The organism is Streptomyces sp. NPDC012835, from assembly GCF_042900885.1.
Lineage (GTDB): Bacteria > Actinomycetota > Actinomycetes > Streptomycetales > Streptomycetaceae > Streptomyces.
This window is the reverse complement of the sequence record NZ_JBIBBW010000004.1, coordinates 1-229,478: the sequence shown is the minus strand read 5'-3', so window position 1 is coordinate 229,478 and position 229,478 is coordinate 1. Positions and strand designations below refer to the sequence as shown.

186 protein-coding genes, 7 pseudogenes and 2 riboswitches (1 of these 195 running past the window's edge) are annotated in these 229,478 nt (G+C 72.4%); of the genes and pseudogenes, 102 read left to right on the top strand and 91 right to left on the bottom strand.

The annotated features are described in order from the left end of the window. Window positions 1–6: the 3' portion of a cation:proton antiporter gene (locus ACFY6S_RS19180; RefSeq protein WP_388818933.1), read on the top strand. It extends 1,278 nt beyond the left edge of the window; 6 of the gene's 1,284 nt are visible here — the last part of the coding sequence; its start codon lies off the left edge, out of view; it ends in the stop codon at window positions 4–6. Between the two features lie 148 nt (window positions 7–154). Here ACFY6S_RS19180 and ACFY6S_RS19175 read toward each other — a convergent pair whose 3' ends face one another. From ACFY6S_RS19175 to dhaK, 4 genes are all read right to left on the bottom strand, one after another. After that, the gene (locus ACFY6S_RS19175; protein WP_388818930.1) at window positions 155–1,738 is read right to left on the bottom strand and encodes an SDR family oxidoreductase; all 1,584 of its coding nucleotides are present in this window, start codon (window positions 1,736–1,738) and stop codon (window positions 155–157) included. 188 nt (window positions 1,739–1,926) lie between these two features. Continuing rightward, entirely contained in the window at window positions 1,927–2,337 is a 411-nt protein-coding gene (locus ACFY6S_RS19170; RefSeq protein ID WP_388818928.1) for a PTS-dependent dihydroxyacetone kinase phosphotransferase subunit DhaM, read from the bottom strand. Then, entirely contained in the window at window positions 2,334–3,005 is a 672-nt protein-coding gene (dhaL, locus tag ACFY6S_RS19165; RefSeq protein ID WP_388818924.1) for a dihydroxyacetone kinase subunit DhaL, read from the bottom strand. Before dhaL ends, ACFY6S_RS19170 begins: the two co-directional genes overlap by 4 nt. 62 nt (window positions 3,006–3,067) lie before the next feature. Next, window positions 3,068–4,060, bottom strand: a complete 993-nt coding sequence (gene dhaK, locus ACFY6S_RS19160) for a dihydroxyacetone kinase subunit DhaK (protein ID WP_388818921.1) — start codon at window positions 4,058–4,060, stop codon at window positions 3,068–3,070. 591 nt (window positions 4,061–4,651) lie between these two features. Between dhaK and ACFY6S_RS19155 the strand changes: the two genes are divergently transcribed. From ACFY6S_RS19155 to ACFY6S_RS19110, 10 genes are all read left to right on the top strand, one after another. After that, a complete protein-coding gene (locus ACFY6S_RS19155) occupies window positions 4,652–4,816 on the top strand; it encodes a hypothetical protein (protein ID WP_388818918.1) in 165 nt (54 codons plus the stop codon). Window positions 4,817–4,864: 48 nt separating this feature from the next. Continuing rightward, entirely contained in the window at window positions 4,865–5,218 is a 354-nt protein-coding gene (locus ACFY6S_RS19150; protein WP_388818915.1) for a hypothetical protein, read from the top strand. A 53-nt stretch (window positions 5,219–5,271) separates the two neighbouring features. Beyond that, complete coding sequence (locus tag ACFY6S_RS19145) at window positions 5,272–6,291, top strand: winged helix-turn-helix transcriptional regulator (protein WP_388818912.1); 1,020 nt, start codon at window positions 5,272–5,274, stop codon at window positions 6,289–6,291. Window positions 6,292–6,392: 101 nt separating this feature from the next. Next, window positions 6,393–7,496 (top strand): DUF6421 family protein, encoded by a 1,104-nt coding sequence (locus tag ACFY6S_RS19140; protein WP_388818909.1) that lies wholly within the window; start codon window positions 6,393–6,395, stop codon window positions 7,494–7,496. Window positions 7,497–7,615: 119 nt separating this feature from the next. Then, window positions 7,616–9,772, top strand: coding sequence for a SidA/IucD/PvdA family monooxygenase (locus tag ACFY6S_RS19135; RefSeq protein WP_388818906.1), 2,157 nt, complete (start codon window positions 7,616–7,618; stop codon window positions 9,770–9,772). Continuing rightward, entirely contained in the window at window positions 9,765–9,983 is a 219-nt protein-coding gene (locus tag ACFY6S_RS19130; RefSeq protein WP_388818904.1) for an MbtH family protein, read from the top strand. Before ACFY6S_RS19135 ends, ACFY6S_RS19130 begins: the two co-directional genes overlap by 8 nt. Next, window positions 9,976–10,824, top strand: coding sequence for a putative 2OG-Fe(II) oxygenase (locus ACFY6S_RS19125; RefSeq protein WP_388818901.1), 849 nt, complete (start codon window positions 9,976–9,978; stop codon window positions 10,822–10,824). The genes ACFY6S_RS19130 and ACFY6S_RS19125 overlap by 8 nt, the downstream gene beginning before the upstream one ends. 29 nt (window positions 10,825–10,853) lie before the next feature. Continuing rightward, the gene (locus tag ACFY6S_RS19120) at window positions 10,854–11,666 is read left to right on the top strand and encodes a phytanoyl-CoA dioxygenase family protein (protein ID WP_388818898.1); all 813 of its coding nucleotides are present in this window, start codon (window positions 10,854–10,856) and stop codon (window positions 11,664–11,666) included. Continuing rightward, a complete protein-coding gene (locus ACFY6S_RS19115; protein ID WP_388818895.1) occupies window positions 11,663–12,763 on the top strand; it encodes a zinc-binding dehydrogenase in 1,101 nt (366 codons plus the stop codon). The genes ACFY6S_RS19120 and ACFY6S_RS19115 overlap by 4 nt, the downstream gene beginning before the upstream one ends. 90 nt (window positions 12,764–12,853) lie before the next feature. Then, complete coding sequence (locus ACFY6S_RS19110) at window positions 12,854–16,822, top strand: amino acid adenylation domain-containing protein (RefSeq protein WP_388818892.1); 3,969 nt, start codon at window positions 12,854–12,856, stop codon at window positions 16,820–16,822. A 55-nt stretch (window positions 16,823–16,877) separates the two neighbouring features. Here ACFY6S_RS19110 and ACFY6S_RS19105 read toward each other — a convergent pair whose 3' ends face one another. After that, window positions 16,878–17,795, bottom strand: coding sequence for a thioesterase II family protein (locus tag ACFY6S_RS19105; RefSeq protein ID WP_388818889.1), 918 nt, complete (start codon window positions 17,793–17,795; stop codon window positions 16,878–16,880). A gap of 52 nt (window positions 17,796–17,847) precedes the next feature. Further along, a complete protein-coding gene (locus ACFY6S_RS19100) occupies window positions 17,848–19,164 on the bottom strand; it encodes an MFS transporter (RefSeq protein WP_388818886.1) in 1,317 nt (438 codons plus the stop codon). A 193-nt stretch (window positions 19,165–19,357) separates the two neighbouring features. Here ACFY6S_RS19100 and ACFY6S_RS19095 point away from each other — a divergent pair, with 193 nt between their 5' ends. The 16 genes from ACFY6S_RS19095 (at window position 19,358) to ACFY6S_RS19020 (ending at window position 48,521) form a co-directional block, all read left to right on the top strand. Beyond that, the gene (locus tag ACFY6S_RS19095) at window positions 19,358–20,551 is read left to right on the top strand and encodes a cytochrome P450 (RefSeq protein ID WP_388818883.1); all 1,194 of its coding nucleotides are present in this window, start codon (window positions 19,358–19,360) and stop codon (window positions 20,549–20,551) included. A 34-nt stretch (window positions 20,552–20,585) separates the two neighbouring features. Continuing rightward, window positions 20,586–27,149: an amino acid adenylation domain-containing protein gene (locus ACFY6S_RS19090; RefSeq protein WP_388818880.1), complete on the top strand. Its 6,564-nt coding sequence runs from the start codon at window positions 20,586–20,588 to the stop codon at window positions 27,147–27,149. A 26-nt stretch (window positions 27,150–27,175) separates the two neighbouring features. Then, on the top strand, window positions 27,176–29,593 hold the full coding sequence (locus tag ACFY6S_RS19085) for an amino acid adenylation domain-containing protein (protein WP_388818878.1): 2,418 nt from the start codon (window positions 27,176–27,178) through the stop codon (window positions 29,591–29,593). A 53-nt stretch (window positions 29,594–29,646) separates the two neighbouring features. Continuing rightward, a complete protein-coding gene (locus tag ACFY6S_RS19080) occupies window positions 29,647–34,458 on the top strand; it encodes a hypothetical protein (RefSeq protein WP_388818875.1) in 4,812 nt (1,603 codons plus the stop codon). Continuing rightward, the gene (locus ACFY6S_RS19075) at window positions 34,455–35,429 is read left to right on the top strand and encodes a hypothetical protein (protein WP_388818873.1); all 975 of its coding nucleotides are present in this window, start codon (window positions 34,455–34,457) and stop codon (window positions 35,427–35,429) included. The genes ACFY6S_RS19080 and ACFY6S_RS19075 overlap by 4 nt, the downstream gene beginning before the upstream one ends. A 196-nt stretch (window positions 35,430–35,625) precedes the next feature. Continuing rightward, on the top strand, window positions 35,626–39,549 hold the full coding sequence (locus ACFY6S_RS19070; protein WP_388818870.1) for an amino acid adenylation domain-containing protein: 3,924 nt from the start codon (window positions 35,626–35,628) through the stop codon (window positions 39,547–39,549). A gap of 15 nt (window positions 39,550–39,564) precedes the next feature. After that, the gene (locus ACFY6S_RS19065) at window positions 39,565–40,407 is read left to right on the top strand and encodes a DUF6202 family protein (RefSeq protein WP_388818867.1); all 843 of its coding nucleotides are present in this window, start codon (window positions 39,565–39,567) and stop codon (window positions 40,405–40,407) included. A gap of 2 nt (window positions 40,408–40,409) precedes the next feature. Further along, window positions 40,410–41,234 carry an aspartyl/asparaginyl beta-hydroxylase domain-containing protein gene (locus tag ACFY6S_RS19060; RefSeq protein WP_388818864.1) on the top strand — a complete coding sequence of 275 codons (825 nt, stop codon included), beginning with the start codon at window positions 40,410–40,412 and terminating at the stop codon, window positions 41,232–41,234. A 56-nt stretch (window positions 41,235–41,290) separates the two neighbouring features. Next, window positions 41,291–42,337 (top strand): ketoacyl-ACP synthase III family protein, encoded by a 1,047-nt coding sequence (locus ACFY6S_RS19055; RefSeq protein ID WP_388818862.1) that lies wholly within the window; start codon window positions 41,291–41,293, stop codon window positions 42,335–42,337. After that, on the top strand, window positions 42,334–44,313 hold the full coding sequence (locus ACFY6S_RS19050) for an HAD-IIIC family phosphatase (RefSeq protein ID WP_388818859.1): 1,980 nt from the start codon (window positions 42,334–42,336) through the stop codon (window positions 44,311–44,313). Before ACFY6S_RS19055 ends, ACFY6S_RS19050 begins: the two co-directional genes overlap by 4 nt. Continuing rightward, entirely contained in the window at window positions 44,301–44,558 is a 258-nt protein-coding gene (locus ACFY6S_RS19045; protein WP_388818856.1) for an acyl carrier protein, read from the top strand. Before ACFY6S_RS19050 ends, ACFY6S_RS19045 begins: the two co-directional genes overlap by 13 nt. Window positions 44,559–44,609: 51 nt before the next feature. After that, a complete protein-coding gene (locus ACFY6S_RS19040) occupies window positions 44,610–45,038 on the top strand; it encodes a VOC family protein (protein WP_388818853.1) in 429 nt (142 codons plus the stop codon). Between the two features lie 58 nt (window positions 45,039–45,096). Further along, window positions 45,097–45,951 carry a dimethylargininase gene (gene ddaH, locus ACFY6S_RS19035; protein WP_388818850.1) on the top strand — a complete coding sequence of 285 codons (855 nt, stop codon included), beginning with the start codon at window positions 45,097–45,099 and terminating at the stop codon, window positions 45,949–45,951. 85 nt (window positions 45,952–46,036) lie between these two features. Further along, window positions 46,037–46,633 carry a nitroreductase gene (locus tag ACFY6S_RS19030; RefSeq protein WP_388818847.1) on the top strand — a complete coding sequence of 199 codons (597 nt, stop codon included), beginning with the start codon at window positions 46,037–46,039 and terminating at the stop codon, window positions 46,631–46,633. 11 nt (window positions 46,634–46,644) lie between these two features. Next, window positions 46,645–47,361, top strand: coding sequence for a 4'-phosphopantetheinyl transferase family protein (locus ACFY6S_RS19025; protein ID WP_388818844.1), 717 nt, complete (start codon window positions 46,645–46,647; stop codon window positions 47,359–47,361). A 182-nt stretch (window positions 47,362–47,543) separates the two neighbouring features. Beyond that, a complete protein-coding gene (locus tag ACFY6S_RS19020; protein ID WP_388818842.1) occupies window positions 47,544–48,521 on the top strand; it encodes a LuxR C-terminal-related transcriptional regulator in 978 nt (325 codons plus the stop codon). Between the two features lie 292 nt (window positions 48,522–48,813). Here ACFY6S_RS19020 and ACFY6S_RS19015 read toward each other — a convergent pair whose 3' ends face one another. After that, window positions 48,814–50,280, bottom strand: coding sequence for a non-reducing end alpha-L-arabinofuranosidase family hydrolase (locus ACFY6S_RS19015; RefSeq protein ID WP_388818839.1), 1,467 nt, complete (start codon window positions 50,278–50,280; stop codon window positions 48,814–48,816). Window positions 50,281–51,002: 722 nt separating this feature from the next. Between ACFY6S_RS19015 and ACFY6S_RS19010 the strand changes: the two genes are divergently transcribed. Together ACFY6S_RS19010 and ACFY6S_RS19005 are read left to right on the top strand one after the other, a co-directional pair. After that, entirely contained in the window at window positions 51,003–52,433 is a 1,431-nt protein-coding gene (locus ACFY6S_RS19010) for an endo-1,4-beta-xylanase (RefSeq protein ID WP_388818836.1), read from the top strand. Between the two features lie 157 nt (window positions 52,434–52,590). After that, window positions 52,591–52,725: pseudogene (locus tag ACFY6S_RS19005) on the top strand (vacuolar transporter); the annotation flags it as partial. A 265-nt stretch (window positions 52,726–52,990) separates the two neighbouring features. Here ACFY6S_RS19005 and ACFY6S_RS19000 read toward each other — a convergent pair. Then, on the bottom strand, window positions 52,991–54,136 hold the full coding sequence (locus ACFY6S_RS19000; protein WP_388818833.1) for an FAD-dependent oxidoreductase: 1,146 nt from the start codon (window positions 54,134–54,136) through the stop codon (window positions 52,991–52,993). An 82-nt stretch (window positions 54,137–54,218) separates the two neighbouring features. On the opposite strand from ACFY6S_RS19000, the gene ACFY6S_RS18995 reads away from it, so the two are divergent. Then, entirely contained in the window at window positions 54,219–54,914 is a 696-nt protein-coding gene (locus ACFY6S_RS18995; RefSeq protein WP_388818830.1) for a TetR/AcrR family transcriptional regulator, read from the top strand. Window positions 54,915–55,031: 117 nt separating this feature from the next. Then, window positions 55,032–55,160 carry an LPFR motif small protein gene (locus tag ACFY6S_RS18990; protein WP_388818827.1) on the top strand — a complete coding sequence of 43 codons (129 nt, stop codon included), beginning with the start codon at window positions 55,032–55,034 and terminating at the stop codon, window positions 55,158–55,160. 272 nt (window positions 55,161–55,432) lie between these two features. Here ACFY6S_RS18990 and ACFY6S_RS18985 read toward each other — a convergent pair whose 3' ends face one another. From ACFY6S_RS18985 to ACFY6S_RS18975, 3 genes are all read right to left on the bottom strand, one after another. Continuing rightward, entirely contained in the window at window positions 55,433–56,683 is a 1,251-nt protein-coding gene (locus ACFY6S_RS18985; RefSeq protein ID WP_388818824.1) for an aromatic acid exporter family protein, read from the bottom strand. A 447-nt stretch (window positions 56,684–57,130) separates the two neighbouring features. Further along, a complete protein-coding gene (locus ACFY6S_RS18980) occupies window positions 57,131–57,475 on the bottom strand; it encodes a hypothetical protein (RefSeq protein ID WP_388818821.1) in 345 nt (114 codons plus the stop codon). A 279-nt stretch (window positions 57,476–57,754) separates the two neighbouring features. Next, window positions 57,755–58,747: an alpha/beta fold hydrolase gene (locus tag ACFY6S_RS18975; RefSeq protein WP_388818818.1), complete on the bottom strand. Its 993-nt coding sequence runs from the start codon at window positions 58,745–58,747 to the stop codon at window positions 57,755–57,757. Between the two features lie 211 nt (window positions 58,748–58,958). Between ACFY6S_RS18975 and ACFY6S_RS18970 the strand changes: the two genes are divergently transcribed. Continuing rightward, on the top strand, window positions 58,959–59,540 hold the full coding sequence (locus ACFY6S_RS18970) for a helix-turn-helix domain-containing protein (RefSeq protein WP_388819801.1): 582 nt from the start codon (window positions 58,959–58,961) through the stop codon (window positions 59,538–59,540). Between the two features lie 119 nt (window positions 59,541–59,659). On the opposite strand, the gene ACFY6S_RS18965 is transcribed toward ACFY6S_RS18970, so the two are convergent. Continuing rightward, window positions 59,660–60,289, bottom strand: a complete 630-nt coding sequence (locus ACFY6S_RS18965; RefSeq protein ID WP_388818815.1) for a TetR/AcrR family transcriptional regulator — start codon at window positions 60,287–60,289, stop codon at window positions 59,660–59,662. 507 nt (window positions 60,290–60,796) lie between these two features. Here ACFY6S_RS18965 and car point away from each other — a divergent pair. Continuing rightward, complete coding sequence (gene car / locus ACFY6S_RS18960; RefSeq protein ID WP_388818812.1) at window positions 60,797–64,348, top strand: carboxylic acid reductase; 3,552 nt, start codon at window positions 60,797–60,799, stop codon at window positions 64,346–64,348. A gap of 20 nt (window positions 64,349–64,368) precedes the next feature. Here car and ACFY6S_RS18955 read toward each other — a convergent pair whose 3' ends face one another. After that, the gene (locus ACFY6S_RS18955; RefSeq protein WP_388818810.1) at window positions 64,369–65,844 is read right to left on the bottom strand and encodes a glycoside hydrolase family 76 protein; all 1,476 of its coding nucleotides are present in this window, start codon (window positions 65,842–65,844) and stop codon (window positions 64,369–64,371) included. A 321-nt stretch (window positions 65,845–66,165) separates the two neighbouring features. Continuing rightward, window positions 66,166–66,291: riboswitch (cobalamin riboswitch) on the top strand. A 63-nt stretch (window positions 66,292–66,354) separates the two neighbouring features. On the opposite strand from ACFY6S_RS18955, the gene ACFY6S_RS18950 reads away from it, so the two are divergent. From ACFY6S_RS18950 to ACFY6S_RS18940, 3 genes are all read left to right on the top strand, one after another. Next, on the top strand, window positions 66,355–66,732 hold the full coding sequence (locus ACFY6S_RS18950) for a (2Fe-2S) ferredoxin domain-containing protein (protein WP_388818808.1): 378 nt from the start codon (window positions 66,355–66,357) through the stop codon (window positions 66,730–66,732). A gap of 38 nt (window positions 66,733–66,770) precedes the next feature. After that, window positions 66,771–67,481, top strand: coding sequence for a (2Fe-2S)-binding protein (locus tag ACFY6S_RS18945; protein WP_388818804.1), 711 nt, complete (start codon window positions 66,771–66,773; stop codon window positions 67,479–67,481). 261 nt (window positions 67,482–67,742) lie between these two features. After that, window positions 67,743–68,261 carry a DUF4430 domain-containing protein gene (locus ACFY6S_RS18940; protein ID WP_388818802.1) on the top strand — a complete coding sequence of 173 codons (519 nt, stop codon included), beginning with the start codon at window positions 67,743–67,745 and terminating at the stop codon, window positions 68,259–68,261. A 229-nt stretch (window positions 68,262–68,490) separates the two neighbouring features. Here the strand turns inward: ACFY6S_RS18940 and ACFY6S_RS18935 are convergent, their stop codons facing one another. Further along, a complete protein-coding gene (locus ACFY6S_RS18935; protein ID WP_388818799.1) occupies window positions 68,491–69,477 on the bottom strand; it encodes an NAD(P)-dependent alcohol dehydrogenase in 987 nt (328 codons plus the stop codon). Between the two features lie 111 nt (window positions 69,478–69,588). Between ACFY6S_RS18935 and ACFY6S_RS18930 the strand changes: the two genes are divergently transcribed. From ACFY6S_RS18930 to mmsB, 5 genes are all read left to right on the top strand, one after another. Next, window positions 69,589–70,584 (top strand): AraC family transcriptional regulator, encoded by a 996-nt coding sequence (locus tag ACFY6S_RS18930; RefSeq protein WP_388818796.1) that lies wholly within the window; start codon window positions 69,589–69,591, stop codon window positions 70,582–70,584. A gap of 151 nt (window positions 70,585–70,735) precedes the next feature. Further along, window positions 70,736–70,914: riboswitch (cobalamin riboswitch) on the top strand. A 246-nt stretch (window positions 70,915–71,160) separates the two neighbouring features. Next, complete coding sequence (locus ACFY6S_RS18925; RefSeq protein WP_388818795.1) at window positions 71,161–72,660, top strand: CoA-acylating methylmalonate-semialdehyde dehydrogenase; 1,500 nt, start codon at window positions 71,161–71,163, stop codon at window positions 72,658–72,660. After that, window positions 72,657–73,811 carry an acyl-CoA dehydrogenase family protein gene (locus ACFY6S_RS18920; RefSeq protein ID WP_388818791.1) on the top strand — a complete coding sequence of 385 codons (1,155 nt, stop codon included), beginning with the start codon at window positions 72,657–72,659 and terminating at the stop codon, window positions 73,809–73,811. Before ACFY6S_RS18925 ends, ACFY6S_RS18920 begins: the two co-directional genes overlap by 4 nt. Continuing rightward, complete coding sequence (locus ACFY6S_RS18915; RefSeq protein WP_388818788.1) at window positions 73,808–74,875, top strand: enoyl-CoA hydratase/isomerase family protein; 1,068 nt, start codon at window positions 73,808–73,810, stop codon at window positions 74,873–74,875. The genes ACFY6S_RS18920 and ACFY6S_RS18915 overlap by 4 nt, the downstream gene beginning before the upstream one ends. Continuing rightward, window positions 74,872–75,783 carry a 3-hydroxyisobutyrate dehydrogenase gene (mmsB, locus tag ACFY6S_RS18910; protein ID WP_388819798.1) on the top strand — a complete coding sequence of 304 codons (912 nt, stop codon included), beginning with the start codon at window positions 74,872–74,874 and terminating at the stop codon, window positions 75,781–75,783. Before ACFY6S_RS18915 ends, mmsB begins: the two co-directional genes overlap by 4 nt. Window positions 75,784–75,852: 69 nt before the next feature. On the opposite strand, the gene ACFY6S_RS18905 is transcribed toward mmsB, so the two are convergent. From ACFY6S_RS18905 to ACFY6S_RS18890, 4 genes are all read right to left on the bottom strand, one after another. Then, on the bottom strand, window positions 75,853–76,833 hold the full coding sequence (locus tag ACFY6S_RS18905) for an aliphatic sulfonate ABC transporter substrate-binding protein (RefSeq protein WP_388818785.1): 981 nt from the start codon (window positions 76,831–76,833) through the stop codon (window positions 75,853–75,855). 109 nt (window positions 76,834–76,942) lie between these two features. Further along, on the bottom strand, window positions 76,943–77,722 hold the full coding sequence (locus tag ACFY6S_RS18900) for an ABC transporter ATP-binding protein (protein ID WP_388818783.1): 780 nt from the start codon (window positions 77,720–77,722) through the stop codon (window positions 76,943–76,945). After that, window positions 77,719–78,531: an ABC transporter permease gene (locus tag ACFY6S_RS18895; protein ID WP_388818781.1), complete on the bottom strand. Its 813-nt coding sequence runs from the start codon at window positions 78,529–78,531 to the stop codon at window positions 77,719–77,721. Before ACFY6S_RS18895 ends, ACFY6S_RS18900 begins: the two co-directional genes overlap by 4 nt. 16 nt (window positions 78,532–78,547) lie before the next feature. After that, complete coding sequence (locus tag ACFY6S_RS18890) at window positions 78,548–79,789, bottom strand: ROK family protein (RefSeq protein ID WP_388818778.1); 1,242 nt, start codon at window positions 79,787–79,789, stop codon at window positions 78,548–78,550. A 421-nt stretch (window positions 79,790–80,210) separates the two neighbouring features. On the opposite strand from ACFY6S_RS18890, the gene ACFY6S_RS18885 reads away from it, so the two are divergent. Together ACFY6S_RS18885 and ACFY6S_RS18880 are read left to right on the top strand one after the other, a co-directional pair. Then, complete coding sequence (locus tag ACFY6S_RS18885) at window positions 80,211–81,758, top strand: sulfatase-like hydrolase/transferase (protein ID WP_388819795.1); 1,548 nt, start codon at window positions 80,211–80,213, stop codon at window positions 81,756–81,758. 116 nt (window positions 81,759–81,874) lie between these two features. Next, the gene (locus ACFY6S_RS18880) at window positions 81,875–82,738 is read left to right on the top strand and encodes a formylglycine-generating enzyme family protein (protein WP_388818775.1); all 864 of its coding nucleotides are present in this window, start codon (window positions 81,875–81,877) and stop codon (window positions 82,736–82,738) included. Here the strand turns inward: ACFY6S_RS18880 and ACFY6S_RS18875 are convergent. Continuing rightward, the gene (locus ACFY6S_RS18875; protein ID WP_388818772.1) at window positions 82,728–84,116 is read right to left on the bottom strand and encodes a family 43 glycosylhydrolase; all 1,389 of its coding nucleotides are present in this window, start codon (window positions 84,114–84,116) and stop codon (window positions 82,728–82,730) included. The genes ACFY6S_RS18880 and ACFY6S_RS18875 overlap by 11 nt on opposite strands. Window positions 84,117–84,294: 178 nt before the next feature. Next, window positions 84,295–85,566, bottom strand: coding sequence for an aminotransferase class I/II-fold pyridoxal phosphate-dependent enzyme (locus ACFY6S_RS18870; RefSeq protein ID WP_388818769.1), 1,272 nt, complete (start codon window positions 85,564–85,566; stop codon window positions 84,295–84,297). Window positions 85,567–85,822: 256 nt separating this feature from the next. Here ACFY6S_RS18870 and ACFY6S_RS18865 point away from each other — a divergent pair, with 256 nt between their 5' ends. The 3 genes and pseudogenes from ACFY6S_RS18865 to ACFY6S_RS18855 all read left to right on the top strand — a co-directional run. Next, entirely contained in the window at window positions 85,823–86,686 is an 864-nt protein-coding gene (locus tag ACFY6S_RS18865; protein WP_388818766.1) for an SDR family NAD(P)-dependent oxidoreductase, read from the top strand. A 29-nt stretch (window positions 86,687–86,715) separates the two neighbouring features. Next, a complete protein-coding gene (locus tag ACFY6S_RS18860; RefSeq protein ID WP_388818763.1) occupies window positions 86,716–87,315 on the top strand; it encodes a 2'-5' RNA ligase family protein in 600 nt (199 codons plus the stop codon). 360 nt (window positions 87,316–87,675) lie between these two features. Continuing rightward, a pseudogene (locus tag ACFY6S_RS18855) lies at window positions 87,676–87,874 on the top strand (short-chain dehydrogenase/reductase SDR); the annotation flags it as partial. Window positions 87,875–87,941: 67 nt separating this feature from the next. Here ACFY6S_RS18855 and ACFY6S_RS18850 read toward each other — a convergent pair. The 20 genes and pseudogenes from ACFY6S_RS18850 to ACFY6S_RS18755 all read right to left on the bottom strand — a co-directional run bounded on the left by ACFY6S_RS18850 (window position 87,942) and on the right by ACFY6S_RS18755 (window position 108,544). Beyond that, window positions 87,942–88,553, bottom strand: a complete 612-nt coding sequence (locus ACFY6S_RS18850) for a TetR/AcrR family transcriptional regulator (protein ID WP_388819792.1) — start codon at window positions 88,551–88,553, stop codon at window positions 87,942–87,944. A gap of 178 nt (window positions 88,554–88,731) precedes the next feature. Continuing rightward, on the bottom strand, window positions 88,732–89,898 hold the full coding sequence (locus ACFY6S_RS18845) for a nucleobase:cation symporter-2 family protein (RefSeq protein ID WP_388818760.1): 1,167 nt from the start codon (window positions 89,896–89,898) through the stop codon (window positions 88,732–88,734). 100 nt (window positions 89,899–89,998) lie between these two features. Further along, window positions 89,999–90,079 (bottom strand): annotated as a pseudogene (locus ACFY6S_RS18840) (hypothetical protein); the annotation flags it as partial. A gap of 434 nt (window positions 90,080–90,513) precedes the next feature. Next, a complete protein-coding gene (locus ACFY6S_RS18835; protein WP_388818757.1) occupies window positions 90,514–90,918 on the bottom strand; it encodes a MazG nucleotide pyrophosphohydrolase domain-containing protein in 405 nt (134 codons plus the stop codon). A 142-nt stretch (window positions 90,919–91,060) separates the two neighbouring features. Next, window positions 91,061–91,360: a ferredoxin gene (locus tag ACFY6S_RS18830; protein ID WP_388818754.1), complete on the bottom strand. Its 300-nt coding sequence runs from the start codon at window positions 91,358–91,360 to the stop codon at window positions 91,061–91,063. A gap of 6 nt (window positions 91,361–91,366) precedes the next feature. Then, window positions 91,367–92,569 (bottom strand): cytochrome P450, encoded by a 1,203-nt coding sequence (locus tag ACFY6S_RS18825; RefSeq protein ID WP_388818752.1) that lies wholly within the window; start codon window positions 92,567–92,569, stop codon window positions 91,367–91,369. A gap of 18 nt (window positions 92,570–92,587) precedes the next feature. Beyond that, the gene (locus ACFY6S_RS18820; protein ID WP_388818749.1) at window positions 92,588–93,334 is read right to left on the bottom strand and encodes a class I SAM-dependent DNA methyltransferase; all 747 of its coding nucleotides are present in this window, start codon (window positions 93,332–93,334) and stop codon (window positions 92,588–92,590) included. A gap of 23 nt (window positions 93,335–93,357) precedes the next feature. Next, the gene (locus tag ACFY6S_RS18815; protein WP_388818746.1) at window positions 93,358–94,497 is read right to left on the bottom strand and encodes a YcaO-like family protein; all 1,140 of its coding nucleotides are present in this window, start codon (window positions 94,495–94,497) and stop codon (window positions 93,358–93,360) included. Then, complete coding sequence (locus ACFY6S_RS18810; RefSeq protein ID WP_388818743.1) at window positions 94,494–95,582, bottom strand: aKG-HExxH-type peptide beta-hydroxylase; 1,089 nt, start codon at window positions 95,580–95,582, stop codon at window positions 94,494–94,496. Before ACFY6S_RS18810 ends, ACFY6S_RS18815 begins: the two co-directional genes overlap by 4 nt. A 660-nt stretch (window positions 95,583–96,242) precedes the next feature. Next, a complete protein-coding gene (locus tag ACFY6S_RS18805) occupies window positions 96,243–97,571 on the bottom strand; it encodes a polysaccharide lyase family 1 protein (protein WP_388818740.1) in 1,329 nt (442 codons plus the stop codon). A gap of 12 nt (window positions 97,572–97,583) precedes the next feature. Then, window positions 97,584–98,420, bottom strand: a complete 837-nt coding sequence (locus ACFY6S_RS18800; RefSeq protein ID WP_388818737.1) for a rhamnogalacturonan acetylesterase — start codon at window positions 98,418–98,420, stop codon at window positions 97,584–97,586. 181 nt (window positions 98,421–98,601) lie between these two features. Then, on the bottom strand, window positions 98,602–99,957 hold the full coding sequence (locus tag ACFY6S_RS18795) for an ABC transporter substrate-binding protein (RefSeq protein ID WP_388818735.1): 1,356 nt from the start codon (window positions 99,955–99,957) through the stop codon (window positions 98,602–98,604). A gap of 97 nt (window positions 99,958–100,054) precedes the next feature. Next, a pseudogene (locus ACFY6S_RS18790) lies at window positions 100,055–100,996 on the bottom strand (pectinesterase family protein); the annotation flags it as partial. 259 nt (window positions 100,997–101,255) lie between these two features. After that, window positions 101,256–102,155 (bottom strand): PmoA family protein, encoded by a 900-nt coding sequence (locus tag ACFY6S_RS18785; protein ID WP_388818732.1) that lies wholly within the window; start codon window positions 102,153–102,155, stop codon window positions 101,256–101,258. Then, entirely contained in the window at window positions 102,152–103,300 is a 1,149-nt protein-coding gene (locus ACFY6S_RS18780; RefSeq protein ID WP_388818729.1) for a Gfo/Idh/MocA family protein, read from the bottom strand. The genes ACFY6S_RS18785 and ACFY6S_RS18780 overlap by 4 nt, the downstream gene beginning before the upstream one ends. Continuing rightward, window positions 103,297–104,202, bottom strand: a complete 906-nt coding sequence (locus tag ACFY6S_RS18775; RefSeq protein ID WP_388818726.1) for a carbohydrate ABC transporter permease — start codon at window positions 104,200–104,202, stop codon at window positions 103,297–103,299. The genes ACFY6S_RS18780 and ACFY6S_RS18775 overlap by 4 nt, the downstream gene beginning before the upstream one ends. Further along, window positions 104,199–105,161 (bottom strand): carbohydrate ABC transporter permease, encoded by a 963-nt coding sequence (locus ACFY6S_RS18770; RefSeq protein WP_388818723.1) that lies wholly within the window; start codon window positions 105,159–105,161, stop codon window positions 104,199–104,201. Before ACFY6S_RS18770 ends, ACFY6S_RS18775 begins: the two co-directional genes overlap by 4 nt. Before the next feature lie 104 nt (window positions 105,162–105,265). After that, entirely contained in the window at window positions 105,266–106,996 is a 1,731-nt protein-coding gene (gene araD / locus ACFY6S_RS18765; protein ID WP_388818720.1) for an L-arabinonate dehydratase, read from the bottom strand. Continuing rightward, window positions 106,993–107,904: a dihydrodipicolinate synthase family protein gene (locus tag ACFY6S_RS18760; RefSeq protein WP_388818717.1), complete on the bottom strand. Its 912-nt coding sequence runs from the start codon at window positions 107,902–107,904 to the stop codon at window positions 106,993–106,995. Before ACFY6S_RS18760 ends, araD begins: the two co-directional genes overlap by 4 nt. Next, window positions 107,891–108,544, bottom strand: coding sequence for a GntR family transcriptional regulator (locus ACFY6S_RS18755; RefSeq protein WP_388818713.1), 654 nt, complete (start codon window positions 108,542–108,544; stop codon window positions 107,891–107,893). The genes ACFY6S_RS18760 and ACFY6S_RS18755 overlap by 14 nt, the downstream gene beginning before the upstream one ends. 275 nt (window positions 108,545–108,819) lie before the next feature. Here ACFY6S_RS18755 and ACFY6S_RS18750 point away from each other — a divergent pair, with 275 nt between their 5' ends. The 3 genes from ACFY6S_RS18750 (at window position 108,820) to ACFY6S_RS18740 (ending at window position 110,060) form a co-directional block, all read left to right on the top strand. Next, window positions 108,820–109,428 carry a hypothetical protein gene (locus ACFY6S_RS18750; RefSeq protein ID WP_388818710.1) on the top strand — a complete coding sequence of 203 codons (609 nt, stop codon included), beginning with the start codon at window positions 108,820–108,822 and terminating at the stop codon, window positions 109,426–109,428. A gap of 63 nt (window positions 109,429–109,491) precedes the next feature. Then, window positions 109,492–109,917: a hypothetical protein gene (locus ACFY6S_RS18745; protein WP_388818708.1), complete on the top strand. Its 426-nt coding sequence runs from the start codon at window positions 109,492–109,494 to the stop codon at window positions 109,915–109,917. Further along, the gene (locus ACFY6S_RS18740; RefSeq protein WP_388818705.1) at window positions 109,881–110,060 is read left to right on the top strand and encodes a hypothetical protein; all 180 of its coding nucleotides are present in this window, start codon (window positions 109,881–109,883) and stop codon (window positions 110,058–110,060) included. The genes ACFY6S_RS18745 and ACFY6S_RS18740 overlap by 37 nt, the downstream gene beginning before the upstream one ends. 82 nt (window positions 110,061–110,142) lie before the next feature. On the opposite strand, the gene ACFY6S_RS18735 is transcribed toward ACFY6S_RS18740, so the two are convergent. The 5 genes and pseudogenes from ACFY6S_RS18735 to ACFY6S_RS18715 form a co-directional block, all read right to left on the bottom strand. After that, on the bottom strand, window positions 110,143–110,946 hold the full coding sequence (locus tag ACFY6S_RS18735; RefSeq protein ID WP_388818702.1) for a pectate lyase: 804 nt from the start codon (window positions 110,944–110,946) through the stop codon (window positions 110,143–110,145). Window positions 110,947–110,978: 32 nt separating this feature from the next. After that, window positions 110,979–112,763 carry a rhamnogalacturonan lyase gene (locus tag ACFY6S_RS18730; RefSeq protein WP_388819789.1) on the bottom strand — a complete coding sequence of 595 codons (1,785 nt, stop codon included), beginning with the start codon at window positions 112,761–112,763 and terminating at the stop codon, window positions 110,979–110,981. 237 nt (window positions 112,764–113,000) lie between these two features. Next, window positions 113,001–114,413, bottom strand: coding sequence for an RICIN domain-containing protein (locus ACFY6S_RS18725; protein WP_388818699.1), 1,413 nt, complete (start codon window positions 114,411–114,413; stop codon window positions 113,001–113,003). A 1-nt stretch (window position 114,414) separates the two neighbouring features. Beyond that, a complete protein-coding gene (locus ACFY6S_RS18720) occupies window positions 114,415–115,158 on the bottom strand; it encodes a glycoside hydrolase family 43 protein (RefSeq protein ID WP_388819787.1) in 744 nt (247 codons plus the stop codon). Window positions 115,159–115,215: 57 nt separating this feature from the next. Beyond that, a pseudogene (locus ACFY6S_RS18715) lies at window positions 115,216–116,304 on the bottom strand (family 43 glycosylhydrolase); the annotation flags it as partial. A 259-nt stretch (window positions 116,305–116,563) separates the two neighbouring features. On the opposite strand from ACFY6S_RS18715, the gene ACFY6S_RS18710 reads away from it, so the two are divergent. The 6 genes from ACFY6S_RS18710 to ACFY6S_RS18685 all read left to right on the top strand — a co-directional run bounded on the left by ACFY6S_RS18710 (window position 116,564) and on the right by ACFY6S_RS18685 (window position 124,203). Continuing rightward, a complete protein-coding gene (locus tag ACFY6S_RS18710) occupies window positions 116,564–117,733 on the top strand; it encodes a substrate-binding domain-containing protein (protein ID WP_388818696.1) in 1,170 nt (389 codons plus the stop codon). Between the two features lie 101 nt (window positions 117,734–117,834). Further along, window positions 117,835–119,190 (top strand): ABC transporter substrate-binding protein, encoded by a 1,356-nt coding sequence (locus tag ACFY6S_RS18705; protein ID WP_388818693.1) that lies wholly within the window; start codon window positions 117,835–117,837, stop codon window positions 119,188–119,190. 65 nt (window positions 119,191–119,255) lie between these two features. Next, window positions 119,256–120,293, top strand: a complete 1,038-nt coding sequence (locus ACFY6S_RS18700; RefSeq protein ID WP_388818689.1) for a carbohydrate ABC transporter permease — start codon at window positions 119,256–119,258, stop codon at window positions 120,291–120,293. Further along, the gene (locus ACFY6S_RS18695; RefSeq protein WP_388818686.1) at window positions 120,290–121,210 is read left to right on the top strand and encodes a carbohydrate ABC transporter permease; all 921 of its coding nucleotides are present in this window, start codon (window positions 120,290–120,292) and stop codon (window positions 121,208–121,210) included. The genes ACFY6S_RS18700 and ACFY6S_RS18695 overlap by 4 nt, the downstream gene beginning before the upstream one ends. A gap of 45 nt (window positions 121,211–121,255) precedes the next feature. Next, window positions 121,256–122,296 carry a hydroxyacid dehydrogenase gene (locus tag ACFY6S_RS18690; RefSeq protein ID WP_388818683.1) on the top strand — a complete coding sequence of 347 codons (1,041 nt, stop codon included), beginning with the start codon at window positions 121,256–121,258 and terminating at the stop codon, window positions 122,294–122,296. Continuing rightward, window positions 122,293–124,203, top strand: coding sequence for a DUF2264 domain-containing protein (locus tag ACFY6S_RS18685; RefSeq protein WP_388818681.1), 1,911 nt, complete (start codon window positions 122,293–122,295; stop codon window positions 124,201–124,203). The genes ACFY6S_RS18690 and ACFY6S_RS18685 overlap by 4 nt, the downstream gene beginning before the upstream one ends. Here ACFY6S_RS18685 and ACFY6S_RS18680 read toward each other — a convergent pair. Beyond that, window positions 124,182–124,820 (bottom strand): N-acetylmuramoyl-L-alanine amidase, encoded by a 639-nt coding sequence (locus ACFY6S_RS18680; protein ID WP_388818678.1) that lies wholly within the window; start codon window positions 124,818–124,820, stop codon window positions 124,182–124,184. The two genes, ACFY6S_RS18685 and ACFY6S_RS18680, sit on opposite strands and share 22 nt — an antisense overlap. Window positions 124,821–125,027: 207 nt before the next feature. On the opposite strand from ACFY6S_RS18680, the gene ACFY6S_RS18675 reads away from it, so the two are divergent. The 3 genes from ACFY6S_RS18675 to ACFY6S_RS18665 are packed head-to-tail and all read left to right on the top strand — an operon-like array spanning window position 125,028 to window position 127,469. Then, window positions 125,028–125,645 (top strand): ArsR/SmtB family transcription factor, encoded by a 618-nt coding sequence (locus tag ACFY6S_RS18675; protein ID WP_388818675.1) that lies wholly within the window; start codon window positions 125,028–125,030, stop codon window positions 125,643–125,645. Next, window positions 125,642–126,967, top strand: coding sequence for an MFS transporter (locus tag ACFY6S_RS18670; protein ID WP_388818672.1), 1,326 nt, complete (start codon window positions 125,642–125,644; stop codon window positions 126,965–126,967). The genes ACFY6S_RS18675 and ACFY6S_RS18670 overlap by 4 nt, the downstream gene beginning before the upstream one ends. A 10-nt stretch (window positions 126,968–126,977) precedes the next feature. After that, a complete protein-coding gene (locus tag ACFY6S_RS18665; protein WP_388818669.1) occupies window positions 126,978–127,469 on the top strand; it encodes a GNAT family N-acetyltransferase in 492 nt (163 codons plus the stop codon). Window positions 127,470–127,526: 57 nt separating this feature from the next. Here the strand turns inward: ACFY6S_RS18665 and ACFY6S_RS18660 are convergent, their stop codons facing one another. Continuing rightward, window positions 127,527–128,468, bottom strand: a complete 942-nt coding sequence (locus tag ACFY6S_RS18660) for a DUF3152 domain-containing protein (RefSeq protein ID WP_388818666.1) — start codon at window positions 128,466–128,468, stop codon at window positions 127,527–127,529. A 172-nt stretch (window positions 128,469–128,640) separates the two neighbouring features. On the opposite strand from ACFY6S_RS18660, the gene ACFY6S_RS18655 reads away from it, so the two are divergent. Genes ACFY6S_RS18655 through ACFY6S_RS18645 form a run of 3 tightly spaced genes read left to right on the top strand, consistent with a single transcriptional unit; the run spans window position 128,641 to window position 131,554 of the window. Then, complete coding sequence (locus tag ACFY6S_RS18655) at window positions 128,641–129,324, top strand: response regulator (protein WP_388818663.1); 684 nt, start codon at window positions 128,641–128,643, stop codon at window positions 129,322–129,324. After that, window positions 129,321–130,931, top strand: a complete 1,611-nt coding sequence (locus ACFY6S_RS18650) for a sensor histidine kinase (RefSeq protein ID WP_388818660.1) — start codon at window positions 129,321–129,323, stop codon at window positions 130,929–130,931. The genes ACFY6S_RS18655 and ACFY6S_RS18650 overlap by 4 nt, the downstream gene beginning before the upstream one ends. Beyond that, the gene (locus ACFY6S_RS18645; protein ID WP_388818658.1) at window positions 130,928–131,554 is read left to right on the top strand and encodes a hypothetical protein; all 627 of its coding nucleotides are present in this window, start codon (window positions 130,928–130,930) and stop codon (window positions 131,552–131,554) included. The genes ACFY6S_RS18650 and ACFY6S_RS18645 overlap by 4 nt, the downstream gene beginning before the upstream one ends. A gap of 36 nt (window positions 131,555–131,590) precedes the next feature. Here the strand turns inward: ACFY6S_RS18645 and ACFY6S_RS18640 are convergent, their stop codons facing one another. The 4 genes from ACFY6S_RS18640 to ACFY6S_RS18625 form a co-directional block, all read right to left on the bottom strand. Continuing rightward, entirely contained in the window at window positions 131,591–132,022 is a 432-nt protein-coding gene (locus tag ACFY6S_RS18640) for a response regulator (protein WP_388818655.1), read from the bottom strand. A 168-nt stretch (window positions 132,023–132,190) separates the two neighbouring features. Continuing rightward, window positions 132,191–132,505 (bottom strand): hypothetical protein, encoded by a 315-nt coding sequence (locus ACFY6S_RS18635; protein WP_388818652.1) that lies wholly within the window; start codon window positions 132,503–132,505, stop codon window positions 132,191–132,193. A gap of 166 nt (window positions 132,506–132,671) precedes the next feature. Beyond that, window positions 132,672–133,703, bottom strand: a complete 1,032-nt coding sequence (locus ACFY6S_RS18630) for a FecCD family ABC transporter permease (RefSeq protein ID WP_388818650.1) — start codon at window positions 133,701–133,703, stop codon at window positions 132,672–132,674. Window positions 133,704–133,939: 236 nt separating this feature from the next. Then, window positions 133,940–135,004 (bottom strand): FecCD family ABC transporter permease, encoded by a 1,065-nt coding sequence (locus ACFY6S_RS18625; protein ID WP_388818647.1) that lies wholly within the window; start codon window positions 135,002–135,004, stop codon window positions 133,940–133,942. A gap of 55 nt (window positions 135,005–135,059) precedes the next feature. Between ACFY6S_RS18625 and ACFY6S_RS18620 the strand changes: the two genes are divergently transcribed. Then, entirely contained in the window at window positions 135,060–136,130 is a 1,071-nt protein-coding gene (locus ACFY6S_RS18620; RefSeq protein ID WP_388818644.1) for an ABC transporter substrate-binding protein, read from the top strand. A 108-nt stretch (window positions 136,131–136,238) separates the two neighbouring features. Here ACFY6S_RS18620 and ACFY6S_RS18615 read toward each other — a convergent pair whose 3' ends face one another. Beyond that, a complete protein-coding gene (locus tag ACFY6S_RS18615; protein WP_388818642.1) occupies window positions 136,239–136,823 on the bottom strand; it encodes a TMEM165/GDT1 family protein in 585 nt (194 codons plus the stop codon). A gap of 390 nt (window positions 136,824–137,213) precedes the next feature. On the opposite strand from ACFY6S_RS18615, the gene ACFY6S_RS18610 reads away from it, so the two are divergent. Beyond that, window positions 137,214–137,855 (top strand): hypothetical protein, encoded by a 642-nt coding sequence (locus ACFY6S_RS18610; RefSeq protein WP_388818639.1) that lies wholly within the window; start codon window positions 137,214–137,216, stop codon window positions 137,853–137,855. A gap of 191 nt (window positions 137,856–138,046) precedes the next feature. Here ACFY6S_RS18610 and ACFY6S_RS18605 read toward each other — a convergent pair whose 3' ends face one another. Next, window positions 138,047–138,982 carry a DUF2382 domain-containing protein gene (locus ACFY6S_RS18605; RefSeq protein WP_388818636.1) on the bottom strand — a complete coding sequence of 312 codons (936 nt, stop codon included), beginning with the start codon at window positions 138,980–138,982 and terminating at the stop codon, window positions 138,047–138,049. Between the two features lie 267 nt (window positions 138,983–139,249). Here ACFY6S_RS18605 and ACFY6S_RS18600 point away from each other — a divergent pair, with 267 nt between their 5' ends. After that, window positions 139,250–140,326, top strand: coding sequence for an NAD(+)/NADH kinase (locus ACFY6S_RS18600; RefSeq protein ID WP_388818633.1), 1,077 nt, complete (start codon window positions 139,250–139,252; stop codon window positions 140,324–140,326). A gap of 32 nt (window positions 140,327–140,358) precedes the next feature. On the opposite strand, the gene ACFY6S_RS18595 is transcribed toward ACFY6S_RS18600, so the two are convergent. Continuing rightward, a complete protein-coding gene (locus tag ACFY6S_RS18595) occupies window positions 140,359–140,985 on the bottom strand; it encodes a TetR family transcriptional regulator (protein ID WP_388818629.1) in 627 nt (208 codons plus the stop codon). A gap of 121 nt (window positions 140,986–141,106) precedes the next feature. Here ACFY6S_RS18595 and ACFY6S_RS18590 point away from each other — a divergent pair, with 121 nt between their 5' ends. Continuing rightward, window positions 141,107–141,265, top strand: coding sequence for a hypothetical protein (locus tag ACFY6S_RS18590; protein ID WP_388818627.1), 159 nt, complete (start codon window positions 141,107–141,109; stop codon window positions 141,263–141,265). 14 nt (window positions 141,266–141,279) lie between these two features. Further along, entirely contained in the window at window positions 141,280–141,585 is a 306-nt protein-coding gene (locus tag ACFY6S_RS18585; protein WP_388818624.1) for a DUF4190 domain-containing protein, read from the top strand. Between the two features lie 66 nt (window positions 141,586–141,651). Here the strand turns inward: ACFY6S_RS18585 and ACFY6S_RS18580 are convergent, their stop codons facing one another. From ACFY6S_RS18580 to ACFY6S_RS18570, 3 genes are all read right to left on the bottom strand, one after another. Beyond that, entirely contained in the window at window positions 141,652–142,734 is a 1,083-nt protein-coding gene (locus ACFY6S_RS18580) for a PHP domain-containing protein (protein WP_388818621.1), read from the bottom strand. A gap of 302 nt (window positions 142,735–143,036) precedes the next feature. Beyond that, window positions 143,037–143,711 carry an LAETG motif-containing sortase-dependent surface protein gene (locus tag ACFY6S_RS18575; RefSeq protein WP_388818618.1) on the bottom strand — a complete coding sequence of 225 codons (675 nt, stop codon included), beginning with the start codon at window positions 143,709–143,711 and terminating at the stop codon, window positions 143,037–143,039. A 377-nt stretch (window positions 143,712–144,088) separates the two neighbouring features. Further along, a complete protein-coding gene (locus ACFY6S_RS18570) occupies window positions 144,089–145,315 on the bottom strand; it encodes an aromatic acid exporter family protein (protein WP_388818615.1) in 1,227 nt (408 codons plus the stop codon). A gap of 211 nt (window positions 145,316–145,526) precedes the next feature. On the opposite strand from ACFY6S_RS18570, the gene ACFY6S_RS18565 reads away from it, so the two are divergent. Beyond that, complete coding sequence (locus tag ACFY6S_RS18565) at window positions 145,527–145,745, top strand: hypothetical protein (protein WP_388818612.1); 219 nt, start codon at window positions 145,527–145,529, stop codon at window positions 145,743–145,745. Here ACFY6S_RS18565 and ACFY6S_RS18560 read toward each other — a convergent pair. Beyond that, window positions 145,726–146,274, bottom strand: coding sequence for a GNAT family N-acetyltransferase (locus tag ACFY6S_RS18560; RefSeq protein ID WP_388818609.1), 549 nt, complete (start codon window positions 146,272–146,274; stop codon window positions 145,726–145,728). The two genes, ACFY6S_RS18565 and ACFY6S_RS18560, sit on opposite strands and share 20 nt — an antisense overlap. A 398-nt stretch (window positions 146,275–146,672) precedes the next feature. Here ACFY6S_RS18560 and ACFY6S_RS18555 point away from each other — a divergent pair, with 398 nt between their 5' ends. The 8 genes from ACFY6S_RS18555 (at window position 146,673) to ACFY6S_RS18520 (ending at window position 155,444) form a co-directional block, all read left to right on the top strand. Continuing rightward, window positions 146,673–146,930, top strand: a complete 258-nt coding sequence (locus ACFY6S_RS18555) for a hypothetical protein (protein WP_388818606.1) — start codon at window positions 146,673–146,675, stop codon at window positions 146,928–146,930. Window positions 146,931–146,999: 69 nt separating this feature from the next. Then, the gene (locus tag ACFY6S_RS18550) at window positions 147,000–148,178 is read left to right on the top strand and encodes a methyltransferase (RefSeq protein WP_388818603.1); all 1,179 of its coding nucleotides are present in this window, start codon (window positions 147,000–147,002) and stop codon (window positions 148,176–148,178) included. A gap of 156 nt (window positions 148,179–148,334) precedes the next feature. Beyond that, window positions 148,335–148,733, top strand: coding sequence for a molybdopterin-binding protein (locus ACFY6S_RS18545; RefSeq protein ID WP_388818600.1), 399 nt, complete (start codon window positions 148,335–148,337; stop codon window positions 148,731–148,733). A 95-nt stretch (window positions 148,734–148,828) separates the two neighbouring features. Beyond that, window positions 148,829–149,653, top strand: a complete 825-nt coding sequence (gene modA / locus ACFY6S_RS18540; RefSeq protein WP_388818597.1) for a molybdate ABC transporter substrate-binding protein — start codon at window positions 148,829–148,831, stop codon at window positions 149,651–149,653. Between the two features lie 92 nt (window positions 149,654–149,745). After that, complete coding sequence (locus tag ACFY6S_RS18535) at window positions 149,746–151,773, top strand: ABC transporter permease (RefSeq protein ID WP_388818594.1); 2,028 nt, start codon at window positions 149,746–149,748, stop codon at window positions 151,771–151,773. A gap of 140 nt (window positions 151,774–151,913) precedes the next feature. Then, entirely contained in the window at window positions 151,914–153,860 is a 1,947-nt protein-coding gene (locus ACFY6S_RS18530; protein ID WP_388819784.1) for a potassium channel family protein, read from the top strand. A gap of 72 nt (window positions 153,861–153,932) precedes the next feature. Continuing rightward, a complete protein-coding gene (locus ACFY6S_RS18525; protein WP_388818591.1) occupies window positions 153,933–154,133 on the top strand; it encodes a hypothetical protein in 201 nt (66 codons plus the stop codon). A gap of 267 nt (window positions 154,134–154,400) precedes the next feature. Further along, entirely contained in the window at window positions 154,401–155,444 is a 1,044-nt protein-coding gene (locus tag ACFY6S_RS18520) for a phosphatidylinositol-specific phospholipase C domain-containing protein (protein ID WP_388818588.1), read from the top strand. Window positions 155,445–155,538: 94 nt separating this feature from the next. Here the strand turns inward: ACFY6S_RS18520 and ACFY6S_RS18515 are convergent, their stop codons facing one another. The 3 genes and pseudogenes from ACFY6S_RS18515 to ACFY6S_RS18505 all read right to left on the bottom strand — a co-directional run. Further along, window positions 155,539–157,098 (bottom strand): ATP-dependent DNA ligase, encoded by a 1,560-nt coding sequence (locus tag ACFY6S_RS18515; protein ID WP_388818585.1) that lies wholly within the window; start codon window positions 157,096–157,098, stop codon window positions 155,539–155,541. A gap of 135 nt (window positions 157,099–157,233) precedes the next feature. Continuing rightward, window positions 157,234–158,163, bottom strand: a pseudogene (locus ACFY6S_RS18510) (pectinesterase family protein); the annotation flags it as partial. 90 nt (window positions 158,164–158,253) lie between these two features. After that, window positions 158,254–159,645 (bottom strand): annotated as a pseudogene (locus ACFY6S_RS18505) (polysaccharide lyase family 1 protein); the annotation flags it as partial. A 265-nt stretch (window positions 159,646–159,910) separates the two neighbouring features. On the opposite strand from ACFY6S_RS18505, the gene ACFY6S_RS18500 reads away from it, so the two are divergent. After that, window positions 159,911–162,268 (top strand): tetratricopeptide repeat protein, encoded by a 2,358-nt coding sequence (locus ACFY6S_RS18500; protein WP_388818582.1) that lies wholly within the window; start codon window positions 159,911–159,913, stop codon window positions 162,266–162,268. Window positions 162,269–162,358: 90 nt separating this feature from the next. Further along, window positions 162,359–163,924, top strand: coding sequence for a phytoene desaturase family protein (locus ACFY6S_RS18495; RefSeq protein WP_388818579.1), 1,566 nt, complete (start codon window positions 162,359–162,361; stop codon window positions 163,922–163,924). A gap of 36 nt (window positions 163,925–163,960) precedes the next feature. Here the strand turns inward: ACFY6S_RS18495 and ACFY6S_RS18490 are convergent, their stop codons facing one another. Beyond that, entirely contained in the window at window positions 163,961–165,646 is a 1,686-nt protein-coding gene (locus ACFY6S_RS18490) for a serine hydrolase domain-containing protein (protein ID WP_388818576.1), read from the bottom strand. A 181-nt stretch (window positions 165,647–165,827) separates the two neighbouring features. Between ACFY6S_RS18490 and ACFY6S_RS18485 the strand changes: the two genes are divergently transcribed. Together ACFY6S_RS18485 and ACFY6S_RS18480 are read left to right on the top strand one after the other, a co-directional pair. Continuing rightward, window positions 165,828–166,934, top strand: a complete 1,107-nt coding sequence (locus ACFY6S_RS18485; protein WP_388818573.1) for a calcium:proton antiporter — start codon at window positions 165,828–165,830, stop codon at window positions 166,932–166,934. A gap of 43 nt (window positions 166,935–166,977) precedes the next feature. Next, window positions 166,978–168,495, top strand: coding sequence for a fatty acyl-CoA synthetase (locus ACFY6S_RS18480; protein WP_388818570.1), 1,518 nt, complete (start codon window positions 166,978–166,980; stop codon window positions 168,493–168,495). A 50-nt stretch (window positions 168,496–168,545) separates the two neighbouring features. On the opposite strand, the gene paaK is transcribed toward ACFY6S_RS18480, so the two are convergent. Continuing rightward, a complete protein-coding gene (paaK, locus tag ACFY6S_RS18475; RefSeq protein ID WP_388818567.1) occupies window positions 168,546–169,853 on the bottom strand; it encodes a phenylacetate--CoA ligase PaaK in 1,308 nt (435 codons plus the stop codon). 245 nt (window positions 169,854–170,098) lie between these two features. On the opposite strand from paaK, the gene ACFY6S_RS18470 reads away from it, so the two are divergent. The 4 genes from ACFY6S_RS18470 to ACFY6S_RS18455 all read left to right on the top strand — a co-directional run bounded on the left by ACFY6S_RS18470 (window position 170,099) and on the right by ACFY6S_RS18455 (window position 174,874). After that, window positions 170,099–170,341 carry a DUF397 domain-containing protein gene (locus tag ACFY6S_RS18470; RefSeq protein WP_388818564.1) on the top strand — a complete coding sequence of 81 codons (243 nt, stop codon included), beginning with the start codon at window positions 170,099–170,101 and terminating at the stop codon, window positions 170,339–170,341. Between the two features lie 294 nt (window positions 170,342–170,635). Continuing rightward, entirely contained in the window at window positions 170,636–171,136 is a 501-nt protein-coding gene (locus ACFY6S_RS18465) for a hypothetical protein (RefSeq protein WP_388818562.1), read from the top strand. Between the two features lie 106 nt (window positions 171,137–171,242). Beyond that, window positions 171,243–173,609 carry a glycoside hydrolase N-terminal domain-containing protein gene (locus ACFY6S_RS18460; RefSeq protein WP_388818559.1) on the top strand — a complete coding sequence of 789 codons (2,367 nt, stop codon included), beginning with the start codon at window positions 171,243–171,245 and terminating at the stop codon, window positions 173,607–173,609. 155 nt (window positions 173,610–173,764) lie between these two features. Next, window positions 173,765–174,874 carry a chemotaxis protein gene (locus ACFY6S_RS18455; protein ID WP_388818556.1) on the top strand — a complete coding sequence of 370 codons (1,110 nt, stop codon included), beginning with the start codon at window positions 173,765–173,767 and terminating at the stop codon, window positions 174,872–174,874. Window positions 174,875–174,967: 93 nt separating this feature from the next. Here the strand turns inward: ACFY6S_RS18455 and ACFY6S_RS18450 are convergent, their stop codons facing one another. Beyond that, window positions 174,968–176,929, bottom strand: coding sequence for an N-acetylmuramoyl-L-alanine amidase (locus ACFY6S_RS18450; RefSeq protein WP_388818553.1), 1,962 nt, complete (start codon window positions 176,927–176,929; stop codon window positions 174,968–174,970). 341 nt (window positions 176,930–177,270) lie between these two features. Then, window positions 177,271–178,398, bottom strand: coding sequence for an aminoglycoside phosphotransferase family protein (locus tag ACFY6S_RS18445; RefSeq protein WP_388818551.1), 1,128 nt, complete (start codon window positions 178,396–178,398; stop codon window positions 177,271–177,273). 243 nt (window positions 178,399–178,641) lie between these two features. Between ACFY6S_RS18445 and ACFY6S_RS18440 the strand changes: the two genes are divergently transcribed. Then, entirely contained in the window at window positions 178,642–180,135 is a 1,494-nt protein-coding gene (locus tag ACFY6S_RS18440) for a hypothetical protein (RefSeq protein WP_388818548.1), read from the top strand. Between the two features lie 175 nt (window positions 180,136–180,310). Here ACFY6S_RS18440 and ACFY6S_RS18435 read toward each other — a convergent pair whose 3' ends face one another. The 4 genes from ACFY6S_RS18435 to ACFY6S_RS18420 all read right to left on the bottom strand — a co-directional run bounded on the left by ACFY6S_RS18435 (window position 180,311) and on the right by ACFY6S_RS18420 (window position 183,868). Further along, window positions 180,311–181,756: a PP2C family protein-serine/threonine phosphatase gene (locus ACFY6S_RS18435; RefSeq protein WP_388818545.1), complete on the bottom strand. Its 1,446-nt coding sequence runs from the start codon at window positions 181,754–181,756 to the stop codon at window positions 180,311–180,313. 235 nt (window positions 181,757–181,991) lie between these two features. Next, window positions 181,992–182,582 (bottom strand): TetR/AcrR family transcriptional regulator, encoded by a 591-nt coding sequence (locus tag ACFY6S_RS18430; RefSeq protein WP_388818542.1) that lies wholly within the window; start codon window positions 182,580–182,582, stop codon window positions 181,992–181,994. After that, complete coding sequence (locus ACFY6S_RS18425) at window positions 182,579–182,941, bottom strand: DUF1304 domain-containing protein (protein ID WP_388818539.1); 363 nt, start codon at window positions 182,939–182,941, stop codon at window positions 182,579–182,581. Before ACFY6S_RS18425 ends, ACFY6S_RS18430 begins: the two co-directional genes overlap by 4 nt. 84 nt (window positions 182,942–183,025) lie before the next feature. Then, window positions 183,026–183,868: an endonuclease I family protein gene (locus ACFY6S_RS18420; protein ID WP_388818536.1), complete on the bottom strand. Its 843-nt coding sequence runs from the start codon at window positions 183,866–183,868 to the stop codon at window positions 183,026–183,028. Window positions 183,869–184,319: 451 nt separating this feature from the next. On the opposite strand from ACFY6S_RS18420, the gene ACFY6S_RS18415 reads away from it, so the two are divergent. Next, window positions 184,320–185,519 (top strand): family 16 glycosylhydrolase, encoded by a 1,200-nt coding sequence (locus tag ACFY6S_RS18415; RefSeq protein WP_388819782.1) that lies wholly within the window; start codon window positions 184,320–184,322, stop codon window positions 185,517–185,519. A gap of 140 nt (window positions 185,520–185,659) precedes the next feature. Here the strand turns inward: ACFY6S_RS18415 and ACFY6S_RS18410 are convergent, their stop codons facing one another. Further along, the gene (locus tag ACFY6S_RS18410; RefSeq protein WP_388818534.1) at window positions 185,660–186,715 is read right to left on the bottom strand and encodes a tartrate dehydrogenase; all 1,056 of its coding nucleotides are present in this window, start codon (window positions 186,713–186,715) and stop codon (window positions 185,660–185,662) included. A gap of 56 nt (window positions 186,716–186,771) precedes the next feature. Next, a complete protein-coding gene (locus ACFY6S_RS18405) occupies window positions 186,772–187,716 on the bottom strand; it encodes a LysR family transcriptional regulator (protein ID WP_388818532.1) in 945 nt (314 codons plus the stop codon). Window positions 187,717–187,920: 204 nt separating this feature from the next. On the opposite strand from ACFY6S_RS18405, the gene ACFY6S_RS18400 reads away from it, so the two are divergent. After that, window positions 187,921–188,823, top strand: a complete 903-nt coding sequence (locus ACFY6S_RS18400) for an alpha/beta fold hydrolase (RefSeq protein WP_388818529.1) — start codon at window positions 187,921–187,923, stop codon at window positions 188,821–188,823. A gap of 50 nt (window positions 188,824–188,873) precedes the next feature. Here the strand turns inward: ACFY6S_RS18400 and ACFY6S_RS18395 are convergent, their stop codons facing one another. After that, window positions 188,874–189,344, bottom strand: a complete 471-nt coding sequence (locus ACFY6S_RS18395; protein WP_388818526.1) for a hypothetical protein — start codon at window positions 189,342–189,344, stop codon at window positions 188,874–188,876. A 369-nt stretch (window positions 189,345–189,713) separates the two neighbouring features. On the opposite strand from ACFY6S_RS18395, the gene ACFY6S_RS18390 reads away from it, so the two are divergent. Beyond that, window positions 189,714–190,493, top strand: coding sequence for a polysaccharide deacetylase family protein (locus ACFY6S_RS18390; RefSeq protein ID WP_388818523.1), 780 nt, complete (start codon window positions 189,714–189,716; stop codon window positions 190,491–190,493). 10 nt (window positions 190,494–190,503) lie between these two features. Here the strand turns inward: ACFY6S_RS18390 and ACFY6S_RS18385 are convergent, their stop codons facing one another. Continuing rightward, a complete protein-coding gene (locus ACFY6S_RS18385) occupies window positions 190,504–191,457 on the bottom strand; it encodes a hypothetical protein (protein WP_388818520.1) in 954 nt (317 codons plus the stop codon). Window positions 191,458–191,671: 214 nt separating this feature from the next. On the opposite strand from ACFY6S_RS18385, the gene ACFY6S_RS18380 reads away from it, so the two are divergent. Together ACFY6S_RS18380 and ACFY6S_RS18375 are read left to right on the top strand one after the other, a co-directional pair. Then, entirely contained in the window at window positions 191,672–191,989 is a 318-nt protein-coding gene (locus tag ACFY6S_RS18380) for a UBP-type zinc finger domain-containing protein (RefSeq protein WP_388818517.1), read from the top strand. A 92-nt stretch (window positions 191,990–192,081) separates the two neighbouring features. Continuing rightward, window positions 192,082–192,492 carry a hypothetical protein gene (locus ACFY6S_RS18375; protein WP_388818514.1) on the top strand — a complete coding sequence of 137 codons (411 nt, stop codon included), beginning with the start codon at window positions 192,082–192,084 and terminating at the stop codon, window positions 192,490–192,492. Between the two features lie 105 nt (window positions 192,493–192,597). Here the strand turns inward: ACFY6S_RS18375 and ACFY6S_RS18370 are convergent, their stop codons facing one another. The 4 genes from ACFY6S_RS18370 to ACFY6S_RS18355 all read right to left on the bottom strand — a co-directional run bounded on the left by ACFY6S_RS18370 (window position 192,598) and on the right by ACFY6S_RS18355 (window position 196,495). Continuing rightward, window positions 192,598–193,365 carry a VOC family protein gene (locus ACFY6S_RS18370; protein ID WP_388818511.1) on the bottom strand — a complete coding sequence of 256 codons (768 nt, stop codon included), beginning with the start codon at window positions 193,363–193,365 and terminating at the stop codon, window positions 192,598–192,600. A 216-nt stretch (window positions 193,366–193,581) separates the two neighbouring features. Beyond that, window positions 193,582–194,748, bottom strand: coding sequence for an ABC transporter permease (locus ACFY6S_RS18365; protein ID WP_388818508.1), 1,167 nt, complete (start codon window positions 194,746–194,748; stop codon window positions 193,582–193,584). Between the two features lie 92 nt (window positions 194,749–194,840). After that, a complete protein-coding gene (locus ACFY6S_RS18360) occupies window positions 194,841–195,665 on the bottom strand; it encodes a sulfite exporter TauE/SafE family protein (protein WP_388818505.1) in 825 nt (274 codons plus the stop codon). Between the two features lie 122 nt (window positions 195,666–195,787). Next, a complete protein-coding gene (locus tag ACFY6S_RS18355; RefSeq protein ID WP_388818502.1) occupies window positions 195,788–196,495 on the bottom strand; it encodes a YoaK family protein in 708 nt (235 codons plus the stop codon). Window positions 196,496–196,735: 240 nt separating this feature from the next. On the opposite strand from ACFY6S_RS18355, the gene ACFY6S_RS18350 reads away from it, so the two are divergent. Next, complete coding sequence (locus tag ACFY6S_RS18350; RefSeq protein WP_388819779.1) at window positions 196,736–198,001, top strand: D-arabinono-1,4-lactone oxidase; 1,266 nt, start codon at window positions 196,736–196,738, stop codon at window positions 197,999–198,001. A 74-nt stretch (window positions 198,002–198,075) separates the two neighbouring features. Beyond that, window positions 198,076–198,570 (top strand): DUF5954 family protein, encoded by a 495-nt coding sequence (locus ACFY6S_RS18345; RefSeq protein ID WP_388818499.1) that lies wholly within the window; start codon window positions 198,076–198,078, stop codon window positions 198,568–198,570. Window positions 198,571–198,615: 45 nt separating this feature from the next. On the opposite strand, the gene ACFY6S_RS18340 is transcribed toward ACFY6S_RS18345, so the two are convergent. After that, complete coding sequence (locus ACFY6S_RS18340) at window positions 198,616–199,353, bottom strand: class I SAM-dependent methyltransferase (RefSeq protein WP_388818496.1); 738 nt, start codon at window positions 199,351–199,353, stop codon at window positions 198,616–198,618. 425 nt (window positions 199,354–199,778) lie between these two features. Here ACFY6S_RS18340 and ACFY6S_RS18335 point away from each other — a divergent pair, with 425 nt between their 5' ends. Genes ACFY6S_RS18335 through ACFY6S_RS18325 form a run of 3 tightly spaced genes read left to right on the top strand, consistent with a single transcriptional unit; the run spans window position 199,779 to window position 202,287 of the window. After that, on the top strand, window positions 199,779–200,648 hold the full coding sequence (locus ACFY6S_RS18335) for an ABC transporter substrate-binding protein (RefSeq protein WP_388818493.1): 870 nt from the start codon (window positions 199,779–199,781) through the stop codon (window positions 200,646–200,648). Beyond that, window positions 200,645–201,529 carry an amino acid ABC transporter permease gene (locus ACFY6S_RS18330; RefSeq protein WP_388818490.1) on the top strand — a complete coding sequence of 295 codons (885 nt, stop codon included), beginning with the start codon at window positions 200,645–200,647 and terminating at the stop codon, window positions 201,527–201,529. Before ACFY6S_RS18335 ends, ACFY6S_RS18330 begins: the two co-directional genes overlap by 4 nt. Then, a complete protein-coding gene (locus tag ACFY6S_RS18325) occupies window positions 201,526–202,287 on the top strand; it encodes an amino acid ABC transporter ATP-binding protein (RefSeq protein WP_388818487.1) in 762 nt (253 codons plus the stop codon). Before ACFY6S_RS18330 ends, ACFY6S_RS18325 begins: the two co-directional genes overlap by 4 nt. A gap of 277 nt (window positions 202,288–202,564) precedes the next feature. On the opposite strand, the gene ACFY6S_RS18320 is transcribed toward ACFY6S_RS18325, so the two are convergent. After that, window positions 202,565–203,443: a TauD/TfdA family dioxygenase gene (locus tag ACFY6S_RS18320; RefSeq protein ID WP_388818484.1), complete on the bottom strand. Its 879-nt coding sequence runs from the start codon at window positions 203,441–203,443 to the stop codon at window positions 202,565–202,567. Window positions 203,444–203,694: 251 nt separating this feature from the next. On the opposite strand from ACFY6S_RS18320, the gene ACFY6S_RS18315 reads away from it, so the two are divergent. The 3 genes from ACFY6S_RS18315 (at window position 203,695) to ACFY6S_RS18305 (ending at window position 210,106) form a co-directional block, all read left to right on the top strand. Next, the gene (locus tag ACFY6S_RS18315) at window positions 203,695–207,687 is read left to right on the top strand and encodes an XRE family transcriptional regulator (protein ID WP_388818481.1); all 3,993 of its coding nucleotides are present in this window, start codon (window positions 203,695–203,697) and stop codon (window positions 207,685–207,687) included. Window positions 207,688–207,842: 155 nt separating this feature from the next. Beyond that, window positions 207,843–208,133, top strand: coding sequence for a hypothetical protein (locus tag ACFY6S_RS18310; RefSeq protein ID WP_388818478.1), 291 nt, complete (start codon window positions 207,843–207,845; stop codon window positions 208,131–208,133). Between the two features lie 212 nt (window positions 208,134–208,345). Next, window positions 208,346–210,106, top strand: a complete 1,761-nt coding sequence (locus ACFY6S_RS18305; protein WP_388818475.1) for an FAD-binding protein — start codon at window positions 208,346–208,348, stop codon at window positions 210,104–210,106. Between the two features lie 98 nt (window positions 210,107–210,204). On the opposite strand, the gene ACFY6S_RS18300 is transcribed toward ACFY6S_RS18305, so the two are convergent. The 4 genes from ACFY6S_RS18300 to ACFY6S_RS18285 all read right to left on the bottom strand — a co-directional run bounded on the left by ACFY6S_RS18300 (window position 210,205) and on the right by ACFY6S_RS18285 (window position 214,229). Next, complete coding sequence (locus ACFY6S_RS18300; RefSeq protein ID WP_388818472.1) at window positions 210,205–210,927, bottom strand: VOC family protein; 723 nt, start codon at window positions 210,925–210,927, stop codon at window positions 210,205–210,207. 171 nt (window positions 210,928–211,098) lie between these two features. After that, window positions 211,099–213,033 (bottom strand): glycoside hydrolase family 15 protein, encoded by a 1,935-nt coding sequence (locus tag ACFY6S_RS18295; protein WP_388819776.1) that lies wholly within the window; start codon window positions 213,031–213,033, stop codon window positions 211,099–211,101. Between the two features lie 69 nt (window positions 213,034–213,102). Next, window positions 213,103–213,486, bottom strand: a complete 384-nt coding sequence (locus ACFY6S_RS18290) for a hypothetical protein (protein WP_388818469.1) — start codon at window positions 213,484–213,486, stop codon at window positions 213,103–213,105. A gap of 98 nt (window positions 213,487–213,584) precedes the next feature. Then, a complete protein-coding gene (locus ACFY6S_RS18285; RefSeq protein ID WP_388818466.1) occupies window positions 213,585–214,229 on the bottom strand; it encodes a DUF6629 family protein in 645 nt (214 codons plus the stop codon). Window positions 214,230–214,592: 363 nt separating this feature from the next. On the opposite strand from ACFY6S_RS18285, the gene ACFY6S_RS18280 reads away from it, so the two are divergent. Both ACFY6S_RS18280 and ACFY6S_RS18275 read left to right on the top strand, forming a co-directional pair. Continuing rightward, on the top strand, window positions 214,593–214,796 hold the full coding sequence (locus ACFY6S_RS18280) for a cold-shock protein (RefSeq protein ID WP_388818463.1): 204 nt from the start codon (window positions 214,593–214,595) through the stop codon (window positions 214,794–214,796). Window positions 214,797–214,988: 192 nt separating this feature from the next. Next, window positions 214,989–216,536, top strand: a complete 1,548-nt coding sequence (locus ACFY6S_RS18275) for a DEAD/DEAH box helicase (RefSeq protein WP_388818460.1) — start codon at window positions 214,989–214,991, stop codon at window positions 216,534–216,536. Window positions 216,537–216,665: 129 nt separating this feature from the next. Here the strand turns inward: ACFY6S_RS18275 and ACFY6S_RS18270 are convergent, their stop codons facing one another. The 6 genes from ACFY6S_RS18270 to ACFY6S_RS18245 form a co-directional block, all read right to left on the bottom strand. After that, on the bottom strand, window positions 216,666–217,031 hold the full coding sequence (locus ACFY6S_RS18270; protein ID WP_388818457.1) for a hypothetical protein: 366 nt from the start codon (window positions 217,029–217,031) through the stop codon (window positions 216,666–216,668). 52 nt (window positions 217,032–217,083) lie between these two features. Further along, window positions 217,084–217,392: an SCO5918 family protein gene (locus tag ACFY6S_RS18265; protein WP_388818454.1), complete on the bottom strand. Its 309-nt coding sequence runs from the start codon at window positions 217,390–217,392 to the stop codon at window positions 217,084–217,086. A gap of 161 nt (window positions 217,393–217,553) precedes the next feature. After that, window positions 217,554–219,062, bottom strand: coding sequence for a DUF6056 family protein (locus ACFY6S_RS18260; protein ID WP_388819773.1), 1,509 nt, complete (start codon window positions 219,060–219,062; stop codon window positions 217,554–217,556). Then, complete coding sequence (locus tag ACFY6S_RS18255; protein ID WP_388819770.1) at window positions 219,016–220,023, bottom strand: glycosyltransferase family 2 protein; 1,008 nt, start codon at window positions 220,021–220,023, stop codon at window positions 219,016–219,018. The genes ACFY6S_RS18260 and ACFY6S_RS18255 overlap by 47 nt, the downstream gene beginning before the upstream one ends. A 176-nt stretch (window positions 220,024–220,199) precedes the next feature. Continuing rightward, entirely contained in the window at window positions 220,200–220,865 is a 666-nt protein-coding gene (locus tag ACFY6S_RS18250) for a 4'-phosphopantetheinyl transferase (RefSeq protein WP_388818451.1), read from the bottom strand. Beyond that, a complete protein-coding gene (locus ACFY6S_RS18245) occupies window positions 220,862–221,710 on the bottom strand; it encodes a metallophosphoesterase family protein (RefSeq protein ID WP_388818448.1) in 849 nt (282 codons plus the stop codon). Before ACFY6S_RS18245 ends, ACFY6S_RS18250 begins: the two co-directional genes overlap by 4 nt. A 326-nt stretch (window positions 221,711–222,036) precedes the next feature. Here ACFY6S_RS18245 and ACFY6S_RS18240 point away from each other — a divergent pair, with 326 nt between their 5' ends. Then, window positions 222,037–222,795 carry a thioesterase II family protein gene (locus tag ACFY6S_RS18240; protein WP_388818445.1) on the top strand — a complete coding sequence of 253 codons (759 nt, stop codon included), beginning with the start codon at window positions 222,037–222,039 and terminating at the stop codon, window positions 222,793–222,795. A gap of 276 nt (window positions 222,796–223,071) precedes the next feature. Here the strand turns inward: ACFY6S_RS18240 and ACFY6S_RS18235 are convergent, their stop codons facing one another. Continuing rightward, window positions 223,072–223,776 (bottom strand): hypothetical protein, encoded by a 705-nt coding sequence (locus ACFY6S_RS18235; protein ID WP_388818442.1) that lies wholly within the window; start codon window positions 223,774–223,776, stop codon window positions 223,072–223,074. Between the two features lie 334 nt (window positions 223,777–224,110). Between ACFY6S_RS18235 and ACFY6S_RS18230 the strand changes: the two genes are divergently transcribed. Then, window positions 224,111–226,279 (top strand): FUSC family protein, encoded by a 2,169-nt coding sequence (locus ACFY6S_RS18230; protein ID WP_388818439.1) that lies wholly within the window; start codon window positions 224,111–224,113, stop codon window positions 226,277–226,279. 19 nt (window positions 226,280–226,298) lie between these two features. Here the strand turns inward: ACFY6S_RS18230 and ACFY6S_RS18225 are convergent, their stop codons facing one another. Then, window positions 226,299–227,582 carry an acyltransferase family protein gene (locus ACFY6S_RS18225; RefSeq protein ID WP_388818436.1) on the bottom strand — a complete coding sequence of 428 codons (1,284 nt, stop codon included), beginning with the start codon at window positions 227,580–227,582 and terminating at the stop codon, window positions 226,299–226,301. 300 nt (window positions 227,583–227,882) lie between these two features. Here ACFY6S_RS18225 and ACFY6S_RS18220 point away from each other — a divergent pair, with 300 nt between their 5' ends. Beyond that, complete coding sequence (locus tag ACFY6S_RS18220) at window positions 227,883–229,319, top strand: polysaccharide pyruvyl transferase family protein (RefSeq protein WP_388818433.1); 1,437 nt, start codon at window positions 227,883–227,885, stop codon at window positions 229,317–229,319. Window positions 229,320–229,478: the final 159 nt, after the last annotated feature.

Genomic DNA, 229,478 nt, shown 5'->3' with positions numbered 1-229,478 from the left:
GGCTGACTCCCACGGGCAGAACCGCCGAGCCGTGCGCGGACACCGACCTGAGCACGTCCGTCGATGTCCGCGCACGGCTCGGCGGCTTCACGGGCCACACGGAGGTGGACGACGGTACGGCCGCGTCCGGCGGGCTTCCGCGCGCGCCGACGTGTCAGAACGAACGTCCCCGCAGACCGGTGCCGCCCCCACCGCGAGCCGCGGCGGCGCCGGCGCCGGGGGCGGCGCCGTTCTCCAGCGCGACGGCCGCCCGCGAGATATTGCGGGCCATCCCGCCGAACACCACCGAGTGGAAGGGCGACACGCTCCACCAGTAGGCGTGCCCCAGCAGCCCTCGCGGATGGAACAGCGCCCGCTGCCGGAACACCGTACGGCCGTCGTCGTCCCGGTCCGCCCGCAACTCCAGCCACGCGAGCCCCGGCAGCCGCATCTCCGCGCGCAGCCGCAGCAGCCGGCCCGGCTCGATCTCCTCCACCCGCCAGAAGTCCAGCGAGTCCCCGACCCGCAGCCGCTGGGCGTCCCGCCGGCCCCGGCGCAGCCCCACCCCGCCCGCGAACCGGTCGAGCCATCCCCGTACCGACCAGGCCAGCGGGAAGGAATACCAGCCGTTCTCACCGCCGATGCCCTCGATCACCCGCCACAGCGCCGCCCGCGAGGCGTCCACCGTCATCTGCCGGCGGTCGCTGTACAGGCTGCCGCCCGCCCAGTCCGGATCGGTCGGCAGCGGGTCGCTCGGCGCGCCCGGCAGCGCGGCGGAGGACCAGCGGGTCGCCACCTGTGCGTCCTGGATGCGCCGCAGCGCCAGCTCGACCGAGCGGTCGAAGGTGATCAGACCGCCCGGCGGATCGGCCACGTAGCGCGCGATGTCCTTCTCGTGGCAGATGACCTCGTGGCGCAGGGACTCGGTCAGCGGCCGGGCGATCGAGCGGGGGACCGGGGTCACCAGACCGACCCAGTGGCTGGAGAGGGTCGGTGTCAGCACGGGTACGGGAACGATGAGCCGCCTGGGCAGCCCAGCGACCGCCGCGTACCGCTCCATCATGTCCCGGTACGTCAGCACCTCCGGCCCGCCGATGTCGAAGGCCCGGTGGACCGTTCCGGGCAGGGCGGCGCACCCCACGAGATAGCGCAGCACATCCCGGACGGCGATCGGCTGAATGGACGTGTGCACCCAGCTGGGCGTCACCATCACCGGCAGCCGTTCGGTCAGATAGCGCAGCATCTCGAAGGACGCGGAACCGGAGCCGATGATGACCGCCGCCCGCAGCACCACGGTCGGCGGGCCGGAGCCGAGCAGGAGGTGGCCGACCTCCGCGCGCGAACGCAAGTGCGGGGAGAGGTCGCGCTCCGGGACCCCGGCCGGGGTGAGCCCGCCCAGGTAGACGACGCGCCCGACCCCGGCGGCCTTGGCCTGTTCGGCGAAGGTCCGGGCCGCCCGGCGGTCCGTGGCCGCGAAGTCCGCACCGGTGCCCAGGGCGTGCACCAGGTAGTACGCGACGTCGACCCCCGCCATGGCCGAGGTGAGCGACGCGGCGTCGGTGACATCGCCCCGCACCACCTCGGTACGGTCCACCCAGGGGTAGTCGCGCAGCTTCCGCGGGGTGCGGGCCAGACAGCGCACCGCGTGGCCCGCGTCCAGCAGCTCGGGCACGAGCCTGCCCCCGATGTAGCCCGTGGCTCCGGTGACCAGGCAGCGCAGCCCGCCCGGTGATCCGTCCGATGTTCCGGCCGACATCATGCGTCTCTCCCGTCTCGGGGCCCCAGATCGAGCCTGAGCCCGGAACGGACGATCAGCAAGGCGGGGCGGTGGCCCGGACCCGCGCGGTGGCCCGGGCGTGTGCGACGGCCCGGACCCGCGCGGTGACCCGGACGTCGCGGGACGGGCCACGACGGCCGGGCGCCGGCTCGGGGGGTCGGGCCGGCCGGTCATTCCTTGCGGTACCGGTACGCCTCCGACGCGGCGGCCGTCACCGCGTCCAGATCGCCGCCCGCCGAGGCGGTGACCGTCGCGGCCACCGCGCCCTCCAGGAAGGGCGCGTCGACGAGGCGTGCGCCCTCCGGCAGCTCGTCCCCCTCGGCGAGCATCGCCTTCACGGTCAGTACGGCGCTGCCGAGGTCGACCAGGATCGCCACGCCCGCGCCGCGGTCCACCCGCGCCGCCGCCGCCGAGATCAGGCCGGAGCTGGTGCCGAGCCCGCCGTCCGGCGTGCCGCCCGCGGCGGCCACCGGCGCGGTGTCCCCGCCGCCGGTCAGCCCGCGCGCCAGCTCGGCGACGGCCGAGGCGACCGCACCGCTGTGGGAGACGAGCACGATCCCGACCGGAGTCCCGGCGCTCACCGGCCCTCCTCCTCACCTGTCAGCGCCGCCCCCGCCGTGTCCGCGAGCGCGGTCATCAACAGGGCGGACGAGGTCGCTCCCGGGTCCTGGTGGCCGATGCTCCGCTCGCCGAGGTAGCTCGCCCTGCCCTTGCGCGCCTGGAGGGGTACGGTGGCGAGGGCGCCGTCCCGCGCCGCCCGCGCCGCCTCGGCGAACGTCGCGTACGACGGACCGAGCGCCCCGGCCGCGGGTTCCAGCGCGTCCAGCATCGTCTTGTCCCCGGCCCTCGCCCCGCCCAGCTGGGCCACGGCCGCCACGCCCACCCGCAGCGCCTCGCCCAGCTGCGCGGGCGTCACCTCGGCCGCGTCGCCGAGGGCCTTGCCCGTACGCCGCAGGAGCGTTCCGTACAGCGGTCCCGACGCGCCGCCCACGGTGGAGATCAGCTGTCGGCCCGCCAGCGCCAGCACGGCGCCGGGGGAGGCCGGCGGTTCCTCTTCGAGCGCCGCCGTGACGGCACGGAAGCCGCGCCGCATATTGCTGCCGTGGTCGGCGTCGCCGATGGCGGAGTCCAGTTCGGTCAGCCGGTCCGCCTCGCGCTCCACGGCCGTCGCCGCGGTGCTGAGCCAGCGGACGAAGAAGGCGGCGTCGAGCGGTTCTTCCCTTGCCTGGTCGGCTGTCTGTCCGGTCACGTGATCTCCTCGCCCCGTACGGTCGGCCCTTCCCGTTGTCGCGGCTCCGCTCCAGCTCCGTTCTACCGGCCCCAGCGGAGCGCGGGGGTCTCCACCGGCGCGTCCCACAGGCGCAGCAGTTCCTCGTCGACCTCGCAGAGGGTCACCGAGCAGCCCGCCATGTCGAGCGAGGTCACATAGTTGCCGACGAGCGTACGGGCCACCGCCACGCCCCGCTCGCCCAGCACCCGGTGCACCTCGGCCGTGAACCCGTACAGCTCCAGCAGCGGCGTGCCGCCCATGCCGTTGACCAGCGCGATCACCGGTCCGGAGGGGCGCAGGTCCTCCAGTACGGCGTCCACGGAGAAGTCCGCGATCTCGCGGGAGGTCATCATCGCGCGCCGTTCGCGCCCCGGCTCGCCGTGGATTCCGATGCCCAGCTCCAGCTCGCCCGGGGGCAGGTCGAAGGTGGGGCTGCCCTTGGCGGGCGTGGCGACCGCGCTGAGGGCGACCCCGAAACTCCGCGCGCTGCCGTTCACGCGCCGGCCGATCGACTCGACGCGCTCCAGCGGCGCCCCCGCCTCGGCCGCCGCGCCCGCGATCTTCTCCACGAACAGGGTCGCGCCCGTCCCGCGCCGCCCGGCGGTGAACGAGCTGTCGGTCACCGCCACATCGTCGTCGACCAGCACTTTCCCGATCCGGACGCCTTCGTCCTCGGCCAGCTCGGCGGCCATGTCGAAGTTGAGCACGTCGCCCGTGTAGTTCTTGACGACGAACAGCACCCCGGCCCCGCTGTCGACCGCCGCGGCGGCGCGCACCATCTGATCGGGTACGGGCGAGGTGAAGACCTCTCCGGGACACGCGGCCGACAGCATCCCCGGCCCCACGAACCCCCCGTGCAACGGCTCATGCCCCGACCCGCCCCCGGACACGAGCCCCACCTTCCCGGCCACGGGCGCGTCCCGCCGCACGACCACCCGGTTGTCCACGTCGACGGTGAGCCCCGGATACGCGGCGGCCATTCCGCGCAGGGCATCCGCGACGACGGTCTCCGGCACATTGATGAGCATCTTCAACGGTATCTCCCAGGTAGGCTAGTAGATGTGCCTCTGGACAGCTTTCGCAGGTCAGGACGCATGTGAGCGCGTGATGACACTGGCGGTGTCCGGCGCTGCGAAGCGCGGTCCGCCGGTACTGACGCCGACCTCATGCCGACTCTTCCGATACATCGTCAGCTCACTGGTGGGATCTCCGGCGCGGCGGGATGCCGCCCGCTTCCAGTATCGGTCGGACCCGGCCAAGTGGCACGGCGTACGACATGAGTCCCACACCTCGGGGAGAGGGCCGGAACCGCCGGCCGAGGGGCCGGGCCGGCGCGGGCGGCCCGGCCCCTCGCCTACGACGTCGGCCGGAGCCGTTCCGGGGCCCGGAGGGCGTGGCATCAACGTGCATGGCCGGGTATGGCCAAGTGCGTGATGTGCGAGGTCGGCCGCCTGACCCGGACCCGTGGATGCGTCCCGAACCAGCCTGGCCGGTTGGTGCAATCCGGAAGGTGCTGACACCCCCCTGGGCGCGGACCAGTATCTCTCCTGAAGCCACCGCGAGCCGGAACAGCCCGGCAGGCCGGCCTCCTCTCGATCTCCCCTGTGTTCCACGGAAGGAAAACCATGCAGAACTCCGCTGCTCTCCTCGGCAGAGCGCTCCTCGCCGTGACCGCCGTCGCCGCCTTCGCCGCCGTCAGCGACGCCGCTGTCGCGGCCCCCGCGACGGTCACCCCCGCCACCGAGCGCCTCATCGAGACCACTCCGGAGCCCGGCTTCGGCTGGGGCTGACCGGCCCCTCGCCACCGAGCGAAGCGGAACTCCGTGTACGCCGTCGTCGTGGACGTCAGAACGGACGCCGACCAGGCTGAAGCCCGGCTCGACAGCGCCTTCCTGACGGACGCTTTCTGGTCGCACGCACACAGGGACGACGGGCTCGAACACGTACGGATCGCCGCCTCTCCGCACGGATTCCTGGCGGCTGTCTTCATCGCCGCGGCGGATGCGCACGAGGGCGCCGAGGCCGCGCTCGCCCTGGGCCGGAGGCTCGTGGCGGCCGTGCCGGCACTGGCGGGCTGGTACGTCGAATCCTGTGCCGTGCTCTCGAACTCCGCAGTCAACGGTGCCCCCGGAAAACCTCACAGCCCAGGCGGAAGCGGCGCCAGTACCGACACCGGTACCGGCGCCGGATGACGCCCCCTCTCCTTTCCGGCCCCGCACCGCAGTGGAATCGCCTGGAGGAAGAAGTGAGCATCACCCTGAATCTGCCAGAATCCGTGTCCGTCGACGTCCTCGACCCGGATGCGGACGTCGAGACGGTCTCCCTCCCGGTCCACGCGCTGCGTCTCGGGGACTCCCCGCGCCGCGGCGGGCTGAACGAGGTGCACTGCCGCATGCTGGCGGCCGCCGGGGACAGTCTGCCGCCAATCGTCGTGGACACCCGCACGATGCAGGTGGTCGACGGCAACCACCGGGTGCGGGCCGCGGTACTGCTCGGCCACCAGGAGATCACCGCCCGGATGTTCGACGGCACGGCCGACGACGCCTTCGTCCTCGCCGTCCGCCTCAACACCGTCCAGGGCCGGGGGCTGCTCCTCTCGCACGGCGACCGCGCCGCGGCCGCCGCGCGTCTGATCGGTTCCCACGCCCACTGGTCGAACCGGGTGATCGCCTCCGTGACCGGCCTGTCGGCCGGCACGATCGGGCGCATCAGGGGACAGCTCACGGCGGACTCCGGCAGCGCCGGGGTGCGGGTCGGCAAGGACGGCAGGGCGCGGCCCGTCGACGGTTCCAGCGGCCGGATGAAGGCGTACGAGCTGCTGATGAGCGACCCGACCGCCTCCATCCGCGAGATCGCCCAGCGCGTCGGAATGTCCCCGTCGACAGTGCACGACGTGCGTAAACGCGTCCTCGCCGGGGAGGACCCGGTGTCCCGGCGCCGCCTGGCACAGCCGGAGGGCGAGGCCGAGCCCGAGAGACCGGTGCCGCCGAGGCCGCTGCCCGAGTCGGAGCGCGAGGCGCCCGCGAACCCCGCCGCGATCATCGCCTCGCTGACCAAGGACCCGTCGCTCCGCTACAACAACATCGGCCGGCGGCTGATCCGCTGGCTCGACGACTGCCGCCGCGCGGTGGCCGCCTGCCCCGAGGTCGCCGAGCGGATCCCGGCGCACAACATCGACCCGGTGGCGGCCCTCGCCCGCGAGTACGCCTACGCCTGGCTCGACTTCGCCACCGCGCTGGAAGAGCGCAGCCGCGACGCCTGCTGACCCCTGCCCCGTCCGCAACAGAACTGCGGAATTCCACCACCATCCCGGGGTCGCTTCGGGACCCCCGGGGTGCCGTCCGGAAAGGTATTTCCATGGGTGACATGACCGAGGTATTCGCCGAAATAGAAGTCATACGGGCGACCCTCCCCGAGCGTCAGTTCCTGAGAGGTGAGAGAGAACTCAAGGAACTGTCGCGGAAACTCGGCTCCAGTCGCGTCCTGCGCAGTCAGCCGGCCGTCCAGGCATTTCTTGAGGACCTCGACGTCTTCGTCCCGGGAAAGCGTCTCGAAGCGACCAAGGCGCACATCAACAACCAGCGCGACCGCGTCCTCTTCTCGCTCTTCGACGCCTCGTACTTCCCCCGCCTGAACCTGGACGCGCTCTCCTACGACACGCTGCCGACCGACCCGTACCTGGCCGAGCGCTACGCCAGCAACACCATGCCCGTGAACATCACGGGCAAGACCACCGGATTCGGCTCCCGGGTCGTCGTGGCGCTCTTCCCGGAGAACCACATCGACGGCATCCAGGAGCCGGACGACCTCATCTTCTACTTCATCGACAAATTCGTCGAACGGCACAACCGGATCACCCGGCTGCTCATCGAGGAGGTGATGGAACCGGGCAGCCTCCCGATGATCCAGGGCGCCTCCGACCGAAAGGTCGAGCAGGCTTCGTCCTGGTGGGTACGGCTGCACGAGTACCACCACCGCCAGGGCGACATGCCCATCCCGGAGTACCTCTCGGCGAAGAAGCTGAAGCCGCTGGCCGGCCTCGAGGAGCTGCGCGTCGACGTCTCCGGCATGCTCGTGTGCCTGCACGACACCAAGCTGCCCCGCGCCGAGGCGAAGGCCGCGTACGAGTTCATCCTCGCCGAGCGCCTCCTCCGCTACGCCGTCGAGGGCATCCCGCGCCCCAACTACGACGCGGTCGCCTCGCAGCTGCTCTTCAACTACCTGGAGGGCAACGGCGGCATCGGTCTCGTCGACGGCCGGATCCGCCTGGAGGAGCGGCTCCCCGACGTGCTCCGCGACTTCCTGTCGGAGATCGAGCGCATCGAATCCGGAATTCACCGGGACCCGGTCGAGACGGTGAAGCAGCGCCTGCTCGACTTCACCAACCAGTACACCGACTACGACGCCGAGTCCCGCGATTACCGGCACATTCCCTATTTCGCCGAGGTCAAGACCCGTTTGAGCGTCTGAGAGCGACACCCGGCCGGGGTGTTCGACCGTGCAGCGCAGTCGATCACGCCGGCCGGCAGGTGCGGGCATCATCGGAAATCGCTCCCCGCGTAAGAACGGACCTTTTCAGAGGAGTAGTTGTGAGAAACGAAGGCACAGCCCCTGAGAGCGAGGCCCTGGCGGGCACCGAGGAAGCTCCCTACGATCTTCTTGGCATCGGCTTCGGCCCCTCCAACCTGGCCCTCGCCGTCTGCGCCCGGGAGCAGAACCCGGCTCTCTCGTGCCTGTTCCTCGAGCGCAACGAGGGCGTCGCCTGGCACCTGGGCATGCTCATCGACGGCGCCCGCATGCAGATCTCCTTCCTCAAGGACCTGGTGTCGCTGCGGAATCCGGCGAGCCCCTACTCGTTCCTCCAGTACACGAAGGCCAAGGGGCGCCTGGAGCGCTTCGTCAACCTCAACGAGTTCCGGCCCACGCGGATCGAGTACGACGACTACCTGAAGTGGGTCGCCGGGCACTTCACCGACCAGGTCCGCTACGGCACCCGGGTCAAGCGGGTCACGCCGGTGACGGGCGACGGCAGCGCGCTCTCGCTCTTCCGCGTCGAGACGGAGGAGGTGGCCACCGGCCGGACCGTCACCTCCTACGCGCGGAACGTCGTGCACGCGGGGGGCGGCCGCCCCGCCCGCCCCGCCGATGTCGTGGACAGCCCGTCGGTCATCCACTCCAGCGAGTTCCTGTTCCGCTTCCCCGAGCGGTTCAAGGACCCCGACGAGCCGTACCGCTTCGTGGTCGTCGGAGGCGGGCAGAGCGCGGGCGAGATCGCGGAGTACATCCTCGGCCACCACGACCGCGCCGAGGTGCACCTGGTCGTCTCCGGCTATACGCTCCAGCCCACCGACAACAGCCCTTTCGTGAACGAGCAGTTCTACGCGGACGGCGTCGACTCCCTCTACGGCATGACGCCCGAGCACCGCGCGGTGGTCCAGGCCCAGCTGCGGGACGCCAACTACGGCGTGGTCCGTGAGGACCTCCTCGACCGGCTCTTCCACACCGCCTACCTGGACGAGGTCAAGGGCCGCCGCCGGCTGCACATCCACTCCTTCTCCCGGCTCGGCGCGGTCCGCGACGACGGCGACGGGCTGGTCGCCACCCTCAGGACCCAGCTCCAGGAGCGGCCGGACGAGGAGCTGCGCTGTGACGGCGTGGTGCTCGCGACCGGGTACGACCGCGTGCTCGACCCGGAGATCTTCACGGACGTCCTGCCGCACCTGGTGGAGCGCGAGGACGACGGTGGGGTCTCGCTGACCCGCAGCTACCGGGCCCGTACCTCCCCCGACCTGCGGGCCGGGCTGTACCTCCAGGGCTTCGGCGAGGCGCAGTTCGGCCTCGGCGACACCCTGCTGTCGCTGCTGCCCTTCCGCTCCCAGGAGATCGTCGAGGACATCGCCGACCGGGTGCCGACGGCCCTCATCGGCGGCTGCCCGGTGATGTCCCCGCTCGTCGCGAACGGGACCACCGTCGGTGCCGCCGACGCCGCGCACGCCGCGCACGGCGTCGTGACCGCCAGGACCACCGGGACCGGCACGGCCGCCGCACCCGTGGCCCCCCGTACGGCGGTGTACCCGCCGCCCGCGTACGTGGAGCACGATCAGGAGAAGCTGTACGCGCTCATGGAGCGTTTCCGCTTCGCCACCCTGATCTCCGCGCGCTCCGGCGACGAGCCCTTCGCCACCCACCTCCCGCTCATACTCGATCGCTCACGCGGCGCCAAGGGCGTCCTCTTCGGACACCTGGACCGGGCGAACGAGCACGCCGGGCTCATCGACGGGCGTCCGATGCTCGCGGTCTTCCACGGCCCCAACGCCTACATGCCGCCCGCCCTCTTCGAGAGCGACCCGCTGCCGACCTGGAACTCCATGTCCGTGCACGTCCGCGGCCGGGTACGGGTGATGGAGGACGTGGACACCCTGGTCCACGGCCTCATCGGCATCGCGGAGCACTCCGAGCCCGACAACCGGCTGCGCCCGGAGGACCCGCGCATCGGCCGCATCATCGGCGGCATCGTCGGCTTCGAGCTGGAGATCGACGAGCTCGTCGGCCGTTTCAAGCTCTCGCAGGACCGTGACGAGACCGACCGCCGGCACGCCGCCGTGGCGCTGGCCCGGGCGACGGAACACGGAGAGCGGGACTTCATCGAATACGCGGTCGGGCTCAGCCTGATCACCGAGGACGAACCCCGGGGGCTCACCGACCGCCCCCTCTTCCCCCTCACCATTGGAGGCATACATGAGTGACACGCAGCTGACGCTGGAGCGGTACCTCGTCGTCCGTAACCACGAGGAGCAGTACTCGGTCTGGCGCGCCGACCGTGAACTCCCGCAGGGCTGGGAGTCCGTGGGCGAGCCCGCGCCCAAGGAGGAGTGCCTGAGCCGGATCGAGGAGCTGTGGACGGACATGCGTCCGCTCAGCCTCCGGGTCTTCATGGAGCAGGTGCGGGATGCCTGACCTCGACCCCGCCCCCGCCCTCGACCCCGCCCCCGGGGACGTCAGCACCAACGCGTCCCCGATCTTCACGCTCTTCGACTCCGAGACGGTCGACGAGCTCACCCGTGACCACATCCTGCGCCTGGTCGTCGGCGTGCTCGGCGCGGTCCGCATCCGCGGTTTCTCCTCCACCCAGGAGTGCGCCGACATCATGGAGGGCCTGGACCACCGCGAGTTCGGCGCCTACGACGAGAACCTGATCTTCCCGCCGATCGCCAAGATCGGCCCGGCCGCGTACGACTTCTACGGAGCCCACACGCTGACCGAGGAGTACTGGGAGAACGCCGAGAACGCGCGCCGGCTGCGCGGGAAGCTCCACCACGGCTCGGACCCGATGGACCTGGCCGTGGAGCGGGTCTCCCGGGCCTGGGGCGACGAGGTCGTGCCCGCCCGGTCGAGGGGGCGCGAACTGTTCGCGGGCATGATCCGCGAGATATCGAGCGGCGCCAAGCTCCACTTCGACGAGATCGTCCGGGAGTTCCCCGGCATCCTCGACGAGACGCCGGCCGGCTTCCTCACGCTGAACTGGTACCTCTCGATGCCCGAGGAGGGCGGCGAGACCCGCGTCTACCGGCACCGCTGGCGCCCGGCGGACGAGATGTTCCGTGACGGATACGGCTACGACGAGAAGGTCGTCGAGGAGGAGCCGGTCGCCGTGGCCCGGCCGCAGACCGGCGACGCGGTCATCTTCGACTCGCGCAACTTCCACGCGGTCAACGAGATCGGCGGCGACGGCCGCCGCGTCAGTCTCTCGTTCTTCCTGGGCGTGACCGGGCGCGGCCCGCTCCAGGTCTGGTCCTGATCCCCCCTACCCGTGAGCAGAGTGATCACATGCGACTCACCCAAGACCAGGTGCGGCAATTCCGGACTCAGGGCTACCTGATCCTCGACCAGTTGTTCAGCCCCGACGAGGCCCGGGCCCTCCAGGACGCCTTCGAGCAGGACGCCCGCGTGCCCGGCGACCACCGGGTGATCGAGGAGGAGAGCGGCGAGGTCAGAGCCGTCTACGCCTCCCACGTCCGCCGGCCCGAGTTCGCCGCGCTCATCCGCTCCCCGAGGGTCCTCGGGCCCGTGCGGCAGCTGCTCGACAGCGAGGCTTACATCTATCAGTTCAAGACCAACGCCAAGGCGGCCTTCTCCGGGGCCGGCTGGTCCTGGCACCAGGACTTCACCGCCTGGCAGATGGCGGACAACCTGGCGGAGCCCTGGCTCGTCAACGTCGGAGTCTTCCTCGACGAGGTCAACGAGTTCAACGGACCCGTGGTCTTCTGCCCGGGCTCGCACGTCGACGGCCTGGTGAAGAAGGGCCGGACCGGCGGCGCGGCCGTCTCCGAGCAGCATGTCGACCCGGAGGACATCGCACTCACCCAGGACGACATGCGGGGCCTCGTCGCGCGGCACGGCCTGACCAGCGCCAAGGGCGGGGCGGGCACGGTCGTCCTGTTCGACCCCGAGATCGTGCACGGCTCCGCCCCGAACATGGCCCCCTTCCCGCGGCGGCTGCTGATCGTGACGTACAACGACGTCGACAACGTGCCGCACCCGGTGGGCGAGCCGCGCCCCGAGTACGTCGTGGGGCGCGACACCGCGCCGCTGGAGATGACGACCGAGGAGATCGTGCCCGCGCTGGAGGTGGTCGCATGAGCACCGGACGCGCCGTCGTCCTCGTCGAGTTCGGCCGGCCGCTGGAGCTCCAGGAGTTCCCGGTTCCGCCGGCACCGGACGGCGGAATGATCGTCGCCAGCCGGTACGGCGGCGTGTGCGGCACCGATCTGCACCTTCAGCAGGGTCACCTGGAGGTGCCCACACCGCTGGTCCTCGGCCACGAGGGCCTCGGCACCGTGCACGAGCTGGGCGCACGGGCCGGCTTCGACGTCCACGGCACGCCGCTGCGCGTCGGCGACACGGTGATGTGGGCCTCCTCGATCGCCTGCGGTCAGTGCGTGCCCTGCCGGATCCACCGCGAGCCCACGCTGTGCGAGCGCCGCCGGACCTACGGGGTGAACCGGCCCACCGACCAGGAACCCGGCCTCTCCGGCTCCTGGGCCGAGTACATCTGCCTGCGGCCCGGCACCACCGTGGTGAAGGTCCCCGACGGCGTCGACCCGCTCGCCGCCATGTCGCTGGCGTGCGCGGGACCGACCATGGTCCACGCCCTGTACGAGCGGCGCCCGGTCCGGGTCGGCGAGACGGTCGTCGTCCAGGGCAGCGGCCCCGTCGGCCTCGCCGCCGCGGCCCTCGCCCAGCTCTCCGGCGCGGCGCAGGTCATCCTCGTCGGCGGCCCCGGAGAGCGGCTCAAGACGGCGGCCGAGGCCGGGATCGGCGACCACCACGTGGACATCGTGTCGGCGGCCGACCAGGCCGCGGTCCTCGCCGAGGTGACCGAACTCACCGGCGGCCGCGGCGCCGACCTGGTCATCGAGGCCACCGGGGTGCCGGCGGCGATCGACCAGGGCCTGCGACTGGCCCGCCGGGGCGGCTCGTACCTGGTGGTCGGCCAGTACACCGACAGCGGCAACACCCTGGTCAACCCGCACCAGATCGTCCACCGGCAGTTGGACGTGGTCGGCTCCTGGGCGTTCACCGGGGCCCACCTGGTGCAGTACGTGGCGCTGCTGCCCGCGCTCGGCCGCCGCTTCGACCTGGCCCGGCTCGTGACCGGCTACCCCCTGGAGGAGCACGGCCGGGCGCTCGCGGATGTCGCCGCCGGGTCCGTCATGAAGGCGGTCCTCGTCAGCTGAGCCGGCCCCCGAGCCGGACCGCACCCACCCCAGCGCAGCCCAACCACGGCCGCGGCGCGGTGCCGCGGCCCGGACCGAGGGAAGATCCGCATGGCGACGCCGCCGACCATCCGTACGACCTGGCAGCAGGCCCTGGCCGACCTGCCGGAGAAGATCGACCTGCCCGGCGTGCGCCGGTCCGACGAGACCGGCCCGCCGAGCGCCCCCACCACGGCCCCCACGGCCGGGGCTTCGGCCGTCACGGCCGTCGCCGAGTGCCGCATCGATCCCCGCCTCCGCGAGGCCATGACCGTCCTCGCGGGGGGCGGGGACGCCGACCCCTCCGGGGCCGCCGGGGCCGGGACCGTGTTCACGGCCGGTGTGGCCGCGCTGCTCACCCTGCTGCGAGCCGGTACCGACCTGCCGCTGGGCACCACCGCGCCGGGCACGGCCGCCGGCGTCCGGGTGCTCCGGGTCACCACCTCGCCCGAGCGGGACTTCCACGCGCTGGTGGCCGCCGTCCGCTCCGCCGAGCGGACCGCCGCCGACCAGGACGGCGTCCCGTACGCGGAGCTCGCCGCCTCCGTCAACACCGCCCGCGCCACCCCCGGCCTGCCGCTCTTCCAGGTCGGCGCCGCCGTCGACACCGCCCCGCCGCCGCCGGAGCCCGGGCGCGCCGACGCACTCTGGTTCACCCTGCACACGGAGACCGCCGCCGGCCCCGGCGCCGTTCGCTCCCACGTACGCCTCACCTTCCCCCTCGCCGTCCTCGACCGCGACGACGCCCAGGACCTGTGCGATCGGCTCGTCCGGGTGCTCACCCGGGCCGTACGCGCGCCCGATGCGCGGCTCGGCACCATCCCCTGCCTGCTGCCCGGGGAGGCCGTCGGCCTCATCGGCGAGGGACACGCGGGCGAGGTGCCCGAAGGAACCCTCGCCGGGTGGTTCGAGCGGCGGGCCACGCTGTCCGGGGAGGCCGTCGCCGTCGTTGACGGCTCGCTGCGGCGCTCGTACGCGCAGCTCAACGCCCGCGCCAACCGGCTGGCCCGTACCCTGGTGGCGGCCGGCGCCGGACCCGAGCGGGTCGTCGCGATCGTGCTGCCCCGCTCCGAGCTGTCGGTGACCGCCTTCCTCGCGGTGCTGAAGGCCGGCGCCACCTACCTGCCGATCGACCCCGAACTCCCGCCCGAGCGCGTGGCCCTGATGCTGGCGGACGCCGCACCGGTGGTGACGGTGACGGAGCAGCGGTGCGGTGAACTCGTCCCCGCCGGGCCCGCCCCCGTCCTGGTGCTCGATCCGGAGCTGTCCGCCTGCGCCGGGCAGCGCTCGGACGACCTGACCTCCGAGGAGCTGATCTCCCCGGTGGCCGGGGCGACCCCGGCGTACCTGCTGTACACCTCCGGCTCCACCGGCCGTCCCAAGGGCGTCCTCATGACCCAGGAGGCCGTCCGCAACCTGATGGCCTGGCACCTCGACGAGCTGCCGGGCGCACCCGGCCGGGTCACCGTCCAGTTCACCTCGGTCAGCTTCGACATCTCGGTCCAGGAGGTGCTCTCCACGCTGTTCTCGGGCGCGACCCTGGCCATCGTCCCCGAGGACGTGCGCAGCAGTCCCCGGGACTTCGCGCCCTGGCTGGAGGAGCACGGTGTCACCGACCTCTTCGCGCCCAACGTGGTCATCGAGCTGATCTGCCAGGCCGCCCTGGAGCAGGGCCGGACCCTGCCCGCGCTGACCCGCGTCGCGCAGGCGGGCGAGGCGCTGGTGCTGAGCGAGACGCTCCGGGAGTTCTTCCGGCTGCGGCCCGACCGGCGCCTGTACAACCACTACGGGCCCACCGAGACGCACGCCGTCACCTCGTACGCGCTCCCCGCCGACGTGGCCGCGTGGCCGGCGACCGCGCCCGTCGGGCACGCGGTGTGGAACGCCTCCGTATACGTGCTCGACGACGAACTCCGGCTGGTCCCGCCTGGTGTGGCCGGTGAGTTGTACGCCTCCGGGCTCTGCCTGGCGCGCGGCTACTCCGACCGCCCCGGGCTCACCGCCGAGCGCTTCCTGCCCGACCCGTACGGCCCGCCCGGCGCACGCATGTACCACACCGGCGACCTGGTCCGCCGGCTGCGCGACGGCTCGTTCGAGTACCTCGGCCGCACCGACCACCAGATCAAGATCCGCGGCATCCGCATCGAACTCGGCGAGATCGAGGCGGCCCTGCGCGCCGCGCCCGGGGTGCGGGACGTCGCCCTGGTCACCGCCGGGGCGGGCGGGGAGCGGCGGATCGACGCCTATCTCGTGCCCGCCCCCGGTACGGACCCGGCGGCCCTCGGCCCGACCACGCGCGCCGAGCTGCGGCGGACGCTGCCGCCGGTGATGGTCCCGGCCACCTTCACCGTCCTGGCCGCCTTCCCGCTCAACTCCAACGGCAAGGTGGACCGCAAGGCCCTGCCCGAGCCGGTGTTCACCGGCCCCGACGTCTCCGAGCGGCCCGGCACCGACGACGAGGAACGGCTCGCGAAGATCTTCGCCGAGGTGCTCAAGGTCCCCGCCGTCGGCGTCCGCGAGAGCTTCTACGACATCGGCGGCCACTCGCTGCTCGCCGCCGAACTCACCGCCCGGATCCGTAAGGAGTTCCAGGCCGAACTGACCTTCGGCGACGTCCTCGCCAGCCCCTCGGTGGCCGAACTGGCCGTGCTGCTCGGCCGGGTCGATCCGGCCCGCCCCCCGGTCGCCCCGCGCGGCGGCTACGGGCCCGCACCCGCCTCGTTCGCCCAGCAGAGCCTGTGGGTCCTCGACCAACTGGAAGGCCCCAGCCCCCGCTACAACGAGCCGTTCGCCCTGCGTCTCACCGGCCGGGTCGACGTGCCGGCGCTGCGCCGCGCCCTCGCCGACGTCGTCCACCGCCACGAGGTGCTGCGCACGGTCCTGGTCATGGAGGAGGGGCAGATCACCCAGCGGGTCCGGGACGGGGCGGCCGCCGTGCCGGTCCTCGACGAGACCGACGTGGCGCCCGAGGCACTGGCCACCGAGCTGCGCGCGGCCGCCCGGGCCCCCTTCGACCTGGCCGCCGATCCACCGGTGCGGGGCCTGCTGTGCCACCTCGGCGAGGACACCCAGGTACTGCTGCTCGTGCTGCACCACGTGGCCTGCGACGGGGTCTCGCTGGAGCCCCTGCTGCGCGACCTGGCCGCCGCGTACGACGCGCGGACGGCCGGGCACGCCCCCGCCTGGGCGCCGCTGCCCGTGCAGTACGCCGACTACGCCGTCTGGCAGCGCGACCTCTTCGCCTCGGCCGAGACCGGCCGCGCGGGCCTCCTGGGGCGTCAGTACCGCTACTGGGAGGCCAAGTTGGCCGGACTGCCGACCGCGATCCCGCTGCCGCTGGACCGGCCGCGGCCCGCGGTCCGCTCGGGGGCCGGGGGGTCCGTGCCGTTCTCCCTCGCGGCCGGACCGCACCGGGCGCTGCGCGCGCTCGCGAACGCCCGGCGCACCTCGACCTTCACGGTGGTGCACGCGGCGCTGGCCGCGCTGCTGCGGGAGCGGGGCGCGGGCGACGACATCGTGGTGGCGACCGTGGTGTCCGACCGGGGCGACGCGGTCCTGGAGGACCTGGTGGGCTTCTTCGTACGCACCCTGGTGCTGCGCGTGGACGCCTCGGGCGATCCGGACTTCCCGGCGCTGCTCGACAGGGTCAGGGAGGCGGACCTGGCCGCCTTCGCCCACCAGGACCTGCCGTTCGAGCATCTCGTCGAACTGGTCAATCCGGCCCGTTCGCTGGAGGTGCACCCGCTGGCGCAGGTGATGCTGGCCTTCCAGGTGGAGGAGGCCGCGCCGCCCCGGCTGGCCGGTCTGACGGCCCGCCACGAGCCGGTGGACCTGGGCGTGGCCAAGTTCGACCTGTGCTTCAAGGTGGTGGAGCGCTACGGCCCCGAGGGCGATCCGGCCGGAGTGGCGGGCGTCCTGGAGTACGCGACGGATGTCTTCGACCCGGCCACGGCGACCGCGCTGGCCGAGGGCATGACCAGGATCCTGGAGCGGGGCGCGGCGGGCGGCGCCCCGCGCACGGCGCCCGCCGCCCGGGCGTGACGGAGGGCCACGGCCGGCGGCCGTGGCCCTCTTTCGTACGGTCGTGGACTGCCGGTCAGCGGGCCGGTACGTCCAGGACCCGGGCGACCTCGGCCAGGACCTCGGCCGCGGCGGTGACCGGGAAGAAGTGGCCGCCTTCGACCATGCGGACGGTGAACGGGCCCGCCGCCCACGGCCGCCACGCCTCACACACGCCCGCGGGGGCCGTCTCGTCCTGGAGACCGCCGAAGACGGTCATCGGCACGCCGACGCGGTCCGCCGGGTCGAGCGCGCGGCGGCACGAGTCGAAAAGCCGCAGGTCGGCGCTGAGCGTCGGCAGAAAGGTCCGGAGGAATCCCGGGTCGTCGAGGAGCGCGGCAGGCGTGCCCTGCCAGGCGTTCAGGTAGGAGAGGAGTTCCTCGTCGCTGGGGTCGGGGCCGGGCTCGCCCACCAGGTGCGGTGGCATCGCCCCGGCGACGAACAACGCCCGCTGTTCGCCGGTGGAGCCCGCCAGGCGCCGGGTGACCTCGCGAGCGACCAGACCGCCTGTACTGTGCCCGAGAACAGCGAAGGGCCGGTCCGCGTGCCCGAGGATCCGCTCGGCGATCCGGTCGGCCAGCGCGCCGACTTCGGTGAACGGGGCCTCGCCGAAGCGGTCCTCCCGGCCGGGCGTGAGCACCGCCTCGATACACAGCCCGGCCGGGGCCGCAGCGGCCAGGGGCCGGTAGGTGTTCGGCCCGGCGCCCGCCGCGGGGATCAGATACAGCAGGGCGTCGCCGCCCTCGGCCTCGGTGAGCCGGCGGAGCCAGCGGTCCCGGGACTCCCCGCCGATCTTCGCGGCGATGGGCTGTTCCTGGGTGCGCAGCAGCATGACGAAGCGGTCGTCCAGGGCCGGGGCGTCGCCGGCGAACTGGAGCCTGCCCGTCGAGTCCACCCAGAGCCGCACCTGGCGGCGCCGGGCTTCGCCGATCAGCTGGTCGGCGAGGAAAGACATGGGAATCCCTCTTCTCGTGGGGTCGGTGGGAAGTGCCGGGGCCGCCGACGGTTCATTCGGCCCGCTTGGCCTGCTCGGGCACCTCGGCCCGCTCGGGTTCCTCGGCCGGCTCGGTCGGCTCGGCCTGTTCGGGCAGCTCACGCATGCGGAGCACCGGGGCGAGGAGCAGCGGCAGGCAGCTCAGTACGCCGCCGATGACGGCGAACCACAGCGCGGGCCGCAGGCCGATCAGCGTGCCGAGGCCGCCGGCGACGAGCGCCCCGACCGTCCGTACGCCGTTGATGAGCCCCAGGTACGCGCCCTGCACCCGGGAGCGGAACCGGTCCGGGGTAAGCGCCTGCTGGATCGAGGAGCCGGCGATGTCACAGAGCATCAGGCCCATGCCGGACACCAGCTCGGCCGCGACGACCAGCCCGAAGGCCACCCACTTGTTGTCGTTGGCGAAGGGAACGAGGGCGAGCGCGCCGGGGAAGAGCAGGGAGCCGAGCAGGAAGGTAGGACCGATGCCGATGCGGCGGGTGACCCGGCCGGTGACGAACGAGCCGAGCAGCGCGCCGACGGCGCCGAGCCCGAGCGCGGCGCCGATCATGCCGGGCGTGAGCTTCAACTCCCGCGCTATGAAGAGCAGGAAGAGCGTGAAGTACATGGTGTAGAAGAGATTGAGCAGCCCGCCGCCGATGAACTTGGCCCGCAGCACCGGGGTCCGGTTGACGAAGCGCAGCCCGTCCCTGATCCCGGAGCCCGACCGCTCTTTCTGCGGCTTGGGTTCCGCCACGTCCACGGTCTTGAGGAGGAAGGCCGAGCCGAGGAAGGACAGCGTGTCGGCGACGAGGGCCACCGGCGCCGACAGGGCCTGCACCAGCATGCCGCCGAGACCGGGACCCGCGACCCAGGAGAAGGAGAAGCTGCCGCGGGTGAGTGACAGGCCCTGTACGTAGTCCTCACGCTTCACGACGGCGGCGAACATGCTGTTGCTGGAGACGTTGAAGAACATCGCCAGGGTGCCGGTGGCGAAGGCCACGACCAACAGGTGGGACAGGGTCAGGGCGTCCAGGGCGTAGGCGATCGGGACGGTGATGAGCACGGCTGCCCGGCCGAGGTCGCACCACACCATCGTGCGGCGCAGATGTCCGTACCGGTCGACGAACCCGCCGATGTGCAGCGCGAACAGCAGGTTGGGCAGCGAGGCCAGGGCGCCGAGGAACCCCATCTCAGCGGCCGAGGCGTTCAGGGCGAGCACGGCGGTCAGCGGGAGCGCGATGGTCGAGACCTGGTCCCCGAGATAGGAGATGGTCTGCGCCGTCCAGAACCGGCGGAACGCGACCTGCTGCAGCAGTCGAGGTATACGGTCCATCAGTCGAGTGGCCATCTGCAACCTTTTCGGTCGAACGGGGCGGCCGCCGACGTGATCGGCCCGGCCGCGGCAGGTGTTCCGCGCAATCTACCGGGCGGGGATCTCTTCGGGTGTCCGGGCGTTCGACTGCACCGATCGCTCCATCGAACGCCGGATATCGTCGTCATGGAGGCAGATGGAACACCCGACCATGAATTCGAGGATCCCCGTGCTGCAGAATATGCCCGCTCTTACCGATCCCCTTCTCTATTCCGAGGGCGACCCGTTCGAAGTCTGGCGCACCCTGCGGCGCGAGAGCCCGGTCTCGTGGCACGAGTACGGCGAGCACGGCGGGTACTGGGCGGTCACCACACACGCCGGCGGGCTCGAAGTGCTCACGGAATGGGAGCGGTTCACCTCGACCAAGGGCATCTTCCTGCGCTCCAACTTCAAGGACCCCTACCCCGGCGCGGGCACGATGATGGCGCTGAGCGACCCGCCGCGCCACGACCTGTTGCGCAAGGCGATCATGGGGCTTTTCACCGTCCGGTCCATCAAGAAAATGGAGGAACGGACCCGCGACGTTGTGCGGACCGCGCTGCACGGGGTGGTCGAGGCCGGCCACTGCGACTTCGTCAAGGACATCGCCGCGCGAATCCCGCTCGCCGTCTCCGCGGAACTTCTCAGCATTTCGATGGACGATGTAGAAATGCTGGCGAAAGTCACCACGGAAGCCGCCGAGAATTCCGCCGACATCAATGGGATCGAAGCGCAGCTGGCACATTTCGAGATTCTCCGTCACTACTCCGAGATCATCGAGGAGAAGCGCCGGAACCCCGGCCGCGACCTGGTGTCGGCGCTGACCGCCGCCCAGGCCGAGGGGCTGGACATCACCGACGACGAGGTCATCCTCACCTGTGACAACGTCATCGTGGCCGCCAACGAGACCACCCGGCAGGCGGTCGGCGCCGGCATGTACGCACTGCTCCAGAGCCCGGAGCAGTGGCGGGCCCTGCGCGCCGGCGACCTCAAACTGAAGACGGCCGCCGAGGAGTTCCTGCGCTGGACCGCGCCCGTGACCCACATCCTGCGCACGGCCCAGCACGACACCGTCCTCGAAGGGGTGGAGATCCGCGCGGGCGACGCCGTCACCGTCTGGCTGCCCTCGCTCAACCGGGACGAGAAGGTCTTCGACCAGCCGGACCGCTTCCTCCTCGACCGCACCTCCAACCACCACGTCTCCTTCGGTGGCGGCGGCCACTTCTGCATCGGCGCCAACCTCGCCCGTCTCACCATCCGCGTGATGCTCGAAGAACTGGCCCAACTGCCCGCGGAGATCGAGGTGAGCGGTGAGCCGAAGCGGATCGCCTCCTACATCCTCGGCGGCCTCACCTCGCTGCCGCTCACGTTCCGTCCGCACTGACCACCACCGACCCCCGGGGAGAATGGGCCGACACATGACCGCAGCGCGAGAACTCCTAGACCGGCTGACCGCGGACGGCATACAACTCTGGGTCCAGGACGGACGCCTGCGCTTCCGCCCGTCGAGCGCGCCGACGCCCGAACAGGTCGCCGAGCTGCGCGCCCACAAGGCCGAGGTCGTCCGCCTGCTGTCGGAGCCGGCGCCCGAGCGCCCGGCCGCCCTCTTCGAAGGCGCCCGGCCGGCCACCCTGCCGCTCACCCACGGGCAGGAGAGCCTCTGGTTCCTCGACCGGCTCGGCCTTCAGGCCGGCTACAACGTCGGCACCACCCTGCGCATCGAGGGCGCGCTCCACGAGCCCGCCCTGCGCCGCGCCCTCGACGAGCTCGTCCGCCGCCACGAGGTGCTGCGCACCCGCTTCCGCGAGACCGACGGGGTCGTCAGCCAGGTCGTGATCCCCGGCGAGCGGCCGGCCCCCGAGCAGGTCGACCTCACCGGCGTACCGGAGGAGGAGCGGGAGGCACGGGCCGAGGAGCACCTGTCCCGCCACTTCGGCCGCCCCTTCGACCTGTCCCGGGACCACCTGTTCACCACGCAGCTGCTGAGGCTGTCCGACACCTCGCACATCCTCGCCGTCAACGCCCAGCACATCATCGTCGACGGCCCCTCCATCGGCCGTCTCCTCGACGAACTGGCCGTTCTGTACGGCGCCTTCCTGGACGACGAACCCTCCCCCCTGCCGGAGCCCGCCGCCCACTTCGCCGACTACGCGGTGTGGCAGCGCGGCCCCGAGGCCGCCGAGGAGCACGCCCGACAGCTGGCGTACTGGCGCGAGCGCCTCGCGGGGGCGACCGAGGGCCTCGACATGCCGTTTGACCGCCCCCGCGACGAGGCCACCGGCTTCGCCGGCGCGAATGTGGGCTTCGCCCTGCCGCCGGGCCTCTTCGAGGAACTGCGGGAGGTCGCCGCCCGCTCCTCGGCGACCCCGTTCATGGTCGTCCTCGCCGCCTTCCACGTCCTCATGGGCCGCTGGTGCCGCCAGGACGACGTATCCGTGGGCACCCCGGTGGACTGCCGGGCGCACGAGGAGACGGCCGAGATGATCGGCTACTTCGCCAACACGGTGGTGGTACGCAGCGACCTGGCCGGCAACCCGCCCTTCACCCGGCTGCTCGACCAGCTGCGCGAGACGGTGATCAGCGCCTACGACCACCGCCAGCTGCCCTTCGACCGGCTGGTGGCCGCGCTGGGGCCGGGCCGCGGCAAGGCCCGGCAGCCGCTGTTCGACGTCATGTTCTCGTACCTGGGACAGCAGGACCTCGCCATGGAGGGCCTCGACGTCTCCTTCGTCGACCAGCCCAGCACCACCGCCAAGTTCGACCTGTCGCTCTTCGTCTCCGAGAGGGACGACGGCCTTTACGGCAGCTTCGAGTACGCCACCGCGCTGTTCGACGCCGAGACGGTCGAGGAGCTGTCCCGGCACTTCGTCCGCCTCCTGGAGGGCATCGCCGCCGCCCCGCGGGCCCGGATCCAGGACCTGCCGCTGCTCGCCCCGGCCGACCACCCCGAACTGGTCACCGGCGGAGTGACCGGCGTGCTGCGCGGCGGGTCGCTCGCCGACTGGTTCGAGGAGCGGGCCGCCGTCGCCCACTCGGCCCCCGCCGTGCTCGACGGGACGCTGACCCGGACATACGGGCAGCTCAACGAGCGCGCCAACCGGGTCGCCAGGGCCCTGCTCGAACGGGGCCTTGGCCCCGAAGCGATCGGTGCGGTCATGCTGCCCCGATCGGACGCGGCCGTCACCGCCTTCCTCGCCGTGCTCAAGACCGGCGGTGTCTACCTGCCGGTGGACCCGGCCCTCCCGGCCGAGCGCATATCCCTGCTGCTCGCCGACGCCGCTCCGAGGGTCGTCGTCACCGACGCGGCGGGCGCCGCCCTGCTCGCCGGGACGGAGCCGGACCCGATCTCCGGCACGGCCGTCCTCGTCCTCGACGAGGAGCTGACGGTCTGCGCCGCATACAGCACCGCCGACCCGTCCGCCGCCGAACTCACCGGACCGGTCACCGACGCCACCCCCGCCTACCTGCTCTACACCTCGGGCTCCACCGGACGCCCCGAGGGCGTCGTCATGACCACCGGCGCCCTGCTCAACATGATGGAGTGGCACTTCACCGCCCTCCCCAGCGGCCCCGGCCGGGTCACCGCCCAGTTCACCGACCTCGGCTTCGGCACCTCCATCCAGGAGATGCTGTTCACCCTGCTGTCCGGCGCCGCCCTGGCGATCGTCCCCGAGGAGACGCGGCTCAGCCCCGAACACTTCGTGACCTGGCTCGACGAGCGGCGGGTCTCCCACCTGTTCGCGCCCAACGTCGTCATCGAACTGACCGCCCGCACCTCCCTCGCGGCCGGCCGGCCGCTCCCCGCCCTCACCCATCTCGTGCAGGTCGGCGAGGCCCTCACGCTCAGCGACAGCCTGCGCCGCTTCACCGCGGCCACCCCGGGCCGCCGCCTCTCCCACCACTACGGCTCCACCGAGGTCCAGGTCGTGACCTGGCACGACATGGCCCCCGGCATCGACAGCTGGCCCCGGATCGCCCCGCTCGGCCAGTCCGTACGCAACACCGTGGCGTACGTGCTCGACGAGAGCCTGGGCCTCGTGCCCCACGGCGTCCCCGGCGAGCTGTACGTCGCCGGCGCCTGCCTCGCCCGCGGCTGCTTCCGCCGCCCCGGCCTCACCGCCGACCGCTTCCTGCCCGACCCGTACGGCCCGCCCGGAACCCGCATGCACCGCACCGGCGATCTGGTCCGCCGGCTGCGCGACGGCTCGATCGAGTACCTCGGCCGCACCGACCACCGGGTCGAGGTACGCGGCATGCGGGTCGAGCCCGGCGAGACCGAGTCGGCGCTGCGCGCCCACGAGGCGATCGGCGAGGCCGCGGTCCTCGCCCACCCCGACATCCTCGGCTCCCCACAGCTCACGGCCTATGTCGTCGCCGTCGGACCCGACCCCGTGCCGGTGGCGGCGGAGCTGCGCCACTGGCTCCTGAAGCGGCTGCCGGCGCAGGCCGTGCCCTCCCGCTACATCGTGCTCGACGCGCTGCCCGTGAAGCGGCACGGCGGGACCGACCGAAACGCGCTGCCCGCCCCCGACACGGACGAGGTCGGCTCGGGCGCCGCGTACGTGGCCCCGCGCACCGGCGGCGAACAGCTCGTCGCCGCGATCTGGCGGGAGGTCCTGCGCACCGAACGGGTCGGCGCGCTCGACGACTTCTTCGCCTTCGGCGGCCATTCGCTGCTCGTCGCCCAGGTGCTGTCCCGGATCCGGCACAGGACCGGAGCCGAGGTGAGCGTCCGCGAGTTCTACCGGCGGCCCACCGTCGAGGGCCTCGCCGAGCTGGTCGCCGCCTCGGACGCCGTCCCCGACACCGTGCCGCCCCAGCCGGCCGGGGCGACCGCCGAGTCCTCGTACGCGCAGCAGCGCATGGTCTTCCTCCACCTGCTCCAGCCGGAGGGCGGCCTCTACAACGTGCAGACCCCGCTGGCGCTGCGCGGCCCGCTCGACCGGGAGACCCTCCGCGCCGCGCTCGACGAACTCGTCCGGCGCCACCACGTGTTGCGCACCACGTTCGACCTGGCCGGCGAGAACATCGTGCCGGTCGTCTCCGACGAGGCCGTCCTCCCGCTGGAGTTCCGGGACGTGAGCGGCGCCGCCGACCCCGAGGCCGAGGTGCGGGCGCTGCTCCTGGCGGACGGCAAGGCCGGCTTCGACATCCAGAGCGGCCCGGTCGTCCGCGCCACCGCCCTCCGCACGGCCCCTGAGGAACACGTCCTCGTCATCACCGCCCACCACATCGTGATCGACGGCTACTCGGTCTCCGTCCTCATCGAGGAACTCGGCGCCCTGTACGGGGCGTTCCTGCGCGGCGAGCCGTCCCCGCTGCCCGAGCCGGAGCTCCAGTACGCCGACTACGCGGCCTGGCAGCGCCGCCGTCTCCAGGGCTCCGCGCTGCGCGACCACCTCTTCTACTGGAAGGAGTATCTGGCGGGCACCCCGCACAGCATCGAGCTGCCGACCGACCGGCCGCGCCCGCCCGTGCCCGGCTTCGCGGGTGGAGCCGTCGAGTTCACCGTGGGGCAAGAGCTCACCGCACGGCTGCGGGCCCTCGCGGGCCGGAGCGGCGCCACGCTGTTCATGACCACGATGGCCGCGTTCAGCGCCCTGCTGCACCGACTGAGCGGCCAGGACGACGTGTGTCTGGGCTACTTCTCCGGCAGCCGGCCCACCGTGGAGACGGAGCGGCTGATCGGGTGCTTCGTGAATACGATCCCGGTCCGCTCCCGGGTGGCCACCGGCCAGACCTTCGACGCCCATCTCAAGGAGGTCCGCGCTTCGGTGCTGCGCGGAGAGGCCCACCGGGAGCTGCCCTTCGAGCTCCTCGTGGACGAGGTGCAGCCCGAGCGTGACGTCACCCGTCACCCCGTCTTCCAGGTGGCCTTCAGCTACTACGCGGCCGCGCCCCAGGAGAGCGTCCAGGCCGGGGCGGGCCTCGGCATCGCCCCGTCCACCGTCTCGACCGACACCTGGACCGCCAAATTCGACCTCACCCTGTATCTGCGGGAGTCCGAGGACGGCTGCCTCGTCGGCGACCTGGAGTTCTCCAGCGCACTCTTCGACCGGGGCACCGTCGAGCGCTTCGCCGCCTACTACCTCCGGCTCCTCGAGCGGATCGCCGAGGCGCCGGACACCGCCCTCGAAACCCTGCCCATGCTCGGCGAGGAGGAGCGCCATCGGCTCCTCGACGGCTGGAACGACACCGCCGCCGAGGTCGGCCCCGACACCCTGCCCGTGCTGTTCCAGCGGCAGGCGGAGCTGCACCCCGCCGCCCCCGCCGTCCACTTCGAGTCCACCACGGTCTCCTACGGCCAACTGAACGCGGCCGCCAACCGGCTCGCCCGCCACCTGGCCGGACTCGGCATCGGCCCCGGCGACTTCGCCGCCATCGCGCTGCCCCGCACCGAGCTGATCATGGTCACGGTGCTGGCCGTCCTGAAGACGGGCGCCGCGTACGTGCCGGTCGACCCCGGCTACCCGGCCGACCGGATCGCCCTCATGCTGGAGGACGCGTGCCCTGCCTTCGTCCTCACCGTCGAGCGGGTCAGGGACCGCATCCCCGAGGGCGCGCACGCGACGCTGGTCCTGGACGCGCCCGACACGCTCGCCGCCGTCGCCGCCCGGCCGGACCACGACCTCGACGACACCGACCGCACAGCCCCGCTGGACCAGCGACACCCGGCGTACACCATCTACACCTCGGGCTCCACGGGCCGCCCCAAGGGCGTCCTCGTCCCGCACCGCGCGGTCGCGAACCTCGCGGCCTGGGCCGGCGAGACCTTCACGCCCGATCAGCTGTCCCGGCTGCTCGCCGCGACCTCGCTCAATTTCGACGTGTCCGTCTTCGAGATGTTCGGCCCGCTGCTCAACGGTGGAGCGGTCGAGATCGTGCCCTCGCTGCTCTCCCTCGCCGACCCACCGGGCGGCCGCCCGTACAGCGGCTCCCTGCTCAGCGGCGTGCCCTCCGCGCTGGCCCAGATCCACGCCACCGGTGGCCTGCACGCCGCGGCCGGAACCGTCGTCATGGCCGGTGAACCGCTCTCCGCCAAGGCCGCCGACGACATCGCGGGCGCCGTCGGCGCCGGACTCGTCGGCAACCTGTACGGCCCCACCGAGTCCACCGTGTACGCCACCGCCTGGTTCACCGGGGACGGCGTCGACGGCCTCCCGCCGATCGGCCGGCCGCTGCGCAACACCCGTGCCTATGTCCTCGACCCGGCGGGGCAGCCGGTGCCGGTGGGCGTCGTGGGCGAGCTGTACCTGGCGGGCGCGGGGCTGGCCCACGGTTATCTGCACCGCCCCGGCCTCACCGCCGACCGCTTCCTGCCCGACCCGTACGGCCCGCCCGGAACCCGCATGTACCGCACCGGGGATCTGGTCCGCTGGACCTCCGGCGGTGAGCTGCTCTGCCTCGGCCGCGCCGACGACCAGGTCAAGGTACGCGGCCACCGCATCGAACTCGGCGAGATCGAGGCCCACCTGGCCGACCACCCCGACGTGGGACAGGCCGTCGTGAGCGTCCGGAGCCCCGCCTCCGGCGACAAGCGGCTCGTCGCCCACATCGTGTCCGGCCGCGCCGTCCCCGCCGAGGAGCTGCGCGAACACCTGGAGCGGAGTCTGCCCGGCTACATGGTCCCGGCCGCCTTCGTCCGCGTCGACGCCCTCCCGCTGAACGTCAACGGCAAGGTGGACCGCTCCGCCCTGCCGGAGCCCGAGGACGACGGCCGCCCGGACGGCGACCACGTGTCCCCGGCCACCCCGCTGCAGAAGGAACTCGCGGAGATCTGGTGCGACGTGCTCGCCCGCGACCGGGTCGGACTCACCGACAACTTCTTCGCCCTCGGCGGCCATTCCCTCCTCGTCACCCAGATGAGCGTCCGCATCCGGCAGCGCCTGGGTGTGGAGGTCGGCCTCCTCGACGTCTACACCACCGAGAACCTCGGCAAACTCGCCCAGACCATCGCCCACATGAAGGGCGCGACGGGGTGACCCACCCGTCACGAAAGGGGAACACAGTGTCCAACGAAGCGACTCCGGCCGTGACGCCCGGCACCGAGCCGGCCGCGGTGCCCTTCCGGCTCGGCCCCGAGCTCCGTGAGCGGGCCGCCGAGACGGCCCGCCGGTACGGCGTGGGGGAGCGGGCGGTCCTGCTCGCGGCCCTCGTCGCCACCCGCTACCGGCACGCCCGCCGGGAGAACGCGGAGGTTTCGCTCGCGCCCGGCGCCGAGCGGATCGTTCCGCTGACCGTCACCGGCGATGCGACCTTCGCCGAGTTGGCCGCCGCCGCCGAGAAGGGCCTCACCGGGGGCCCGGTCGCCGAGCCCGCCGACGCGGCGGCGGACGGCGGGACCGTCGAGCGTTTCGTCCTCCAGTACGGGGACGGTGCTCCGGCCGCCGCGGACGATCACGTCCACTGCGTCGTCGCGACCGTCGAACCGGACGTCACCGGTGCCCTGGCCTGCGGACGGCTGCCGTCCGGCTGCACCGCCGAGGAGTGGACCGCCCGCTTCCTGACCCTGCTCGACGACTCCGTCCGGCACCCGGAGGCCCGGGTCGACGAACTCGCTCTGCTGCCCGAGGACCGACGGACGGAGCTGGCCGCCGCCGCGAACAACGGCTTCGAGGTCTACCCCGAACTGCGCACGCTCCACGGGGCCTTCGAGGACACGGTCCACCGCCACCCCGAGGCCGTCGCCGTGGAGGCCGGCGGCGTCGCCACCACCTACGCAGAGCTGGACGGCCGGGCCAACCTGCTCGCCCGTACGCTCGCGCGGGCCGGAGTCGGCGCCGGGAGCCTGGTCGCCGTGTGCGTCGAGCGCTCCGCGGACCTCGTGGTGGCGCTGCTCGCGGTGCTCAAGCGCGGCGCCGCGTTCGTGCCGCTGGAGCCCTCGCTGCCCGCCGAACGGGTGGCCGTCATCACCGGTGACGCCCGGGTGGCCGCCGTGGTCGTCCAGGAGGGCCGCACCGAGCGCCTCGAAGGACTCGGCGTCCCGCTCGTCCCGGTCCCGGCCGAGGGCGCCGCGGCGGCCGCGCCCGGTGCGGAGGTCACGCTCGACCACGCCGCGTACGTCTACTACACCTCGGGCTCCACCGGCACACCCAAGGGCGCCGTCATCGACCACCGCTGCGCGGCCGGCCGTCTGGAGTGGCTGGGACGCCGCTACGGCCTGCGGCCCGGCGACCGCGTCATCCACAAGACGCCGCTCATCTTCGACGTGGCGATATGGGAGATCTTCGGCCCGCTGAGCGCCGGGGCCACCGTCCTCATGGCCGACCCGGGCGCCGAGTCCGACGTGGTGCACCTGAGCCGGCTGCTCTCCACCGAGCGCGTGGTCTTCGCGCACTTCGTGCCCTCGATGCTCAACGCCTACCTCAACCTCGCCCCCGAGGTGGAGTGCCCGGACCTGCGCTGGGTGCAGTTGTCCGGCGAGGCGGCCGGGACCCGGCTCCTCGACCGGTTCGCCGAGCGCTTCCCGGCCGAGCTGCACCACCTGTACGGGCAGACGGAGACCTCGGAGGTCGCGGGCTGGGAGGGCCGCGCCTACGACGGCGGGACCGGGCTCCCCATCGGCCGTCGGCTCGGCATCTACCGGCTTTTCGTGCTCGACGAGGCGCTGCGGCCGGTACCGCCCGGCGTCCCCGGCGAGCTGTGCGTCGCCGGTGTCGGCGGCCTGTCCAACGGCTACCTCGGCCGGCCGGGGCTGACCGCCGAGCGCTTTGTCCCGCACCCGTACCCGGTGCGGCCCGGCGAGCGCCTCTACCGGACCGGCGACCTCGTCACCGTCGACGGCGAGGGTGAGATCCAGTACCTCGGCCGGGTCGACAACCAGGTCAAGATCCGCGGCTGCCGCGTCGAGACCGGCGAGGTCGAGGCGGTCCTCACCGGCCACCCGGCCGTCCGCGAGTGCGCCGTCACCGTGTTCAAGGATGCGGACGGCGACAACCAGCTCGCCGCCCATGTCGCCGGCGAGGGGTGGGAGGCCGACGACGTCGCGGCCTTCGCCGAGGAGCGGCTGCCCGGCTTCATGCTCCCCGCCGTCTACGTCCGGCTCGACGCGCTGCCGTACACCCCCTCCGGCAAGCTCGACCGACTGCGGCTGCCCGCGCCCACCCAGGAGGACCTCCGGGCCAGGGCGGGCGGAGAGGCGCCGCTGACGCCGCTGGAGGAGCGGGTCGCCGAGCTGTGGCGGGAGGTGCTGGGCATCGAAGGGATCGGCCGTACCGACGTCTTCTTCGCCGTCGGCGGGAACTCGCTGAAGTCGCTCCAGCTCCTGAACCGGGTCAACGCCGCCTTCGGCGTGCAGGTCGCGGTCCGCGACTTCTTCGCCGAGCCGACCGTCGCGGGCGTGGCCGAGTCCGTCGAGAGAGCCCTGACCGCACTCGTCGCCGGGCTGTCCGACGAAGAGGCGGCTACGCTGCTCGCCAGACTCTGAGCCCGGTGGCGGGCGGCGGCACGACGGACCGGCACGGCCGGATGGGAGTGGTCTTGACCTCACAGGAAACCCGACAGGCGGCTGGTCCTGAGATCGGACACGACAACGGACCGGAGACGGGGATCCGGATCGAGGGCGCCGCGGAGAACAATCTCCGCGACGTGGACGTGACCCTCTGCGCCGGCATCACCGCCGTCGTGGGGGCGTCCGGGTCCGGCAAGTCCTCGCTCGTCTTCGACACCCTGCACCGGGAGGCCAGGCACCGCTTCCTGGCCACCCTCGCGGGCGCGCCGGCCACCGCCAGGGCGGCCCGCGTGCGGGCGGTCCACGGGCTGCGGCCCGCCGTCGCCGTCGGCCAGAACGTGCTCAACCGCAACCCCCGCTCCACGGTCGCCACCGCCGCCGGGGCCCACCCCTTCCTGCGGGTGCTCTACGCCCGCTTCGCCGTACTGCGCTGCCCGCGCTGCGCGGAGGTCACGGAGACGGTGCCGGCCGAGGAACAGCTGTCCCTGTTACGGACCGCCGCCTCGGCCGGGCCCGTCGAGGTGCTGGCCCCGCTCGTGCGGGGCGCCCTCGGGGGCCACACCCGGCTGCTCGCCGCGCTGCGCGAGCGTTTCGGGACCGAGGCGGTGGCCGTGGACGGCCGCCCCTGGAGCGGTCGCGCGCCGACGCCCGACGTGGCGCACACGATCACCGTCCGGGTCGGCGCGCTCGGCCCGGACGACGACGTACGGGCCGCCCGGCGGCTGCTCGACCGGGTCGCGGCGCTCGGCTCCGCCCAGGTCGAGCTCCGTACCGCGGCGGGCTCCCGGGTGCTGTCCCGGGCCCGGCTCTGCACCTCCTGCGGAGCGCCGCTGCCCCGGGTCCGACCGCAGGACTTCCGCGCCGAGGCCCCCGGCACCGAGGCGTACGAACTGGCCGGGCTGACCCTGTCCGGTCTGCTCGCGCTCGACGTGAGCCGGGCCCGGGAGGTGCTCGCCGGGGCCGTCCTGCCCCCGCACGCGGCCACCTCGCTGCGGCAGGTCCTGCGCCGCCTGGAGGCCCTCGAATCCCTGGGCCTCGGCTACCTCGCGCTCGACCGCTCCTCACCGACCCTGTCCCGGGGCGAGGCACAGCGACTGCGGATCGCCGTCCTCCTCGCCAACGACGTGGAGGACCTGCTCCACATCCTCGACGAGCCCACCATCGGCCTCGGCGCCGCCCAGGTCGCCCGGCTGATGACCGAGCTGGGCAGACTGGCGGGACCCGTCGTCCTGGTCGAGCACGACCGCACCGCTGTGGCGGCCGCCGACCGGGTCGTCGAGATCGGCCCGGCGGCCGGCTCCGGCGGCGGCCGGGTCGTCTTCGAGGGCACCCCCGCCGAGCTGTGGGCGGCGGACACCGTCTCCGGCCGCTGGTTCTCCGGCCGCGAACGCCTCACGCCGTCGAAGGCCGCGCCCGGCGCCGTACCCGCGCCCGGCGCCCCATGGCTCACCGTCAGGAACGCGCGCCACCACAACCTCACCGGTTTCGACTGCGCCGTCCCCACCGGCGCCCTCACCGTCGTGACCGGTCCCTCCGGAGCCGGCAAGAGCACCCTCGTCCGGGACGTCCTCGTCGCCTCCCTCGTCGCCGGGGAGGCTCGCGGCTGTGACGCCCTGGCGGGCGAGCCGCTCGTCCCGCTCACCGTCGACCAGTCACCCATCGGCGTCAACCCGCGCTCCAACCCCGCCACGTACACCGGACTCGCCGACCGGATCCGGGCGGTGCTCGCCGAGGCGACCGGACTGCCCGCGGGGACCTTCTCCTTCAACCGCTCCGAGGGCGCGTGCCCGGCCTGCGCCGGCATGGGCTCCGTCGAGGTGAAACTGCGCTTCCTGCCCTCCGAGTGGGTGCGCTGCGAGGCGTGCGGCGGCCGACGGTTCGGCGCCGAGGCCCTCGCCGTCCGAGCCCGGTTCCCGGACGGCAACACCTACTCCGTCGACGAGATCCACGACCTGAGCGTCCACGAGGCGCTGCCGCTCGTCGCCCACGACGCCCGCGCCCGCCGGATCATCCAGGCCCTCCTCGACGTCGGCCTCGGCTACCTGCGCCTCGGACAGCCCTCCCCGACCCTCTCCGGCGGCGAGGCCCAGCGCGTCAAACTCGCCAAACAGATCGCCGCCACCAAACCCGCCCAGCTCGTCTACCTCGACGAACCCAGCACCGGACTGCACCCGGCCGACGTGCCCAGGCTCGCCGCACTGCTGCGCCGCCTCACCGAGCGCGGCTGCACGGTCGTGGTGGTCGAGCACAACCAGGACATCGCCGCCATGGCCGACTGGACGCTCCGGCTCGGCCCGGGCAGCGGCCCCGACGGCGGACGGCTGCTGTACGCGGGACCGCCCGGGCAGCGCGAGCCCGACCCGGTGCGGCCCTCCGGCGCGGCCCGCCGCCCGCGCCGGACGCACACCGCCGTGGAGATCCGCGGAGCCCGCGCCAACAACCTCCGGGATGTCTCGGTCGACATCCCCAAGGGCGTGATGACCGCCGTCACCGGAGTCTCCGGCTCCGGCAAGTCCTCCCTCGTCCGGGACGTCCTGGAGGCGGAGGCCACCCGCCGCCTGCTGGAATCGCTCTCCCTGTACGAGCGCCAGTCGGTCCGGGAGGGACCCGAGTCCGGGGCCGCCTCGCTCACCGGGCTCGGCCCCACCCTCGTCGTCGGCGCCGACGGGCGGGCCCCCGGCCCGCGCAGCACCGTCGGCTCCACCACGGACCTCAGCCCGCACCTCGGCGTCCTCCTCGCCTACGCCGGGGCCCGCGTCTGCCCCGACTGCCGTGCGGAGCAGCGCCGTTCGGGCCACCGGCCGGGCAGCGCGTGGACCTGTGCGGGCTGCGGCCGTCCGGGCACGCCCGCCGAACCGGCCGACTTCTCGCCGCTGCGGTACGAGGCGGCCTGTCTGCGCTGCCACGGCATGGGCAGCGTCGCCGTCCCGCTCGTGGACCGGCTGGTCCACCGACCGGACCGGCCGCTCATGGACGGGGCCCTGTATTCGCCGGGCTTCTATCCGCGCTCGTACCTCTCCAAGCCCGCCAACGGCGGCTACTGGCAGCTGCTCGCGCTCGGCGAGCGGTACGGCTTCGACCCCGAGCGCACCCCCTGGCGGGACATGGGCGAGCGGGCTCGGGAGGCGTTCCTCTTCGGCGAGGAGGAGGTCACCCTCTCCCCGGAGGCCCGGGTCACCCCTTCGGCGACGGTCCTGTGGCGCGGGGTCTTCCGCATCATGGACGGCTGGGACGTGGGCGGCCTCTACACCGAGCGCGTGCCGTGCCCCGGGTGCGGCGGCGGACGGCTGCGGCCGGAGTTCCTGGACCAGCGGATCGCCGGGCTCAACCGGCACGATCTGCACCGTGAACCCGTCGCCGGGGTGCGGGAGGCGCTCGCCGGCCTCCGGCTCCCCGACGAGGCCCCCGGCTGGGCCGTCCGCTCACACTCGGTCGCCCTACGTCGGCTCGCCTTCCTCGGCCGGGTCGGTCTCGGGCACCTCCACCTCGACCGGATGGCCAACACCCTCTCGGCCGGGGAGCTCCAGCGGGTGCGGCTCACCGCCCTCCTCGGCGCCGAACTCACCGGTATGACCGTGCTCCTGGACGAGCCCTCCCGGGGACTGCACCCGCGAGAGGTGGACGTGCTGGCCACGGTCCTTGAGGAGCTCCGCGACCGGGGCAACACGGTGATCCTCGTCGACCACGACAGGCGGGTCGTCGAACGGGCCGACCACCGGATCGTGATGGGCCCCGGCGCCGGCCGGCGTGGCGGCACCGTCGTCGCCGCCGGCACGGCCGCCCGGATCCGGGAGAACCCCGAGGCCCGGGCGCTGCTCGACCACCCGCTGCCCGCCCGCGCCACCGGGCCGCGTGCCGAGCCCACCGGCTGGCTGACCGTCCGCAAGCCCACCGAGAACAACCTCGACGGCGAGGACGTCCGTATCCCGCTCGGAGTGCTCACCGGCCTCTGCGGGGTCTCGGGCTCCGGCAAGTCCACCCTGGCCATCGGGATCCTGGCGCGCGCCCTCGCCCCGAGGAAACTCACCACATCGGCCGCCGCCACCCCCGTGGCCCCCGGCGCGCACGAGGGCATCGACGGCGCCCCCAAGCAGGTCAGGCACACCGACCAGAGCGGCACCGGCATCACCTCGCCCGGTGCCTTCCTGAAGGTGCTCGGCCCCCTGCGGGAGCGGTACGCGGCCTCCGCCGAGGGCCGGGAGCGGGGGATCGGCGCGGCCGATCTCCAACCCCGGTGCGACGGCTGCAAGGGCAAGGGCAAGGTCGCCGAGGACATGGGCTTCATGCCGACCGTGCACCGGCCCTGCGACGCCTGCGGCGCCACCGGTCACCGGGCCGAGGTCCGCGAACTGGTGGTCCGTGGCCACAGCCTGCCCGCGCTCGAACGCCTCGGCCTCGAAGAGGTCCTCGACCTGTGGCAGGACGCGGAGGAGATCGCGGGACCGCTCCGCGGAGCGGTCGAACTCGGCCTCGGCTACCTGACGTTGGGTCAGGCACCCGGCGCGCTCTCCGGCGGCGAGCGGCAGCGGCTCAAGCTGGTCCGCGACATCACGGGGCCGGGCGGACGCCCGGCACTGTACATCCTCGACGAGCCGACCACCGGGCTGCACGACGCGGACGTCGAGCGGTTGGTGGGCGTGCTGGACGCGCTGGTGGCCCGGGGCCACGGCGTCCTCGTGGTCGATCACGACCCCCGGCTGCTGGCCTGCTGCGACTGGCTCGTCGAGTTCGGCCCCGGCGGCGGGCCCGGGGGCGGCCGGACCGTCGCCCAGGGCACCCCCGAGCAGCTCGCCGCGGGGGACACCCCGACGGCCCCCTATCTGCGTGAGGTGCTGTCATGACAACGGATTCCGCCTGGCTTCTGCTGTGCGACAGCTCCCCGGCACTGCGCTGCCGGGTGCTGTCCGAGCTGCTCGGCGTACCGGACGACGACCCCGAGCTCGCGGATCTGCTGCCGCGCAGGGCCGAGGACCCGGAGGTGCTCGCGCTCCTCGCGGCCGAGCCCGAGGGGCTCCAGGAGCTGAGCCTGCTGCTGTGCCGCCTCGGCGGGCTCGGCCTCGACCGCGCGCATCCGCGGGTGGAGGAGCTGGTCGAGCGGGTCTTCGCCCGCCAACAGGACGACGGCTCCTTCCCGTTGACGGAGTTCCGCACCGACGAGCGGTACGCGATGATCCCGCTCCAGGTCTCGGTCCCGCTGCGGGGTCTGGGCGCCGTCGGCGCTGCGACCGACCCGCGGGCGGAGCGGGCGTACGACTGGCTGCTCGCCCGGCGCACCCAGGACGGCTCCTGGCCGACCGGTCTGGTCGCCGGGCAGCCCGGCAGCGTCCCCGGCTACCGCAAGCTGCCGGGCTCGCCCGGGTGCCGGGCCAACACGGAGGCCGCGCTCGCCGCTCTCGTCCTCCACCCCGGCCGGGCCCGCTCCGAACCGGCCCGCCGCGCCGCCGACCTGCTGCTGCGGCGGGAGACCCGGGACGAGTGGGCGCTGGGTACCGAGATCGCCCGGCTGCGCGGCCGGGAGCGGGCCGCGGGCTTCATCTCCCTGCACTCCCGCTTCGACCTGGCCTTCGTCCTGGATCTGGTGTCCCGGACGGGGATCTCGGCCGCCGACGCCCGGGTGGCCGGCCTGGTGGGCTTCCTGGAGGGGCTGCGCGGTCCCGCCGGACTGTGGGAGCACCCCGCCCACCCGGAGCTGAGCCGCTGGCTCACCCTCGACCTGCTGACGAGCCTGGGCCGGCTCGACGGCGGGGACTGGGCGGGCGAGGGGCCCCGGCTGCGTTTCCGGCCGGACGACGTGCCCATGAAGCACCACTGACCCACGGCGTTCGACTGGAAATCTTGGCCAGTCGAATTGCCTCCGGGATCGGATAACTTCTTTCTTGTCCTCCAGAAAGTCTTCCGTTCCTGCTGTGGGGTGTGGACAGGTGGGTCAGCTCAGTGCCGGAAAAGCTCAACTTCTCGAAATGCTGCGCAGTCGAAAAACGGAAAGGGCTGCCGTCGAGATTCCGAAGGTGCAGTCGGGTGCCCGAGTTCCGCTCCTTCCCGCGCAGGCTCGTATCTGGTATTTCACCCGGCGATTTCCGGAGAGCGCGGAGTACAACCTCTTCGACGCCGTCACCCTCTCCGAGGCACCCGATCGGGATCTGCTGATCTCTGCCGTCCGCACGCTGACGGAGCGCCACGATGCGCTGCGGCTGCGGATCGTCGAGGTCGACGGCGAGCCGCTCCAGGAGGACTGCGGCCCGGTGGAGCCGCCGGTCGCCTGGTACGACCTGAGCGATCTCGACCAGGAGACCGCCGAGGCCCGGGCCGCGACCATCGTCAGCGAGGCGGCGGCGCGCCCGCTGCCCACCGACGAGGCGCCGCTCTTCCGGGTGCTGGCGCTGCTCCTGCCCGACCGGCGGGCCGTGCTCGCCCTGGGCTTCCACCACGTGATCATCGACCACTGGTCGGTCGGCCAGGTCATGGACGAGCTGCACCGACTGCTGTCGGGCGCCGAGCTGACGCCGGTCCAGGCGGTCGGCTACCTGGACTACGCGGCGGCCCGGGCCCGGAATCCGGACGAGGCCCACACGCAGCGGGAGCTGACGTACTGGAAGGGCCGGCTCGGCGGTGAACTGCCGGTGCTCGACGTGCCCAAGGACCGGCCCCGCCCCGCTCACGAGACCCGCAGCGGCGAGCTGGTCCGCTTCCAGGTCGAGGCCGGACCGGCCGAGCGGGTGCGCGGCTTCGCCGCCGCGGAGAACGTCTCGGTCTTCGTCGTCCTGCTCGCCGTCTACCAGACCCTGCTGTTCCGGCTCTCCGGCCAGAACGACATCGTCATCGGCTCGCCGCTCGCCGGCCGGGACGACGAGACCGCCGAGCGGATCGTCGGCTGCTTCGTGAAGCCGGTCGCGCTGCGCGGGGACCTGTCCGCCGCGCCGGACTTCCGCACCCTGGTGCAGCAGACCCAGCGGACCGTGCACGAGGCGCAGGACCACCAGACGGTGCCCTTCGAGCGGATCGTCGCCGAACTCGGCGTGGCCCGCACCCCGGGCGTCAACCCCGTCTTCCAGACCATCTTCGGCTTCGTGTCCGGCCTCGGCGTCGACAGCGTCTCCGACGACGGCTCGCCGGTCCAGTTCGACACCAAGTCCGCCCGCACCGACCTGACGGTCTCCCTCTCCGACGAGGGCGCGTCGCTGCGCGGGGTCATGGAGTACTCCTCCGATCTCTTCCACCGCTCGACGATCGAACGTTTCTCCCGGCTCTACCTGCACCTCCTCGACACCCTCATCGCCTCCCCAGGGACTTCCCCCGCCGAGGTCGAGCTGCTCTCCGAGGCCACCCGCACGCACGTCCTGCACAGCCTCAACACCTACGCGAAGCCGGACATCCCGTACCGGACGCTCGCCGAGCCCTTCGAGGAGCAGGCGCGGCGCACCCCCGACGCCCCCGCTCTCGTCGGCGACGAGGGCGAACTCAGCTACGCCGAGCTCAACGCGCGTGCCAACCGGCTCGCCCACCACCTGCGCGACCGGGGCGTGCGCCCCGGCGGCAAGGTCGCGGTCTGCATGGACCGGAGCTTCACCATGGTGATCGCGCTGTACGCGGTCGCCAAGGCCGGCGCCGCCTACGTGCCGATGGACCCCGATCTCCCCGACGGCCGCATGGACTTCATGCTCGCCGACACCGAACCCCAACTGGTCCTCGCCGACGAGCGGGGCGCGGCCCGGCTCCCCGAGGGCCCCTGGCCGGTACTCCGGCTCACCGGCGCCGAGCGGCCCTGGGAGGAGTGCCCGGACGGCGACCTCCCGATCGTCACCCCGCCGAACGCCCTCGCCTTCCTGCTGTACACCTCCGGCTCGACCGGCCGCCCCAAGGCCGTCGCCTACCCGGTGGACGGCGCCCTGGCCAACATCCTCTGGCTCCAGCGGGAATACCCCTTCGGCCCCGGCGACGCCAACATCCTCAAGACCTCGTACGGCTTCGACGTCTCCACCTGGGAGCTGTACTGGCCGCTCTACTACGGCGCCCGGCTCGTCGTCGCCCGCCCGGGCGGCCACCGCGACCCCGCCCACCTGGTCGAACTGACCGAGAAACACCAGGTCACCACCTTGTTCTTCGTCCCGACGATGATGGAGGTGTTCCTGGCGGAGGTGCCGCCCGGCGGCTGCCGATCGCTGCGCCGGGTCATCATCGGCGGCGAAGAGGTCAAGCCCCGACTGCGGGACGCCTTCCACTCCCGCTTCGACGCCGACTTCGTCAACTGCTGCGGCCCCACCGAGGCCGGCACCGTCGTCGAGGGCGTCATCCCCCGCGAGCCGGGCGTCCCCGTGCTGCCGCTCGGCCGGCCCTGCTCCAACTTCCGGGTCTACATCCTCGGCCCCGACCTCGAAGTCCTCCCGGTCGGCGTCCCCGGCGAGATGTACATCGGCGGCGAGACCGGCCTCGCCCACGGCTACCACAACCGGCCCGCCATGACGGCCGAGCGATTCCTTCCGGACCCCTTCGGCCCCGTCGGCGGGCGCATGTACCGCAGCGGCGACCTGTGCCGCTACCGCGAGGACGGCGTCATCGAGCACCTCGGCCGTATCGATCGCCAGGTCAAGGTCCGCGGTCTGCGCATCGAGCTCTCCGAGATCGAGGCGGTTCTCCGCGACCACCCCGACGTACGGGCCTGCGCGGCGCTCGCCCCGAGCGGCTTCGACGGGCGCATCGCGGCCTTCGTGGTCGCCGAGCCGGGCCATGAGCCCGTCCCGCGGGAGCTGGAGCGGCACGCCCGCCACCAGTTGCCCACCCATATGGTCCCGGCGGCGATCGTGCCCGTCGACCACATCCCGTACAACATCAACGGCAAGATCGACGACAAGGCGCTCGTCGCCCTCCTGGGCAGCGCGGCCGCGGGCGGCTCGACGGAGATCGTCGAACCCGAGGGCGAGAGGGAGACCCGGCTCGCCGCGGTCTTCCGCGAGGTCCTCGGCCTCGACCGGCTCAGCGTCACCGACAGCTTCTTCACGCTCGGCGGGCACTCACTGCTGGTCTTCAAGCTCACCGCGGCCTGCGCCCGCGAGCTGGGCGTCCGGCCCACCGTGGGCGACGTGTTCGCCGCGCCCTCGGTCCGCGAACTGGCCACCCGCCTCGAATCGGCCGCCGACGGCGAAGGCGCGGACGACGTCCTCGTCCCGCTCGTCACCCCCCGGGGCAGGCCGCTCGTACTCCTCGTACACGGCGCCGGCGGCTCGGTCCTGCCCTTCCACGCGGTCGCCCGGGAGCTCGACGCCGTGTACGACGTGTACGGCCTCCAGTCCGCGGGCGCCGACGGAACCACCGGAGCCGGCGCGGGCGCCGAGCCCGCCGAGTCCATCGAGGCCATGGCCGCCCGCTACGTCGAGGCCGTCGACGCCGTCCGCGGCACCCGCCCCGTCTACCTGGCCGGCTGGTCCGTCGGCGGCTGCGTCGCCCTGGAGATGGCACGGCTGTGGCAGAGCCGCGAGGTCGAACTCGTCGGCGTCGCCCTGCTCGACAGCTGGCTGCCGCCCGCCGCCGTGCCCGACCCGACCGACGCCGCCGAGGCCCGCGCCGCGTTCGCGGCCATGGACCTCGTGGACGGCGAGGGCGACCTCACCGCCCGCCTGGCCGGCCTCACCGAGGTCGCCGCGCACATCCCCGCCCTGATGGAACGGCACCGCACGGCCTTCCTCCGCTACGCCCCCGAGCCCTACCGGGGCGAGGTCCGGCTGCTGCGGGCCGCCGAACCCTACCCCGACCCCCGAGTCGAATTCCCCGGGATTCTGCGCGGGGAGGACCACGGATGGCGGGAGAAGATCTCCGGGATATCCACCCGCGAGATCCCCGGAAACCATTTCAGCCTCATCTCCGAGGAGAATTCGGCACATCTCGCCGGAGCCCTCCACGAAATCATCGACGAGCTGCTCTCGTTCGGTGAAATCTAGGAATCTGGAGTACTCGTGACTGATATCGCAATCACCGCAGACGCACGCAGCGCCCTCGATGAACTGGTTGACCGGGAGATCGCCGGGGCCGGACTCGACCGCGCCGACAACCGCTTCTTCAGCTTCGCCCGCGGGCACGAGACGGAGGACTTCGTCGGTGCGCTCGCCGTCGCTCACCAGTGGCGTGCCATGACCAAGGCGTTCATGTTCACCACCCTGTCCGGCCTGGGCGCGGCCGCCCGCACCCTGCACGCGCAGCACTCCCCGTCCCGCTACGCCCTGGCGGCCTTCCAGACCATCTTCCGCGTCATCGGTGACGACCTGGACAACCTCGCCCCGGTCTTCAGCGCCGTCTCCCCGAAGGGCGCGGACGGAGCGCACTACGTGTGGTGGGAGGACGCCATCATCACACCGCTCGCCGAGCGCGTCGACGCCGAGGACCGCGCCGCCGCCGAGCGGCTGCCCGAGGGTGTGGTCCGCCTCATCGAGAACATGGAGCGCTTCGCCGACAACCCGCTCGGCGGCGCCGTGCAGCTGCGCGTCGTCGAGACCATCGCCCTCGACATCGCCGTCAGCTTCCGCCGCGTCTACGGCAAGCTGGAGGCGGACGGCGAACGCCTCTTCCCGGGCACCGAGGACCTCGCCTGGATCGACTCGCACATCAAGGCCGAGACCCAGCACGCCGCCCAGGTCAGCGACGACGAGACCGGGATGACCTTCCTCGTCACCACCGAGGACGAGGCCCGCGCCTTCGCCGAGATGACCCGCGAGTACTCCGCGAGCTGGGCCGGCGCCCTCACCGCCTTCGCCGATTCCCTCGGCCTCCCCGAGACCGTCCCCGCGGCGACGGCGGCCTGACCATGCGCTCTCACCGCATCGCCACGCTCCGGCTCGACGAGGAGCGTCTCGCCGTCGACCTGGCCGCCTCCGGGGACTTCACGTACAACGACTCGTACGCCGACTTCATCAGCACCGGCCTGCTCCGCAGCACCATGCTGTGGAACCAGTCCGGCAGCCTCGCCGAGTCCTCCCTCGGCGACTACGAGGGATCGGCCCGCCCCACTCCGCACGGCGAGGCGCTGCCGTACGTGAGCGAACTCATCGGCCGGCTCTTCCACACCCGGTACCTCAAATACGCCCGCTTCATGCGGCTCGCACCCGCCAGTGTCTACGTGCCGCACCGCGACTTCCTGGAACTCAAGGGCAACATGGTGCGGATCCACATCCCGCTCCAGACCGACGACAGTGTCTTCGCCTCCGAGGAGAACGCCGTCTTCAGGATGCGCCTCGGCGAACTGTGGTACCTCGACGCCACCCGGACCCACTCGGTGGGCTCCTTCTCGGCCCGCGACCGCATCCACGTCGTCTGTGACTTCACCGCCGAGAGCCTCCAGCAGGTCCTCGTCGGTGAACTGCCCGCCGACCCCGACGTCCCGCCCGGCAACATCGTGGAGCGGCCGCCGCTCGACGAGCCGCGCCGCTCGGCCCTGCTCGGCCTGGCGGCGACCCTCGACGAGCACACCTACCAGGAGGTCCAGACCCTCCTGATCAAGCAGCACTTCCTCACGGAGATATCCGGCGACGATGTCTTCGTGCTGATGAAGGAGATCGCCGGCCGCAGCGGCCGCGCCGACCTCCTGGACCGCGCCACCGAGCACGAGGAGTACTGCATGGTCCGCAGGTGACGCGTGCGACACCCGCCCCGAGAGCCTGAAACCACAACGGAAGGAGACCGCACGCGATGCGGTGGAACGGAATCTATGTGAACGCCTGCGGAGCCGTCCTGGGCCGCCGCGAGGACACGGCGGTCGCGGTCGCCGAAGGCCGCTACGACCGGGCCGAGGGCGACACGGACGGCTATCTCTCCATCTCCGTGGTCGACGACGGCCCCGCCGTCGAACTCGCGGTGAAGGCCGCCGACCTGACCATGGGGCGCAGCACCGTGGCCCCGGACGACATCGACCTCGTCGTCCACTCCAGCTGCAGCCACCAGGGCCTCGACCACTTCGCCCCGGCCTCCTACGTCCAGGGCCGCACCATCGGCGGCCGGGCCGCCGCCGTGGAGGTCAAGCAGTACTCCAACGGCGGCCTGGCAGCCCTGGAGATCGCGGCGGCCTACCTGGCCGCCCGCTCCGAGCGCTCCGCCGCCCTGCTCACCACCAGCGACGTCTTCGCCCTCCCCGCCTTCGACCGCTACCGCTCCGACAAGGGCGTGGTCTTCGGTGACGGCGGCACCGGAGCCGTCCTGTCCCGGCAGGGCGGCGTGGCCCGGCTGCTCTCCACCGCCGTCATCAGCGACGGCACGTACGGGGCGGTCTACCTCGGCAACAACCCCTTCGAGGCAGCCGGGAAGGAGGACGAAGGACCGGTGGACCTGCGCGCCCGCCGCGACGACTACCTCCTGGAGAACGGCGAACTCCTCCTGAAGATCGTCCAGTCGCTCACCGAACGCCAGAAGGAGAGCGTCTCCGTCGCCCTCGCCGACGCCGGCCTCACCGCCGGGGAGATCGACCGCTGGGTCCTCACGAACGTCGGCCGGACCCTCGACGACATCGACTTCCGCGCCACCTTCGGCATCGAGGACGCCAACACCACCTGGGAATGGGGCCGCAGGGTCGGCCACATCGGCGCCGCCGACCAGATCGCCGGCCTCAGCCACCTCCTGGAGACCGGCCAGGTCGGCCCGGGCGACCGGGTGGCGCTGTGCGGTATCGGCATGGGATTCACCTACGCCTGCGCGATCGTCGAGATCCTCGACCGGCCGCGGTGGACGGCGGACACCCCATGACAACCGCCTCGCGCCGCGTGGCCCTCTCCGGGGAGCCCCCGCCCGGTACGGTCCTGCCGGGGGAGGCGGTCCTGGACCGCGTCCGCGCCCTGCGCGAGACGCCCGACGCCACCGATCCGGGCCTCGCGGCCGAACTCGCCGCCCTCGACGACGCCCTGCTCGTCCACGAGGCAGGACTGCTCCTCGACGGGATCGCCGCGGCCCGGGTCGCCGTGACCCCGCCCGCCCGCCCCGTCACCCTCAAGGTCGCCGTCGCCGCCACCTTCACCGCCGACGGCCTCCTCCCGCTCCTGCGGGCCACCCTCCTCGTCGGCGGCATCGACGCCGAGCTGCACCTCTGCCCCTACGACCAGCTGGACCTCCAGCTCACCGCCCCGGACTCCGAACTCGCGGCGTTCACACCGGATGTGACGCTGTGTCTGCTCGCTGCCGAAGCGTTGCTCCCCCGCGACTGGGACCCCTCCGACCTCGCCGCCGTCGGCACGGCCGTACGGGACCGGGCCGATGCCTGCGCCGCCGCGGCGGCCGGCTTCGCCACCCGAACCGGCTCGGCCGTCCTCCTCCACACCGTGCCGCTCCCTCACACCGACCGCAGGAGCGTGATCAGCTTCCGCGGCGGCGCGGCCCTCGGCCGCGTCTGGCGCGAGGCCAACATCGCCCTCCTCACGGCGGGGGAGACCCACGACGGTGTCCACACCCTCGACCTGGAGGCGTTGCTCGCCGACGTCCCCGGACCGGTGCGCGACGAACGCCGCTACCGCTTCGGCCGGATGGCCTGGACACCGACCGTGGAACTGGCCTACGCCCGCGAGGCCGGCGCCTTCTGCCGGGCCGTGGCCGGCCTCGGCCGCAAGGTCCTCGTGCTCGACCTCGACAACACCCTGTGGGGCGGGGTCCTGGGCGACGACGGGCCGGCCGGTATCGAGCTCGGCACCCTCTACCCCGGCGACTGCTACACCGACCTCCAGCGCCGGGCCCTGGCCCTGCGCCGCCAGGGCGTGCTCCTCGCCGTGTGCAGCAAGAACGAGCGGGCGCCGGTCGACGAGGTCCTCGCCGGACACCCCGACATGGTGCTCCGGCCGGACGACTTCGTCGCGGTGATGGCCGACTGGCAGCGCAAGGACCTGCACCTCGCCGCCCTCGCCCGGGAGCTGAACCTCGGCCTCGACGCCTTCGTCTTCGCCGACGACAGCCCCTTCGAGTGCGGCATGGTCACGGACTCGCTGCCGCCGGTCGACGTCGTACGGCTGGACGGCGACCCCGCCCACCACGCTGAACGCGTCCTCGACGCCGCCCGGTTCGTCCAGCTCGGTACCACCGCCACCGATGCCGAACGCACCGCCCTCTACCGGGGCCGGCGCGAACGCCACCAGCTCAGCACCGTCCACGCCACCGCGGAGAACTATCTGCGGGCCCTGGAGATCCGGGTGACGGTCGGTCCCACCGACGCGTTCACCCTTCCCCGGCTCGTCCAACTCGAGCAGCGCACCAACCAGTTCAACATGACGGGCCGGGCGCACGGGGAGGCACTCACCGCGCGGCTCGCCCGGTCGCCCGACCACCTGGTGCTCGCCGTCGAGGTCACCGACCGCTTCGGCTCCGAGGGCGTCGTCGGCGGCGTCTGGCTCGACCGGGAACCGGACACCTGGACCGTACGGAACCTGGTGCTCAGCTGCCGGGTGCTCTCCCGAGGCGTCGAGCGGGCCATCCTCCAGTACGTCGCCGAGGCCGCCCGCGGCGCCGGGGCCGGGCAGCTGGCGGCCCGCTTCCGGCCCACCGCCCGCAACGCCCCCGCGGCCTCGCTCTACCCGTCCGCGGGCTTCACCGAGGTGGCCGAGCGGGACGAGCACGCCGGCCGCGACGAGGCCCACGAGCCCGGCACCGTGCACCATCTGGCCCGGCTCGACGGCCTCCCCGCCCTGACCCCTGACTGGATCACCCTGGTCGCCAAGGAGGCACCTGAATGTCTGACGTGATGAGCACCCTGCAGTCCCTCGTCGCCCGCGTGGCCCAGCTCCCCGCGGACGCCGTCGACGCCGACTCGCGGTTCGACGGCCTCGGCAGCTGGGGCAGCCTGGCCGCCATGCGGCTTCTCGCCGTCGTCGAACAGACCTACGCCGTGCAGCTCGACCTCCGCTCGTACATGCGCCTGGAAACCGTCGGCGAACTCGCCGCGGAGATCGCGGGCCGGCTCGGCGCGACCGGCGCGCATGCGAGCTGACCCCCCGGCCCGGCCGCCTGCCGCCCCGGACCGTACGCAAGGAGCCCGCCCGTGATTCTGGGTCTCGATCACATCGGGCTCGCGACGGCCGACCCGGCCCGGGCCGGCGCCCAGCTCGCCGACCTCGGCCTGGCTCGTACGGATCAGGGCGAGGCCCCCGCCTACGGGGTCGCCTGCGAGTTCTGGAGCCTCCCCGGCGACCCGGTGGGCGCCACCGTCGAACTCGTCTCTCCCACCCGGAGCGGCTCGGCGGTCGACGGCCGGCTGGCCGGCGCGGGCCCCGGCCTCTACCACCTCGCCTTCGCCGTGGACGACCTCGCCGGGGAGACGGCCCGGTTGCGGGCCCTCGGCTACCTGCTCCTCGACGCCGAGCCCTGCCGGGGCGCCCGGCCGGGCATGAGGGTCACCTTTCTCTACCAGCCGGAGCCCGCGGACCTCCTGGTGGAGCTGGTCCACTACGGACCCGATCCGGGTCCCTGAACCCGCTCGCACCTCAACCACGCCACCACCCACCGGCTCTCACTCCCTGGGGACACCCATGACCCTCGACCCGACCCGGACGACGACCGCCGACGCCACCGTGAAGACCCGTGTGCAGCGCCGCCGCCACTACCTGATGTGCCGCCCGGCCCACTTCGAGGTCGTCTACGCCATCAACCCCTGGATGGACCCCGCCAAGCCGGTCGACACCGCCCTCGCCGTCCTCCAGTGGGAGCGGCTGCGTGAGCTGTACCTGGAGCTGGGCCACACCGTCGACCTGATCGACCCGGTGCCCGGCCTGCCCGACATGGTCTACGCCGCCAACGGCGCCACCGTCGTCGACGGCAAGGTGCTCGGCGCGAGTTTCCGCGACGCCGAGCGCCGCGCCGAGGGCCCCGCCTACCTCGACTGGTTCCGGGCCAACGGCTACACCGAGTCCCACGACCCGCGGTACGTCAACGAGGGCGAGGGCGACTTCCTCGTCACCGACCGGTTCGTGCTCGCCGGGTACGGCTTCCGCAGCGACGAGCGCAGCCACCGGGAGGCGCAGTCGTTCTTCGGCCGCCCCGTCGTCAGCCTGGAACTCGTCGACCCGCGTTACTACCACCTCGACACCGCCCTCGCGGTCCTCGACGGTGACGAGATCATGTACCACCCGGAGGCGTTCTCCGCGAGCAGCCGCGCCGTCCTGCGCTCGCTCTTCCCGGACGCCGTCGAGGCCACGGCCGCCGCCGCGGCGGTCTTCGGCCTCAACGCGGTCTCCGACGGCCTCCATGTGGTCCTCCCGGAGGCGGCGGGGACGCTCGCCGAGCAGCTGCGGGCCCGCGGCTTCCGCCCGATCGGCATGGACCTCTCCGAACTCCTCAAAGGGGGCGGCAGCGTGAAGTGCTGCACCCTCGAGATCCGTATCTGACCCCCGCCCCTGACCCCCGCCCCCCGATTTTCGCCCCAGACCCTGCGCGACGAACACCTGCGCGACGACCCAGGAAGGATCCCCCATGGACGTGATGACGGCGGTGACCACCCGGCGCAGCGAGCACACGCTGCAAGACCCGGCGCCCGGCGACGAGGAGTTCTCCTATCTGCTGCGCGGCGCGAGCGCCGCCCCCGACCACGGGCGCCTGCGCCCTTGGCGCTGGGTGCTGTTGCGGGACGAGGACCGTGACGTTCTGGGGGGCTGCCTGGCCGAGGAGGCCGGCACCGTGGGGGAACAGGCGGAGCGGATACGGGCCAAGGTTCGCCGGGCGCCGCTCGTCGCCGCGCTCGTCTTCGCCCCGCGCGAGGGGAAGATCCCGGAGTGGGAGCAGTTGGCGGCGGCGACCTGTATGAACTACTCGCTGATGCTGCTTCTGCACGCGCGCGGATACGGGAGCATCTGGCGGACCGGCGCGCTCACACGTAGTACGGCCATCGGTGGGCTGCTCCGACTGACGCCGGGAGAAAGGCTGTTGGGCACCCTCGACATAGGTACGGCGGACGCGCACACGGTCCGCAACCGACGGCCGCTGGAGGACGTGTCTGGCTTGATCACGTCCTTCGGCGAGCTCCGCGGGCGCGGCGCGGACAAGGTCCCGGCCGCCGCCGGGGCGGTCTGACGCGCGGGGACGTGAGCGTGACGTATCCCGCGCGGGCGCTCCTGACCCCGCGTCCGGTGGAAGAGGGGCTCCCGCCTGGGGTGCTCGATCTGCCGGAGGAGGGCGGGCCGCCGCAGCTGTGGCTGGCCCGCGCCGACTCCTGCCGGGTGGACGCCGCCGCCGAGAGGCTGTTGGCACCGGACGAGGCGCTGCGGCGTTCACGGTTCGTGCATGAGTCCGACCGGCACCGGTACACCGTGGCCCATGTGGTGTTGTGCCGGCTTGTCGGCGCCTACCTGCGGCAGGATCCCGCCCGGGTGACACTCACCCGGTTGCCCTGCGCGCGGTGCGGGCGGCCCGGCGGCCGGCCGTCGCTGCACCGCCCGGACCTGCACTTCTCCCTCTCGCACAGCGACGATCTGGTGCTGTACGCCTTCGCCCGCACCCCGGTCGGGGTCGACGTCGAGGCCAGACCGCCCGAGGGCACGGCCGACGGTCTGATGGGCACGCTCCACCCCCGGGAGCGGACCGGACTCGCCGCGCTGCCACCGGCTGAGCGCACCGACGCGTTCCTGCGCTGCTGGACCCGGAAGGAGGCGTGCCTCAAGGGTGAGGGGGCGGGCTTGACGCACGGCACCGACTTCCCCTTCGTGGGCACGGCGGAGACGCCGGAGCCGGTGTCGGGGTGGCGGGTCACCGACGTGCAGGTCGCCGCCGGATACCGAGCGGCCGTCGCTGTGGCGGCGTAGCGCACCATCCGGCCGATCATTTTGAGACATAAATACTTATGCGCAGGCGTGATTGATTTTACGCCTATAGCATACCCGTTCAGTTATGGCCGTCCATCCGATTGATTTGGGCGGCCAAATCCGGATATTCACATGAGTCATTGGGGCATGCGGGGGCATGCCCGAGGGGGGGAGGAGGATTCATGCTGGAAGTACTCGGTCTGGAACCGGACGTGGAGGCGGTCTACAGATTGCTCCTCGAACGGCCTGAAATGGGAGTGCAGCAGATCGCCAAACACCTGGGCCTCGCGGAACGGAGCATCCGCGAGGCCCTCGACGGCCTGTCCGACCTGTGCCTTCTCCGTCAGGGGACCGACGAGACGGAGTTCCGCACGGTCAGCCCCGAAGTCGGGCTCGGAGTGCTTCTCAACCGCATCGAAGTGGATCTCGGTTCCAGGCAACGGCAGCTGGAGGCGGCCCGTACCTCCGTGGTGTCACTCATCACCCGATATGGACGCCAAGCCCATGCGCCCGAGGTCGTCGAGCAGCACTTCGGCCTCGTCGCGGTAAGGCTCCGACTGGAACAGCTCGCCGCGACCGCGCGCACGGAATGTCTTTCCTTCCTCCCCGGCGGTGCCCAGCGCTCCGATGCGCTGGAATCGAGTAAGCCGCTCGATCAAATGGCACTGGAACGCGGCGTTTCGCTGCGCACGGTGTATCAGGACAGCTTTCGTAATGACGCGAGCACGCGGGATTACGTCAGCTGGCTCTCCACTCTCGGCGGCGAGACCCGGACCGTGCCGTGCCTCCCCATGCTGATGGTGATCGTCGACCAGGAGGTGGCCCTCGTGCCGCTCGATCCGGATGACGGCCGGCGCGGCGCCCTGGAGATCCGCAGCCGCGGGGCCGTGCAGGCGCTCCATGTGCTCTTCACCCGGTTCTGGGACGGTGGCAACCCCTGGTACGAGCAGGACGGGCCGGACTCCAACGGGCTCTCCCGCCGGGAGCGGGAGCTGATGTACCTGCTGGCGAGCGGCCACACGGACGAGGCGATCGGCAAGAAGCTCGGGTTCTCGCTGCGTACGGTACGGCGCACGGTGTCCGGGCTGATGGTGCGCCTGGAGGCACGCAGCCGTTTCGAGGCGGGCGTTCTGGCCGCGCGGGCCGGCTGGCTCTCGTAACGTCCCGCGAGCCGGCGCGACCGGATCGTCGTCGGCGGAACGTCAGGCGCATCCGGCCCGCCGGGGCCGGGGGCGGTAGGCGGCGGGGTGGACCTGGAGCGGCCCGGTTTCGTGGAGCGAGCCCGCCGGCCGGCCCCGCGCGGGCGGGGCGAGCAGCCGGCCGGGTTCATCACCTCGGGTGCCAAGGGCGGCCCGGCCAGGAACCTGGACAGCTACCCGCTGTTCTCCACCGCCCGGTCCGGCTCCCTGCCGGAGCCGGACCGGGCGGTGGAGCCGGATCCGTGTCACGTCGTCAGTGTTGCAGTGTCAGGAGACCCGGACGGTAGGGCAGGAGGCCGTAGTCGCCGCCGGAGTTGGGGCTGCGCCCCTGGTAGAGCAGTTGGAGATTGCAGGGGTCGACGGTCATGGTCTGGTCGGCGCTGGTGCGGATCAGTTCGCCGTGGCTGATGTCGTTGGTCCAGTCGGCGCCGCTGTTGGCCTTGCCGGCGAAGGGATTGCTCTCGGTCGCGGCCTGGGGTGTCCATGAGCCGTTGAGGCTGGTGGCCGTGAACGAGCGGAAGTAGCGGCCCTGCGCGCCGATCGCCTCGACGATCATGAGGTAGCGGTTCTGGCCCTGCAGCTTGTAGACCTGCGGGGCTTCGAACAGGTTGTTCGTCGTATCGCTCATGACCACTGTCGAGGTCGTGCCGAAACTGCCCGGGAAGTTCCCGATCGGCATACTGGCCCGGTAGATCTTGCCGTTGTCACCGGCGAAGAACAGATACATGTTCGTCCCGTCACCGATGAGCGTCTGGTCGATGGGTCCTGTTCCGGAGCCGGCGATGCTTCCGGAGAAGAGCACCTGCTGGGACGACCAGCCGTTCGGGTTGGTGGGGTCGCTCGACGTCCGGTAGGAGAAGGCGGTCCCGCCCCACTGGTAGGCGAGCACCCAGATGTTCTTCGGCGCGAAGTAGAAGAGCGTGGGCGCGACGGCGGGAGCCGACATCGCGTTCTGGCCGGCCGAGGCCATCCCCGACCAGTTGGTGAACAGGCCGAAGTTCATCGAACCCCAACTCGTCCCGGTGTCGTGTGTGGTCGCGTAGACGAGTTGCCTGCCGTCGTAGGGGACGACGGTGAAGTCCTTGAGCGAGACCCATCCCTGCTTGGGCTGCGCCAGCGCGCCCGTTGATGTCCAGCGGTATGCCGACGGAAGATCGCAGGGGCCGGAGTTGTCGCCGCCGGCCTTGACGAGCTGCCACTGCTGGTTGGTGCCGCCCCAGTCGTCGTACTGGACGATGTTCGCGTTGTCGGTGGTGGAGGCGCCTTGTACTTCGAGGGCCTTGTTGCTGTGGCGCGAGATGAACCTCACGTAGCCGTCCGAGCTGTCGGCCAGCCGCCACTGCTGGTTGGTGGCGTTCAGGTCGGCCCACTGGACGATGGAGTCGCTGTTCGCGGTGGACCAGTTGTAGACGTCCAGTACCTTGCCCGAGTGGCGGGACTTGATGCGGTAGTAGCCGCCCCCGGAATCGACGAACTGCCACTGCTGCTGGTTCTGATCGTTCCTGGTCCACTGGGTGATGCGGGCGCCGTCGCCGGTCGCCATGTTGTGGACATCCAGGGCCTTGCCGCTGTTGCGGTTGACCAGCACATACGAGGCGTTGGGGTCCACGGTCGCCGCGCCGGCGGGCTGGGCACCGAGGAAGGTGGCCACAAGGAGCAGGGGCGCGAGGACGGCGAACAAGCGTTTGGGGCGGACCGGGGACGGATGGCGAAACCACATCGGAGGGGCTCCTTCGGAGGCGGAGGTGAGACAGCCGATGAGCTGCGGAGCGATCGTGCGGGGCGCAGAGGTCTGTTTCGCGAAAGTTTCGAAGACTCTCTGGATTCTTTGACGCCACAAGCTAGGAATGCGGGGACCTTCGGTCAAGGGCTGCCGCCGATCTGTCCACAAACAGTGCCTCGCCCTCGGCCCCGACGCGCTCCCCGCCGACCGGACACGCCCCGCGCTCACGCCTCAGTCGCGGCCCGGCGGTCTCCGTCGAAGACGGCACCGGGATCACCGTCCGGCTGACCGGGGATTCAGAAATTTTCGGGCTTGGAACCGAAACTTCTTCTGCGGGGTGTATTGACGATCCCTCATCACCACCTCAATCATCTCTGTCTGAGACACCGGCCACAGTTCGAGATGTCGGACGAGGTCGGTCCGGGCGACCTGTGCCGCACGGCAGATCCGCCCACAGCCGCACAACAGATCCGCGTACCAGAGCACCCGCGCCACCCTGTTCGTTCCGGTGGGGACCGCACCGGGGCGTCCCGGCTCTTCGCGCAGTGGGAGAGACGCGCGACGCCGCGTGGCGGTCCCCCGGCTGAGCCGCGATGGAGGACCGGTGAATTCCTATTTGTTCGGGTTCCGGCCCGCTCCGTCCGTCTGCCGCGCCGGAGCGGACCACGCATTCCCCCGCGCTCGATCCCGTTCGAGATTCCTATCCTGGAGGCACCGTCATGGGCTTGTCCGCCCTTCCCGGAACCGTTGTCCGCCGGAAGATCCGAGGTCCGCTGGTGGCGCTGGTCGTCGGCGTCCTCGGTACGGTCGCCGCACTGGGCGCGCCACCGACCGCGCAGGCCGCCGAGAGCACGCTCGGGGCCGCGGCGGCGCAGAGCGGCCGTTACTTCGGCACCGCGATCGCCTCGGGCAAGCTGGGTGACTCGGCCTACACGACGATCGCGGGCCGTGAGTTCAACTCGGTGACGGCCGAGAACGAGATGAAGATCGACGCCACCGAACCGCAGCGGGGCCAGTTCAACTTCACCGCCGGCGACCGCGTTTACAACTGGGCGGTGCAGAACGGCAAGCAGGTGCGCGGTCACACGCTGGCCTGGCACTCCCAGCAGCCCGGCTGGATGCAGAGCCTCAGCGGCGCCACGCTGCGCCAGGCGATGACCGACCACATCAACGGCGTGATGGGCCACTACAAGGGCAAGATCGCCCAGTGGGACGTCGTGAACGAGGCATTCGCCGACGGCAGCACGGGAGCCCGGCGCGACTCCAACCTGCAGCGCACCGGCAACGACTGGATCGAGGTCGCCTTCCGCGCCGCGCGCGCCGCCGACCCGGCCGCCAAGCTCTGCTACAACGACTACAACGTCGAGGACTGGACCTGGGCCAAGACCCAGGCCATGTACTCCATGGTCCGGGACTTCAAGCAGCGCGGCGTGCCGATCGACTGCGTCGGCTTCCAGTCGCACTTCAACAGCGGCAGCCCCTACAACAGCAACTTCCGCACCACCCTGCAGAGCTTCGCCGCCCTCGGGGTCGACGTGGCCATCACCGAACTCGACATCCAGGGCGCCTCGGCCGCGACCTACACCAGCGTGACCAACGACTGCCTGGCCGTCCCGCGCTGTCTCGGCATCACCGTCTGGGGTGTGCGCGACAGCGACTCCTGGCGAGCGGAGCAGACGCCGCTGCTGTTCAACAATGACGGCAGCAAGAAGGCCGCCTACACCGCCGTCCTCAACGCGCTCAACGGCGGCACCACCACGCCCCCTTCGGATGCCGGAGCGATCAAGGGCGTCGGTTCGGGCCGCTGCCTCGAAGTGCCCGGCGCCAGCACCACCGACGGCACCCAGCTCCACCTGTGGGACTGCCAGAACGGAACACCCCAGCAGTGGACCTATACCGCCGCCGGCGAGTTCAGGGTCTACGGCAACAAGTGCCTGGACGCCGCCGGCACCGGCAACGGCACCAAGGTCCAGATCTACAGCTGCTGGGGCGCCGACAACCAGAAATGGCGCCTCAACTCCGACGGATCCATCGTCGGCGTCCAGTCCGGCCTGTGCCTCGACGCCGTGGGGGCAGGCACCGCCAACGGCACCCTGATCCAGCTTTACACCTGCTCGAACGGCAGCAACCAGCGCTGGACCCGCACCTGACGGGCCCTGCCGCACACGCAAGGGTGCGGCGAGGAGGACCCGCGTCGCGGCTCTCCCCGCTCCCGCGCGAAGACATCCCCGATGGTCTCGGGCCACCGCCACCACCTGGTACGTGCCACATGTGGCCGGCAGGCCGCACACGTAGCTCGTCCCGGCCGTGCAGGCCGCCGACATCAGGGTGGAGTTCGCCCAGCGGATGAACCGGGACCACAACAGCCCCGTGGGCGGCTGCGGAGTGTGGAGCCTCTGCTACGACACTCCGCAGCCGTGTTTCTACCGGGAGAAGACCGAGGACCCGACTCGGCACAGCCCCCAGGGCGTGTTGCGATCGCACGCACCGGACGCCGTGGGCCCCGCCCTCCGTGCGGACGGCGCCGCTTTCGCACCACGCCCCTAAGGGCTGTCCCGTCCTGCCCGGCGGGCGCGCGACAACAGCTACGGCACCTCGCCGCGTTGTCGGAACATCCGCGTACATCCAGTATGCGGACGCTCCTCCGCCGTGCGACGCACCGCATCTGACGCCGCGCGCTGATCCACCAGGCAGGACGGGACAGCCCTTAGCCGAAGAAGGCCGCCATCCGCTCGGCCGCGTCGGGTGCGAGACCCATGCTCTCCAGCTGCGCCGAATCCGCTCCGATCGATTCCGCGCGGTCGAACATCTCGGTCTCGTAGGCCATGACCGCGGCGACAGGGTCATCGCCGTTGTCGGCGATCGCGCGGGCCAGCAGGACGCCGTCCAGCATCGCCTGGTTGGCCCCCTCGCCCACCGGCGGCATCAGATGGGCCGCGTCCCCCAGCAGGGTGACAGCAGGGCGTGAGGGCCAACGGGTGCCGACCGGCAGCGCCTCGATGTTCCGTCCGACGAGCGATCCGGCGTCGCAGGCATCGATCAACTCGGTCAACCTCGGGTCCCAGCCCGCGAAGAGACCGTGGAGGCGTGCCACCGTCTGTGCCCAGTCCGTGTCACCGAACCGCTGCCGGCCGATCCACCCGTCGTCGGTGCGCACCGTTATCGAGACGCGGATCGTGCCGTCGCCGGACCGCTGCGCTCCCAGGTTGAGGTTGTCGCCGAGGGCCATGAGGCTGCCCGGCCCGACGAAGTCGGCTGTCCGGGGCCGGCGCCGGTCGGCGTCGGTGATCGTGAGTTGCAGGTACGCGGACAGGTGGGTCGGCCGGGCGTCCGTGAGCAGGGGGCGGATACGGGAGCGTCCGCCGTCCGCGCCGATCAGGACGTCGCAGTCCACCCGGCCGCCGTCGGCGAAGGCCAGCCGGTAACCGCCGGCGGGCAGTTCCTCGACGCCGGTCAGGTGGCGCCCCCAGTTCACAGCGGTGTCCGGCACCCTCGTCATCAGCAGATTCCGGAGAGCCCCGCGGTCGATCTCCGGTCGGGTGCCGCTGCCCGGCTCGGGAGCGCGGCGGCCCAGCGTTCTGCCTGCCGGGTCGAGGATCCGCAGATCCTCGCCCTCGGGCCGGGCCGCGGCGTGGAACGCCTCGGTCAGTCCCAGTTCCTCCAGGGCGCGCTGTCCCGAATCGGGGTGCAGGTCGAGGGTGCCTCCCTGCCGGCGGGCGTCGAGGCCGGTGTCCCGTTCGTACACCGTGGCCGCGATCCCGTACCGGTGCAGCATCCCCACCAGTACCAGTCCGCCGATTCCGCCGCCGACGATGGCGATCCGCGGCTCCTCGTTCCTGTCGATCGTGTTCATCCCAGCTCTCCAGCCGTAGGTTCCGTACGGTGTACGGAAGTTACCGTACACCGTACGGAAATGGACGGCGTACGGTAATGCCGTGAATCTGATCTGGGAGCGCCCCGAACCGCGCGGCCGGACGATCGCGCCCACGGACCGGGGCCGGATCGTGGCGGCCGCGGTCGCACTGGCAGACGACGAAGGACTGTCCGGGCTGTCGATGCGCAAGGTCGCCGCCGAGCTGCGCGTCAGCCCGATGCGGCTGTACGGCTATGTCGCCACCAAGGACGAACTGCTCGACCTGATGGCCGAGTTCGTCTACGGCGAGATCGCGGCTGCCCTCGCTGATCAAGCTGAGTGGGAGGAGGCGCTCCGCGTGATCGCCGTCGCCACCCGGGATCGGGCCCTGCGCCACGAATGGTTCGTCGAGCTGATCGGCGGCCGCCCGCACCTGGGCCCGAACGCTCTCACGGTGATGGAGGCCACTGCCGCCGCCCTCGCCCGCGCCCTGGGCCCCAACCGCGGCGACCGTCTCATGGCGGCCCTCGGGGTCTTCAACGCCTACCTGATCGGCACCGTCCGCAATGAGGTCACCGAGCTGCGCCTCGGCCGGGAGACCGGCGCCGACGAGACACAGTGGCAGGCGGCGGTCGGCGCCTACATCGGCCGGCAGCTCGCCACCGGGCGCTACCCGACGATGGCACGCATCCTCGCCGGAGAACCCGAGGGCGACCCCGCCGAGACATTCGCCTCGGAACTCGCGATCATCATCCGCGGTGTGACCCGCACCGAGTGACGTACGGCCCATCCTCCGGTGTTTCCTCCCCGGAGTGGGGGGAAGGGGCCAGGTAGACGGCCGCTGCGAGCGGCACACCCTATCGGGCGTCATCGGGATGTCGGGACGGAGTCGAGCATGCTGAGTGCCATCGCGGATGTCTTCCGGGCCGTCGGCGGGGCGATCGCCACGGTCGTGACCCTGCCTTTCAAGGCGGTGGCGCGGCTGTTCGGCGGCGCTGCCGACACTGCCCGCGGACACCACTGACGGGTGCCGTCGACAACGCACACTACGGTGGCGCGTCGGCGCGTCTGTCGGATACGCGAGAGGGGCGGACCCGTGACGTCACGGGTCCGCCCCTTACGCATATCCGGGGATCATCCGGTGGCGAGCGGGGATGCGCTCTCGTCGCTGGTCAGGGTGGTGTCCAGGGAGGCGGAGGTGTGACCGTCGGCCGCGACCTGTCCTTCGTGCCCGCCCCCAGGTGCCCCGGGGGCCCCGGCGGGCGGAGGAGCCGGAGGGTAGGCAGCGGGGCCTGTTCAGGCCCTCTCGTCTTCTCCCGCGCAGCCCGTGGCGTCTTTGCCCTCGGTCTGGTGGACGTAGCTCTGCAGAACGTCGCAGGTGTGCTGGAACTCCTGCATGAGGCGGGTCGCCTCCACGACCAGAACTCCGTAGGGGAGTGTGGGGTCGGCGAGCGGGAGGTTCTCGTCGGTGGCGTGTTCGGCGAGGGAGTGGCGGCACTTCTGGGCGTTCTTCGCCAGTGCGCACAGATGTTTGGCCTGGTCCGTGAGCGTGTCCTCGTCGAGGGCGGCGAGCACCCGGGAGATCTCGTTGATGGAGGCGAGGAAGTCACCGTAGCGGCGGAGGAAGTCCGGGTGGAGTCCCCGGTCCTCCTCGTCGCTGTGCTGCCACTGGTCGAGACTGCGGGTCAGCGACGAGATCTGGTACAGCGTGCGTTCCAGGGCGGCCAGAACGCGTTGGTAACCGTCCAGGGTCACCGAGCGCCACTGCCGGCGCACCAGGCGGCGCGGGTTGAGGTAGAGACTCTCCTGCGCGGTGCGCAGCCCGGATCGGGCCTGGGGGATGAGGCTTTCGGTGGCCTGGGCGCGCGAGCGCCAGTGTCCGGTCCGCTCCGGGCCCAGCTCGCCGGCGGTGAGGGCGGGCTGCATGTCGTCGACGAGTTCGTGCAGGGCATGGGCGAGGCTGCGGATGCCGTACTCGGCGCTGCGGTAGCGCATGGGCGGGAAGACCACGATGTTGACGGCAATGCCGACGCCGCAGCCGATGAGCACCAGCAGCACGATCTGGCCGAGCTGGGCGATCCGCTGCCCGCCGCTGGAACCGACATACGTGGAGTACGCGAAGAACGCGGCGGTGACGACCTGGGAGCCCTGCGCCCCGAGTGCGGGCCGGCGCGAGATGGCCAGGGCGATCAGCGTCACCAGGACGAAGGTCACCACGTGGGGCCCGATGAGGACGCCGAGGGCGGCCTGGACCGCGACACCGGCAGTGACCGCCCCGACGTAGCGCAGCGACTGGACGACGGACTGGTACAGGGTGACCTGCATGATCAGGACGGCCGAGAAGGGGGCGAACGCCGGTGACTGGGCCTGGAGCACATCGTGCGCGATCAGCCAGCCCACGGTGGCCGCCAGCGCGCACTTGCCGGTGATCAGGACGGTCTGCCGCTCCTGCCCGTCGGAGACGAGAGCCCGCCGCCACCACTGGACCACCCGCGACCAAAGCCCCCGGTCCGCGGGCGGTCCCTGAACCCGTACAACCCCGGCCACGCAGTCCGCTCCCTGAATCGTTCCTCGCCACACCACCGCGGCCTCCCGCCGTGCTCCTGCTACCCACCTCACGCCCGGACACCCGTGGACGGTCCCTGCCCGAGGGGTTCCTGCCGCACGTCAGGGTGGCACGCGCGCGAGCGGCACACCGTGCTCGACGTGCGCCTCCGGGCGCGCCGATGTTCGCGGCACAGAGGCGGCCCGTGCCCGTGCCCCGCTGCGGTTGACGGGGCGGCCCTCGGCGTGGAGGTACGGATGCTGTCCCTGGCCGGAGGGGCCGGGCCGGGTGAGTCGGCCGACGTTTGGCGTCGTCGTAGGAGATCGGGGTGCGGAGCTGCCCGCCCGATGCCTCTCGCCGGGGCGGCCGAGGGCCTGTGTCCGCAGGCCGCGTGAGCACGTGAGCAGCGCGATGATCTCAGCTCGACAGCAGCGGCGTGATCGCGCTCGTCACCAGATCAGGATGGCGACCAGGGTATGCACGGCGGCCGCGACGGTGCCGCCGACGACCTGGCGAGGGTCGCTTCGCCCGAGCCCGATTGCCGCGTCCAACGCCTGGGAGAGGGCTGCCCCGAGCAGGCACAGGCCGGGTACGACTCCGGTGGCGAGAAACGGAACGACGGCGGCGAGCACGCAGAGTGGGACGGCTTTGGCCGCGTACATCCGTGCGTAGAAAAGAACGCCGACGCCCTCCGCGCCCTCCGTGACGAGCACCGAAGGGCGGAGTGCGGCGAGTACCGCGAAGAAGAGGCCACCCGCGGCGAGAACCGCGTTCAAGACGAAGAGAACGATCACGGTTCCAGTCTCCAATTCCTGTCAAGGAGGCTGGCCGCGCACCACGGACGCGTCGACGGCCGCGCGCAGCTGCTCAGCGGCGTGGGCTGCTGTCGACGCGGCGGGCGATGCGGTGCAGTCGACGGCCATGGAGTCGATCAGCGCCCCGGGAAGTTGGGCTGAGGTGACGCTGAGGACACCCTGCCGGATGTCCCGGCGGGCCGCCCGTCGCCCGTGCGAGCAGGCCCGGTGACCTCACCGCCCCTGCTCGCACGGGCGACGGGCGGCCCGCCGGGCGGTTCAGCCCCGGAGGGTGGCGAGCCAGTCGGTCAGCAGGCGGTTGACCTCCTCGGGGCGCTCCTGCTGGATCCAGTGGCCGCAGTCCTCCAGGAGGTGGGAGGCGGACAGGCCGGGAAGAGTGGCGGGGTAGGCGTCGATCGCGTCCGCCATCCAGGTGGTGGAGGCGTCCAGGGCGCCGCCGATGAACAGGGACGGCTGCTTGATCGAGGCGCCGTGGTGGGAGGCGAGGTCCTCCCAGTCGCGGTCCATGTTGCGGTAGCGGTTGAGGGCGCCGGTCAGGCCGGTGCGCTCGAACTCCCCGGCGTAGACGTCGAGGTCGTCCTCGGTCAGCCAGGCGGGGAGCTTCCCCGCCGGGAAGCGGTCGCGCATCCGGCCGCCGGCGCTGCGGGTCACGAAGTGCGGGTCGGGCTCGCCCGGGGCGGGCATGGTGTCGGCGGACAGCGCCGCGTACAAGCCCGCGATCCAGCCCCGGACGTCGGGCTCGATCTCCGCCTCGGCGCGACCGGGCTCCTGGAAGTAGGAGACGTAGAACTCCTGCTCGGGGCCGCCGATCCGGCCGAAGACGTCGGTGGGGCGGGGGCCGCCGGGCGGCGCGTAGGGGACGCTCAGCAGGGCGACCGCCCTGAAGACCTCGGGGTGGAGCAGGGCGGAGGTGGCCGCGACGTTGGAGCCCCAGTCGTGGCCGACGACCACGGCGGTCTCCTCGCCGAGGGCCCGGACGACGGCGAGGTTGTCCGCCACCAGGTCCAGCATCCGGTAGGCGTCGACCGCGGCGGGCTTGGAGGAGCGACCGTAGCCGCGCACGTCGATGGCCACGGCCCGGTATCCGGCCGAGGCGAGGGCCGGAAGCTGGAGCCGCCAGGAGTACCAGGACTCGGGGAAGCCGTGCACGAGCAGGATCAGCGGACCGGTGCCCTGTTCGACCAGGTGCAGCCGGCCGGCGGGTGTCTCGACGGTGCGGTGGCGGAGTGCGGCGGACGGCGCGTGCTGCATGGGTTTCTCCTCGTTTCGCGGGTGGCGCGGATACAGGTCGATCATGCGACGCGACGGCCCCCGGCGCGATGAGCGTTGCCATTCGGGCAAACTTGCAGGGCAGGGCAGGGCAGGGCAGGGCAGGAGCAGGAGCAGGACAGTGCTGGGCGGCGCGGCCGGTGAGAAGGGTGCAGGAGTGAAGGACGACGGAACAGCCGAGACGCTGGCGGCGATGGGCCCACGGCTGCGGGCCGCGCGCGAGCGGCACGGCGCCACGCTCACCGGCGTCAGCTGCGCGACCGGTATCTCGCCGAGCACGCTGTCACGGATCGAGACCGGCCGGCGAAAGCCCACCCTGGAGGTGGTGCTGCAACTGGCCGCGGAGTACGGCATCTCCCTGGACGAACTGGCCGGCACCGCCCCCGCGCCCGCTCCCGTCGAGCCGCGCGCCGTCGCGCTGCGGCGTTTCGGTGACGACAAGGGGGTGCTGCCGCTGACCCCGTACGTGGGCGGCCTGCACGCCCACAAGCACGTCCTGCCCGCCGTCGAGGAACCGCCCACGCGGCCCCGGCAGATCTCCCACGACGGCTACGAATGGCTGTGCGTCCTGTACGGGCGGCTGTGGCTCGCACTCGGAAAGCAGGACCTCGTCCTGGCCGCCGGCGACGTCGCCGAGTTCGACACCCGCACCCCCCACGGAGTCACGAACGCCAGCCCCGGCGGCGGCCCGGTCGAGTACCTGATCATGTTCGGGCCCCAGGGAGAGAGACTGCGACCGCGCACCCCGCCGCCCACCGGCCGGGGAACTCCGTGACGAAGTGCGGGGCTCATGGCGCGTGACGGCCCGCGCCAACCACGGCCGCCGTCCAGCCGGATCGGGTTGCCGGCGGCGGGGCGGCGCGGGGACGGCGCTTCGACGGGGCGCCGCCCCTGTCACCCCTTCTGCCGAGCGATAACCGGCCAAATGGTGGCGACGACCCGGTCCGGGAGGTGCGGGTCCTGATCTCCACCGCGGAGGTAGGACGAGTAGAAGCTTCCGACCATCATGTCCGCGATGACGTGTACGTCGATGTCCGGGCGCAGGTCGCCCTCCCCGTACAGGCGTTGGAGCGTGTCGATCAAGGGCCGCACCCGAGGGGCGATCGCGTGGTGCCGCACCAGTTCCACCAGGCCGGGAGTGAGCTCGGCCTCGGCCAGGACATGCCCGATGACGGTGATGCCGCGTCCTGTGTGGCCGCCCGGAGCGGCGTACCGCAGCGCCTTCCTCAGGGCATCGGCCGGAGGCAGCTCCTCCAGCGGGGCGAGGGGGTTGCGCTCGCGTTCCTCCTGGAAGTTGAAGTCGAGCGCGTCCACGACGAGGTCGTGCTTGTTGGCCCAGCGCCGGTAGACGGTGGGCCTGGTGACGCCGGCGTCGGCCGCGATGTCGCCGATGGTCATGCGGGAGTAGCCGTCCGACACGAACCGCTGGACGGTCGCCCGGAGAATCGCCCTCTCCACGGCCGGGTCGCGCGGCCTGCCGGGCCCCTTGACTCCGGGGGCCGTCCCCTTGTCGTTTTCGGCCATACCTTGCATCCGATTGAGAGTACCTTGCCCTTGCTTTACTTGACAGACTCGTAACGAAATCAGGATGGTTGGTGGGTACACGGAGATCCCCCATCAGGAGGCGCTGTGTCAACTCCCCCCACGGGTGCGGCCTATGAGTCACTTCACCCGATGCCGCACCGGACTGATCATCCATCGAGCTGTCCGTAGCGGACACCGGAGTGCCGCCCGTATCAACGGATCAACGGTGCGGCCCCGCGGTCGCCGGCTGCGGTCGCGGTGACGGTGACCGGCCCGAACCCGGCGTCCCCGCGCTGCCGCCCGGCCCGATGACGGGTCAGGTCGGTCGCTGCCCGCCCGGCACGGCGCACGCCGGCATCGTGCCGGCTCCTCCCACGGGCTCCGGGGTGCCCCGTCCCCGGGCCCCGTCCGACCCGGCTGTCACCTGGTCGGTTGTGACGCGTTCGCCCCGATCGGGGCGAACGCCTGCATGCAGTAACCCCCTTCACGGAGAGTCGGTGAGAAGTGGTGTCTTCGGTACCCGAGGTCGGTTCGCTCGCGGACGACGAGCAACTGCGTGGCACGCTGCCCCTGGCGTCGGTCAGCGCGGCCGTACGCGACGGCGAGGGCGGTCTGGCCCGCACTGTCGCCCTGGTCATGGACGAATACGCCGATCGCCCGGCCCTCGGTGAGCGGGTGAAAGAGGCGGTGACCGACCCGGGGTCGGGCAGGACCACCGCGCGGCTGCTGCCACGGTTCGAGACGGTCACCTACGGCGAGGCGTGGGAGCGGGCCGGCGCGGTCGCGGCCGAGTGGCACCGGGACGACCGACACCCGCTGCACGCGGGGGACTTCGTCGCGCTGTACGGGTTCACCAGCATCGATTACACCGTGCTCGACCTGGCCTGCCTCCGTCTGGGCGCGGTGTCCGTGCCGTTGCAGTCGAGCACCCCGGCCGCCCGGCTGGAACCCGTCATCGAGGAGGTGCGACCGCGCGTGCTGGCCGCGAGTATCGATGTCCTCGACGGCGCGGTCGATCTGGTGCTGTCGAGTACGCCCGCGCCCCGACTGGTCGTCTTCGACTACCACCCGGACATCGACGACGAACGGGAGAGGTTCGAGGCCGCGCGCGACCGGCTGGCCCGGGCCGGGCTGACCCTGATCGACTCCCTCGCCGCGGTGACCGAGCGCGGTCGCGCCCTGCCGGCCGTGGAGGAGCCGCGGCCCGGTCCTGACGAGGATCCGATGAGGCTGCTCATCTACACCTCCGGCAGCACCGGGTCGCCGAAGGGCGCGATCTACACGGAACGGATGGTGCGCCGGCTCTGGGCCGGATGGGGGCCGGGCGGGGACGACCTGCCGTCCATCGGCATCAACTACATGCCGATGAGCCATGTGGCCGGCCGGGCCACCCTGTACGGAACCCTCGGCCGGGGCGGGATCTCGTACTTCACGGCGAAGAATGACATGTCCACCCTGTTCGAGGACATGAAGCTCGCCCGCCCGACCCGGCTGCTGCTGGTGCCCCGCATCTGCGACATGCTGCTCCAGGAATTCCAGAGCGAATCGGTCCGGCGGGCCGCGGAGTTCACCGACCGGGACGCGCTGGAGGCGGCGGTCAAGGCGGACCTGCGCCAACGCTTCCTCGGCGGCCGGGTGCTGGAGGTGGTCTGCGGCAGCGCGCCCCTCGCCCCTGAGCTGAAGCGGTTCGTCGAGTCCTGCCTGGACGTGACCGTGCACGACGGCTACGGGGCGACCGAGTTCGGCTTCGCCATGTTCGACTCGCACGTGCAGCGGCCCCCGGTCATCGAGTACCGGCTCGTCGACGTGCCCGAACTCGGCTACCTCACCTCGGACGTGCCCCACCCTCGGGGCGAGTTGCTGATCAAGGCGGAGAACATCACGCCCGGCTACTACAAGCGGCCCGACATCACGGCCGCGGTCTTCGACGCGGACGGCTTCTACCGGACCGGCGACATCATGGCCGAGACCGGCCCGGACGAGCTGGTCTACCTGGACCGCCGCAACAACGTACTGAAGCTCGCCCAGGGCGAGTTCGTCACCGTCTCCCGGCTGGAGAGCGTCTTCGTCACCAGCCCGCTCATCCGGCAGATCTACGTCTACGGCAACAGCGAGCGCGCCTACCTGCTCGCCGTGATCGTGCCCGCGCAGGAGGCCGTACGGCGGGCCACCGGTCCCGAAGAACTCCGGCGGTCCCTGAGCGCCGCCCTGCAACAGGTGGCGCGGGAGGCCGAGTTGGAACCGTACGAGATCCCGCGCGACTTCCTGATCGAGAGCGAGCCGTTCACCCTTGAGGGCGGCCTCCTGTCCGACATCCGCAAGAACCTGCGCCCACGGCTCAAGGACCGTTACGGCGACAGCCTCGAAGCGCTCTACGCACAAGGGGCGACCGGCCAGGAGGAGGCACTGCGCGCCCTGCGCGAGGCGGGCGCGGGGCAGCCGGTGTTCGAGGCCATCCGCCGCGGGGCGAGCGCGCTGCTGGGCTGCTCACCCGCGGATCTCGGCGCCACCGCGCGCTTCACCGACCTGGGGGTGGACTCGCTCTCCGCTCTCTCCTTCTCCCGGCTGCTCCAGGACATCTTCGGGACCGAGGTCCCGGTCGGTCTCCTGCTCAGTCCGGGCAACAACCTGGGGGCGATCGCCCGCCACATCGAGGCCGAGCGGACCTCGGGAGCGAAGCGGCCGTCGATCGCCACCGTGCACGGACCCGGTGCCACCGAGGCCCGGGCCACCGATCTGACGCTGGAGAAGTTCCTCGGCGCGGGGACACCGGGCGGCGCCGGCCGGCTGCCGCGGCCCACCGGGCAGGACCCCGCGCGGACCGTGCTGCTGACGGGCGCCAACGGCTATCTGGGCCGGTTCATGTGCCTGGACCGGCTGGAGCGGGCGGCCGCCACCGGCGGCAGGCTGGTCTGCGTCGTACGCGGCCGTGACACCGAGGACGCACGGCGCCGCCTGGAGAGCGCCTTCGACAGCGGTGACCCCGACCTCCTGCCCCGCTACCGCGAACTCGCCGCCCGCCACCTCGACGTACTCGCCGGGGACATCGGCCAGGAACGCCTCGGCCTGGACCCGGAGACCTGGGACCGGCTGGCCGCGGACGTCGATCTCATCCTGCACCCGGCGGCCCTGGTCAACCACGTCCTGCCGTACGACCAGTTGTTCGGCCCCAACGTCGTCGGCACCGCCGAGCTGATCCGGCTCGCCCTCACCACGAAGATCAAGCCGTTCACCTACCTGTCGACGGTCGGCGTGGCCACCGAACTCGACCCGGCACGGCTCGACGAGTGGGCCGACATCCGCGAGGTGAGCCCCGTACGCACGCTCTCGGACGGCTATGCCTCCGGCTACGCGACCAGCAAGTGGGCCGGCGAGGTACTGCTGCGGGAGGCCCACCAGGCGTACGGGCTGCCGGTCACGGTCTTCCGCTCGGACATGATCCTCGCCCACCGCCGCCACAGCGGCCAGCTCAACGTCCCCGACCTGTTCACCCGTCTGCTGTTCAGCCTCGTCACCACCGGTATCGCACCGGCCTCGTTCTACCGTACGGACCCGGAGGGGGAGCGGCGGTGGGCGCACTACGACGGCCTGCCCGTCGATTTCGTCGCCCAGGCCGTCAACACCCTCGGCGCGGCCGTCACCAGCGGCTACCGGACGTACAACGTGGTCAACCCGCACGACGACGGCGTCTCGCTCGACACCTTCGTCGACTGGCTCACCGAGGCCGGCCACTCGATCCGCCGCATCGACGACTACGACGACTGGTTCGCCCGCTTCCACACCGCACTGCGGGCCCAGCCGGAGAACCGGCGCCGGCACTCGCTGCTGCCGCTCCTGCACGCCTTCCGCCACCCCGACGAACCCGTCCGCGGCTCGGCCATCCCCGCCGACCGCTTCGAGAAGGCCGTCCGCGAGGCCGGGATCGGCGACGACAACGGCATCCCGCACCTGTCGGCCGAACTGATCGCCAAATATCCGGCCGACCTGCACCGGCTCGGCCTTCTCCGGACATCGCCGGTACCGGACCCCCTCCAAGGAAACGTCCGACCCCAGCGGTGAACCCCCGGACGGCAGGGCGGTCAGGGCGCCGCGTTCAGCAGGTCGAGCGCGCTGTGCTGGCGTGCCGCGTCCGTCGTGTCGAGCGGTCCGTTCCAGCGCAGCCCGTACTGGCCGAGCGGATTGCGGTTCCGGGCGTACGCGGCGTCCGCCTGCCTGGACAGATAGGCCGTGTAGGGGTGGTCGGCGAGCGCCGCGTTGAGCTTGCCGAGGCCGCGGACGTGCGCGCCCTTGAAGGACGGGCCGTCCGCCCCGCAGTCACCGCCCTCGCACGGATCGCGCAGGATACCGCCGGTGTTCAGGGACGGGGAGGTGGTGGCCGCGTCGGCGATCTGCCGTGCCGTGGTGAGCAGTGCGGCGTCCTGGGTGGCCCGGTTCAGTTCCGTGAGCGCGCCGAGCAGCACGCCCTGGTTGTACGACCAGACGGCGGCGCCGTTGTTGCGGCAGGTGGACAGATCGATGCCGTCGTTCACCAGGTGCGAACCGTTGACCATCCCGGTCCCCTGGAACCACGACCAGCCGGCGCGGGCCCGGCCCAGATGGACGGTGTCGCCGGGTACGCGGTTGTGCAGGGCCGCGTTGAGCTGGATGTAGAGGGAGTTGGCGATGGCGTTCTTGTAGGTCTTCGCGGTGCTCCACCACACACCGCCGCCGCAGACACCGTCCCAGTAGGAGGCCATGTGATCGGCGTCCGCGCGTGCGGTGTTCAGATAGCGGCTGTCACCGGTCGCGTCGTACGCGGCGACCCAGGCCAGCCCCCACCACCCGGTGTCGTCGATGTAGTCGTTCCGGAACTGTCCTGCCTGAGCGTTGAGTTGGCGATTGTAGGTGTTGGCGATGGCGTAGCGATAGCTGGTCATTCCCGAGACGCGGATGTTGTCGATGACCGCGGTGAGCGCGTTGGCCGAGTTCCACCAGCCGGTGGTGTCGAACAGCCCCGTGCCGTTGTTGTAGAACTGCATCTGCGCCGTGGCCGCGGCCGTCCGGCGGTCCCACGCGTTCCAGGTCGTGCGCGCCCAGGGTGTGCAGGCGATGTCCGTACGGTCGCCGGCCCTGCCGCAGGCGCGCAGGGCGCCGACCCCGTTGGTGTTCCAGTCGTCCACGTTGTACATGAGGGTGCGCCGGCCGCGCTGTCCGGCGGGTACGACGGTGGCGCCGAGGCGGCTGCCGGAGCTCCAGGTGCGCCCGCCGTCGAAGGACCGGTCGAGCCAGACCTCGTCGCCCGGGCTGCCGTTGTCCGTCGAGGCCCAGCCCATCGCGTCCCGGTCGTCGAAGTGGAGGGCGATCGAGCGGGAGAAGAGCGTGGTGGAGACGGGGATACGGTCCTGCGGCGAGAGCGCGGGGTCGCGCGCGTCGCAGTACGCGTTGCAGATGGCCGCGGTCGGGGCGGCGCCCACGGCCGCCGCCGGGGCCACGGCTTGGGGGGTCAGGGCGACGAGAAGCGCCACGGCGAACAGTGCCACCAGGTGACGCATCCGGACCGACAACGTTTTCCACATGGGCGGCTCCGGGATCGGCGGGGTGGCTGAGAGCGCACCCGGAACGTATGGCAATGACGTGCCCACGTCAATGCGTCGGGAATTCCCCCGTCCCTGGAGGCGGTCGCGGTACGCGGGCGTTCCCGCGAGGGCGGTGTCACCGGAAGCGCGCGGGACGCGGACTCCGGGGACCGCGCCGGATCTCCATCGGCTTCCTGGGTCCCGTCCCGTCGATGACCTGGCGATATCACGTTCCTCCGGGGCGCCGGGGAGGTGCCCCCTTGCTGACAGCAGGGAGAACGGGGTGGAAGGATGGCCGGAGCAACAAGGCGACGGCGGTCCGAGGAAGCCGGTGGAAATCCGGCGCGGTCCCGCCACTGTGATCGGCGAGCGAGCCCCGCACACGACCACTGCCCGCACAGGGTGGGAAGGCGCGGCGCGAGCCTCGACCCGAGAGCCAGGAGACTCACGCGGTCGCCTCCTCGACGGACCACCGGGGCGGATCTCCCCGGAAGAGAGGAACGATGCGGCATGTCCGCCGACACCGTCCCGCCCGGCCGCGAACCGGCGCCCTGCCGGGTTGTCGTGTGCCGTGACTGCTGCTGCGGCAGCCCGAAGATACCCGGCGTCGACCACGCCGCCCAGACCGCGCGGCTGCGCGCCCAGGTGCCCGTGCGGGTCTCCGCCTGCCTGGACGTCTGCGAACAGGCCAACGTCATCGTCGTCCAGCCCTCCGCCGAGGGCCGCGCCGCCGGTGCCCGGCCCGTCTGGCTGGGGCTGGTCAACGATCCGGACGCGACCGAGGACATCGCCGCCTGGGCACGTGCCGGCGGGCCGGGCGTCGCACCCCGGCCGGACATACTCGACCTCTACACCATCAGGCCACCGCGACGGCGTACGGCCCCCTGACCATACGGACGGAGAGCCGGACTGGAGAGGCAGGAACCGTGGACGAAGCCCGTGCCCCCGCCGCGGCCGTCACCGCCGCGCTGCGTGACGTGGCGGGCCTCGGCGGCTTCTTCGCCCTGCACGTCGGCGGACCGGACGACGGCTGGCATCCGGTGGCCCGGTCCTACGCGGCGGGTTTCGGCGATCTCGCGCAGGCCGTCGCCCGCCGCCACCACACCACGGAACCGCGCATCGACGTCTCCGTCGCCCAGCTCGGTCACGCCGCCCGCCTCTGGTCCCCGGCCCTGGCGTGCGTCGTCCTGCACGGGATCGTCCTCGACCTGGAGGGACTGCACCGAGCCGACGACGGACCGGCCCTGCGTGTGCCCCGTCCGGCCGGCCGGCACGTCGACCGGCTGGACGACGATCCCGCCCGCGCCCTGTACACGCAGGTCACACGTCACCTGCTGGCACTGGCCGACGGACTGCGCGTCAAGGTCGCCCCCCGTCTGCTGGACGGCAACTCCGCCTCGGCGCTGGCCGGGGCCGCGCACGCCCTGCTCGCGGCCCGTCCCGCCGTACGAGGGCCGCTCACCGACCTCACGGCCGCACTGCTGGGCACCGGACGCCTGGCCGGCACCGGAGTGATCACCGGCCCCGACCTCGCGTTCCGCCGCCGAAGCTGCTGCCTCTACTACCGCGCGCCGAACGGTTCGAAATGCGGAGACTGCGGACTTGCCGACCACACGGCCGAACCAGCCCTAGGATGAGGCGACTTCCGCGCCCGGAGAGACCGAAGGACCACGGACACGGAAGGGCGTCACCACGTACGGCACGACCATCGCACACGCACGTGACCGGGGGGTGAACCGGTGGGAATCCGGCACCGGCCCGCAACCACGAGCGGCCCTCGGGCCGTGAGTCGGGGAACCCGGCGCGTGCTCGTCACCGCTTGCCACTGTCATGGTCCGCAGCGCGAAGCCGAGAGTTCCTCGTGCCGCGGGCCCGACCCGCACCAGGAAGGCTCCGCCATGCCGCGCACCGTACGCGTCTCCCGCGCACCACGTCACCTGATCGCCGCCACGGCCCTCGGCCTGGCGCTCGCCGCCGCCCCGTCCGCCGCGCACGCCGCCCCCGCCTCCGGAGCCACGGGCACGTCCGGTACGAACGCGCCCGTCAAGGTCACGGTCACCGTGCAGGGGCCCGACGGCCTCCTCTTCGAGGGGAGGATCAGGACGCGCGGGCACGAGGTCACCACCGCCACCGGTGGCACGCACAGGTGCGACGGCACCAACGGCGGAGCCCATCCCACCGCCGTGCCGACACCGACCGCCGCCCTCGACGACGCCGCCCGCAAGCGGGGCTTCACCTGGGACGGCACCTGGTATGCGTCCTTCGAAGACTTCTCCGTCGAGACCGTCAAGGATGTCAGCGGTGGCGGTGCCGCCTACTGGAACATCTCCGTCAACGGCACCCCGACCCCCGTGGGCGGCTGCCAGTTCGCGCTGAACGCCGGGGACAAGGTGGCGTTCACCTGGACTGCCCTCTGATCCCGCCGCTCACCGTGGCGCGCCGGCCGGGGACGGCCGTACCTCGTCCTCGGTGACGGCCGCTCCGGCGGACGGGCCCGCCCGGCGACCGTCTCGCGAACCTTCGCGAGACGGTCCGGCGGGGCGCGGCCCGTGGACCACTTGGGGCCGCAGGGCGGCCCACGATGCCGGCCGGCGGAAGTGGAGGGCCGGGGGAGCCGAGGGCGGCGGCCTGTTCCGCCGTGTCGCGTCAGTGGCTGATGACGACCTTGCCGAAGCGTGATCCCGTCTCGAAGTGGCAGAACGCCTCCGGGGTCTCCTCGAACGGGAAGACGCGGTCGATCACCGGCCGCAGCCGGTGCCCGCGGACGACCCGGTTCATCCGCTCGAAGTCGCTCCGGCTGCCCACGCTGATCGTCCTGAGCGTCGCGCCGCGCTGGAAGAACCGCGTCAGGTCCATGCCGTCGCCCGCCGCGAGGTTGCCGACGAGGGAGATCCGTCCGCCGTGGGCGACGGCGGTGATCGACTGGGAGATCGTCCCGGCACCGCCGATCTCCACGACGAGATCGGTACCGCGGCCGTCGGTCAGCTCCCGTACCCGCGCCCCCCATTCCGGCGTGCCGACGTAGTCCACGACATCGGACGCGCCGAGGGCGCGGAGGCGTTCGGCCTTCTCCGCACTGGAGGTGGTGGCCAGCACGCGGGCGCCGGCCGCGCGGGCGAATTGCAGCGCGAAGACGGACACGCCGCCCGACCCCTGGACGAGCACCGTGTCGCCCGGACCGATCCCGGACACGGCCGACCACGCGGTGAGCGCGGCGCACGGAAGCGTGGCCGCCTCCTCGAAGGACAGATGCTCCGGCACATCGGCCACGCTGTGCTCGGAGACGGCGATGTACTCGGTGAGCCATCCGTCGCGCTGCACCCCGTACAGCTCACCCCAGCCCTCGAAGGGGCCGTGGATCCAGCCCGGATGGAAGGTGCTCGCGACGCGGTCCCCGGCCCGGAACCGCGAGACGCCGTCCCCGACCGCCTCGACGACGCCCGCGCCGTCGGAGAGCGGGACCCGCCCCGGCGGCACGGCGACCGAGTATCTTCCGTTGGCGATGAGCAGATCGCGCGCGTTGAGCGAGCTGGCCCTGACCCGTACGAGCACCTCGCCCGCCGCCGGAACGGGCACCGGGCGCTCCACCGGGGAGAGTGGTCCGCCGTCGCCGTTCACCTGGAATGTCCGCATCGCTCGTCCCTCGTCCGTAGAACCGATGCCTGCACGCTAGCGCCGGTCGGCTGGACGGAATGTATCCTCGCGTCCGGGATTTGGTTCCGATCGTCCAGGAGAGGAGAGGGCATGGACCCGGTCGACGAGCTCCTCACCACGATGAAGATCGAGAACTCGCGGTATGTACGGGTGGACGCGCGTGCGCCGTGGGGCATCTCGTTCCCTCCCCGGCACCTCGCCCGGCTGCTGCTGATCTCCAGCGGATCGTGCCGGCTGACCTCGGACGTCCTCACCGAACCGCAGCGCCTCACGGCGGGCGACTGCCTCCTGGTCCGGGCGGGTGTGGACTTCGCGCTCCAGGACGCGCCGGGCAGCGAAGCCGTCGACTGCGACGGGGTGTTCGCCCGGGCGCCCGGCAACGTGGCGCGGGCCGGGGGCGACGGCGAGCTGACCGAGATCGTCTCCAGCCGGTTCGCTTTCGACGCCGCGGCGGCCGAGCCGCTGTTCGCGCTCCTGCCGCCGTTGTTCCGGCTGCGTCCGGACAACACGTCGGGCCGGCTGTTGCGCGCCACGTTCGACCTCGTCGCGCAGGAGAGCGAGGCGGCCGGGATCGGCGCCGGCTTCGTCACGAGCCGGCTGTCCGACGTCCTGTTCGTCCAGGCGCTGCGGGCCTGCTGGGCGACGGTCGGCGCCGGTTCCGTCGGGTGGCTCGCCGCCCTGCGGGAGCCGCGGCTGTCCGTCGCCATGGAGGAGATGCACGCTGACCTGGCCCATCCGTGGACGGTTGACGCGCTCGCCCGCAAGGCGGGGATGTCACGCTCGGCGTTCGCCGCCCTGTTCAAGGAGAAAGCGGGTGACACTCCGCTGAGCTACCTCATGTCCTGGCGTATGTACCGGGCGAAGGTCCTGCTCCGGGAGACCGCGCTGAGTGTGCAGGAGATCGCGGTCAGGGTCGGTTACGACACCGGTACGGCGCTGAGCCGCGCGTTCGCGCGCAGGGAGGGCATGTCACCGGGGGCCTGGCGGCAGTCGGCGGTCGGGCGGGCCGCCGGGTCGGGGGAGGGCGGCAACGGGAGGGAGAAGGCCGCCGCACCGGAACGGGGGGCACCGGACAGGACTGCCTGACGCGGCGGGCGGGCCGGAGGCCACGGACGGGCCGCGGCCGTGTCGACCGGGCCTGACGGGGCGCGCGTTCGACGCTACTGCCGTGCCCGCTCTCGCGGGCGACGGCTTCCCGCCGATGTGTGTGGCGGGGTGGACTTACTAGGACGTCCGACTATATCGTCGTGAGCAAGGTCCGCGGTGCAGGGAAGCCGGTGTGAAACCGGCACGGTCCCGCCACTGTGACCGGGGAGTGTGCTGCCATCCACACGCCACTGGCGAGGTCTGCCGGGAAGGCGGGCGGCACGCGGTGATCCGGGAGTCAGGATACCGGCCGCGGATGTTCCGTGTGGTCCACGAGGATGGAGCAGACACGCATGGCACCGGTCCGTACCCATGACCCTGGTGATCCGGCGGAGCGCACGCGCCCCCGCGCGCTTTCGTAGACCTTCGACGGCCAGACGGCCCTCGCGGTTCGCTTTTCCCACGGCTCGCCCCACCGAAGCGTCGACCGGTGTGCCCATGGCCGCACCGACCGATGCCCCCGGCTTCGGGCTGCCGTGGCATCCCCCGGATCTCACCTGACGAGAGCAGGCAACCATGGTCCGTGAACTCACCCATTTCGTCGGCGGCAGACACACCGCCGGCGCGTCCGGCCTCTTCGGCGACGTGTACGACCCCAACACCGGTACGGTGCAGGCCCGGGTGCCGCTCGCCGGCCGCGCGGAGACCGGGGCCGCGATCACCGACGCGGCCGCCGCGCAGCGGGAGTGGGGGCAGTGGAACCCGCAGCGGCGCGCCCGTGTCCTGCTGCGCTTCCTCCAACTCGTCGACGCCGAACGCGATTCCCTGGCGCGGACGCTGTCCGCCGAGCACGGCAAGACCGTGGCGGACGCACACGGCGACATCCAACGCGGCCTGGAGGTGATGGAGTTCGCCGCAGGCATCCCGCACCTGCTGAAGGGCGAGTTCAGCGACAACGCAGGCTCCGGTATCGATGTGCACTCGCTGCGCTCCCCGCTGGGTGTCGTCGCCGGGATCACCCCGTTCAACTTCCCCGCGATGATCCCCCTGTGGAAGGCGGCCCCCGCCCTCGCCTGCGGCAACGCCTTCATTCTGAAGCCGTCCGAGCGTGACCCGTCCGTGCCGTTGCGGCTGGCCGAACTGTTCGTCGAGGCGGGACTCCCGCCCGGGGTCCTCAATGTGGTCAACGGCGGCAAGGAGACCGTCGACACCCTTCTGGAGGACCCCAGGGTCCAGGCCCTCGGCTTCGTCGGCTCCAGCAGGATCGCCGCGCACATCTATACCACGGCCGCCGCCCACGGCAAGCGCGCCCAGTGCTTCGGCGGCGCCAAGAACCACATGATCGTCATGCCGGACGCCGACCTCGACCAGGCCGTCGACGCGCTCATCGGGGCCGGATACGGGTCAGCGGGCGAGCGCTGCATGGCGATCTCCGTGGCCGTGCCCGTCGGCGAGGAGACCGCCGACGCGCTCGTCGCCGCGCTCAAGGAGCGCATCGGGACGCTCCGTATCGGCCGATCCGACGACCCGGACGCCGACTTCGGCCCCCTGGTGAGCCGCGACGCCCTCGACCGGGTGCGGCGCTACGTGGACATAGGGGTCAACGAGGGAGCCGAACTCGTCGTGGACGGAAGGGACTTCTCGTTGCCCGGACACGAGAACGGGTTCTTCGCGGGCGCCTCCCTCTTCGACCGGGTCGGTACCCGGATGCGGATCTACCGCGAGGAGATCTTCGGCCCGGTGCTGTGCGTCGCACGGGCCGCCGACTACGAGGAGGCGCTGCGGCTGCCCAGTGAACACCCGTACGGGAACGGAGTCGCGATCTTCACCAGGGACGGTGACACCGCACGCGACTTCACCCGGCGGGTGAACACCGGCATGGTCGGCGTCAACGTCCCCATCCCGGTACCCGTCGCGTACCACACCTTCGGAGGCTGGAAGCGGTCCGGTTTCGGCGACCTGAACCAGCACGGTCCCGACGCCGTCCGCTTCTACACCCGCACCAAGACCGTCACCTCGCGCTGGCCCTCGGGGGCGAAAGAAGGCGCGAGCTTCACCATCCCCACCATGGGATGAGCGCCATGACCACCTCGCTCACCGAAGACCAGCAGGCACTTGTCGAGACCACCCTCGATTTCGCGCAGGACCAGCTGGCCCCCCACGCCGTCCGGTGGGACCAGGAAAAGCACTTCCCCCTCGACGTGCTGCGCAAGGCGGCCGGGCTCGGCCTCGGCGGTGTGTACGTACGGGAGGAAGTGGGCGGCAGCGGCCTCACCCGGGCCGACGGGGTCCTCGTCTTCGAGGCGCTGGCCTCCGGCTGCCCCTCCATCGCGGGCTACCTCTCCATCCACAACATGGTCGCCTGGATGATCGACCGCCACGGCGACCCGGCGCAGCGCGCACGGTGGCTGCCCCGGCTGTGCGCCATGGACGACCTCGGAAGCTACTGCCTGACCGAGCCCGGGGCCGGATCGGACGCAGCGGCCCTGAGCACCCGCGCGCTACGCGACGGCGGCCACTACGTCCTCACCGGCGTGAAGCAGTTCATCTCCGGTGCGGGCGCCGCCCAGTTGTACATCGTCATGGCGCGCACCGGCCAGGACGGCCCGTCCGGGATCTCCGCCTTCGTGGTCGACCGGGACGACGCCGGTCTGTCCTTCGGGCCGAACGAGAAGAAGATGGGCTGGAACGCCCAGCCCACCCGTCAGGTCGTCCTCGAAGACGTTCGCGTGCCGGCCGACCGGCTCCTCGGCCGGGAGGGCGACGGCTTCCGTATCGCCATGAGCGGGCTGAACGGCGGACGGCTCGGTATCGCCGCCTGCTCCCTCGGCGGCGCCCGCAGCGCACTGGACCGGAGCCTGGTCCATCTCGCGGACCGCGAGGCGTTCGGCGCCCGGCTGCTGGACTCGACCGCGCTCCGGTTCCGGCTCGCCGACATGGCGACCGAACTCGCCGCCGCCCGCGCCCTGGTCCACCAGGCCGCCGACGCCCTGGACCGCGACGACCCCCGCTCCCCGCAACTGTGCGCGATGGCCAAACGCTTCGCCACCGACACCGGCTACTCCGTCGCCGACCGGGCCCTGCAACTGCACGGCGGGTACGGCTACTTGAGCGAGTACGGCGTCGAGAAGATCGTCCGGGACCTCCGCGTCCACCAGATCCTGGAAGGAACCAACGAGATCATGCGTGTCATCGTTGCCCGAGGTCTGACGGCGGCGCTCGGGTGACCGCCGCCGATCAATCCGTACTGGTCCGTACCGAGGGCCGCGCGGGCCGTCTCACCCTCAACCGGCCCGAGGCCCTCAACGCCCTCACCCACACCATGGTGCGACGCGTCGACGAGGCGCTGACCGTGTGGGAGCACGATCCGGCCGTACGGACGGTGGTCATCACGGGCGCCGGCGGACGCGGCCTGTGCGCGGGCGGCGACATCCGCTCCATCCACGAGGACATGCGCGCCGGGGGGACGGCCTCCGCCGGCTTCTGGCGGGACGAGTACCGGCTCAACGCCCGCATCGCCCACTACCCGAAGCCCTACGTCGCCGTGATGGACGGCATCGTGATGGGCGGTGGCGTCGGGGTGTCCGCGCACGGCAGCGTCCGTATCGTCACCGAACGCTCCCGGATCGCGATGCCGGAGACCGGGATCGGCTTCGTCCCGGATGTCGGCGGCACCTACCTGCTCGCCCTCGCGCCGGGCGAACTCGGCACCCACCTGGCGCTGACCGGCGCGCGGATCGGCGCGGGGGACGCCCTGCTGTGCGGGCTCGCCGACCACTTCGTCCTCTCCGACGACCTGCCCCGGCTGCTGGGCGACCTCGCCGAGCGGCCGGTCAGGGACGTGCTCCGGAGGTATGTCCGCCGGCCGCCGGCCGGTGAACTGGCCGGACACCGGAGCTGGATCGACCAGTGCTACGGCGCCGGTACGGTGGAGGAGATCGTCGCCCGGCTGCGCGGCCGGGGAGCGGGCACCGCCGAAGCGGCGGCCGACACCCTTGTCACCAAGTCACCCACCGCGCTGAAAGTCACGCTGGCCGCGCTGCGCCGCGCCCGGCGGCTCGGCCCGATGGAGCGCGTACTGGAACAGGAGTACCGGGTCTCCTGTGCCGCGCTCGCCTCGCCCGACCTGGCCGAGGGGATCAGGGCCCAGGTCATCGACAAGGACCGCAGCCCCCGCTGGACACCGGCCACCCTGGCCGAGGTCACCGAGGCGGACGTGGCGCGCTACTTCGCCCCGCCGGCCGGAGGCGAACTCCGGCTGGCCACAACCCCGCAGGAGATGCCGTGGTGAACAGCAGGCGCACGATCGGTTTCCTCGGCCTCGGCCACATGGGCGGCCCGATGGCCGCGAACCTCGTCAAGGCCGGCCACCGGGTCCTCGGCCACGACCTGGTGCCCGAGCTGCTCGCCACGGCCGTCGGCACCGGTGTGGAAGCGGCCGGATCGTCGGCGGACGCCGTCGCGACGGCGGACGTGGTGATCACCATGCTGCCCGCGGGACGGCATGTCCTCGGCCTCTACCGAGAGGAGGGGCTGCCGGCCGCCGCCCGGCCGGGCACTCTGTTCATCGACTGCTCGACCATCGCCGTGGCCGACGCCCGCGCCGCCCACGAGGCCGCCGCGACGGCGGGGATGCGGACTCTGGACGCCCCGGTCTCCGGGGGAGTGGTCGGCGCTGAGGCAGGCACGCTCACCTTCATGGCGGGCGGCGGCGAGGCCGAATTCGCCGAGGCCGAAGCGCTCTTGGCCGTCATGGGCAAGAGGGCGGTGCACTGCGGCGGCCCCGGCGCCGGACAGGCCGCGAAGGTCTGCAACAACATGATCCTCGGCGTCTCGATGATCGCTGTGAGCGAGGCGTTCGTCCTGGCAGAGAGCCTGGGCCTCTCGCACCAAGCCCTGTTCGACGTCGCCTCCACCGCCTCCGGGCAGTGCTGGGCACTGACCGTCAACTGCCCGGTGCCCGGCCCGGTTCCGGGCAGCCCCGCCAACCACGGCTACCGGGCCGGGTTCGCCGTCCCCCTCATGGCCAAGGACCTGAGCCTGGCCGCCAGTGCCGCCAGAGCCGGTGGCGTGCACGCCGAACTCGGCCTGAGAGCGGCGGACATCTACGCCGCCTATGCCGAAGAAGCCGGTACGGCGGAGGACTTCTCCGGGATCGTCAGGAAGGTCCGGGACCGGTCCGCGTCCCGCCCGGTGTGAACGAGGCCGTCGCCGCCGGGAGCCGCTGGGGCGGACACGGCCCCGGTCGTACCGGGGAATCCGGCCGGGCTATCCGGTGTGCGCCTTCCGGTACAGGTCGCCGTCGTAGTAGTCGGCGGGGTCGGGATTCTTCGCCAACTGCTCGTTGCGGACGAAGAGATCGCCGAGCTTGCTCAGCGCACGGCCGATCTCGCCGCTCTCGGTCTTCGCCACCAGGTCGTCGGTGGAGAACGACTCGACATGCGAGGCATCGGCCTTCGCCTGTGCCTCGCTGACGTTCAGCATCTTCGCCACGAGGGCGATGGACTCCTCGGGGTGTTTCGCGCGCCAGTCGTTGGCCTGCTGCAACACCTTGATCACCTTGGTGTTCTTCTGCTGGGGCACCTTGTTCCCGGCGACGAAGGCGGTGGGGAAGGTGTCACCGGTCTCCTTGGTGCCGGCCAGCTCCCGCAGCTCCGGGACCTTCTTCCTGATGGTGTCGATGGAGGGGTAGAAGATGCCGGCGCCGTCGATCTTTCCGGAGGTGAAGGCCGATACGACGGTGGAGGGGTCCATGGCGATCTTCTGGATGTCCTTCGTGGTCATCCCGGCCTGCTCCAGCGCGATGTTGAGGATCATGTCGCCCGAGGTGCCCTCGGGTACGCCGACCCGCTTGCCCTTGAGGTCCCGCATCGTCCGGATGCCGGGCTGGGCGATGACGCGGTCGGCGTAGGTGTACGTGTTGACCGAGATGACCTTCGCCTTGCCGGAGGCGGGCAGCCACATCGCGCCGGGGCCGATGTAGCCGTAGTCGAGGTCGCCTGAGCCCAGTGCCTGGATCTGCACCGGCCCGTTGTTGAACACCTTCGTGCTCGCGGTGAGGCCCTGTTTCTTCCACAGCCCCTGGTCCTGGGCGATGGCCAGCAGGCTGGCCCCGTTGTAGTCGCCTATGTAGCCGAAGTCGACCGTGTCGTCGTCGGCGGCGCTGTCGGAGCAGGCGCTCATGGTGAGGGAGAGGGCGGCGACGGAGAGAAGCGCCGACAGGGCGCGGCGGACGGTGTTTCCGGGCATGACGAAGAAGTCCTCACGGGAAAGGGGGCGAGAAAAAAGGGGATGGGGAGGGAGGCCGCGGGCGGGTGTCCGGCCGGGCCGCCCGGTGACAACTCGCGGGAGGCGGCGGCTAGGTGGCGGGGGCGCCGGCTTCCTGATGGTGGACGGCGGTCCACACCGCGTTCCGGATCCGCCGGAACTCCGCCGAGAGCCGGATCTCCTCGGTACGGGGATAGGGCAGGTCCACGTCGATGACACGGTGGACACGGCCGGGCCCGGCGGCCATGACCACCACACGGCCGGCCAGATACACCGCCTCGTCGACATCGTGGGTGATGAACAGCACGGTTCGCTTCTCCCGGCTCCAGGTCGCCAGGAGCTGGTCCTGCAACTGCACCCGGGTGAGGGCGTCGAGCGCCCCGAACGGCTCGTCCATCAGGAGGACCCGGGGGTCCACCGCGTAGGCACGGGCGATGGCGCAGCGCTGCTTCATACCGCCCGAGAGCGTCTTGGGAAGGGCGTCGGCGAAGTCGTCGAGCCCGACCAGGGCGATGGCGCGGTCGGCCCGGCGGCGCCGCTCCTCGGCGGGCACCGAGGCGAGCCGGAGACCGAACTCCACGTTCTGACGTACCGTCAACCAAGGGAACAGCGCGTACTGCTGGAAGATCACCCCCCGGTCGGGACCGGGTCCGGTCACCGGCGCGCCGTCCACCAGGACCCGGCCGGAGCTGGGCTCCTGGAGACCGGCCGCCATGCTCATCAGGGTGCTCTTGCCGCAGCCGGAGGGGCCGACGACGGTGACGAACTCCTGGTCGGCGATGTCCAGGGACACCCCGTCCAGCGCGGTGAACTCGGCGCCCTTGAGCGGGAAGGTCTTCACCACGTCCTGAAAGCTGATCTTGCTGTTCATCGTCGCTCCTGCCAGCCGGTGAGCCGTCGTTCGGCGAGCAGCAGCAACCGGTCCATGAGCAGGCCGAGCACGCCGATGGTGATCAGGGACACGAAGATCGTGTCCATCTCGAACCAGGTGGACGCCTTCTGCATCCGGTAGCCCAGCCCCTCCTGCGCGCCGATCAGCTCGGCCGCCACCACCGTGGCCCAGGACGCGCCGAGCCCGATACGCATGCCGACGAGGATGAACGGCGTCGAGGCGGGGATGACCACCTTCGCGAAGATGACCCGGTCCGGCGCGCCCAGGACCCGGGCGGCGTTGATGAGGGTGCGGTCCACGTCGACGACGCCCTGGAAGGAGGCGACGACGCAGGCCATGAAGGAGGCCAGGCAGATCACCGCGACCTTCGGCACCTCGCCGATGCCGAGCAGCACCACCGTCAGCGGGATGAGCGCGAGCGGTGGCACGGTACGGAAGAACTGGACGTAGGGCTCGACGACGGCACGCACCACCGGGTACCAGCCCATGAGGAAGCCCACGGGCACGGCCACGATCACACCGAGGGCGTATCCGAGGAAGACCCGGCGCAGGCTGGCGAGGGTATCGGTCGCCAGGGTGCCGTCGGCGAGCATGTCCCCGGCCCTGCGCGCCACGGCGAGCGGCGTCGGCAGGTTCTCGACCAGCCCCGGCGCGGCCACGGCCGCCCACACGAGGACACCCGCCGTGAGCGCGAGGACGTTGAGGGCCAGCGGCCGCCGGGAGCCGCGTTCGGTACGCCGCGGGGTGCCGGCCACGGCGGTCTTCTCCGGAGGGACGGTCACGGCCATGGGTGCCTGCCTGGGTTCACGCGTGCTCCTCGGTGACGGGCTGCGGATAGCGGGAGAGCAAGGGGGATTCGCGCAGGACGAGGGCGATGCCGCCCAGCGAACTGCCGGCTTCGCCAAGGGTGGCGCTCCGTAGGCGGACGCGGTCGCGGACCATCGGCATGACATGGGCGCGCAGCGACCGTTCGACGGGCTCGAACAGGGCGGCGCCCGCCTCGGCCAGCTCGCCGCCGATGACGACGACGCCCGGGCCGACCGCGTTGCAGACGGCGGCCAGCACCGTCCCGATGTCGGTGCCGGTACGCTCCAGCACCGCGTGGGCCCGCCGGTCGCCGGACGCGGCGGCCGCCAGGAACCCCGAGATGTCCTCGGCCCGGCCGCCCTCCGAGCGGTAGCGGCGCAGGACGGCGTCGAGCGAGGCGACGGTCTCCAGACAGCCGGTGCCACCGCATTCGCACAACGCGCCCCGGGGGTCGACGGTGATGTGGCCGAACTCGCCCGACAGGCCGTACATCCCGCGATGCAGCCGGCCTCCCACCACCAGACCGCCGCCCACCCCGTGGGAGAGCCGCAGATAGAGCACGTCCCCGCCGTCGGAGGCCGCGCCCCACACGGCCTCGGCGAGCGCCGCGAGCCTGGTGTTGTTGTCGAGCAGTACCGGGACACCGAACCGTTCGCGGAGCAGTGCTGACAGCCCGTCGGGGCCGCGCACCCGGGAGTCCGGGCTGTCGGGGTCGACGACCGGACCGACCACGCCGACACCGATCGCGCTGAGCAGGCCGAGCCGCAGCACGCCGTGCCGGGGGGCGCGGCCGGCGGACCTGCCGACGGGGGGAGGGCCGCCGAGCGAACCCAGGAGCCGTTCGGCGATATCGGCCCGCTGGGGCCAGGTGAGGCCGGGGGCGTGTGACTCACTGGCGGAACCGATCACCTCGTGGGCGACGTTGACCGCCGAGACATGGATGGCGCGGCGGGCGAAGTCGATGCCGATCGCCTCTCCCGCGTCCGGATTGAGACTGAGTTTCTCGACCGGCCGGCCACGTCTGCGCACCTCGGCCCGCGGTGTGGTGGTGACCACCGCGCCGCCCTCGACGAGACCGGCGACGATGTCGTACAGGGTGGTGCGGGACAGGCCGCAGTGCGTGCCCAATTCGGCCCGGCTGAGGGGGCCGTGCTCGCGGAGGAGATCCAGGACCGACTGCTCGTGGCTCTTGCGCAGTCGTGTCAGCGGACCGTCGTGTGCCTGCATGCCGAACAGCATGGGGAGCCCCACGTTTTTCGTCAATGAGCCGGAACAAAGCAATTCCCGGCCGGTCCGGACGGCTGGGGAGCGCCCCCACCGTGTCCCTGCTGCGGTGTACCGCCTTCGGGCGGCAGCGGAGCGTCGGCAGCGGACAGGTTTATTGTTCGCACCATTGACATAAATCTCGTACGGGCCGGAACATGCCTCGCGTGGCACCGGCCGGGACCGCGCCACCTTGCCGCGGTGCCCCTCCGGCGCTCCCGCCGGTCACACCCGACCCGACCCGACCGACCGGTCCGGCCGACCGACAGCACCGACCGGTCCTACAGAACCGACCGGTCCGACAGACCGACCGACCGACAGCACCGACCGGTCCGACTCACCGACCGGCAGAACCGACCGAAGAGACCGAACCGAAAGAGTCCCCGTGCGCCCCAACATGCTCTTCCTCATGACCGATCAGCACCGGGTGGACACCCTCGGCGCCTACGGCAACCCGCACGTCCGCACCCCGAACCTGGACCGGCTCGCGGCCGAGGGCACCCGGTTCGACAGCTGCTACACCCCCACCGCGATCTGCACCCCCGCCCGCGCCAGCCTGCTCACCGGCGCCGCGCCGTTCCGCCACAAGCTGCTGGCCAACTACGAGCGCAACGTGGGCTACCTGGAGGACCTCGCCGACGACCAGTTCACCTTCGCCGAGCAACTCAGCTCCGAGGGGTACCGGTTGGGGCTGATGGGCAAGTGGCACGGGGGAGTGCGGCGGACCGCCGCGGACTACGGCTTCGAGGGCCCCGACCTGGCGGGCTGGCACAACCCGGTGGACCACCCGGACTACCTCGCCTACCTGGAGGAGAACGGCCTCCCGCCGTACCGCATCACCGACCCGGTACGCGGCACCACTCCCAACGGCAGCCCCGGAAACCTCCTCGCCGCACGCCTGCACCAGCCGGTGGAGGCGACCTTCGAGCATTATCTCGCCACCCGCACCATCGAGATGCTGCGCCGCTGGGTGGCGGACGGCGTGGGCACGGCGCCGGGGGAGGCCGCGGCGGGCACCGGGGCCGCCGGAGAGCGGCCGTTCTTCCTGGCCACCCACTTCTTCGGCCCGCATCTGCCCTACATCCTGCCGGACGCGTACTACGACATGTACGACCCTTCCCTGGTCGAGCTGCCCGCCTCGGTGAGCGAGACCTTCGCCGCGAAGCCACCGGTGCAGAGCAACTACAGCAAGCTGTGGGCCTTCGACACCATGCCGCTGGAGGAGAGCCGGAAGCTGATCGCCGTCTACTGGGGCTATGTCACCCTCATCGACGAGCAGATCGGCCGCATCCTCGACGCCGTGCGCGAGCTGGGCCTGGAGGAGCACACCGCGGTGTTCTTCACGGCGGACCACGGCGAGTTCACCGGCTCCCACCGGCTGCACGACAAGGGCCCGGCGATGTACGAGGACATCTACCGCATTCCCGGTTTCCTGAAGGTCCCCGGCGCGCCCGGCGGCCAGGTCCGCGACGAGTTCGTCTCGCTCACCGACTGCACCGCCACCATCCTCGACCTCGCGGGCAGCGACACCGGGCCGGCCGTGGACAGCCGGAGCCTGCTTCCGCTGGCCGCCGGCGAGCGGCCGGAGTGGGAGCAGCACCACCTCGCCGAGTTCCACGGCCACCACTTCCCGTACCCTCAGCGGATGCTGCGCACCCGCCGCCACAAGCTGGTCGTCAACCCCGAGTCCCACAACGAGCTGTACGACCTGCACAGCGACCCCGACGAGCTGCACAACCGCTACGACCACCCCGAACTGAGCGAGGTGCGGGCCGAACTGACCCGCACGCTCTACCACCTGCTCCGCGACCGGGGCGACAACTTCTTCCACTGGATGACACCGATGTACGACGTGGAGACCGACTACGACACCACGCTCTCGGCGTTCGAGAGCGAACCCGGCGACGCTCCCGCGCCGGAGCGGGCGCGGCAGGAGAGCGCGTGACACCGACGGACTCCGGTGCCGCGGCGGACTCCTGCTGCGCCCCCGCCCGGCGGCCGGCCGCTCCCGGTGCCGCGGCCGGAGTTTTGGCCGCGGCACCGGGAGCGACCGCGCCACGGATGCCGGACAGCGCGGCCGAGGCGTACCGGACACCGATCGACCTGCCCGGCGGCACGTTCCGGATGGGCAGCGAGGACCGCGACGTGAACCCCGGGGACGGGGAGGGGCCGGTGCGCGAGGTCACCGTCGCCCCGTTCGCGATGGACGCGCACGCCGTGACCAACGCGCGCTTCGCCGCCTTCGTCGCGGCGACCGGCCACCGTACCGACGCCGAACGGTTCGGCTGGAGCTACGTCTTCGCGGCATTCCTGCCCGAGCCGCTGCGCGAGGCGTCACCGCGCCCGGCCGCCACCCCGTGGTGGTGCGGTGTGGAGGGGGCCCGCTGGGACGCGCCGGAGGGGCCCGGCAGCGGGCTGGACGGACGCGGGGACCACCCGGTCGGCCATGTCAGCTGGACGGACGCCCGCGCCTTCTGCGCCTGGGACGGCGGGCGGCTGCCGACCGAGGCGGAGTGGGAGTACGCGGCCCGAGGCGGGCTCGACCAGGCCCGCTACCCGTGGGGTGACGACCTCACCCCCGGCGGCGCGCACCGCTGCAACATCTGGCAGGGGTCCTTCCCGGACGGGAGCACCGCCGGGGACGGCCGCGCGGGCACCGCTCCGGTGCACGCCTATCCGCCCAACGGCTTCGGGCTGTTCAACGTCTCCGGCAACGTCTGGGAGTGGACGGCGGACACCTGGCATCCGAGGGCACCGGGGCTGCGGGCGATGCGGGGCGGCTCGTACCTGTGCCACGACTCGTACTGCAACCGCTACCGCGTCGCCGCCCGCACCGCCAACACCCCGGACAGCAGCACCGGAAACCTCGGCTTCCGGGTCGCCCGCGCCCGCGCCCGCACCCTCCTCCCGGTGCTCAGCCGCTGACCGTACGGCTCCCGTCGGGCCGCCGGACGTAGAGACGGTTGCCCTTCGGGCCGGTCCACTCCAGCCTCACGACACCGGGCACGGCGGCGTCCGCGAGACGCGAAGGGTCGGACCAGTGGCCGAAGTTCGGGTTGAGGAAGAACGTCCCCCACAGGTCCCCGCCACTGTCCACGAAGAAGTTGTTGTGGCCGACCGCGACCCCGGCCGTCCAGCGCTGTGAGTACGGTCCCTCGAAGGAGTCCGAGACGGCGACCACCGTGTCGTACTGATACTGCACCCGGCCGTCACCGGCCGTGTCGTAGGCGTACCGGGGGCTGCCGTAGGGGTCGATCGACGTCCGGTCCCAGGCGGCCTGAAGGAGGTAGTACTTGCCCCCGTGCTTGAACACGTACGCGCCTTCGAGGTACGGCTCGGGCGAGTAGCGCGTCTGCCGGAACGTGGGCAGGTTCGTCGTGGTGACGATGTCCTCCATGTCGGGCCGGAACTTCGCGTACAGGTCGTTGTGCAGCACCAGCCACGCCTGGTCACCCTCCGAGTAGAGGCTGCCGTCGATGTGGTGGTAGGCGCCCGGCTCGATGAACTTCGGCCCTCCGATGAACGAGTCGCCGAACGGCTTCTCGTGGTTTCCCTCGATGAGCCGGTACGGCCCCTCCACCCCGCCCTCGCTCACCAGCATGAACGAGCCGACCTTCCGGGAGTGGTCGCCCATGCACGCCACCATGTACCACTTGCCCCGGAAGTAGTGCAGCTCGGGGGCCCATGCCTGGCCGCGCTTGCCGAACTCCTCGTCGTACCAGTACTCCTGCCACGGAGCGACGACCGTGCGACCGCGCCGGTTCTCGTCGACGAACTCGGGCGACCACACCTTGCCCTTCTCCGCGCCGGGCCGGATGCGGGTCGTGTCGGCCAGTCTCCACGGCCCCCGCAGGGACCGGGACACCCACACGAAGATCCCGTCGTTCCACGGCCCCGCCGCTTCGAGGCCGGGGACCCGGGTGGTGCCGGTGGCCACGTACAGCGGACGGCCGTCCACGACGAAGCAGTTGACGTAGGTGTCCCGCATCCAGACCTTGCCGCGTGCCTTGTCGCGGGGGCGGAGTTCGAGCGGGAGTATGAAGGAGTTGTCCTGACGCGGCCACAGATCCGCGTCGGGGTCCGCGCGTCCGTAGGGTTCGAGGACGGGCCGGTTCGACGGGTACCGGCCGCTCGCCGCGGTCGGGGCGGCCGGAGCGGTCGAGTCGGCGTGCGCGGGCCGGGCCTGTGCGGGCGCCGCCTGCGCGATGCCGCCGGGCAGTACGGCGGACACCGCCAAGGAGCCGGCGACACCGGTCAGCAGGGACCGTCGTCCGACGTGCGACTCGTTCTCGGGACTGGTCATCAGTCACGCCCTTCGTCTGTGTCCAGGGTGCGGGTGCGGGTGCAGACGCCGGTGACGTGCTGGAAAGCACTCCGGGGCCGCACGTCGTACAGCATGCGAAGGCCCGCCGAATTTCGTCAACACCCCGGAAATTAATCCGGGATGTCACTTCCTCCGGCGGGCCCCTGCCCCCTGTACGTCAGCCGGCGAGCAGCTTCTCGTACCCCGCCAGCCGTACACAGGCGGTCAGCCCGAGCATCGCCTGCTCCAGCTCCGGCAGCCCCGGGTAGCTGGGAGCGATACGGATGGTGGCGTCGCGAGGGTCGTCGCCGTAGGGGTGGGTGGCGCCCGCCGGGGTCAGGACGATGCCCGCCTCGGCGGCATGCCGTACGACCGCCTTGGCGCAGCCGTCGGGCACGGTGAGCGTGACAAAGTAACCACCCTTGGGAGACGTCCAGTTGGCGAGTCCGGTGGTGCCCAGCTCATGCTCCAGGATGCGCTGGACGACGGCGAACTTGGGCTGGAGCAGCGCGCGCTGGCGCTCCATGTGCGCGCGCACACCGTCCGCGTCGCGCAGGAAGAGCAGATGGCGCAGCTGGTTGATCTTGTCGGGGCCGATCGACCGCTTGGAGTTGTTGGCGGTCAGCCAGCTCACATTGGCCGCCGACGCGCCGAAGAAGCCGACGCCGGCGCCCGCGAAGGTGATCTTCGAGGTGGAGCCGAAGACGAACGCGCGGTCCGGATGGCCGTTCGCCGCGCAGGCCGCCAGCAGGTCGGCGATCTCGACGGGCGCGTCGGTGAGGTGGTGGACGGCGTACGCGTTGTCCCAGAAGATCCGGAAGTCGCCGGCCGCCGTCTCCATCCGGGCCAGCCGCGCCACGGTTTCGTCGCTGTAGCTGACGCCGTCCGGGTTGCTGTACTTCGGGACGCACCAGATGCCCTTGACGGCCGGGTCCTCGGCGACGAGCCGCTCCACGACGTCCATGTCCGGGCCCTCGGCGGTCATCGGCACGGGGATCATCTCGATCCCGAACCGCTCGCAGAGCGCGAAGTGCCGGTCGTAGCCGGGCACCGGGCACAGGAACGCGATCCGGTCCTGGTCGGCCCAGCGGGACCCGGCGTCGGGCAGCACGCTCAGGAGCGCGTGCACCAGACAGTCGTGCATCAGCTCCAGGCTGGAGTTCCCGGCCGCGAGCAGCTGGGCGGCCGGCACCTGGAGCAGCTCGGCGAAAATGTCGCGCAACGCCGGCAGCCCCTGGAGACCGCCGTAGTTGCGCAGGTCCACACCGTCGGTGACCGCCGCGTGCCCGCCGGGCAGGTTCAGCAGCTCCGCGGAGAGGTCGAGCTGCTCGGGCGCCGGCTTGCCCCGCGTGAGGTCGAGCTTCAGCCCGCGCGCCACCAGCGCCTCGTAGTCCCGCCTGGCGCGGTCGAGGAGTCCGGTCAGGGCGTCGGGGCTCAACTCGGTGGTCATGTTCATTCCTCTCGCAGGGCGGCCTGCCGCGGGTATCCGGCGGCGCCTGCCGAGGATACAAAGCGGCACGCGGGCGGCGCGGAGCCGCTCCGTACGGTGAGACGAGGCCGCAGCCGCTCCCCGGGCGCCGCCCGGCACCGGCCCGCCCCGGACCGGCTCCCGGCACCGGACCATGTCGGACCGCTGCCGGGTACCGGCAGTCCTGGGAACGGGGGACGCCTGGCTGCACACACCTCCCGGCCGCACCACGGGAGACATGGCGACGACCCTGCTCACCGGAGCCAACAAGGGCCTCGGTTTCGAGACCGCCCGCCGGCTCGTCGCAGCAGGTCACACCGTGTACGTGGGGAGCCGGGACGCGGAGCGCGGGCGCCGGGCCGCCGAGTGGCCGGGGGCGCGGGCGGTGGTCCTCGACATCACCGACGACGCGTCCGTCGCGCCGGCGGAGAACGCCGGCCATGACGGACTGCGTGCCTGGGTGTGCTCGACCCGCTCGAAGGTGGCGCTGTGGGACGGGCGTCTCCGTGACGCGGTGACGCACGCGCGGCGAGGCGCTCGTCTCCGTGGACGGCATGGTCGGGGCGCTGCTGGCGTGTCAGGAGGCGGACGCCTGGTCCGTGCTGGGGGCGGCAGAGGAAGCAGGAGCTGCCCTCGCGAGGGCAGAGCGCGCTCGGAAGCCAGCACCGGAGAGGACGACATCGGTGGTCTCTTCTCGTGTCCCCAGGCCCGCCAGGAGAACTACGTGTCGGCGGTGCGCCTCCGTATCGGTCAGCCGCACGACGCCTTGCGCGCTACGGAGACCGCGTTGGGCCTGTTGGCGACGCAGCCGGTCCGGGCCCATGGCACCGAGGCGCAGATCCACATCGCCCAGGCCCGGGCGCTCCTCGACTGCGGCGAGCCGGAAGGGGTGATGCCCGCGCTGATGCCGGTACTGGCGATGCCGGCTGAACGACGGATGGGCGCCGTGACACAGCGCATGCGGGAGCTGGCGGCGTCCCTGGCCCACGGTCAGACGGCGACCGCGAGCGCCACGACCGCGGCCGGGCGGAGCATCACCGAATGGTGCGCCGACTCGGCTCCGCGACACCTGGCCCTCTCGTCAGGAGAGGGCGCCGGCTGATTGGATCTCGGTTCATGACTCCTGAGCACATGAGTAACCACTGGTGGTGGCGACCCGCCTGGGGCGTCGGTCGACGCTTCTACACCTGGCACCTGGTGTTCGACGAACAGCCGGACGTGCACCGGTTCGCGGCTCAGTACCGCGCCGCCCTGGCGGCTGTCGACGGGCTTGACCCGGTTCCGGACCGGTGGCTTCACCTGACCATGCAGGGCGTCGACTTCACCAACGAGATCGACCAGGCCGAGGTCGACGCCATCGTTGAGGCCGCCCGCGTACGCCTGGCCGCCGTGCCCGCGTTCGACCTCACGCTGTCCGCGCCGATCCTCGACCCCGAGGCGGTCCTCGTCCCGGTGCGGCCCCACGAACCTGTCCACGCGGTCCGCGACGCCATCCGTGCAGCCATCGGAGACGCTCTCGCTGAAGTACCCGAGAAGGCCACGGGTTTCCGGCCGCACGTCTCGCTGGCATACAGCAACAGCGACGGGCCTGCCGCAGCCACTGCGACGGCCTTGGACGCTGCCGACGTCCCGCCGGCAACCGCACGCATCACCGCCGCTGAGTTGATCGTGATTCACCGCGACAACCAGATGTACGAATGGGAGCCGTACGCGCGGGTGGCCCTCGGCTGACTGCTGCCGGACATGACGAAAGCGCCCCTCCGTCCGAGTCCCGTAGGCTGGGGCGGAGGGGCGCGGCGGAGCGGGCGGGCACGCGCGGGGATTGCGCGGACGCGGTGGGCGAACAACTCACGGCCCGGGGAACACCCCCGCAGACGCGGGGACTACGAGCTGGAGGTCGCCCCGGAACTCCAGATCAACGGACCACCCCCGCACGCGCGGGGACTGCTCGTACGCCGAGTCTCCCCGGACGGCTACGTAGGGACCACCCCCGCTCGCGCGGGGACGACCCGAGGAGGAGCACGGCGTCCGGCCGGGCCCCCGGACCACCCCCGCTCGCGCGGGGACGACGCTTCCTGACCTGGGCTTCTCGCGGTGAACGTGATCACCGTGCAGTACGCGAAGGCGTTCCCCCGGATACGGATCAACGCGGTGGGGCCCGGCTGCACCGCGACCGGTCATGAATGGCCACACCGGGACGCAGACCGTCGAGCAGGGCGCCGAGATCATTGTCCGAAGGGGCCAGGTGCCCCCGGACGGGCCCACGGGAGGCTACTTCGACGCCGAGGGGTGTGCGCTCCGGAGGAACGCCCCGCGAGGCAGGCGTTGTGCTCCGCGGAACACGGTGGCGCGGAACGTCAGGCGCCCAGCGCGCGCAGGACCACCGCGTCCACGTAGTCCCTCATGAAGCACTGGTCGGCGGGCCGGTTCTCGATCAGCTGGTGGGCGATGATCGCACCGAGCAGCATGTGCGGGACGTACTTCAACGCCGCGTTGTCCGGGGCCGTCTCACCACGTTCCACCGAACGCGCCAACAGCGCGTCCATACCGTTCAGTTCGGGATCGAGGAACTGTTCGCGCAGCGCCCTGAGCAGTTCGGGGCTGTTGTGGACCGCGTGGATCAGGCCGCGCATCAGCGCGCTGTCCTGCTCCATCTGCTCGTCCTTCACCCGTGCCACCAGCTCGTGGAAGTCACCGCGCAGCGAACCGGTGTCGATCCCGCTGTGCCCGGTCGGCGCGGTGTGCCGCAACGCTCGCGCGACCAGCAGCGGTTTGCTGCCCCACTGCCGGTAGAGCGTGGCCTTGCTGGAACGGGTACGGGCGGCCACGGCGTCCATCGTGAGGGACTCGTAACCGACCTCGCGCAGCAGGTCGAGCACGGCCGTATACAGCTCGGCCTCGCGCTCCGGTGTGAGCCTGCTGCGCCGGGTCCTCGACGCACGGTCGGCTCCGGGCGCGGCGGCCGGCATCGCACCGTGGGTCGCGGCTGCCATCGTCGGCCTCCCTCTTCGGCCCTCGCGCGGGCCACACCGTATCGTCTCCCAGAACCGTAACCCAGTAACAGAAAATACGGAACCGAAACAGTCGCGCGAGGAACCGACCGGCCAACCTGTGGGATTCGGCAGGTCAACTGTGGAATTCGGCAGGTCAACCGCCCGATCCGGCCGGAGAATTCGCCCCGCCCTCCGGCCCGCTCTCCACCCCGCCCTCCGCTCCCCTCTCCGTCTCGCCCTTCGGCGTACCACCCCGGCCGCCGAGGTGGTTGAAGAGCAGATTGAGCAGGAAGGCCGTGAGGGTCGCACTGGTGATGGCGCTGCCCGCGATGATCTGGAACCAGGTCGGGAAGGCGTGGTAGATCGTGGGAGCCGCGACCGGCACCATGCCGACCCCGATGGACACCGCGACGACCAGCAGATTGCTGGTTCCCTCGAAGGGGACCTTACGCAGGGTGTTGACGCCGACGGCGGTCACGGTGGCGAACATGACCAGACCGGCGCCCCCTATCACCGGGCCGGGGAGGGACGCGACGATCTCGCCGAGCTTGGGCACCAGGCCGAGCAGGATCAGAATGCCCCCGGCCACGGCGGCGACGTACCGGCTGCGCACCTTGGTCATACCGACCAGGCCGACGTTCTGGGCGAAGACCGTGTCCAGGAAGCCGTTCATGACGCCCCCGAGGACGCCCGACATGCCGTCGGCCGCCAGCCCGCGGGCCAGATCGCGGGAGGTGAGCGGGCGGCCGGTCATCTCGCCGACGGCGAGCATGTCGGCGGTGGACTCGGTGAAGATCACCAGCATCACGACGCACATGGAGACGACGGCCGCGACCGGGAACTCCGGAGCGCCGAAGTGGAACGGCGAGGCCACCCCTATCCAGTCGGCGCGGCCCACCGAGGAGAAGTCGGTCAGCCCCATGGGTATCGCGACGAGTGTGCCGCCGACCAGGCCGATGAGGACGCCGAGTTGGGCGAGGAGTCCCCGCGCGAACCGGCCGACCAGGACGATGAGCAGCACGATCCCGCCGGCCAGTGCCAGATGGCTCGGCCGGGCGTACTCCTCGGCGGTCGGATCCGGTCCCGCGATGAGCCCGGCGGCCACACCTATCAGCGAGAGCCCGATGACGGTGATCACCGAGCCGCTGACCAGCGGGGGGAAGAACCGTACGGCGCGGGCGAACGGGACCGCGATCAGCAGTCCGAAGATCCCGGCCGCGATCATGGAACCGTACACGGCGGGCAGACCGTACTCGCCCGCTATCAGGATCATCGGGGTCACCGCGGCGAAGGTCGCCCCGGCGACCACCGGAAGCCGCACACCGAGGACCCTGCCGACGCCGAGTGCGCACACCGAGGACCCTGCCGACGCCGAGTGCCTGGAGCAGTGTGATCAGCCCCGCCACCAGCAGGTCGGCGTTGATCAGCAGCCCGATGGTGGCGGTGTCGAGGTTGACGGCGGCGCCGAAGACGAGCGGCACGGTCACACAGCCGGTGTACATCACCAGCACGTGCTGGAGCCCGAGGAGGCCCAGCCGGGCGGGCGGCAGCGGCTGGTCGACGGGATGCCGGTCGGACGCGGTGGGCGCGCTGGGCGGTGCGGGGACCTGTGACACGGACGCCTCCGGGCAGGGGCAGGGGCAGGTGGAGAGCGGGACGGTACGGACGGAGCACCCCGCGCGCACGCCGCCCACACAGCGGCGGGGACGGACCGGCGCGGCACGGGGAACGGGAGACAGCGGGGGTCGGGGTGTGGACGGAGTGACGGCGGGAGCGGTGGGTTTGCGGGCCCGGCGGGCCGGTTCAACTTTCTGTTGAATCTGTTTCCCACGCGTTGCGGTCGCCTCACGGTGCGGTTGCGCCCCGACGTTCCCGGCCCTCCTCGCACCCCGTGGCGTCCTCCGCCGCCCTTTGCCCGCCGCCCTCCGCCGCGCCTCTAACCCTCCGTCCGCGACCAGCCCTGACGCTCCAGCACGGCAGCGATGTCGGGCGCCTCGTAGTGCGGGCCCTTGAGCACCTTGCCGTCCGCGCGCCGGACCGGCAGACCGTCCGGCCCCAGCTTCGTCATATTGGCCCGGTGGATCTCGGCGATCACCGCGTCGAGATCGATTCCGTGGACGAGCGCGGTCCCGTACGCGACGTACACGACATCGGCGAGTTCGTGCGCGAGGTGGTCGAGTGAGCCTCCGGCCGCGGCCTCGGCGACCTCGGCCACCTCCTCCTCCAGCAGCTCCTGGCGGTGGGCGGCGAGTTCGGGTGTCACCTCCGTCGGCCGGAGGCGGGCATCAAGTCCGCAGGCCCGGTGGAACTCGCGTACGCGGTCGGCGGGAGAAGTGGTCATTCCCCGGATCGTACCCGCGTACGTATCCGACCAAGGCCCCGCGTACGTGACCGAGTACGGGCCCCGAGTACGTGACCGCGTCCGGCCCCTCGTCCGGCCTCGCATACGGCCCCGCGTACCCGCGTACGGGCCCGCGTCCGGGTCAGGCCGGGGCGGCCCCCGGTACGAGGGCGATCGCCTCCATCGGGCAGAGTGCCATCGCGTCCGCGGCGTCGGCGGCATCGGGGTCGCCGGCGTCCGGGCGGAGAGTGGAGCGACGGTCGGCGTCGAGGACGAAGTGTCGCGGCGCGGTCGCCGCGCAGAGCCCCGTCCCGATGCACCGGGCCCGGTCCACCACGAGGTGCGCGGCGCGGCCGGTGGGCCCGCCCCCCGAGGTCCGATCCGCGCTGTCCCTGTGCGCGGCGTGGTCCGCGCCGTCCGGGCGTTCGGTCCGTGGCGGCATCCGACGTCACCAGCCGACCGGCAGGGACCGGGGCGCCCGGCTGCTCAGGCCGCGCTTCCAGCTCGCGGGGCCGGCCGCGTACAGCGAGGGGAACTCGCGGGTCAGACCGGCCAGTGCCTCCTGGAGCTGGACGCGTGCGAGCTGCGCGCCGACGCAGAAGTGGGCGCCGTGACCGAAGCTCAGATGCGAGTGGACCTCGCGGGTGAGGTCCAGCAGACCGGGGTGCGGGAACGCGCGCTCGTCGTGGTTGGCGGATCCCGTCACGGCCACGACGCCCTCGCCCTCCCGGATGATCACATCCCCGAGCGCCACCTCCTCCGTGGCCACCCGGAGATTGCCGCCCACGGTGCTCTGCGCGTAACGCAGCAACTCCTCGACCGCGCCGGGGATCAGCGCGGGTTCGCGGCACAGCCGCTCGTACCGTGCGGGCTCCGCCAGCAGCAGATGCACCGCTCCGGCCAGGCGGTTGGCCGTCGTCCCGTAGCCGCCGGACAGCAACACCACGCAGAAGGAGAGGAGTTCCTCCTCGCTGAGCCGGTCGTCGTCGTCGCGCGCCGCGATCAGGGCGCTGAGCATGTCGTCGCCGGGGTGGGCGCGTTTGGCGCGCAGCAGCCCGCCGAGATAGCCGGTCATCTCGTCGACCGCCGACAGCACCCGGGCGTCCTCCATCGCCGTGACACTGCGCAGCGCGTCGCACCAGCCGTCGAGCCGGTCGCCGTCCGAGCGGGGTGTGCCGAGCAGGTCACAGATGACGGCGAGCGGCAGTGGGCGGGTGAAGTGGGTGACCAGATCGGCGGGGCGGGGGAGCGGCGCGAGCTTCGCCAGCAGTTCGGCGGTCAGCGTGCCGATGTCACGGCGCATCGCCTCGGCGCGCCGACCCGTGAGCGCGGGCGCGACGAGCTTGCGCAGCCGGGTGTGGTCGGGTGGATCGGCGGCCAGGAGGGAATCCGGCAGGGTGGTCGTACGGTTGATCCGGGGCCCGTCGCCCCGGGTGGCACGGGCCCTGCTGAACCGTGGATCCGACAGCACCCGGCGGACATCGGCGTGCCGGGTGACGAGCCACGCCAGGTCTCCGGAGGGCAGCCTGATCCGGGCGACGGGTTCGTCGCGGCGCAGCTCGGCGAACTCGGGCAGCGGATCGAGGCCGTCCCGGTGCGGAAAGGGAAACGGCCTTATCTCCCCGGTCCGTTGCCGCCTGCGGTGCTCCATGGCTTCTCCCATCCGGTGTCACGGCCTCTCGTACACGGAGACCTGTGCGGCGCTGTCCCGGGTGAACGGCGCGCCGCTCCAGTCGGCCCAGCGTTCCTTGAGCCGCAGACCTGCCTGACGGGCCATCAGATCGAGTTCGCCGGGGCCGGTGTACCGGAAGTCGACCCGCAGATGGCGGGTGCGGCCGTCCTCGTGGATGACGTAGTGCGAGCGGTAGCGCTGCACCGACGGATCGAGTCTGCGGTAGCACAGGACCAGATGGCCGTCGCCCTCGGAGACGATGTCCGGGCCGGTGACCGCCGCCAGTGCCTCGGGGACGTGCGCGTCGAGGACGAACAGACCGCCCGGCTCCAGATGCCGGGCGACCCGGTCGAAGCAGTGGGACTGGCTCTCCTGGTCGGGCAGTTCACCGAAGGTGCCGCCCGCCAGGTAGACGAGCGAGAAACTGCCGGACACCGGAACGTCGGCGAAGTCCCCGATGACCACCGGGAGATCGGCGCCCGACGGCTTGGCGCGCAGTTGGCGGACCATGTCCTCCGACCCGTCGACCCCGTGCACCGACAGGCCGCGCTCACGCAGCGGCAGCGCGATCCGGCCGGTGCCGACGCCCAGCTCCAGCACCCGCCCGCCACCGGACAGCGCGGCGAGCGACACCAGCGCCTCCACCGTCGCACCGGTCGTTCTCGGCTTTCCGAACCAGCGGTCGTACTCGTCGGCGAACTCCGTGGCGTAACCGGCACGGGGACGCTGTTCCGCGGGGCGCATACGGCTCCTCACTGGGATGGTCGCTAACCGAAGGGATGGGGGTGACCGGGTCCCGGTCCCGACGGCAGGGGCAGCGCGCCCGGCGCGAGCACCCGCACCACCCTGACCCCCGCGTCGCGGGCGGGCTTCCCGCTCGTCTCGGCCAGCAGCACCTGCCGGCCGGTGTGTTCGGCCAGGACGCTCAGGGGATCGGTACGGGCCCGCTCCCGGGCGCCCCGGCCCGCGCACCCCACCGGGCCGGGAGCCACGTTCCACAGCGCCAGACTGTCCTGCCGGTGATAGGTCCACAGGGCGTGCTGCACGGCGGTGGCCGGCGGCCCGCTGCCACGCCACTGCTCCCAGGTGCGGAGGGCGACCGGACTCTCCATGCTCCAGCGCACCATGACCGCCTCGTACGCGGCCTTCTCGACCAGCGCGTCGACGGTGTCGGACGGCCCGCAGCGCGCCCCGAACGCCTGCCCGGAACCGTCCGGCCGGTGCAGACACACGACGGCGCACGCGGTGCCGGCCGGCGCGGGCAGCAGAAACGCCGTGGTCACCAGTCCCCGGGCCCGGACCGCGCCGGCCACCGGCGCGCACGCGGCCTCGACCCGGCGCGGCCGCCCGTCGGCGAGCCCGTACCAGCTGCGCCGTACGAGATCACGCTCCAGCACCTCCCAGGCCGCGTGCCGGGCCGCCGCCACCCGGTGGGGGTGCGCGGCGATGCCGGTGGAGCCCGCGGCCGGCTCGGGGGCGCAGCCGGCCGGCGGGCGGTGGTGCAGAAAGACGGAGGCGGCCGGGACGTACCGCTCCTCGCCCGCCGTGGTGTGCGCCCTGACCCACAGCCGCCGGGCCCATGGCAGTACGGGCGGCCTGCGCACCGGTACGCCGCGGCGCAGCAGTTCGTCGTAGGTCGCGACGGTCCCGCCGGCCGCCTCGGCCTCCCGCCCGGCCAGCACATTGCCCATGCGCTCCAGCAGTTCGCCCCGGGCGCCGGTGGCCACCAGCTTCCGGTCGTGACCGGCGGCGCTGCCGATGAGCACGGGCTCGCCGCCGGCGGCGCTCGTGCCCCCGAACACCGTCGACCGGGCGGCGACCCGGGCGAGCAGCAGCCCCGGTGTGTCCGGGTAGGGAGTGAAGACCTGCGGTGCCCAGGGGTTCACCCGCGGCTGCGGAGCGCTCACGGCCGCCCCTGGGCCACGGCGGCGCACTCGCCGAGCAGCGCGCGCCCGCCGTCCGTCAGTGCCCCGGAGTGTGCGGTCAGTGTGTCCACCGCCTGCCGCGCGGACGCCACCAGCCGGGCTTCCCGTGCCGCTACCGCCCGCCCCACCGTGCCCAGCGCGGCCAGTCTGCGGTACAGGAGCACACTGCGGGCGAGGACCACGGTCTGCTGGAGAAGACCGCTCAGCGGGCGGGGGTCGGCGCGCAGCGGAGTGTCGACCAGCAGCGCGCCGGGAGCAGGCCGGCCGGACCCACCCGGATCGCCGGTTCCGGCGGGATCGCCGGCGGGGCCGGGACCGCCGGCCCGGTCGGGGTGGTCCTCCGTCGGCTCCGGCAGCAGGAACGGCCCCGCCACCGCCGCCGCGTTGCACCGGTTGTGCGTACCCTCGTGGACGAGCGCCTCCGCGCAGCGCACCGGCCCCGGCAGCCCCGAGGCGCTCGCCGTCAGCCGGTTCCGGTGCACGAGGACCGCGCCGTGCACGGTGAAGTCCGTGAACCCGTCGATGGCATCGCCGTCGAGCAGCGCCACCTCGGTGACCGTCTCCGTCAACTCGCCCGTCATCTCGGGCCACGCCTCGGTGAGCAGACCGACGGCCCGCACCAGGACCTGCCGCTGGTCCGCGTCCCACGCGACGACCCCGGCGGTGACCGGAGAGCCGTCGACGCCCCGGCGGGCCGGGATGGACCGCAGCGCGCGGGACACACTGCGCCGCAAGTGGTCCTGGGGCGGAGCGGGCCCGAAGGCCGACGGGCCCTCCCCGGCGAGCCGGTCGAGTACGGCGGCGAGCGCGGCACGCGGCTCCCGCGCCGACAGGTCCGAGCGCAGCGCGCGCTGCGCCATGTGCACCGCCTCGACAGCGGCGGGCCGGCGCAGTACGTCATCGGACACGGCCGCCGCCGTGAGCGCGGGCCACGGTTCCCCGGACCCGGCGGGCGGGCCGGACTCGGTGAACCCGGTGTGTCCCAGCCGGTCCAGCACCGCGCGCATCCGCTCCAGCACCGCCCGCCGGTCCTCGACAGCTCCGCTCACGTCAGCCTCGACACGCACCCTGCGTCAACTCCCCTCTCCGTCCACCGGCCCGGCACGGGACGCGCGGCGGGCCCGGAGGCCCGCCGCGCGATGCGACGACGCGCGTCACTCCCCGTCGAAGTCGGGGATGTCGACCATGAGGGCCAGCTCGGGGAGTTCCGAGTCCTCGACCTGCGTGATGTCCTCGTTCATGACTGCTCCCTTCACCGCACCGGTCCCACCGTTCTCGGCGGGAACTCACCGGCAGCCGTCATGGTGGGGCAGTGTTTCGGGGCCCGCCAGCACGCCCGGCCGATGCCGCGCATATCCGGACCGGCCTCAAAAGTCCGGAACACGTCTTGCCCGTCGCGCCGGAGAGGTGTGTTCCCTGTCGACACGCCGGTAAGGGCCACCCGAGGCCGTCTGTTCCGCACGTCCCGGGCGGCCCCGCACGCGGGGGCCGTGCCGCGCAAGACGGGCATCCGCGCCGAGCGGACGGCGACGGTCCGCACCGAGGTTGGTCCGGAACCGTCCCCCGTCGTGAATCCGGCCGCTCACCGAGTCCCACCAGCGTACGCCGGGAGGAGGTTGGGCGCCCCAGTGCGCCCCCGACGGCGACGGAGACGCGGCGACGGGGTACGGGTACGAGGCGGGCGCGCCCCGTACCCGTACCCCCGCCGGGACCCGAAGGGCCTCGGGTCAGCGGAGCTTTCCGGCGCCGGCTCCGCCGTCGACCAGGCGCGGCAGGGCGCGCGGGTCGTCCACGGATGCGCGCAGGACCGGGGTCCAGCCCGCGCCGGCCCGCAGGGTCTCCTCGGGGACCTCGGCATTGTGCACGGCGAGCAGATCGACGGGCTTGCCGTTGACGACATTGCCGGTGGTGGTGACCGGTGCGTCCGACCACTTCTTGAGGATCTGGCCGACGCCCACGCCCTTGGGGACGGTGAACGCGTTCTTCTCGGCGACCAGCTTGGACTCGAAACCGATGCCGAAGGAGTAGCCGTAGCCCGACTTCTGCACCACATAGTGGTTGTTGTACGCGTCCACCTGGCCGAACCGCACCCTCGGCGCCCGTTCCTTCAGGTCCTTGAACTGATTGTGGTGCAGGGTGACCCGCAGCTTGCCCCGGTCGACAGCGGTCAGGCTGTCGCTGTTGCCGATCAGAATGGTCTTGTCGTGCTCCTTGAAGACGTTCCAGGAGACGGTGACCAGATCCGCGCCCCTGACGACATCCAGCTCACCGTCGTGCTGCTGGTACAACCGGCCGAAGTGGTAAGGCTGTTGGCTGTCGGGGTGGCGTCCGTCGGTGAAGGTGTTGTGGTCCACCCAGACATGGGTGGAGCCGTACAGCACCAGGTTGTCGTACTCCGAGTTCCACTCGCCGTACGCACCGTCCGTCGGGTCCCACTGCGGGAAGCAGTCGAAGGCGTCCTCGAAGGTGAGATTGCGGATGATGACGTTGTCGACATCCTTGACCTGGAGGCTGCCACCGAGGATACGGGCGTTCTTCCCCACCCCCACGACGGTGGTGTTGGCGGGGACGTTCACCTTCACCTGGGCACCCTGGAGCTTGGCGGAGGCGGCGCGCAGATCCTCCTGCTCGCCGCTGACCTCCTCGTCGTACCCCCAGACCGCCGGGTCGTAGTCCGCGAGGTACTGCTCGAAGGAGTAGCCCTTCGCCTCGTAGTCCTTGCAGGTGAGCGGAGCGCCCGCGCTGTCGGAGAGGGCGTCCAGAGTGCCCTTCACCCGGATGATCGACGGACTGTCCCCGGCCGCGCCGAGCGCCGCTCTGAACTCCGCCCAGGTGGTGACGGTGTAGACATGGTCAGCGGTGGCGCCGCGGCCGCCGGTGGTGCCGCCCGACTCGGCGGCCCAGCCGTCGCCCGCGGGGAGCGCGGCCCGCTCGGCGGCGGGTCCCGCGCTCCCGGAACGCGCCTGGGCGGGCGCCGCGAGCGCGGTCAGGGTGAGCGCCATGCCGCAGGCCAACGCCGTAGTGGTGATGCGAGCATGACATTTCGAGAGACGCATGGTGGTACTCCTTCAGTCGTCGAGCCAGCTGAGCCAGGACGTGGGGATGTCGTCGTCGAGACGGCGGATGTCGCCGGCGGCGAGCACTCGTTCGTCCCGCAGCGCACGGGCCACCAGACGCGCCACCGCGATGGCGCCCGGCGGATGGAAGTGTGTGTTGTCCGAGACGCCGTCCGGATAGTTCGGCGACTCGCCCGGCAGGAGCCAGTGGAAGTACGGCTTCGTCGCCTCCGCCCCCAGCCGCTGCCACAGCGCCAGCGAAGCCGCCTGGATGTCGAGCAGCGGCACCCGCTCGTCGGCGGCCAGCGCGCGCATCGCCGCCGGATACTCGCCGTGGGTGGCGACCGCGTCGCCCGCCGCGTCGAACTTGCGGCGCTCCACCGAGGTGAGCAGCACCGGGCGCGCGCCGGCGTCCCTGGCCCCGCGCAGGTACTGCCGCAGACAGTCCTGGTACGTGGACCACGGCTCGGTGTAGCGGGTGGGATCGGCCGACTTCTCGTCGTTGTGCCCGAACTGGACGAGCAGGAGGTCGCCCGGCCGGATCACACCGAGGATCGCGGCCAGTCGGCCCTCGTCGAGGAAACTCTTCGAACTGCGGCCGTTGACCGCGTGGTTGGCGACCGCGATGTCCTTCCTGAGCAGGAAGGGGAGTGCCATGCCCCAGCCGGTCTCGGGTGCGGCGCTCGCGTATTTGTCCGCGGCCGTGGAGTCCCCGGCGATGTGGATCGTTCCCGGGGATCTGTCCGGGCGGCCGCTCCCGCCGGCCGCCGCCGAGGCGACGGGGGCCGCCGCCACGGCCAGCGGCAGCGCGGAGAGGGCCGCGGTGGCCTGTCTTCGGGAGAGGGACACGCCGATGTGCCTCGCTTTCCTGTCGGTGGGAGTCGGTGGGAATCGGTGGGAGGGGGTGACGAGCGGGGGCGGGGGCGGGCCCGTGGACGCGCCGAGCGGTGGCCCGTGGAACCGTGGGCGGGAAGCCCCCGGAACCACGGGCACCGCACCGGCCCGCTCCCTCCCGTCCCGGCCCGGCGGATCAGTCCTTGTTCTGTTCCTTCCACTCCGCCTGGGCCGCGTTGAGTTCCTTGGCGATCTTGTCCGCGAACTCCTTGGCGGTCATGTCACCGAGCAGCACCTTCTGGAAGTTCGGCTCGTTGCCGCTCTTGCTGATGGTGTTCCAGTCGGGCAGGTAGTACGGCAGATCGACGATCTTCGTGGAACCGTCGCTCAGTGCCTTCATCGCGGTGGCGGTCGGCTCGGCGTCCTTGACCCACGTGTCGGAGGCCGCGTCGGTGTTGGCGGGGATGGAGCCCGCCGACTCGTTCCAGGCGCTGTTGGACTTGTGCGAGGCGGCGAACTCGATGAGTTTCCAGGCCGCCGCCTTGTTCTTGCTGTTCTTGAACAGGCCCAGCCCGTCGATCGGGTTGGAGACCTGGACGCGCGAGCCGTCCTCCGCCGTCGGATAGGCGAGTCCCTTGAACTTGTCCTTGCCCAGTGCTTTCACATGGTCCTGGTAAGAGGCCAGGTTGTGGGTCAGCATCCCGATCGTGCCGTTGTCCCACTGCGCGACCATCTTGATGAAGTCGTTGTTGACATCGGCGGACGGCGTCACCTTCTTGTACATGGCGACGTACTTCTCCAGCGCCGCCACGTTCTTCGGGTCGTTGACGGTGGTCGTGTCGCCGTCCCAGAAGGAGGTGATGCCCGACTGCCCGTACATGGCGTCCAACGTGGGCGCGATGGAGCCGGCGCCGCCCCTGATGGTGTAACCGAAGCGGTTCTTCCCTGCGGCGGTGAGCTTCTCGGCCGCCTCGTAGAACGCGGACCAGGTGGTCGGCGCCTTGAGGCCGGCGGCCGAGAACAGGTCGGTGCGGTACCAGAGCGTGCCGTTGTTGCTGGACGTCGGCACGGAGTACATCCCGGTCCCGCGCCCGCCCGCCGCCTTCACACTGTCGACCATGGTGGGGACCAGCTTGCCCTTGAGGCCGCTGGCGTCGACGCGGTCGCCCACCGGGTCCAGCACGTCCCGTATCACCAGATTGGAGAGGTAGGCGGTGGTCACCCCGCCGACATCCGGGAGCCCGCCGCCGTCGATGGCCGTGTCGTACTTCGCCTGGACCTGGTCGATCGGGATTCCCACGTACTTGACGTGGATGTCCGGGTTCTCCTTCTCGAAGTCCTTGATGATCTGTGCCCAGATCTCCCTGCGCTCACCGGTGTTGTTGTCCCACAGCGTGATCTCGCCCTTGCCGGAGCCCTCGCTGCCGCCCCCGCCGCTTCCGTCGTCGCCGCACGCGGTGGCCGTCAGGGCGAGGACGGCGGTCAGTGAGACGGCCGCGGCCGTCCGCCCGGCGAACGGGTTGCCTCTGCTGGATGTCCTGTGGATGTTCATGGCCGGCTCTTCTCTTTCGGGATGTCTCGGGAAATCGGTGTTTCGCCCCGCGCCGGGCGGTGTGTCCGTGCTCAGGGGCGGCAGGGCGTGTGCGTGCTCAGTGGTGGGTACGCGGCGCGTTCTGCGGCGCCCAGCCGTCCGTGCCGCGCAGATAGTCGGCCACCCCGCGACCGGCGGCCTCGGCGGCCGTCAGCTGCGGGCGGTCGGACGTCACGGCCGAACCCGGCCCGTACGTGCGGTACTCGGCGAAGCGGGCGTCCTTCCAGGAGAAGCCGCTCATGTCGGTCCACGGCGAGGACTTGACGGCCGCCGGCAGCTCGGTGTCCCGGAACAGCACCTGCGCCACCGCGTCCGGTTCACCGCCCGGATGCCAGGGCCGGCCCAGGTGGAAGGTGCCCGCCGGGGCGTCGCTGAGCACCCGGCTGCCGGTGATCAGGAAGCCGTACGGATTGTCCTTCCAGGTCGAAGCCGCCGTGATGTAGCCGTTGTTGGTGTCGGAGCCCCGGCTGAGCGCCCTGATCACCGAACGCTCGATGACGGTGGTGGCCCGCCCGTAGACGAAGTCCACGTCGCCCTCGATGTACGAGTCGCGGAGGTAGACCCGGCTGACCCGGTTCAGCGCCGGGCTGTCGGTCATCAAGGTGTCCTGATTGGCCTTGAAGGCGGTGTTCTCGAAGACGATCCGGTCGCCGGTCGTCTTCATCGCCAGCGCCTGCTCGTTGGCCAGCTCGTGCGCCGCCTCGTCGAAGTCGTTGACGAAGGTCAGATTGCGGGCGGTGACATCGCTCGCCGCGATCAGCACGGTGGCGCTGCCGCTCGAACCGCCGTACTCGTTGGGGGTGTCGAAGACGATCACCGTCCGGGACCGGTCGCGTCCCGTGCCCTGGAAGGTCAGATGCGGCTTGGTCGCCGGCACCCGGACCTGCTCACGGTACGTACCGGGGGCGATGGAGATCGTCACCTGCCGCGTATTGCCCGCCGGGACGGCGTCCACGGCGGCCTGCACGGTGGCGTACCCGGCCGGCACGTTCAGCACGGTCCGGGCGGGCCGGGCCCCGGCGCCCGGGTGCGCGGGTGCGTCCGCGTGGGCCGGGGCGGGTGCCGCGACGAAAGCGGAGGACAGGACGGTCAGAGCGGTGAGTGCGACGCCTGCGGCGCGCAAACGTGTGCGGTGCGGGTGCGACATTGCGGCTCTCCTCACAGAGATCGGACAAGGCTCCGGGGGCCGGGCCGCCGAGTGGCCTCCGGCCGGACGGCGGACGCGGTCCGGCGCCAGGGCCACCCGGCGGGCCCGGCGCTCACGCCGTCACGGCCTTACGGGCCAGCGCCGCCGCGCCCGGCCGGTCGAGCCGGCCGTCCACCACGACGGTGACGACACGCCGGGCGGTGCTCCCGCCCTCGGGCAGCGGCAGCCGCCGCTCCCAGGCCAGCGAGGAGCCCACCCCGGGATACCCGGAGGTCCGCACGAACCACGGGTCGGCGCGGGTCTCCGCGTTCCCGCCGCAGAACAGCAGCGACCAGTCGCGCCCGGCGAGCACCAGCCAGTCGGCGGCGCGCCCGTGCACCGCCTCCTCGCCCGTCGCGTCCCCGGTGAAGACGTCCGGCGCCCCGCCGTCCGTCTCCTCGCGGGGCGCGCGCCAGAAGAAACCGCCGTACCCCGCTCCCGGCCGGCCGTTGGTGGCCGGGCTGCCCACGGACAGGTCCTCGCCGGACACATTGGTCAGCGCCGAGGTGAAGTCGAGTACCCACGCCTCGGCGGAGAGCGCGCCGGCGCTGATCGTCCGCCGCTCCCTGAGCAGCTCCCTTCCCCGGTGTGTCCAGGACAGCTCCTGCACACAGCCGTCCGGGTCACGCAGCAGCCAGCCCGTGTGCTCCTGCGTGCCGTGGTTCTCCAGCTCGACCGGCCCCTGGTCGCGCACAAAGGTCCGCCCGCCCCAGAAGTTGACGCCGGGGAAGGTCGCCCCCGAGATGTCCGGAACGGCCATGGACACGCCCAGATGGTGTGCGTGGTCGGCCGGCCGCAGTTCGGTGACCGCGACCCCGCCGAGCGTGCGCACCGGATGCAGATAGGGGCGCGGCGAGAGCGTCGCCGGGATGCGCGCCCGGTCCGCCCGGTGGGTGTACGTGGCCACCGGCCGGCCGTCGCAGTGCAGGACCGTCGCCTCGGCGGCGCCGGAAACGCGCGGCTCGATCTTCATGAGTGCACCTCCGCCGGGGGCGCGGCCCAGCCCGCGCCCAGCTCGGAAAATGTGGACAGGGACTCCGCGCTCCGGGCCACCAGGGCGTCGATCCCCCTGACGATCCGGCGCGGTCCGGTCCCGCCCGGCGCGCTGTACCAGGCGTCGGCGGGCAGCGGCGCGGGCAGCGGCGCGGTCCTGACGGACTCGACGATCCGCATGAAGGCGCCCGTACGCTCCGGCGGTACGAGCAGCGGCGCACCCTCGCGCACATGGGCGACGAGGTTCTCCAGCAGATCGGTACGGGCGTACTCGGTCTGCTCCGGGCCCCGGCCCGCGCGCTGCAGCAGCACCCGGTCCTCCTTGTACCAGAAGGTGATCCGGCCGCTCGCCCCATGGATCAGCACGTACGGCTCGTCCGGCCGCTCCGCGCACAGGGTGACGGCGACCGTCACCGCAGTGCCCCCGCCCGTCAGCAGCCGCAGGCAGGTGGTGTCGTCGGCCTCGATGTCATTGGCCCGGAACTGCTCCAGCCGTATGCCGCCGACGGAGTCGGCCCGGTCCGAGCCGTCGATGCGCAGCGCCGTGGCCAGGGCGTGTGCCAGCGGATTGGTGAGCACCCCGTCCACCACGTCCCGCCCGTCCAGGGTGCGGCGGCCGGCCCAGGGCGCCCGGGTGTAGTACGCCTCGTCACGCGCCCAGGCGCCGGCGGCGCCGATTCCGCGCACCTCCCCGATCGCGCCGTCCGTGATCAGCTTCCTGATCGCCTCCACCGCGTGGGAGCCCAGTGACTGGAAGCCGACCTGGCAGGCCGTACCGTACTTCTCCAGCCCGGTCAGCAGCCCCTCGTACGCGGCGAACGACGGTGTGGTGGGTTTCTCCAGCAAGGTGTGCACACCTCGGGAGGCGGCGGTGAGCGCCAGCTCCGTATGGGTGTGGATGGGCGTGCAGATGACGGCGATCCGCGCGCCCGTACGGTCCAGCAGCTCACCGAGGTCCGCCGACTGCGCCGGTTCGCCGAGGCCCGTCAGCTCCTCGGCACCGAGCGGTGTCAGCTCGCAGATCCCCACGAGCCTGACCAGTCCGGCCTCCTGGAGGCGGCGGATGTTCAGCAGATGCGTACGGCCGTGCCCGCGCGCCCCGGCCAGAACCACGGGCAGGCTCATCCCTTCACCGCCCCGGCGCTGAAGCCGCTGATCAGCCACTTCTGGATGAAGGCGAAGACGATGACCACCGGCACCGCCGAGATCACACCGCCGGCGGCCAGCGCGCCGAAGTCCACACTGTCCGCCCCGATGAGCGTCGAGAGTCCGACCGGGATCGTCTGCTTGTCCTGGTCCATCAGGAACATCAGCGCGAACAGGAAGTGGTTCCAGCTGTGCACGAAGGCGAACGAGCCCACGGCGATGAGTCCCGGCCGCAGCATCGGCAGGACGACGATACGGAACGCCTGGAGCCGCGAGCAGCCGTCCACCCAGGCCGCCTCCTCCAGGGAGTAGGGCACGTTCTTGATGAACCCGCTGATCAGGATGATCGACAGCGGCAGCTGGAAGACGGTCTCCGCGATGACCACGCTCACCGGGGAGTTGATCAGCTGGAGGTTCTTGAAGATCTGGAACAGCGGCACCAGCATCAGCGCGCCCGGGATGAACTGCGAGCACAGCAGCGCCAGCATGAAGCCCTGTTTGAGACGGAAGTCGAAGCGTGCCAGAGCGTAGCCACCGGCCAGCGCGACCAGCGTCGTGCAGATCAGGGTGCCCACCCCGATCAGCGCGCTGTTCTGGAAGAAGACGGAGAAGGCGCGCTCGTTCCACACCTTCTCGAAGTGCTCGAAGGTCATCGGCCACGGCACCAGCGAGTCGGAGCCGGCGGGCCGCACGGAGAACAGCAGCATCCAGTAGAAGGGCACGAGAGTGAAGAGCAGATAGAGGCCGAGCGGCAGATAGATCTGCCACCTGGGCGCCTCGTCGAAGGCGCGCTCCCGCTTCTTCCGGCGGACCGGGGGAGACGGTCGGCCGCCGTCCTCGGGCGCGGCCGACGCGCTCTTCTCGGCGATGACGGCGGTCACTTGTGGTCGCCTCCGAACTTGCTCAGGCGCAGATAGAGAATCGAGCAGAAGAGGAGAATCGCGAACGCGACGGTGGTCAGGGCGGTCGCGTAGCCGAAGTCGTGTGCCTCGAAGCCGGTGACCGCCACGTACAGCGGCAGTGTGGTGGTGACACCGGCCGGGCCGCCCTTGGTGAGGGTGAGCAGCAGATCGACGTTGTTGAACTCCCACACCGCCCTCAGCAGGGTGGACAGGATGATCGCGTCCCGCAGATGGGGGAGGGTGATGTGGAAGAACTGCCGGAAGCGATTGGCCCCGTCGACGGAGGCCGCCTCGTACAGGTCCCCGGGGATGGACTGGAGGTCCGCGAGGATGAGGATCGCGAAGAACGGTACGCCACGCCAGAGTTCGGCCAGTACGGCGGCCCAGAAGACTGTGCCGGTGTCGGAGAGCACCGACGATCCGTACGTGCCGACGCCCGCGTCGGCGAGATAGCGGCCGACTCCGGTCGACGGGTTGTAGAGCAGCAGCCAGATGGTCGTCGTCAGCACACCGGAGACGGCCCACGGGGAGAAGACTAGCGCGCGGGCGGCCGCGCGGCCCAGGAAGGTCTGGTTGACCAGCAGCGCCAGCACCAGGCCGAAGGCCAGCTGGAGGGTGACCTCGGTGACGACCCACTTGCCGCTGAAGACCAGGCTGTCCCAGAACAGCGGGTCGTCGGTGAAGATGCGCCGGAAGTTGTCGAGGCCCGCGAAGCCGTTCCGCCAGGGCTTGGTGACGTTGTAGTTCTGGAGGCTGTAGTAGAAGACACTGAGCATCGGATAGGCGATGAACCCCAGCATCAGCAGCCCCGCGGGGGCGATCAGCAGATACGGGAGCCGGCGGGCCGACACCCCCGTACGGCGCGTCGGCTTCCTGCCGGCCGGGCCGGGTGCGCGGGGCGGAGCCCCTGATGAGTCCTGCGCCACAGCTGAGGCCATGACTTGCTTCTCCGTTCCGTGGGTGAAGCGCTTCGCAGACGATCTTTGACCAGTGGGACAAGTGGGGGGTGGGGCGGAGAGGGGAGGCGGCGGCCGCCGCCCGGTCAGCCCACGTACGGGTCGGGTACCTCGCCCGGCCTGGCGAGGAAGGCGAAGTCGCAGCCGGTGTCTGCCTGGGTGATCTGTTCGTTGTACAGGGCGCCGTAGCCGCGCCCGAACCGCTCGGGCGGTGCGGTCCATTCGGCCCCGCGCCGCGCCAACTCATCGTCGCTCACGTGGAGATGGAGACTGCGGGCCTCGACGTCCAGCGTGATGGAGTCCCCGGTGCGCACGAGCGCCAGCGGGCCGCCGACATACGACTCGGGCGCGATGTGCAGTACGCACGCGCCGTAACTCGTCCCGCTCATCCGGGCGTCGGAGAGCCGCACCATGTCCCGCACGCCCTGCTTCAGCAGATAGTCGGGGATCGGCAGCATGCCGTACTCGGGCATCCCGGGGCCGCCCTTGGGGCCCGCGTTGCGCAGCACCAGCACATGGTCGGGGGTGAGGGCGAGATCCGGGTCGTTGATGGTGCGCTGCATCGTGCGGTAGTCGTCGAAGACCATCGCGGGACCGGTGTGTTTGAGCAGCCGAGGCTCGGCGGCGATGTGCTTGATGACCGCGCCGTCCGGGCAGAGGTTGCCGCGCAGCACCGCCACCCCGCCCTCCGGCGCGAGCGCGTCCTCCCGCTCCCTGATGACCCGCCGGTTGTGGACGAGCGCACCGTCGAGCTGCTCGCGCAACGTGGTGTGCGCGACGGTCGGACGGTCCAGGTGCAGGACATCGGTCAGCCGGGTCAGGAAGGCGGGCAGCCCGCCGGCGAAGTGGAAGTCCTCCATCAGATACCGCCCGCCGGGGCGCAGGTCGGCCAGCACCGGGACGGTGCGCGCGATCCGGTCGAAGTCGTCCAGGGTGAGCCGGATCCCGGAGCGCCCGGCCATCGCGATCAGATGGATCACCGCGTTGGTCGAGCCGCCCAGCGCGAGGACGGTGGCCACCGCGTCCTCGTACGCCTCCCGGGTCAGCAGCTTCGACAGCCGCAGGTCCGACAGCACCAGGTCGACGGCGCGTCGCCCGGAGGCGGCGGCCATCCGCTCGTGCCCCGAGTCGACGGCCGGGATGGACGACGCGCCGGGCATGGTCACGCCGAGCGCCTCGGCGGCGGCGGTGAGCGTGGAGGCCGTGCCCATGGTCATACAGGTGCCGGGGGAGCGGGCCAGCCCGTTCTCCAGCTCGGCCAGCTCCGCGTCGCCGATCAGCCCGGCGCGCCGCTCGTCCCAGTACTTCCACATGTCCGTACCGGAACCCAGCACCTCGTCGCGCCAGTGCCCCGGCAGCATCGGCCCCGCCGGTACGAAGACCGCCGGCAGATCCACACTGGCCGCGCCCATCAGCAGCGCCGGTGTCGTCTTGTCGCACCCGCCCAGCAGCACCGCTCCGTCGACCGGATAGGAGCGCAGCAGCTCCTCGGTCTCCATCGCCAGCATGTTGCGGTACAGCATGGGTGTCGGCTTCTGGAAGGTCTCGGAGAGCGTGGAGACCGGGAACTCCAGCGGGAAGCCGCCGGCCTGCCACACCCCGCGCTTGACCGCCTGCGCCCGCTCGCGCAGATGCACATGGCAGGGGTTGATGTCCGACCAGGTGTTGAGGACCGCGATGACCGGCTTGCCCAGGTGTTCCTCCGGGAGATAGCCGAGCTGACGGGTGCGGGCCCGGTGGCTGAACGAGCGCAGCCCCGAGGCGATGTCACTGCCGTACCACTGGTGGCTGCGCAGCTGCTCCGGCTTCACCGTCATATCGCCCACCCCGCGACCATCGCGGCGACGGCGGCGCGCCGCTCCTCGGGCAGCTCGCGGCTCGGCGGCCGCAGATCGCGCCGGCACAGTCCGAGGGAGGCCAGCGCCTCCTTGACGACGGTCACGTTGTCGGCGGACTGGCTCGCGGCGCGCAGCTCCTCGAAGGGCCTGATCTGCTCCCACACCTTCATGGCGCCCGCGTAGTCCCCGGCCCGCAGCGACTCCAGCATGCCCAGCGAGACGGCCGGGGCCACATTGACCAGACCGGAGGTGAATCCGGTGGCCCCGCCGGCGAAGTACGACGGCGCGTACAGCTCGGCGAGCCCCGCGATCCAGACGAACCGCTCCAGGCCGGCGTCGCGCGCGAAGGCCGCGAAGCGGGCGGCGTCCGGCACGGCGTACTTCGCGCCGATGACATTGGGGCACAGCTCGCCGAGCGCCGCGAGCGTCTCACCGCGCAGCCGCGCGCTGCGGATGTAGGGGACCACTCCCAGCTCGGGCACCGCCTCCGCGACGGCGCGGTGGTAGTCGATCCACCCGTCCTGCGACACATAGGGGTGTACGGGCTGATGCACCATCACCATGCGCGCCCCGACGGAGCGGGCGTGGCGCGCGGAGGCCACGGCGGTCGGCACGTCGAGGCCGATGCCGACGAGGATCTCGGCGCGTCCAGCGGCCTCCTCGACGGTCAGTTCGGTCACCTCGCGGCGCTCGTCGGGGCTGAGCGCGTAGTACTCGCCGGTGTTGCCGTTGGGGGTGAGTGTGCGTACGCCGCCGTCGAGCAGTCGGCGCAGCAGGGCCCGGTGCGCGTCGGTGTCGAGGGTGTCGTCGGCGGTGAACGGGGTCACGGGGATCGCGACGACATCGGCGAGCGCGTCGCGCGAGGTCGTGAGATCAGGGCTGCTCATGGGTGGTCTCCTCGGGGAACGCCCGCTCTACGAAGGAGGCGATGTGATCGTGCAGGGCTTGTACGGCTCCGGCGATGTCACCCGCCAGCGCCAGGCGCAGGATCTCCCGGTGCTCGGCTGCCTCCCGCTCCCAGGACGGGACGGCGGCCCAGGCGACGGTCGAGACCAGGGCCGCCTGGTCGCGTACCTCGTCGAGCATCCTGGCCAGCAGCGGATTGCCGCAGGGCAGATACAGCGCCCGGTGGAACTCCCGGTTCGCCAGGGAGCGTTCGGCCCGGTCCGCCGCCTCGTCCGCCCTGACCAGCGCCTCCCGCGCGGGCTCCAGCGAGGCGCTGCGGGAGAGCGAGCGCCGCAGCGCCTCCGGTTCGAGGAGCATCCGTACGTCGTAGACCTCGTGGGCCATGGCGGCGTCGACCGTGCGCACGGTGACGCCCTTGAACTGGCTCATGACCACCAGACCGGTGCCGGCCAGGGTCTTGAGCGCTTCCCGTACGGGCGTCTTCGACACTCCGAACCGCGCGGCGAGTTCGGTCTCCACCAGCGGCTGTCCCGGACTCAGCCCGCCCGTGAGGATGGAGTGTTTGATCGCTTCGAGAACGTACTGCGTGCGGGAGGGGATCGGACTCGGGGCGAAGGCCATCGGCGCTCTCAGATCTCGTGTCTCATATATGACGTACGAAGTACGACGCGATGAAGCTAAGGCGCTCCGAATGTTTCGTCAATGCTTCGCGCAGAAGTGGTACGAGGTTCCCGGTCGTCGCCCGAGGCGCGGGGTGAAGCGCTTCGACAGATGTCGTCCGAACCGCTGACGTGGGCCGTGGATCGCCCTGCTGCCCGTGCTGCTTTTCTTCCTCGCCTTCCAGCGCCATCCGATCGACGGAACGGCCACCTCCGGACTGAAGGGCTGAGCCGGGTATGGGCGCGAGCGACCCGACGCGCCGTCACGAGATCGCCGCACGGGGCGAGTCGGGCCTCATGCGGTGCCTCGGTGTCTTCGCCGAGTGTCTGCTGACCGGCGTGTGGATCGCACTGGCCGCCCTGCCCCTGCTCATCCTGCCCGCCGCGTTCGCCGCCGGGGCCGCGCATCTGCGCCGGGTGCTGGCCCACGAGGTCTCCACCTGGCGGGAGTTCACGGCGGACCCGCGGGCCGCCGCCCGGCGCGGCTGGCTGGTCGGAGTGGCCGGCTGGGCGGCGGCCTGGCTGCTCTACGCCGATCTGGTCGTCGTACGCGCCGGGCTGCCCGGCGGGCCGCTCGCCGGTACGGTCGGCGTGCTGGCCCTGCTCGGCCTGCTCGCCGCCGGGCCCCGGGCGGCCGTGAACCGGCGGCCCGGCGCCTCGTGGCGGGCGCTGCTGCGCGGCGCCGGGCGCCGTACCGTACGGGACCCCGCCGGTTCGCTGCTGCTGATCTGCGGCCTGGCCGTGGTGCCGGTGTCGGCGTGGCTCGCCCTGCCGCTCGCCGCGCCCGCGCTCGGGGTGGTCGCCGCGGCGGCGCTGGCCGTCGAACGCCGCCACCCGGCCCGCTGAACCGTCCCACGCCGCACGCCGCACCCGTACCGCTTGGTGTCATGGACATGAAAGCAATACGGCATGTCTCCGATCCCTCGCAGGTCCCTGCTCAACGCCGCCGCCGTCGCGGGCGCCGCCACCCGGGCCGGCTGGGCGCTCGGCGGGCAGGACACCCACGCCGGCGGCCCCCGCGCCGCCCCGGCCGACGACCCCGTCGGCGTCGGCTGGCCGGAGGACGGCGGACCGGGCGCGCCGCCCGGCTCGACCTTCGGTGTGCCGTGGAGCCGGGGCAGGCACCCGGCGGGCACGGCGTTCGCCCTGACCACCGAGGACGGCAGGGCCGTCCCCGCGCAGACCTGGCCCACACGGCACGAACGTCGGCAGCCCGCTGCTCTTCCAGGGCCATTCGCGCCAGGACACCCACGCCGCCGCCCAGTTGGACGACGCGGAACTCGCCGCAAGCCTGGGAAATGCTCTACGACAGCGACGCCTGCACCTCGGCCATGAAGTGGGACAGAACACCACTCGAAGGACCCGACGTCCTCGAACCGGGCTACGAGAGCCTCCGGATCAACCGCAACGAGACCGCCCTCTTCGGACTCGCCGCCATCGAGAACCTCGCACTCGTGGGTGACAGGGCTCCGAAGTGACCGTCCCCGTGGCCACCCCCGGTCCGCCGACCGGCCGCTGGGGCCGGCCGGCGGACCGGGAGACGGGCGGCGCCCGCCCGGGTCACTTGTAGGTGAGGTCCGAGGCGCTGTACTTGCAGTAGGTGCTGTCCGGACCGGTGCCGTTCTTCGTGGGCTCAGCGCCGGTGCTGTTCCCGATGTACTTCTGGCACGGGACGATCTTCTTTGAACTGTCACCGACGATGGTGATCCCGCGCAGGGTCAGCGAATCGCCGTAGTTGGTGTTGATCCCGCCGATCACACTGCCCGGTGCGGTGATCTCCGTGTTGGTCACGTTGATGGTCCGCTGGTACTGGCTGGAGCAGTTGCCACAGGAACGGACGAAGGTCTTGAAGTCCTGCCCGGCGAAGTTGGAGATGTTCAGCGTGCCGCCGCCGTTGAACTGGAAGATCTTGTCCTCGGCCTTGCGCGCCCCGCCGCCGGTGACGGTGAAGGTCTTGCCGGTGCCCCGGAAGGTGGCCGCGTCCTCGCCGACATCCTCCCACCACACGTTCTGGAGCGTGCAGCTGCCCGAGCAGTGGATGCCGTCGGCCGCGGGGGCGCCGATGATGACGTTCTTCAGCGTCGTGCCGTCGGCGAGCTTGAAGATCGGGTCCTGGTCCTCGTTCTGCCCGCCGGTGCCGAGCGCTCCGGTGCCGTAGTAGCGCTTCATACCTCCGTCCACACTGCCGCTGATGTTCTTCGTGGCGCTCACGGCCTCGCTGCCGTTGGCCGAAGGCCAGGTGGCGGCCGTGGCGGTGGGCAGCGTGAGCCCGGTGGCGAGCGCGCCGAGGGTGAGGGCGAGGGCGCCGGCGCCGCCGGCGATCACCTGCCGTCGCCGGCCGGGTCGTTCCGTCGTACGAGGCATCTGAGGACGCTCCTTGGGGTGAGTGCGGATGTTCACGGGGTGGTGACGGCCGGCCGCGGCGGCGTCGGCATCTGGTCGCCGATGAAGAAGCTCGGGTGCGGCGGCTGGTTGTAGGCGGTGTTCTGCCACGCCAGGGCCGTCCGGTACTGCCGGTCGTGCAGCAGTGTGGTGATCTTCCGGTCGGTCTCGTACGGTGTGGAGTAGATCCGCAGCGCCTTGTTGTCGGTGGTCGGCCAGACGACCTCCTCGCGCCAGTCGCCGAGGATGTCGCCGGACAGCGACGGAGTGGCCTTGGTGCCGTTGTTGGAGTGCACCCCGGACGCGGTCAGCAGCCGGGTGTCGGAGGACGGGCCGTACTTGTCGATCCTGGTGGCGTCGACCAGCTCCCGCACCGGGTCGCCGTCCCACCAGGCCAGGAAGTTGGCCGAGGACGGTTTGCGGCCGAGGGCGGCCCCACTGGTGCTGCGCAGCGAACCGTCGGCCGCCGACCACATCTCGGCGCCGGGGCTGCCGGCCCAGATGTCGCCGGCCACGCCGCGCCCGTTGTCACCGGACGCCGGTGTCTGCCACAGGATCTGGCCGGTCCTCGCGTCGGCGAGGTACGACGAGGGCTTCGTGGACTCCTCGTCCACCTTGAAGTACTCCAGCCCCGGTCGCGACGGATCGAGGTCGCCGAGGTGGGCGGCGTCGCCGTGGCCGTTCTTCGTCGTCCACAGTCCCGCGCCGTTGTCATCCACCGCCATCGAGCCGTAGACGACCTCGTCCTTGCCGTCGCCGTCCACGTCCCCGATCGCCAGCGCGTGATTGCCCTGGCCGTCGTAGCCCTTGCCGGTGTTGGTGGAGCTGTTGGTGTCGAACGTCCAGCGGCGGGTGAGCTGACCGCCCCGGAAGTCCCAGGCGGCGATCACCGTGCGGGTGTAGTAGCCGCGCGCGCTGATCAGCGAGGGCCTGGCGCCGTCCAGATAGGCCGTCCCGGCGAGGAACCGGTCCACCCGGTTGCCGTACGAGTCGCCCCAGGAGGAGACCGTGCCGCGCGGCACCACATAGTCGACCGTGCTGAGCGCCGCGCCGCTCTGTCCGCCGAACACCGTCAGATACTCGGGCCCGTCCAGCACGTACCCGGACGAGTTCCGGTAGTCGGCCGAGGCGTTGCCGATGACCTTGCCGGTGCCGTCGACCGTGCCGTCGGCGGTCTTCATGGCGATCTCGGCCCTGCCGTCGCCGTCGTAGTCGTAGACCTGGAACTGCGTGTAGTGCGCGCCGGAGCGGATGTTGCGGCCCAGATCGATACGCCACAGCCGCTGCCCCTGGAGGGTGTAGCCGTCGATGACGGTGTTGCCGGTGACCCCGGACTGGGAGTTGTCCTTGGCGTTGGTGGGCTGCCACTTCAGCACGATGTCCAGATCGCCGTCGCCGTCGAGGTCGCCGACGGAGGCGTCGTTCGCCTCGTACGTGTAGTCCGAGCCGCCCGCCGGGGGCTGGATCGGTACGTCGAAGTAGCCGGAGCGGAACTGGACGGCGCTGGGGGAGGCGGCCTGCTCCGTGCCGTTGACGACGGCGCGCACCGTGTAGTCCGCCGAGTTCGGCACATCCTTGTGCAGATAGTTGGTGGTGGTGATCGGCTGGGTGTTGACCTTGGCGGAGCCCCGGTAGAGGTTGAAGGTCACACTGTCCGCGTCGGTGGCCAGCCACCGCCAGCTGACCAGGTTGTCATTGCCGGTGTGCACACTGACCAGGCCCCGGTCGAGCCGCTCCAGCTGCGCGGCCGCCGCGAGCCGCGGCGCGGGCTCGGCGGCGCCGGACAGCGGGGCCACCATGCCGGTCAGCAGCGCGCAGGCCGGCGCGAGTACGGCCACCGCCGTCCAGCGGCGGCGCAGCGGCCCGCGCGCCGCGGGCGGATGATCCGGTCGGGTTCTGTACGAGTGGGGTCGCGACCGCACGGGTTGTCCTCCGGGGGGTGGGGGGCGGAGGTGTTCCCTCCGCCCCCCAGTCGCCGCCCGCGCGGAAAAGGTTGCCGCCGGACGGCCCCGGTTTCCCGGGGCCGCGACGCCGGCTCAACCGGAGCGGCTCCACTGCTGGTTGCTCGCACCGGAACAGGCGTACGTGATGATCCGGGCCGAGTCGGCGGTGGCGGCGCCGGCCACGTCGAGGCACTTCCCGCTCGCGCGCGAGGTCAGGGTGGTGTAACCACCGGTCGCGGTCGCCCGCCACTGCTGCTCGCTCGCCGTGCCGCAGGCCCGCTGCTGCACGTCCGAGGCCGTCTCGGTCAGGCACAGGGAACTGTGACGGCCCATCAACTGCACGTAGCCGTTGCCCGCGTCCCTGAACCAGAAGCGCTGGTTTCCACCGCCGTTGCAGGTGTACTGGGTGAGTGCGACGTTGTCGAGGATCGACTGGCCGGGGACATCGGCGCACCTGCCGCTGTGCCGGGCGGTGAGGGACTCGTAGGGGCCGCCGGAGCCGGCGACCGTACCGGTACCGGTGTCGACGGTGATCTCCGGGTACCAGTCCATGGTCATGGAGGTGCTGGTCGGGAAGGCCAGCGGAAGCCAGACGTACCGCGAGTCGTTGACCGTCCTGCCGAACGAGTTGCCCCACCGGTCGCCGAGGTAGAGGTACGAGGTGGTGGAGCCGCCCTGGACCGGAAGGACGTACGCGGTCTGGGAGTTGTAGGCCGTGGAGTCGCCGACGTTGCGCATCGCGCTCCACGGCCCGGCGATCGAGGTGGCGGTCGCGTACTGCTGCTGGTTGGCGTTCCAGCCGGTGGCGCCCGATGTCAGCATGAAGTACACGCCGCCCCGCTTGAACAGCGCGGGCGCCTCGCGGTGGCCGCCGGGCCAGGGGTTGGCGACCAGCGTGTCGACGGCGGTGTAGTCGGCGGTCAGCCGGTAGATCTGGAGGTCGTAGTTCTCCCGGGCGGCCGACACCATGTAGCCGGTGCCGTCGGTGTCGGTGAACAGGGTGATGTCCCGCGACATATGGGTGCCGAGCGGCCGGAAGCTGCCCTTCCAGGAGTAGGCGCCGTCGACGGTCGAGGAGGTGGCCACGGCGGCCCGCGCCTCGCTGTAGTCCGTCGCGCTCTCCTTGTGCATCCACATCACGAACTGCCGGGTCGCCGCGTTGTAGACCACCTTGGGCCGCTCGATGTTGGCGGTGGCCAGCTCGGGGGCGGTGGCCTGGGTCAGGACATGGTTGCGGAACTCCCAGGTCTTCAGGTCCGAGGAGCGGTACGCGGAGACATAACGGAAGGTGTTGTCCGCGTTGCGGTTCTCGCCGAACCAGTAGTACCAGTCGCCGACCTTGATGACCCCGCCGCCGTGGGCGTGCACCGGCGCGCCCGTGGTGTCGGTGAACTGGGTGCCGCTGAGCACCGTCACAGGACCTGCGGCCCCGGCCGCTCCCGGCACCCCCAGCAGCGCCGCGGCGGCGAGACAGAAAGCGAGCAGCAGCGCACGTGTCCGGCTCATCTCACACACTCTCCTTCAGAACCGTGAAGTGGCGGGCGAAACCGGAGAGTCCGGGCAACTGCCGGATCGGCGTCCAGGTGGTGAGCCCGTCGAGACTGTCGCTGTAGTAGTACTTCTGCTCGGCGTAACCGTCGAAGTAGATCCGCCAGGCACCGTTGTCCAGCCGGACGAGCGCCGGACCCTCGCGCCAGCTTCCCCAGCCCGCCCAGTCGCCCGTGCCGGTGAAGGTGTACGGTCCCGCGAGCCGGTCGGCGACGGCGTGTTCCAGGTACTTGGTGGTCTCCTGCTTGGTGATGGCGTGGTACTTGCCGCCGTGCCGCACCACGAAGGTGTCGATGTAGTTGGACCGGTCGAGCCCCGCCACCGGCTGCGGGGTGGTCCAGCGGGTCAGGGACGCGTCGGTCGCCGTCAGCAGATGCGGCCGGAAGACGTAGGTGTCCGTGGTGTCGAGGGAGACCACGACATGCACACTGCCGTCCGCGTCCACGAACCACTCGGGCGCCCAGGTACGGGCCGGCCCGCTCACCGCGAGGGTGTGCCGGGTGACGTACTGCCAGTTCGTCCGGTCCCTGCTGCGGGCGATCCCGATGGTGTTCCCGGTCCAGTCGGTCGTGTACACGATGTAGTAGTGGCCGTCGGTGTGCCGGATCAGGCTGGGGTCCCGGATCAGCCCGGCGGGCGGGGTGTACGCCGGGCCCCTGAGCAGCGTGTAGGTGAGCGCGTCGGCCGACTCGTACACGTACATGTTGGATTCGCTGGAGTTGGTGAAGGCCGTCATGGTGTACCGCGTCGCCGCCGCCGCGCCGTCCGTGGCCGGTGCGTCGGCCACCGGGACGCCGAAGTCGGGGGAGCCGTCCCGCTTCCAGCCCAGCTCCTGGATCCGGGTGTGGCGGTTGGGGTCGTGCAGCGGGTCGCCGCTGATCTCCTTGTACTGCCGGGCGTGGTAGACGAGGACGTCGGTCCTGCCGTCCTCCGCCACCGTGAAGGAGTTGTGCCCCGGGCCGTACTGCCCGGTGGTGTCACTGCCGGTGAAGACCGGAGTGGGGGACTTCGTCCAGGACGCCGGGTCGAGCAGGTCGGCGCGCGAGTCCGCGCTCAGCAGCCCCACGCAGTAGTGGTGGTCGGTGGCGCTCGCCGAGTACGACAGGAAGACGCGCCCGTTGCGCTGGATGACGGCGGGACCCTCGTTGACCCGGAAGCCGACGCATTCCCAGTCGTACTCCGGCGTGGACAACCGTATCTGAGGACCTGTCAGGGTCCAGGGATCGGTCATCGCGGAGAGGAAGATCCCGGTGTTGTTGTCCTGGTCGGGCTCGTGCTGCGCCCAGGCGAGATAGCGGGTGGAGCGGTGGGTGAAGGTCGTCGCGTCGAGCGAGAAGGTGTCCCAGGCGGTGGTGATCCGCCCTCTCTCCCGCCAACTCCCCTGGAACGGGTCGGGGTTGTCGTTCTCCAGCACCCAGATCCGGATCTTCCACACGTCGTCGGCGCGGCCGGCGGCGAAGTAGATGTACCACTTCCCGTCGATGTGATGCAGCTCGGGCGCCCAGATGTGGGCGCCCATGTCCCCGCTCGTGTGCTTCTTCCAGATCACCGACTCCGCCGCGGTCGCCAGCCCCGCCAGGGTGCGCGAGCGGCGCAGGATGATCCGGTCGTACTCCGGCGCCGTCGCCGTGAAGTAGTAGGTGCCGTCCGGGTGGCGGTGGATGAAGGGATCGGCGCGCTGTTCGACCAGCGGGTTGCGGTACGAGGGCCCCGGCGCGGCGACCGGGGCGGCGCCGGGCTCTGCGGTGCGGTCGGCGGCGTGGGCGACACCGGGCAGCGCCGTCAGGGCACCGGCGGCCAGTGCTCCCTTCAGTACCAGTCGGCGGCCGGGGATGTCACTGCGGCTCATGCAGTCTCCCTTTTCGGGGCGGAGGGGGATGCGTCCGGTATACCGAACGTCATCTGTGATCCCGAACGCCGAAACCGTAAGGGCGTGTTACGGAGAGGTCAACGGGCGTGACGGGATGCGCCGGGCCGGAACATGCCCCTCTTCGCAGCGGGTGATCGCTATGCTGCCGCTCAAAGCGCTCATTCGAAGCATTCAAACGAACAAGCGCACCGTATGACGGTGCGATACGACGGAGCGGTACGGCAGGGGGCCGAACAGTATGCGAGAGCCGGTCGAACTCAGGCGGCAGCGGATCCTCGCGGTGGTCGAGGCGCGCGGGTCCGTCAAGGTGAGCGCGCTCGCCGCCGAGCTGGAGGTCTCGGTGGTGACGCTCAGGCGGGACGTGGAGGAGCTGGCCCGGGAGGGGCGGCTGCGGCGCGGGCACGGCGTGGTGCGTCCGGTCGGCGCCGCGCAGCCGGAGGCGGCCGTCCCGGCCGCCCGCTCCGGGGGCGCGGCCCCGGACGCGCCCCCGGTCGCCCTGGTGGTGCCCGAGCGCCACTCGTACCTGTACGAGACGCTGCACGGCGCCCGCACGGTGCTGGCGGAGGCCGGGGTGCGGGTCGCCCTGCACATCGCGCCGCAGGCGGTCGGAGCCGAGCGGCCCCTGGTGGAAGCGGCACTGGCGAGCGGCGCGCGCGGCCTGCTCATCGCCCCGAGATGGCGCAGCGCGCACGCCGAGGAGGCGGACTACGGCTGGCTGGCCGAGGTCGGCGTACCGACCGTGCTGATGGAGCGCCGGCCCCGGCCGGGCAGCGCGCTGCACGCCCTCGACACGGTCTGCTCCGACCACTGGTACGGGGTCCATCTCGCCGTCGACCACCTGGTCGCGCTCGGGCACCGCCGTATCGTGCTCGCCGCCCGCGACGACAGCCCGACGGCGCGCACCCTGCGCACCGCCTTCGCCGAGATCGCCGCCGCCAGGACGGAGGTGGCGGACTGGTCGGTGGTGCTCAGCTCCCCGGACGCGGTACCGGGCCCGCCGCCCGAGGCCGGACAGGGCGCCGCGCCCCCGCTCGATCTCGCGGCGCTGCTGCGCGAGCGCCGCGCCACCTGCGCCGTTCTGCACGGTGACGTGGACGCGCTGATGCTGGTGCAGCGGCTCGCGGAGGAGGGAGTGCGGGTGCCGGAGGACTGCTCGGTGGTGGCGTACGACGACGTGGTCGCCGCGCTGGGCGGTACCCCGCTGACCGCGGTGGCGCCGCCGAAGGCGGAGATCGGGCGGGCGGCGGCCGAACTGCTGCTGTACCGGCTGGCGGGGCCCGCCGGCGCCGCCGGACCCGTGCGCAGGATCGAGCTGCTGCCGGGGCTGAAGGTGCGGGGGTCGACCCGGGCCCCGGCGGAGGGGCGGACGCCGGGGCCGTCCATTCGGTCAACCCCCTCGAAAGTATGAGCGTTTGACCGCTTAAATTTTCTTCTGAGCGATCTATTGACCAGTACCGATCAGCCGATCAGGATTCCTCGTGTCTCACACCGGAGCCGCGGGAGGCGCCCATGCCTGGTCGACAGAGCCGTCGATCCGTGCTTGCCTCGATCGCCGCCCTCCCCCTGGCAGGCGCGCTCAGCGCCTGTACCGGGGGAGGCGCGGACACCCGATCGGGCAGCGCGAGCAAGATCAGCAGAACCGGCGGGAAAGCCACCCGCATCACCTTCTGGTCCGCGCTGCGCGGCAGCCAGGAGGTCGTGAACGCGTTCAACAGCACCCATGACACCGTCCAGGTCGACTTCCAGCAGATCCCCGGCGGCGACTCGGGCGGGTACGCGAAACTCAGCAACGCCGCCCGGGCCGGAAACGCCCCGGACATCGCCACCCTCGAATACCCCCAGGTCCCCGGCTTCGCCATCGACGGAGTCGCCCGTGACATCACCGGCCTGGTCAGCGACGGCCTGCGGGCGAAGCTGCTGCCGCAGGCCCTCGGACTGACCACCTTCGAGAAGCGGATCTTCAGCCTGCCGCTCGACATCGAACCGATGGTGATGCACTACCGCGTCGACCTCTTCGAGAAGTACGGCTTCGACGTGCCCCGTACCTGGGAGGAGTTCGAAGCCACCGCCAGGAAGCTGCGCCGCGCCGCCGGGGGCCGCCGCCTGGTGCTCTTTCCCTCCGACGGCTTCACCCAGTTCGCCGCGTTCTCCTGGCAGGCCGGCGCCCAGTGGTTCGACACCTCGGGGGGCGCCTGGAACGTCTCGCTCGCCGACCGCCAGACCCGCCGCGTCGCCGCCTACTGGCAGCGCCTCATCGACGACGACCTGGTCTTCACCAACGCCGTCAACAGCCGCCAGAGCGACGCCCAGATCGGCAACGGCCTGGTCCTCACCCGGCTCACCGGAGCCTGGGACGCCGGCGCGCAGATGAACGCCCGCCCGGGCCAGAAGGGCCAGTGGGCCATCGCCCCGCTCCCGCAGTGGGACCCGGCCAGGCCCGCCGTCGGCACCCACGGCGGCTCGACCTTCGCGATCACCAGGGACAGCCGACACCCGGAGGCCGCCATGGAGTTCATCGAATGGCAGATCTCCCACCCCGACGCGCTGCGCGCCCGCCTCTCCAGCGGCACCAGCAGCCAGTACCCCGCCGCACCCGCCCTGGTCGCCGTCGGCCGCGACGCGTTCGACCGCGGCTACTACGGCGGCCAGGACATCTACACCCTCTTCGAGGAACAGGCGCACACGGTCCGCGACGGCTGGGTGTGGGGGCCCCGGTCGAGCGCCACCCAGCGGGTCATGCAGGACGGGTTCGCCCGGGTGAGCGGGGGGCAGGGCTCCCTGATCTCGGCCGTCCGCGCGGCGCAGGACGGCACGATGCCCGACCTCAAGGCCCTCGGCCTGGCCACCACCGAGCACACCACATGACCGGCACACCGGCCCCGCGGCCGCCCCGGCGGCCCTCCCAGCAGCAGAGAGGCAGGTGACACCCGATGAGCAATCCCGTGAGCGAGCCCCAGGCCGGCACCCTCACCGCCCCCGCCGGGCCGCCGCCGCGCGGCGCCGCCGCGTCGGCGACCGGCACCGGCGCCCCCGCGGACCCCACCTCCGCGCGCGGTGGCGGAAAGACGGCCCGGCGCCGGGAACTCGTGGCGTGCGGTGTCCTGATGGCCCCGTTCTTCGTCCTCCTGATCGCCGTCTTCCTGATCCCCGTCGCCACCGCCGTCCGGCTGAGCTTCTTCGGCGAGGACCACCCGGGCCTCGGCTTCGGCCCCAGCAGCACCGTCTTCGTCGGACTGCGCAGCTACGCCGCCGTCCTGGCCGACCCGACCTTCCTCGGCAGCCTCGGCACCGTCGTCCTGTACTGCGTGTTCTACATCCCGCTGCTCGTGATCGGCGCCCTCGCGCTGGCACTGCTGCTCGACTCCGGGGTGGTGCGGCTGCGCGCGTGGGCCCAGCTCGCCCTGTTCCTGCCGCACGCCATCCCCGGCATCATCGCCGCCCTCATCTGGCTCTACCTCTACACGCCCGGCATCAGCCCGATCATCGAACTGCTCGGCAAGGCCGACATCACGATCGACTTCCTGGGCATCCACACCGTGCTCCCGTCCATCGTGAACATCGCGCTGTGGAGCAACCTCGGCTACAACATGGTGATCTTCTACGCGGCCCTCCAGGCCGTACCGCGCGAGGTCATCGAAGCGTCCGTCGTGGACGGCGCCGGTCCGGTGCGTACCGCACTCCAGGTCAAGACCCCGCTGGTGCGCTCCTCCCTCGTGACGGTGACCATGTTCACCCTCATCTACGCCCTCCAGCTCTTCACCGAACCGATGCTGCTCAGCTGGTCCACCCCGATGATCGGCGCACGGTTCTCGCCCAGCATGTACATCTACGACGCCGCGTTCACCCGCAACAACTACGGCCTCGCGGCCGCCGCCTCGGTCGTCCTGCTGATCTGCACCGTCGCCCTCTCCTACTTCGTCACCCGCTGGACCAGCCGCGTCAACGACCAAGAGGAGGCCGCCCGATGAGCGCGACGAGCACCGCCCCGCCCACCCCGGCGCGCACCCGCCGGCCCGGCGCGGGCGCCGGCACCACACCGGCCTCGCTGCGCCCGCGCCTGCTCGGCCGCTCCGTCGTCAACCTCGTCGTCGGCATCTCGGTCCTCTACACCCTGCTGCCGGTCCTCTGGCTGGTGCTGGCGTCGGGCAAGAACCGTGACGCCCTGTTCAAGAGCGATCTGCTCTCCGCCGGCGGCTTCTCCTTCGTGCAGAACTTCAAGGACCTGTTCGCCATGGACGGCGGGCTGTACGCCCGCTGGTACGGCAACAGCCTGCTGTACGCGGTCCTCGGCGCCGCCATCGGCGGGCTGATCTCCATCGCCTGCGGCTACGCCTTCGACAAATACAGCTTCCCCCACAAGGAGAAGCTGTTCGGCCTGGTCCTCGCGGCCGTGATGGTCCCGCAGACCGTCCTCGCGCTGCCGCTCTATCTGCTGGCGTCCGGCACCGGCCTGGTCAACACCTTCTGGGCCGTGTTCATCCCCGTCCTCTTCAACCCCTTCGGCGTCTACCTCGGCCGGATCTTCAGCCAGGGCTACGTCCCCGACGAGGTGCTCGAAGCGGCGCGCGTGGACGGCGCCGGCGAACTGACCGCCTATGTGCGGGTCTCCCTGCGGATGCTCGGCCCCGGCCTCGTCACCGTGTTCCTCTTCCAGCTCACCGCCATCTGGAACAACTTCTTCCTCCCCATGGTGATGCTCTCCGACCAGGATCTGTATCCGGTCAGCCTCGGCCTCTACGCCTGGAACAGTGCCGCGTCCGTCTCGCCCGAGTACTACCCGGTGGTGATCATGGGCTCGCTGCTCGCGGTCGTTCCGCTCATCCTCGCCTTCGCCCTGCTCCAGCGCTTCTGGAAGTCCGGTCTCACCGCCGGAGCCGTCAAGTAGCGCCCGTACCGACGGCGCACCCCCCACCCTCGTACCAGGAGTCTCATGGACACCACAGCGACCGCGTCCACCCGGCCGCGCCACCGGCCGCGCGCCGCCCTCGCCATGCACGCGGACGCGGCGGCGGCCGTCCTCGGCCCCTGGGCCATGACCGCCCTCGGCGGCGTCTGCGACCTCGAACCACCGCCCGCTCTCGACGACTTCACCACCGACCGGGCCCGCGCCGTACTCGCCGACGTGGAACTCCTCGTCACCGGCTGGGGCTGCCCGCCCCTCGACGCCGCCGCGCTGGCCGCCGCGCCCCGGCTGCGCGCCGTCGTCCACACGGCGGGCACGGTACGCGGCCACATCACCGGGGCATGCTGGGAACGCGGCATCGAGGTCTCCTCGGCCGCCGCCGCCAACGCCCTGCCGGTGGCCGAGTACACCGTCGCGATGATCCTGCTCTCCGGCAAGCGCGCCCTGGAACGCGCCCGCGACCTGCGCACCGCGCGCCGCCGGGAGGAGCCGCTGCTCACCGCCGCGGACACCGGCAACTACGGCCGTACCGTGGGCATCCTCTCCGCCTCGCTGATCGGCCGCCGCGTCATCGAACTGCTGCGCCCTTACGACCTCCAGGTGCTGCTGCACGACCCGTACGTCTCCGACGAGGAGGCCGCCGCGCTCGGCGTCCGCCCCGTCGGCCTCGGCGAACTGTTCGCACGCGCCGACGTGGTCAGCGTCCACACGCCCCTGCTGCCCGCCACCCGGGGGCTCGTCAGCCGCGAACTGCTCACCTCGATGCGCCCCGACAGCGTGCTCGTCAACACCGCGCGCGGCGCCGTCATCGACCAGGACGCCCTGGTCGACACGCTCCGGGCGCGCCGTATCCGGGCCGTACTCGATGTGACGGAACCCGATGTCCTGCCCGCCGACCACCCCCTGTGGGAGTGCGAAAACGCGCTCATCACCCCGCATCTCGCGGGTTCCCAGGGCAATGAGCTGCGCCGGCTGGCCGAACTGGCCGTCGACGAGGTCACCCGCTGGGCCGCCGGCGACGGCTTCGCCCATCCCGTACCCCGCGAAAGGATGGCATTCCTCGCATGACGACTCCCTCTCCGTCTCCCCTCGAACTCCCCGCCGAGGACCGCGCGCTCAGCCCGCACACCGGCTACACCCGCGCCCACTGGGAGGCCGCCGCGGACGGGCTGCTGCGCGCCGCCTGGCAGTGGGCCACCCCCGGCAGCGCCCTGCTCGACCTGCCGGGTCGGCCCTCGGGCTCCGGCGTACGCTCCGACGGCCTGGAGGGTTACGCCCGTACGTTCCTCGCCGCCGCCTTCCGGGTGGCGGGCGCGGGCGGCAAGGACCCGCACGGCTGGCTGGAGCGGTACGCGGACGGCCTGGCGGCCGGTACCCGTACCCCGGGACGCGACGACACCGAGTCCTGGCCGCTGATCCTCGACCACCATGTCCAGGGCCAGCCCATGGTCGAGTCCGCCTCCGTCGCGATCGGGCTGCGGCTGACCGCTCCCTGGCTCTGGGACCGGCTCGACCCCGGCGTCCAGGACCGCGCCGAGGAGTGGCTGCGCGGCGCGCTGCGGCACACCCCGGCGCCCAACAACTGGTATCTGTTCCCGTACTCGGTGGCCGGATTCCTGGAGTCGGTGGGGCGCGGCGACGCGGAGACGGCGCGGGCCAGGGAGCGGGCGCTCGATCTGCTGGAGGGCTGGTACCGGGGGCAGGGCTGGTACGCCGACGGCGACAGCCGCGCCTTCGACCACTACAACGGCTGGGCGCTGCACCTCTATCCCGTACTCGACGCGCATCTGTCCGGTGACGCGGAACGGTCCGCGCACTACGGCGCCCGGCTGCGCGAACACCTGGAGAGCTTCTCCCTGCTGTTCGGCGCCGACGGCGCGCCGATCCACTTCGGCCGCTCGCTGACCTACCGGTTCGCGGCCGGCGCGGCGGTCGCGCTGGGCGCCGTCACCGGCCACACCCCCCTGCCGGCCGGCGTCTCCCGGCGGCTGGTGAACGGATCGCTGCGCTACTTCCTCGACCGGGGCGCGACCGGCACGGACGGGCTGCTCAGCCTCGGCTGGCACGGCCCGCACGACGCGACGCTCCAGCACTACTCGGGCCCCGCCTCGCCGTACTGGGCCTCCAAGGCGTTCGTGGCGCTGCTCGCACCCGAGGGCGATCCGCTGTGGACGGTCCCCGAGGAGCCCGCGCCCAGCGAGGGCCCCGACCGGGTGCTCGCGCTGTCCGCGCCGGGGCTGCTGGTGCACTCCACCGGGTCCGACGGGATCGTACGGCTGCACAACCACGGCAGCGACCACATCCGCCCGCACGAGGGGGAGGCCGGCGTGCGGGACGATCCGCACTACAGCCGGCACGCCTACTCGACCCGCACCGGCCCGACCGCCGCGGCGAACGTCGCGGACAACCATCTCGCGGTGGAGATCGCGGGGAACGTCAGCGACCGCCGCCGTATCCGTCCGCTGGGCGCCGGCGGCGGTGACGGCTGGGGGTGGGCCGCCTCCTGGCACCGCCCGGTCTTCGGCACCGGCGCGCCCATGGTGCCGGGGCTGCGGGTGGAGAGCGTCACGGTGGTGCGCGGCCGGTACGAACTGCGGGCGCACCGTGTACTGGGCGCCCCCGCCGGGGCGCTGGTACGGCAGACGGGCTGGGCGACCGGCCCTGACGAGGAGGTGCGGTCCGACCTGCACCCCCTGCACGGCTGGCACTCCGCCGACGAGGTACGGGCCCCGCAGGGCACGGCCTTCACCCGCTGGGCCGTGGTCCCCCGGCTCACCGGCGAGACCGAGGGCACCACGATTCTGCTGGCCCTCGCCTCGCTCACCGGGGAGCCGGGCGCCGCCGCGCTGTCCGGTGCGGTGAGCGGGGTGAGCGTGGCGGGGGACACGGCCGAGGTGCGCTGGGCGGACGACGGGTCGACGACCCGTATCGCCTTCGATCCGCTGACGGTCGATCAGGTCCGCTTGACGGGCTGAGCCTTGACGAGCCGGAGGTAGCGGTCCCAGTCCCAGAGGGGGCCCGGGTCGGTGTGGGTCGCGCCCGGGACCTCGCTGTGGGCGATGACGCGGTCGCGGGTCCTGGGAATCCCGTACCGGTCGCAGACGGCGGCGGTCAGGGCGGCCGAGGCGGAGTACAGCGCGTCCGTGAAGTACTCGGGTCTGTCCACCCACCCCTCGTGCTCGATGCCGACGCTGCGGGTGTTGTAGTCCCAGTTGCCCGCGTGCCAGGCGATGTCCTTCTCCCGTACGAACTGGCCGATGTAGCCGTCCGCCGAGGCGACCATGTAGTGCGCGGAGACCTTCTTGGCGGGGTCCTGGAAGATCTTCCTCGCGTCCGGGAAGGTCTCCTGCGTCACATGGATGACGACGAAGTCGACCGGATAGGCCGTGGGGCGGCTGGACACCGTGTAGTTGGAGGCCGAGGCGGGGATCCAGTGCGTGGGCGGATACGCGACGACGTCCCGGCCGGCCGCTCGCGCCGCGGTGGGAGCGGTGGCGGCGAGACCGAGCGCGGCGGCGCCGACGTACGCCCCGGAGCGCAGCAGGGTACGGCGGGACGGGGTGGGGCTCTGGGGTTCGCTCTGGGGTTCCAAGGATGTCTCCCGGATGAGATGGCCGTGGGGGAGTGCGGGTGACGTGAACCCATGGTGGCGGTCCATCAGGTCCATGCCAATAAGGCCGGATGCCGCCGAATGGCGCGCCGTACGGAGTCCTGTGGGTGGTTCCGCCCGGGATTCCGTGCGGGGTTTTCTTTGCAGAGACACCTATGCAGAGGAGCCTCTGCAACATAGGGTGTCCGTATGCCTGAAGAACCGGACAACGGACCGGCGAGCGCGGCGCGCCCCGGCCGGCCCACCCGCCACCTCGACGCCAACAGCCTGCGGGGACTGGCCCATCCACTGCGGATGAGCATCTTCGAACTGCTCAGACTCGACGGCCCGGCCACCTCGACCCTGCTCGCCGAGCGCCTCGGCCAGAACACCGGGACGGTCAGCTGGCACCTGCGCCACCTGGCCGAACACGGCTTCATCGAGGAGGAGACGGGGCGCGGCACCAAGCGCGAGCGCTGGTGGAAGGCGGCCGAGGCCAAGAACGTGCTGAACACCGGCGACTTCCTCGACGACGCGGAGGCCCGGGGTGCCGTCTCCGTCTTCACCCACGAGCTGGTGGGCCAGTGCTTCAACCGCGTCATGACCTACCTCAACGACGAGTGGGACGAAAGGTGGCGCAGCGTCGGCACGATCGGCGACTGGAGCGATCTGCGGCTGACGCCCGATCAACTCGGCGCGCTGAACGAGGAACTCGCGGCCGTCATCGCCCGCCACACCCCGGCCGCCGACGCCGACCCGGAGCCCGGAGCGCTGCCCGTCGTCGTCCAGCTCCAGTCGTTCCCGCGCCACGGGCGCGCCGGATCATGAGCCGGGAGGAGAACCGACGCGCACGGGGTGGGCTGCTGCGGCGCCACCGTGATTTCCGGCTGTTGTGGTGCGGCGAGACGGCCGGCCGGTTCGGCGCCTCGGTCACCGGCGTGACGATGCCGCTGATCGCCGTCTTCCGGCTGGACGCCGAGCCGTTCGAGGTCGGTCTGCTGACCGCGGCCTCCTGGCTGCCCTGGCTGGTCGTCGGGCTCCCGGTCGGCGCCTGGGTGGACCGGATGCGGCGCCGGCCGGTCATGCTGGCCGCCGCCGCGGCCTCCCTCGTCCTGTTCGTCGCCGTCCCGCTGGCCGACCGCGCGGGCCTGCTGAGCATCGGACTCCTGCTGGCGGTCGCCCTGCTCACGGGGACGGCGGGGGTGTTCTTCCAGACCGCGTACACCGCCTATCTGGCGGCCCTGCTGACCCCCGAGGACCAGCCGGAGGGCAACGCGAAACTGCACGGCAGCGCGTCCGCCGCCCAGATCGCCGGACTCGGCTCGGGCGGCCTGCTGGCCCAGGTGGCGGGCGCGGTGAACGGGATGTTCGTCAATGCCGCCACCTTCCTCGTCTCCCTTCTCTGCCTGGCGGGCATCCGCCATCGCGAACCCCGGGTCGCTCCCGCCCGGCGCCGTCCCGGAGCGCTGGCCGGTGAAGTCGGCGAAGGGCTGCGACTGGTCGCCGGGGACCCCTGGCTGCGGACGCTGACGCTCTACGGCGCCGCCGCCAACCTGGCCCTGATGGGCTACCAGTCGATCCTCGTCGTCTTCCTGGTGCGGGGCGTCGGGCTGGCCCCCGGGCCGGTCGGCGTGCTCGTCGCGGCCGGGGGTGCCGGGGGAGTGCTCGGCGCCTTCCTCGCCCGCCGGGTCGCCGCCAGGACCGGCACGGCCCGCGCGATACTTCTCTTCGCGCTGGGGCTGCCCGCCTTCGCGCTCCTCATACCGCTCACGTCCGGCGGCGCCGGGCTCCTCTTCTGCGTGATCGGCGGCGGCTGCGTCTCGGCGGGCATCGTGGCGGCGAACGTCGTCAGGGCGACCTTCCAGCAGCGGTACTGCCCACCGGAGCTGCTCGGCCGGCTCACCGCGAGCGCCGCGTTCCTGAACTACGGCACGATCCCGCTCGGAGCCGTCCTCGCCGGCTCGCTCGGCACGCTGCTGGGCCTGCGGCCCGCGATGTGGATCATGACGGCCGGGGTCCCGCTCGCGGCGCTGATCCTGCTCTTCTCCCCGCTGCGGCGCGTCCGTGACCTGCCGACGTCCCGGCAGCCACCGCGGCCACAGGGGGCGCGGCGGCCACTGGGGTTGCGGGGCACCCCCGAGCCCGGGTGATACTCGCCGGATGACATCGCGACGTACCGGAGCGGGTGTGCGGGACCGTACCCCCGCCGTGGCGGTCAGGCGCGCGACCGCGCGGGACGCCAGGCGGCTGACGCGGCTCGTCCGTACGTCCCGCGCCTACGAAGGCCCGTACGCGCCCATGGTCGCCGGTTACCGGGTGGGGCCCGACTACATCGAGGCCCATCAGGTCTTCGTGGCCGCGGCGGCCGACGGCCGGGTCCTCGGCTTCTACGCCCTCCTGCTCGACCCGCCCGAACTCGACCTCATGTTCGTCGCCGACGACGCCCAGGGGCTGGGGATCGGCCGTCTGCTCATCGGACACATGAGAGAGCGGGCGGAGGCGGCCGGGATCGATTCCGTCCGGGTCGTCTCGCACCCGCCCGCCGAGGGCTTCTACCGGGGAATGGGCGCGGTACGGACGGGCACGGAGGCGGCGAGGCCGCCCGCCGTGATGTGGGACCGCCCCGACCTGGTCATCCCGGTCGGGCGCTGACACGGAGCCGGGCCGGCCTCCGGTCCGGGGGCACGGCACGCGGACCCCGGCCCGGGGTCACGGCACGGCAGGTCCGGTGACGGCCTTCCCCTTCGCGTCGTAGGGCCAGGCGTTGATCACGCAACCGCGCAGCCCCTTGATCTGCTGCATCATGGCCGGCGCCGGCCGGCCGGGGCCGGGACAGGTCCGGTGGCCGTGCCCGAGGTAGTGGCCCACCTCGTGATTGATGATCAGTGCGCGGTACTCGGGGACGTCCTCGGCGTAGAACTCGGTGGCCAGCAGCCACCGTTTGAGATTCACCATCACCTGGTCACCGACGTTGCAGTTGACCTCGCCACCGGTGTCCAGGCCGTACTGTCCGCAGATGTCGTCCACCGTGCCGGGAGTCGCCACCTTGACGACGAAGTCGGGCGCTCCGCCCGAGACCCGCTGGAACGCCGACGTCCCGTCGGCCGTCCAGCCCCGGGGGTCCGCGAGTATCCGTTCCACCTCCTTCGCCGTTTCGGCGGCGGAGAGAGCGAGACCGTCCTCGACGGCGACCGCGTACCGCAGTACCTTCCCGCCCCGCTCGGTCGTCGAGCCGCCGCCCGTCGCCGTGGTGAAGGTGCCCGGTCCGGTCGTCGGGATGTCCTTCTCCCGGACGGTGGCGCCGGACGAGTGGGAGGGCGACGCCGAGGGCGGGACGCGATCGGACCGGTCGGCGGAGGCCGAGCCGCGGTCGGACGGCGTGCCGTCGCTCTCCGGGCGGCCCGACGCCGACGCGCTCGGCGCCCCGCCGTCCCCGGTCTGCCGCCGCGCGGAGACCTCGCCCGAGGAGGCTTCGCTCCACCCCCCGCCCGCCACCGCCACATAGCCGACCGTCGTCAGCGCGATCACCGCGAAGGAGCCGGCCAGCAGCATCCCGCCGCGCGTGGGCTTCCGGCGGGCGGAGGCCCTGGAGTGACGGCTGCGGCGGGGGCGGCGACGGCTCGGCCGGGCAGGGGACGTGCGGTGCTTCATGGTGGTCGAGGCTGGAACCGCCATGTGATCAGCCCTGGACCGGAAGACAACGAAAGGGTCACGACCGGGGAGCGGTTCGGGCCCATCGCGTCCATATGATCGTCCCGTAACAGTTGCGCCCGTCGGCTCATCCGGGTGAATCCGGTCGGCGCGCCCTGCGGATACTGTGCACATGCCACGTGTCCTGCTCATCGAAGACGACCCCGCCGTGCGCGAGGGCGTACAGCTGGCCCTGCGCCGTCAGGGCCACGACGTCGCCGCCGTCGCGACGGGCGAGGCGGGGCTGGAGCGGCTGTGGTCCTTCCGGCCCGATGTCGTCGTGCTCGATCTGATGCTGCCGGGGATGAGCGGCCTCGACGTCTGCCGCAGGATCAGGGCCGGCGGGCAGGTGCCGATCATCATGGCCACCGCGCGCGGCGACGACGTGGACGTTATCGTCGGCTTGGAGGCCGGAGCCGACGACTATGTCGTCAAACCCGTCCAGGCACGCGTCCTCGAAGCCCGGATCCGCGCGGTCCTCCGCAGGATCGGCGCCCCCGGCTCCGGGCCGTCGCGCATCGAGACGTACGACGAGCTGACCATCGACCGGGCAGGACTGGACATCACACTGAGGGGCGAGCCGGTGTCGCTCGCGCTCTCCGAAATGCGGCTGCTGCTCGCCCTGTCGGCCTCTCCGGGACAGGTCTTCAGCCGTCAGCAACTCCTCGAATCGGTCTGGGAGCACAGCTACCACGGCGACATCCGGCTGGTGGACGCCTGTGTGAAGCGGCTGCGCCTGAAGATGTCCGAGCCCTCGGGACAGCCGCGCTACATCCTCACCGTGCGCGGCTTCGGATACCGGTTCAGGGCCGCATGACCGGGCCCGGCACCCCGGCCGGGGGCCGCCGGTTCCCCCCGCGCGGCTTCCCCCGCCGCTTCCCCCGGGTCCTTCCCCGGCTGAGCGGGCTGCGGGTCCGGCTCGTCGTCGCCTTCACCGTGGTCGCGGTGGCCGGCACCCTCACCACCGGCGCGCTGACGTTCCGGGAGGCGCGCACGGGGGTGCTCCAGCAGAGCCAGGACATGGTCGTCAAACAGTTCCGCGACCATGTCAACACCCTCGCGCCCGGATTCGGCTTTCCGCAGAGCCAGGCCACGCTGGACGCGTTCGCGGACGACGTGGCCCGGGTCGGCCGCTCCCAGGGATGGCGGGTACTGGCCAGCTACCGGGGGCTGCGCGCCACCTCGGTAGCGGGGGACCCCTTCCCCGAACTCACCCCCGAACTGGAACGGGCGGCGGCCGAACAGCCCGTCACCGTCTTCCAGCGGGTCGCCCGGGGCAAGCGCACCGTTCTGGTCGTCGGCCTGCCGGTCACCTACGCCTCCGATCCCTCCCACGCCTCCGACGCCTCCCGGGACGAGGGCCGGGCGGACCGGGCGTCCCGGCTCTCCGGGCTCGCCGTCTTCCTGGTCGTCCCGCAGAACAACGAGCAGGCATACGTCGACGCGCTGGTGTCGGCCGTCCAACGCGCCGTCCTGCCCGCCCTCGGCCTCGCCGTCGTCCTCGCCCTGCTCGCCGCGCGCGGGGTGCTGCGCCCCGTACGGGAGCTGCGCCGCGCGGCGGGCAGCATGGCCGAGGGCCGCTTCGACACCCGCCTCGCGGTCCACGGCTCCGACGAACTGGCCGATCTCTCGCAGACCTTCAACGAGACCGCCTCCGCGCTCGACCGGTCCGTCGCCGAACTGCGCCGGATGGAGGCCCGCGCCCGCGCGTTCGCGGCCGACGTCTCCCATGAACTCCGTACCCCGCTGGCCGCGATGTCGGCGGTCACCGAGGTCCTGGACGAGGACGCCCGCCATCTCGACCCGGACACCGCCACCGCCGTCCGGCTGATCAGCCGGGAGACCGGGAAACTCTCCCGGCTGGTCGACGACCTCATGGAGGTCTCCCGCTTCGACGCCGGAGCCGCCGAACTGCGGCTGGACGAGATCGATCTCGCCGAGTCGCTCACCCGCACCCTCGCCTCCCGTGGCTGGACCGGCACCGTGGAGACCGATCTGCCGCCCCCCGACGCCCTGCGGGTACGGGCCGATCCCCGCCGCCTCGACGTGGTGGTCGCCAATCTGGTCGCCAACGCGCTGCGCCACGGCGCTCCGCCCGTACGGGTACGGCTGTACGCGGCGCCGGGCGAGCCGGGCGACGCGACGGCGCGCGCCGTCGTGGAGGTGGCGGACCACGGTCCCGGTATCCCGGTGGACGTGCTCCCGCATGTCTTCGAGCGCTTCTACAAGTCGGACACCGCCCGCACCCGTACCGAGGGCAGCGGTCTGGGCCTCGCCATCGCGCGGGAGAACGTCCGGCTGCACGGCGGCACGCTGCGGGCGGCGAACCGCCCCGAGGGCGGCGCCGTCTTCACCATGGAGATCCCGGTCGGCGCGGTGGGCGCCGCTGCCGCCGACCCCGGCGACGAGGAGAGAGACGTATGACCTCCCGCAGGCCGGCGCGTGCCGCACGGGCGACCGCGCTGCTGATCACCGCGCTCGCCGTGCTCTGCGGCTGCCGGATCCCCGGTACCGGCGTCGTCCAGGTCGGGGAGGCGGCGACCGGGGTGCGCACCGAGATACCCGTCTATCTGGTCCTGGGCGGCGAGCTGGTTCCGGTGCTCCGCACCGACGAGGGCGCGCCGTTCGACGTCGCGGATGCCGTCGCGCTGCTGTACCGGGGCCCGACGGAGGAGGAGGCACAGGCCGGCCTGACCACGGAGCTGGCGAGACCGTCCGGGACCGGCGGCCTGCCGCGGACGGTGGTGAAGGGCGACGAGATCTCCGTCGGGATACCGCACGGCGAACGGCTCGGCTCCCTCGCCCTGCTACAGATCGGCTGCACCGCCTACGCCGCCCGCACCTACGGGGTCCCCGGCGCCGAGGGGACCACGGTGACCTTCGGCGGCCGGACGGGGACCGAGGCGCCCCGCCCCGGCCGGCGGACGTGCCCCGCCCCCGGCCAGTACCCCCGGTCGGGCATGCCGGGCGCCGTGCCGGCCGTGCCGTCGTCCGTCCCCGACCCGGTGCCCTCGTACGGGACGATCCCGACGTCCGGCGGGAGATGACGGTGTGCGCCGCCTCCCACCGGAAGCCCCGGGCCTTCAGTTCTGCGGTGCCTGGACCGCCGTCTCCAGGAAGAACGCGTCGATGCTCCGGACGGCCCGGGTGAAGTCGTCCAGGTGGAGCGGCTTGACCACATAGGCGTTGGCGTGCCGGTGGTAGGCGGCGCGCACGTCGTCGGGGGCGCCCGATGTGGTCAGGACCACGACGGGGATGGTAAGCAGCCGCTGGTCGTCCTTGAGCACCTCCAGCAGCTCCCGGCCGTTCATGCGCGGCATGTTCAGATCGAGCACGATCAGGTCGGGACGGGCGTTCATGGGGTCCCGCAGATATTCGAGCGCCGCCAGCCCGTCCTCCGCCTGATTGATGGAACGGGCCATGCCGTGTTCCTGGAGGGCTTCCTCGATGAGCAGCGCGTCGGCCGGATCGTCCTCCACCAGAAGGACGTCATAGGTGGGGCTGAGGCTGTTCACGGCGTCGGTTCCTGCTCTCATACGGGGCTCGTGCGGGGCTGTGCGGCGCGCGGGCAGCCTGGCGCGAGAACCGGGCGGACATCTACTCGTAGAGAGTACGCGCCACGACCGAACGGGCGTACCGCCGTACACCGCCGAAGTTCCGCCGAGGCCCCGGCGACCGTCCGGTCAGCCGTCGCCGCCCCGGGCCTGGTGCAGGATCCAGGCGATGGCGTCCGGGCCGGGCCGGTACGCGGCGGCCGACCTCCAGATCCGCAGATACGAGGCGGTGACCCGTTCCTCGGCGGCGGTCGGCGACGCGGTCGCCCCGACGGCGGCGGCGAAGACGAGGGGCGCCGTGTGGTCGTACAGCCGGGCGAACGCCGTCCGGCTGCCCTCGGCGATCTGCACCAGGAGATCGTCCAGGCTCTCCCCGGTGCCGGGCAGGACCGAGCAGCTGTTCCGGTCGGCCGGGGCGGACGCGCGTGAGTGACCACGGTTCATGCCGACAGGCTAGTGCCCCGCCCGGCAGGCTCGGCCCCGTCGGCGGACCTCGCCGGGCGCGGCACCGGCGCCCGGCCCGGCGGGCTCCGCACTCTCGCGCCCTTGGGCCGGGCCGTCCCGCACACGATGGGATGAACTCGGCGGCAGGACGGACCACGTGGCTCCGTCAGCCGGCCTTGGCCACGGAGCGCTCCCGCGACAGCAGCCACAGCAGATACAGACCCCCGAGGGCCCCGGTGACCAGGCCCACCGGGATCTGGAAGGGGGAGAGGAGGCGTTGCGCCAGCAGATCGGCCGTCGCCAGGAGCAGCGCGCCCGTGAGCATGGCCGAGCCGATCGGCGCGCCGGGGGAGCGGGTGATCCTGCGGGCGAGCTGCGGAGCTGCCAGCGCGAGGAAGCCGATGGGCCCGGCGACGGCGATGGCCGCACCGGCGAGGGCGACCCCGAGCAGCAGGGCGAGCGCCCGCACCCGTGCGATGTTCACCCCGAGGGCCCCGGCGGTGTCGTCGCCCATCTCCATCAGCCGCAGCGGCCTGCCCACGGCCAGGGTCGCCGCCACCAGCACGGGCAGGGCGAACGCCAGCGGGGCGACCTGCGGCCAGGAGACGGCGTTGAGGCTGCCGAAGGTCCACGCCTTGGCGCTCTCCGCCGACTCCAGATCGGCCCGGGTGAGCAGATAGTCGTTGACGGAGGCCAGCATGGCGCCGACGGCGATGCCCGCGAGGACCAGCCGGTTGCCGGTGACGCCGCGCGACGCGGTGACCCCGTACACCACGACCGCCGTGGCCAGTCCGCCCAGCACCGAGCCCGCGCCGACGCCCACCCCGGCGCCCGACCCACCGGCCAGGATGACGACGAGCGCGCCACTGGTGGATCCGGTGGTGAACCCGATGACGTCGGGGCTGCCCAGCGGGTTGCGCGACAGGCTCTGGAACAGTGCCCCGGACAGCCCGAGGGCCGCCCCCACGAGCAGCGCCGCGCAGACCCGCGGCAGCCGCTGGCCGACGACGATGAACCGGTCGGTGGCGGAGCCGCCCCCGTTCAGCAGGACATCGGCGACCCCCGCCGTGTCGATGCGGTACGTACCGGTGAACATGGTCAGCGTCCACACCACCGCGCACCCCACCAGCAGAGCGGCCATGACGAGGGCGGTACGGCCCGAGTAGCGCAGCGTGATCCCACCGGGAAGGCGCGCCACCCGGCTCGGGGCGGCGGAGCGGACGGAGGCCGGAGCCCGGCCGGGACCGGATTCCTTCCGGGGATCGTTCTCCGTGCTTCCCGTGCTTCCCGTGCTTCCCGTGCTTCCCGTGCTTCCCGTGCTTCCCGTGCTTCCCGTGCTTCCCGTGCTTCCCGTGCTTCCCGTGCTTCCCGTACTCTCCACGGTCCCCGTCCTCCCTGTGTTCTCCCGCAGGGCGCGCGGCGGCGGCGAGGTGGTCATGCCACCGCCTCCCGCCGCCGGGTGACCAGCCAGAGCAGCACCGGGGCGCCGACGAACGCGGTGACGATTCCGACCTCCATCTCGCCGGGCCGGGCGACGACCCGGCCGGTGATGTCGCTCAGCAGCAGCAGGATCGCCCCGCCCGGCAGCGAGAAGACCAGCAGCCGGCGCAGATCGGGGCCGAGCAGCAGCCGCAGCACGTGCGGGACGACCAGTCCGACGAAGGAGACCGGACCCGCGGCGGCGGTCGAGGCGCCGCACAGCAGCATGACCGCGAGGAACCCCGCCGCGCGCACCCAGGGCACTCTCAGGCCGAGCGCCGCGCCCGTCTCGTCGCCCAGTGCCAGCGCGTTGAGGGCGGGGCCGAGCGCGAGGGCGACCAGGGCGCCGACGGCGATGAACGGCAGCGCGGCGGTGAGAGCCTCGGAGCCCCGGTTCTCCAGCGAGCCCACCACCCAGAAGCGGTAGGAGTCGAACGCCTTGGAGTGGAACATGGTGAGGATGCCCGTACCCGCGCCCAGACTCGCCGACAACGCCGCCCCGGCCAGTACCAGCCGGGTGTGGTGCCGGCCCCTGGGGCTGCCCGAGGTCAGCGAGTGGACGAGCAGGGCCGCCAGCACGGCTCCGGTGAAGGCGAACCAGATGTAGCCGGAGACGCTGGTCACCCCGAAAGCGGCGATCGCGATCACCACGGCGAACGAGGCGCCGGAATTGATGCCCACGATGCCCGGCTCGGCGAGCGGATTGCGGGTGAGGGCCTGCATGACGACGCCGGCCAGGGCGAGTGCCGCGCCGATCGCGACCGCGAGTACCGTCCGCGGCATCCGCAGCTGCCAGACGATGATGGCCTCCGCGCTCCCGTCGTCGTGCGTCAGCACGCGCCACACGGTGTCCGGCGGGACGCTGCGCGCGCCGACGCCCAGACTGACCACGACGAGCAGGAGGACGACGGCGAGGCAGCCGGCCAGCGCGGCGGCACGGCCGAGGCGGGGTCCGCCGCCACGCCACCGGGACCGGCGCGGAGTTCCGCCGGAATCACCGCCTCCGGATATGTGATCCATCGCATGATCTGCATACCTACTCATCAACACTTAGGGAAGCCTAAGCTAAACGATCGTGTACCGCTTCCGTGATCTCTCTCTCACCCGTCTCGCCGGTGGCTTCGCCCTGGCAGGCGCACTGCTGCTCAGCGGCTGTTCCAACGGCTCGACGCAGTCCGCCGGTCCGGCCGCCGCCGACAGCGCCGGTCCGTCGGCCGCCGCCGAGACGTCGGCCACCCACACCGCGCCCCGCACCGTGCCCAAGGGCATGGGCAGCGGCAAACCGGACGGTGAATTCCCGCGCACGGTCAGCCACTTCGAGGGCAAGACCACCCTCAGGACCCAACCCGAGAAGGTCGTGGTCATCTCCACCGGCCAGGCCGACGCCCTGCTCACCCTCGGTACGGTCCCGGCGGGCTCGACGCGGGGCGACGGCGCCGACCTCATCCCCCAGTACCTGAAGGACGATTACCCGAAGGACGCCGCCGCGCTGGCGAAGGTGGCCGACGTGGGCTCGCGGGTGGACCCGAGCATCGAGGCCATCGCCAACATCAAGCCCGACCTGATCCTGATGAACATCGCGGGCAAGGACGCCAAGGGCCTCTACAAGGCGCTGAGCGCCGTCGCGCCCACCGTCGCCACCCAGGGCACCGGCCTCTACTGGAAGCAGGACTTCCTGCTCGTCGCCGACGGACTGGGCAGGACCGACCGGGCGCAGAAGTTCCTCGACGACTTCCACACCGACGCCGCGGCCTGGGGCAAGACGCTCGACAAGCCCGTGACGGTCTCCTTCCTGCGCCTCAACGCCGACCGGCTGCGCGTCTTCGGCGTGCCCTCGTTCACCGGCAGCATCGCCGAGGACGCGGGACTCGGCCGGCCCGCGAGCCAGCGGTTCGACGACACGTCCGAGGACATCAGCAACGAACAGCTGGACAAGGCCGACGCCGACTGGATCTTCTACGGGGTCCAGGGCGACGAGACCAAGGCGACCTCGCTCACCGACGCGCCGCTGTGGCCGACCCTCTCGGCCGTCGCGGGCGGGACCGCCCTCCCGGTCGACGACGACGTCTTCTACCTCAACACCGGCCCGACAGCCGCCCGCGACGTCCTCACCGTGCTCAAGAAGCACCTGACCCCCACCGGATGACCCCCACCGGATGACCCTCGCCGGCTGACCCCCGGCGAAGCCGCCACCCGCGCAGACGCCCGTGGCCCCCGTACCGGTACGGGGGCCACGGGCGTTCGTCCGCCGCCGTCAGCCCACGAAGATCTCCACGATCGACCAGACGGCGAGGCCCAGCATGCACAGCCCGCCGATGCGCTGGACGGTCTTGAGCGGCACCCTGGTGGCGATGAACCGGCCGGCGAGCAGCGCCAGCGCGGAGACCGACATCAGCGCGGCGGCCGAGCCGATGGCCGTGGACCAGGTGCCGTTGCTCGCGGCGAGGTTGGCGGTGGTGATCTGGGTGAGATCGCCCCACTCGCTGATGAAGACGGCCATGAAGGCGGTCGAGTAGACGGGCCAGAAACCGGTGACGGTTCTGGTCTCGGTCTCCTCCTCGTCGTCGTCGCCCCCGCCGCGCAGCAGCATGAAGGCGCCGAAGGCGAACAGGAGGGCCGAGACGAGCTTGACGAGCCAGTCGGGCAGGAGCCCGATCAGACTGCCCGCGCCGATGGCGATGGCGACGTGCACGATGAACGCGGTCGAGGTGCCGAACCAGACGTACAGCGGACGCATCCGGGTGCCCATGGCGAGGGACGCGAACATGGTCTTGTCGGGCAGCTCCGCTAGGAAGATCAGCCCGAAGGCGGTGACGATCGCCAGGGGGTCGAGACTCATTCCGGGTGGCTCTCTCTTCTGGGCCGGACCCGGATCTTCGCGAAGCGCCGTGAGGAGCAAGGAGGACCGCTCGGTCCGGCACGACGGCGCACCCGCGGGAGCGCGGATGCGTCAATGCCTGACCGAAGGTCTCGCCCGCCCGTCCGTAAGACGGGCCCGGCCACCGGGAACCCTGGGGTTCCAGTGTGTCGACGACCGGTTCGCGGGGCTACTCCCCTTCGCTGCCCCCACGCTACCTCACCCGATCGGACCCCTCGGCCCCGGCCGGGTACATCGGACGGCTCTGTCCGGTGGCCCGCCTCCCCGGCCTGCCGTGTAGTGGGCGCTGTGGCCGCGATCGGGCGGGCGCCGTGCTGCCCCCGGGGGCGGCCCTGATCTGAGGAGTCATCAATGAAGGTCAACACCAGGACGCTCGCCGCGCTGGCCGTCGCCGCGCTGTGCGCGACCGCGGTCGCCGGGTGCTCGGACGGCGGTGGCGGGGCGTCCGCGGCGAAGTCCGAGGTGCCCGCCGACTACGCGGCGGCCTCCGCCTCCGCCTCCGTCTCCCCGTCCGCGGGCATGTCCTCGCCCGCCGCGAACCACGGCAGGGTCTCGGCGAAGACGGTGGGCTCCTACGGGGAGATCCTGGTCAACCACAGGGACCGTACGCTCTACCTCTTCGAGGCCGACAAGGCCGACAAGTCGACCTGCTCCGGCGCCTGCGAGAAGGTCTGGCGTCCGCTGCTCGTCAAGAACAAGCCCCAGGCGGGCACCGGCGGTGTCAAGGCCAACCTGCTCGGGACCACCACCCGCAGTGACGGCACCAAGCAGGTCACCTACGACAGCCACCCCCTGTACACCTACCGGGGCGACCGCCGGCCCGACGAGGCCAACGGCCAGGACAAGACCGGCTTCGGCGCGAAGTGGTACGTGGTCGGAGTCGACGGCAAGGCGGTCACCACCCCGCCGCCCAGCGCCAGCCCCAGCAGCAGCACCAGCCCGAGCACGAGCGCCAGCACCGGCGCGAGCCCCAGCGCCAGCGCCAGCTACTGAACAACCGTCGTGCGCGCGCCCGGAACGCGCCGTGCCGGGCGCTGTCCGTCCCGCACGGCTACCGGCCGTTCCCGCCCCGACGATGTCCGGCGACGCCCGCCACGCACGTGGCCCCCGCCCTGCCACCTATGTGTGGCGGACGGGGGCGTCGGCACGTACGGCGGGGCCGGCGGCCGTGGCGCGGGGCCGGGTCAGCGGCCGGTGCCGCCGCGCTTGCCGCGGTTTCCCTGGTCGCCCTGGTCCGTGTCGTACTCGATCTGCTCCTTGCGGACCTCCGCCGACACGTCCTTCTGCTCGGTCACCTTCTCCGTCTCCATCCGGACGCGCTCGACCGGCACGGACTCCTTGCTGACGACCGGCTGATCGGCGTGCAGCGTCACCTCGGTCTGCGCCTCGCCGATGCGCGAGTCCCGCATCCCGGCGCGGTCCTCGGGCGCGATGGCCTCGTGGACGACGCGTACCTCCTCGTGGCTGAGCGGGACCGTGGTCGTCACGTTCTCCGTCACGACGACCTTGCGCAGCCGGGCGTGGCCGACCTCGCGCTCCTCGGCGGTGACATGCAGCTGCTCCTCGGACCTGATCAGCTCCTCGGCGTGCGCCCCGGCCTTCTCGTCGGCCATCGAGCCACGCATCCCGGCCATGGGCCGGCCCGCGCCCGCCCCGGCGGTGGGGCGTCCGGTGGACATGCCCGGATCGGCGGGCATCCCGGTCCCGGTACGGGTCCCGGCGGTCCCGGCGGTCCCGGTGGTGCCCGTACCCGTGCCGGTGGCGGCCGCCGTGCCGGCGACCGTGCCGATACCGCCCGCGGCCGTCAGACCGTAGTGGCGGTAGAGCTGCTTCTCCTGGCCCGGATCGAGGTGTTCGTCCGCCTCCAGCCGCGGTGCCTCCTTGACGGTGTCCTTGGCGTACGGGACGTGGATGTCCTCACCCGCGCGCCGGGCGCCGCTGAGCGGGACCAGGCTCTCCTTCATACCGAACAGACCGGTCTTGACGGTGACCCACTCCGGGCGGCCGCTGCGGTCGCCGACGTAGACCTGACCGACATTGCCGATCTTGTCACCGTCCTGGTCGTACACACTCCTGCCGGTCAGACTGCTGGGATTGTCGAACACGCCTTCGGCTGACATCGGATCACTCCTCGCGTGGGGGAAGCGCGTCTGTGGGTTCGGGCCCCTCACGGTCAGGCGCGCACGACTCCATGGCGCCTCCGGACGGCCGCCACGGCAACCGGGGGAGGAGCGTGCCCGGTGCCACGGCCGGGCGGATGCCCCACTCCACTGGCGTACGAGGCGGTTGGCGCCGCATCGTGGATATCCGCCATTCGGGTGAATTTCCGGGAGCGGGCCGCCGGTCGCCGGGTGGCGCGCCGCACGGCTCGTACGGAGGCTGTGGGCATGGCTGTGCAACGCATCGGGCTCGTGGTCCACCGGGGCCGCCCGGCCGCCGTCGAAGTGGCGCGCGCCGTCCGGTCCTGGTGCGCCGAGCGGGCCGTCCCGTGCCGCGAGCTCGACGGGGAGCCCGACGCCGAGGGCACCGGGGGAGGGCGCGCCGGGGAGGTGCCCGCGGGTCACCCCGGCCTGGTCGTCACACTCGGCGGGGACGGCACCTTCCTGCGCGGCGCGCGGATCGCCGCCCGGTACGACGCGGAGGTGCTCGGGGTCGATCTGGGCCGTGTCGGGTTCCTGACCGAGGTGCCCGCCGAGGAGGTGACCGGCGCCCTCGACGCGGTCGACGCGGGCCTGGCGACCATCGAGGAGCGCATGACGCTCACCCTGCGGGCCTCGCGCGCCCTGGAGCTGCCCACCGGCGTCGAGGCGCTGCTGCGCCACGGCCGGGGCCCCGCGCTGCCGCCGCCCCGGGTGCTGCCGCGCGACCCCGCCGAGGAGGAGGGCTGGGGGGTGGCGCTGGACGTCACCGCCGTCAACGACGTCGTCCTGGAGAAGCTGGCCCGGGACCGGCAGGTCAACCTGGGGGTCTATGTCGCGGGCCGGCTGCTCGCCTCGTACTCGGCGGACGCGCTGATCGTGGCCACCCCGACGGGCTCCACCGCCTACAGCTTCGCGGCCGGCGGACCCGTGCTCTCGCCGCGCATGGACGCCGTGGTCTTCACTCCGGTGGCGCCGCACATGACGTTCGACCGCACGATCGTGGCCGCACCCGACGAGCCGGTGGCGCTGCGGGTGCTGCCGCACTCGGGCGCGGTGGCGCTCAGCATCGACGGCCGGCTCAGCGGAGCGCTGGAGCCCGGCGACTGGGTGGGTGTGTACGGGGCCACATACCGGCTGCGGCTGGTCCGGCTGGGGCCCGTCGACTTCTACACGCGGCTGCGCGAACGCTTCCGGCTCACCGACGCGCCCGCCACCGCCTCCGACGGTGAGGCGGCTCCGCTGTTCCGGCCCGACAGCCGGGTGCCGGCCGACCTCGCCCGGCTGAGCCTGCCGCCGCGACCGGCGCCGCCGTCGCGGGACTGAGTCCTCCGGACGCGCCCCGGTCGCTGACGGGGTCAGTCGAGCCAGTGGCGGCGGCCGAGACTGATCAGCCGCAGCTGACGGCGCGCCCTCGACGCCACGCGCTCGCGCGCTCCCGGCCCCTCCTCGGCGGCCTCCAGGAACGCGGAAGCGGTCATCACCATGTGGTCGACATAGACATCGGCGAGCATCCGCAGGTCGTCCTCGCTCCATCCCGCCGAGGCCGGCTGGGCGCCGAGCGCCGTGGCCACCTCCTGGGCGAAACGGAGCAGTTGGGCCGCGATGGCCTCCCGTACCGGCCGGACCCCGCCGTGCCGTTCCCGGGCGATGAACCGTACATGGGCGGGATAGGACCGGACCTGACGGGCGATCACCTCCACGCTGCGGTCGATCCGTTCGTCGGTGCTGTCCGCCTCGGCGAGCGTGCCGGCGATCATCCCGTGCAGGCTGCCGAGCGCCTCTTCGACCAGCGCGGCGCCGAGATCGGCGGTGTCCCGGAAGTGGCGGTAGAACGCGGCCGGGGCCACCCCCGCCGCACGCGTCACCTCGCGCAGTCCCAGGCTGCTGAGGCTCTGGTCCGCGAGCAGCGCCAGCGCCGCGTCGAGCAGGGCCTGACGGGTCTTCTGCTTCCGCGCCTGACGGATTCCCTGAGTGTGACTCATGCCATTCAGTAAACAACTGTTCCGGGGTAGGAGAAAGCGTAGACTCACAACTGAGTGAACAACTGTTCTCGCAAATCTCTCGCCCGGATCCCGCCACGCACCACCCCGCAAGGAGGCACACATGGTCTTCCTCGTCGCCGCTCTCCTGCTGATGGGGGTCCTGCTGGGCACGGTGGCCCACGTCTCGCTCCCCGTCACCCTGGCCGCCGCCGTGTTCATCGGCGGCTGGCTGCTCGTCTTCGCCGCCCGGGAGCGACGGGCCCGTACCCGCCAACGCTGAAAGGAGCCCGCACCATGACGCACGCCACCACCACGGACACGCCCGCCGAGGCCGGGCCCGCGGTCGAGCGCACCGCCGCGCGCGCGGCCCGCCGCGACGCCGACGGCATGGCGGTCGCCTCCTTCGTGCTCGGGCTGCTCGGCCTGCTGGTGATGAACATCCTCTTCGGACCCATGGCCCTGGTGCTGGGGGGCCTGGCCCTGTGGCGCGGCACCGCGCGCAGGGGGCGCGCCTTCCTCGGGCTTTTCCTCGGGGTGGCCGATCTCGTGGTCCTCGCGCTGCTCGTGGGCGCGGACCGGACGATCTCGTGGAGCCTGTGAACCGCCCCTCCGCCCCGTGGTCGCACGCGCCGGACGCCGTCGGCCCGGCCCGGCGGGCGGGCGGCGCTACGTCGCGGACACGCCCCGAGGAGCGCGCCGGGTCCGTGTCCACTCGCGCAACTGCCCGGCCGTCCAGGTGTTGACGACGCGGCCGACCGGTACCCCGCACTCCTCGGCCCGCGCGCAGCCCAGCACCTGCCAGTCGAGCTGTCCCGGCGCGTGCGCGTCCGTGTCGACCGCGAAGAACACCCCGGCGGCCACCGCCTCGCGCAGCAGCCGACGCGGTGGATCGAGCCGCTCCGGCCTGCTGTTGATCTCCACCGCCGTGCCGGACTCGGCGCAGGCGGCGAAGACCGCCCCGGCGTCGAACCGCGACTCGGGACGGCGGCCGTCGCCCCCGCCGCCCCGCCCGCCGCGCCGGGTGCCCTGACGCGTCGCCACCAGCCGCCCGGTGCAGTGCCCGAGCACATCGGTGCGCGGATCGCGCACGGCGGCGATCATGCGGCGGGTCATCGGCCCGGCGTCCATCCGCAGTTTCGAGTGGACCGACGCCACCACCAGATCGAGCCGGTCCAGCAGCTCCGGATCCTGGTCCAGCGTGCCGTCCGGCAGGATGTCGCACTCGATACCGGTCAGCAGCCGGAACGGCGCCCACCGCTCGTTCAGTTCGGCGATCACATCGAGCTGTTCGCGCAGCCGCCCGGCCGTCAGACCGCGGGCCACGGTGAGGGTGGGGGAGTGGTCCGTCAGCACGGCCCACTCGTGCCCCAGCGCCGCCGCCGTACGTCCCATCACCTCGATGGGGCTGCCACCGTCCGACCAGTCCGAGTGCAGATGGCAGTCGCCGCGCAGCGCCTCGCGCAGCGCCTGGCCGCCCTCGGCGAGCGGGGCCGCGGCGGCCTCCCGCTCCAGTCCCGCCAGATACTCCGGTACGGCGCCGGCGACCGCCGCCTCCACCACCCGCGACGTCTTGGGGCCGATGCCCCGCACCCGCGCCAGCGTCCCGGCGGCGGCGCGAGCGGCCACGTCGTCGGCGTCCATGCCCGCCACCACGTCCGCGGCCGTACGGAACGCCCGTACCCGGTAGGTCTCCGCCCGCGAGCGCTCCAGCAGAAAGGCGATACGTTCGAGAGCCTCCACCGGCTCCATGGGCGCCCCCAGCCTGTCGGTGGCGTACGGACACCCCTCATTGTCCGTGCGCCCGTGCCGCCGTGCATCTCGCCGGGGCGGGGGCGCCCCTCCGGGCGCGGTCCCCGGACATGGCGGGACCCCGCGAGCGAAGGCGTCGCGGGGTCCCACACGTGCTCGCAGAGTGCGCCGGGGTGCCCGGTGGCCCCTGACGGGGGCCGGTCATACCGTCCGTGCGCTCTCGTGGCCCGCCCCGGCCCGACCGGAGAGCCGTATCAGGGCCGGCCCGGTCGTGGCGGCGGGGCGGTGCGTGAAGCGGTTGTTCAGCCCTGCGCCGAGCGACGCTTGCGCGCGGCCCACATGATGCCCGCACCCGCGACCAGAATGACACCGGCGGCACCGGCGATCAGCGGCGTGGAGCTGGAGGAACCGGTCTCCGCCAGGTCGTCCCCGGCCGGGGACGGCGCGTTCGAGGGAGCCTCGGCCGCGGGCGGGGTGCTGGTCTCGGCCGGAGGGGTCGAGGTCTCGTCGCTCGGGGTCTCGCTCGCCGAAGGCTCCTCGCTGGGAGACTCGCTCGGCTGCGTCTCCGACGGCGTCGGAGTGGGCGTCTCGCTCTCCTCCACCGGCGGCGGGGTGGAGCCCTCGCAGACGGGCGCGGTCTTGGTCTCGTCGCGCGAGTACCTGTCGCCGTCGGCGGCCTTCACGACGAGACGGACGGTCAGCTCACTGCTGTGCTCGGGAAGGTCCAGCTTCTTGTGGAAGTCGTTCCGGAACTTCTCGGTCGGCAGCAGATCCTCGCCGTCCACGGTGACCGTCACCGTGTTCTGGTCGCTGTTGCCGTAGGCGGTGAGGTCGAGGCTCACCTCGTCGCAGGTCACCGACCAGGTCGGGGTGTGCGCCATGGCCGGCGTGGCCGCCAGGCCGACACCGAGGGCACCTGCGGCAGCGACTGTTATGAGCGCGCTTCTGCGTCGCCGTGATCCGCTGAATAGAGTCACAAAATCCTCCGCGATAGCCGCGCCGCCCACGATGACGGCGCGCGCGCACAGTACCGCCATCGGCGCGGTCATCCCTCAACCACCCCACCCAACTCGCCCCTTCCGCCCGCTTCCTGGGCGGCGTGCGGCGCCGCACGGCCGGGTCCGCACGGCGCGAAGGGGGTGAAAACCCCATCATGATCACATCCCGCCGGGGCCCCGCTCGCGCGGTCTTCGCTGGTGGCGCCCTCAGCGGGTCTCCATCGGCCGGGTGAGCGCCCGCTTTTGCGCCGGGGTATGCGGCCGTCCGGCTCCTTTCGGGCAAAGTTTCCGTCAATAATCGCGAGCCGATGGCTGGTTGCCGCCGGCACCCGTCGCACGCCGGCGTGCGACGGACCTCATCCACGCCGTGGCAGTGTGTCGCGCGCCCACTGCCGGGCCGTCGCCAGCCGGGGATACCGCTCGCGCTGCTCACGTGAGGCGCGGTCCAGCTCCTCCATCAGCCGTACGGAGCGGTGCTCCATGTCCAGTTCGTCGAGGATGCGGTCGATCTCCGTCAGTACCGCGCCGTGCAACTGCCAGTGCAGGGGGTGGCGTCGCACACCCTCCAGCAGCAGCTCCGCCAGCTGCTCGCGGCTCGCCCGCGCCGACTCCAGGTCCCCCGCCAGCCGCCCCTCCGCGGTCTCGGCGCTCTCGCTCGTCTCCGTGGTCACCAGCACGGCGAAGCTGACGACCGCGTCCGCCACCCGGGCGAGCAGATCCTCCAGCGCCGCTCCCACCTCCGGGGTGAACAGCGGCTCCCGCGTGCGCTCCTTCGCCAGGTCGGTCAGGGTTCTGGCCAGCACCCGCAGCACCACCGTGCAGATCTCCAGAGTGTCGAGCCCCGTCCGCAGCACCACACGGTGCAGCAGCCCCTCCTTCACCCGGGGGTTGAGCCGGACGCTGTCCTCCGCCCGGCGCAGCGCCGCGTCCACCTCGCTGATGTCGTGGTCGAGCCGGCGGGCCTCGTGGAGCCGGGACGCCGCGCGCTCCACGGTCAGCGGCGCCGTCAGCCCCTCCCCGATCCGCAGCAGCAACTGGCGCATGCGCCGGGAGAGGTCCTCGACGGACTCGCCCGCCGTACGCACCCAGACGGGCGCCGCGAACAGCAGGTTGAACACGAGCCCGACCACCGCGCCGATCAGCGTCTCCAGCACCCGGTCCCACGCCGTCGACGCCACCCGGGTCACCCCGAGGACCAGCATCGCGCTGATCGCCACCTCGGGCACGAACTCGTTCACCCGCACGATGCGGCCCACCACCAGCGACGCCAGGATGATCAGCCCCAGACTCCACCAGGTCAGCCCGACCAGCACACTGAAGCCGCTGGCCACCAGCACCCCCGCGACGACCGCGTTCACCCGGCGGATGCCGGTGGTCAGGGTCGAGTAGAGCGTCACCTGCACGACCAGCAGCGCCGTCAGCGGAGCGGTGAGCGGCGCCGCCTCGGCACTCAGATGGCGGGCCACCACATAGGCGATCGTCGCCGCGGCGGTCGAGCGCAACGCCTGGGCGACGGCGGGTTCACGGCCGCGCCGCACCAGCTCGGCCACCGGCGCGTTCACGGTTTCTCTGACAGCACGCACGCCCTGACCCTTCCCGCACACGCCCCCGCCGGACCGGTGGGCCGCCCGAAGGGTCCGTGTGGCTGAGCCGGGAGCGGCCGGGGCGAGCGCGGACCGTGGCGACCCGGGTACCCGTGGTTGTGCGGTACGGGGAAGGATGAGGTAGACAGCTTCCCAGCGGGTCGATCGGCATTGGGGCCGCGCGACCGCTCGACTCACCGAACGGTTGTGCATGCCTTCTTCACCGTCCCGCCAGGATCCGCTGCGGGCACCGATCACGACGGACGCGCCCTCCGCGCGTCCACAGCACCACGACATCTTCCTGGAGCCGCGCTACACGGTGGAACTGCCGCCCCTCCACGACGCCGAGGGGGACGAGGAGCCCACCATGGAGAGTCTCTTCGAGCGGCCCCAGGGCCGCCGCCGTACGCCTATCCAGCGCCGGGGATAGCCCCGCCGGCCCCCGGGACGGCGCCGGGGGCCCCGTCGTCCGTCCAGGCGACGCTGTAGTAGGTGAGCCGCTCGTCCCGCGCGACCGGCCGCATCCCCACCGCCGTCATCACCCGCCGTGAGGCGGTGTTTCCGTGCTCGGTGTCGCCCCGGACACCGAGCACGCCGCTCTCCCGGGCGAAGCGCAGCAGCCGGCGCAGCGCCTCGGACGCGTACCCCCTGCCGTGCGCGGACGGGATCAGGCCGTAGCCGATGGTGACGGTCAGATCGTCGTCCGGGACACCGTGGAAGCCGAGACCGCCGATGGCCAGACCGTCCTCGCGGCGGCGGATCTCGTACGGTCCGAACGGCTGCGGGTCGCCGGTGATCGAACAGGTGGTCAGATAGCGCCTGGCACCCACCAGATCGCCCTCGGTGGGATAGCCGGATGCCCACCGGCATCCGTCCGCCGGCCCTCCGGCGGCCACCCGCTCGGCCTCCGGAGGGCTCAACGGGTGCAGTAAGAGCCGCGCGGTCACAAGATCGTCCATGGGACGCAGGCGTATCACACGCCCCCGTCCGGCCCCTCACGGGCTCCGGCACCGACCGGGGGCGCCCGGTGCGAGGTCCGTTCGAGGGATCCCGGACCACGCACGGCGTGTTCATGTGCTCGTACCATCACCGCCGCATTCGGCGAACCGGGCGTGCCGCGAGGTGGGGCGTGGCATGCTCGACAAGCGCTCCCATCGGGGACACGACGTGGTGCGCGCGGGTTGACCGGGGGAGGTCGCAATGGATCGTGGCCGGATTCCGCGTACGTGCCGACGGCCCGCGAGGAAGCTCCCGCGCCCGGCGCGGGGAGCCACCACCACGCTCCGGCCCCCCTCGGCACCGCCACGGGCGAGGAAATCCTGGCCCGCGCCCCCGGCGGACGAAGGGAACTGACGCGATGACCACGCTCTGGCACCAGGTCCTGCGGACCATGTCCCAGCCCGGGGCCTCCCCTGACGACGATCTGCTGGCACGCGCCGCGGCGGACATCGCGCTGCGCGACGATCCGCATCCCCCCGCCGACGCGGAGACCGTCCTGGAGATCGCGCGCGCCGAGTTCGCCGCCGTCCTCACGGCCGGCCAGGCGCAGGCGGCGCTGGACCGGGCCCGCGACCGGACCGGGCCGGAGGCCCGGCCGCCCGGCCGTCCCGGCTGACCGCGCGCCGGCCGCCCGCCGGTCCGCGCGGCGTGAGCGGCCCGTACGGGCGGTTAGCCTGTGAGCACGATGAACCGTTTGACGACACCCTGGGGCGACCTCGGCCTCACCCGATTCCCCGACCATCCCCGCGAGACGCTGCGCGCGTGGGACGCCGCGGACGAGTATCTGCTGCGTCACCTCGCCGGGACCGACACGGAACCCGCGGACCTGTCGGGCGCGGTGGCCGTCGTGGGGGACCGGTGGGGAGCGCTGACCACGGCGCTGGCCGCCCGGCGGCTCGAACTGCCCGCCCCCGGTCCGCTGGTCCAGATCACCGACTCGTATCTGACCCAGCGGGCGACCCGCGCCAACCTCGCGCGGGCCGGCGTGGGCGAGGACTCCGTACGGCTGCGTTCCGCCCGGGACACCCCGCCGGAACGGATCGACCTCCTGCTGATCCGTGTCCCCAAGAGCCTGGCGCTGCTGGAGGACCAACTGCACCGGCTGGCCCCGGCCGTCCACTCCGGGACCGTCGTGGTGGCCACCGGACGGGTCACCGAGATCCACACCTCCACACTGAAGCTGTTCGAGCAGATCCTCGGCCCGACCACGACGTCCCTCGCGGTCAGAAAGGCCCGGCTGATCTTCTGCGCGCCCGCGCCGGGCCGGGCGAGGACCCCGGGACCCTGGCCGCACCGTTATGCGCTGCCCGACGGGATCGGTTCCATGTCCGGCCGTACCGTCGTCAACCACGCGGGGATCTTCTGCGCGGAACGGCTCGACATCGGCACCCGCTTCCTGCTGCGCCACCTGCCGGACCGCCGGGGCCCCGAGCACGTCGTCGACCTCGGATGCGGCAACGGCGTGGTCGGCACCGCCATGGCACTGGACAACCCGGCGGCCCGGCTGACCTTCATCGACGAGTCGTTCTCGGCGGTCGCGTCGGCCGAGGCGACCTTCCGCGAGAACGCGAAGCCGGAGACGGCGGCCGAGTTCGTCCTCGGCGACAGCCTGACCGACGTCGCGGCGGGAACGGTCGACCTCGTGGTGAACAACCCGCCGTTCCACACCCACCAGGCGACCACCGACGCGACCGCCTGGCGCATGTTCACCGGCTCCCGCGCCGCGCTGCGCCCCGGCGGGGAGCTGTGGGTCGTCGGCAACCGCCACCTCGGGTACCACGCGAAGCTCCGGCGCCTCTTCGGCAACTGCGAAACCGTCACGAGCGATCCGAAGTTCGTGATTCTGCGGGCCGTCAAGCGCTGAACGGGCCCGGACGACCGGTGGCGCCGCCGCTGCCCGCGTGCTGATCACGCGCGTCGGACAGCTGCGATCCCACCGGGCCCCGGCAGGGCCGCATGTGCGGGAAGAACGGCGGGCGAGGTTTGTGGATGCGAGGTCACCCGGCCTATCTTGTCGCACATGCAGTCCTACACGATAGGTCAGGCCGCCCGGCTTCTCGGGGTCAGCCCGGACACCGCGCGCCGCTGGGCCGACGCCGGGCGCGTCGAGACCCATCGGGACGAGAGCGGCCGCCGGCTCATCGAAGGCCGGGCGCTCGCCGCCTTCTCCGTCGAGGTCGCGCGGAACGGAGGTACGGGTGACGACGACCCCCCGTACACCTCGGCGCGCAACGCGTTCCCCGGCATCGTGACCGCCGTCAAGCTCGGCGATGTCGCGGCTCAGGTGGAGATCCAGGCGGGGCCGCACCGGCTGGTCTCGCTGCTCACCCGGGAAGCCGTCGAGGAACTCGGCCTTGAGGTCGGCATGCGGGCCACCGCCCGGGTGAAGTCCACCAATGTGCACATCGACGTGACGTGACCGCGCGGCGGCCCCGGTCCTCCGTCGCCGCCGTCCACACCAACTCATCCGCTCGCGGGTCCCTCCGGGCCCGTACCGCCAAGGAGTCCGCCGCCATGCCTTCCGCCCCCGTCCTCGGCACCACCCGTCGCCGCGCCGCCGCCGCACTCGTCACCGCCGCCCTGCTGCTGCCACTGGCCGCCTGCGGGGGGAGCGACGACAGCGGCGAGGACTCCGGCGCCAAGGCCGGCGCGTCGGCGGGCGGTGACACGCCGGCGGCGAAGCTGACCGTACTGGCCGCCGCCTCGCTCACCGATGTGTTCAAGACGGCGGCCGCCGCCTACGAGAAGGAGCACCCCGGCACGGAGCTGGCGTTCTCCTTCGCCGGCTCGCAGGAACTGGCCGCCCAGGTCAAGCAGGGCGCCCCGGCCGACGCGCTGGTCACCGCCGACACGAAGACCATGGACGGGCTGAAGGCCGACACGGGCACCCCGAAGGTCATCGCCAAGAACCGGCTGGTGATCGCCACCGGTGAGGGCAACCCGCGGCAGATCGAGAGCCTCAAGGACCTCGCCGACACCAAGCTGAAGGTCGTTCTGGCCGCGTCCGAGGTGCCTGTCGGCCGCTACAGCGCGCAGGTGCTGGACGCCCAGGACATCAAGGTGAAGCCGGTCTCCGAGGAGCCGAGCGTGCGCGCCGTGCTCAGCAAGGTCGAACTGGGCGAGGCCGACGCCGGCATCGTCTACAAGACCGACGCCGCCACCGCGACCGACAAGGTCGACGCCATCGAGATCCCGGACGCGCAGAACGCCATCGCGGACTATCCGGCCGCCACCCTCAAGACGTCCAAGAACAGCGAGGCCGCCGCAGCGTTCGTCGCGTGGCTCAGCGGCGCCGAGGCGCAGAAGATCCTCCGCGCCGCCGGGTTCCAGCAGCCGTAGCCGTGCCGTGGCCGCCGCCGGACGCCGGGTACGGGGCGTCCGGCGCCCGTCCTCCGTCCCACCCGCCACGCCGCCCGAGCCCAGGAATCCCGATGAGACGCCTCCGTACCCGCACCGGCAGGCCCGGTGTCCCCGTCGCCCTGGCGGTGCCCGCGCTGCTCGCCATCGCGTTCCTGCTGCTGCCTCTGCTCGGCATCCTCGCCCGCACCCCCTGGGCCGACCTCGGTACGCATCTGACCAGCCCGGAGGTCGTCCAGGCGCTCAAGCTGTCGCTGCTCGTCTCCTTCTGGGCGCTCGGGCTCTCGCTGGTGCTCGGGGTGCCGCTGGCGTGGCTGCTGGCCCGGGTCCCCTTCCCCGGCAAGGTGCTCGTCCGCACCCTCGTACTGCTGCCGATGGTGCTGCCGCCCACCGTGGGCGGGGTCGCGCTGCTGCTCGGCTTCGGCCGCCGGGGCCTGCTGGGACCCTGGCTGGAGGACACCTTCGGGATCACCCTGCCGTTCCACACCTCGGGCGCCGTGATCGCCGCGACCTTCGTCGCGATGCCCTTCCTGATCATCAGCCTCGAAGGCGCCCTGGCCGGGCTGCGGCCCGCGTACGAGGAGACCGCCGCCTCGCTGGGCGCCTCGCCGTTCCGGGTGTTCCGCACCGTCACGCTGCCCATGGTCGCCCCCGGTCTCGCCGCGGGCGCCGCGCTGACCTGGGCGCGGGCCCTCGGCGAGTTCGGGGCCACCATCACCTTCGCCGGGAACCTGCCCGGCACCACCCAGACCCTGCCGCTCCAGGTCTATCTGCTGCTCCAGGACTCACCGGAGGCCGCGACCTCCGTCTCGCTGCTGCTCCTCGCCATCGCCATGGCCGTGCTGATCGGACTGCGCGGACGCTGGACCGGCGGAGCGGCCGACCGCCGGACGGACAGGGGCCCGCTCCCCGAGGACACCGACGCGGGCAGCGCGGACGCCGGGGACACCGAGCCCGTGCGGCCGGACCGGTCCACGGAGCAGGCCCGTCCCACCGCGCGCGCCGGCCGGGCCGGGCCCGCCGGGTCGCCCGCCTCGTCGGAGCCCGCTTCGTCGGAGCCCGCCGGGCAGTGGCCGCTGCACGCCGAGGTCACCGGCTTCAACCGGCTCACCCTGGACGCGGGACCGGGCACCACCATCGCCGTCGTCGGGCCCAACGGCGCGGGGAAGACCACCCTGCTGCGCGCCCTCCTCGGCCTGACCCCGCGCGCCCACGCCGCGCTGCGCCTCGGTGACCTGGACGTCACCTCGCTGCCGCCGCACCGCCGCCGCGTCGCCTGGGTCCCGCAGAACGGGGCGCTCTTCCCCCATCTCACCGCCCTCGCCAACACGGCGTACGGGCTGCGCGCCCACGGCGTCCCGCGCGCCGAGGCCCGCCGCGCCGCGCAGGAGTGGCTCGACCGGCTCGGCGTCGGCCACCTCGCCCACCGCAGGCCGCACCAGGTCTCGGGCGGCCAGGCGCAGCGCGTCGCGCTGGCCCGCGCGCTCGCCGCCCGCCCCCGGCTGCTGCTCCTGGACGAACCCCTCGCCGCCCTCGACCAGACCACCCGCGCCCAGGTGCGCCACACCCTGCGCGGCCACCTCGACCGCTTCGGCGGGGTCTGTCTGATCGTCACCCACGACCCGGTCGAGGCCGTCTCGCTGGCCGACCGGGTCCTCGTACTCGACGAGGGACAGGTCGTCCAGGACGCCCCGCCCGCCGAGGTGACCCGTCATCCGCGCTCGCCGTGGGTGGCCCGCATGCTGGGCCGCAACGCCTGGCCGGGCACCTTCGGCCCCGGCGGCCTCGGCCTGGCCGGCGGCGGGCGGCTGATCGTCGCCGAGCCACTGGCCGAGGGAACGGACGCCCTGGCGATCATCGCCCCCGAGGCCGTCTCCGTGCACCGGGAGCGCCCCGGCGGCAGCCCCCGCAACGTCTGGCCGGGAACGGTACGGGAGATCACCGCGCTGGGCAGCAGACTGCGCGTTCTGATCGCCTCGGACGAGGCGCCCGACCTCGTCGCGGAGATCACCCCGGAGGCCGGCGCCGAACTCCGGCTGGCCGACGGCGTGTCCGTCTGGACCGGGGTCAAGGCCACCGAGGTCGCCCTCGTCGCCCTCTGAGGCGCGCGCCGGGCGCCCCAACGCGCCGGGCGCCCGGACAACAGTGGCCACGCAGGTCCCGAAGATACGTTCCCTTCGGCGACAATGTTGATGTGCCCACACTCCCTCACCAGGTACAACACGGCCTTCCCGCAGGCCACATGGTCGTCTGCGGCGACGACACCCTCGCCCACCGGCTCGCCGACGAGCTGCGCGACGTCTACGGCGAGCGGGTCACCCTGGTCGTCCCGCCCGTACGCGTCTCCCGGCTCCCGCCCACGCCGGTCGCCGGACCGGGCAGGGCCACGGCGTTCTTCGGACGGATGTCGGCGGCCATGGCCCGTACGGCGGCCACCCTCCCCGAACCGGACGCGCAGGACCCCGCCGGACGGACCGGACCACGCCTCCTGGAGTCCGTCGATCTCGACGAGGACGTCCTCGTGGAAGCCGGCGTGGCGGACGCGGCGGCACTCGCCCTCGTCCATGACGACGACGAGATCAACATCAGGGCCGCGCTCGCCGCACGCCGGCTCAACCCCCAACTGCGCCTGGTCATCCGGCTCTACAACCGCAAGCTGGGCCAGCACCTGGAAGCCCTCCTCGACCAGGCGGCGGCCGTCGCCGTACCCGGCCTGGACACCGCCGCTCTCGACGCCACCACCACCGTCCTGTCGGACGCCGACACGGCCGCGCCCGCGCTGGCCGCCACCGCGGTCGCCGGCACCAGAAAGGTGATCAGGGCCGACGGCCTGCTGCTGCGCGCCGTGGAACGCAACCCGCCCGGCCCCGGCGAGGTGGCCGACCCGGGACTCTGCACCCTCGCGCTGCTCTCCTCCACCACCAACGACCCGGCGGGCGCGGAAGGTTCGGACAGCAGCGGGCAGGAGGGTCCGGAGCTGCTGCCCGACGACGCGAGCGCCGCCGCCGCCACCGGGCGCGGCACGGTCGTCCTGGAGGCCGTGTCCCACGCGGGGCCCGATCTGTCGCCGCGCTCGCTCTCCGGCCGGGGCGCGCCGCTCGCCGCGCTGTTCTCCCGGCGGCTGCGCTGGTCCTTCGCCGGCGTCCTCGCCGCCGTGCTCGCCCTCGCCGTCACCTCGTGGCTGGTCACCGAGGACCGGCCGCCGGCCGCGATCTACCACACGCTGCTCGATCTCTTCGCCATCGGGGACCCGGCCGTCGGCGAACCCGCCGAGCGGCAGATCCTGCAACTCCTCTCCATGGTCACCGGACTTCTGCTGCTCCCGGTCGTGCTGGCCGCCGTCCTGGAGGCCCTGGGCACCTTCCGTACGGCGTCCTCGCTGCGCCGGCCCCCGCGCGGGCTCTCCGGCCATGTCGTCCTGCTCGGGCTGGGCAAGATCGGCACCCGGGTGCTGGCACGGCTGCGCGAACTCGAAATCCCCGTGGTGTGCGTGGAGGAGGACCCCGAGGCGCGAGGCATCGCGCTGGCCCGCGGCCTCCGGGTGCCGGTCGTCCTGGGCGACGTCACCCAGGAAGGAGTGCTGGAGGCGGCCAAGATCGAACGGGCGCACGCCCTGCTCGCCCTCACCAGCGCCGACACGACCAACCTGGAGGCCGCGCTGTACGCCCGCTCCGTCGCCCCCGGCCTGCGGGTGGCGCTGCGGCTGTACGACGACGACTTCGCGACCGCCGTCTACCGCACCCTGCGCGCCGCCCACCCCCGCGCGCTCACCCGCAGCCGCAGCGTCTCCACCCTCGCGGCCCCGGCCTTCGCCATCGCCATGATGGGCCGGCAGATCCTCGGCGCCATACCGGTGGAGCGCCGGGTGCTGCTGGTCGCCGCCGTCGACGTGGCCGGCCATCCGCGTCTTGAGGGCCTGACGGTCGGCGAGGTGTTCCGGCCGGGGGTCCGGCGGATCATCGCCCTGGACACCGCCGCCCCCGGGGACCGGCCGGCGGATCTGTCGGGCACCCGCTCCGACTCCGAGGGCGGCCGGTCCGGCGGCCTCGTCTGGGATCTGCGTCCGGGCCAGGTACTGCACGCGCGGGACCGGGTGGTGGTGGCGGCCACCCGCCGGGGCCTGGCCGAGCTGCTCGGGCGCCAGTCGGGCGCCTCGCCCCGGCGGACGCCGGGCCCCACCGCGCCGTGACACCAGCACCTGGGATGCGGCCGGGCCGGGCGGGCACGAGAATGGCGACCACCGGACGAACGAGGAGGCGGCATGAACGCGGAGCCCGCTGCGCAGCCGGATCACGAGGGCGTGACCCCCGACCGGCTGCTGCACACCGGAGCCGGTGAAGAGGTGACCGCCGAGGATCTGGTGCTGGCCTCCGGCCGGGACCTCACCCCCGAGACCATCGAATGGGCCCGGCGCAGACTCGCCGAGCGCGGCCGCTCGGCCATCGAGGAGCAGTTGCCCTGACACCGCCGCGGTGACCGCCCACGGCGTTCCACCGCCGGGACCCCTCCCACCGGGCCCTGCCGCCCGGCCCTCATCACCCCGCGTGCCCCGCCGCTGCCGAGCGGCGGGGCACGCTGTCCGTTGTACGCGGGAACCCCGTCCGGCCCTCGCCCGTCCGCCCCGCTGATCGAATCCGTAAGCCCCTGTCCTCCCGCTCGTCACCGAACTCGCCTACTGTGCCTCTCGGTTGACATGCCCCACACATGCGCAACAGGAGGAACAAGGGATATGGCAAAGCTTCTTCGCGCCGCGCTGACGGCCGGTGCGGTCACCGCGCTCGCCCTGACGGCCACCCCGGCGAACGCCGCCGGCCCCGGGCAGCTGCCGTTCCCCGCGGCCACCGGGGTCGGCGTCCACAACTCGTACGAGAAGGCGACCTTCCCGTACTTCGCCGACGCCCTGGACTCCGGTGCGGGAATGCTCGAAATCGACGTCTGGACCAATGCCTTCGGCGTGTCCTGGCGGGTCTCGCACTCCAACCCGGTCGGCAACGACAACAACTGCGCGAACGCGACCACCACCGCGCAGCTGCGCACCAACGCCAAGAACCGCGACCTGGCCGGCTGCCTCTCCGACATCAAGGTCTGGCACGACGCCAACCCGGGCCACCGGCCCATCGTCCTCAAGCTGGAGATGAAGGACGGCTTCCTGGGCACCTCGGGCCGCGGCCCCGCCGCCCTCGACGCGCTGCTCGGCAGCAAGCTCGGCGACGCGCTCTACCGCCCCGCCGACCTGGTGGGCGGCCACAGCGACCTCGACACGGCCGTCCGGGCGGGCGCCTGGCCCACCCGTGACCAGCTGGCCGGCAAGTTCATCGTCGAACTCATCCCCGGCACGGTGGAGGAGTCGAACCCGCTCGACACACTGTGGACCGACCGCGAGTACGCGATGTACCTGCGCGACCTCAAGGCGGCGGGACGACTGGGCGAGGCCGCGGCCTTCCCCGCCGTCCACAACGCCGCCGCGGGCGATCCCCGTACCCGGTACACGGACGCGGGGATCAGACCGTGGTTCGTCTTCTTCGACGGGGACGCCGGCGCGTATGCCGCCGCCGGGTTCGACACCTCCTGGTACGCCCAGCGCAACTACTATCTGCTGATGACCGACGCGCACAACGTCGCGCCCGCCATCGACGGCACCAACCCCACCGAGCAGCAGGCCCGTGACCGGCTCGACCTGCTGGCCGGGCGGAACGCGAGTCTGATCTCCGCGGACTGGCGCGGACTGACCGGCGTGCTCGCGACGGTCGTCCCGCGCGGCGCCGCCCGGTAGCGAGCCCCGGCGACGCGCCCCCGCGACGGCGGACGGCACGGCCCCCGGGGCGGGTCCGCCCACCGCCCCGGGGAGTTCTCACATCCCCGGCGCCTCAGTCGCCGCTCTCGCCGCCGTGGCCCTTCGCGCTCCGGCCGTGTGCCGCCAGCACCGCGTCCACCGTGTCCGCGTCCGCCGCCCGTTTGTCCACCCGGTAGCGCAGCACCCGCGCGAAGCGCAGGGTGATCCCCGCCGGGTAGCGGGACGAGCGCTGGAGACCGTCGTAGGCGATCTCGACCACCAGCTCCGGCCGTACGGTCACGGTGAACCCGTCGTCCCGCACCGCCAGCTCCCGCAGCCGCTCCGTCTGCCAGGCCAGGGTCGCGTCGGTCAGCCCCTTGAAGGTCTTGCCGAGCATCACGAACGAGCCGTCCTCGCGCCGCGCGCCCAGATGCAGGTTCGAGAGCCTGCCGGTGCGCCGGCCGTGTCCCCACTCGGCCGCCAGCACCACCAGATCCAGGGTGTGCACGGGCTTGACCTTCAGCCACCCCGCGCCCCGTCGGCCCGCGCTGTACGGGGCGTCGAGCGCCTTGACCACCACGCCCTCGTGGCCCCGCTCCAGGGTGTCCCGGAGGAACGCCTCGGCCGCCGGAACGCCCTCGTCCGTCACCACGATCCGCCGGACCCGCATCCGCTCCGGCACCAGCGTCGCCAGTGCCGTGTGCCGGTCCGCGCAGGGCAGGTCGAGCAGGTCCTCACCGTCTGCCGCGAGCAGGTCGAAGAAGACCGGGGACAGCGGTACCGCCCGCGCCGCGGACTCCACGTCGCCGCGCGACCCGACCCGGCCCGCCACCTCCTGGAAGGGACGCGGTCCGCCCCGCGCGTCCAGCGCGATGACCTCCCCGTCCAGCACGAAGCGGTCCCCGTCCAGCGACAGCGCGGCCGCCGTGACCTCGGGCAGCCGGCCGGTGATGTCGTCGAGCGTGCGGGTGAAGATCCGCACCGCCGCGCCCTCCCGGTGCACCTGCACCCGGATGCCGTCGAGCTTCTCCTCGACGGCGCACTCCCCGAGCCGCTCGATCGCCTCCCGCACGCCCGTCGCGCTCTGCGCGAGCATGGGCAGGACGGGCCGCCCGACCGTGAGCAGGAACTCCTCCAGCACGTGCGGACCCTCGGCCAGCAGCCGCTGCGCCACCTGCCGCAGCGACCCCGCCAGCATCACCGCCCGTCGTACCGCGTCGGGGTTGGCCCCCGAGGTCTCCGCGAGGGCCTCGACGGCCACGGCGTCCAGCGCGCCCTGCCGGACCTCGCCCGAGATCAGCCCCACGAGGAACCGCTGCTCCTCCTCGGTCGCCGCCCCCAGCAGCTCCTGGACCAGCCGTCTGCGCTCACCCTGGGCTCCCGGCCCGGCGACCGCCGCCAGCTCGGTGAACGCCTCGTCCACCCGGTGCACGGTCAGCGTCGCCCGGTCGGCCGGCGGCGGCGGGTCCTTCAGCGCGTTCCAGCCGACCCCGATCCGGCCCTGGGGCAGCCGTCCGGCCAGATACGGGATGACGACGGGCACGTCGTCGGGGCCCGCCGTCCGGAACACCCCGGCCAGCAGGGAGATCTTCCGGGACCGCGCGGAGGTCCCGGCGACCTCTCCTGAGACATGGGCGAGCGGTGCCAGCAGCATGGTTCCATCGTCCATCGCCGGGCCCCGGTCCGCGCGCCGGGCCCGATGGCGAGCATGGCACCGGCACCGGCAGGCGTGGCGGGGCCGGGGCCGGCGCCCGAGGAGGCGCCGCCCGGCCCCGCCGTGCGCCCGGTGTCAGCTCACCGGGTTCCAGCCGTCCGTACCGGCCAGATAGGCGGCGGCGGTGTACTCGCCCGCCTGGGCGGCCGTGAGCTGCGGCCGGTTGGCGTTGACGGTCGCGCCGGGCCCGGTGTTCGCGTACTCGCGGAACCGTGCCGACTTCCACGGGAAGGTGCCGAAGTCCGTCCAGGGCGCGGCGACCCGCACCGCCGCCGGCAGCGCGGTGTCACGGATCACCAGCTGTCCGACGGCGTCGGCGGTGGGGTGCCAGGGACGGCCGAGGGAGAAGGTGTCGGCCGCCGCCGAGCTGGAGATGGTGGAGCCGGTGATGAGCATCCCGTACTTCTTGGCGGAGTTGGTGTTGGGCGCGGTGAGGTAGCCGTTGTTGCCGCCCGCCGCCGCGCCCCGGTCGCGCAGGGTGATGTTGACGCGGTCGTAGACGGCGGTGGCGTCGCCGAAGATGAAGTCGACATCACCGCTGATGAAGGAGTTGCGGAAGTACTGGCGGTACTGGCCTGTGGCGGACGGGGCCCAGTTGAGGACCGTGTCCTGATGGCCGATGAAGCGGTCGTTGCGGAAGATCTGGCGGTCGCCCTGCGCGGTCACGGCCACCGCCTGGGTGTCCGTGATCTCGGGGTGCTCGGAGCGCAGCCAGGTGTTCTGGACGGTGACCCCGGTGACCGTGAGGCTGCTGGCCGCGAAGGTGGCGGTGGCGCTGCCCCGGGTGCCGTACGTGGAGCCGTCGGGCTTCTTGGTGCCGGCCGCGTTGTCGTAGGTGATCACCACATCCTCGGCGTCGCCGGTCGCGCCCTTGATCGTCAGCCCGGTTCTGTTCGCCGGGACGTTGATGACCTCCCGGTACGTGCCCTTGGCGATCGAGATGGTGTCACCGGCCGCGGAGGCGTCGATCGCCGCCTGCACGGTGCGGTACTGGGCGGAGCCGTCGGCGGCCACGGTGCGGGTGGTGGCCGCGACCGCCCCGGCGGCGGGGGCGGGGAGATCGGCGGCGACGGCCGTGCTGGTCGTACCGGCGGCGGTCAGCACCCCCGCGCCCGTGGTGGCGGCCAGTGCGGCCGGCAGATCCTCGGCCGAGGACTCCAGGCCGGCGGTGAGCGTAGGGGTCCAGTTCACGCCGGTCCTCAGCTGCTTCGACGAGTCGGCCGCGGCGTTGTAGGCGGCGGCCAGGTCCGTCACCGTACCGTCGACCATGTTGCCGGTGCCCGCGAAGGCGCCGGTGCCGTCCCCGCTCAGGAGCTGGGAGACCTTGCGGTCACTGGACAGCTTCCAGTAGTTCTTCTCGGCCACCACCTGTGCTCCGGCGCGGGAGTTGACCGTGTAGCTGTGCGCGTAGCCGTTGGCCTTGGTGGTGTCGTAGTAGTTGTTGTAGAGGTGCACCTGGCCGATCCGGGTCAGCGGCGCGCGCTGGGTGATGCCGGTGTAGACGTTGTGGTGGAGGGAGACGCGCAGCGCGCTCGCGTCGTCCGTGTCGCTGGAGCCGATCAGCGTCGTCTTGTCGTGGTCGGTGAAGCGGTTGCGCTCCACGGTGACCAGGTCCGAGCCCTTGGTGATGTCCAGCAGGCCGTCGTGCACCTGGAACTTGCGGTCGAAGTAGGTCTTCGACGCGCTGTCGAGCGTCGGACCGTCGCTGAACGTGTTGTGGTCCACCCAGACATGGGTGGCCCCGCGCAGCGTGACCGCGTCGTACTCGGAGTTCCAGTTGCCCGTGGAGCCGTCGGTGGGGTCCCACTGCGGGAAGCAGTCCTCGGGGCTGTTGAACGTCAGGTTGCGCACGATGACGTTGTCGACGTTCTTCAGGACCAGAGCGCCGCCGAGGATCTTGGCGTTCGACCCGGGGACCCCCACGATCGTCGTGTTCGAGGGGACGTTGATCTGGACGTTCTTGGCCTGTCTGGCCGCGGCGGCGACCCGGGCGGTCTCCTGGGCGCCCGAGGGCACCTTGGTCCGGCCCCAGGTGGCGGGGTCGTACGCCGTCAGATACGCGGAGAGGGAGTACCCCGTGCCCGAGGCGTAGTCGGCGCAGCCGAGGGCCGCGCCCGAGCCGTCGGTGTCGGCGTCGATCGTGCCCTTCACCTGGATGATCCTGGGGGTGGTGTCGGTCGCCGAACCGAGCGCCGCCACCAGCTGGGCCCGGGTGGCGACCGTCACGACCCGCGTGGCCGCCGCGCCTCCGGTCGTGCCGGTGCCACTGGCGGCCCAGCCGTCCTTGGCGGGCAGGGCCTGGTGTGCCAGGTCGGCCGCGGCGAACGCGCCCGTCGCCAGCGGGAGCACGCCCAGCCCGGCGGCCGCCACGGCGGCGGCGCAGAACAGCGCCGTACGGCGGGCGAGCCGCGACCGGCGGCGCGCGGCGGGAGCGGAGGGCCGGGGGCTCGGCGTACCCGGTGCGGTCCGCGGGTCGGGCGAACTCAGTGAATTCGGACGATTCTGCGGGTTCTGTTGGGAAAAGAGCGGTTTGGGCACCTGGCAACGTCCTTCATCAGGGGGGAAGTTCACCCCTCAGTGGGCGCCGTCGCACAGAAGGTTGCCGTCCGATCAACCGGCGTGGCCGCCACGCCCTCGGCTGTGCGCATTCCGCCCGACACTCCTCCCGCCCCGTACACACCCCACGGGCGGACGGCCATACTGGACGGTCAGGGGAGGGCGCGGCGAAGGTTACGGGGGGCGACAGCACGCGATGGCGGACAGCAGGCTGATCCAGGGCCGCTACCGGCTGCTCGATCTCATCGGGCGCGGCGGTATGGGCGAGGTGTGGCGGGCGCGCGACGAGTCGCTCGGCCGGCAGGTCGCTGTCAAGTGCCTGAAGCCGCTGGCACCCCAGCAGGACCGGTCCTTCACCCGCATCATGCGGGAGCGGTTCCGGCGTGAGGCCCGGGTCGCCGCCGCTCTCCAGCACCGGGGCGTCACCGTCGTCCACGACTTCGGCGAGTACGACGGGGTCCTCTATCTCGTCATGGAGCTGCTCGAAGGGCGCAACCTCAGCCAGTTGCTGGAGGACCGGGCCCGGGACGCGGACCAGGGGCCGACGCCCGGCCCGGACGCCGCCGACGGCCCGCCGGCGAGCACGGCCGAGGGGCGACGCCAGCGCCCGCTGTCCGTACCCGAAGTCGCCGACATCGCCGAACAGGTCACCGACGCCCTCGCCTACACCCACGAACAGGGCATCGTCCACCGGGATCTGAAGCCCGCCAACATCATGCGGCTCACCGACGGCACGGTGAAGATCTGCGACTTCGGCATCGCTCGCCTCGGCCACGACATCGGCTTCACCTCCCGGCTCACCGGCACGGGCATCGCCATGGGCACCCCGCACTACATGTCGCCCGAGCAGATCTCCGGCGGTCAGATCGACCACCGCAGCGACCTCTACTCGCTGGGCTGCGTGCTGTACGAGATCGCCACCGGAACGCCTCCGTTCGACCTGCCCGACACCTGGTCGATCCTGGTCGGACACCGCGACACGGTCCCCGAACCGCCGAGCGCGCGCCGCGCGGAACTCCCCGCCTCCTTCGACCGGATCGTCCTCGGCCTGCTCGCCAAGACCCCGGAGGAGCGCCCCGCCGACGCGGCCGAACTGCGCCGCACGATGGCCGAGGCGCGCGCGGCGGCCGGCGCGGCCGGGCGTCCCGCGCTCCCCGGCCCGCACGTGCGGCGCGCGCTGGCGGCGGGACCGGGGCCCTACCTCCGGGGCGGGGCCGCTCCGGGGCCCGGCGCCCTGCCGCTGCCCGGCTGGACCCGGTCCATGACCACCGGTCACAAGGCGATCGGCGGGCCGGAGCTGCGGACCGCCCCGCCCGACCACGCGGCGGGCCTGACCGGAGCGTGGACCCGGCCCGCCGACCCGCGCGCCGCCGTCGCCACGACCGCGAGCGCCGCCCGCCCCGCCCCGCGGCCGGAGCGGCTCGCCGCCCTCACCGCGCGGCACAACGCCGGTCTCAGCCTCGGCCGGCTCGGCCGCTGGGAGGAGGCGGGCGAGGTGCACCGCGCGGTCGCCGCCGAGCGGGCGCACACGCTCGGCCCCGACCACCCCGACACCCTCGGCAGCCGTTACGAGGTCGGGTTCACGCTCAGCAGGACCGGCCGGACGGCGGACGCCCTGCGCGAGTTCACCACGGTCGCCGAGGGACGCGCCCGCACGCTCGGCGCCGACCATCCGGACACGCTCGCCGCCCGCCAGGAGACGGCGTACGCCCTCGGACAGCTCGGCCGGCACTTCGAGGCCCACGAGGTCTTCGCCGCCGTGCTCGCCGCCCGCGAGCGCACCATGGGCCCCGACCACCCCGACACCCTGCGCTGCCGCCACAACCTGGCCTACAACCTCAGCAGACTGGGCCGTCTCGCGGACGCCCACCGTCTCGCGCACGAAGTCGCGCTCGCGCGCTCCCGGGTGCTCGGTCCGGTCCATCCGGACACGCTGGTCAGCCAGTACGAAGTGGCCTACGCGCTCGGACAGCTGGGCCGCTGGCCGGAGGCGCTCGCGGTCTACCGGGAGGTCGCGGCGGGCCGCGCCCGGGCGCTCGGCCCCGACCACCCCGACACCCTCGCCGCCCGCTACGAGGTCGGCATCAGCCTGGGCCGGCTCGACCGCAGCGCGGAGGCGCTGGAGCTGTACCGCGAGCTGGTGGCGGACCGGCGCAGGGCCCACGGGCCGCAGCATCCGGAGACCCTGCGGGCCCGCCACGGGCTCGGCGTCAATCTGGGGCGGCTGGCCCGCTGGGAGGAGGCGCTCGCCGAGGCGCGCGACGTGTGCGCCGTACGGGAAAAGGTCCTCGGCCCCGGCCATCCCGACACGCTCGTCAGCCGCCGCGAGATCGCCGTCGGGCTCGGCTGGCTCGGCCGCTGGACGGAGGCCCTGACCGTCTACCGCGAGGTCGCCGACGCCCGCGCCCGGGTCCTCGGGCCGACCCACCCGGAAGCACTCGCCAGCCGCGACGACGAGGCGCACTGCCTGGAGCAGCTCGGCAGGACGGCCGAGGCGACGGCGCTCTACCGTCAGGTGGCCGCCCTTCGCAGGGGTCCCGGCCGAAGCCTCTGACGCGGGACGGCACGCGGGCCCCTCTCCACCCCGGAGGCCCCACCGGTACCGGCCCCTGGCCCCGCGGTCGTCCACGTGTTACCAAGAGCCATGCCCGCACACGCCTCGTACGACGCCGTCATCGTGGGCGGCGGCCACAACGGCCTGGTCGCCGCCGCCTATCTCGCCCGCGCGGGGCGCTCCGTCCTGGTGCTGGAGCGCCTCGGGAACACCGGCGGCGCCGCTGTCTCCAGCCGCCCCTTCGCCGGGGTGGACGCGCGGCTGTCCCGCTACTCGTACCTGGTCTCCCTGCTGCCCCGGAAGATCGTGCGCGAGCTGGGACTGCGCTTCACCACGCGCCGGCGGACCGTCTCCTCGTACACCCCGCTGGGCGACGGCGGACTGCTGGTGGGGGAGGGGCGCACGCGCGACTCCTTCGCCGCGCTGACCGGCGGCGGCGCGGAGTACGCGGCCTGGCAGGAGTTCTACGGGATGACCGCGCGGATGGCCGAGCGGGTCTTCCCCACCCTCACCGAGCCGCTGCCCACCCGCGAGGCGCTGCGGGCGCGCGTGGACGACGACACCGCCTGGCGCACGCTCTTCGAGGAACCGATCGGCGTCGCCGTCGAGGAGCGGTTCCGCCACGACCTGGTACGCGGAGTGGTGCTGACCGACGCGCTGATCGGCACCTTCGCCGACGCCCACGACCCGTCCCTCGTGCAGAACCGCTGCTTCCTCTACCACGTGATCGGCGGCGGCACCGGCGACTGGGACGTGCCGGTGGGCGGCATGGGAGCCCTCACCGACGCGCTGGCGCTCGCGGCGCGCACGGCGGGCGCGGAGATCGTCACCGGACACGAGGCCACCCGGATCGAGACCGACGGGACACACGCCGAAGTCGCCTTCCGTACGGGGGAGTCGACCGGCACGGTGGCTGCCCGTCAGGTTCTGGTGAACGCCTCGCCGCGAGCCCTGGCCGACCTCCTCGGCGAGGACCCGCCGCCCGCCGCCGAGGGGGCCCAGCTCAAGGTCAACATGGTGCTGCGCCGGCTGCCCGCGCTGCGGGACCGCTCCGTGGACCCCCGGGAAGCCTTCGGCGGCACGTTCCATGTCGCCGAGGGCTACGGCCAGTTGGCCACCGCCTACCGGGAGGCGTCCCGGGGCGCCCCGCCGAGCGCCCCGCCGTCCGAGATCTACTGCCACTCCCTGACCGACCCCTCGATCCTCGGCCCGGAACTCGCCGCACGCGGCTACCAGACGCTCACCCTGTTCGGACTGCACACGCCGGCCCGGCTGTTCGCGGCGGACAACGACGCCGTACGGGCGCGTCTGCTCGCCGCGACCCTCGCCGAGCTGGACGAACGGCTCGCGGAGCCCCTCGCGGACTGCCTCGCAGCGGACGAGGAGGGCCGGCCCTGCGTCGAGGCGAAGACCCCCCTCGACCTCGAACGCGAACTGGGGCTGCCCGGCGGCCATATCTTCCACCGGGACCTCTCCTTCCCCTACGCGGAGCCCGCCGGGGAGTCCGGCACGGACGCGCCGAGCGGGGGGAGCGGCCGGTGGGGGGTGGAGACGGCGCACGCGAACGTGTCCCTGTGCGGCGCGGGCGCGGTACGCGGCGGCGGGGTCAGCGGAGTGCCCGGCCACAACGCGGCGATGGCGGTGCTGGGCAGGTAGCCGGCGCGAGCCCCGGCAGGCCGGACGGGCGGCCCGTCAGTCGGGCGAGGCGCTCCAGCCCGCCGCTTCGATCCGTCCCGCGTCACGCGGCCGCGACTCGTCGAAGACCGTACGGCCGTCGGCGCCCTCGATCCGCAGGTCGTTCACGTACGCGCCGCGCCCGGTGTACCGCCCGCTCGTCGCGTACCGCCAGCGCAGCCGTACCGGCGCCGGTACGGCGCGGTCCGGCAGATCGGCGGTCAGCCGGTGCCAGACGCGCCCCGACCAGCCCGTGACCGAGCCCGCCGGCCGGCGCAGCGGCCCGTGCCCCGGCCGCACCGTCGTGAAGGGCACCGGCCGCCAGCCGTCCCCCGTGACCGTCGACGCCTCCAGGGACAGCGTGCCGGAACCGGGCACGGTGTCCCACCACAGCGCACAGCTCAACCGCCCCCGTCCCGGCCCCGCGTCCACCTCCGGCAGGGTGAGCGTGGCCGTCGTACCGGTCTGCATCCCGGAGAACCAGGCGGTGGCGCCCCGCTCCGGCAGGACCGGCACGGCGCGCGCCATCCGGTCCGCGCACGCCACACGAGGCGCGCTGCCGGAGCGCCTGCCGCGCGCCGGATGGACGGAGTTGCCGAGCAGGATCAGGAACGAGTCGGTCGTCGGATCGAGGACCAGGGAGGTTCCGGTGAAGCCGGTGTGGCCGACCGTGCGCGGGGTGGCCATCGCGCCCATGTACCAGCGCCGGCACAGCTCGAAGCCCAGTCCGTGCGGCTCGCCGGGGAACGCGCCGTTGAAGTCGCTGAACATCAGCTCCACCGAGGCGCGCCGCAGAATCCTCGCCGTACCGTACGCGCCGCCGTTCAGCAGCGTACGGGCGAGGACCGCCAGGTCCCGGGCGGTGGAGAAGACGCCCGCGTGGCCCGCCACCCCGCCCAGCGCGTACGCGTTCTCGTCGTGCACCTCGCCCCACACCAGCCCCCGGTCGAGCCCCGACCACGGCGGGCGCGCGTCCTCGGTGGCGGCGATGAACGGCCGCCAGGAGCGCGGCGGGTTGTAACGCGTGCGGCGCATCCCGAGCGGAGCGGTGATCTCGTCGTGGAGCAGGACATCCAGCGGGCGGGCGCTGATCCGCTCCAGGAGCAGCTGTACGGCGATCGCGTTGAGGTCCGAGTAGAGACAGACCGTGCCCGGAGGGTGCGCCGGCGCCTCGTCCCACAGCATCCGCAGCATCCCCTCCCGGGTCGGCTCGGTGTGCAGGGGCAGCCAGGCGCGCAGCCCGGAGGTGTGGGTCAGCAACTGCCGCACCGTGATCTCCCCCTTGCCCGCCCTCCCGAACTCCGGCAGATACGAGGCCACCCGCGCCGCCGGCTCCAGCTCGCCCCGCTCGATCCGCCGTACCGCCAGGATCGCGGTGAACAGCTTGGAGAGGGAGGCCAGGTCGAAGACCGTGTCCTCGGCCATCGCGATCCGCCGCCCGGCGGGCAGCTCCACGGCCTCGCCGGTCCGTTCGTCATACCCCGCGTACCGCACGGCGCTGCCGATGGCGCGGTGCAGGGCCACCGTCCCGCCCCGCCCGGCGAGCAGCACCGCGCCCGCGTACCAGGGATGGACGGGGGAGGGTCCCAGGAAGGCCGCCGCGTCGTCGACCAGCCGCTCCACCTGCCCGGCGACGAGCCCCGCGCTCCCGGCGGAGCCGTACCGCAGCGTCGGCGCCGTTTCCCCGGTGCCGTCCTCCGTCATCAGCGTCTCCCCTCCCCGCGCCCGGCGGCGCACCTCCACTCACCCCCGGCGGATGTCCCGGCGCGGGTACCTCAGCGGATATCACAACGGAACTGAGCACGCAGCAAGGGCCGCCACCCCTCGACCGGCGTCCGGCGCAGCCCACCGCGCGCACCCCGGCGACCTCTGGCAGCGTGTGAGCATGGCTACGCGCATCGGCATCAGGTCGCTGACCTCGCAGTGGACCGTGGTGGTGCCACTGCTCGCGGTGGTGGCGCTCGTGCTCAGCTGGGGGCGCAGCCTGCCGGGCTTCGCGGTCGGTCTGGTCGCGCTCTGCCTCGCCGGGGCGGTGCTCGCCGCGGTGCACCACGCCGAGGTCGTCGCGCACCGGGTGGGCGAGCCGTTCGGCTCGCTGGTGCTCGCCGTCGCGGTGACCGTCATCGAGGTGGCGCTCATCGTCACCCTGATGATCGACGGCGGTGACAAGACCGCCGCGCTCGCCCGCGACACCGTCTTCGCCGCCGTCATGATCACCTGCAACGGCATCCTGGGGCTGTGTCTGCTGGTCGGCGCGGTACGCAGCCGGGTCGCCGTGTTCAACCCCGAGGGCACCGGGACCGCGCTCGCCACCGTCGCCACCCTGGCCACCCTCACCCTCGTGCTCCCCACCTTCACCACCAGCAAGCCGGGCCCCCAGTTCTCCCCGGCGCAGCTGGGGTTCGCCGCCGCCGCCTCACTCTGCCTGTGGGGACTGTTCGTCGCCGTGCAGACCGTGCGGCACCGGGACTACTTCCTGCCCGTCACCCAGGAGGGTGATCTGCGAAAGGAGGACTCCCACGCCCCACCGCCCAGCCGCCGGGCCACGCTGCTGAGCCTGGTGATGCTCCTGGCGGCGCTGATCGCCGTCGTCGGGGACGCGAAGGCGGTGTCCCCCACCATCGAGTCCGGCGTGGACTCGGCCGGACTGCCGCAGGCCGTGGTCGGGGTCGTCATCGCGCTGCTGGTCCTGCTCCCCGAGACCATCGCCGCCGTGCGCTCCGCCCGTCGCGAGCGCGTACAGACCAGCCTCAACCTGGCACTCGGCTCCGCCATGGCGAGCATCGGGCTGACCATCCCGGCGATCGCGCTCGCCACGGTCTGGCTGGAAGGGCCCCTGGTGCTCGGTCTGGACCCCACCCATATGGTGCTCCTCGCGCTGACCGTGGTCGTCGGCGCGCTGACCGTCGCACCCGGCCGCGCCACGCTTCTCCAGGGCGGGGTCCATCTCGGGATCTTCGCCGCGTTCGTCTTTCTCGCCATCAGCCCGTGACCGGGGGATTGACCTCCGCGCCGGCCGCCCGGAGGATCGCGGGATGACCGCCGGGGACGAGACACTCAGGGAACTGCTCGGCAGTACGGTCGACGGCGTGGTGCGCCGCAGCGCCGCACGGGTGCCCGACCGCACGGCCGTACGGTACGCGGACCGGAGCTGGACCTACGCCGAGCTGGACGCCGCCGTCTCGACGGCCGCGGCCGAGCTGCGGGACCACGTCCCGGCGGCCGGCGAGCGGGTCGCCGTGTACGGCCACAACTCCGACGCCCATCTCATCGCTCTGCTCGGCTGCGCGCGGGCCGGGCTCGTGCACGTACCGGTCAACCAGCACCTGACCGGCGACGACCTCGGCTATCTGCTGGAGCAGTCGGGCAGCGCGCTCGTCCTCGCGGATCCGGCTCTCGCCGACCGGCTCCCCGGCTCCGTGCCGGTACGCGCCCTGCGCGACACCGACGACTCACTGCTGGCCGCGCTCCGTGCGCCCCGGCGCTACGCGCGCGAGGCCGACCCGGAAGGACTGGTCCAGCTCCTCTACACCTCGGGCACCACCGCGCTGCCCAAGGGCGCGATGATGACCCACCGGGCCCTGGTCCACGAGTACGCCAGCGCCATCGCCGCGCTGGACCTGCGGGAGAGCGACCGGCCGGTCCACTCGCTGCCCCTCTACCACTCGGCCCAGACCCATGTGTTCCTGCTGCCGTACCTCGCGGTCGGCGCGGAGAACACGATCCTGGACGCCCCCGATCCGGTGGCCCTCCTCGACCTGATCGGCGCGGGGCGCGCGGACAGCCTCTTCGCGCCGCCGACCGTGTGGATCGGGCTGTCGGCCCATCCGCGGTTCGCCACGGACGATCTGAGCGCGCTGCGCAAGGCGTACTACGGCGCCTCGACCATGCCGGTGCCGGTCCTGGAGCGGCTGCGGCAGCGGCTGCCCTCGCTCGCCTTCTACAACTGCTTCGGCCAGAGCGAGATCGGCCCCCTCGCCACCGTCCTCGGGCCCGACGAGCACGCGGGCCGGATGGAGTCGTGCGGCCGGACCGTGCGCCATGTGACGGCGCGGATCGTCGACGAGCGGGGCGAGGAGGTCCCGGACGGTACGCCCGGCGAGGTCGTCTACCGGTCGCCCCAGCTCTGTACGGGGTACTGGGACAAGCCGGCGGAGACGGCCGAGGCGTTCCGGGACGGCTGGTTCCACTCCGGCGACCTCGCGGTACGGGACGCGGAGGGCTACTACACGGTGGTCGACCGGGTGAAGGACGTCATCAACTCCGGTGGGGTGCTGGTCGCCTCCCGGCAGGTCGAGGACGCGCTCCACACCCACCGGGCCGTCGTGGAGGCGGCGGTCGTCGGGCTGCCCGACGACCGCTGGATCGAGGCGGTCACCGCCTTCGTGGTCCGCGCCGGCGAGGTCACCGAGGCCGAACTCCTCGCCCACGCGCGCGAGCGCCTGCCGCACTTCAAGGCGCCGAAGCGGATCGTGTTCGTGGACGGGCTGCCGCGCAACGCCAGCGGGAAGATCCTCAAACGCGAGCTGCGGGACCGGTACACCGGGGCCTGACGGCGCGGGCCCCGCCCCGCAGACCGCGCCGGGGGCGCTTCGGGCCGCCGTCAGGCCGCGTCGGTGCCCAGCGGGTCCTCTCTGAGGTCCACGAGGCGCCTGCTCTTGCCCACGGACCGCTCCAGGGTCAGCGGATCGACCACCTCGACAGCCACCGAGACCCCCACCCCCTCCTTCACCGCGGTGACGATGGCCCGCTCCGCCGCCGCGCGCTCCTCCCGGCTCGCGGCCGCCCGCGCCTCCACCCGTACGGTCAGGGCGTCCAGCCGCCCCTCGCGCTCCAGCCGGAGCTGGAAGTGCGGCGCCACCCCCGGCGTGCGGAGCACGATCTCCTCGATCTGCGTGGGGAAGAGATTCACCCCGCGCAGGATCACCATGTCGTCGGTCCGGCCGGTGATCCGGGCCATCCGCCGGAAGGGTCTGGCCGTGCCGGGCAGCAGCCGGGTGAGGTCCCGGGTGCGGTAGCGGATCACCGGCATCGCCTCCTTGGTGAGCGAGGTGAAGACCAACTCCCCCTCCTCGCCGTCCGGCAGGACCTCACCGGTGAGCGGATCGACCACCTCCGGATAGAAGTGGTCCTCCCAGATGTGCGGACCGTCCTTGGTCTCGACGCACTCCTGGGACACCCCGGGGCCCATCACCTCCGACAGGCCGTAGATGTCGACCGCGTCGATCGCGAACCGCTCCTCGATCTCCCGCCGCATCTCCTCGGTCCACGGCTCGGCCCCGAAGATCCCCACCCGCAGCGAGGTGGAACGGGGATCGACGCCCTGCCGCTCGAACTCGTCGAGCAGCGTCAGCATGTACGAGGGCGTCACCATGATGATCTCGGGGCGGAAGTCCCGGATCAGCCCGACCTGCCGGGCGGTCATGCCCCCGGAGGCGGGGATCACCGTACAGCCCAGCCGCTCCGCCCCGTAGTGCGCGCCGAGTCCGCCGGTGAACAGCCCGTATCCGTACGCCACATGGACCCGGTCGCCGGGGCGCCCGCCGGCCGCGCGGATCGAGCGCGCCACCACGTCCGCCCAGGTGTCGAGGTCCCGCTGGGTGTAGCCGACGACGGTCGGCCGTCCCGTGGTGCCACTGGACGCGTGGACGCGCCGGACCTCGGACCGGTCCACGGCGAACATCCCGAACGGGTAGTTGTCCCGCAGATCCTCCTTGGAGGTGAACGGGAAGCGCGCCAGGTCGGCGAGCGACCGGCAGTCCTCGGGGCGCAGCCCCGCCCGGTCGAAGGCGTTCCGGTAGAAGGCGACATGGTCGTAGGCGTGCCGCAGGGTGTGCCGCAGCCGCTCCAGTTGCAGTACGGCCAGTTCTCCGGCGCCGAGCCGTTCCGCCGCGTCCAGCAGGGGTGTCATGGCGCTCTCTCCCGGTCCCTCGGGCCCCGCGGTCATCCGCCGTACGGCGAACGACCGATCATTCGGTTGATCGCCTCGGGATCAGTAATCCAGGAGCGCCGCCGGGCGTCAAGGGGTACGACGCCGGGCGCGCCGGGGCCGGCGCCGCGCGAGGCGCCCGGGCACACGGCCTTCCGTCGTGGCCTGTCCGGGACCGGCGGCGGTCGCTAGTCTGGCCCGGGACGACACAGTGGGAGGAGCGGGACGTGGCCGAAAGCATCACCACCCAGAAGCCGCATTCGGGCTGGGACAAGCCGGAACTGGACCTGAGCGAGGCGGAATGGCGCTCGGGCAGCCGAGGTGCGGGTGACGTCCAGATCGCCTTCGTCGAGGGCTTCATCGCCATGCGCAACAGCGGACGCCCCGAGAAGCCGTCGCTGATCTTCACCCCGGCCGAGTGGCGGGCGTTCGTGATCAACGCGCGGGACGGCGAGTTCGACCTGACCTGACCCGACGTCCGGGCCGGCCGCCCGCGTCGCACACGCGACCGACCGCGTCGGACCACTTCGGACGCGGGGCTGTCCGCCCGCTCGCCGGGTCCGGCCGGGCGGACCCGGTTTCTCCGTCACGCCCCGCGCTGTGCGCGGCACTTCGGCCCGGAGCGGCCGTGCCGGGGGCGCCCTCGACACCGCCCCCTCTCCGGGCGCGGCGCCGGGTGCCGATGCCGGGAACCGGCCGCCCCGGCCCGTCGGCGGCCCTCCACCCGGCTCCGGGGAAGTGGCGCGAACCCGTACCATGGTGGGATGTCCTTTCTCCGCCGCCGCAGCGCCGCCACACCCGCGGGCCCGGACTTCGATGTCCTGGCCATGGACCCGGGTGACTGGCCCGGCAACCTGGGCGCCGGGCTGCTGCCCGCGCCCGACGGCAGCTGCCAGGGTGTCTTCCTCCGGTACGACCTGTTCGGTGGCCGCGGCCCCGCGATGATCATCGGCAATCTCCCGGCGGGCTCCCCGGCCCGCGAGCCGGCGGAGGGGCAGGTCCCGTTCGAGGTGGCGCAGCTGCTGCTGGCGCTGGAGAACGAGGAGCCGGTCGAGGTCGTCGGCGCCGAGGACATGCCGGTGATGCAGGGGGACAACCTGCTGATCGTGCGCCGCCTCAAGCTCTCCGAAAGCCGCATCTCCTGCGTCCAGTTCGACCGCAGCGACGGTGTGCTGGTCACCATCGCCAGCTGGGACCGGCCGATCACCGACGACCTCTACGCCCTGCTCAAACCGCTGCCGGCGGAGCTGTTCCAGCAAGGCTGACCCCGGGGCGCGCCGCCGCTGGTCCCCGCGTGGTGCCGATCGGCGCACCACGCCCCCTCGTCAGGTCTCTTGTCGCATCAGTCATCGGACCTCTACTGTCCGAGTCATGACTCCCGGGACGAGCCGCGACGCGGCGTTCACCTCCGCGGCGAAAGCAATCGGCGCGTCAGCAGCGGGAGTTCCGGCACATCCTGAGCCCGGACCGCCACTCCATCCCTCCGATGAATCGACGCTCTGGTACCGCACCCCCGCCACCGACTGGGAGCGCGCATCACTGCCCATCGGCAGCGGAGCACTCGGCGCAGGGGTCTTCGGGACGCTCGCCACGGAGCGGCTCACCCTCAACGAGAAATCGCTCTGGACCGGTGGCCCCGGAGCCACCGGTGGATACGACCACGGCGACGGGACCGCGCCCCGGTCGGCCGCCCTGGCCTCCGTACAGCGGCGCGTCGACGCCGAAGGCGCCCTCGACCCGGACACCGTCGCCGCCCGGCTCGGGCTGGCGAGGCGGGGTTACGGTGCCTACCAGGTCCTCGGCGATCTCGAACTCGCCGTCCCCGGCGCGCCGACGGCTCCCGACGCCTCCTACCGCCGCTCCCTGGACATCGCGTCCGCGCTCGCCGCCGTCACCTACACCCACCAAGGCGCCACGTACACCAGGGAGTTCTTCGCCTCCCACCCCGCCTCGGTCATCGCCGGCCGGTTCAGCGCCGACGGGCCAGGACGGACCGGCCTCACCCTGCGCTACACCTCGCCGCGCACCGACTTCACCGCGGCGGCGGCCGGTGACCGGCTCACCGTCCGGGGCGCCCTCCAGGACAACGGGCTGCGCTTCGAGGTCCAGATCCGCGTCATGAGCGACGGGGGTACGGTCACCGCCGGAGCAGGCGGCACCCTCACCGTCAGCGGCGCGGACAGCGCCTGGTTCGTCCTCGCCGCCGGCACCGACTACGCCGACACCCACCCCCACTACCGGGGCGAGGACCCGCACCGCGCCGTCACCGCGGCGGTCGACGCGGCGGCCGCCCGCCGCTACGACGCCCTGCGCGCCGACCACGTGCGCGACCACCGCGCGCTGTTCGACCGGGTCCGCCTCGACATCGGCCGGCACCCGGCCGAGCGGCCGGGCCCGCCCACCGACCAGCTGCTGAGCGGCTACACCGGCGGTGCGAGCGCCGCCGACCGGGCGCTCGAAGCCCTCTTCTTCCAGTACGGACGCTATCTGCTCATCGCCTCCTCCCGCCCCGGCTCGCTGCCCGCGAACCTCCAGGGCGTGTGGAACAACGTCACCGCCCCGCCCTGGTCGGCCGACTACCACACCAACATCAACCTCCAGATGAACTACTGGCCCGCCGAGGTCACCAACCTCGCCGAGACCACCGCGCCCTACGACCGCTACATCGAGTCGCTGCGCGCCCCCGGCCGGCGCAGCGCCCGCGCCCTCTTCGGCACCGCCGGCTGGGTCGTGCACAACGAGACCACCCCGTACGGCTTCACCGGCGTCCACGACTGGGCGACCGCCTTCTGGTTCCCGGAGGCCGCAGCCTGGCTCACCCAGCAGCTCTACGACCACTACCGCTTCAGCGGCTCCACCGGCTATCTGCGCACCACCGCCTACCCGGTGATGAAGGAGGCCGCCGAGTTCTGGCTGGCCAACCTGCGCACCGACCCGCGCGACGGACAGCTCGTCGTCAACCCCAGCTACTCACCGGAACACGGCGACTTCACGGCCGGCGCCGCGATGTCCCAGCAGATCGTGCACGACCTGCTCACCAACACCCAGGAGGCGGCCACCACCCTCGGGGACGACCCGGACTTCCGCACCCGGCTGCGCGCGGCGCTCGAACGGCTCGACCCGGGGCTGCGCGTCGGCTCCTGGGGACAGCTCCAGGAGTGGAAGGCCGACCTCGACGACCCGGCCGACGACCACCGTCACCTCTCGCACCTCTTCGCCCTCCACCCCGGCCGCCGGATCGCGGCCGGCAGCGCGCTGGCCGAGGCCGCCGAGGTGTCACTGACCGCGCGCGGCGACGGCGGCACCGGCTGGAGCAAGGCATGGAAGATCAATTTCTGGGCGCGGCTGCGCGACGGGGACCACGCCCACACGATGCTCGCCGAACTGCTCACGCACTCCACCCTGCCCAACCTGTGGGACACCCACCCGCCCTTCCAGCTCGACGGGAACCTCGGAGCCACCGCCGGGATCGCCGAGATGCTTCTCCAGAGCCAGCACGGGCCGATCGAGATCCTGCCCGCACTGCCCGCCCGGTGGCCGGACGGCCGGGTGACCGGGCTGCGGGCGCGCGGCGGCGCCACCCTCGACATCACCTGGCAGGGCGGCAGGGCGACCCGGCTCGCGCTGCACGCGGGACGCACCGGCGAGCTGACCCTGCGCTCCACCCTGTTCCCGGCAGGCGAGCTGACCCTGCGCGCGAGCGCCGGCCGGACGTACACCTTCCCCGACCGGCCCTGAGCAGCCATTTCCCGCACCCGGCTCCCCGGCCGAGCCCCGGCCGGGGAGCCGGGTGGCCGGGGCACCGCCCTGCGGAAGCGCGCCACAGCGCGCACCATGGATGCACGACGGGGCCCGCTCACCCGCGCCGGTCCTCCACGGAGCGAAAGGCCAGCATGGACAGCAACGCTCTGACGCCCGACGACCTGCGAGAACTGCGCACACCGCGCCCCTATCCCGCCATCACCCTGACCATGCCCACCCATCGGCGCGAACGCCACAGGGAGCAGGACACCGTACGGCTGCGCAACCTCCTCGCCGAGGCCGGACACCGGCTGGACGCCGAGACCGGCCTGGACCGGCGCACCAGAACGGCGGTCAAGGCACAGCTCGACAGCGCCGTCGCCGACGTCGACCTGCGCCAAGCGCTCGACGGGCTGCTGCTCGCCGCGGACGCCGAGGAACACCGGATCTGGTACCTGCCGCGCGAGGTACCCGAGCGCGTCGTCCTCGCCGACACCTATCTCACCCGCAATCTGGTGGCCGCCACCGCGCAGTCCCGCCCCTACTGGGTCCTCGGGATCGCCGCCGACCGCGCGACGCTCTGGAGCGGCTCCGGCGAGTCCCTGCACGAGCATCACGGCGACGGGTTCCCCATGACGCCGCCCGAGGAGAGCTGGGACGTCGAACGGGAGGAACGCGTCGGCGACACCCCGAGCACCTTCCGCGACGAGGAGACCCGCCGCTTCCTGCGCTCCGTGGACGAGGCGGCCGGCGCCGTCCTGGCCCGCCGCCCCCGGCCGCTGCACCTGGTCGGCCTCGCCCCGGCGCTCGCCCTGCTGGAAGAGGCCGGCAACGCCACCCACCGGGCCGCCGGCCGGCTGGTCAAGGGCGGTCTGACCGACGGGCCCGCCCCGGTCCTGCTCCGGGAGATCGGACCGCTGGTCACGGAGCACGCGCGCCGGGAGAGGGAAGAGGTGCTCGGCAGGCTGGACGAGGCCAAGGGCCGGCGCACCTTCGCGGCGGGCCTGGACGAGGTCTGGGAGTCCGTGCGCGAGAAGCGGGCCGCGCTGGTGGCGCTCGAAGAGCACTACCGCCGTACGGTCCGGGTCTGCGACGGCCATCTCGTACCGGCCGACGGACAGAGCGCCGCGTACCCCGACGTACGCGACGACATCGTCGACGAACTCGTCGAAGCGGGCCTGGACGGCGGCGCCGAGGTGGTCTTCCTGCCGGACGACACCCTCGCGGGGCACGACCGTATCGCCGCGGTGCTGCGCTACTGACGGCGCGCTTCACCAGGCCGGCCCGGCGGACACGTCGGGCGTCACCGGCACCCCCGCGACCGGCGACGCCCGACGCTTCCCTCGACGGTCCGGTCAACCGCGCGAGCGGCCCGCCGGACGTACCCGGACATCGGACGCCTTCACATAGGCGACCCGGTGCCCGAACTGGATCTCGTAGTAACGCTCCCGGCCCCGCACGACCCGGTGGCCCGAAGTGTCGAAAGTCGGCGCGTAGTAGTACTCGCCCGGACCGCTGCCGCCCACCACATAGCGCTGACCGGCGAGCAGCCTGTACGGGAACGCCGAGACCGTCTGGACCGGCACGCCCGCCGGATACGCCGCCGCCTCCGGATAGGCGCGCCCGTACACCGGGATGTCGGCGAGCCCCTTTTTCGGCGTCAGCACCGCCGCCGTGGCGCCCACGGCGGTCGGACCGGAACGCGGGTTACGGAACCACGCCTGCTGGCCGAGGTACCAGATCGCCGTCCAGTCGCCCGCCCGTCCGGCCACCGCGTACTGCTGGCCGGTCGTCGCCCGGGCGCCCACGTCGTTGACGTCGATCGTGGAATCCGCCCCGTCGGGGCGCAGCCCGACGTCCTTCACCAGCGGCGCGTCCTCGTCGGGCGCGGTGTGCAGCCGTACGGCGGCCGAACCGTGCGGGGCGCACGCCCGGCCCGGCTTCTCGCACCCGGTGTACGGCGGCTGGTTGGACGCGTAGTCGGGGCGGATCGTCACCACGTCGGCCCGCGCGCCCGCCGTCGCCCGGAACGGCTTGCCGAGCAGCTCGAAGTAGTGCGCCCAGTCCCAGTAGGGACCCGGATCGGTGTGCATGCCCGGGATCGTGGCCGTGGTCGTGCCCGGCACCGTGTCGTGGCCCAGGATGTGACGGCGGTCCAGCGGAATGGAGTACTTCTTGGACAGATACCTCACCAGCCGCGCCGACGTGCGGTACATCGCCTCCGTGTACCAGGCGTCCGGCGCCGCCAGGAAGCCCTCGTGCTCCAGACCGACCGACTTGGCGTTGACGTACCAGTTGCCGGCGTGCCAGGCCACGTCCTTGGTCCGCACGTGCTGGGCGATGAGACCGTCGGAGGAACGCAGCGTGTAGTGCCACGACACGTACTCCGGGTTCTGGATCAGCTTGAGCGTCGTGTCCCAGGACCCCTCGGTGTCATGGACGACGATGTAGTCGACCGACTGCGACGACGGCCGGTCCGCCAGGTCGTGGTTTCCGTAGTCGCCCTCGCCGAACTCCTCGTACGGCGCCGGGAGCCAGGTGCAGGACACCGTCCGCGGGCACTCCGTCCCCGCCGCGCTCCCCGCGCGCAGCCCGAGCCGCGCCACCTGGGACGTGTCGGGTGCCACGCGCGGGACCGCGCGCAGCGCCACGCGCTGCCCGCTGTCCGTGGTGCGCCGCTCGCCGGTACGGATCACCTCGTACACGTCACGGGCGTAGGCCGACGCCGTCGCCGCGTCGTCCGCGCCGGAGAACCGGGCCACCGCCCCGTACCAGTCGGCCGGATCGCCGCTCGGCGGCCCGCCCAGCTCACGCTGGGCCGAGGCCAGCAGCGCGGCGCCGCCCCGGATGTTGGCGGCGGGACTCCGCCGCAGCTCCCCGGCCGGCAGCCCGGTCAGCTCGGCGGCGCGCTCCAGGGTGCGCAGCCGGGCGGGGAGCGCGGCCGCCGGGGGGAGCGCCGCCCCGGCGCCGGTCCGCACCGGACGGGACGCGTCGCCGCGCGCGTCCTCCGAGGGGTCCGAGTGGTGCGGTGCCTCGGCGAGGGCCGTCCTGGCGTCCGTCAGATGCATCGGCCCGTAGCCACCGGTCACGCTCGGCGCACCGCTGTGCGTGTCCCAGCGCGACTGGAGATACGCGACCCCCAGCAGCACACTCTCCGGCACCCGGTAACGCGCGGCGGCGGCGGCGAACTCGCCCTGCAAGGAGTCCGGACCCGGCTGCTCCGCGGTGGCGGAGGGAGTGGCCGAGACCAGCGGCAGCAGCAGCGCGGTGGCCGCGACGACGACCCCGGCCCTGAGCGCCTGGCCACGGGAGAACACCGGCCGGGGGAGTGGGGGGACGGTACCTTGCAATGCAGCCTCCAGTGACGGGTGGTGCGCGACGTACCTGCCGGGCCGGCTCGCCTACAGGGGTACCGGCTGCCGGACGATCCGTCAATCAGGCGCCACAGAGGGAATGTCGCACGTCAGCGTGGGTACGGCGGAGTTTCGCCGCGGTGGTGGCCGGGCCTGCGGCGCGTCAGTGGAATGAACCAATGAACGCGCCCGCACGCCCCCTCCCGCGCCCGCACGCCCCCTCCCGCGCCCGCGCCCGGCGCTCGCGCGCCCCGCGCACACGTGCCGGGGCGCACGCCGAGCCGCACCGGGTGGTGCGGGCCGGCTCAGCGGGTACCGACCGCCGCCCGCACCGCGCGTCGCGCCCGCGCGCAGTCGTCGTGCAGCCGGCGCAGCAGCAGCCGCTGCTCCTCACTCGCCGTCAGGGCGCTCTGGCGCTCGGAGGACTGGACGGAGGCCAGGCCGGCGACGGCCGGCGCGTCCCGCATGGCGCGCTGCACCGCCGTCTCGTACATCCGGATCTCCCGGGTCAGCACCAGCATCAGGTTGACCAGGAACGCGTCCCGCGCCGCCGGGCCCTTGACCGCGGCGAGCTGGCTGATCTGCCGCCGCGCCGCCGGGGCGTCCGCGAGCACCGTCCACAGCGTCGCCAGGTCGTACCCGGGCAGATACCAGCCCGCGTGCTCCCAGTCGACCAGGACCGGACCCGCGGGGGAGAGCAGGATGTTGGAGAGCAGGGCGTCGCCGTGACAGAACTGGCCCAGGCCCTGCCGGGCGCCCGCGAGCCCGTGCAGCAGCTTCTGCAAGTCCCCCAGATCGCGGTCGGTGAACAGCCCCAGCTCGTGGTAATGCGTGATCCGCGACGCGTAGTCGAGCGGCTTGTCGAACATCCCGGACGGCGGGCGCCAGCTGTTGAGCCTGACGATCGCGCCCAGCGCCGACCGGATGTCGGCGCGCGGCGGCGCCTCCATCGGATGACGGGTCAGCGCCGCGGCCCTGCCGGGCATCCGCTCGATGACCAGCGCGCAGTTCTCGGGGTCAGCGGCGATGAGCCGGGGCACGCGCACCGGGGGGCGGTGCCGGACGAAGGAACGGTAAGCGGCTATTTCGTGGCGGAACCTCTCGGTCCACACCGGCGAGTGGTCCAGCAGACACTTCGCGACCGCGGTGGTGCGCCCGGTGGAACCGACGAGCAGGACGGAACGGCCGCTGCGGCGCAGCACCTGCACCGGGTTGAACTCCGGGCAGACCCGGTGCACGGCCGTGATCGCCATCCGCAGCTGAGCACCCTGGGGTCCGGACAAATCGAGTCTCCCGCTGAGCGGTCCCGCGACCGTCCCCGCCCTGAGCCGGGTCCGCCCCGCGTGGGTCGGGTCGAGGTACGGGCCGCTCCCGGGAGTGACCGTACGCTGCGCCCGGGGCGGGGCCGACACGGAGGACGATGCTGTGTTCATGGGCGAGACAGATCCCTTCGTGCGTGGACGGGTTGCGTGCGCCCACCCGCCCCGGCGGCCGTGAGGCACCCTGGGGAGTACGTCCGGCTGCCGGGCCGGGGTGGCGCGTTCCTACCCGACACCGGCACGGGGGTGGCACACCATCTGGCGAACCCTGGCGAACCCTGGCGAATAGCCGACGGGCATCCGGCCGGGAGCTGCCGACGGCTACTGTCAACTCAGCCGAGAACCTGGGGGCTTGACGTGGGTGGAGAACCCAACACCCGTCTTTCGGATCTGTTCGGCCTGGCCGGCTGGTCCAAGGGCGAACTCGCGCGGTTGGTGAACCGGCAGGCGGCGGCGATGGGCCACCCCCAGCTGGCCACCGACACCTCGCGGGTGCGGCGCTGGATCGACCTGGGGGAGACTCCGCGCGATCCGGTGCCGAGAGTGCTGGCGGCCCTGTTCACCGAGCGGCTCGGTCGTGTCGTGACCATCGAGGACCTCGGGTTCGTACGGAGCGGGCGCGCGGGGAGACGACGGGCAGCCGGGAAAGCGGAGAACCCGGACGCCCTTCCCTGGGCTCCGGACCGGACGGCGGCGGTCCTCACCGAATTCACGGGAATGGACCTCATGCTCAACCGTCGCGGCTTGGTGGGCGCGGGTGCCGCGCTCACCGTGGGCCCAGTACTCACCAGCGTCATGTACGACTGGCTGCACTCCGACCCCGCACTCGCGTCCGACGCACCCCGGTCGGCCGACCCCCTGCACGCGGAACCCGCCGGGTACGACCTCTACGAGGCAGCGCCCATCGGCTCGCAGGAGATCGAGGCGCTGGAGCACTCCGTCGAGGTGTTCCGCGCCTGGGACGCCGCCCGTGGCGGCGGACTCCAGCGCAAGGCCGTGGTGGGCCAGCTCAACGAGGTGGGCGGCATGCTCGCCTACCGCCACCCCGACCACCTCCAGCGGCGCCTGTGGGGCGTCGCCGCCAATCTCGCCGTCCTCGCCGGCTGGATGTCCCACGACGTCGGCCTCGAACCCACTGCCCAGAAGTACTTCCTGATCGCGACCCACGCGGCACGCGAGGGCGGCGACCGGCCCCGCGCCGGCGAGGCCCTGTCCAGGGCCGCCCGGCAGATGATCCATCTGGGCCGCCCAGAGGAGGCCCTCGATCTGATGAAGCTCGCCAAGTCGGGCTCCGGCGAGGAGAATCTGCCCCGCACCCGGGCCATGCTGCACACCATCGAGGCGTGGGCCCAGGCGTCGATGGGCCGGGGCCAGGCCATGCGCCGCACGCTCGGGAAGGCGGAGGACCTCTTCGTCTCGGACACGGGCGACGTGCCGCCGCCGAGCTGGATGCAGATGTTCGACGAGGCCGATCTGCACGGTATGGAGGCCCTGGCCTTCCGTACCCTCGCCGAACACGAACCGGGGGCCGCGGTCATCGCGCAGCGGCACGCCAAGAAGGCGCTGGAGCTGCGGGTCGGCGGCCGGCAGCGGTCCAAGATCTTCGACTACATCTCCCTGGCCTCCGCCTGCTTCATCGCGGACGACCCCGATCAGGCCGACCGCTACGCGCGGCTCGCGCTGGTGTCCATGGGGGAGACCTCCTCGATGCGCACCTGGGACCGGTTGCGCGAGATGTACCGGCTGACCGGTCGGTACGAGGGGTACCGGAAGATCGAGGAGCTGCGCCGGCAGATCGAGGTGGCCATGCCGAAGAGCGTCAGCAAGAAGCAGCAGAGGACGGAGACCTAGGGTGTGTCGCACGAGCAGCGCCGTACGCCCGTGGGACAGGCGGGACTTCAGGGACGTCGAAGGCGGGCACTGAAGCGGGCGGAGCGGGACGGATACGGCGTGGGCCCGCGCCGTCGCCCGGAACGGGACGCCCGTGGCACGGCCGCCCGCCCGGGCCGGTCGCACCGGACCTGTCTCACGCACCGATCCTGGCGACCAGCACACAGCCGTCGACCGCGCGGTCGGCCTGCCCGAACTCCTCGGCGACGATGGCCGCGCACTCCCGCGCGGTACGGGTCGCGGTGAACCGGGGAGCCAGCGCGAGGAGCCGGTCCCGCTCCGTCCCCCTGCCCGCCTGGCCGGCCCCGTCGGCGTCCGTCAGCCCCTCGGTGTGCAGGACCAGCAGGTCCCCGGGGAGCAGCTGGACATCGGCCTGCTCGTACGCGGCGCCCGAGGTCGCGCCCAGCAGCACGCCCTCGGGCGGGGTCAGCCCGCGCCCCGTCCCGTCGCGGAACAGCAGCGGGGCGGGGTGGCCGGCCTGCGCCCAGGAGAACGCACCGGAGGCCGGGTCGTAGCGGCCGCAGAGCGCGCTGCCCAGGGTGGGCCGTCGCGAGGTCTCCAGCAGTTGGTTGAGATGGCCCAGCAGGGCGCCGGGTTCGATGCCGGCCACGGCCATCCCGCGGACCGCGCCCAGCACCATCGTCAGGCAGGAGGCGGCCGCCACCCCCTGTTCGGTCAGCCCGCCGAGTGTCAACAGCGCCTCGCCGTTGGGCAGTTCGAGGACGTCGTACCAGTCGCCGCCCGACAGCGGGCTCGACGGGGAGGAGAGAGGGCGCGCGGCCAGATCCAGCGCCGTGGCGCCGCCGCGCGACAGCCGTAACGAGCCGTGCCGCGAGGGCAGTACGGTCTCCCGCAGCTCCGCCGCGATCCGCTGCTCGGCCCCGGCCGTCCGCTGGTCCCGCCGGAACGAGTCCCGTGACGCGCGCTCGGCGCGCTCACCGCGCCGCAGGGCGCTGATGTCCCGCACCACCGCCCACATGGAGGCGGTGCAGCCGTCGGTGTCGAGGACCGGCTCCCCCGTCAGACGTACGGTACGGAGCTGGCCGTCGGCCCTGACGAGTCTGATCTCCCCGTCCATCGGCCTGCCGTCGATCAGGCAGTCCGTCACCATCGCGGTGAAGACGGACTCGTCCTCCGCGAAGACCAGCGACGGCAGTTCGTCCAGGGTCAGCGGGCCGCTCTCCGGTGCCCGCCCCAGGATCCGGTACAGCTCCCCGGACCAGCTCACCTCGTCGGTGAGCAGGTTCCACTCGGCGCTGCCGACCCCGCGGGCGAGGGCGCCCCCGTCCGTGCAGCGGCCGGCCGCGGGCGTGCCGTCCTCCGGCGCTTCGTCCGTGACGGCATGCGGATGCCCGGCCCGCAGCTGGTCCAGGTGGCCGCCCAGGGAGTCCAGTTGGTCGACGGCGAGATCGCAGAGCGCGCGCCGCCAGCGCCGCAGCGTGTCGTCGCCGTCGGCGGAGGCGTCCCGGCGCACGGCGTCCATGTCTCCGCGCAGCCGGCGGGCCGCGTCGATGAGCGCCTCCACCGTCGCCCCTTCGGCGGGGGGCGGGGCGGGGCGGTCCGCGAACAGGGGGGACGACATCTCGTACTCCGATACGGGCGCGGCGCTGCCTGGTCTGAAGGGTGGACCGTTACGACTGTCGCACAGCCCCGAGTCACCCGACAGGCGTTTGGCAACACTCGATCAGGTGGTGCTTCTGGCATATGCCGCAGGCGGGCGGAGTCCGTGTGTCACGCTCGGCCGGGGACCGGCTGCCGCGTGCGCTCTCGGCCCCCGGGGAGTGGAGGGCGTGCGGCGGTACGGCTCCGGTGCGGGTTCAGTCCGAGGTGATGGGCGTGCCGTGCAGCCGCACCAGCAGCCGCCAGACCCGCGTCGCGAGGGAGTGCGGAGTGTCCTCGATCAGACCGTGCAGCCAGTCCGCCAGCACCCCGGCGAAGGTGGCCGCCACGGCGGAGGCGATCAGCTCCGGCTCGGGCGCCCCGGCCAGCGCGCGCTCGGCGCGGCTGCGTTCGCGGAGTTCGCGGTGGAGCAGTTCCCCCAGGGGGCCGCCGCCTCCCGGGGTCGTCAAGGTCCGGTACAGCGCGGTGTGCGGGGCGATGCCGGCGAAGAACTCCGGGAGCGCCGGCGGTGGAACGCGCGGATCGGGCACCCCGCGCCAGGCGTGCAGGGCGTCCACCGCGTTCCGCACGATGTCGGCGCAGGCGTCGACGGCCAGGGCCTGGAGGTCGGGGTAGTGCAGGTAGAACGTCGCCCTGCCCACCCCCGCCCGGCGGGCCAGGGCCGCGACCCCCACCTCTTCGAGCGGGCGCCGCGCGCACTCGTCGAGCAGCGCCCGGCGCAGCCGCTCACGGGTCCGTGCCGTACGGGGGTCGGGGGCCGTCTCGCCCGCCGGGGCTCCGGGGGTCATCCCGACACCAGCACGGCCGCCAGGCCGATCGCGCCCGGCAGCGCCTGGGCCGGCAGGATGCGCCGGTTCGCGGTGAGGCCGCCGTATACGCCGGCCACGAGCACGCAGCTCAGGAAGAAGACCCGGACGCGGTACCCGGTCGGGTCGGCGGCGATCAGCCCCCAGATCAGACCGGCGGCCAGAAAACCGTTGTAGAGACCCTGGTTGGCCGCGAGAGGCGCGGTCGCGCGCGCCATGTCGGCGTCGAAGCCGGAAAGCCCGCGTCCCGGTCCGCGCTCCCAGAGGAACATCTCCAGCACCAGGAAGTAGACGTGGAGTGCGGCCACCAGGCCGACCAGTATGGAGGCGGCCGTCTGCATGGAGGCTCCCGTGGACAACGTTGCTGGACATGTGTCCATGAAGTATAGACACATGTCCAGATCACGCGGCGGGAGCCGGCACGGCTACCAGATGGCCTCGACCCACTCGGGGTGGTCGATGAACGGGTTCCGGTTGTGCTGGAACTGGTCGTGGATGACGTCGTTGCGGCGCTTCTCGAAGGCGTCCGGCGGGTCCTGGTCGCTCCACTTCTTCAGTACGGAGAGCTTGCCGATCGCCGGGCTCGACCCGTTGTTGACCTTCTCGTTCGGTTCGAGGTCGGCGAAGCCGTCGTCGCCCTCGTACCGCACGGCCATGTACAGGATCATCCGCGCGACATCGCCCTTCACCGCGTTGCGCGGCTCGAAGGAGTCGGAGTCGGTGTAGTTGCCCGAGGCGCCGGAGACCGCGCTCCCTCCGGTGTCGAAGTCCTTGTTGCCGCGCACGGAGTTGACGGTGACGTCCTCCGGGCGCAGATGGTGCAGGTCGGTGCCGGGGCCGGTCGCCGTCCCGAAGTCGCCGTGGGACTTGGCCCAGACGTGCTCGCGGTTCCAGTCGCCCGTGTCGCCGCCGTTGCTCGTCTTGGACTGGGACCTTCCGGTGTACAGGAGGATCACGTTCGAGCTGTTGGCCGGATCCTGGTCGGTGACCTTGAGGGCGTCCCAGACCTGCGCGTAAGTGACCTTGGTCTGGCTCTTGATGATGGTGTGCAGGGCCGACTTGAGTGCGGTGCCGCTCTTGCCGATCGCGTTCTGGTAGTACGTGTCGTCCAGGGCGGCGGTGGCCGCCGTGGAGGTCGCGGGAGCCGCGGCCGGCGCGCCGTCGGAGCGTGCGCCCACCGGTGCGGCGGCAGCGGTGGTGGCGAGCGCCGCGGTGGCGACACCGAGGGCCAACAGGGTTCGCCGCAGGGGACGTTGGCGACGTGGCATGGGGGAGTTGTCCTCTCCGGGGGGACCACCGCCGCAGGCGGCCACGGGTGGGGGGCGGTGCGGTGGTGGTCGCGAGGAAACGGTTCAGCCGGAGCTTTCCACAGGGCCGCCCGCCTTGTGTGAACACGCCGTGACAGTCATGTGCAGGTCAAGTTGCCGGCCCCGGGCCCCGAGGTCCGCGTCCGGATCGGCGGGCAAATGGGGATATGGGGGAGCGATGAATCGAATTCCGGCCAACTATGGTCCATACCAGGTGCTTGACGACCCCTTGGGTCCTGCCTTAAATCAAGTGGTGAATTAAGCGTCCCGGGCAACTCCCGCCACGGCTCACCCGGTTCGACCGCAATGTCATGCTCATGTCCCCCACACATAAGCGATGTGATGTCCTGTGCGTACCTCCCCGATACGGCGAGCCGCGCTCTGCGCGCTCGCCCTCCTGTGCTGTACGGGGGTGCTGACGGCGGTTCCCGCCGCCGCGGCGACCCCGGCCGAACCGGCTCCCGCCGCTGCCGCCGTTGTCACCTTCTCCGAGGACTTCGACGGCCCCGCCGGTTCGGCCGTCAACGGTTCCCGGTGGCAGATCGAGACCGGCGACAACGTCAACAACCACGAGCGCCAGTACTACACCGCGGGCAGCAACAACGCGGCCCTCGACGGCCAGGGCAATCTGGTCATCACCGCCCGTAAGGAGAACCCGGGCAACTACCAGTGCTGGTACGGCCGGTGCGAGTACACCTCGGCCCGCCTCAACACGGCCGGGAAGTTCACCTCGACGTACGGACGCGTCGAGGCCCGGATGAAGGTGCCGCGCGGGCAGGGCATGTGGCCCGCGTTCTGGATGCTCGGTGACAACCTCGGCAGCGTCGGCTGGCCCAACAGCGGCGAGATCGACATCATGGAGAACGTCGGCTTCGAGCCCGGCACCGTCCACGGCACCCTGCACGGCCCCGGCTACTCGGGCGAGGGCGGCATCGGCGCCGGCTACACCCTGCCCGGCGGCCAGGCGTTCGCCGACGCGTTCCACACCTTCGCGATCGACTGGGCGCCCGACTCCATCACCTGGTCGGTCGACGGCAACGTCTACCAGCGACGCACCCCCGCCGATCTCGGCGGCCGCAGCTGGGTGTTCAACAAGCCGTTCTTCATCATCCTGAACCTCGCCGTCGGCGGCTACTGGCCCGGTGACCCCGACGCCGGCACCAGCTTCCCGCAGCAGCTCGTCGTGGACTACGTACGCGTCACCACCGGCGACAGCGGCTCGGGCGGCGAGGGCAAGCCGATCACCGGTCTCGGCGGCAAGTGCGTGGACGTGGACAGCGCGAACCCCGCGAACGGCACCGCGGTACAGCTGTACGACTGCAACGGCACGGCGGCCCAGAAGTGGACCGTCGCCTCCGACGGCTCGATCCGCGCGCTCGGCAAGTGCCTCGACGTGAAGGACAACAGCACGGCCGACGGCGCCCAGCTCCAGCTGTGGGACTGCTCGGGGGCCGGAAACCAACGCTGGGGCATCTCCGGCGAGCGGGACGTCGTGAACGTACAGGCCGACAAGTGCATGGACGCGACCGGAAACAGCTCCGCCAACGGCACCAGACTCCAGATCTGGACCTGCGCGGGCACGGCCAATCAGAAGTGGACCGTGAACCGATGAGCGAAGCCCCGGGCACCGGCGCGACATGAGGGTGCCCGGGGCGTTCCCGCTCCACGGCCGTCCCGGGGAGAACCGAACCGGGGGAGTGCGGCCGGGGGACGAGGGGTGGCCGGTTACGGGGGGACCGGCCACCCCGCCGGTCAGAGCAGCGCGAGCAGCTCGGACGTGAACGCGTCGGTGCTCGCCGTACCGCCCAGATCGGGGGTGCGGACCGCGGTCCCGGCCAGCACGGCCGCGATCGCGTCGGTGACCGCCCGCGCCGCCTCCGGGTGACCCAGGTGATCGAGCATCATGGCCGCCGACCAGATCGCGCCGAGGGGATTGGCGACGCCCCGTCCCGCGATGTCCGGCGCCGACCCGTGCACCGGCTCGAACATCGAGGGGAAGTCGCCCTCGGGGTTGAGATTGGCGGCCGGGGCGATCCCGATGCTGCCCGCCACCGCCGCGGCCAGGTCGCTCAGGATGTCGCCGAACAGATTCGATCCGACGACGACATCGAACCGTTCGGGTTCCAGTACGAACTTGGCGGCGAGCGCGTCGATGTGCTCCTGGTCCCAGACCACGCCCGGGTGGTGCCCGGCGCGTTCGGCGACCAGCTCGTCCCAGAACGGCATGGTGTGCACGATGCCGTTCGACTTGGTCGCCGAGGTGAGCCGGGAGCCCCGGCGGGCGGCCAGCCGGAAGGCGTAGTCCAGCACCCGGTTCACCCCGGCCCGGGTGAACACGGCCTCCTGCACGGCCATCTCCTCCGGGAAGCCCCGGTTGAGGCGGCCGCCGATCTCGCTGTACTCGCCCTCGACGTTCTCCCGTACCACCACGAAGTCGACGGACCCCGCCTCGGCCGAGCGCAGCGGGCTCGGCACCCCTTCGAAGACCCGGATGGGCCGGACGTTGACGTACTGCCGAAAGCCGCGGCGGATCGGGATGAGCAGCCCCCAGAGCGAGACATGGTCCGCCACCCCCGGATAGCCGACCGCGCCGAGCAGGATCGCGTCGTGGCCGCGCAGCCGGTCGAGCCCGTCCTCGGGCATCATCGCCCCCTCGCGGAGGAAGCGCTCGCAGGACCAGTCGAACTCCTGGTAGTCGAAGGTGATCCCGTGCCGGGCGCCGACGGCGTCCAGGACCCGGCGGGCCGCCGGAACGACCTCGGTGCCGATGCCGTCACCGGGGATCAGGGCGATGCGATGGTTCGTCATGTCCGCATTGCAGCAAGCACCCGGGCACCGCGTCCAAGACCGAGAATCCATGTGCCTTATAGGCGCTCGTTATCGTTCCGTCCGGTGGCGGGTACCGCGTCCGGCGGGGGACCGGCCGGCTGGCTCCGGGGCAGGGCGCACTCCAGGAACGCCCGGGCGGCCGGGGTGAGCGCCGTGCGCCGGCTGATCAGACCGATCCGCAGACCGGTCGCCGGCTCGATCTCCAGCACCCGGGCCCCGGCCCGCTCGGCGACGGCCCGCCAGGCGTCGGTGACCACGGACACGCCCACCCCGCTCAGCACCAGCGGCAGGATCGCCACCCGGTGCTCGGTCTCCACCGCCACGGTCAGCGCCACGCCCGCCGTACGCAGACCCTCCACGTACGCCCGCATGCCGCTGCCCCGCTGGCCGACGATCAGCCGCCGCCCCGCCAGCTCCTCCTGGCGCACCGACACCGTCCCGGCGGGGAACGGCCCGTCCGGGGGTGTGATCAGCACGAACCGCTGTTCGGCGACCGGGTACGCGCGCACCTCGCCCGTCGGCAGCGGCCCCGGCGTGGCGAGCAGTCCCAGCTCCGACACCCCGGTGCGCACCATCTCCGTCGCGTCGCGCGGGGTGAAGGCCGCCTGCACCACCACCGACACCTGGGGGTGCCGCTCCGCGAAGCGGCTGATCATGGCGGTCAGCGGTTCGATGGCCTGGGAGGGCGTCGCAGCGATGTCCACCCGCCCGGTGCGCAGCCCGTGCACGGACTCCACGCTGGCCCGCGCCAGCTGGAGGCTGCGCACGGCGGTGCGCGCGGGCTCGATCAGCGCCGTACCGGCCTCGGTGAGCACCGCTCTGCGGCCGATCCGGTGGAACAGCTCGCTGCCCAGATCCCGCTCCAGCGCCCGTACGGACTGGGAGAGCGAGGGCTGCGAGAGATAGAGGGCGGACGCCGCGCGGTTGAAGCCGCCGTGGTCCACCACGGCCAGGAAGTACTCCAGCTGTCTGACATCCACCGCGTCGCCTCCGTGCTCACCGCTGCCCGCGACGGGCCGTACCGGCCGTCGCCCCGCTCTCGTGTCCGTCGCCGTACCGCGCGACGTCGGTGCCCCGCCGCCCGGCCGGTCCGCCGACTTCGACCCCCCTGATAGGGCACACCTATAAGCATGGCCGCCATCCGGTCTTGGACGGACCGGGGGGTGCGCTGCTGTGATCGGATCATGACCGACCTCCTGCCCTCCACGTTCGTCCACCGCACGGTGGAAGCCGACGGTGTACGGATCCACACCCGGGTCGCGGGTGAGGGCCCGCCGCTCCTGCTGCTGCACGGCTATCCGCAGACCCATCTGATCTGGCACCACGTGGCGCCGCTGCTGGCCGAGCGGCACACCGTGGTGCTCACCGATCTGCGCGGGTACGGCGACAGCGACAAGCCGCCCTCAAATCCGGACCACGCGGCCTACTCCAAGCGGGCGATGGCACGCGATCAGCTGCTGGTCATGCGCGAGCTGGGCTTCGACCGGTTCGCCGTCGCGGGGCACGACCGGGGCGGGCGGGTCGCGCACCGGCTCGCGCTGGATCATCCGCAGGCCGTCTCGGCGCTCGCCGTGCTGGACATCGTGCCCACCCGGCACGCCTTCCGGCACACCGACGCGGAGTTCGCGCGCGGCTACTACCACTGGTTCTTCCTGGCGACGGGCGACGGCATCCCGGAACATCTCATCGGCGGGGACCCGGAGTTCTGGATCCGTACGCGCATGGGCGCCCGGCATCACGGTGGCACCCCGTTCGCCCCGGCCGCTCTGGACGAGTACGTCCGCTGCTTCTCCGACCCCGCCGCGATCCACGCCTCCTGCGAGGACTACCGGGCCGCCGCCGGCATCGATCTCGTCCACGACGACGCGGACGCCGAGGCGGGCCGCCGGGTCCAGTGCCCGGTGCTGGCGCTGTGGGGAGAGCACAGCTTCGTCGGTCGCCACTACGACGTGCCGTCCGTCTGGCGCCGGTACGCCGACGAGGTGAGCGGCCACGCGCTGCCGTGCGACCACTACGTGCCCGAGGAGGCCCCCGCCGCGACCGCCGGGCACCTCGCCGCGTTCCTGGACTCCGTCGGCCCGGCCTGAGCCGTCGCCGCCGCCCACGTCCCTGACGGGCCGCCGGTCCCGGTGGCCCGTCAGGCGGTGGCCCCTGGCTCCACCTCCAGGAAGCGCCGCTTCCTCGGCCCCCGGTAGAGCAGGGCCTCCCAGCCCAGGCGCGTCAGCGCCCCGGCGCACTCGGTGAGGGCGCGTTCCTCCTGCTGGGCGGCCCCGCCGCCGGGCGGCCCGAGCCACTCCACCCGTACGGTGGCGGGCCGCTCCCCGGCCGTCACCCGGTAGCCGGTGGCGATCCGCAGACCGGCGCCGTCCACCGCGGAGGCCGCCAGCCCGGCGGCCTCCAGCGTCAGCGCCACGGCGCGCACCGGAAGCCGGCGTTCCCAGGCGGCCGGAGCCGAGGCCGGATCGCCGCTCCCGGTGTGGGTCAGCCGCCGGATCTGGAGCAGCCCCTCGAACGCGGTCCGCACCTCGGCCTCCCGCGCCCGGGACTCGGCCGGGGGCCCCGGCCCGTCACCCGTGGCCGCCTCGAAGCCGTCGGACCCTTGCGTCACCCATGCCTCCCACCGCGCATACGGAGACCCCGACCGGACGGGGGGACGCCGGTCGGGGCCGATCGAGGGAGGGTGCGGATGGCGGTCGCCTCGCGGCGATGGGCTCCATGGGGCTTCAGCCGAACGATCTTCCCCATGGGCGATTCTCATATGGGGCCCGGGGACTCAGTTCCATCCACACCCTCAATCCGTCCAACGGAGAACCCTCGCCGAATGTTCCCGAAGGTTCCCCCGGCCGCTATACGCGGTGTGTATACGCCGTGTGTATAGTCCTTCGGGTCCGGCCCGGTCTGCCGGCGGACCCGCCCGGAGCGCTGCCCGTTCACGGGTCGCGGCCGACCACTCAGCTCATCGGAAGAGGGAACAGCCATGCCACGGAACACCAGGACCTGCACGCCACGGAGGGCCGTCGCGGCGCTGGCGGTGGTCGCCTCCCTGGTGCCCGCGCTCAGCGGCTGCTCGGCGTACGACGCCACCTCGCCCGCCGACGCCCGCTCGCACCCCGTCGCCGAAGGCCGGGACCGGGCCGCATCCGGGGTGGACTGCGCCAAGGAGCGCTGCATAGCGCTCACCTTCGACGCGGGACCGAGCGAACACACCCCCCGACTGCTCGACATACTCAAGGAGAAGAAGGTGCACGCGACCTTCTTCCTGCTCGGCAAGAACCATGTCGTCAAGCACCCGGAACTCGTCCGGCGGGAAGCGGACGAGGGCCACGAGATCGCCAACCACACCTGGTCGCACAAGATCCTCACCGACCTCGACGCCGACGGCATCCGCGAGGAGCTGACCCTCTCCCAGGACGCGATAGCGAAGATCACCGGGCGCAAGCCCACCCTGATGCGCCCGCCGCAGGGCCGTACCGACGACACGATCGCGGACGTGACCCGCGAACTCGGTCTGGCGCAGGTGCTGTGGAGCGCCACCGCCAAGGATTACTCGACCAACGACTCGGCCCTGATTGAAAAGCGCATCCTGGACCAGGCGGACCGCGACGGCATCATCCTGCTGCACGACATCTACGACGGCACCGTGCCCGCCGTCCCCGGCATCATCGACGAACTGAAGAAGCGCGGCTACACCTTCGTCACGGTCCCCGAACTGCTCGCGCCGGGAACGGCCGAGCCCGGCAAGGTCTACAAGCCCTGACGCCCGGGCGTCAGGACGGGAACTCGTCCTCGGGTACCTCGCTGGTGGTGGCGTTCCCGCCGACGGACTTGGCCAGTGAGTACGTCAGCACCGTGTACTGCGTCCCGCCCGTGACGGCCACGGTCCTGAAGGCGGCCTTGTCGTCGAACTTCTGGAAGGAACAGTCGCGGGTGAAGGACTTCTTCGCGGAATTCCAGTCCGTGCCCGAGGCGAAGTACACCGTGTACGAGCCGTCCTCGACGGCGCGGACCGTGGCGCTCCGGCCCTTGCGGATGTAGAGGGTGAAGGCGGTGCGCCGCTGCCCGGTCAGCGACACCACCGCGTCCGATTCCGTGCCGTTGTCGATGGTGAGCCGGCCCAGCCCGCTGCGGCCGGCGTCCTTCACGAGGGTCCCGTTGCCGAGTCTGCGCTTCTGGGGCTTCTCGGTGCGGGGGAGTACGACGCGGGCGGGATAGCCCAGGCCGGTGAGTGCGGCGCTCGCGTCCCGCAGTCCGGCCGGTCCCTCGGCCGACGCCAGCTCCACGCGGGGCGAGGTCGCGCACCGGCCCCGGGCGGTGCCCGCTTCCTTGAGATCCTCGCTCAGGGCGCGCAGCGCGATGGTCAGAGCGACATTGGCGGTCACGGCGTCGTCCGGTGTGGGGGCCGTCGTCAGGGCGTCGGCCGCCGTCCCGGCCGCGTCGGAGGCCGTACCGAAGGCTTTGGTGAGCGCGCGGCCCTCCCCGCCGGCCCGGTTCATGGCGCGCAACGCCTTGTCCAGCGGCTTCAGGGCGCCCGCCAGCGTCCGCCGGTACACGGCGGGGTCGACCGTCGGTGCCGGGGGCGGCGCGGAGGTGGTCACCGCGGCCGGAGAACCCCGTCCGTCGACGTCGTCCCCGGAATCGCAGCCGGCGAGCGGAAGCGCGAGCGCCAGCACGACGCCCACCGCGGCGATCCCGCCGGAACCCGTCGACCCCGTCCCTCGCATACGTGTACCGCGCACGCCATGCCCCCGTCCCCCGTCCGGCCGCCGTCGGGCCGGAAATGTCCAGGCTTCTCCGCCCTCCGGTGACTGTCAAGGCAGTCACCGGGCACCCCCGCCCGCCGTGTTCCTGCTGGCGGCGGCGCGAAGAGGGTCGTACGGTGACAAAAAGGCGCTACGGATTCAAGGAGACCTGTGCGGTCGGACGGGCGGCGGCGTGATGACGAACAGTGAAATGGGGTTCGGCGGCCCCATCTGCCCCCATCTCGCGGATGTCGAGCCGGTGACCCCGGACAGCGCGGACAGCTGCCCCGAGTGTGTCGCCCTGGGGGACACCTGGGTTCACCTGCGCGAATGCCAGACCTGCGGGCACATCGGCTGCTGCGACTCCTCCAAGAACAAGCACGCCACCGCGCACCACGACGCCACCGGACACCCGCTCATCCGCTCGTACGAGCCGGGTGAGGGCTGGTGGTGGTGTTACGAGGACGAAATCGTCTTCGAGGTCGAGGGAATCCCCCCGGAAAGAGTGGCCTGAGCGGTGCGCCGTCCGCCCACCGCTCACGCGTGTGACGTAGGCCGCCCTCCGCTCCGGGGAGTGCGGCGCCGTTCCCGGGGCAGGCCGTCACCATGACGACGCAGACGCCCGCGCTCACGGAACCCGTCCCCGACCTCCAGCTCCAGATGCTGATCAGGCTGCTGGGGAAGGAACCCGGCACCGGGTTGCCGATCACTCTCAATGTGCCGGGAGGGCTGGTCTACGGCGACCTGGTCACGCACGACGACTGGAAGGCGGACTGGGCCGAGGCGCTGCGCCAGGTCGGCGTCGACGGCACGGAACTGCTGGCCGGTTTCCCCGAGGCCGTGGACGAGGCCGTCGACGAGGTGCGCGGCGAGCAGGGCTCCCAGGGGCTGCCCCGGTGGATTCATCTGCGCCGGGTCACCCTGACCGCCTCCGGCCGTCAGGGCGGCATCGAACTGCCCGTCTGGCGCGGCAGGCTCGGCGATGTCGCGGGCTGGGCGCTGGGTCGGCCCGACTAGAGCCTGGCCCGGCCCCGGTCGGGCCGGGGTCAACTGTCACCCTGGAGTTGAGGGTGACAGTTGACCCCTCGTGTTGTCGTCGCGTCGCGTCGTCGTCCCGCGCGCTCAGGCCGCCGTCACGGTGAACAGGGCGCCGTCCGGGTCGCGCAGCGTCGCCTCCCGGAGATCCGCCTCCCGCAGGGCGGGGGAGGCGTCCTGCGGGGAGACGAGGACGCCTCCGCTGTTCAGCGCGGCGGCCACCGAGCCGGACACCTCCGGCACCCGGAAGTAGACGTGCCAGCGCGGCCGGAGCCACGGGTCGGCCGAAGCCTGCACGGCTCCGTCCCGGATCTTCGCGACGATCTGCTTGTCCTGGCTCAGCACCGCGTGATCGTCCTCGCGTGTCAGCGAGAAACCGTCCTCGGTCTCCGGCGCCCAGCCGAGCACCTCGCTGTAGAAGCGGGCGGCGTCGTCGGTGTCGCGGGTGCGCAACTCCAGCCAGGCCGGGGCGGATCCGCGTCCCACCGTCCAGTCGGAGCGTACGGCGCCCTCCCAGATACCGAAGGCCGCGCCGTCGGGGTCGGCGGCCAGCGCGGCCCGGCCCGAGTGGAAGGCCAGCGGCCCCACGGCGACCGTCGCGCCGCGTTCCCTGATCCGCGCCGCCGCGGCGTCCACATCGGCCACCGCGAAGTACGGCGTCCAGACGACCGCGACCTGGAGGGACGAGGCCAGCGCCCCGATGCCCGCGACGGGTTGCCCGTCGGCGAGCGCCACACAGAAGTCGTCCCCCAGCCCGGCGGGCCGGTAGGTCCAGCCCAGAACATCCCCGTAGAAGGCTTGGGAAGCGGGCAGTTCACGTGACAGCAGCGTCACCCAGCATGGAGCCCCCGCCACCGACTGTGAGTCTCTTTTGTCCCGCTCCACACCGCTCACTCCGCCCTCGTCCGACACGTCTTCCCCGTACGTATTGCCGCTGTTCGGTACCTCTACTCCGCTCGGAGGTGATCTTCTTCCAGCTGTGACGGATCGCACCGTGCCGCGGTCGGTCCTGCCGCCCCGCTCGCCGGTCACGACACGCGCGCGGGGGCCGGGGGCCGGCCGGACGCCGCGTCACATCCCGCCGGGAGCGGCCCCCGCGTCCGGCTCCTGCCGGCGCCCCTCGTCGGCCGGTGCCACCGCTTCTCCCCCGGCGTGCGCGGGGGTGCGCTCCCTGCCGCCCGGGTGCCGGTGGCGCCAGAGCCAGAACACCGCCGTGGACACGAGACACCACCCCGCCAGCACGGCGAACGGGAAGGCGTGCTGGGCGTTTCGGAAGTACACGGCGGTGTGCTGCGCGTTGACCGAGGCCCCCGGCGGCAGCCAGCGCCCGATCTGGCCGAGCAGCGAGGGCAGCAGCGGCCAGGACACCGCCCCGCCCGAGGACGGATTGCCCAGCAGCACCATCAGACCCCAGGTCGGCAGCATCGCCCACCGCCCCATCAGGGTGTTGAACATCGTGAAGACCATGCCCGAGGTGAACATCGTGAACGCCAGGATCAGCCAGGACTCCAGGAAGGGCAGCCGGAGCGCGCCCAGCCACCAGTCCACCACCGAGGCGATCGCGAAGGCACCGAGCAGGGAGTACGCGATCGTGAAGGCGATCCGCTCGGCCGGATTGAGCCCGCGCGCGTGCACACTCAGCTGAATGGCGCCGACAAAGCCGATGATCACGGCCGCGAGCGAGATGTAGAACAGCGCCAGCCCGCGTGGGTCCCCCTTCTGGAGCGGCTTGATGTCGCTGATCCGCACCGGCACCCCGACGCTCCTGGCCACGGCGGGAGCCGTCTGGCCGAGGATCTCCGCCACCGACGACCCGGCGGCCCCTGCCACGGCGAGGTCGACCACGCGCGGCCGGAACGTCAGCACCGCGAACACCTCCTGTTGCTCCACACCGTCGCGCGCCGCCGCCTCCGAGGGGTAGCGGTGCAGTTCGAGGGAGGCGTTGAGGGCCTTCTCCATGCCGCTCACGAAGGCGCGCGCCTGCGGAGTACCGGTCGGCCCCACCACCGCGGCGGGAATCCGGTGGGGCGTGGGATTGGCCATGTTGTAGGTGTACGAGCCGGCGAAGAGTCCGGCGGCCGCGGCGAGGATGAAGGCCAGGACGACGGCCGGGAGGAACGGGGACGCGGCGAAGGCGGCCCACTTCTCGCGGGCGGTGCCGCGCCTGCCATGAGCGCCGTGCGCCCGGTGCGCGCCCTGGGGGTCCTCGGTGGGGGAGCCTTTGTGATCCGCGTCCATACCGGCACCGTAGACCCGTATATCAGGAAACCGGCGGATCTTCCCGATGAGCCAGGTCCGTTGCGTTCTGTCCGGTGTGCATGGCTGGTCCCTCAGCGCAGCAGCAGCTGAAGTCCGCCGAGGACGGTCGCCCCGATGACCAGCCGCTCGAACAAACGCTGGTCGATGCGGTTCACCCACGCCTTGCCGATGAGGGCCCCCGGCACGACGAAGAGCACCAGCGCCGCGTCCAGCAGCAGGGAAGGCCCGTCGATCAGTCCGAGCCCCACGCTGAAGGGCAGCTTGGAGGTGTTGACGATCAGGAAGAACCAGGCGGACGTGCCCAGGAAGCCCAGCTTCCGGAAGCCGGCGGAGAGCAGATACAGCGACATGACCGGACCACCGGCGTTGGCGACCATGGTGGTGAAGCCGCCGAGCACGCCGTAGGACCCCGAGGTGAAGGACCCCGCTGTGCCCCGCGCCCCCGGCGAGGCGGGACCACCGGGATCCGCCACCGGTCCGTCCTCGGCCGGGCCGTCCCCCGCCCGGCCGTTCTCCGCCGCCTCCGCCTTCGCCGCACCGCGCCGCCGCCACATCGTCACCCCGGCCATCAGCAGGAGGATCGCGCCGATGGAGGTACGCACCTCGGTGTCGTCCGCCCACGCCAGGAACACCGTGCCGACCAGGACGCCCGCCGCGACCGCCGGAAACAGCCGCCACAGTGTCGGCCAGTGGGCATGGCGCCGGTAGCTGAGCACGGCGAGTACATCGCCCACGATCAGCAGGGGCAGCAGGACCCCCGTCGACTCGCGTGCGGGGAGTACGGCGGCGAACACGGCCAGACTGACCGTGTTCGCGCCGCTCACCGCGGTCTTGGAGAAACCGACCAGCGCCGCCGCCGTCGCGAGCGCGGCGAATCCCCACCAAGTGATGTCCATGCGACAACCGATGCTATGCGTCCCCTCCGGCGCACCGGACGAGGGGTCCCGCCGACCGACCGACCGACCGCCCCGACCGGCCGCACCGACCGACTCACCGCACCGGCCGGTCGGTCGGCGACTCAGCCGGCCGTCGTCGCGGACGGCTGCCCGCTCCGCTCCTCGGGGGCCAGCGCGAACACGCACGCCGCGCCAGCGACGAGCGCGGCCGCGAGGCCGACGACGCCCGCCAGCGTCGCCTGGAGCAGCAGCGCGCCGCAGGCCGCCCCGGCGAACATGGCCAGCACCGATCCGATCCTGCGGTGCGGCCTGGTGCCGATCCCCGCGCCGAGGACGCTCTCCGCCGTGAGCGCCGTGAGGGTCTGGGTGAGCACGGTCGTGGTCAGATCCCGGGGTGCCAGCAGCCGGACCGTGGCGTTCTGGAGCCCGGAACAGGCCCCGAGCAGGGCCACGACCAGCAGCACCGTCCGCCCCTCGGGGCGCAGCGCGCCCGTCCCCAGCAGGACCGAGGTCAGCGCGAGCCCGGCGGCCTGGCCGGCGAACGCGCCCCGGAGCCAGTGCCGCGGCCGGCCGCCGAACGCCTTGCTGAGCTGGCCGCCGCCGAACGACCCCAGGACGAAAGCGGTCATGGCCACGATCGGCGCGAGCACCGGGAGCCGGGTGTCCCGCGCGAAGGAGAACCCGAGGAAGACGACATTGCCGGTCATGTTGGCGACGAAGACGTGCCCCAGCCGCAGGAAACTCACCGCGTCCACCAGACCGGTCGCGAACGTCATCACCAGCAGCGCGCCCACGGCCCACCGCCGCGCCACGGGCAGTGCCTCGGCCATCCGGAACACCTGCTTCCCGTTCGGGTCCGCCCACCTTAGCCAGCCGGCGTGATCCGGCGGCACGCACCACACAAGCGCGGGCCCTGATAAGAAGAACGGCAGCGCGGGCATGATCAGCACGCCCCGACTTCGGCGAAGGAGAGCTCCGTGCCCCACACTCCCCGACCGGCAGATGTCCCGCACAGCGAGTCCGCCACCGGCACCCCCGGAGCCCGCGACGGCGCTTCCTCCGGCGGGACCATATCCCCGGCGATACGGAACTGGGCGGGCAACATCACCTTCAACGCGGCGCGCGTGCACGTCCCTTCGTCGGTGGAGAGACTGCGCGAGATCATCGCCGGCAGCCGGTCCGTGCGCGCCCTGGGCAGCGGGCACTCCTTCAACGCCATCGCTGACACCCGCGGTGACCTCGTCTCCGTCGCCGAACTGCCCCGACATGTCGAGGTCGACCCCGCGGCCGCGACCGTCACCGTCGGCGGCGGGATGCGCTTCGCCGAGTTCACCGGCGCCGTCCACCGGGCGGGGCTGGCGCTGCACAACCTCGGCTCGCTGCCGCACATCTCCGTCGCCGGAGCCTGTGCCACCGGCACGCACGGCTCGGGGACCGGCAACGGCACCATCGCCTCGGCCGTCCGTTCCCTGGAACTGATCACCGCCGACGGCGAACCACTCGTCCTGGAGCGCGGTGACCCCGACTTCGCCGGAGCCGTGGTCGGCCTCGGCGCGCTCGGTGTCGTCACCCGCATGACCCTCGACCTGGTGCCCGCGTACGACATCAGGCAGTGGGCCTACGAAGGGCTCCCGTACGGGCGGCTGCGCGAGAGCTTCGACGACATCCTGTCCGCCGCCTACAGCGTGAGCCTCTTCACCAGCTGGCGCGATGACCGGCTGGAGCAGGTCTGGCTCAAGCAGCGCGTCGGCGACCCGCAGCCGCCGCTCGCGCCCGCCGACTGGTTCGGCGCCCGGCCCGCGAGCGCTCCGCTCCACCCCGTACCCGGCATGGACCCCGCCAACTGTACCCGGCAGGGGGGCGTTCCGGGCCCCTGGCACGAACGGCTGCCCCACTTCCGGGCCGATTTCACCCCCAGCAGCGGCGACGAACTCCAGAGCGAGTACTTCGTGGCCGCCGAGGACGGCCGCGCGGCCTTCGACGCGCTGGCCCGGATCAGGGACCGGATCGCGCCGGTCCTGCGGATCGGTGAGATCCGTACCGTGGCCGCCGACGACCTGTGGCTGAGCCCGGCGTACGGACGGGACTCGGTGGCGTTCCACTTCACCTGGTTCCCGGACACCCGGGCCGTCACCCCGGTGCTGGACGCCATCGAGGAGGCGCTGGAGCCGTTCGCCGTCCGGCCGCACTGGGGAAAGCTGTTCACGATGGAGCACGAGCGGCTCAGGAGTCTCTACGAGCGCTACGGCGACTTCGAGGCGCTGACCGCGAAGCTCGATCCCCACGGCACCTTCCGCAACGACCTGCTGGAGCGCTACTTCCCGGCCGGGGGATGACCGCGGGCCGCCCGGACAGGATGAATCACCGCACAAGCCCCTCGGCGCGCGCTTTTTTACGGCAGGCTGGTCGCGTGAGTACGCATTCGGAAGACGTGGCGGACGAGGAATTCGACGAGGCGGCCGCTCAGCGGCTGCTGGAACTGGGGCGGCGCGAGGAGGAGTTGCGCAAGGAGTTCAGACTGGAGGGACCCGACTGGGAGCGGATGTCGGTCTCCCACTACACGGCGTACTCCGCGATGCTGCACGAGGACGACGGCTGGCGGCAGCTCTTCCCCGCCGTCGCCATCCTGGAGGAGGCACGCACCGATCTGCGCGACGTGCTGCTGCTGCGGGCGGCGGAGGCCGGTGATCTCGGCCCCCGGTACGCGCGTGCCGCCGAGGCGGTCGCGGGCGGCGAGGACCAGGTCATCATCGGGGAGGACGTGTACCGCGTCGTCCGTATCGAGCAGACCGTCATCATGACCGGGCACGGCCCGCAACCGCCGCAACCCCGCGACCAGGAGTTCCCCGAAGTGCTCGACGAGCGCCCCGCTCCCCGGGGACCGTGGGAGGCGCTGGAGGACTGACCGGCCCGGTACCGGGCCCCGGCCTCGGCGCCACCGCCCGCCGGCTCACGCCCGGCGCGCCACCACCAGCACGCAACGCGGGGCGCCGTTGGGCAGCGCGCCGAGGCCGGTCAGCGGAAGCAGCTCCGTTCGGAACCCCGTCCGGTCCAGATCGGCCAGCACCCCCGGCAGCGGGAAAGTGCGGTAGTACATCACGAAGGGCGGGTGCCACAGCAGGTTGCGCAGGCGCATCGCCGTGTCGAAGCCCCAGAGCGTCCAGTACGTCTTCGAGCCGACCAGGGGCGGCGCCGGCACGGGGAAGACGAACAGGCCCCCGGGCCGCAGCGCGGCGTGCGCCCGCGCGAACAGCGCGGGCCGCTCGGCCGGCCGGAAGTGACCGAACGCCCCGAAGCTCACGGCCAGATCGAACGACGAGACGAAGGGCAGCGCCCGCGCGTCGGCGCGTACCCAGTCCACCACCGGCCCCGCCGCGCCGTCCCGGGCCGACGCGGCGCCCGCCCTGGCCGCGGCGAGCATGCCCGCGCTGAAGTCGACGCCCGTGACGCGCTGGGCGCACAGAGTCCGCAGCGCGTCCACACCGGCGCCGGTGCCGCAGCAGATGTCGAGTCCGGCGCGGAAGGGCCCGAGCGGCCGTACCGCGTCCACCACCGCCTCGAGTACATGGCCGGGGGTGCGAAACGGCGTCCGGTCGAACTTCGGCGCCAGCAGGTCGTAACCGCGCTCCGTGGACGAGAGCGCCTGCACGGCGAGTTCGCGAAGGGTCGGGCCCTGGGAAGTGAACATCACCGCGCAGCTTACGGCCCGGCGGGAGGCGGACGCCGCTCACGATGCGACCGCCGTACGGCCAGGGCCGGTTGGAGCCGCGGCCTTCCGTGGGCCGTTTGCGCCGGCCCGGCCCAGCCGGTGTCCCGCCCGCCGGTCCTGGGGCGTCGGCCGACCCCACGTCGACGGCGGCCCCGACAGATCCCCGGCGCGGGCGCGGGCGGTGTACGGCGAGACACCGGGGCCGCCGCGCGCCGCACCCGGCAGCGCGGTCCACCCCCACCGGTTCGTCGTCCGGTCCGGCACCCCGACGCCGGCGCCATCGGCGGGGGATCGTCCGCCGCCCGGCGGGTATCCCGTCGGCCCACACCTCCCACCGGCGGAATTCATACGATCGCAATGCGGTGATCTCGACAGACACCCCCGTACGGTGCGACTCTCCCGCCATGCGTCTCACCACCCGGAGCCTGCCGCCCGCACTCCTCGTCCTCGCCGTCGCCGCCGCCACCGGCTGCGCCCCGCAGGAGAGTTCACCGTCCGCGACAGCGTCCGCCGCCACCGCCTCCTGCACTCCGGCCGCCCTGTCCACCGAGGCCGCGGGAAAGCTGACCGTCGGCACCGACAAGCCGGCCTACGCCCCCTGGTTCCAGGACGACGACCCGGCGAGCGGCAAGGGCTTCGAGTCGGCCGTCGCGTACTCCGTGGCGAAGGCCCTCGGTTACCGTGCCGACCAGGTCGTCTGGCGCACCGTGCCGTTCAACAACTCCTTCGCGCCCGGCGAGAAGGACTTCGACTTCGACATCAACCAGGTGTCCATCAGCGACGGGCGCAAGCGGGCCGTGGACTTCTCCTCCGGCTACTACGACGTGCGCCAGGCGGTCGTCGCGCTCAAGAAATCCCCCTACGCCAAGGCGAGGAGCGCCGCCGACCTCAAGGGCGCCAAGCTCGGCGCCCAGGTCGGGACGACCAGCCTCGACACCATCGACGAGATCATCGGACCGAAGCAGCGGCCCGCCGTCTTCCAGAAGAACGACTTCGCCAAGTCCGCGCTGGGCAACGGCCAGGTCGACGCGATCGTCGTCGATCTGCCCACGGCGTTCTACATCACCTCGGCCGAGGTGCCGGAAGCCGAGGTCGTCGGCCAGTTCGCGCGGTCGGCGGGCACGGCCGAACAGTTCGGCCTGGTCCTCGACAAGGACAGCCCGCTCACCTCCTGCGTCACCCGTGCCGTCGACGGACTGCGCGCCGACGGCACGCTCGCCGCGCTGGAGAAGAAGTGGCTGGCGGACGCCGTGGACGCGCCGGTGCTCAAGTGACCTCGGTATCGGCCCCCGCTGAGCGGGACACCGACCCGTACACCCCCTCCGCGCGCCGCCTGGCCCGGGAGCGCCACCGCCGCGCCAAGGCGCGCCGCGCCACCGCGATCGCCGCGCTCTCCACCCTGGTCACGGGCGCCGTCCTCGTCGTCGTCATCACCGGCTCGCCCGGCTGGCAGCGCGCCCGCGAGACCTTCTTCAGCGTCGAGTACGCCCGGATGGCGCTGCCCCTCGTCCTCGACGGACTGCTTCTCAATCTGCGGCTGCTGGCGGTCTGCGGGGTGTGCGTCCTGCTCCTCGGGCTGCTGCTCGCGGTCGCCCGCACCCTGCGCGGGCCCATCTTCTTCCCGATCCGCGCCCTCGCCACCACCTACACCGACTTCTTCCGCGGTCTGCCCCTGATCATCTGCCTGCTGATGGTCGTCTTCGGGGTGCCGGCCCTGCGCCTCCAGGGCGTCACCACGGACCCCGTGCTGCTCGGCGGCACCGCGCTGGTCCTCACCTACTCCGCGTACGTCGCCGAGGTCTTCCGGGCCGGCATCGAATCCGTACACCCCTCGCAGCGCGCGGCGGCCAGATCGCTCGGGCTCTCCAGGGGCAGGACCCTGCGCCACGTCGTGCTGCCGCAGGCGGTACGGCGGGTGGTGCCGCCGCTCCTCAACGACCTGGTCTCGCTCCAGAAGGACACCGGCCTCGTCTCCATCGCCGGCGCCGTGGACGCCGTGTACGCGGCCCAGATCATGGCCGGGAAATACTTCAACTACACGCCGTACGTGGTCGCGGGTCTGGTCTTCGTCGCCCTGACGATCCCGATGACCCGGCTCACGGACTGGATCACCGCCCGCACGGACCGGCGGCGCGCCCAGGGAGGAACCGTATGACGGCCGAGGACACCCCCGTACTGCGGCTGGAATCGGTACGCAAGACCTTCGGCCGGGACCGCGTCGTCCTGCGCGACGTCACCCTCGACGTGCCCGCGCACAGCGTGACCGCGCTGATCGGCGCCTCGGGCTCGGGCAAGTCGACCCTGTTGCGCTGCGCGAACCTGCTGGAGGAGATCGACGACGGCGCGATCTTCCTGGACGGCGAGGAGATCACCGACCCGCGCGCCGACCCGGACGAGGTGCGCCGCCGGATCGGTGTCGTGTTCCAGTCCTACAACCTCTTCCCGCACATGACGGTCCTCCAGAACATCACGCTGGCGCCGCGCCGGGTCCTCGGCGTGCCCCGGACCGAGGCCGAGGACTCCGCCCGCGAGCTGCTGACCCGGCTCGGTCTCGGCGACAAGGCGGCCGAGTACCCGGACCGGCTCAGCGGCGGCCAGCAGCAGCGCGCCGCGATCGTCCGGGCCCTCGCGGTACGTCCCAGACTGCTGCTCCTCGACGAGATCACCGCCGCGCTCGACCCCGAACTGGTCGGTGAGGTGCTGTCCGTCGTACGCGACCTCAAGACCGAGGGCATGACGATGGTGCTGGCCACCCACGAGATGGGCTTCGCCCGCGAGGTCGCCGATCAGGTGTGCTTCCTGGACGGCGGAGTGGTGCTCGAACGCGGCACGGCCCAGCAGGTGTTCGGCGATCCGCGGCAGGAACGCACGAAGCGGTTCCTGCGGCGGATCGTCGACGCGGGCCGGCTCTGAGGCCGGGGGAGGGCCCTCCCGGCTCCCGCCTCCCGACTCCGGACCGGGGAAATGATCAGGGTCGAGGTTTCTTCGACCGGCGAGCGGCTCCGCCCGGCGGCGGGAGCGCTCGCCGGTGCCGGACGCGGGAACCGTCGCACCGCGCCCGGCAGGTCGACCCTAGACCGCTGACGGCATCCGCCGGGGCTCCAGCCCATCCTCCTGACGAAGCGCACCGGCACCCCGCCGGCATCCGTTGCGGGGCCACCGAAAAGGTAATGGGAGGGCGCTTCGCGACTCAGTCCGCCCACATACGCACCAGGAACCGCTGAAGCACCGGCTCCCGCGGGTCGGTGAAGGCGGTTCTGCCGTGCAGGACCGCCTTGTTGGCCACCAGCAGGAAGTCGCCCCGCCGCAGCGGGAAGCGCAGCGCCATCCGCCGGTCGGCGAGGACTCCGTCGAACGCCTCCAGGGCGGCCAGGTACCCGGTCGGCAGCGGCACGCCCGCCTCGCGCTGGCCGCGTTCGATGTGATGGCGGTTGTAGCACACCTCCAGCGCATCCGATGTGCCGGACCCACCGGGGCGGCGCCGGAACACGGGGAAGAACCGCTCGAAGCCCTCTCCCCGCCCGAAGTGCACCTTCTCGTACAAGTGACGCAGCAGAGAAGGGTGTTCGACCAGCAGCCGGTTGTGGACGGCGGCTCCGCTGACCAGAATCGACTCGCCGCCGCTCAGGGCAGGCCGGACACACAGCAGACCGAGCACGCGCGGTGGCTCCCGCTGCGGCGATCTGTCCATATGAGGTGGCAACGCGCGGTCGTCACGGTCCTGCTCCGGAACCGGCGCCCGCCCCCCGGCCCGCGCCTCGGCCGTCACCAGCTCGTCCGTCGCCTCCCTGTAGGCCCGCACGGTGCCGAGCAGCCCGCCGAACCATCTGGACAGCTCCAGACATTCCGCGTCGCCCAGCCCGTCCAGATCCAGGCCGCGCACGACGGCGAAGCCAGGTCCCTCCCGCAGACGCCGATCGACACACGCGGCCACATCCGCCAGCGCGTCCCGGCCGGCCCTTCCGGACACGCCGGCCTCGTGCGACGGGAGCCGCACGAGCCAGTCGTCCTCCCGCAGGGACTCCCGGTCCCACAGCAGACCTCCACCAGCAGGGACGAGTTCCCTCACGCGGAGCCCCCTCGACCTTGTACGGGATCCTCAACTGACGCGGGACACCAGGATCCTGCCCGGAAACCCGGATCCGACGCCTCTTCGGGACTCACCGGCCGCGCACCGGGCCGTGGGACGTGTACGCCCCGTCCTTCGTCTCGTCCGGGTGAGTTCCCGGCATCCGCAGCAACCCGCAAGGGCCCACGCCGGTTGCTCCGGATACGCACGGCCTCGGGGCCGGGGCCCGACGGACCCTTGGGAAGGGGGCCATGGTGCCGAGAGGAGAACGCCCGCTGGGCACGGGGGACGGCGCGCCGCTCCGGCTGGCGGCGGAGCTGCGGCTGTTACGCCAGCGGGCCGGCAGCCCGACCTATCGCGAACTGGCCCGGATCTCGCACTACTCGGTCGCCGCGCTCTCCTCGGCTGCCGCCGGAACCAAGCTGCCCAGCCTGGCGGTGACGGTCGCCTACGCGACGGCCTGCGGGGGCGATCGCGCCGAGTGGGAGCGACGCTGGCACGCCCTGGCGGCGGAGCACGCGCGGGACGAGCCGGAGGTACGGACCGACGGCGGCGCCGGCCGAGCCGACGGCGCGCCGTACGCGGGACTGGCGGAGTTCCGGGCCGAGGACGCGGACAGGTTCTTCGGCCGCGAGCGGCTGATCGAGGAGGTGGAGGACCGGCTGGCGTCGAGGCGGTTCGTCACGGTGGTCGGGGCGTCGGGCGCGGGCAAGTCGTCGCTGCTGCGCGCGGGCGTCGTACCGCGCCGGCTGCGGGCGTCCCCCGAACAGCCGGTGGTCGTCCTCACCCCCGGACCCTGCCCGCTGGAGGAGACGGCGACCAGGCTCGCCGGCCCGGCCCGTACCTCACCCGGCGCACTCGTCCGGGACCTGGCCGACTCGCCCCGCGCCCTGCACCGCGCCGTATGCCAGGCCCTCGCGGACCGGCCGGACGGGACGGAACTGCTGCTGGTGGTCGACCAGTTCGAAGAGGTGTTCACCCTCTGCCGCGATCCCGCCGAACGCACCCGGTTCATCGACGCGCTGCTCACCGCCGCCACCGCGGAGAACAGCCGCTGCCGCGTCGTGCTCGGTGTGCGCGCCGACTTCTACGCGCACTGCACGGACCATGCCGAGCTGGGCCGCGCGATGAGCGAGGCGCAGGTGCCGGTCGGCCCCATGACCACCGACGAGCTGCGCCGGGCCATCGTCCGGCCTGCGGTGGACGCCGGCTACCAGGTCGAAGGCGCCCTGGTCACCGATCTCGTCAGCCAGGCGAAGGGGCAGGCCGCGGTCCTCCCGCTGCTCTCCCACGCCCTCCTGGAGACCTGGCGCCGCCGTCGCGGCACCGCCCTGACGCTGGCCGGCTACCACGCCACAGGCGGCATCGACGGCGCTCTGGCCCACACGGCCGAGAGCCTGTACGGCGCGCTGTCTCCCGGACAGCAACGCGCGGCCCGCGATCTGCTGTTGCGACTGACCGCGCTGGGCGAGGGAACCGAGGACACCAGGCGCCGCATCACCCGCGCCGAACTCGACCCGGGCCCGGACGCCGGGCCGGCGCCGGACGGCTCCGCGCGCACGGTGCTGCCCGCGCAGCGGGACGAGCACGCCACCGACACGGCTGTTGTCATCGAACGCTTCACGGCGGCCCGGCTGTTGACGCTCGATCTGGACAGCGTCGAGATCACGCACGAGGCGCTGATCCGCTGCTGGCCCCGGCTGCGCGGCTGGCTGCTGGAGGACCGCGAGGGGCAACGGATCCACCGCGCGCTCACCCGGGCGGCGCACGGGTGGGAGGCGGTGGGGCGTGATCCCGGCGCGCTCTACCGGGGGGTCAGGCTGGCCGGAGCCCGCCAGTGGGGGGCGGCCGGCCACGGTGCTCGAGCGCTCAGTGGCCGCGAACGCGCGTTCCTCGACGCCAGTCTGGCCGCACAGGCGGCCGAGGAACGGGCGGCCTTGCGCAGCACCCGCAGGCTGCGCCATCTCACGCTGCTGCTCGCCCTCCTCCTCGTCTGCACGGCGACCGCCGCCGGACTCGCCGTCCAGGCCCAGCGCCGGGCCACCGGGGAGCGGGACACGGCCGTCTCGCAGCGCGTCGCGGAACAGGCCGCTGCCCTCCGGCCGACCAACCCCGCCGGCGCGCTCCAGCTCGCCCTGAGCGCTTACCGCCTGCGCCGCACCGTCGCCGCACGCGGCGCGCTGCTCAGTTCGTACGCCACGCCGTACGCGACCCGGCTCGTCGCCGCCGACCGGGTCGACGCCGTCGCGCTGCGCCCCGGCGGGCGCGTACTGGCCACCGCCGAGCGCCGCCGGGCCGTACGGCTGTGGGACGTCACCGACCCGCACCGGCCGCGCCCGCTGGCCACGCTCGACGGGCGGCCCGGCGCGGTCCATTCGATGGCGTTCAGCCCCGACGGACGGCTGCTCGCGGCGGCGGACGAGAGCGGCAGAGCGCTTGTGTGGGACGTCTCCGCGCCGTCGCGTGCCGGTGCCCCCGCCGTGCTCAAGGGGGTCGCCGTCGCAGTCGCGTTCGGCCGGGACAGCCGCACGCTCGCCACCGTCGGCGACAGCGGGCCCGGCGCAGCCGTCCGGCTGTGGCACACGGCCCGCCGGTGCCGCACCGCCCCGGCCGTCACCCCGGCCGGTGTGCTGCCCGGCCACGGCGAGCAGCTGGACTCGCTCGCGTTCGGACGCGACGGCCGGACTCTCGCCGCCGGCGGCTCCCAGGGCGTCTGGCTGTGGGACCTGGGCGATCAGGGTCCCGCGGGCCCGGCCGGCGCCGGGCCCTGCGAAGCGGATCACCACGCCGAGCCGTCGGAGCCGGTGAACACCCGGGCCGAACGCATCCGCGTCAGCCCGCTCCCGGTCCGATCCCTCACACTCTCCCCGGACAGCCGTACCCTCGCCGCCGGGGGCCACGACTACGCCGTACGCCTGTGGAAGGTCACCGGCCCCGGCCGCCCGGCCCGCACCCCCGTCGTCCTGACCGGGCACACCGACAACATCGGCGCCCTCGCCTTCAGCCACGACGGCCACACGCTCGCCAGCGGCAGCGTGGACGCCACCGTCCGGCTCTGGGACACCACCGACCCCGCCAGGGCCCACTGGCTGACCACGCTCAGCGGCCACGGCCACGTCCCCTCGCTCGGCTTCAGCCGGGACGGCCACACCCTGGTCAGCGCGGGCGGCGACCGCACGGCCCGGCTCTGGGACCTCCCGGGGCCCGTCCTCGTCGGCCACACCAGTTCGGTGTACGGCGTGACGTTCAGCCCCGACGGCCGTACGGTCGCCACCGGCGGCTACGACAGCACCGTACGGCTGTGGAACGTGAGCGACCCGTACCGGCCCGTGCCGGGCGCCGTCCTGTCCGGGCACACCGCCGCCGTCAACGACGTGGCCTTCGCACCTGACGGCCGCACCCTCGCCTCGGCGAGCCTCGACCGCACGATCCTGCTCCGGGACACCGCCGGCCCCGGCGCCCCGCGCGCCCCGGCCCGGCTCACCGGCCACCACGACGCCGTCAACTCGATCGCGTTCGGCCCGGACGGCCGGGTCCTGGCCAGCGGCGGCGCCGACCGTACCGTACGGCTGTGGGACACCGCCGACAGACTCCACCCCAAGCGGCTCGCCGCCTTCACGGCCCACGGCGATCAGGTGGAAGCGGTCGCGTTCAGCCGCGACGGCCGGGTCCTCGCCACAGGGGGCGCGGACCACACCGTCCGGCTGTGGGACACCACGCGGCCCCGAGCGCCGCACCCCCTCGCCGAGCTGACCGAGCACCAGGACAAGGTCAAGGCCGTGGCGTTCAGCCCCCGGGACCACATCCTGGCGACGGCGAGCGAGGACCGCACCCTGCGGCTGTGGGACGTCACGGACCCCCGCGCCCCCGCCCCGCTCGCCGCACCCGGCGGCTATACCGACGCGGTCAGAGCCCTCGCCTTCAGCCCGGACGGCCGGACGCTGGCCACCGCGAGCACCGACCGTCCCGTCCGGCTGTGGGACCTGGCCGACCCCCGCCACCCCACCGAACTGGCGCTGCTCTCCGGGCATACGAAACCCGTCGACGCGCTGGCCTTCGCACCGGACGGCCGCACCCTGGCGACGGCCGGCGAGGACTGGACAGCGCTGCTCCGGGACCTCGACACGGACCGGGTCGCCGACCGGATCTGCCGCACGACCGGCCACCAGGGCCTCTCGCGGGCCGAGGTACGCCAGCTGCTGCCCGGACTGCCCTACCGGCCACCGTGCGGCACGCCTCGCTGAACCGGCGGGCGGGCTGCCGCACCTCGTTGTCCAGCATCCGTTTGTTCACGGCGGCGCGTCGACCGTGAACAACGCGGGGCCGGTATTCCTTGAGCCGGCGGCCGGTCGGACCCGGCCGCCGAGCACCTGCGGACACGACAACGGGAGAAGCACAGATGACATACGTGAAGTCCTTGACGACCCTCCTCGCGGCATCGGCCGTCGCGGCGTCACTCGGCCTCGGGGCCTACCAGGCGGTCGCCGCGACAGGCCCGGTGACCGCGGTGGGCGCGGCGACCGGCAGGTCGGCCGCCGACCCGGCGGCCGACCTGCCGGTCTACCGCGACTGGTACTGGACGGAGGGGAACTGCCAGCGGGCCGGCCGACAGGGGGTGGAGCGCGGCCACTGGGACCAGTACCAGTGCGCGGCGGGCGACGTCTACTGGCACCTGTGGACCAACAGGTGACCGGTATCGGATAGCGCACGGGGTCCCTCTCGCCGGGCCGTACGGCGTGGCTCACACCACGCCGTACGGCCCGGGCCATGTCCCGGTCCGTCCGGGTGCGGTTCCGGCGCCGCGCGCGCGGGACCGGGAAGGTCTCCCGACGATCGTTCCCCGTACGCCTACGATCAGCGACAGGTCGGTACGGCGACTTGAGGTGATCCGGGAGGTTTGGGATGGACGGATGGACCCCCGCGTCGCTGGACCGGCGCGAGTTGCTCGGAGCCGCCGGTGCGCTGGCCGCCGGCGGTGCGGTGGCGGGACTCACGACGGGCTGCTCGCCGGACTCCGCCGCGGCCGCGGCGGGAGCCGCCCGTCCGCCCGGCCCGGTGTCGGTGCGGCCGCCGGATCCCCGGTACGCCAGTCTGGTGCGCGGGGACAACTGGCGATTCGTGGGGAAACCTGACGAGATCCGTATGGCCTGGTCGACGGAACAGGTGGCGGACGCGGTGTCGGAGGCGGTGCGCTCCGGCCGCCGGCTCGCGGTGCGCAGTGGCGGACACTGTTTCGAGGGCTTCACGGCGGAGCCCGGGGTGCGTCTGCTCCTCGATCTCTCCCCCATGAACACGGTCGGGTTCGACCGGGACCGGGACGCGTTCGAGGTGCGGCCGGGGGCGACGATGGGCCATGTCTACCGGACGCTGTTCACACGCTGGGGAGTGACCGTCCCGGGTGGGGGCTGCCCCCAGGTCGGGGCCGGCGGCCACTTCTGCGGCGGCGGGTACGGGCCGCTCTCGCGCCGGTACGGATCCGTGGTGGACCACCTCTACGGGGTGGAGGTGGTGGTCGTCGACGGCGACGGCACCGTACGTACGGTGACCGCCACCCGCGAGGCGGACGACCCCCACCGCGACCTGTGGTGGGCTCACACCGGTGGCGGCGGAGGCAACTTCGGCATCGTCACCAACTACTGGCTGCGCGCCCCGGCGGCGACCGGCGGCGATCCCACCCGGCTGCTGCCGACGGCGCCCGCCCGGGTCCTGGAATGCGTGGTCGGCTGGGCGTGGGACGAGCGGATGACCGAGAAGGCGTTCACCGGGCTGCTGCGCAACTTCGGGCTCTGGCACGAACACAACAGCGTGGCGGGCACACCGCAGGCGAACCTGTACGCGATCCTTCAGGCGGCGCACCGCAGCGCGGGGAGCTTCCGCATGATCGTCCAGATCGACGCGGACCTCCCGGGCGCGGACGACCTGGTGACCGGCTTCGTGTCCGCCGTCACCTCGGGCACCGGTACCGAGCCGGTGCTCGACGACCGCCGGACCATGCCGTGGCTGCACCCGATCACCTGGCCGGGCGCGGGGGAGGCCGGCGACGTGATCACCCGCCGGTACAAGATCAAGGCCGCCTACCTGCGACGTTCTTTCACCGACCGGCAGCTCGCGACGGTCCACCGTCATCTGACGAACTCCACCGGGACCCCGGCCGGAGCCCTGGAACTGATCGGATACGGGGGTCAGGTGAACGCCGTCCCGCCGGGGGCGACGGCGGTGGCCCAGCGCGACTCGGTCATGAAGGCCGACTTCCACACCGTCTGGACCGACGAGAGCGACGACGCGGCCGGCCTGGCCTGGGTCCGTGACTTCTACCGCGACGTGTACAGGGACACCGGCGGCGTTCCCGTACCCGGCGGGATCAACGACGGCACCTACATCAACTACCCGGACACCGACCTGGCCGACCCCGTGTGGAACACCTCCGAGGTGCCCTGGCACACGCTCTACTACAAGACCGGTTATCTCCGGCTCCAGCGGGTGAAGTCACGGTGGGACCCCCTCGACGTGTTCCATCACACCCTCGCGATCCGGGGAACCTCCTCCGCGAGCGAGCTTCCCCCGGACGGCGTCGCCGACGCGCCCCGCACACGATCCGGCAGACCGCCGACGCGGCCGGAGGGCGGGCCGTGGCCTCCGGACCCCGGTGTCCGTCACTGGTGACACGGACAGCCGTGTTCGGCACCCGCCGTCCCGCTGTCCCGGAGCGCGACGCCAAGCCCGGGACAGCCCCGTCGGCACCCGCCGACGGCATCGCGGAGTCAGGGCGTGGTGACGGTGAACAGGCCACCGTCCGGGTCACGGAGCGTCGCCTCGTGGCCCGACCCCGAGGCGGAGGGCGGTGCCACCACGGCGCCCCCGGCCTCCGCCGCCGCGCCGGCCGCGACGTTCACGTCCGCGACGTGGAAGTGCACCTGCCAGCGTGGTCTGACCTGCGGATCGGGCGCGCTCTCCACCGCGCCGCCGCGCAGCGCGGCGACCACGTGCGTTCCGTCGCGCACCACCACCTGGTCGTCCTCGTACCGCACTTCGCAGCTGTCCGCCTCGCCCGAACCCCAGCCGAGGACCTCGCCGTAGAAGATGGCCGCGCCGAACGCGTCCCTGGTGCGCAGTTCGAGCCGGGCGGGACCGGAGCCCCGTCCCACGGCCCAGCCGGGGATCGTCCGCCCCTCCCAGAAGCCGAACACCGCGCCGTCCGGGTCCGCGGCCAGCGTCGCGCGGCCCGTGCTCATGGCGAGCGGCCCCACCGCGACGGTGGCCCCGCGCTCCCGGATGCGCGCGGCCGTCATGTCCGCGTCGCTGACGGCGAAGTACGGGGTCCAGGCGACCGCGGCCTGCAGACTGGGCGCGAGGGCCCCGATGCCCGCGACCGCCGAGCGGCCCGCGAGCGCGACGGAGAAATCCTCGCCCAGCGTCGTGGGCCGGTAGGTCCAGCCGAGAACGGCCGTGTAGAAGGACTGGGACGCCCGCAGGTCACGGGCCATCAGACTCACCCAGCACGGGGCACCGTATACGGCACGAGGTGACGCCGCCATGACTCTCGTCCACTCCGATCTCACCGGTGGAGGGACACCGCCCGGCGGGCCGGTCCCGGTAGCCATGCTTCACCCCCGGATGCCGCCGCGCACGTCGGCACGCGCGCGACGCCGTCCGGCTCATCCCATCGCGCGGTCCAGATTGATCGCCGAGCTGATCAGCGCGAGATGGGTGAAAGCCTGCGGGAAATTGCCCAGGTGCTCACCGGTCAGCCCGATCTGCTCCGCGTACAGCCCCACGTGGTTGGCGTAGGTGAACATCTTCTCCAGGGCGAGCCGGGCCTGTTCCACCTCACCGGTGCGCGCCAGCGCCTCCACCCACCAGAACGAACAGATGGAGAACGTGCCCTCCGTACCGTCCAGGCCGTCCGGGGCCTGCTCCGGGTCGTAGCGGAAGACCAGGCTGTCCGCGACGAGCCGCCCGGCGATGGCGTCGACCGTCGACCGGAACCGGGGATCGACCGGTGAGACGAACTTGACCATGGGCATCAGCAGCAGCGACGCGTCGAGGATGTTCTCCGGCGGGCGGTCCGGGTCGGCGGACAGCCGCTGGACGAAGGTACGTGCGCGGGGGTCCCAGCCGCGGGCCATGATCTGGTGGTAGATACGGTCGCGGACCGTCGTCCAGCGGGCCAGATCGCCCGGCAGCCCGCGTCGGCGCGCCATCCTGATCATGCGCTCGACCGCGACCCAGCACATCAGCCGCGAGTACGTGTGGTGCTGCTGCCCGGCCCTGGTCTCCCAGATGGACTCGTCGGTGCTGTCCCAGTGCTCCAGCAGCCAGTCCAGGACACCGCACAGATCGGTCCAGCTCTCGTGGGAGATCCCCGCGCCGTACTTGTCGAACAGATAGACCGAGTCGATCAGCTCGCCGTAGATGTCCAGCTGCCGTTGGCCGCTGGCGCCGTTGCCGGTGCGCACCGGGGCCGATCCCCGGTACCCCTCCAGATGCGTCAGCACCTCCTCCGGCAGGTCCGCGTGGCCGTCGATCGAGTACACGACGCGCAACGGACCCGCCGCGCCGTCGGTCGCCTCGCGCAGCCGCCCGGTCAGCCAGTCCATGAACGCCTGCGCCTCCTGGGTGAAGCCCAGCCGGAGCAGCGCGTAGAGCGAGAAGGCCGCGTCGCGGATCCACACGTACCGGTAGTCCCAGTTGCGCGCGCCGCCCACCTGCTCCGGCAGCCCCAGCGTCGGTGCGGCGACGACGGCGCCGGAGGGTTCGTGGGTGAGCAGCTTGAGGGTCAGCGCGGAGCGGTGGACCATCTCGCGCCAGCGCCCGGTGTACGTGGACTGCCGCAGCCAGCGGCGCCAGAACACGACCGTCGCCTCGAACAGCTCCTCGGCCGCCGCCGGATCGACCGCGCACGGGTCGGGTTCGCCCGTGCCCGTGTCCGCCTCCAGGTCGAAGAGGACCGACTCGCCCCCGCTCAGATCGAACTCCACGACGGCGTCGGAACCGTCGGTCTCCAACTCGACGGAGGAGCGCAGCCACAGCGTGAGGGACGCGCCGACGAACCGTACGCCGTCCGGCGTCCGCTCCACCCGGTGCGCGTCGCGCCCGTAGTTCAGCCGGGGCGCGATCCGGGCCGCCAGCCGCATCCGGCCCCGCACATTGACCACCCGCCGCACCAGCCGCTGACGGTGGGCCGGGTCGCGGTCCCGCAGGACGGGCATGAAGTCCTGGATCTCGACGATGCCCTCGGCGGTGAGCATGCGGGTGATCAGGATGTTGGTGTCGGGAAAGTAGAACTGGCTGCGGGTGACCACCTGACCCACCGGCGCGATCTCCCAGTGACCCCCGCGCCGTGCGTCGAGCAACGACCCGAAGACGCTGGGGGAGTCGAACCGGGGCGCGCAGAACCAGTCGACGCGGCCGTCGGTCCCCACCAGAGCGGCGGTGCGCAGATCACCGATCAGACCGTGTTCGGCGATCGGCAGATACTCCTCGTCCCGCTCGCTGCGCTCCTCGTCCCTCACCCGCCGAGTCTCGCGCACCCTTGGCCGGCCCGCACGCGGAGCGGTTCCGCCGGCGCCACGGCCGTCCCCGCACGACATCGCGTGAAGACGCACGGGGAAGCGACCTCGTACGCCATGGACGCCGTGGCGGGGGCGGGCGCCGACCGCTCAGGCGGACGACGGCGACGACGTCCGGGTGCTCCGGGGCCCGACCGGAGCGGACGCGGGGGCCTGCGGGGTGTCGGACGCGGTGATCTTCTCGATCGCCTGCCGGGCGTGCTCGCCGGGGGTGCGGCCGGTGAGGGACGACACCGCGGGCGCCGCCGCCGCGACCGGCCAGTCCTGTGCCGGTTTGGCATGGCCCGCCGCCCGCTGCCGCAGCCGGTGGCTCGCCGCCTCGTCGAGGCTGACGGGACGCTTCGTCCGCGCGGCGAGCCGGCTCGCCTCCTGCCCCAGCGCGGCCACGTCCTCCCAGGCCAGCCGTACGACCAGGCGGAGTTCGGCCTCGCCGTCGGGCAGCGCGTGCAGGGGAGCGTCGTTGTGGTCATTCATGGGCTGGTCCTCGCAGGCTCGGCGGAACTCGGTCGGCGGCGCCACCCGGCACGGGTACGGGGGCGCACCCGGTGATACGGGGCCCGCCTCCGTCGCGTTCAGCCCGGCAGGCCGCGATCGCCCGCGGCCCCCGTGTCGGGGCGCCCGCCCGCCCGCCGCAGCAGGAGCACCGAGGCGACGGCGGCGAGCGCGCACCAGGTGGAGACGAACTCCAGCCGCCACAGCGCGGCGCAGAGCGCGGCACCGGCCGCGACCACCACCCCCAGCAGCCGCACCGCCCGGTCGCCGCCGAGGAGCAGGGAGCCGACGGTGGCGACGAGATACGCCACCACGACCAGGGGAGCGAACGGCAGATCGAGGACGTAGCCGACGGTATGGCCCCGGATGTCGGCCGTCACCGTCGTGCGGGAGAGCCGGTACGAGAGATAGGCCGCCGTGGCGAGCCCGGCGGCGGCCGACGGGATCAGCCGCCGCCGAGCCCCGCGCCCCGCCGCGAGCAGCACGGCGAAGGGCACCCAGACGGCGAGCAGGGGAAACGCGATGACGGCCCACGCGAGCGTGGCGGGACCCGGCCCGCCGCCGGCCCGCCAGACCGCGGACTCGACGATCTGATGGGCGCCGAGGATCAGCGGCAGCGCGGCCAGCGGCAGATCCCGGGCAGCGCGCGTGCCCACCACGCACGCCACCCCGACGGCGGTGATACCCGCTCCCACCACGAGGTCGGCCGTCGCGCTCCAGCACATGACCCGTGACGGTACGCGCCGGACGGCGCCGGGCCCCGGCGACACCGCCGTGGGGCCGTACCCTCCCCGTCCACCTCTGAATATCCACAGCCGCCGGTACAGAATTTCGACCAATGCGCGGTGAATATTCGGCGGTGCGCGGATCGGATGATAAAAACCGCCCGCACCCTCCGGCTCCCGCCGTGCTACTGTTGATCTCAGTTGCAGTTGTGGTTCCCAAAGACTTCAAGTGCTCTTACCGACTTTATGTGTCCGGTAGGTGCGCTTTTGTATTTCCGGGCCTTTCCGGACGGGGTAATCATCGCGGCGACGTGAGGTCCGCACAGTGCGGGCCTGCGGGCATTGCCCCGAAGGAGATTCATCATGGCCAGTGGCACCGTCAAGTGGTTCAACGCGGAAAAGGGTTTCGGCTTCATCGAGCAGGACGGCGGCGGCGCTGACGTCTTCGCCCACTACTCCAACATCTCCGCCCAGGGCTTCCGCGAGCTCCAGGAGGGCCAGAAGGTGAACTTCGACGTCACGCAGGGCCAGAAGGGCCCGCAGGCGGAGAACATCGTTCCCGCCTGACGCTCGGAACGCAGGACGTAGCTGGGGCCCGCACCTGAAGATGCGGGCCCCAGCTCGTTGCTTTTCGCACGACCGGCCCGACGCGACGAGGCGGATTTCGGGTCCTCCGTATTTCACCGGCTCGTTCTTGCGATTCTTTGTGCGGCTTACTGCCGAGAATTCTCGATACGCGCCCGTCGAGAAAGGTTCTGAATGAACCGCGCAACACGCACGAACGACCGCTATTCCCGAACCCGCAGTGGCGGTCCGGCCGGTTCCGGCCGGGGCGGTCGCTTCGGATCGCAGACCTCCGGACGCTCCGGCGCCCCGAGCCGCTCGGGAGCCCCCGCCCGTTCCGGCGGTTACGGCCGCAGGCCCGCCGCCCAGAAGGGCGAGTTCGCCCTCCCCGTCACCATCACCCCGGGCCTGCCCCCGGTCACGTCCTTCGCCGAGCTGGACATGCCCGCCGAACTCGTGGGCATCCTCACCGGCCTCGGGGTGAGCGAGCCGTTCCCGATCCAGGCGGCCACCCTGCCGAACTCGCTCGCGGGCCGTGATGTCCTCGGCCGTGGCCGTACCGGCTCCGGCAAGACCCTCGCCTTCGGCCTCGCCATGCTCGCGCGCACCGCCGGACAGCGGGCCCAGCCGCGCCAGCCGCTGGCCCTGGTCCTCGTGCCGACGCGTGAGCTGGCCCAGCAGGTCACCGACGCGCTCACCCCGTACGCCCGGTCGCTGAAGCTGCGTCTCGCCACCGTCGTCGGCGGTATGTCGATCGGCCGGCAGGCCGGCGCGCTGCGTGGCGGCGCCGAGATCGTCGTCGCCACGCCCGGACGGCTCAAGGACCTCATCGAGCGCGGCGACTGCCGGCTGGACCGGGTCGCGATCACCGTGCTGGACGAGGCCGACCAGATGGCCGACATGGGGTTCATGCCCCAGGTCACCGCGCTGCTCGACCAGGTGCGCGCCGAGGGCCAGCGGATGCTGTTCTCGGCCACCCTCGACCGCAATGTCGATCTGCTGGTCCGCCGCTACCTGCACGACCCGGTCGTCCACTCGGTCGACCCTTCGGCCGGCGCGGTCACCACGATGGAACACCATGTGCTGCATGTGCACGGCGCCGACAAGTACGCGACGACCACCGAGATCGCGGCCCGCGACGGCCGGGTGATCATGTTCCTGGACACCAAGCACGCGGTCGACCGGCTCACCGACCACCTGCTGAACAGCGGGGTCCGCGCGGCCGCCCTGCACGGCGGCAAGTCCCAGCCGCAGCGCACCCGTACCCTCGCCCAGTTCAAGACCGGCCATGTCACGGTGCTGGTCGCCACCAACGTGGCCGCGCGCGGCATCCACATCGACAACCTCGACCTCGTCGTCAATGTCGACCCGCCCAGCGATCACAAGGACTATCTGCACCGTGGCGGACGTACCGCGCGTGCGGGCGAGTCCGGCAGCGTCGTCACCCTGGTGCTGCCCAACCAGCGCCGTGACATGAGCCGGCTGATGGCCGACGCGGGTATCACCCCGCAGACCACGCAGGTCCGCTCGGGCGAGGCGGAACTGAGCCGGATCACCGGAGCGCAGGCGCCTTCGGGCGTCCCCGTCACCATCTCCGCACCCGTCGTGGAGCGCCCCAGGCGCAGCGGCTCGCCGGCGCGCGGCCGAGGCCGCTCGTCCCAGTCCCGCCGCTCCTCCGCCACCTCCGCGGGGCCGCGCACCGGCACCGCGCCGCGCCAGTCCTCGCGGGGCGGCGCCGCCTAGGACCTGGGCCCGACCCGCCGTCGACGACGGAGCGGCCCCCGGTACCAGTCGGTACCGGGGGCCGCTCCGTCGGACGGGACAGTGGGGTCAAGGCGGTGGACGCGAAACGGGGTTTACGGCGGGGGCGGCTCAGCCGTCCGAGTAGCTGAGGTCTCCCACCGTCCAGGCGCTCACCTCGTCGATGGCGATGCGGTACATGCCACCGGTCTCCGGGATGCCGAAGCTTCCCTGGAGGATCCGGGCGACGTGGAAGTGCAGATGGGTGGGCGGCTCGTCCGGCCCCTGCGGGCCGGTGGACGTGAAGACGGCGGAGAACGGTCCCAGCCGCTCGGAGTCCTCCAGCACCTCGGCCACTCGCTCGCGCCACACGGCTTCCGGGGCCAGCCGCCCCGTGATGACGGCTCCCGGCACGACCACGGTGAGGGACATCTGATTGCTCTGCCCGGACTCGACAGTGGCGGCGATGTCAACAAGCAGATGATCAGGCTTCGACATGGGCGCCGATTCTACTACGCGTACGCCCCCGGACGGTGGCTGCCCGCGCGTCTCAGTCGCGGTCGGACGGGCCGAGCAACGCCGACGCGGTTTCGAGCGGGCTGAGGGCCACGGGCTCGACGGGCGCGGCGACGGGGTGGACGGTGAAGCCCAGCCGCGTCAGCGCCCTGGTGATCTCGAACGCGGTGAAGTCACGGCGGTCCTGGCGGGTGATCACTTCCCCCACCTGCTTGACGGGATAGCTCCGCCGGCCGATGACCACGGACTCACCGGTGATGGGTTCGGGCTTGATGCCCTTCATCGACTGCTGCACCTCGCTCTTGACCAGCTCGAAGGGGAAGCGGGCGATGACGCAGCGCATAGTGCCTCGGGAGGAAGAAGGGGGAAAGCGGATGCCTCAGCATCCCACAGGAACTCCTGGCCGGGAACCAGGGTTTTCGCCGGAAACCCGCCGCGCGACGGGTTTCCCGCCGCACACGCCCCGGAACGCGCGGCCCGCACCCGCCCGGCCGCGTACACCCGTCAGGGCAGCCGCTCCGTGTACGTGACCTTCTCCAGGTGGTAATAGTCGGCGACACACCGGGCCGGCCACACCCGGTGCCCGTGGTGGCCGAACGGCTCGCCCATCCCGCTGATCGACAGCGGTCTGTACGGCAGCACCCGCACGCCCAGCGCCGCCCCGTCCCGCAGCCACCGGTCCTGACGGTCCCACCGCGCGGCCCGCACGCCCATGTCCGTCCCCAACTCACCGAGAGGGACGGCCAGTCCGGCACATGTCGCGGCGCACACCACCGCGCACACCGCCACCGCGACGCCGGTGTGACCGGCCCGGCGGCGGACCAGCGCCCGCCCCAGGACCGCTCCGCCGGCCGCCAGCAGCAGGACGTACAGCACGAGGTAGTCGTTCCAGGTACGCGACGCGCTCGACACGGAGGTGCCGAACAGGGGGTACGTGATGACCGTGCACAGGTACCCGGCGGCCAGAAAGGTGCCGCCCGCGCCGAGGAGCAGAAGGCCCGGCCGGCCCGTCAGGAGCACCGGCGCGCCGCCCGCCCTGCTCCGTACGAGCAGCCCCAGCAGCACTCCGGCCGCGACCGCGCCCAGATACTGCCAGGTCGACAGCAGCGTCCCGAGGATCTCCAGGAAGCCGCGCAGCGACTCGCCCAGCGATTCCGGGGCGAACATCGAGGCCGTCCGCGCCCCGTACCGCTCGCGGCGGTTGCGCGACCCGGGCGAGGTGAGCAGGAGGACCGTACCGGCCATGACGCCGGCCAGACCCGCCAGGCACCAGGTACGCGCGTAGGACCGAGCCCACGGCGCGAGGATCCGCCGGCCGGCCGGTACGAGGGCCGCGAGCACCACCAGCACGACGACCGAGGTCTCCTCCGAGAGCGTCCCCAGGAAGCAGCCCACCACGAGCGCGGCGCCCGTCGCGGCGATCCTGCCCGCACGGGTACGGGCCCACAGCAGCGGCAGCGCGGCGAGGCAGGCCAGGACGGGCGCCACGGTGTGCGAGACGGAGGAAGCGGGCCAGTAGAACGTCTTGTACGTGTTGGGCGTGGCGAGGAGGAAGACCGCCGTGACCATCGCCGCGACGAGCAGCGGCACCCCGCGCGGCGCGCTCCGCCCGGCCGCGCGCAGCACCAGGACCGTCATGGCCCACAGCAGTGCCAGCGTGACGGCGCCGCTGACCGCGCCGTACCACTGGTGCCCCGCCACCCCGAACTTCGCGTAGAGGCCGACCAGCAGGCCGTTGCCGAGCCGTCCGTTGTCCGTGAGGTAGAACTTCGCCACCAGCCCGGAGACGCCGTCGTCACGGACGGTGGGCAGGAAACACCACTCGTCCGCGCTGGGACGCACCGCGCGGCCCAGCCATCCGGCGCCGGTGAGCAGTGTGAGCGGGAGCAGCGCGAGCGCCGGGGCTCCGTACGTCCGCCACCGCCTTGGACGCGCTTCGCCCCCGGTGTGCCGGGCCCCGGGGGTGTCACCCGGCTGTCTCGGGATGGTGACGTCCGGCGCGCCCGAGGCCATCTGCACCACTGCCTTTCGAAAGGTGTTCGTACCGCCCCCGGGATTCGTCCGTCTCCCGGATCACGTAGTGCGGACGGCGTTTCGCCTCGTGATAGATCCGCCCCACGTATTCGCCCACGATCCCGAGCGTGGCGAGCTGAATTCCGCTCAGGGCCACGATCGCGGTCATCAGTGTGGTGTAGCCGGGCGCGTCCACCCCGTTCAGCGCCACATTCGCGATGATCCACAGGGCATATCCGAGCGCCGAGAGGAAAAGGCAGAGGCCGGTGTGGATCGCCAGCCGCAGCGGTCGGCTGTTGAAGGAGAGCAACCCGTCGATTCCGTAGTTGAGAAGACGCTTTCCGCCCCACTTGGACTGCCCGGCCGCACGCTGGACATTGCGGTAGGTGAAGCTCGCGGTGTCGAAGCCGATCCACGAGAAGATTCCCTTGGAGAAACGATTGCTCTCGGGCAGCGACAGCACGCTTTCGACGGCGCGCCGCGACAGCAGCCGGAAATCTCCCGCCCCGTCGACCACCTGCACTTCCATGCAGCGGCGCACCAGCCGGTAGTACGCCCGGCTCAGCGCGGTGCGCACGGCGCTCTCGCCCGCCCGGTCGCGCTGTGCGACCACCTGGTCGTAGCCGCGCCGGTGCAGTTCCAGCATGCGCGGCACCAGGTCGGGCGGGTGCTGGAGATCGGCGTCCATCAGGACGACGGCGCCGCCCCGGGACATCCGCAGTCCGGCGAGCATGGCCGCTTCCTTGCCGAAGTTGCGGCTGAAGGAGGTGAATCGGACCCGTGGGTCGCCGGCGGCGAGTTCGCCCAGCCGGAGCCGGGTGCCATCGGCGCTGCCGTCGTCCACGTAACAGATCTCGAAAGTCTGCCGGGTGGGTTCGAGTGCGGCGAGCAGGGCGGTGTGAAAGGCCCCGATCACCTCGTTCTCGTTGAAACACGGTACGACAATGGAAACCTGAACCATGGTCATCTCACTCCATACGCCTCAGCGCCCGGCGGCGCGCGTGCGTGCCGCGCCGATGTGCTGCTGCCGTGGCAACCATAGAATGAAGCGATCTTCCGCTCAAGCGTCACCACGGCATGGCGTACATATGATTGGAGTATTTTTCCGGGGTGATTGTCCCCGGCCGTGAGAATGTCTCACCGGGGGATATGAATGACGCTCGCCACCAGTCCGCGTTCCGCGATCCAACGGCCGGAGAACGCGTCGATCCGCGTCCCGTCCACCAGCGGACCGGGCACCAAAAGCCTTGCGTGGAAAGTGCGTTCGACCGGATCGATCGTGATATCCGCCTCGGAGAAATCCAGTTCGAGGCCGGTCAGCGGATACCACGTCTTGAAAACGCTCTCCTTCGCGCTGAACAGCAGCCGGTCCCAACCGATTCCAGGATGCTGTCGCGTCAGGTGCGAGACGCGCTCCGCCTCGCCCGGCAGCGCGATGGCGTCCAGCACGCCTTCCGGCAACGGCGCGTCGGGCTCCGCGTCGATGCCCACCGAGGCCGTCTTCTCGGAGCGCGCCACCACCGCGGCGCGGTATCCGTCACAGTGCGTCATGCTGCCGACGATGCCGTCGGGCCACTGCGGCGCACCCCGCTTGCTGGACAGCAGCGGCACGGGCGGCTGACCGAGGCGCAGCAGTGCGCGCCTGGCCAGCAGCCGTACGGTGGTGAACTCGCGCTGCCGTTTCGGCACCGCCTTCGCGACCCGGGCGGTCTCCTCGGGGAACAGCGGATCGGCCGGGCCCGGCACCAGATCTCCGTACGCCGCCTCGACGGCGACCGCCGGGGGCAGGATCGAGGCGATCACCGGGCGTCCTGCCCGGCCGGCTCCGGCAGGATCTGACGCAGCGGCACACGCGGCGGGCGCTTGCGCCACTCCCGGGGATAGCCCACCGAGACCTCCTCGAACCGCACTCCGTCGTGCCAGGTGACCCGGGGGATGTGCAGATGCCCGTAGACCACGGCGGCGGCGCGGAAGCGCACATGCCAGTCGGCGGTCAGCTCCGTACCGCACCACTGCGCGAACTCGGGGTAGTAGAGGATGCTGGTGGGGTCGCGCACCAGCGGGAAGTGGTTGACGAGGACGGTGCGCAGGGACGGGTCGACGGCCGACAGCCGCCGTTCCGTCTCCTCGACGCGGGAGCGGCACCAGTCGTCCCTGCTCTCGAAGGGATCCGGGTGCAGGAAGTACTCGTCGGAGCAGACGATGCCCGCCTCGCGCGCCACCCGCAGCGACTCCTCCTTGGTGGAGGTGCCGGGGGCGCGGAACGAGTAGTCGTACAGCACGAACAGCGGAGCCACCGCCACCGGGCCACCGGCGCCCCGCCACACCGGATAAGGGTCCTCAGGGGTGGCGATGCCCAACTCCCGGCAGAGCGCGACGAGTCGGAGGTAGCGCTGCTCGCCGCGCAGCTCGCACGGGTCCTGCGGGTGGGTCCACAGCTCATGGTTGCCCGGCGCCCACACGACCTGCGAGAACCGCTCGGCGAGCGCGCGCAGGGCCCATTCGACATCGGCGTACTTCTCCGCGATGTCGCCCGCGACGATCAGCCAGTCGTCGTCCGAGTCGGGGCGGAGCCCGTCGACGATCGCGCGGTTCTCGTCGTAGGCGACATGGAGATCGCTGACGGCCAGGAGTTTTCCGTCGGGCACGGTTCCATCCTTGTTCGATCGGTCTCGGACGCCGGTCCGTGGGCCGGGACGCCGCTCACCGCGACGCGCCCTGGTGCGCCCACCCTCCCGAGACTACGTCGAAGCGCCTCGTGGCCGGGCGGACACCGGGCGTGGCCGTGGTCACGATGGCCGCATCCGCGGGGCGGGGCCCCGGTTCCGCGGCCGGCGCGTCCCGCAAGATCGGGCCGGACCGGTGATCGGGCAGACGCCCCGCATACCGCCGAAGTACAGTGACCGAGGTCAAGAGGCCCGTACCGACGGGTGGTTCGGGATATCCGGTGCCACCCATGAGGAGGCGCAGCACGATGACGACGTCCACCGAGGAGAGCCTTTGGGCCCGGCGCTTCCATCCGGCGCCCGACCGTGAGGGACAACTGATCTGCTTCCCCCACGCGGGGGGATCGGCCTCCTTCTACTTCCCCGTCTCCGCGCAACTGTCGTCCGTCGCCGAGGTGTTCTCGGTGCAGTACCCGGGCCGGCAGGACCGGCGCAAGGAGACCAGCCCCGACGACGTGGGCGTCATGGCCGATCAGGTGTACGCGGCACTGCGGGGGCAACTCGGGGCGCGGCCCACCACGTTCTTCGGACACAGCATGGGCGCGACGATCGCCTTCGAGGTCGCGCGGCGCTACGAGGCCGACGGCGGGGAGCTGACCCGCCTCTTCGCCTCGGGGCGGCGGGCCCCGTCCCGTACCCGTGACGAGGACGTGCATCTGCGCACCGACGACGGGATCGTCGCCGAACTGAAGCTGATGTCCGGCACCGATACGGCGCTCCTCGGCGACGAGGAGATCCTGCGGATGATCCTTCCGGCGATCCGTACCGACTACCGCGCCATCGAGACCTACCGGTGCGAGCCGGGTGTCACCGTACGCGCCCCGATCACCGCGCTGACCGGGGACGACGATCCGAAGACCACGCTGGACGAGGCGGAGGACTGGCGCGGACACACCACCGGGGACTTCGCGCTCAAGGTGTTCCCCGGCGGGCACTTCTATCTGAGCGCTCAGGCACCCGCCGTGATCGGGCTGCTCCGGGAGCACTTGGCGGCTGTCGCGGGCTGAGGGCTGTCCCGTCGTGCCCGGCGGGCGCGGCATGACGGGACAGCCCTCAGGGCCTCTCGTTCGCACCGGCCGGACCGGCGAGCGGCGCCGGGCCCGCGAGCCCGGCGGGATCCGAACGTGAGACCCGGACCCGCTTTCCGGATCATGCCGTCCCGGCACTCCGCCGGAGTCCGCGGCGCCCCCGGACCGTGCGGCCCTGAGCCGGGTCGCACGGTCGGGCGGTGACGCGGCTGTTGTGCTGTTGTCCCCGGCCGCGGCTGCGGCCGGAGGCCGCTGTCAGGCGTCGGTCGATCCGTAGAGTCCGCGACCGGCCCGGCGGGCCCTGGAGCTGCCGACCAGCCGGTCCAGCGTGCTGCGCACCGCGTTGATGCTGCCGGGAGTGGCATCGCGCCCGAGCGCCTTGGCCACCTCACGGGCCCGTACGGGCGTGTCGCCGGCCTTGGCGAGTACGTCGAGGATCTGCTCGGTGAGCCCACCGATCTTCTCCTCCTCCGCCGAGGGGGCCGCCGCCTTCTTCGACACGGCGGACTGCGTGGCCTTGGCGGCCTTCGCGGGCTTGGTGGTCTTGGCCTTGGCGGCCGGAGCGGCCGGCTTGGCCGCCTTGGCGGGTTTCGCGGGAGCGGCCTTCTTCGCCGGGCGCCGTGCGGACCGCGTCCGTTCCCTGCGCTCGTCGGTCTTCGCCGTCTTCGCCTCGGCGGACGCCTCCTCGGCGGGCGCCGCCGCCTGTGCGGGCACCTCCACCGCGGGCGCCGCCTCCGGCGACACCGCGGGCTCCGGAACGTGGGCGACGGGCTGCGTCACCGGCGCCACGGACAGCGCCTCCAGAGCGGTGAGCGCCGTACGTACCGATTCCAGCCGCTCGGTGACGGTGGCGAGTTCCTTCTCCAGCGACTGCTGCTGTGCCTCCAACTCCGGGAGTTCGCCCCGCAGCAGCGCTGTGGTCGCCTCTACGCTGCCTGGTGTGGTGGGTGCGGATGTCATGATGTCGCCCTCTCGTTCCGTGCCGCCGCGCTTGACTCCGTCGACGGCCGTTGTACCGCAGCCTAGGCCCTGCGGTGTGTCCTGTTGTGACAGTGACGACGTACGGACACCGCCGTGAACCGCCGGCCGACCACAGGCGGACCACAACCGGGCCACGAACGGCCGTGAAACGGGAGGTGGGAGAGGGTCGCTACGCGAGCGCCGGTGGACATCCGCGCGTAATGAAACAACAGCTCGAACGAAAGACGGTGCTGTTACGGTCGTGAGTGTGCGGTCGCCGCTGCCCGCCGGTCCGCCCGCCCCGTTCACCGCGACCGGTCGTACAGGAGTCCCCTTGCCCGTACCGTTCGTCCCGCGCTTGCGCCCCACCGGCCGGCGTACCGCGCCCGCCTGGTTGCTGCACCCCCTCGGCTGGCGCTCCGGGCCCATCCCGTGGACCGCCGTGCTCCGCGGCGCCCTGAGCGCCGGACCGCTGCTGGCACTCGGAGTGGTGACCGGCTATGCCGGTGAGGCGATTCTGGCCGGCCTCGGTGCGATGCTCGCCGGTGTCAACGACCGCCCCGGCACCCGCCGTACCGGTGTGGTGCACATCGGGCTGCCCGCCGTCGCGGGAGCTTTCGGACTGCTGTGCGGTGGGTTGCTCGCCGACGCGGGCAGCCGATGGGCCGCCGTTCCCGCGCTCTCCGTCGTGGGCTGGCTCTCCGGCGCGCTGAGTGTGTCAGGGCCGGTGTGGTCGGCGGCGGCCATGCAACTGCTCGTCACCGCGGCCATCGGCGCGGGAATGCCGCTGCCCGGCCCCGCCTGGCTCAAGGCGCTCTGCTTCCTCGGCGGCGCCGGCTGGCTGCTGCTGCTCCGGGTGCTGCTGCGCACCACCGGCCTGCGGCGCGGTACGCGGTGGGACGGGGAGCGGGAGGCCGTCGCCGCGGTCTTCGACGCGCTCGCCGAAGCGCTGCGCGAAGTGGGCGGGCCCGAAGCGGAGGCGGCCAGGACGCGGCTGGTCACCGCTCAGCAGCGCGCGGACGAATCCCTGCGCCTGATGCGGCTGTTGCCCTGGCCGCGTCGCGCGGGCGGCCTCGGCGCGCCCGGCGCCCGGCGGATAGCCGACCGCTTCGGCGCCGCGACCGCGCTGTGCGAGGCGGGCATCGCACTGCTGTGGGAGGGCCGTCCGCTGCCGGCTCAGATCGCCGAGGGGCCGCGCCGGCTCGCGGTGGCGGTACGGGGCGACTCCGCACCCGGCGCTCTGCCGAGCCCCGTCTCCGACACCGTCCAACGCGGCGCCTTCGACCGGGCGTTGCTCGAAGCGGCGGTGACGTTCGACCGTACGGCACCGGGCCGCGTTCCGCCCCCGGTGCGGTCGGCCACCGAGGACGCCGCCGGCACCGGCACCCGCCCCGGCACCGGTCCCGGCACCGGTCCCGACAACGACAACGACAACGACAACGACAGCGACACTGACCGCGACCGCGACCCGGGCGGTCCCGGTACACCGCCGGGGTGGCGTGCGGGACTCCGGCGCGGGAGCGCGCCACGCCTGCGCGCCTGGCTCGGGCGCGCGTTCGCTCCCGCCCGGCGGGAGAACGGGCTGCGGGTGGCGCTGTGTGTGGCCGCGAGCGCCGCCGTCGCCCTCAGCCTCCACCAGACCCACTGGTACTGGCTGCCCGCCACCGCCGCGTTTCTCGTCAAGCCCGATCTGGGCCCGCTGTTCTCACGCGTGGTGAACCGTGTGGTGGGCACCGCCACCGGCGTGCTCGTGTTCACCCTCGTCATGACCTGGCTGGGCGGCACCTGGTGGCTCCTCGCCGTGGTCGTGACGGGCGGCGCGCTGATCCCGGTCGCCACCCGGCACTTCGGATTCCAGACCGCCGTGGTGACCCTGCTGGTCCTCTCCTTCGTCTACGCGGGCGGCGACACCGAGGCGACGGCGGCGCGGCTGCTCGACACCGCACTGGCCTGCGGCATCGTGCTGCTCGTCGGCCACCTGCCGCTGCTGACCGACCCGCGCGTACGCGTCGGCCACCGCTTCGCCGTGGCGCTGCGGCACACGGAACGGTATCTGCGCCACGTACTCCACGCCCCGGACGCCCCGCGCGGCCCCGGCGTTCCGGGGGACGCGCCCCGAGGCTCGGACGCCACCGGCGTCGCGCTGCGCCACGCCGCCTACCGGGCGCTCGCCGAGGCGCGGGCGGCCGTCGGCACCGCCGCCGCCGAACTGCCGGGCCCGCACCGTACCCACCGCCACGACTGGCTCGCGGTGATGACGCAGGCCGAGCGGATCGTGGACGCCGCGACCGCGTGCGCCCTGCGCGTCGAGCAGGGCGTGCCGATGCCCCCGGCCACGGAGATACGCGAAGTGACCGGGGCGCTGTCCGCCATGGCCGACGCGCTGGAGGACGGCCGGGGAACGGCCACCACCTCGCTGCCCCCGGTCCCGCGCGCCTGCCGGTCGCTGCGGGACGTCATGACTCAGCTGCACGGAATACAGGCACTGACCGGCGCCGCCTGAGCGGCGCCGGTCCTCCGGGTCAGCTGTCGCACCGGCTCAGCTCCCGGCCGGCGGACACCCGGGCGACCCCGCCCTCCTCGGGTGCGGGCGCCGGCGCGGGGCGCCGCCGACGGGTGAGCGGCCTCTCGATCAGATAGTGGGACGCGACGGCCGCCGCGAAGCTGGCGGCGAAGGTGGCCGGTCCGTGCCAGGCGTCGAGCCCCAGATCGGACATGAGCCGGGTCAGCGGGTAGTGCCACAGATAGAGCCCGTAGCTGAGATTGCGGCCGACCCAGACCAGCGGAGCCAGGGACAGCGCCCGGGACAGCCGGGTGCGGGGGGCGAGTTCCAGCGAGGCCACCAGCGTCGCCGACAGTACGGCGGCGAGCAGGAAGCCGACCGTGTACCAGGGCATGGTCCAGGCGCTGGAGCCGGTCAGGGGCACCTGCCAGACGATCAGCGCCAGCAGGGCCAGGGCGGGCCCCGCCAGCCGGGCCGCCCAGCGCCGCAGCGCCGCCAGCCGGGGATCGTCGGCGTGCAGCCTGGCCACCACCAGGGCCAGCAGCGCACCGGTCAGCAACTGGTCGGCACGGGTGTCCACGCCGTTGTAGATACGGTGCGCCGCCGTCGGATCCCACAGCAGCGCGCGCCAGATCACCGGCAGCAGACACAGCACCGCCGTCCAGAGCAGTACGGTCCGGGCCGCGACGCGTCGCAGGAGCAGCAGCAGGAGCGGCGGCCAGACCAGGTAGAACTGCTCCTCCACCCCCAGCGACCAGGTGTGCGCCATCAGCGACAGATCACTCGAATACGTACCGGACTGGGCCGCCCTGGCGATGTTCATCAGAAAGGTGGCGGACAGCGTGATCGCCGTCCAGGCCCGCTCGAAGCTGGGCAGCCGGGTGGTGAGCGCCAGCACGGCGCAGGTCGCGCAGACGGCCAGCAGCGCGGGTACCAGACGCAGCCAGCGCCGCCAGTAGAACGAGCGCATGGCGACATCACCGGTCCGCGCGAACTCCACGAGCAGCAGCCGGGTGATGACGAAGCCGCTGATCGCGAAGAAGACGTCGACACCGAGCGCACCGCCGGGCAGCAGACCCGGCTCCAGGTGATAGACCATCACCAGGACGACGGCCAGCGCCCGCAGCCCGTCCACCCCCCGCACCCGTCCGGCGTCGCGCACGGCGGACGGGAAGCCGCGCCCGCCCCGCTTGGGCCGGCCGTCCACTCGTACCGGAACGAGTTCCAGCGCGACCCCCCTCGGCCCGCCCGATCTGTCGCGTCTGTCCTGGCCTGTCACCTCTTCGGTGCGCGTGGTGTCCATTCAAGGCCCGTGCCCGCAAAGCAAACCCGCACGCGCCCCTTCATCGAAATCTAAGAAACCGCCATCGGCGCTGTACTGGCGGGGTGGTGGGAGGCTTCCCCGTTCCTCGGCGACGCCCCCGGGATGTACGGGGCACGTGCGGCTTGGTTAAGGTGCGGTGAAGGTTTTCCTTGCGTATACCCAAAACTCGACTAAGAGGGCTCCGCGACCCTCGGCGTTCCCTTTGGGGTGGCTGCGCTGAGGGCGCCTGACAACAAACGGCTTCGCCTGCTGTCCAAGCCGCGCAATCGAGAGAAGGCCATGAAGCGCATACTCATCCGCTCGGGGAAGAGTCCGTTCCACGTCGCTACACGTGAAGAGTTCATCCAACGGGATCTGATCGGCACGAACTCGGGCAATCTGCTCTTCAGTGACGCCGCGCACAAGATTCTGCTCACGGATCGCACCGAAGTGACGTCCAACGGGCTCAGGACCGACGCCTCGGCGGGACGCGCTCAGCAGATCAACGAGGAGTACGACGTCTTCGTCGTGCCGCTCGCCAACGCCTTCCGTCCCACATTCCGTCCTTCGCTGGACCGATTGTCGAACCTCATCGAGCAGCTCACCATTCCGGTCGTCGTCCTCGGCGTGGGCGCGCAGGCGGGCGACGACTACGACACCGAGCGGCTCCAGGCGATCGAGCCGTCGGTGAAGCGGTTCATGCGGGCCGTGCTGGAGAGGTCCGCCTCGGTGGGCGTACGCGGTGAACTCACCGCGTCCTACCTGCGCGAACTGGGCTTCCGCGAGGTCGAGACCATCGGCTGCCCGTCGATGTTCCTGCACGGCGACACCTTCCCCAGACCGCGCGACCCGGCCCCTTTCTCCGCCGACTCCCGGATCGCCATCAACCTCTCGGCGCAGGCGAACAAGGTGGGCGACCTGGTCGGGCTGGCACGCCACGCCCACCAGCGCTTCCCGAACCTCACGTACTACGCCCAGAACCTCGTCGACGCGGAGACGCTCTTCTGGGGCGACACCTCGGCGGCCTCCGGCGTCCACGACAACCTGCCGCGCCGGCTGACCCACCCGCTGCTCCAGGAGAACAAGATCAGGGTCCCGCTGGACCCGAAGACCTGGATGGACGAGCTGGCCACGCACGACTTCTCGTACGGCACCCGGATCCACGGCAACATCGCGGCGCTGCTCGCCGGTACGCCCGCCGTGGTGCTGGCCCACGACTCCCGCACCCTGGAGCTGTGCCGCTACTTCGGCATACCGCACCGCATGCTCGCCGGACTGCCGGGGGACGTCCACCCCCAGGAGCTCTACGAGCAGGCGGACTACAGCGGACTGCTGGACGGGCACAAGGAGCGCTTCGACCGCTTCACGGCCTTCCTGGACAAGAACTCCCTGGAGAACACCTTCACCCACGGCGACGGCGGGGCCGCCTACGAGGCGCGGCTGAACGCGCTGGAGCTGCCGCCCTCGGTGGAGGTGTGGGACGGCTCGGACGACGGCGCCCTGCGCTACCGCATCAGCCGGCTGCGCGAACAGCTGCTGGAGAACCGGGCCGTGGCGGACCGGCACATCACCAGCCTGACGAAGACCAACAAGGAGCTGCAGAAGCAGCTGGCCAGGATGCAGAAGCAGCTGACGGCCACGGAGAAGCGGATAGCGGGCATGGAGAGGCGCGCCACGACCCGTGTCGGCTCGGCGATACGCCGCCGGATCGGCAAGGCCAGGCCGAGCGGGTCCTGAGAGAAGCGGCCGGCCCCGGAGCCGGGAGAGCGCCGCGGGGGGGGGGGGGGGGGGGGGGGGGGGGGGGGGGGGGGGGGCGGGGGGGGCGGGCCCCCCGGGGGGGGGGGGGGGGCGTGGGGTCGAGGCGGCGCCCGGGTCTTGCGGCCGGCCGGAAAGGGG

Excerpts from the sequence above, each read along its gene's own strand:
- ACFY6S_RS18705 (WP_388818693.1), top strand. The coding sequence starts at position 117,835 with ATGCCTGGTCGACAGAGCCGTCGATCCGTGCTTGCCTCGATCGCCGCC.
- ACFY6S_RS18805 (WP_388818740.1), bottom strand. The coding sequence starts at position 97,571 with ATGCGTCTCTCGAAATGTCATGCTCGCATCACCACTACGGCGTTGGCC.
- ACFY6S_RS18305 (WP_388818475.1), top strand. The coding sequence starts at position 208,346 with ATGGACGGATGGACCCCCGCGTCGCTGGACCGGCGCGAGTTGCTCGGA.
- ACFY6S_RS18290 (WP_388818469.1), bottom strand. The coding sequence starts at position 213,486 with ATGAATGACCACAACGACGCTCCCCTGCACGCGCTGCCCGACGGCGAG.
- ACFY6S_RS18595 (WP_388818629.1), bottom strand. The coding sequence starts at position 140,985 with ATGAGTCACACTCAGGGAATCCGTCAGGCGCGGAAGCAGAAGACCCGT.
- ACFY6S_RS18830 (WP_388818754.1), bottom strand. The coding sequence starts at position 91,360 with ATGCCGCCACGGACCGAACGCCCGGACGGCGCGGACCACGCCGCGCAC.
- paaK (WP_388818567.1), bottom strand. The coding sequence starts at position 169,853 with ATGACACCCCTGCTGGACGCGGCGGAACGGCTCGGCGCCGGAGAACTG.
- ACFY6S_RS18610 (WP_388818639.1), top strand. The coding sequence starts at position 137,214 with ATGAAGGTCAACACCAGGACGCTCGCCGCGCTGGCCGTCGCCGCGCTG.
- ACFY6S_RS18870 (WP_388818769.1), bottom strand. The coding sequence starts at position 85,566 with ATGACCACCGAGTTGAGCCCCGACGCCCTGACCGGACTCCTCGACCGC.
- ddaH (WP_388818850.1), top strand. The coding sequence starts at position 45,097 with ATGACCCTCGACCCGACCCGGACGACGACCGCCGACGCCACCGTGAAG.
- ACFY6S_RS18315 (WP_388818481.1), top strand. The coding sequence starts at position 203,695 with ATGGTGCCGAGAGGAGAACGCCCGCTGGGCACGGGGGACGGCGCGCCG.
- ACFY6S_RS18965 (WP_388818815.1), bottom strand. The coding sequence starts at position 60,289 with ATGGCCGAAAACGACAAGGGGACGGCCCCCGGAGTCAAGGGGCCCGGC.
- ACFY6S_RS18760 (WP_388818717.1), bottom strand. The coding sequence starts at position 107,904 with ATGAGCAGCCCTGATCTCACGACCTCGCGCGACGCGCTCGCCGATGTC.
- ACFY6S_RS18900 (WP_388818783.1), bottom strand. The coding sequence starts at position 77,722 with ATGAACAGCAAGATCAGCTTTCAGGACGTGGTGAAGACCTTCCCGCTC.
- ACFY6S_RS18975 (WP_388818818.1), bottom strand. The coding sequence starts at position 58,747 with ATGCAGCACGCGCCGTCCGCCGCACTCCGCCACCGCACCGTCGAGACA.
- ACFY6S_RS18670 (WP_388818672.1), top strand. The coding sequence starts at position 125,642 with ATGAGCCGGGAGGAGAACCGACGCGCACGGGGTGGGCTGCTGCGGCGC.
- ACFY6S_RS18555 (WP_388818606.1), top strand. The coding sequence starts at position 146,673 with ATGACCACGCTCTGGCACCAGGTCCTGCGGACCATGTCCCAGCCCGGG.
- ACFY6S_RS18520 (WP_388818588.1), top strand. The coding sequence starts at position 154,401 with ATGGCAAAGCTTCTTCGCGCCGCGCTGACGGCCGGTGCGGTCACCGCG.
- ACFY6S_RS18720 (WP_388819787.1), bottom strand. The coding sequence starts at position 115,158 with ATGTACGTGTACGAGTCGGCCGACGCGCTCACCTACACGCTGCTCAGG.
- ACFY6S_RS18255 (WP_388819770.1), bottom strand. The coding sequence starts at position 220,023 with ATGGTTCAGGTTTCCATTGTCGTACCGTGTTTCAACGAGAACGAGGTG.
- ACFY6S_RS18400 (WP_388818529.1), top strand. The coding sequence starts at position 187,921 with ATGACCGACCTCCTGCCCTCCACGTTCGTCCACCGCACGGTGGAAGCC.
- ACFY6S_RS19130 (WP_388818904.1), top strand. The coding sequence starts at position 9,765 with ATGAGTGACACGCAGCTGACGCTGGAGCGGTACCTCGTCGTCCGTAAC.
- ACFY6S_RS18890 (WP_388818778.1), bottom strand. The coding sequence starts at position 79,789 with ATGCTGTTCGGCATGCAGGCACACGACGGTCCGCTGACACGACTGCGC.
- ACFY6S_RS18665 (WP_388818669.1), top strand. The coding sequence starts at position 126,978 with ATGACATCGCGACGTACCGGAGCGGGTGTGCGGGACCGTACCCCCGCC.
- ACFY6S_RS18530 (WP_388819784.1), top strand. The coding sequence starts at position 151,914 with ATGGTCGTCTGCGGCGACGACACCCTCGCCCACCGGCTCGCCGACGAG.
- ACFY6S_RS18795 (WP_388818735.1), bottom strand. The coding sequence starts at position 99,957 with ATGAACATCCACAGGACATCCAGCAGAGGCAACCCGTTCGCCGGGCGG.
- ACFY6S_RS18430 (WP_388818542.1), bottom strand. The coding sequence starts at position 182,582 with ATGACCCCCGGAGCCCCGGCGGGCGAGACGGCCCCCGACCCCCGTACG.
- ACFY6S_RS18280 (WP_388818463.1), top strand. The coding sequence starts at position 214,593 with ATGGCCAGTGGCACCGTCAAGTGGTTCAACGCGGAAAAGGGTTTCGGC.
- ACFY6S_RS18335 (WP_388818493.1), top strand. The coding sequence starts at position 199,779 with ATGCGTCTCACCACCCGGAGCCTGCCGCCCGCACTCCTCGTCCTCGCC.
- ACFY6S_RS18735 (WP_388818702.1), bottom strand. The coding sequence starts at position 110,946 with ATGCCTCGTACGACGGAACGACCCGGCCGGCGACGGCAGGTGATCGCC.
- ACFY6S_RS19055 (WP_388818862.1), top strand. The coding sequence starts at position 41,291 with ATGCGGTGGAACGGAATCTATGTGAACGCCTGCGGAGCCGTCCTGGGC.
- ACFY6S_RS18420 (WP_388818536.1), bottom strand. The coding sequence starts at position 183,868 with ATGCCACGTCGCCAACGTCCCCTGCGGCGAACCCTGTTGGCCCTCGGT.
- ACFY6S_RS18850 (WP_388819792.1), bottom strand. The coding sequence starts at position 88,553 with ATGCCGGCCGCCGCGCCCGGAGCCGACCGTGCGTCGAGGACCCGGCGC.
- ACFY6S_RS18875 (WP_388818772.1), bottom strand. The coding sequence starts at position 84,116 with ATGACCAGTCCCGAGAACGAGTCGCACGTCGGACGACGGTCCCTGCTG.
- ACFY6S_RS18285 (WP_388818466.1), bottom strand. The coding sequence starts at position 214,229 with ATGTGCTGGAGCGCGACGGCCGACCTCGTGGTGGGAGCGGGTATCACC.
- ACFY6S_RS18645 (WP_388818658.1), top strand. The coding sequence starts at position 130,928 with ATGACCTCCCGCAGGCCGGCGCGTGCCGCACGGGCGACCGCGCTGCTG.
- ACFY6S_RS18325 (WP_388818487.1), top strand. The coding sequence starts at position 201,526 with ATGACGGCCGAGGACACCCCCGTACTGCGGCTGGAATCGGTACGCAAG.
- ACFY6S_RS18565 (WP_388818612.1), top strand. The coding sequence starts at position 145,527 with ATGCCTTCTTCACCGTCCCGCCAGGATCCGCTGCGGGCACCGATCACG.
- ACFY6S_RS18550 (WP_388818603.1), top strand. The coding sequence starts at position 147,000 with ATGAACCGTTTGACGACACCCTGGGGCGACCTCGGCCTCACCCGATTC.
- ACFY6S_RS18385 (WP_388818520.1), bottom strand. The coding sequence starts at position 191,457 with ATGCGAGGGACGGGGTCGACGGGTTCCGGCGGGATCGCCGCGGTGGGC.
- ACFY6S_RS18950 (WP_388818808.1), top strand. The coding sequence starts at position 66,355 with ATGTCCGCCGACACCGTCCCGCCCGGCCGCGAACCGGCGCCCTGCCGG.
- ACFY6S_RS18725 (WP_388818699.1), bottom strand. The coding sequence starts at position 114,413 with ATGAGCCGGACACGTGCGCTGCTGCTCGCTTTCTGTCTCGCCGCCGCG.
- ACFY6S_RS18750 (WP_388818710.1), top strand. The coding sequence starts at position 108,820 with ATGGGCGCGAGCGACCCGACGCGCCGTCACGAGATCGCCGCACGGGGC.
- ACFY6S_RS18660 (WP_388818666.1), bottom strand. The coding sequence starts at position 128,468 with ATGAAGCACCGCACGTCCCCTGCCCGGCCGAGCCGTCGCCGCCCCCGC.
- ACFY6S_RS18695 (WP_388818686.1), top strand. The coding sequence starts at position 120,290 with ATGAGCGCGACGAGCACCGCCCCGCCCACCCCGGCGCGCACCCGCCGG.
- ACFY6S_RS18490 (WP_388818576.1), bottom strand. The coding sequence starts at position 165,646 with ATGACGGAGGACGGCACCGGGGAAACGGCGCCGACGCTGCGGTACGGC.
- ACFY6S_RS18535 (WP_388818594.1), top strand. The coding sequence starts at position 149,746 with ATGAGACGCCTCCGTACCCGCACCGGCAGGCCCGGTGTCCCCGTCGCC.
- ACFY6S_RS18445 (WP_388818551.1), bottom strand. The coding sequence starts at position 178,398 with ATGAACACAGCATCGTCCTCCGTGTCGGCCCCGCCCCGGGCGCAGCGT.
- ACFY6S_RS18260 (WP_388819773.1), bottom strand. The coding sequence starts at position 219,062 with ATGGCCTCGGGCGCGCCGGACGTCACCATCCCGAGACAGCCGGGTGAC.
- ACFY6S_RS18825 (WP_388818752.1), bottom strand. The coding sequence starts at position 92,569 with ATGGAGCACCGCAGGCGGCAACGGACCGGGGAGATAAGGCCGTTTCCC.
- ACFY6S_RS18495 (WP_388818579.1), top strand. The coding sequence starts at position 162,359 with ATGCCCGCACACGCCTCGTACGACGCCGTCATCGTGGGCGGCGGCCAC.
- ACFY6S_RS18930 (WP_388818796.1), top strand. The coding sequence starts at position 69,589 with ATGGACCCGGTCGACGAGCTCCTCACCACGATGAAGATCGAGAACTCG.
- ACFY6S_RS18235 (WP_388818442.1), bottom strand. The coding sequence starts at position 223,776 with ATGACATCCGCACCCACCACACCAGGCAGCGTAGAGGCGACCACAGCG.
- ACFY6S_RS19120 (WP_388818898.1), top strand. The coding sequence starts at position 10,854 with ATGCGACTCACCCAAGACCAGGTGCGGCAATTCCGGACTCAGGGCTAC.
- ACFY6S_RS18225 (WP_388818436.1), bottom strand. The coding sequence starts at position 227,582 with ATGGACACCACGCGCACCGAAGAGGTGACAGGCCAGGACAGACGCGAC.
- ACFY6S_RS19090 (WP_388818880.1), top strand. The coding sequence starts at position 20,586 with ATGACCGCAGCGCGAGAACTCCTAGACCGGCTGACCGCGGACGGCATA.
- ACFY6S_RS18485 (WP_388818573.1), top strand. The coding sequence starts at position 165,828 with ATGGCTACGCGCATCGGCATCAGGTCGCTGACCTCGCAGTGGACCGTG.
- ACFY6S_RS19125 (WP_388818901.1), top strand. The coding sequence starts at position 9,976 with ATGCCTGACCTCGACCCCGCCCCCGCCCTCGACCCCGCCCCCGGGGAC.
- ACFY6S_RS18265 (WP_388818454.1), bottom strand. The coding sequence starts at position 217,392 with ATGCGCTGCGTCATCGCCCGCTTCCCCTTCGAGCTGGTCAAGAGCGAG.
- ACFY6S_RS18955 (WP_388818810.1), bottom strand. The coding sequence starts at position 65,844 with ATGTGGAAAACGTTGTCGGTCCGGATGCGTCACCTGGTGGCACTGTTC.
- ACFY6S_RS18650 (WP_388818660.1), top strand. The coding sequence starts at position 129,321 with ATGACCGGGCCCGGCACCCCGGCCGGGGGCCGCCGGTTCCCCCCGCGC.
- ACFY6S_RS18755 (WP_388818713.1), bottom strand. The coding sequence starts at position 108,544 with ATGGCCTTCGCCCCGAGTCCGATCCCCTCCCGCACGCAGTACGTTCTC.
- ACFY6S_RS18525 (WP_388818591.1), top strand. The coding sequence starts at position 153,933 with ATGAACGCGGAGCCCGCTGCGCAGCCGGATCACGAGGGCGTGACCCCC.
- ACFY6S_RS19155 (WP_388818918.1), top strand. The coding sequence starts at position 4,652 with ATGCAGAACTCCGCTGCTCTCCTCGGCAGAGCGCTCCTCGCCGTGACC.
- ACFY6S_RS18885 (WP_388819795.1), top strand. The coding sequence starts at position 80,211 with ATGCTCTTCCTCATGACCGATCAGCACCGGGTGGACACCCTCGGCGCC.
- ACFY6S_RS18410 (WP_388818534.1), bottom strand. The coding sequence starts at position 186,715 with ATGACGAACCATCGCATCGCCCTGATCCCCGGTGACGGCATCGGCACC.
- ACFY6S_RS18220 (WP_388818433.1), top strand. The coding sequence starts at position 227,883 with ATGAAGCGCATACTCATCCGCTCGGGGAAGAGTCCGTTCCACGTCGCT.
- ACFY6S_RS18275 (WP_388818460.1), top strand. The coding sequence starts at position 214,989 with ATGAACCGCGCAACACGCACGAACGACCGCTATTCCCGAACCCGCAGT.
- ACFY6S_RS18835 (WP_388818757.1), bottom strand. The coding sequence starts at position 90,918 with ATGACCACTTCTCCCGCCGACCGCGTACGCGAGTTCCACCGGGCCTGC.
- ACFY6S_RS18780 (WP_388818729.1), bottom strand. The coding sequence starts at position 103,300 with ATGAGCCTGCCCGTGGTTCTGGCCGGGGCGCGCGGGCACGGCCGTACG.
- ACFY6S_RS18480 (WP_388818570.1), top strand. The coding sequence starts at position 166,978 with ATGACCGCCGGGGACGAGACACTCAGGGAACTGCTCGGCAGTACGGTC.
- ACFY6S_RS18730 (WP_388819789.1), bottom strand. The coding sequence starts at position 112,763 with ATGGTGGCCCCGCTGTCCGGCGCCGCCGAGCCCGCGCCGCGGCTCGCG.
- ACFY6S_RS18895 (WP_388818781.1), bottom strand. The coding sequence starts at position 78,531 with ATGGCCGTGACCGTCCCTCCGGAGAAGACCGCCGTGGCCGGCACCCCG.
- ACFY6S_RS19105 (WP_388818889.1), bottom strand. The coding sequence starts at position 17,795 with ATGTCTTTCCTCGCCGACCAGCTGATCGGCGAAGCCCGGCGCCGCCAG.
- ACFY6S_RS19020 (WP_388818842.1), top strand. The coding sequence starts at position 47,544 with ATGCTGGAAGTACTCGGTCTGGAACCGGACGTGGAGGCGGTCTACAGA.
- ACFY6S_RS18615 (WP_388818642.1), bottom strand. The coding sequence starts at position 136,823 with ATGAGTCTCGACCCCCTGGCGATCGTCACCGCCTTCGGGCTGATCTTC.
- ACFY6S_RS18745 (WP_388818708.1), top strand. The coding sequence starts at position 109,492 with ATGTCTCCGATCCCTCGCAGGTCCCTGCTCAACGCCGCCGCCGTCGCG.
- ACFY6S_RS18880 (WP_388818775.1), top strand. The coding sequence starts at position 81,875 with ATGCCGGACAGCGCGGCCGAGGCGTACCGGACACCGATCGACCTGCCC.
- ACFY6S_RS19015 (WP_388818839.1), bottom strand. The coding sequence starts at position 50,280 with ATGTGGTTTCGCCATCCGTCCCCGGTCCGCCCCAAACGCTTGTTCGCC.
- ACFY6S_RS18545 (WP_388818600.1), top strand. The coding sequence starts at position 148,335 with ATGCAGTCCTACACGATAGGTCAGGCCGCCCGGCTTCTCGGGGTCAGC.
- ACFY6S_RS18240 (WP_388818445.1), top strand. The coding sequence starts at position 222,037 with ATGACGACGTCCACCGAGGAGAGCCTTTGGGCCCGGCGCTTCCATCCG.
- ACFY6S_RS18625 (WP_388818647.1), bottom strand. The coding sequence starts at position 135,004 with ATGGATCACATATCCGGAGGCGGTGATTCCGGCGGAACTCCGCGCCGG.
- ACFY6S_RS18340 (WP_388818496.1), bottom strand. The coding sequence starts at position 199,353 with ATGTTCACTTCCCAGGGCCCGACCCTTCGCGAACTCGCCGTGCAGGCG.
- ACFY6S_RS18990 (WP_388818827.1), top strand. The coding sequence starts at position 55,032 with ATGCTGAGTGCCATCGCGGATGTCTTCCGGGCCGTCGGCGGGGCGATC.
- araD (WP_388818720.1), bottom strand. The coding sequence starts at position 106,996 with ATGACGGTGAAGCCGGAGCAGCTGCGCAGCCACCAGTGGTACGGCAGT.
- ACFY6S_RS18925 (WP_388818795.1), top strand. The coding sequence starts at position 71,161 with ATGGTCCGTGAACTCACCCATTTCGTCGGCGGCAGACACACCGCCGGC.
- ACFY6S_RS18375 (WP_388818514.1), top strand. The coding sequence starts at position 192,082 with ATGACGACGCAGACGCCCGCGCTCACGGAACCCGTCCCCGACCTCCAG.
- ACFY6S_RS18455 (WP_388818556.1), top strand. The coding sequence starts at position 173,765 with ATGGACAGCAACGCTCTGACGCCCGACGACCTGCGAGAACTGCGCACA.
- ACFY6S_RS18785 (WP_388818732.1), bottom strand. The coding sequence starts at position 102,155 with ATGAAGATCGAGCCGCGCGTTTCCGGCGCCGCCGAGGCGACGGTCCTG.
- ACFY6S_RS18380 (WP_388818517.1), top strand. The coding sequence starts at position 191,672 with ATGACGAACAGTGAAATGGGGTTCGGCGGCCCCATCTGCCCCCATCTC.
- ACFY6S_RS18560 (WP_388818609.1), bottom strand. The coding sequence starts at position 146,274 with ATGGACGATCTTGTGACCGCGCGGCTCTTACTGCACCCGTTGAGCCCT.
- ACFY6S_RS19175 (WP_388818930.1), bottom strand. The coding sequence starts at position 1,738 with ATGATGTCGGCCGGAACATCGGACGGATCACCGGGCGGGCTGCGCTGC.
- ACFY6S_RS18390 (WP_388818523.1), top strand. The coding sequence starts at position 189,714 with ATGCCACGGAACACCAGGACCTGCACGCCACGGAGGGCCGTCGCGGCG.
- ACFY6S_RS18580 (WP_388818621.1), bottom strand. The coding sequence starts at position 142,734 with ATGGAGCCGGTGGAGGCTCTCGAACGTATCGCCTTTCTGCTGGAGCGC.
- ACFY6S_RS18360 (WP_388818505.1), bottom strand. The coding sequence starts at position 195,665 with ATGGACATCACTTGGTGGGGATTCGCCGCGCTCGCGACGGCGGCGGCG.
- ACFY6S_RS19110 (WP_388818892.1), top strand. The coding sequence starts at position 12,854 with ATGGCGACGCCGCCGACCATCCGTACGACCTGGCAGCAGGCCCTGGCC.
- ACFY6S_RS18425 (WP_388818539.1), bottom strand. The coding sequence starts at position 182,941 with ATGCAGACGGCCGCCTCCATACTGGTCGGCCTGGTGGCCGCACTCCAC.
- ACFY6S_RS18700 (WP_388818689.1), top strand. The coding sequence starts at position 119,256 with ATGAGCAATCCCGTGAGCGAGCCCCAGGCCGGCACCCTCACCGCCCCC.
- ACFY6S_RS19045 (WP_388818856.1), top strand. The coding sequence starts at position 44,301 with ATGTCTGACGTGATGAGCACCCTGCAGTCCCTCGTCGCCCGCGTGGCC.
- ACFY6S_RS18465 (WP_388818562.1), top strand. The coding sequence starts at position 170,636 with ATGTCCTTTCTCCGCCGCCGCAGCGCCGCCACACCCGCGGGCCCGGAC.
- ACFY6S_RS19100 (WP_388818886.1), bottom strand. The coding sequence starts at position 19,164 with ATGGCCACTCGACTGATGGACCGTATACCTCGACTGCTGCAGCAGGTC.
- ACFY6S_RS18605 (WP_388818636.1), bottom strand. The coding sequence starts at position 138,982 with ATGTCAGCCGAAGGCGTGTTCGACAATCCCAGCAGTCTGACCGGCAGG.
- ACFY6S_RS18365 (WP_388818508.1), bottom strand. The coding sequence starts at position 194,748 with ATGGACGCGGATCACAAAGGCTCCCCCACCGAGGACCCCCAGGGCGCG.
- ACFY6S_RS18740 (WP_388818705.1), top strand. The coding sequence starts at position 109,881 with ATGCTCTACGACAGCGACGCCTGCACCTCGGCCATGAAGTGGGACAGA.
- ACFY6S_RS18860 (WP_388818763.1), top strand. The coding sequence starts at position 86,716 with ATGAGTAACCACTGGTGGTGGCGACCCGCCTGGGGCGTCGGTCGACGC.
- ACFY6S_RS18655 (WP_388818663.1), top strand. The coding sequence starts at position 128,641 with ATGCCACGTGTCCTGCTCATCGAAGACGACCCCGCCGTGCGCGAGGGC.
- ACFY6S_RS18355 (WP_388818502.1), bottom strand. The coding sequence starts at position 196,495 with ATGGCCGAGGCACTGCCCGTGGCGCGGCGGTGGGCCGTGGGCGCGCTG.
- ACFY6S_RS18710 (WP_388818696.1), top strand. The coding sequence starts at position 116,564 with ATGCGAGAGCCGGTCGAACTCAGGCGGCAGCGGATCCTCGCGGTGGTC.
- ACFY6S_RS18820 (WP_388818749.1), bottom strand. The coding sequence starts at position 93,334 with ATGCGCCCCGCGGAACAGCGTCCCCGTGCCGGTTACGCCACGGAGTTC.
- ACFY6S_RS19030 (WP_388818847.1), top strand. The coding sequence starts at position 46,037 with ATGGACGTGATGACGGCGGTGACCACCCGGCGCAGCGAGCACACGCTG.
- ACFY6S_RS19075 (WP_388818873.1), top strand. The coding sequence starts at position 34,455 with ATGACAACGGATTCCGCCTGGCTTCTGCTGTGCGACAGCTCCCCGGCA.
- ACFY6S_RS18300 (WP_388818472.1), bottom strand. The coding sequence starts at position 210,927 with ATGGCCCGTGACCTGCGGGCGTCCCAGTCCTTCTACACGGCCGTTCTC.
- ACFY6S_RS18865 (WP_388818766.1), top strand. The coding sequence starts at position 85,823 with ATGGCGACGACCCTGCTCACCGGAGCCAACAAGGGCCTCGGTTTCGAG.
- ACFY6S_RS18770 (WP_388818723.1), bottom strand. The coding sequence starts at position 105,161 with ATGGCCTCAGCTGTGGCGCAGGACTCATCAGGGGCTCCGCCCCGCGCA.
- ACFY6S_RS18515 (WP_388818585.1), bottom strand. The coding sequence starts at position 157,098 with ATGCTGCTGGCACCGCTCGCCCATGTCTCAGGAGAGGTCGCCGGGACC.
- ACFY6S_RS18585 (WP_388818624.1), top strand. The coding sequence starts at position 141,280 with ATGACGCACGCCACCACCACGGACACGCCCGCCGAGGCCGGGCCCGCG.
- ACFY6S_RS18435 (WP_388818545.1), bottom strand. The coding sequence starts at position 181,756 with ATGTCGTCCCCCCTGTTCGCGGACCGCCCCGCCCCGCCCCCCGCCGAA.
- ACFY6S_RS18970 (WP_388819801.1), top strand. The coding sequence starts at position 58,959 with ATGGGCCCACGGCTGCGGGCCGCGCGCGAGCGGCACGGCGCCACGCTC.
- ACFY6S_RS18920 (WP_388818791.1), top strand. The coding sequence starts at position 72,657 with ATGAGCGCCATGACCACCTCGCTCACCGAAGACCAGCAGGCACTTGTC.
- ACFY6S_RS18690 (WP_388818683.1), top strand. The coding sequence starts at position 121,256 with ATGGACACCACAGCGACCGCGTCCACCCGGCCGCGCCACCGGCCGCGC.
- ACFY6S_RS18905 (WP_388818785.1), bottom strand. The coding sequence starts at position 76,833 with ATGCCCGGAAACACCGTCCGCCGCGCCCTGTCGGCGCTTCTCTCCGTC.
- ACFY6S_RS18295 (WP_388819776.1), bottom strand. The coding sequence starts at position 213,033 with ATGTCGTGCGGGGACGGCCGTGGCGCCGGCGGAACCGCTCCGCGTGCG.
- ACFY6S_RS18460 (WP_388818559.1), top strand. The coding sequence starts at position 171,243 with ATGACTCCCGGGACGAGCCGCGACGCGGCGTTCACCTCCGCGGCGAAA.
- ACFY6S_RS19000 (WP_388818833.1), bottom strand. The coding sequence starts at position 54,136 with ATGAACACGATCGACAGGAACGAGGAGCCGCGGATCGCCATCGTCGGC.
- ACFY6S_RS19060 (WP_388818864.1), top strand. The coding sequence starts at position 40,410 with ATGCGCTCTCACCGCATCGCCACGCTCCGGCTCGACGAGGAGCGTCTC.
- ACFY6S_RS18935 (WP_388818799.1), bottom strand. The coding sequence starts at position 69,477 with ATGCGGACATTCCAGGTGAACGGCGACGGCGGACCACTCTCCCCGGTG.
- ACFY6S_RS18635 (WP_388818652.1), bottom strand. The coding sequence starts at position 132,505 with ATGAACCGTGGTCACTCACGCGCGTCCGCCCCGGCCGACCGGAACAGC.
- modA (WP_388818597.1), top strand. The coding sequence starts at position 148,829 with ATGCCTTCCGCCCCCGTCCTCGGCACCACCCGTCGCCGCGCCGCCGCC.
- ACFY6S_RS18590 (WP_388818627.1), top strand. The coding sequence starts at position 141,107 with ATGGTCTTCCTCGTCGCCGCTCTCCTGCTGATGGGGGTCCTGCTGGGC.
- ACFY6S_RS18500 (WP_388818582.1), top strand. The coding sequence starts at position 159,911 with ATGGCGGACAGCAGGCTGATCCAGGGCCGCTACCGGCTGCTCGATCTC.
- ACFY6S_RS18675 (WP_388818675.1), top strand. The coding sequence starts at position 125,028 with ATGCCTGAAGAACCGGACAACGGACCGGCGAGCGCGGCGCGCCCCGGC.
- ACFY6S_RS19115 (WP_388818895.1), top strand. The coding sequence starts at position 11,663 with ATGAGCACCGGACGCGCCGTCGTCCTCGTCGAGTTCGGCCGGCCGCTG.
- ACFY6S_RS19050 (WP_388818859.1), top strand. The coding sequence starts at position 42,334 with ATGACAACCGCCTCGCGCCGCGTGGCCCTCTCCGGGGAGCCCCCGCCC.
- ACFY6S_RS19010 (WP_388818836.1), top strand. The coding sequence starts at position 51,003 with ATGGGCTTGTCCGCCCTTCCCGGAACCGTTGTCCGCCGGAAGATCCGA.
- ACFY6S_RS18310 (WP_388818478.1), top strand. The coding sequence starts at position 207,843 with ATGACATACGTGAAGTCCTTGACGACCCTCCTCGCGGCATCGGCCGTC.
- ACFY6S_RS18270 (WP_388818457.1), bottom strand. The coding sequence starts at position 217,031 with ATGTCGAAGCCTGATCATCTGCTTGTTGACATCGCCGCCACTGTCGAG.
- ACFY6S_RS18940 (WP_388818802.1), top strand. The coding sequence starts at position 67,743 with ATGCCGCGCACCGTACGCGTCTCCCGCGCACCACGTCACCTGATCGCC.
- ACFY6S_RS18600 (WP_388818633.1), top strand. The coding sequence starts at position 139,250 with ATGGCTGTGCAACGCATCGGGCTCGTGGTCCACCGGGGCCGCCCGGCC.
- ACFY6S_RS18685 (WP_388818681.1), top strand. The coding sequence starts at position 122,293 with ATGACGACTCCCTCTCCGTCTCCCCTCGAACTCCCCGCCGAGGACCGC.
- ACFY6S_RS19140 (WP_388818909.1), top strand. The coding sequence starts at position 6,393 with ATGACCGAGGTATTCGCCGAAATAGAAGTCATACGGGCGACCCTCCCC.